Origin of the sequence: Methylosinus sp. LW4 (assembly GCF_000379125.1) — a bacterium.
Lineage (GTDB): Bacteria > Pseudomonadota > Alphaproteobacteria > Rhizobiales > Beijerinckiaceae > Methylosinus.
This window is the reverse complement of record NZ_KB900626.1, coordinates 2880174-3106882: the sequence shown is the minus strand read 5'-3', so window position 1 is coordinate 3106882 and position 226709 is coordinate 2880174. Positions and strand designations below refer to the sequence as shown.

The following is a 226709-nucleotide window of genomic DNA, read 5'->3' as shown; positions in this document are numbered from 1 at the left end:
GCTCGCATCGCAAGGGCCGCATCACGCCGCGTCCCGCGCCTTCGCGCCGGTCAGGCGCTCGAAGGCGGCGCCGATGTTGTCGGTTCTTGTCGCCGCCATGATATTGGCCGATGTGTCGGCGGCCAGAACCTTGCCTTGATGCAGCACGACGACATCGTCGCTCGGCGTCACCTCGTCGATGAGATGCGTGGTCCACAGCACGGCGAGCTTGCGCTCGGCGACCAGCGCGCGCACTTGCGCGAGAATATCGGCGCGCGCCTTTATGTCGAGGCCGACGGTCGGCTCGTCGAGCAGCAGCAGGCGTGGCTCGTGCAGCAGCGCGCGCAATATTTCGACGCGGCGCATTTGCCCGCCGGAGAGATCGCGCGCCTTGTCCTTGGCGCGATCGGCGAGGCCGGCGCGCTCCAGCAGCGCGGCGCCGCGTCGCTTCGCCTCGCCGGGGCCGATGCCGTGCAGCGCGGCGTGATAGATGAAATTCTGCATCACGCTCAATTCGAGATCGAGCGTGCGCGCTTGGAAGACGACGCCGAGCCGGCGCAGCGCCGCGCCGCTCTCGCGCGCGACATCATGGCCGAAGATCGCGATCTTTCCCTCGCGCGCGGCGTAGAGACGCGTGATGAGCGAGAAGAGCGTGCTCTTGCCGGCGCCATTGAGGCCGAGCAGAACGGTGAAGCTTCCCGCCGCGACGGAGAAGCTCACATCGTCCAGCGCGCGCCGCGCGCCATAGCTGTGGCCGATATGCGCGACGTCGAGCGCGAGCGGTTCGTCGCTCACTTCGTCGCCACCGCAATACCCCAGGGGAAGGCGCCGACGGGAATGGACTTCAGCACTTTGAGGCTCGCGGCGTCGACGATGGAAATATCATTGGAGACGCCATTGGCGGTCAGGAGATATTTCTCGTCCGGCGTGAAGGCGAGATGCCAGACGCGCTGCCCGACGAGCAGATATTTTTCGATTTTCTTCGTTGCCGTGTCGATGACCGCGACGCGATTGGCGGGGCCGAGCGCGACAAAGGCGCGCTTGCCGTCATTGGTGAAGGCGATGCCGATCGGCTGGATCGCCTCTTTTGAAAGGCCCGGAACCTCGAAGCGGATTTTCTGCGTCACCTTATGGCTCTGCGGATCGATGACGGCGACGGTGCCGCCGATTTCCGAAGACACCCACAGCTCGGAGGCGTCCGGCTTGAAGGCGGCGAAGCGCGGGCGCGCGTCGACCAGCACATTGGCGATGATCTGCTTCGTCTGCGTGTCGATGAGATGCGCCATATTGGTGGTCTCGGACGTGTTGACGAGAATGCGTCCGTCCGGGCTCACCGCCATGCCTTCCGGCTCGACGCCGACAGGCACGTCGCCCACTTGGCGCTTGGTCTTGGTGTCGATCATGGTGACGAGATTGTCGTTCTCGTTGGACACGTAGACGGTCTTGCCGTCCGGGCTCAATATCATCAGCTCGGGATCGGGGCCGGAGGGCAGATTGCCGGTGATCTTGAGCGTCTTGGTGTCGAGCACCTGAATCGTGTCGTCGTCGCCGGCGCAGATATAGACCTCGGAATTATCCTTGGAGATCTCTATGCCGCGCGGTCTGCGCCCGACCTTGATGGTCTTGATCGCCTCCATCTTGTCGGTGTCGATGATGGTGACGCTATTGCCTTTCTCATTGCTGACATAGGCGGTGAAGGCCTGCGCAGGAGAGGCGCTCACGATTGCGAGAAGGGCGAGCGATCGAACCAGCGCGCTCCCCTTCTCCCACTCGAGGGAGAAGGCGTCGCGCGAATGCGCGACGGATGAGGGCGAGCCGCCGAGCTGTCCCGAATGGACCCTCATCCGACCCCACTTCGTGGGGCCACCTTCTCCCGCGAGCGGGAGAAGGAGTCGCGCACGAAGGTTATTGGTCAGCGTCTTCGTTTTCATTTCAGCCTGCATTTGGTTTCGGGCTTGTCGACGCCCAATGTGTCGAGCTCGGAGGTTTGATGCAGGAAGCCGTCCTGCGGCGACACCGAGACGATCATGCGTCCGTCGCCGAGCAGGATAGGCTGGCGCAGCTGACGATTCCAGGGCCGCAGCGACAGGCGCACGCCTTTGAAGGCGGCAATGGTGAATTCAGGACCCAAAAGATAGTCGCGCAGCGCCTTCGGATCGGCGGAGGCGGCGCGGGTGACGGCCTCGCCGATCATGCGCGCGGCGATCCAGGCCTGATGATCGCGCGCGTTCATGCCGCGGTGAAACTGCGCGCGGAAGCGGTTTTGCAGCTGCACCGCGCCCCATTGCTCATGAGAGGCGTCCCAGCTCGTCGGAACGAGCCCGGCCGCGCCGGCGACCGGCCGCGGATCGAAAGTGCGATAGGGCAGATAATTGCCGAACACCTCGCTCTCATCCGCGGCGATCAGCACGTCATAATTCGCGCCCTGCGTCAGCGGCGGAATCAGCCGCTGCGTCTGCACGCTGCCGGAATCGGAGCGGCGCCCGCCCTCGGTGTCGACATAGACGCGCTCGTCGACGATCTTGGCGCCGAATTTCTTCGCGCTGGCGCGATAGGCGGCGGCGAGCAGCTCGTCCTCCGGGTGCGAGCCTTTGATGACGAGCCAGCGGCGCCATTGCTTCCAGACGAGATATTGCGCCAGCCCGTCTGTGAGCATGGAGCGCGTCGGCGCGACATGAATGACATTGGCGCGGCAATCTTCCTCGCGCAGCCTGTCGTCGGCCGCGCTCACATTGAGGACGAGCGCGTCGCGTGATTTCAGCGCGTCGGCGACATGCAGAAGATCGTCGGCGGAAAGATCGGCGAGTATCGCCACGGCGCCCTGGTCGAGCAGCTTTTGCGCGGCGGCGACCGCATCGTCGCCGGGCGCGAGCTTCTCGTCGACGGCCTCATAGCTCTGGCCGGTGAAGCGGCCTGTGGTGTTGTCGTCGGCGACGCCGATCAGCGCGCCGGCCAGAGTGTCGTCCTCGGCCGGCAGGTCGAGGATCGACAATGTTTCGCTGGAGTGCTGCTGGCGCAGCACGCCGAGCTTCACCCGCAGCGGCTCGGCGGCGGCGGGAATTATGGCGAGAAAGGCGGCGACCGACGCCCCGATGACGCAACGCTTTATCATGACGCTAGTCGGCCGCTCCTTCTTTCGCTCAGCGAATCAGCTTCAGCAGCGCCTGGCCCGCCTTGGACTTCAGCTCCTTGGCGTCGAGCGTGCCTTCGTCGTCCTTGTCCGCCGCCTTGAACAGCTTGGCGACGAGGGCGAGATATTCCTCTTTCGTGAGCGTTTTGTCATCGTCGGGATCGGCGGCGACAAAATCTTTCTTGGAGATGCGCGCGCCGACCTCCTTGCGGTCGACGGTGCCGTCATTGTCCTTCTCGAGCTTGTCGAAGACGGCCTCGGCCGCCTTGCTCACCTCGGCGAGATCGAGTGTGCCGTCATTATCCGTGTCGAAGCTCTTGATCGGCGAAGGCGCGGCGAAAACCGGTTGCGCAACCATGGCCGATGCGAAGCAAAGTCCAGCGCCGAGAGCGATAATGTGAAATTTGGTCGTCATTCTTGCCTCCTTTTCCCGACGAATATCGCGAGATTCTCCCAATATAGTCGGAGCCGGCCGATCGCACAAAGCGTACCTTCGTGTATGGCTCCGCTACAGATCGTCGCTCTCGCGCTCTTCCGCCTCGGCCTCCTCCACCTCGGGCAGCGGCAGCAGCACCTCTATCCGCGTGCCGCCCTCCGGCCGACGCTCCATGCGCATCACGCCGCCGAGCGTATGAACGCGCTCGCTCATGCCGATGAGGCCGAGGCCGAATCTGCGCTCCTCCGGCAGGCCGACGCCATCGTCCTCGACGAGAACGCGCAGCGCCTCGGCGCCGGCGAGCTCGGGCGGAGCCTCGACGAATTCGAGCCGCGCCTCGGCGTTGGCGGCCGAAGAATGGCGGAAAATATTGGTGAGCGCCTCCTGCACCACGCGATAGGCGGTCAGCGCGATCTTCTCGTCGAGGCAGGAGAGATCATGCGCGATGCGCAGCGACAACCGCACATCGGCGCGGCTGTCGCTCCAGGATGCGAAGAGCCCGCGCAAGGCGGTCTCGAGGCCGAGCTCGCTCATCGCCGGCGGGCGCAGCCGCTCGAGCATGCGCCGCAGCAAGGTCTGCAGCGCCTGTCCGGCGGCGTCTATATTCGCGCAGGTGCGCCGTAGCAGCTCGGGATCGGGAAAATTTCCCGAGGCGGCGGCGACGAGCGTCGCGGCGCCGGCGCGGATGGAGAAGAGACAGGGGCCGGCTTCGTCATGCAGATCGCGGGCGATGTCGCGGCGCTCGGAATCCTGCACGGCGAACAGCCGATCGATGAGCGAATGATTCTCCTCCGTCACGCGATCGAGCGTCGCGGCGAGCGAATTGAGCTTTTGGGAAATATTCCTGAATTCGGAGGCGCCGCGCAGATCGAGACGCACATCCTTCTCGCCCGCTTCGAGCCGCGCCAAGCCGCGTCCCAGCGAATCGAATGGCGAGAGCGTGCGGCTCAGCAGCGTCAGCACCAGCGCCAGCATCAGCAATGTGACGGCGAGGCTGATGGCGCCGAGCCAGAGCAGGTCCGACCATATTTCGGCGAGCTCGTCCACCGGATCGAAGATGATGGCGATATTGCCATATTGAACGTCGCCGATGCGTGCGGGAATGATGTCGATCTTGGGCGTCGGCGCGAACAGGCTCACGAACCAGTCCGGCACGCCGGTCTGCATCTCCTTGCGCAATTTCGAGTCGAAGCTCGGCGCGATATCGTCATTGGGCAATATCTCTATCTCTATGTGGCGCAGATTGCGCAGATTGTCGAACAGCCTGCGCAGCGAGGGGATGGGGTCCTTGGTCTCCTGCACGCTGGCGAGCGCGGTCTCGACCAGCTCGTGCGACAAATGCTCTATGCTCTCCGCTTCGGCGCGCACGCGCGGGCCGGCGTGGCCGATCATGATCGCCACATTGACCGCGAGCATAGCCGTGAGGACGATGGCGATGAGCCAGCCGAGCCTCGCCTTCAAGGACATGGAACGCTCCCACTTTGGCGTCGCGTCGGCGCGAGCGCCGAAGATTGACAAACAAGCTTTTGCATTCGCATAGTAATCTTCTCTAGAACAATGGCTATGCCCGATGCGCGTGCTGATCGTCGACGACCATCCCATGGTGATTGCCGGATGCCGCGGCATGTTGTCCGGGCAATCCGACATAGAAGTGCTGGAGGCGCGCGACGCCGACGCCGCGCTGGAGGCGCATGCCTCGGCGCAGCCGGACGTCATTGTGCTGGACATAAATCTTCCGGGGCTCTCGGGCTTCGAGCTGCTGCGGCGCATGCTGAAGCGCAAGCCGGATACGAAGGCGATCGTCTTCACCATGAATGACGATCCCGTCTTCGCCGCGCGCTCGATCGAGCATGGCGCCAAGGGCTATCTCGCCAAGAACGAGGATCCTTCGCAATTCGTCAAGGCGGTGCGCATGGTCGCCGCGGGCGAGCGCTATCTCTCCAATCAGGTGGCGCAAAAGCTCGCCTTTTTCGATCAGAAGCACGGCGCCAATCCGCTCGAGGGGCTGAGCGGCCGCGAGCTGGAGATTTTGCGCCTGCTGGCCGAAGGCAAGGGAATGGCGGAGATCGCGCATATCATGCGCGTGTCCTACAAGACGGTGGCGAACAGCTGCTCCTTGCTGAAGCGCAAGCTCGCCGCGCGCTCGCGCGCCGATCTCATCCGCATCGCCGTCGAGAATAAATTGGCGAAAGAATTGGTGTGACCCACGATCGTCGTGCGCGCTCCTTCTCCCGCTCGCGGGAGAAGGTGGCCCCGCGAAGCGGGGTCGGATGAGGGCGCATCGTGTTCTGATGCGCCGATCTATCTGCGGGAATTTTTAGACATTTCTTTCGGGAAGTTTTGGAAGAAAGCGCCCTCGAGCCCTCATCCGTCGCGCATTCGCGCGACACCTTCTCCCGCGAGCGGGAGAAGGGAGAAACGCCCCTTCACGCCAGGCGCTGCTCTATCGCTATGCGCACGAGATCCATCGGCGTGCGCGCGCCGAGCTTGCGCTTCAGCAGCGAGCATGTGTTGGCTATGGTCTTGTAGGACACATGCACGGCGTCGGCGATCTCGGTCATGCTCGAGCCCTTGCCGAGCAGACGTAAAATCTCCAGCTCGCGCGAGCTCAGCTCCGCCAGAGGATTGGCGAGCGACGCGGTCTTGTCGAAGGCCAGCCGATTGGCGAGCCGCGGCATCATGAACACGCCGCCCGCCGCCACCTCGCGCACCGCGCGCAGCAGCAGAAACGGATCGTCGTTCTTCGTCACATAGCCGCGGGCGCCGGCCTCTATCGCGCGCGCGGCGAAGATCGGATCGTCGTTCATGGAAAAGATGACGATGCGCGCCTCTTCGTCGTGGCGCAGCATGCGGCGCGTCAGCTCGAAGCCGGAGGCGCCGGGGAGGTTGATGTCGACGACGGAAACATCCGGCCGCCATTCGACGAAGAGCGTCAGCGCCGTCTCCGCGTCTCCGGCGTCGCGGGCTTCTATGTCGCCTTCGCCGGCGAGCATGGAAGCGCAGCCGGAGACGATGATCGGATGATCGTCGACGATCAGGACACGCATTCTTCGCTCGCGACGCCTCGTTTCGGGACGCTTCGCTCGGAAGCGCCGGCAAGGATTGACCCGCGGCTACCCTTACGTAAAGTCGCCGCGCTTTGCAAAGGCGGGGTCCATGCTGAAAGGATTGTCGTTGCGCGCCAGGCTGCTGGCGCTGCTCGGCGCGACGCTCGCGGTCGGCCTCGCCCTGGGCGTCGGCCTGCTGACGCTGCACGCCGCCGCGCGCGTGCGCGCCGAATCGGACAGCACGGCGCGCCTCGCGCGCGAGTTCGTGGCGACGGCGCTGGCCAGCGTCGAGGAGAGTGACGATCCGCTCGCCGCGCTGCGCGGCCGGCTCGCCGATGTCGATCGGCTGCGGCACATTCATATCTTCATGGTCGGCTCCGGCGAGGCCCGGGGGGCTTCGGTCGAGGAGCGGCGCGCGCCGGCCTGGTTCGCGGCGCTGGTCGCCGGGTCGCCCAGCGAGACGCGCATCGCTCTGGACGGGCGCGGCCGGCTGCGCGGGGAGCTGGCGCTGGTCGCCGAGCCGGGCGACGAGATCGACGAGATTTGGGAGGAAGTCTGGGCGCTGGCCCTGGGCGCGGCGGCTCTGGCGCTCGCCGGCTTCGGCGTGGTGTCGGTGGTCGTCTCGCGCGCCCTCGCGCCGGTCTCCACTCTCGCCGAGGCGCTGCGGCGCATCGAGCATGGCGATCGCGACGTGCGCATGGTCGCCGGCGATGCGCCGGAATTCGTCGCCATCGCCGGCCGGGTCGATGCGCTGGCGGAGACGCTCGCGCGTTTCGACGCGGAAAACCGCGCTTTGGTCGAGCGCATCATTCATGTGCAGGACGAGGAGCGGCGCGACATCGCGCGCGACCTCCATGACGAGATCGGCCCGTTTCTGTTCAGCATTCGCGCCGGGCTCGGCGCTCTGGCCCGCAAGCTCGAGGGCGCGCGCCGGGAAGATTGCCTGAATATTGACGCGCAGCTCGGCGCGCTGCAGCAGGTCAATCGCCGCATTCTCGGCCGGCTGCGGCCGGCGGCGCTGGACGAGATGGGCCTCGAGGGCGCGCTGCAGGCGCTCGCCCAAGGCTGGCGCGATCTCGACGCCGGTGTCGCGATCGGCCTCCATATCGACGACGCCGGGGAGCCGCTCGACGAGTCGATCGCCCTCACCGCCTATCGCATCGTGCAGGAGGGGCTCACCAATGTGTTCCGCCATGCGAGCGCCACGCGCGTCGATGTGACGGTGGAGCGCATAGAGGCCTGCGGCAAGAGGGAATTGCGCGTCGCCGTGCGCGACGACGGCGCCGGCGTGGCGCAGGGCGCGCGCGAAGGCATAGGGCTGCGCGGCATGGCCGAGCGCGTCGCAGCGCTCGGCGGACGGCTGACGTTCGAATCCGCGGAGCCGCGCGGCGCGCTGCTGGTGGCGCGTCTCCCACTATAGAGATATGGTTCGTCGACCATTGTGCGGCGCAAAATGAAATTGCGCGCCGAAACGGGAAAATTTTTCACGCTCACGCTCGCGCAGAGAAAAGGATTCGTGGCCTTTTCGTGACTTCGTCTCGGCGCGACGATCTGCCTCTCGCCAAGCCTCTTCGGATGGTTTATGTAGCAAAACGCACAAAGCGGGAGCAGCGCGGTTCCATCGCGTAGGCGTCCCGCGCGGGGCCAAGAGTATCGGCCTCCTATCGCGGTATGAAGGGTCGTCACATGGACTATCGGCGCTTTTTCGAGACGGCGGTCACTCGTCTCCAGGAGGAACGCCGATACCGGGTCTTCGCCCATCTCGAACGCTGTGTGGAAACCTTTCCGCAAGCGGTCTGGCATCGCGACGACGGCTCGATTCGCGATGTGACGATCTGGTGCTCCAATGACTATCTCGGCATGGGGCAGCACCCGGATGTGATCGCCGCAATGGTGGAGACCGCTTCGCGCGTCGGCGCCGGCTCCGGCGGCACGCGCAACATCTCCGGCACCAGCCATGCGATCGTGGAGCTGGAGAGCGAGCTCGCCGACCTTCACGGCAAGGAGGCCGCGCTGGTCTTCACCTCGGGCTGGATTTCCAATCTCGCGGCCATTTCGACCATCGCCGATCTTCTGCCCGATTGCGTCATCCTCTCCGACGCCTCCAACCATAATTCCATGATCGAGGGCGTGAAGCGCTCGCGCGCCGAGCGCAAGATCTTCCGCCACAATGATCTCGCCCATCTCGAGGAGCTGCTGATCGAGGCGGGCGCGCGGCCCAAGCTCATCGTCTTCGAGAGCCTCTACTCGATGAACGGCAATATCGCCCCGGTCGCCGAAATCGCCGCGCTGGCCGAGCGTTATGGCGCGATGACCTATATCGACGAGGTTCACGCCGTCGGCATGTATGGCGCGCGCGGCGGCGGAATCTGCGAGCGCGAGGGCGTGATGCATCGCATCGACGTCATCGAAGGCACGCTGGCCAAGGGCTTCGGCACGCTCGGCGGCTATGTGGCCGGCGATCGCGTCGTCATCGACGCCATTCGCAGCTATGCGGCCTCCTTTATCTTCACCACCGCCTTGCCGCCGGCCGTGGCCGCCGCGGCGACCGCCGCCGTTCGGCTGCTGAAGGCGCGTTCCGATCTGCGCGCCGCGCATCAGCGCGCCTCGCACATCACCAAGCATGCGCTGGCCGCCGCTGGCCTGCCGGTGCTGGAGAATGGCTCGCATATCGTGCCAGTGATGGTGCGCGACGCCGAGCTGTGCAAGGCCGCGAGCGACATGCTGCTCGAGCGCCACGACATTTATATTCAGCCGATCAACTATCCGACCGTCGCGCGCGGATCGGAGCGTCTGCGCATCACCCCGACCCCCCGCCACACGCCGGAGCATATCGTCGCTCTGGTGGAGGCGGTGGCGGATGTGTGGCAGACGCTGGGCATTCCCTTCGTCGAAGCGCCGCAGCATCTGCATATCGATGCGGAGAGCCGCGAGCGCTGTACCTATCCCGAGATCAAGCTCGCCGCTCAGTGAGCGGCGGGCTCTCTCGGGACAGATCGAGAATTTAGGAAAGCTCGCGTCTCCTTCTCCCGCCCGCGGGAGAAGGTGGCCCCGCGAAGCGGGGTCGGATGAGGGCGCCTGACGATTTTCCGGGATATCGGTTGGGCCTCGAGCGGCTCGGGCCCTCATCCGACCCTCGCTGACGCGAGGGCCACCTTCTCCCACGCGGGGGAGAAGGAAGCGCGCTCGATTATTCCGCCTTACTGCACCAGCTTGCTTACTGCACCAGCTTGGGCTGGCTCGGGCGGGGCGTCTCATTCTCTTGAAGAATGCCGAGACGGCGCGCCACTTCCGTATAGGCCTCGACGAGGCCGCCCATGTCGCGGCGGAAGCGGTCCTTGTCCAGCTTGTCGTTGGACTTGATGTCCCACAGGCGGCAGGAGTCGGGGGAAATCTCGTCGGCGACGACGATGCGCATCATGTCGCCTTCCCACAGCCGCCCGCACTCCATCTTGAAGTCGACGAGGCGGATGCCGACGCCGAGGAAGAGGCCGGAGAGGAAATCATTGACGCGAATGGCCAAGGCCATGATGTCGTCGATCTCCTGCGGGCTCGCCCAGCCGAAGGCGGTGATATGCTCCTCGGAGACCATCGGATCGTCGAGCGCGTCGTTCTTGTAATAGAACTCGATGATGGAGCGCGGCAGCTGCGTGCCTTCCTCCATTCCGAGGCGCTTGGACAGCGAGCCCGCGGCGACATTGCGCACCACGATCTCGAGCGGAACGATCTCCACCTCGCGAATCAGCTGCTCGCGCATGTTCAGCCGGCGGATGAAATGCGTCGGCACGCCGATGTCGTTGAGGTGCTGGAAGACGAATTCCGAGATGCGGTTGTTGAGGACGCCCTTGCCGTCGATGACCTCGTGCTTCTTGGCGTTGAAAGCGGTGGCGTCGTCCTTGAAGTGCTGAATCAAGGTGCCCGGCTCCGGGCCTTCATAGAGGACCTTGGCCTTGCCTTCGTAGATGCGGCGGCGGCGATTCATCGGGATCAACCGGGGCTTGAGAAAATCCATTACGGGCCCGTGGCTCCTCGGTTCGGCTCCAGCGCGACGCTCGTCTCGTCCAGAGCGCTGAGCTCAAGAAAAAGCGGCGTCCCGTCCGAAGCGGCGTTCGCATGGCCGCGGATCGAACCGGGTCCTATCCTGTTCCAGCCGCGGTTACAACCCGCCAGAAGAGACTAGCCGAATCGAGGGGCGGACACAACTTGACTGAATTTTTCGCTAATTGCGCGAATATCATTGGAATCGGGGCCGATTCCCCTACATCCCCTCCTGTGTCCGTCCGAGCGCGGGCCGAGGAAGCATCTGAAAGAAACATCCGAGGGTCGTCATGAGCATATTCGACAACCGGGAAGAGGCTTTCGAAAAACGCTATGTCCACGATCAGGAGCTGCAGTTCCGCGCGGAGGCGCGGCGCAACAGGCTGTTCGGCCTGTGGGCGGCGGAAAAGCTGGGCAAATCAGGGCCGGAGGCGGAAGCCTACGCCGAGGCTCTGGTCGTCGCCGAGGCCTCCGCCAACGCCGATGAGCGGGTGTTTTCCTCAGTGAAGGCGGATTTCGCGGCGGCGGGCGTCGAGCAGTCCGACCATCAGCTTCGCCGCACTCTCGACGAATTGCTGGAGAAGGCTCGGCTCGAGCTGAAACAGGGCTGAGCGCGAAGAGGCGGGGCTTTACCCTTCCTTTATCGCCGCGCGCCACCACTTATCCCATGCGCGATTCCCCAAGAGCCGCAACCAAAAGATCGGGCGCCGCCTTTCCGGCGGCGCCCGATATCGTCGCGGCGGCGCTCGCCTGGCTGGAGCATCTCTCCGGGGAAAGGCGCGCCTCCCGCCATACGCTCGACGCCTATGCGCGGGACGCGCGGTTTTTTCTGGCCTTTCTCGCCGAGCACAAGGGCGCGCCGGCCGACGCCGCCATTTTGAGCGCGCTCGCTCCCGCCGACATACGCGCCTTCATGGCGCGGCGGCGGACCGAGGGGCTGGAGAATCGCTCGCTGCTGCGGGCGCTGGCGGCGGTGCGCTCGCTCATGCGCTTCCTCGAGAAAAAGGGCCTCGCCAAGACCGATGTCTTCGGCGCCGTCCACGCGCCCAAAAAGCCGCACAGCCTGCCCAAGGCGCTGAGCGTCGCCGATGCGCGCGATCTCACCCGCGCCGAGACCCGCGCCGGGGAGGCGCGCGAGCCTTGGGTCCTCGCGCGCGACGCCGCGGCTCTGGCGCTGCTCTACGGTGCCGGCTTGCGCATTTCCGAGGCGCTGTCGATCGAGTGCGACCGCGCGCCCATCGGCGCCATCGACCGCATCGCCATTGCCGGCAAGGGCGGCAAGACGCGCGTCGTCCCGGTCATAGAGCCGGTCCGCCGCGCGATAGAGGAATATATCTCGCTCTGCCCCTATCAGCTCGCCGGCGGGCCGCTCTTCGTCGGCGCGCGCGGCGGGCCGCTCTCGCCGCGAATCTTGCAGCTCGTCGTGGAGCGCATGCGCGGCGGGCTGGGCTTGCCGGCGAGCGCCACGCCCCATGCGCTGCGCCATTCCTTCGCAACGCATCTGCTCGGCCGCGGCGGCGATCTGCGCAGCATTCAGGAGCTGCTCGGCCACGCCTCGCTCTCGACGACGCAGATCTACGCCGCCGTCGACAAGAGCCGGCTTTTGGACGCCTGGCGCTCGGCCCATCCCCGCGGCCGCGACAATTCGAAATCGAATTGATTTCGCTTACATTCCGAACGATCTCGTCAAGCGCTTCCTCGCTGAAATTTTGAATCCTGGCGAGGTCTCGCCTTTTTCTGGCTCCGCCCTTCCTTCCTTGCGAAGCCGCTGGTTTTTCGCATCGTGCTCTCGCGCACGCGCGCGATTTTCCGGCTCAGGCAGGTTGACGGCGTCCCGTACGGGGACGGGCGCCGGCGATCGGTGGAGGGGAAAATGGGTCAGACGCCGAGACTGTCTCTGCTCGGAGTGGTGCTCGTCATGGCTTTCGCCTATGGCGTGTGGATCATCGTCACCTCGGGACAGGCGGCTTCGGCCGATGCCTGTCTCGGCTATGCGCTCTGCCGCTGAGCGGCGGAGCCGAGCTTTCCGTCACGCCGCGTCGCGGCGGCGGACGCGGGCGCGCAGCAGGGCCAGCTTGCGCAAGAACAGCGAGCGGCCCTCCTCGCCCAGAACGCGGGAAATCTGCGTCTTCAGATAATCCTTCGCCTCCCGAATCTTCTGCTTGAACGGCTCCACTCGCTCATGGGCCCAGCGGCTGACGCGCAGCGTCAGATCATAGACGCGCGCGAACCAGGCGAGCTGCAGCAGCTTCTCGCGGCTGGCGTCGAAGAGGAAAGAGGTGACGCCCAGCGCCAGCGTCTTGGCCGCGAGGATCACCGCCAGCCCGGTGAGCACATGGCCATGGGCGATGGCCGCCACCGCCAGCAGCTTCAAGGGCAGGATCGTGATCGCCGGCAGGGCGAAGACGGCCAGCGTCGCAATGGGCGTGAGGCCGGCGATGAAGCCGCGCAGCCGCGCCTCCAGCTCCTTCACGCCCAGCGCGGCGGCGAGGCGCAGCAGCCACAGCTTCACATGGTCCCACAGCCAGCTCTCGACGAGGAACAGCACGGCGAGGCTGAACCAGAATGCGCGCGTGAGGCGGCGGCCGATCGATTCCATGGCGTTTCGTCCTGTTCCCGGGCGTTTCGTCCTGTCCCGCTCCTTCGTGGCGCCGATGCGCAAAGGGTTGGGCCGTGAACAGAAATATGCGCTCTCCGCCGGCCGCGCCACAACTTCGCGGCGATCGCGGGCGGCTTTCGGCGCAGTCCGCGCCTTGACGAGAACCTTTTGGCGTATTCTACTATAGTAGTTCTATAGATATTGGAGACAACAAATGCGCTTCCTCACGGCCGCCGCCGCTCTCGGCGCTCTCTTCCTCACTCTTTCCGGCGCCTCTGCGGCGGAGGGCGACAATAAGGGCGTGAAGCAGAAATTCTCCCTCACTTTGGACGGCGCCAAGAAGGCCGCCGCCGCCGCCGAGGCGGAAGCCGTCAAGAACGGCTGGAATGTGGTGATCGCCATCGTCGACGACGGCGGCAATCTCCTCTATCTGCAGCGCCTCGACGGCACGCAGGCCTCCTCCTCCGAGACGGCGACGCGCAAGGCGCGCACCTCGGCGCTGTTCAAGCGTCCGACCAAGGCGCTCGAGGACGCCGTCGCCGGCGGCCGCGTCGCTCTGCTGAGCCTGCCCAATGTCACCCCGCTCGAGGGCGGCGTGCCGCTCGTCTACAAGGGCGAGATCATCGGCGCGATCGGCGTTTCCGGCGCGACCTCGCAGCAGGACGCGCAAGTCGCGAAAACCGGCGCGGACACTCTCACGCAGTGAGTTTCGCACGCGAGGACGTCCGCGCTCCCCGATTTTTCGGAGCGCGGACGCCCTTTCATCAGCACTCGCCCGCTCCTGCTGCTAGCGATTTGTTTTTAAAAGATTATTCGGCATTCGCCTTGCATGATGATCGCAGTCGAACCTATCGTTCTCATGCGATCGAAGAGGAGGCGTCTCATGGCGTCGCGCGAATTTCGCCGAATGCTCGAAGGCTATGGGCTGACCACGGCCAATATTTTCTACCGTCTGCCCGATCATCCCGCGATCATGCAGTCCTACATCTGGCAGGACTACGATCTGCAGCCCGAATTTCCGCAATTGCGGAAGTTTCTGGATTTTTGGCAGAGGAGCCTCGACGGACGGCTCCATTCGGTGCAAGTGGCGCATAGCGGGCTCATTCGCCCGGCGGAAATCTCCTTGGTGGACAAGGAGTTCCGTTTTCATTGACGCTCCGCGCTGTGGTCGTGAGCGATCGCAGCGCATTCATCCCGGATGAGGCGTTTTTTACCTCTGTCTGGATAGTTATCGAATGCGCGCATCCTTCTCACCCCCACGGCGTCTTGGCCGGGCTTGTCCCGGCCATCCGCGCCCGCGCGCGCCGAGGCGGCTCGAGAATTTGGCGTGTCGCCGAAACTCCGGCGGCGCGCGCTGGGGATGAAATACCGCCGACGGCTGGCGCTTTCCTTCGGTTTCTCGGCCGCTTGGCGTGGATGGCCGGGACAAGCCCGGCCAGGACGGGCGCAGTGTCTCGTGGCTTGGTTCTGCGTCCGCCGGGGCCCCGCCCTTCACAAATGGATCGAGCGCTTGGCGACGCCGAGCGCCGCTTCCTTTATCGCCTCCGACAGCGTCGGATGCGCGTGGCAGGTGCGGGCGAGATCTTCCGCCGCGCCGGAGAATTCCATCAGCACGCCGCCTTCGGCGATCAGCTCGCCGGCGTTCGAGCCGAGAATATGCACGCCGATCACGCGATCGGTGGCGGCGTCGGCCAGCACTTTGACGAATCCCTCCGTCTGCCGATTGGCGCGCGCGCGGCCATTGGCGGAGAATGGGAATTTGCCGACATTATAGGCGATCCCCGCCGATTTCGCCTCTTCCTCGGTCAGGCCCACCCAGGCGATCTCCGGCATCGTATAGACCACAGAGGGAATGACCCCGTAATTCGCATGCCCCGCCTGGCCGGCGAGGATTTCCGCCACGGCGACGCCCTCCTCCTCCGCCTTATGGGCGAGCATGGCGCCGCGCACCACATCGCCGATCGCGAAAATGCCCGGCACATTGGTGCGGAAATGATCGTCGATGACGACGCGTCCGCGCTCGGTGGCGACGCCCGTCTCCTCGAGGCCGAGGCCCGCCGTATAGGGAATGCGCCCGGTGGCGATCAGCACGGCGTCCGCGGTGATCGGCGTGCCGCCGCCGCCCTTGGTGGAGGCGTAGGAGACGGAGACGCCCTCCGGCGTCTTGTCGATTTTCGTGACCTTGGCGGCGAGATGGAAGGAGAAGCCCTGCTTCTCGAGAATCTTCTGGAAGCGGGTCGCGACCTCGGCGTCGGCGCCCGGCAATATGCGGTCGAGATATTCGATCACCGTCACCTGCGCGCCGAGCCGCCGCCAGACCGAGCCGAGCTCGAGGCCGATGACGCCCGCGCCGACGACGACGAGATGCTTCGGAACCGATTCGAGCTCCAGCGCCCCGGTGGAGGAGAGAATCGTCTTCTCGTCGAAGGCGATTTCCTTGCCGTCGACATCGCGCAGCGGCGCCACGGCGGAGCCGGTCGCTATGACGATATATTGCGATTCGAGAATTTGCGTCGCGCCGTTCTCGTCCGTCACCTCGACGCGGCCGGCGCCGAGAATGCGGCCGGCGCCATGGTAGGAATCGATCTTGTTCTTCTTGAACAGAAAGGCGACGCCGCCGACATTGGCCGCCACCGTATCGGCCTTGTGCTTCATCATTTTCTCGAGATCGAGCCGCGGCGGCTCGACGATCACGCCGAGATCGGAAAGGCCGTGGCCCGCCTCCTCGAACATGTGCGAGGCGTGCAGCAGCGCCTTGGAGGGGATGCAGCCGACATTGCCGCAAGTGCCGCCATGGGTCGCGCGCTTCTCGACGACGGCGGTCTTGAGGCCGAGCTGCGCCGCGCGAATCGCGCAGACATAGCCGCCCGGCCCCGTGCCGATGACGATGAGATCATATGCCATCCGCCAACTCCTTTGTCGCGCTGCGATCGATCGCTAGATAGCTTTTATGCAAGGAGAATATCCGCTTCGCAGGGGTGAGGTCGAACCATTTCTTCCGCGCGCGCGTCATGCGCCCGCAGATTGCGGCGCAAGCAGCCGCTCATAGGCGTCCAGCGTCGCGGCGCACATGCGCTCCACGGAAAAATGCGTCTGCGCATGGAGCCGCGCGCGCGCCGTCAGCCCCTCGCGGGCGGAGGGGCGCAGCTCCAGCGCCTCGCGAATCGCGCGGGCCAGCGCGGCGGAATCGCCCGGCGGCGCGCGCCAGCCGGTGCAATCGGCCGCGTCCACTTGCGGCGGGGCGAGCACGGTTTCGACCGCAGCGCCGATGTCCGAGACGACGATCGGCGCGCCCATGGCCTGCGCCTCTATGGCGACGCGGCCGAAGGCCTCCGGCGTCGTCGAGGGCGCGACGGCGACGGCGGCGGCGAGATAGGCTGCCGGCATATCGGCGCAATGGCCGGTCGCGCGCACGATTCCGACGAGGCCGGCGCGCGCGATATGCGCCTCCAGCTCGGCGCGGAAGCCGGCGTTCGGCGCGTCTCCCGCCAGAATGAAGCGCACATCGGCAAAACCTTCGGCGACGAGCAGCTTTGCCGCCTCGATCAGCGTCCCATGGCCCTTGCGCGCGGAGAGCCGCGCCGGCAGCAGCACGACGCGCTCGTGCCGCGCCACGCCCCAGGAGGAGCGCACGCGCTCCACGCGGGCGGGCTCGACGGCGAAAGGCGAGAAGGCGCGCAGATCGAGACCGCGCGCGATGACGACGATGCGCTGCGTCGCCTGCGGATAGAGCTCGGCGATATGACAGGCGGTGAAACGCGAGTTGGCGATGACGAGATCGCCCGCCGCCATGATGGAATTATAGCGCTGCTTGATGGCGGAGGCGCCGCCATAGATGCTGTGATAGGTGGTGACGAAGCGCGCGCCGGCACGCCGCGCGGCGTGATGCGCGACCCAGGCGCAGGCGCGCGAGCGCGCATGCACGATATCGACGTTCTCCTCGCGCAGAATGCGGGCGAGACGGTAGGCGTTCAGCGCCATGGCGAGCGGGTTTTTCGTCGCGGCCGGAAACGGCAGCCATACGCCGCCCTTGGCTTGCAGCTCGCTGACCATGCGGCCGCCCTCCGAGGCGACGAGCGACCGCGCGCCGGCCATATGCAGCGCCTCGGCGATGTCGATCGTCGTGCGTTCGGCGCCGCCCGATTGGAGAGCCGGCACGATCTGCAGAACGGCGCGACCGGCGAGAGGACGGCTGGTCGAGGGGAAAGCGTGGAAATTCTCTAGCATGGAGCCAACCTGCCCAGTAAACGAGAACGTCGTCTTGGTCGAGAGGCGGGGGCCCTCTTCGCCCCAGAAATGGGCCGGCAATATGGCCCCTTTGGTCCCTGGATCGGACCATGTTACTGAGCAAGCGATGAAATTCCTTTAATTTTGCGGGTCGGCGCGCCCGCGCGGCGGGGAGACGATGGTTGTGGACGGCGTCGAGGAGGGACTGAGCTTCGTCGATCTTTCCCTCGCCGGGCGGGAGCCCTGGCGCATCGCCCGGCGCATTCGCGCGGCGCGCGGCGCGGGGGCGGAGCGTCCCGGCGTGATGCTGCTGGGCGGCTTCAAATCCGACATGCAGGGATCCAAGGCGACGCATCTCGACGCCTGGGCGGAGCGCGAGGGACGCGCTTTCGTCCGCTTCGATTATTCCGGCCATGGCGAATCGAGCGGCCGTTTCGAGGATGGAACGATCGGCGATTGGCTGGCGCAGAGCCTCGCGGTCTTCGAGGCTTCGACGCGCGGCCCGCAAATTCTCGTCGGAAGCTCGATGGGCGGCTGGCTCGCTCTGCTGATGGCGCGTCGACTCGTCGAGCAAGGCCGTCGTCCGCATGCTCTCGTGCTCATCGCGCCCGCGGTCGATTTCACCGAGGAGCTCATCTGGAAGAACGCCGACGACGTTATTCGTCGCGCGATTCTCGAGGAGGGCGCATGGATGCGTCCGTCGCCCTATTCGCCGGAGCCGACTCCGATCACGCGTCGGCTCATCGAGGAAGGACGCGCGCATCTCATGCTCGAGGATGTCATTCGCGTGAATGCGCCCGTGCATATAATGCAGGGAATGCGCGACGAGGATGTGCCCTATCGTCACGCGTTGCGGCTGATGGAATGTCTCGCCTGCGATCCTGTCGTGCTGACCTTGGTGATGGAAGGCGATCATCGTCTCTCGCGCAGCGAGGATCTCGCGCATCTCACAGCCACGATAGAGGCGCTCTGACAAATGCGCGTGAGCTGAGCAGTACCGCGCATTAGGCATAACGGCTTCTTTGCGAAGCGCGAAAGCATTCAATAAACATTGTCCCATTAACCTCCATTCTTAAGGAAGGCGCCATGTCAGGCGCTCTTGATCGAGAGACGCGAATGTTCGCGGACATTCCCGCGCGCGTCGCCCGATCGGGCCTGGGAATGAAGAGTCATGATGCTCTCGAGAACAGCTTTGCCGCTGGTGTTCTTCGCGGCGATTTGGTCGACGGCGCGCGCCGCCGATTGGTATACGGGCGTCCCTGCGCCGGAGGCGTCGGCGCCGCCGCCTCCGGCAACGCCTCAGCCGACGGTCTCCATCGATCTTTCCGTCGACGGCACGTCGCGCAGTTCCATCGCCGGCGCCGCTATCGGCAAGATCGCGCCCTTCGGCTCGCTGGCGGAGAGCGGACCGCGCATTCGCGTTTCCACCGTCATCGGCAAATACGCCTATGACGCCAGCGATCTGCCCGTCTATGTCCCCGTCGGCGCCGCTTTCATTCCGAGCAACACCGGCTATGGCCGCGTGCATGGAACGCTGGAGGACGGGTCCTTCATGGTCGGCTATGAGGTCGTCACCAATCAAGGCGGCGTCGCTCTCTATGTCGGCCCGGATGTAATGAATCACAGCCTGTCGCCTTTCGATCCGGGCAATCAGGTGCGCGGCGTTTCCGCCGGCGCCAAGGTCGGCGTCGAGGCTTTCGCGCGGCCGACCGACTCCACCATGATCGCGCTCATCGCCTATTATTCCACCGTGCATAATTCCTATTACACGCGGCTGAAGTTCGGCGTGGAGCTCGCCGATTATGTCTATGTCGGCCCGGAGGCGCTGGCGCTCGGCGATGATTATTTTTCGCAATGGCGCGCCGGCGCGCATCTCACCGGGCTGAAATTCGGCGCGCTGCAGATCGGCCTCTCCAGCGGCTATCTGCGGGATCGCGTGCGCGGCAGCGGCGCCTATGGAATTCTCGACACGCATATCGCTTTCTAAGTCTACCGCCGCAGATTTTTCTCCCCGTCGCCGTTTCGTTGTTCGTCTTTGCTCATGGGCGTCGCCATGTCTCTCTTGCGTTTTCTCTCCTTTCTCCTTCTCGGCGGCGTCGCCGTCGCTCTCGCCACACAGCCGGTGAGCGTGCAGGCGCAGCTGGCGACCAGCGTTTCGGTCATCTTCCTCCTCGCCCTTTTGTGGAAGTTCTCGCGCGGCGCGGAAGCGCGCCAGCTGTTCATCGCGCTCGCGCTCTTCGTGGTGCTGCGTTATGTCTATTGGCGCATCACCTCCACTCTGCCGCCGCTGTCCGATCCGGTCGGACTCACCTGCGGCTCCATATTGCTCGCCGCCGAGCTCTATTGCGTCGCGATGCTGCTTCTCACCCTCGTCGTCAACGCCGAGCCGCTGAAGCGCGAGCCGGCGCCGCAGATAGAGGATGACGCTCTGCCGATCGTCGATGTGCTGACGCCGAGCTATGACGAGGACCTCTCCATTCTCGCGACGACGCTCGCTGCGGCGAAATCCATGGATTATCCGGTCGATCGTCTGAATGTGTATCTGCTCGACGATGGCGGCACGGATCAAAAATGCGCGCATCCCGATCCCGCGATCGCGGAGCGCGCCCGCGCCCGCCGCGCCGCTCTGCAGGAGCTCTGCGCCGCGCTCGGCTGCTATTATCTGACCCGCGAGCGCAATGAGCACGCCAAGGCCGGCAATCTCAACGCGGCGCTGGAGCATGTCGATGGCGACATCGTCGTCGTGCTCGACGCCGATCATGCGCCGTTCCGCTCCTTCCTGCGCGAGACGATCGGCTATTTCTTCGAGGATGATCGGCTCTTCCTCGTGCAGACGCCGCATGTCTTCCTCAATCCTGATCCGATCGAGCAGAATCTGCGCACCTTCCGCCGCATGCCGTCCGAGAACGAGATGTTCTATGGCGTCACGCAGCGCGGATTGGACAAATGGAATGCGGCTTTCTTCTGCGGCTCTGCGGCGCTGCTGCGGCGCGCCGCGCTGGACGAGGCCGGCGGCTTCTCCGGCGTCTCCGTCACGGAAGATTGCGAGACCGCGCTGGAGCTGCATGCGCGCGGCTGGACCAGCGTCTATGTCGACAAGCCGCTCGTCGCCGGCTTGCAGCCCGACACTTTCGCCTCCTTCATCGGCCAGCGCGTGCGCTGGTGCAAGGGCATGCTGCAAATCTTCCTGCTGCGCAATCCGCTGCTGAAGCGCGGCCTCGAGCCGTTGCAGCGGCTCGGCTATCTGTCGAGCATGAGCTTCTGGTTCTTTCCTTTCCCGCGCCTCGTCTTCATGCTGGCGCCGCTCGCCTTCATTCTCTTCGATGTGAAGATCTTCGTCTCCAACATAGAAGAGGCGATCGCCTATACCGCGACCTATGTCGTCGTGAACGCCATGCTGCAGAATTATCTCTTCGGCAAGGTGCGCTGGCCCTGGGTGTCGGAGCTGTATGAATATTGCCAGGGCGTGTTTCTGTCCAAGGCCATCGTCTCGGTCTTTCTGCGGCCGCGCAGCCCTTCCTTCAACGTGACCGCCAAAGGCGCCGCGCCGACGCAGGATCGTCTCAGCGAGCTCGCCTGGCCCTTCTTCGCCATCTATGGGCTGCTCGCGCTCGGCGCCGGCGTCGCCGTCTATCGCTGCGTCGCGGAGCCCGGCGTGCGTCAGCTGATGTTCTTCGTCGGCCTGTGGAACATGTTCAATCTCGTCACCGCCGGCGTCGCGCTCGGCGCGGTGGCGGAACGCCGTCGCCGCGAGACGCATCCGCATCTTCTGGTGGAGCGGCGCGGCGCGCTCGCGCTCGGCGAGGAGCATGTTCGCGTCGCCATAGAGGAGGTCTCCGCCGGCGGCTGCCGCTTGCGCGCCGCCACCGATTCCGACGCCAAGGCGCTCGCCGCGGCGAAGGAGACGGAAGGGCGCCTCTATATCGACTCCATCGCCGACGCCGCGCGCCGTCCGAGCTTTTCCGCGCGCATCGTCGGCGTTGCGCCGGATGGACGCCGTCACATCGCCTTCGCGCTGTCGCAGCCGCAGGATCATCTCGCGCTCGCCGATCTGATGTATGGCGACGCGACCGCGCTCGAGCGCTTCCAGTCCGCGCGCCGCAAGCACAAGGGCATTATCGCCGGCACGGTGCAGTTTCTCTGGTGGGGCGTGATCGAGCCGCTGCGCGCCTTCGCCTATCTGCGCCCCCGCGCCAGCGAGGCCGCGTTGCGCGAGCCGCCGCCCTTCGCCGATCTCTCCAACCTCCTCGGCCGGCGTCCGCCGCGCCTGCGTCCGCCAACGGAAGCGAAAGCCCCGCGAGCGGCGGAGCGCGCGCCGTCTTCGAAGAACGAGAACGTCTGATCCTTTCCTCACAAAACATTCTCGCAAAAAAAGAGTGCCAAGATGCAGTTCCGAGTCCTCGCCCTTCTGCTCGCGACCACGACGGCGTTGACGCCGATCGCGGTCGGCGCCCAGGCGATCTTCACGACAGCGCCGCAAGAGCAGCTGTTTCATCTGAAAGTCGACAGGCCGAGGCCGGCGATTTCCGGCCTCCAGCCGATCATCCCCGCGCGCTTCGCCGCGCGCGAGACTGCCCGCATCGCCGCCGTGGAGCCGCCCGCCGCGTCGACGCCCGCGCCGTCGATCGCGCCTTCGCCGGCGCCGCAACCCGCGGCCGTCGCGCCGGTCGCGTCTCGGCCCGCCGTCGCCGGCGCCATGCTGCGGCATCTCACCAATAATATTCAGGGCTATCGCCTCGCCGGCGAGATCGGCTCTTCAGAGTGGCCGATCTATGTCACCGAGGCGCAGGCGTCGCGCCGTCTGCAATTTCGCATCGGCTATCTCGCCGCCGTTTCGGTGATGCCGGAGGCCTCCGCGCTCACTCTGACCATCAACGATCAGACGATCGGCGACACGCAGATTCGCGCGGTGCAGGAGGTGGAGACCATCGTCTTCGACATTCCGCCGGGCGTGATGCGGCCGGGCTTCAACTCCGTGCGCATCGCGACGAGCCAGCGTCATCGCGTCGATTGCTCGCTCGAGGCCACTTACGAATTATGGACGCAGATCGATCCGACCGAGACTGGCCTGGTGCTGCCGGAGGACGACGCCGGCGTCACCAGCATTTCCGATCTCGGCGCGCTGCCGCCGGATGAGCAAGGCGCGCTGCCGATCCGCGCCGTGCTCGGCGTCAACGCCAAATCTTTCGAGATCGAGCGCATGCTGCGCGCAGCGCAAGCGATCTCGCTCGCCGGCCGTTTCGAGCAGCCGGTCGTCGACGCCGGTCCTGCGGCGAGCGGACGTTACGGCGTCAATCTCTTCGTCGGTCCTGCGTCGGAGCTGGTCGGCCGCATCGATCTCTCGCGCGTCGGCCCCATAGACGAGCCGCGCGCCTTCGTGCTGCCGGCGGCGCCCGGCCGCAGAGCCAGCATCGTCGTGACCGGCGCGACTTCCGCGCAAGTGGATGAGGCGATCCGCCGTCTCTCTGTCTTGCCCGCGCCCAAGGGCTCGCCGCAAGGCTTGCGCGCATCGGCCGCATTTCCCGGCTATCGGCTCGACGGCGGACGCAAGGTGAAGCTGCGCGATCTCGGCGTCGCCAGCGAGGAGTTCACCGGCCATCTCTATCGCGCCGCCTTCAACATCGTCATGCCGCCGGATTTCTATGCGGCCGATTACGGCAATGCGCTGCTGCGTCTCGCCGGCGGCTATGCGGCGGGGCTCGACTCCAATGCGCAGATCGTCGTCAAGGTCGACGAGCGCACGGCGGTGAGCCTCAATCTTCTGAAGGCCGCGGGCGATGTCTTCCGCGACAATCCGCTGCCGTTGCCGCTCGGTTTTCTCAAGCCCGGCCTCAATCGCATCGAGATCGAGGCGCATGTGCCGACGCGTCAGGACGCCGATTGCGATCCGCTCGCGTCGATGCGCGCGGCCAAGCGATTCCTCTTCCTCGACGAGACGGAGATCGAGCTGCCGCCGATCGCGCGCATCGCGCGAATGCCCGATCTCGCGGTGACGGCGACCGGCGGCTTTCCTTATGCCGGCGCCAAGGGGCGGCCCAAGCTCTATATGCCGTCGCTCGACACGGATGCGGTGGGCGCGGCGGCGACGATCGTCGCGCATTTCGCCGTCGCCGCCGGACGGCCGATCGATTTCGAGATCGTCGATGCGCCGCCCGGCGAAGGGCAGGGGCCGACGCTCGCCGTGGCGCCGCTCGACTCCTTCGACGCCGCTCTGCTGCAACGTCTCGACATGCCCGCGGACACTCTGCGCGAGGCCTGGGGGCCGAATCTGACCGCCGATCGTCGCAAGGCGTCGGAGAAGCGGCTCTCGCCGCTCGAGATCGCCGCGCGCAATCGCTTCGTCCTGCAGCGCAATTTTCCCATGGCCTGCTATGCGCCGCGCAACATGCTCGACAAGACCATCACCGCGCAGGCGGGCGGCGCGGCCGCGGCGCCGACGCCCGGCGGCGAGCCGGAGCGCGTCGATTTCGCGCCCGTCGGCTCTGTGCGAAAAAGCATGGAGCGCGGCGAGGGCGAGCAGGATCTGCTGGAGGCCTGGCGCGACGATCTGCGCCGCGAGGGCCGCTGGGGCTATGGCGTCGTGGAGCGTTTGCGCGTCGCCGGCGTGTGGAGCGCGGCGCGCGTCGCCGACGCGGCGCAATGGCTGCGCGCGGGCTTCGAGGCGGAGGCGGCCGATCATGTCGCCACGCAGCAGGCCTCGCTGGCGATGAGCCAATCCATTCTCGGCGACACGGCCAAGGATGTCTGGACCGTGGTCACAGCGCCCAACGCCGCGACTCTGGCGGAAGCCTCCGCCTGTCTCGTCGATCCGCGCGTGTCGCGCCGCGTGCAGGGCCAGCTCGCCATGCTGGACATGAAGGACGCGAAAATGGTGGCGACTCCGGCGGAGAGCGCGCGCTTCATCGTCACGCGGCCGCTCTCCTTCGGCAATCTGAGGCTCATCGCCGCCGGATGGATGTCGCTGCATCCCGGCGTCTATGTCGGCCTCTCCATTCTCATCGCCGCGCTCTTCGCCGCTTCCACTCTGTGGCTGACGCGCAATATCGGAAGGAGCTCGAGATGAGAATTGCGTCTCTCGCCGCGCCCGTTCTCGCGGTCCTCGGCCTCGCCGTCGCTCTGGCGCCGGCGCCGGCGCGCGCCGAGCCCATAGCGGAGATCGCCGCGATCATCGGCGTTCCGCTGTCGCTCGATGCGCATAAGATCAAGCTCGGCGGCGCGCTGCGCGCGCCGGAGGCGTGGAGCGCCTATAAGAAGCGCTTCATCGCCGAGCAGGGCCGCGTCATCGACACGGCCAACGACCAGGTGAGCCACAGCGAGGGGCAGGGCTACGCCATGCTGCTCGCCGTCGCCGCCAATGACCGCGCCACATTCGATCGCCTGTGGGGCTGGACGCGCGCCAATCTCATGGTGCGCAATGACGAGCTGGTCGCCTGGCGCTTCGATCCGCAGCGCCGTCCCGCCGTCGGCGACATGAACAACGCCTCGGACGGCGATCTCCTCATCGCCTGGGCGCTGGCGGAGGCGGCGGAATATTGGGACGATCTGCCGTTTCGCATGGCGTCGCGGCGCATCGCCGTCGAGCTTTCGCGCAAGGCGGTCTTGTTCAAGACCAAGATGGGCGCGCTGCTGCTGCCGGCGGTCGCGGGCTTCAACGCCTCGGATCGTTCCGACGGGCCGGTGGTCAATCTCTCCTATTATGTCTTCCCGGCCCTGGCGCGGCTCGACAGCGTCGCGCCGGAAGTCGATTGGGCCGGCCTCACGCAGACAGGTCTCGATCTTTTGGAAGCGGCGCGGCCGACGCCGCAGGCTCTGCCCGCCGATTGGATCGCGCTCGAGGGCTGGCGCGCGCGGCCGGCCGAAGGCTTCGCGCCGGAGTTCGCCTATAACGCCGTGCGCATTCCGCTCTATCTCGCCTGGGCCGGCGTCGGCGAGCGCGCGCATTACGCGCCCTTCCTCGCCTGGGCGCAGCGCGCCAAGGAGGCGCCGCCGATCGTCGATGTCGCGTCCGGCAAGGAGGTCGGCCAGTTCGGCGGCAGCGGCATAGCGTCGATCGCCGCGCTCGTCGCCTGCGTCGTCGACGGCGCCAAGCTGCCCGCCGATTTCGCCGCGCCCAAAGCCAATGAAGATTATTACCCCGCCACTCTGCATCTGCTGGCGCTGCTCGCCGCGCAAATGAGGTATTCGTCGTGTCTCGCCAATTGAGAGCCCTTCTCCTCGCGGCCTGCGCCGTTTCCTTTGCGGCGGCTCCGCGCGCGCACGCCCAAGGCGCCGCGCCTCAATCCATTCTCGTCGCGCCGGCGCCCGCCGCCGCGGCGCCCGAAAAGCCCGATGATCTCGCGCTGCGCTATTACGCCTCGCTGGATCAGCGCGCGCGCGTGCGCGCCGAATTCTCGCGGCTGCGGCGGCTTTATCCCAATTTCGAGCCGCCGGCCGATCTCTACGGCCCGCGTCGCGGCGATGTCGACGAGGCGGGATTGTGGGAGCTGTTCTCGAGCGACAGGCTCGACGAATTGCGCGAGAACATCGCCGCGCGCCGCAAGGACATGCCCGGCTGGCGTCCGTCCGACGATCTGATGCAGAAGCTCAAACAGAAGGAGCAGCGCAATCAGATCTTCGCCTTCTGGCGCGAGGGGCGCTGGCTCGACATCGCCTCCTTCGCGCGCGACGGCCGCTTCTTCATCGCCAACGCCGATGTGGAGGCGCAATGGACGATCGCCGAGGCCTTTGCGCGCACCGGGCAGATCAATGAGGCGGTCGAGGTCTATAAGGCGATCTTCGCCTCCAATGAGGACAAGCACATTCGCCTCGCCACCATGCAGAAGGCGATGGCCACGCTGCGCATGAGCGATGTCGAGACGCTGCTGATCGAGGCGCGCAAGAGCTCGAAAGGGTCGGAAGACGAATTCGCCGAAGTGGCGATCGACATCACTCGCGCGCGCATCGTCGCCGTGCTGCGCGACGAGCGCAAGGACGATATCTCCGCCGACGAGCTGCAGCGCTTCGAGAATTTCGCCAAATTCACGCGCGAGCCGCAGCAGCTCGGCCTCGTCGCCTGGCTGCGATACAAGCGCCGCGATTTTCGTAACGCGCTCGAATCCTTCAAGGCGGCGATCGAGAATGGCGGCGACGCGATGATCGCGCATGGGCTCGCCCATACGCTGCGCGCGCTCGATCTGCGCCGCGAGGCGGAGGAGGTCTCCTACGCCTGGCGCGCGCCGCTGGTGAACAATGGCATTCTCTTTCTCGATCTGCTGGAGCGCGATCTCACCCAGGAGACGCCGCCCTATGTCGAGCCGGCGCGTCTCGCCCGCTATGCGGCGGTGACGATCGAATCGGCCTCCGGCGAAGGCGCGCAGGGGCTCGGCTGGTACGCCTATAATTCCTGCCAGTTCGATGTCGCGCGTTTCTGGTTCGAGCGCGCGGTCGCCTGGTTCCCGAAGGAGGCGACGCTCTACGGCTATGTGCTGACGCTGAAGCGCCTGCGCAAGGACCAGGAGGCGCTGGAGCTCATCAACCGCTATGACGGTCTGTTCCCCAAGCTCGTCGAGCTGCTGTTCCCGGATGATTATTATCATCCGCCCTTCCCCTGCGACTCGCGCGTCGCCGCCAAGGCGCATGGGCCGGCGGTGAAAATGGCCGGCTATGTGGTGCCGGGGCCGGCCGGGCCGGCGCTCGCCGCCGAGCGCGACCGCCTGCGCGTCGAGGCCGAGAAGAAGGAGGCGACGACGCCGGACGCCGCCAAGGTGGCGGCGCAGGAGCAGCAGCGCGAGCGCGTGCTGAAAGCCGCGCGCGGCAAATTCCCTCTGGCGGTGACGGCGGAAAATCCGCTGCGCTTCGCGCCGCTGCCGCTGGTCGCCGCGCGCTCGTCCTCCGCCCAGCCGGCGCCGGTCGCGGCCGCCGCCGTTCCGGTCGGCCTGCGGACGGAGCCGCTCGCCGGCAAGGCGCCGCTGGTGGCGCGGCGCGTGCCCGGCGTCGGACCCATGCCCTCGGAGCGCTACGGCTTCATCCTCTCGCCCGGCTGGAACGCCGTCGATCTGGCGAGCTGGCCGCCGGCCTCCGAGCAGGTCGCTCCGGCCGGCACGCAATGGGCCAATCAGGAGGCCGATCCGGCCTGGATCGGCCAGCAGAAGGCCGACGCCGCCACGCAGCTCACGGCCAGCGCCGCCGAGCATGTCGCCACCGCCATGGCGCCGCGCAATCGCTACGGCGCCGCGCCGCCGCCGCCCGATCTCGCCGCGGTGCTTTCATTGCCGTCGTCCAAGCAGAGCCAGTCCCGCTGAATTTCTTTTTCGGAGTTTCGTCATGAGCCGTTTCTCGAGACATTCGCCGCCGCTGCTGTTGCTCGCGCTCGGCCTTTCCGCCTGCTCCCCGACGCGCGGCATTCTCGCCGTCGATCCGACGCCGACCGGCGCCACAGCGGCGCCGCCGCCGGCGCAGGGCGTCGAGGCGCGCAGCGGCGCCGCCTCCATTCTGGCGCTGCCGGTGGAAGCGCGCGTGCGCGGCGGCCTCGAGGAGCGCCGCTACGCCAATGGCTGGCGCCAGAGCGTCGCGCTGGACCGCGCCCTTATGGGCAAGGGCTGGAACGAGCTGACCGTCGACATTCGCGCGGCCGCCGCCGGGAGCGGCCACGAGGGCGAGATCCCCATGGGCAAGCCCACCGAGGTCGGCGTGCGTCAGGAGCTGTCGCTGCGCTTTCCGACGACGCGCATGCGCATAATCGCCAAGCCGCTGCGCAATGAGCTCGGACCCTTCGGCCTCGCCGTGGGGCCGGGGTCGGAGGGAACGCGCTGCGCCTTCGCCTGGCAATGGGTCGATGATCTGCGCGCCGTCGCCCGGCCGGACGCCGCCGCGACGACCATCGTTCGCGGCGACGAGATTCCCGCCTCGATCCGCATGCGCCTCTGCCGCAAGGGCGTCACCGAGCAGCAATTCGCCGATTGGTTCTCACGGCTGCGCGCCACCGAGGCCGCCAATGTGGAGCGCGTCGTCGAGGCCGCCCGCAGCGGCGTCGATACGCCCGCGCCTTCGCCCGCCGCCGGCGAGCGGCCCGCGGCCCCGGCGACGGTGGCGAGCATCGCCGCCCCGGCCAAGCGGCCGCTGGTCCATAAGGCGAAGGTCAGGCCTCTCCATCGCCATGAGGAGACGACGACCGAGGTTCGCCGCTATAGCGAGCCGGCCAAATCGGTAGAGACCAAGCCGGTGGAGACCCGGGCCGCCGCGGTCCATTTCGATCCCGGCCTGCCGCCCCAGGCCTTCGCCGGCCCGCCCAAGCCCGCGGCGCGATGAGAGGCCGCGGACATGCGCCCTGAACGCTCGAGGTCTTGACACTCTCCTCTCGGCCGCCGATGTTGCCGAACAAATTGTTCGGCATATCGAACAGGAGAGAAGAATTTGGCCAATGCGCTTCCAGCCATAGAGACGTTGTCCTCTTCGGACCCGCTCAATGGGCGCATCGTCGAGTTCCCGCCGGACCAGCCGCTCCTCACCGACGGGGGGGGCTGCGTCGCGCCTTTGACGATCGCCTACCAGACCTATGGCGAGTTGAACGCCGAGCGTTCCAACGCCATTCTGCTGTGCCATGCGCTGACCGGCGACCAGCACGCCGCCAATGTGCATCCGCTGACCGGCAAGCCCGGCTGGTGGGATGTCATGGTCGGCCCCGGCAAGCCCTTCGACACCGAGCGCTATTTCATCGTCAGCTCCAATGTCGTCGGCGGCTGCCTCGGCACTTCCGGCCCATCCTCGATCGATCCCACGACGGGCCGGCCCTATGGGCTCGATTTTCCGGTCGTCACCATTCGCGACATGGTGCGCGCCCAGGCGATGCTGATCGATCATCTCGGGATAGACCAGCTCTTCTGCGTCGCCGGCGGCTCCATGGGCGGCATGCAGGTTCTGCAATGGGCGGCGAGCTATCCAGAGCGCGTCTTCTCCGCCATGCCGATCGCGACGGCGCCCAAGCATTCCTCGCAGAACATCGCCTTTCACGAGGTCGGCCGGCAGGCGGTGATGGCCGATCCCGATTGGCGCGGCGGGCGCTATCTCGAGCAGGGCGTGCGGCCGGAGAAGGGCCTCGCCGTGGCGCGCATGGCCGCGCATATCACCTATCTCTCGGAGCCGGCGCTGCAACGCAAGTTCGGCCGCAAGCTGCAGGATCGCGCGGCGCCCACCTTCTCCTTCGACGCGGATTTTCAGATCGAGAATTATCTGCGTCACCAGGGCATGGCCTTCGTCGATCGCTTCGACGCCAATTCCTATCTCTATGTCACGCGCGCCTGTGATTATTTCGATCTCGCGGCCGATTACGGCGGCTCGTTGGCGCAGGCGTTCAAGGGCACGAAGACGCGCTTTTGCGTCGTCTCCTTCAATACCGATTGGCTCTATCCGACCTCCGCCTCGCGCGCCATCGTGCATGCGCTCAACGCCGGCGGCGCCTCGGTCTCCTTCGTCGAGATCGACAGCGACAAGGGCCATGACGCTTTTCTCGTCTATGAGCCGGATTTCATCGCGACGACGCGCGGATTTCTGGAGGCGGCCGCCGCTGCGCGCGGCCTGCCGCGGGCCGAGGAGGCCTAGCCGATGAACGCTCCCATCTTTCCGCAGAGCGCGCAGCAGCGCCCCGTTCGTCTCGATCTCGCCGCCGTCGCGGCGATGGTCGCGCCGGGCAGCCGCGTGCTCGATGTCGGCTGCGGCGACGGCGCGCTGCTGCAATTGCTGGCCGACACCAAGCAGGTGGACGGACGCGGCGTGGAATTGTCGCAGCGCGGCGTCAATGACTGCGTGGCCAAAGGCTTGTCGGTGATTCAAGGCGACGCCGACACCGATCTGCGCGACTATCCGACCGACGGATTCGATTATGTGATTCTCTCGCAGACGCTGCAGGCGACGCATCATCCGCGTCAGGTGCTGGTCGACATGCTGCGCATCGGCCGGCGCGCGATCGTGTCCTTCCCCAATTTCGGCCATTGGAAAGTGCGGCTGTCGCTGCTCGCCAAGGGGCGCATGCCGCAGACCACGACTCTGGCGCACGCCTGGTACGACACGCCCAACATACATCTTTGCACGATCAGGGATTTCGTCGATCTCGTCGAAGCGCTCGGCGCGCATATCGAGCGCGGCGTGGCGCTGGATCACGCCGGCGCGCCCATCCGCGTGAACGCGCCCTGGTGGGTGTGGAATCTCTTCGGCGCGCAGGCGATCTTCCTGCTCGAGCGCGATGCGCCGAAAAAAATATCATGATTAGCTGCGAAAAATACTTAGGCGATTGAATCTCGCGGAGCTCGGCGTCTGCGCAATATTGCGCAGACGCCGAGCTCTCTCATTTTCATGCAGCGCTGCGCGAATAGCGAAAAGGCCAGAAATCAAAGGCGGATCGCGGCTTTTTACACGCGCGCGCGGCATTGGGGCGCGCGCTTCGTGCGACCTCCTGTCCGAGAGCGAGCGCTTTCCCAGGGGGAAGCTTCGCGGTAGATTGCCCGCAATGACCGACGAACGCGCCGATTTGCGCAAATAAAGTCGGCGACCGCGGGAGCGCGCTGATGCTGGAGCCGCCGTCTCTTCGAGGCGTGCCGATGTTCGCGACTGTCGATGCGCAGTCGATGCAGCGGCTCACCCGCGACGCGAAATTAGAACAGTTCGAAGACGGGCAGACGATTTTTCGTCAAGGCGATCGCGCGCTGCATGTGGCCATCGTGCTCGATGGATTCGTGAAGCTGACGCGCACCGCATCTTGCGGCGACGAGACTCTCATCAATATCTGCAATATCGGCGAGAGCCTCTATGAGGCGTTGAGCCCGGACGGCGAGAGCTACCGCGTCGGCGCGGAAGCGGTGGGGACGGCGCAGCTCATGAAGCTCTCCGCGCCGCGATTTCGCTACATGCTGCGCGAATCTCCGTCCCTCGCATCGGCGGTGATCGAGGAGACCGCGCGCAAGCTGTGCGGGCTCATCGGCGAGATCGAATCGCTCAAGGGCCAGACCGCCGAGCAGCGGCTCGCGCGTTTCCTGCTGACGCTGTGTCCGCCGAATGTCGAAAGCTGCAGCCTGCGCTTGCCCTATGACAAGCGGCTCATCGCCGCGCGGCTCGGCGTCAAGCAGGAGACATTGTCGCGCGCCTTCGCCAAGCTGCGCGAGATCGGCGTGCGCACCGAGACGCGCGACGTCACCATCGAGAATGTCGCGCGCCTCTCCAATGAGTGTTGCGGCGGCGAGCGCGAGCCCCCTCTGCCCTCCGAGCGGCGCGATCTGATCGAGAGCCGCGGCGCGCTCGCCTGAGCTTCGCCGCCAGGGCGCCTTGATTTCGGCCGCGCATGCCGCGATCCTGCGCCCCTCGCGCGCGATGCGCGACGCTCGGAAGGGATTGCGCATGAGACGGATTTTCGCGACCGCTTTTTTCATTCTCGCGGCCGAGGGCGCCGCTTTCGCCGGCTCCACGACGGACGGCGCCGGCGCCTTGTCGCTCGCCGCGCTCGTCGGCGCGCGTTCGCCGGCGGTGAAGCCGGCCGCGAAGGCGGCGCTCGCCAAGCTCGCCGACGGGCATGCGAAAATCGCTTTTCCCAAGGGCCAGACGATAGAGGTGGCCGTCGATTCGATCAGCTGCCGCGCCAGCAATGTGGACATCACGCAGCATGCATGCGAGCTGACCTTCGGCCAGAAGAAGGTCCAGTTCGTCGGCCGCCAGGCGCATGAGATATTCGCGACGCTGCTCGAGGTGGGCGTGCCGCCGGACGGCGCGGCCGGAACGATTTATGCTGCAGCCTCCGCTCTCGACTGCGCGGTCGAGCCCGACGAGGTCGCGCAAAAGGCCGGCGGCGGGGCGCAGTGCAAATATGAGCCGCCGAAGTGAGCGGCGAAGGAGGTCAGGTGAGCGAGCCGGAAACGACGACTGTCTATGTGTGCACCGTCTGCCGCGCCAAGGATGATCCAGAGGTCCGTCCCGGCCATGCGCTGCTCGAGGCCTTCGGCGCGCGGCTGACGGCGGAGGATCGGGCGATCGTCGCGGCGGAGCCGGTGGAATGTCTCGGCGTGTGCTCGCGCCCCTGCACAGTGGCCATGGCCGCGCGGGGCAAGTGGACTTATGTGCTGGGCGATTTCGACAAGGTCGCCGATGTGGACGATCTCATCGAATCGGCGCGCCGCTACACGGCCTCGGAAACCGGCCTGGTGCCGAAGAAGGATCGGCCGGACGCCATGCGCAAGGGGATCATCTCGCGCACGCCGCCGGCGCCGAAGGGGTGAGCGAATAGCGAAAGAGCGAGTAGCGAATAGTTTTTGCTGCTCGCTATTCGCTACTCTCTATTCGCTCGTCTACTCGGCCTTTTTCGCCCGCGCGATCGCTTCATTGATGATCTTATGCGCCGCCGCGGCGTCGCCCCAGCCGGCCGCCTCGACCCATTTGCCGGGCTCGAGGTCCTTGTAATGGGCGAAGAAATGCTCGATCTGCCGCGTCGTGATCTCCGGCAGGTCGGTGTAGTTCTGCACCTTGTCGTAGCGCTTGGTGAGCTTGGGCGCGGGCACGGCGATGATCTTCTCGTCGCCGCCGGCCTCGTCGCGCATGTAGAGCACGCCGATGGGGCGCACGGCGATCAGCGCGCCGGGCGCGATGGGGCGCGTGTTGGCGACCAGCACGTCGCAGGGGTCGCCGTCTTCCGACAGAGTGTGCGGGATGAAGCCGTAATTGCCGGGATAGCGCATCGACGTGTAGAGGAAACGATCGACGACGAGCGTTCCAGAGGCTTTGTCGAGCTCATATTTGATCGGCTCGCCGCCCAGCGGCACTTCGATCACGACATTGACCTCGAATGGGGGATTCGCGCCGATTTCAATGGCGTCGAGACGCATCTAGTAACTCCTGACGGTGGGAAAAGTCAGCGGACGGGCGCGGAGACGAATCCGAAGGCGACGCGCGCCAGCATGTCGTCGCCGAAGCGCTCTTCCGCGCGGCGAACGGTGAGGCCGCCGAGCCGCCGATAAAAGGCCAGAGCCTTGTCATTATCGGCCAAGGCCCAGACGATGGTGGAGAGATAGCCATGCGCGGCGAGCTCCTGCCGCGCGGCGTTGAACAGGCGTCGGCCGAAGCCGAGGCCCTGATATTCGGGCAGCAGATAGATCTCGAAGATCTCGCCCGAGTAAGGCATGGAGGGCACGCGATTGCGGCCGTAGGTGACATAGCCGACGACGTCCTGGTCGAACTCCAGCACCAGAATGCCGCTGCCCCGCACGATCGCCCGCGCCCACCATTGCGGCCCGCGGCGGGCGATCATGCGCTCGAGCTCCCCGCCCGGAATGACGCCGCGATAGGCGTCTCGCCAGGAGGAGTCGTGCACATGCGTGATCGCCTCGGCGTCGCCGGGTCCAGCATGGCGAATGAGGGTGGCGGTCTCGACCATGGCTCCGATGTTAGGTCCCGAGGGCCTGTTTCGGCAAGAGCCGGACGCCGACAAAGCGAACAAAAATAAAAGATCGCGGCGTCGAAACGACCGAATCGGCGCCGCCTCCCTTGTGGCTCAAGACAATAGGCCGGTGGCGGCGCCGGCGAGCAGGACCACGCCGATAAAGGCCCGGTAGGCGACGAAGGGCCAGGTGGAGAAGCGCTCCAGAAAGCGCATCAGCCCCCATATGGCCGCGAAGGCCGAAATGGAGGCGACGACCAGGCCGACCGCCAGCACCGACCAGCCGTGGCCGTCGAGATGCGCCTTGTGCAGCTCATAGAGCTCCTTGAGGCCGGCGAGGGTGATGGCGGGCAGCCCGAGCAGGAAGGAGAATTGCGCCGCCTGCTCGCGCTTGAGGTCCAGGAACAGCGCCGCGGTCAAGGTGGAGCCGGAGCGCGAGACGCCCGGCACCAGCGCGCCCACCTGGGCGAAGCCGACGACCAGCGCATCCTTCAGGCTCACATGGTCCAGCGTGCGGGAGTGGTTGCAATAGAGCTCGGCGATGGCGAGCAGCGCCGCCATGACGATGCAGGAGATGCCGATGACCGGCAGCGAGCGCAGCGGCGAGCCGCAGGCGTTCAGCACGCCCGAGAGCGCGATGCCGGCGAGGCCGATGGGGATGGTCGCGAGAATGATCCAGATGAGGAAGCGGAAGTTCCAATCGCTGAAATCGCGCCGCAGCGCCGCCTGGACCGAGCCGAAGGCGATCCCGCGAATATCCTTCCAGAAATAGCTGACCACGGCTGCCAGAGCGGCGAGCTGCATGGCGGCCGAGAAGGCCGAGCCCGGGTCCTTCCAGCCGAGCAGCGCCGGCACGATGCGCATATGCGCCGTGGAGGAAATGGGGAGAAGCTCGGTTACGCCCTGCACGACGCCGAGCGCCGCCACTTTCGCATAGCCGAGCTCGACGAAGCCGGTGTCGAGACCTGAAGTGCAAGCCAAGGCCATGAAAGCTCTCCGAAACGAGGCCCAAGGCCGCGCCGGAGGGCGCGAATCGCCCCCGCGCGGCGGTTACGGTCTTGTCTCAGACAGATGGTTAAGGATTGCTCACGGCCGGGCCTCGGCGGCCGTCATAATAGGCGCGATACCAGTCGACGAAGGCCGAGACGCCTTCCTCCACCGAGGTCTGCGGGCGATAGCCGGTCAGCCGCTCGAGCAGCGAGCAATCGGCGAAAGTGCGGGGGGCGTCGCCCTTCTGCATCTCGAGATAGTTGCGGATCGCCGTCTTGCCCAATTTTCGCTCGATCGCCTCGATGAAATCCAGCAGGCCCACCGGCTCGCCGCGCCCGATATTGACGATGCGGAACGGGGCGACCGGCGAGACCGAGGCGTCCGCGCCGATCTGCGGCGCGCGGTCGACGAGCCGCGTGATCGCCTCGACGAGATCGCCGACATAGGTGAAGTCGCGTTGCATCTCGCCGTGATTGTAGATGTCGATCGGCCGGCCCTTCTCTATGGCGTCGACGAATTTGAACAGCGCCATGTCCGGCCGGCCCCAGGGGCCGTAGACGGTGAAGAAGCGGAACATGGTTGTCGGAATGGCCCAGAGATGCGCATAGGAATGCGCCATGGCCTCATTGGCCTTTTTCGTGGCGGCGTAGAGGGTGAGCGGAAAATCGGCGCGCTCGCTCTCCAAAAAAGGCACGTCCTGATTGCCGCCATAGACGGAGCTGGTGGAGGCCATCAGCAGATGGCGAACGCCCTGCGTCCGCGCCAGCTCGAGAATATTGAAGCCGCCGACGAGATTGGCGTCGACATAGGCGCGCGGATTCTCGAGGCTGTAGCGAACGCCCGCCTGCGCCGCGAGATGGACGATGACCTCCGGCTCCGCCGCGGTGACGGCGCGGGTCAGCGCCTCCATATCCTCGAGCATGGCGATATGGGGGCGAAAGCCTTCGAAGCTTGCGAGCCGGGCGTGGCGCGACTCTTTCAGCGTCACATCGTAATAAGGCGTCAGCCCGTCGAAGCCGTCGACCCTGTGGCCGAGCTCGAGCAGGCGCTGTGCGAGATGGAAGCCGATGAATCCGGCCGTGCCGGTCACGAAGACGCGCATGAGCCCGCTCTCGTTGGAGACCGGCGATCTCTGCGGAAAAGCCCCGCCGCTGTCAACTTCCGGCGCCGTACGGGCCTTGCGCGACCGCGCCGGCGCCGACGCAAAAAGCCGGTTTTCACTTCCGCCCAAAAGGCGCTAAACATCGCGCCGAGTTTCTTTCTCTAGCGGGACCGATCACCCATGGCGCGGCAATTCATCTATCACATGCAAGGTCTCACCAAGACCTATCCGGGCGGCAAGAAGGTCCTCGACAATGTCCATCTGTCCTTCTACCCGGACGCGAAGATCGGCGTGCTCGGCGTCAACGGCGCCGGCAAATCGACCCTGCTGCGCATCATGGGCGGCATGGACAAGGAATATACGGGCGAGGGCTTCGTCGCCGAGGGCGCGCGCGTCGGCTATCTGCCGCAGGAGCCGCAGCTCGATCCAGAGCTCGACGTGCGCGGCAATATCATGCTCGGCGTCGCCGACAAAAAGGCGATTCTCGACCGCTACAATGATCTCGCCGTGAATTACTCGGACGAGACCGCCGACGAGATGACCCGCCTGCAGGACGAGATCGAGGCCAAGGGCCTGTGGGATCTCGACAGCCAGGTGGATCAGGCGATGGAGGCGCTCGGCTGCCCCTCCGACGACGCCGACGTCACAAAGCTCTCCGGCGGCGAGCGGCGCCGCGTGGCGCTCTGCCGCCTGCTGCTCGAGCAGCCGGAAATGCTGCTGCTCGACGAGCCGACGAACCATCTCGACGCCGAGACGGTGAATTGGCTCGAGGGCCATTTGCGCAATTATCCGGGCGCGATCCTCATCGTCACCCACGACCGCTACTTCCTCGACAATGTGACGGGGTGGATTCTCGAGCTCGATCGCGGCCGCGGCATTCCCTATGAGGGCAATTACACCAGCTGGCTGAAGCAGAAGCAGAAGCGCCTCGCGCAGGAGAACAGCGAGGACAAGGCCCGCCAGCGCGCCCTCGAGGCCGAGAGCGAGTGGATCTCCGCCTCCCCCAAGGCGCGCCAGGCCAAGTCCAAGGCGCGTATCCAGCGCTATGAGGAATTGGTCGCCAAGCAGAACGAGAAGGCGCCGACGACCGCGCAGATCGTCATTCCGGTGGCCGAGCGTCTCGGCGCCAATGTCATCGATGTCGAGCATGTGTCGAAGGCTTTCGGCGATCGCCTGCTCATCGACGATCTGACCTTCAAGCTGCCGCCCGGCGGCATCGTCGGCGTGATCGGCCCCAACGGCGCCGGCAAGACGACGCTGTTCCGCATGATCACCGGCCAGGAGAAGCCGGACAATGGCTCCGTCACCGTCGGCGAGAGCGTGCAGCTCGGCTATGTGGACCAGTCGCGCGACGCGCTCGACGACAAGAAGACCGTGTGGGAAGAGATTTCCGGCGGCAATGACATCATCTATCTCGGCAAGCGCGAGATCAATTCCCGCGCCTATTGCGGCGCCTTCAACTTCAAGGGAACCGACCAGCAGAAGAAGGTCGGCATGCTCTCGGGCGGCGAGCGCAACCGCGTGCATCTCGCCAAGATTTTGAAGCAGGGCGCCAATGTTCTGCTGCTCGACGAGCCGACCAACGATCTCGACGTCGACACGCTGCGCGCGCTGGAGGAAGCGCTGGTGGATTACGCCGGCTGCGCGGTCATCATCTCGCATGACCGCTTCTTCCTCGACCGCATCGCCACCCATATGCTCGCCTTCGAGGGCGATTCCCATGTGGAATGGTTCGAGGGCAATTTCGCCGATTACGAGGAGGACAAGAAGCGTCGCCTCGGCATCGACAGCGTGATTCCGCATCGGCTGAAATATAAGAAATTCTCGCGCTGAGGCCCCCTCCCCGGCCCTCCCCCGCTATCGCGGGAGAGGGCTTTTGCGAAGGCGTGCTACGGTTTCCGCGTGAATGCCACGCATTCCGCATGGTCGTCATTGCGAGGAGCGGAGCGACGAAGCAATCCAGAACCGCCCCACGGCTCTGGATTGCTTCGCTTCGCTCGCAATGATGGCCGTGTAACCCGATGATGAGCGGCTAGCGCATTCTTCACACCGGCTCTCGCCCCTTCGCGCGCGCCCCCGGCGCTTCCTCCGCCGGCGCCTCCACCACGCCGCGGCAAATCTCCACGATCTCGCGCCGCAGCCAGGCGTGCGCCGGCTCGCGGTCTTGCAGCGAGTGCCAGACCATCAAGAGATCATAGGTCGGGAACTCGATCGGTATCTCCAATATTCGCAGCGGCGCGAGACGCACGAAATGTTCGGCGATGCGCAGCGGCAATGAGAAGACGAGATCGCTGCTCGCCACGATCCAGGGCGCCGAGAGAAAATTCGGCACGACGAGCGACACCTTGCGCGCGAGGCCGCGGCGCTCCAGCCAATCGTCGATGATTCCGGTGCCCGCCTCGCGTCGCGACATCAGCATGTGCCGCGCCGCGACGAATTGCTCGAGCGTCGGCTCATCGGTCGGAAAATCGGGGTGGTCGCGCCGCACCAGCGCGACGATGCGATCCGTGTAGAGCCGCTCGCGCCGCACATAGGGCGTCGAATCCAGGATCACGTCGAAGCCGATCACGAGATCGACGTCGCCGGCGTCCGCCGCCTCGCGCAGCGAGCCGGAGGTCTGCACCAGATGGATCTCCACATTGGGCGCCTGCCGGCTCACCGATTTCATCAGCGGCGGCAGCAGGCAGAACTCGACATAATCATTGGTGGCGATGGTGAAGCGCCGCTGCGTCGTCGCCGGCGAAAATTCCTTCGAGCCGCGGATCACCAGCTCGACCTCGTTCAAGATGGAGGCGACGGGCTCGACGAGGGCGAGCGCGCGCTGCGTCGGCCTCATGCCCTGCGGCGTCTTCACCAGCACCGGATCGTCGAGCTGCTGCCGCAAGCGCTGCAGCACATGGCTCATCGCCGATTGGGTGATGAACATCTTCTGCGCCGCGCGCGACACATTGCGCTCCTCCATCAAAAAATTGAAGGCGACGAGAAGATTGAGATCGAAGTTCCGCAGCTCGGTCATTGGTCCGCCATCCGCATCGTCGCGCGCGCGAGGATCGTTCGGAAGATGACGCCAGAACAGCGCCTTCGACGCCACTGAAAATTTTCGATCGCGCGATGAAATCGATGCATTTGCGCGCGCTCGGGACGGACCATGCCATTCCTCGCCCCGCCGCGAAAGAGCGCGGACGGCCTCGCCCCTTCATGATCGTCCCCGATGGCTCCCCGCGCGCTCCTCCGAGGGGCGGACGGGCGAGGCGAGGGGATGCGGCGTCGCATTGCGGCCGCGAACCATCTCGCAACCGCGAAAAGGAGTCTGCGCAAGAAATGGACAATCGCGGAAAAACCCTGGTTTTCCGGGCGATTCGCGGCGGCGGCTGCGGCTTGACACGAAATGGCGCTGCCCATATGTTGCGCGCGGCTCGAACGACTTGGCCGCCCGGCCGATTTCGCGTCGCGTCGAAATCCCTTCCGTCGCCCCTGTCCGGGCGTTTCTTCGGCGATCATCTATGCTGCTCGCGCGTGCTCTGAAGCTTTTGCGCGAGGAGGAGAGCCGATGACCACGGACAAGAATGTGAGCGACCGCGAGCTGCGCGCGAGACTGGAGAGGCTCCAGGCCGAGCTCGGCAGCAAGGAGGAGGAGCGACGCGCCGAGACTGGCGGCGGATTGCCGGTCGGCGGGTCGTTCGGAAAGGCGCTGAGCGCGGGTTTCACCGTGCTGTCCGAATTCGTCGCGGCGATTCTCGTCGCGACGCTGATCGGATGGCAGGCGGATCGCTGGTTCGGCACCGGGCCGTGGCTGCTGATCCTGTTTCTGGGGCTCGGCGTCGCTGCGGGCTTCTACAATGTGTTTCGCTTCGTCGCGCCGAAAGACGCGCGAGGCGGGGGATGAAACAGGCGGCCCGACTCCCTCGGCGCCGCGGAGATGAAGGGCCGGGCGTCGTCCGGATCGAGCGATGAATCCTACCGAGCAGTTCGAGCTCCAGCGTATTGCGCCTTACTTCATCAATGGCGTCGACGTCTCCTTCACCAACGCCTCGCTCTATATGCTGCTCGCCGCCTCGGCGGCCATCATCCTCACCATATTCGCGACGTCCAAGCGCGCGCTGGTGCCGGGCCGCGGACAGGCGCTCGCCGAGGTTCTCTACGAATTCGTCGCCAATACGGTGCGCTCCACGGCGGGCAAGGAAGGGATGCGCTTCTTCCCCTTCGTGTTCACGCTGTTCACCTTCATCCTGATGTCGAATCTGATCGGCCTCGTCCCCTACACCTATTCGCTGTCGAGCCAGATCGTCCTCACCTTCGCCTTCGCGGCTTTCGTTCTCCTTCTGGTGATCCTCTACGGGCTCTATCGCCACGGCTTCGGCTTTCTGCGGCTGTTCGTGCCGCATGGCGTTCCCGCGCCGGTGCTGGTCATTCTGATCCCGATCGAGATCATCTCCTTCCTGTCGCGGCCGGTGTCGCTCTCCGTTCGTCTCTTCGCCAATATTCTCGCGGGCCATATCACGCTCGCAGTGTTCGGCGGTCTCGCGGTGATGCTGCTGGGCGCCGGCTCCTGGGCGGCGCTCGCGCCGGTCCCGGTCCTCGGCGTCGTCGTGCTCTACGCTCTGGAGCTGCTGGTCAACTGCCTCCAGGCTTTCGTCTTCACCGTCCTCACCTGCGTCTATCTCAATGACGCGATCCACCCGGGCCACTGATAAATATTCGAACAATAAATGGTCGCCCGTCTAAAAAAGAGCAGGAGCTAACAATGGCTGATGTTTCCGTCTACGGTCCGATCGGCGCTGGTCTCGCCGCCATCGGAACGGGCGCCGCCGCTATCGGCGTCGCGATCATCTTCGGCAACTATCTCAACGGCGCTCTGCGCAATCCGTCGGCCGCGGCCGCCCAGTTCACCAACGCCATCATCGGCGCGGCGCTGGCCGAAGGTCTCGGCATCTTCGCGTTCCTGATCGCGATCCTGCTCTATCTCAAGGCCTGAAGGCCTTAATGAACGAAGGCTCGGGACGCGTCCCGAGCCTTTGTCGTCTCCCACGCAGACAAGAGGCTGGAAGCCGTCATGGCGAATATCGTTCTCGCCGCCGAAGAGGCGGCGCCGCATGGAGCCCATGAGCCGAGCGCGACGCAAACGAGCGTCGAGCATCACGGCGGAGGCGAGTTTCCGCCGTTCCAGACGGAGAATTTCGTTCCGCAGCTCGTCTGGCTGGCGCTGACCTTCGGGCTTCTCTATCTTCTCATGTCGCGCATCGCATTGCCGCGCATCGGCTCTATCCTGCACGATCGCGAGAGCCGCATCGAGAGCGATCTCTTCGCCTCGCGCGAGCTTCAGGCGAAGGCGCAGGAAGCCGCCGCCGCGCATGACGAGAAATTGCGCGTCACCAAGGCGCAGGCGCAGGACATCGGCCGCGCCGCCCAGCAGCAGGCGGCCGCCGACACAGCCACGCGCCGCGCGAGCGAGGAAGCCGCCTTCGCCGAGAAGGTCGCCGCCGCCGAAGCGCAGATTCTCGCCGCCAAATCCGAGGCGCTGGCCAATGTCGAGGCGATCGCCACCGACGCCGCCGGAGCGATCCTCGAGAAGCTGACGGGCGCCCGTTTCGCCGCGGAGACGCTGCAGGGCGAATATCGTAACATCAAGGCGAGCTGAGAGGTCGAGCCATGCATTTCGACGCGGAAGTTTTCGTCGCCATCGGCTTCGGCATTTTCGTCTGCGTGCTGCTCTATGTGGGCGCGCATAAGAAGCTCGCGGGCGCGCTCGACGCGCGCGTGATCCGAATCAAGAGCGAGCTCGCCGAGGCCGAGCGCCTGCGCAGCGAGGCCGAGAGCCTGTTCGCCTCCTTCGAGAAGAAGCGCGAGGAGGCCGAGGAAGAGGCCAAGGCGATCGTCGCTCAGGCCAAGAGCGAGGCCGAGCTGCTGGCGACCGAAGCGCGCCAGCGCCTCGAGGACTATATCACCCGCCGCACCAAGCAGGTGGAGGACAAGATCGCCCAGGCCGAGGCTCAGGCCGCCGCCGAGGTGCGCGCCAGCGCCGCCGACGCCGCGGTGAAGGTCGCCGAGGCCGTGCTGCGCAAGGGCGTGGCCGGAACCGATTTCGTCTCCGCCGGCATTGCGGATGTGAAGTCGCTGGCGCACTGATCGCCGCGCTCTTCTGGGAGGCGGCCGCGCGCCGCTTCCTCAGAGAGACCAAAGCAAAGCGCCCGAAGTCGCGAGACTTCGGGCGTTTTGCTTTTCACGAATGGGCGGGCGACGGTCGGCTCAGAGGCGGGCGGCACGAAAGGCTCGCCCTTTCCGACTCGCGGTCCCCGACGTCACGCTGCGCGCGCCAGCTCGCCGATCGTCATGGCCGGGGCGACCGCCCGGACGGTCAGGCCGGCGGCGGAAACACGGCCCGACGCCCCCGTCAGAGCGCCTTGCGTCAGCTCGAGGCCGAGAAAGCGCTCGCGCTCGACGGGACCTGGCATTGTGAGCCCGTCGGTGAAGCGGGTCTCGAAACCGAAGCGCGTATAATACGGCGCGTCGCCGACGAGCAGAACCGCGCGATGATTGCGGACCGCCGCACGCGAAAGGCCCGCCTCGATCATGGCGGCGCCGAGGCCGAGAGAGCGATAGTCGCGCGCCACTGCGAGCGGGCCGAGCAGCAGCGCCGGACGTCCCGGACCGGCGAAGATCGCCCACATGCGCATTGTGGCGACGAGGCAATCCTCATCCTTGCAGACCAGCGCGAGACCGCGCGCCGGCTTGCGGCCTTCGCGCAGCCGCTCGCAAGTCTTCAGAAAGCGCGCCGGGCCGAAGGCCGCGTCGAGCAGCGCCTCGCGTGCGGCAATGTCTTCCGCGGCTTCCTCTGAGATCACGCAAACCGGGCGGCGAGCCGAGCGGCTCTCTTCCGCGACCATGCCGACGCCCGGAAAGCCGAGCGATCCGGTCTCATGCCGAGAGAGTTCAAAGGCCATCGGTTCCTCCCTTCGAGGACGGACGACCCTCGCGCCTGGCGCGCATCACAGCGCGCCCGCCGAACGGGACAGAGATTTTGGCGGGAGGCCGCGGGCCCAAAGGCGCGCGGCCGAGGCGTCAGATCACGAAGGATTCGAGCGGCGGGAAGCCGTTGAAGCCGACCGACGAATAGGTCGTCGTATAGGCGCCGGTTCCCTCGATCAGCACTTTCGAGCCGATCTCCAGGCTGATGGGCAGGAGATAAGGCTCCTTCTCATACAGCACGTCCACCGAATCGCAGCTCGGCCCGGCGATGACGCAAGGCGCGGTCGCGGAGCCGTCCGCCTCGGTGCGGATCGGATAGCGGATCATCTCGTCGGTCGTCTCGGCGAGGCCGTTGAACTTGCCGATGTCGAGATAGACCCAGCGAACCTCGTCCTCGCGCGACTTCTTCGACACCAGCACGACCTCGGCCTCGATCACGCCCGCGTTGCCGACCATGCCGCGGCCCGGCTCGATGATCGTCTCGGGAATGCGATTGCCGAAATGCTTCGACAACGCCCGGAAGATCGCCTGCCCATAGGCCTTAACGGCCGGCACATTCTTGAGGTAGCGGGTCGGAAATCCGCCGCCCAGATTGACCATCTGCAGCTGAATGCCGCGCTCGGCCAGATCACGGAAGATGGACGAGGCCGACCTCAGCGCGCCGTCCCACATGTTCGGATTGCCCTGCTGCGAGCCGACATGGAAGGAGACGCCATAGGCGACAAGGCCGAGGCGATGCGCGTGCTCGAGGACGCGCGGCGCCATATCCGGCGCGCAGCCGAATTTGCGCGACAGCGGCCATTCGGCGCCGGTTCCGTCGCAGAGAATGCGGCAGAAAACCTTGGAGCCAGGGGCGGCGCGGGCGATCTTCTCGACCTCCGCCTCGCAATCCACGGCGAAGAGGCGCACGCCCAGCGCATAGGCGCGGGCGATGTCACGCTCCTTCTTGATCGTGTTGCCGAAGCTGATGCGCTCCGGCGTCGCGCCGGCGGCCATGGCCTGCTCGATCTCGACGACGGAGGCCGTGTCGAAGCAGGAGCCGAGCGAGGCGAGCAGCGAGAGCACTTCCGGCGCCGGATTGGCCTTCACCGCGTAGAACACGCGCGTGTCCGGCAGCGCCTTGGCGAAGCTCGTGTAATTGTCGCGCACGACCTCGAGGTCGACGACGAGGCAGGGGCCGACATCGCGTCCGGCGCGACGACGGGCCTCCAAAAATTCGCGAATACGATCCGTCATTTGCGGCATCCCCAACGAAGTCGCGGCATATAGCGCCGCGGAGTGGCCAAGGGCTTCGATCGGATGCACGACGTCGTTTGCGCAGCACGCTGTGGAGGCGCGCTGAACATCGAGACGACTGCGTTCCATGACCGCCAAGGCCTCGCTCGCGGCGAAGCGCAGGACGGTCGGGTGATGCGCCGTCGGCTAGACGAGACACGGACGCGAATGTCCAGACGGACATCGAATCCGATTCGAATAGCCATCGCTTGGAAGGGGATTTTTCCCTTTCCGCACGCCCGGCAAGAAAGACAAGCCTCTTCGGTACGCCGACCTTTGGAGGGTCGACAGAGACGAAAAAGCCCGGTCCGTCGTTGCTTTAAGTCGCGATCCCTCGCTCAGGCGAGGTTCGCCGGTTTCGCCTCCGGCTGCCGGTTTTATTCCGATGGTTGACCGGCCTCTTGTCCGGATCCCCATCGACCGACACACGACCACAGGCACGTGCGAAAGTGGGCGAGAACGTAAATACGCGCTTTCGCCCGCTCTGCAAGGGCTTTTTCGCGCCTCGGCGAAATTTGTCGCCCTTTCGCCCATTTTGCGCCCCGCCCGGGGTGATAGCTCCACCGTCTTGCGGGCGGGCGCAAAGCCGGATAGGCAGAAGCTCGGACGGGGCCGGGCGACGCGCGCCGCGCTCGCAGGCGGGGCGGCGTCCCCAAGAACGCCCGATTCGTCTGCGACCCCGATTCGTCTGCGACCAGAAGACGGGCTTCCGCCCGTCGCTCAATTTTCTCGGAAACCGACTGAAATGATCGACATCACACGCCGCCGGCTTCTCGGCGCGATGGTCGCGGCGGGCGCTCAGGCCGCGCCGCTCGGGCGCGCCGTCGCGCAATCCGTGCAGAACGGAACGCAGCCGCGCTTCGGCCTCGAGGATGTGGCGCGTCGCGCTCGCGACCTCGCCGGCGCGCCTTTCGAGGCGGCGCCGCCGCAGCTGCCGGACGAATTGGCGAAGCTCGACTTCGATTCTTTCCGCGATCTGCGCTTCCGGCCGGAAAAGGCGCTGTTCTCGAATATTCCTGGCTCTTTCCGTCTGCACACCTTCCATCTGGGCTTTCTCTACAAGCGCCCGGTGACGGTGAACACGATAAGGGACGGCATACCGACGCCCATTCCCTATTCGGCGGCGCTGTTCGACTACGGCCGCAACAAATTCGAGCGGACGCTGCCGATCAACATAGGCTTCGCCGGCTTCCGCCTGCATTTCCCGCTCAATGATCCGCATGTGCACGACGAGGTGATCTCCTTCCTCGGCGCCAGCTATTTCCGCTTTCTCGGCCGCGGCCAGCGCTATGGCCTCTCGGCGCGCGCGCTCTGCGTCGACTGCGGCGACAATACGGAAGTCTTCCCCTTCTTCCGCGAGTTCTGGATCGAGACGCCGCAGCCGGGCGGCAATCGCATCACCTTCTATGCGCTGCTCGACGGCGAGGCGGCGACCGGCGCCTATCGTTTCGATCTGACGACGGGCCAGGACAGCACGATCGACGTGCAGGCGACCATCTTTCCGCGCCGCAAGGCGAAATTCGGCCTCGCGCCGCTCACCTCCATGTATCTCACCGGCGAGAACGACCGCCGCATGCGCGACGGCTTCCGCACCGAGCTGCATGATTCGGACGGGCTGCTCGTCCATGGCGAGTCGAAGGAATGGCTCTGGCGCCCGCTCGCCAATGCGCCCATCGCGCGGCTCACCACTTTCTCGGACCCGAATATTCGCGGCTTCGGCCTGATGCAGCGCGACCGCAATTTCGAGACCTATCAGGACATCGATCTCGCCTATGAGCGGCGGCCGAGCTATTTCATCGAGCCGCAAGGATCGTGGGGCGAGGGCGCCGTCGAGCTGCTGGAGCTGCCGACGCTCGACGAGACCAATGACAATATCGTCGCTGCCTTTGTCGGCGCGCAGCCGCTGGAGATCGGCAAGCCCTTCTCCTACGCCTATCGCATCACCTCGCTGCTCGATCTGCCGCGGCTCTCGCCCAATGGCCGCGCGGTGAACACATTCGAGGCGCCGGCGCGGGCGCTCGGCTCGAGCGAGGCGACGACCCTAGGCGCGCATCGCTTCATCGTCGATTTCGCCGGCGGCGATCTCGCTTATTACGTCAATGATCCTGGGCAGGTGGAAGTCGTCGCCTCGGCGACGAATGGCACGGTCATCCGCTCGAGCGTCGCCGCCAATCCGCACATAGACGGCATGCGCGTGATGTTCGACATAGCGGTGAAATCCGGCCAGACGGCGGATATTCGCGCCTTCCTCAAGGCTGGCCCGCTGACGCTGACGGAAACATGGACCTATCCGTGGACGGCGCCGTGAGGCTTCGCCGTCTCAGACGGCGAGGCTCATCTGCGGATCCTCGCTTCCGCCCGCGGGCGCGAGCGAGGAGAGCGTGACGCCGAGCAGGCGCACGCCTTTCTCTGACGGAAACAGCGGGCGTAGCAGCGCCAGCGCGCAGGCCTCCAGCGCGGCGCGCGAGGCGATCGGCGCGGCGCCGGTGCTGCGCCGCGTGATCTGCTGAAAATCCGCATATTTGACTTTCAGCGTCACCGTGCGCCCCTCGATGCGCGCGCCTTCGCAATGGGCGGCGACGCGCGCGACGATGGGCGCGAGAGCGGCGATCGCCTCCTCGAGCGCGAAGAGATCATGCGCGAAGGTCACTTCCGCGCCGATCGATTTGCGAATGCGGTCCGGCCGCACCGGACGCTCGTCGACGCCTCGCGCGATGCCATAAAAATAGCTTCCCGATTTGCCGAAATGCCGCTGCAGAAAGGGCAGCGGCTTGCTGCGCAGATCGAGCCCCGTCTCTATGCCGAGCGCATTCATCTTCTTCGCCGTCGCCGGCCCCACTCCGTGAAACTTGCCGATCGGCAGCGCGGCGACGAATTCCGCGCCTCTGTCCGGCGTGATGACGAAGAGGCCATCCGGCTTGTTCTGATCGGAGGCGAGCTTGGCCAGAAATTTATTGTAGGAGACGCCCGCCGAGGCGGTCAGCCGCGTCTCCTTGCGAATGCGCGCTCTTATCTCCTCGGCGATATGGGTGGCGGAGGCGATCTTCTTGCGATTTTCGGTGACATCGAGATAGGCCTCGTCGAGCGAGAGCGGCTCGACCAGCGGCGTGTAATCGAGGAAGATCGCGCGAATGCGCCGCGACACATCGCGATAGACGTCGAAACGCGGCGGAACGAAGAGAAGATCGGGACATCGCCTGAGCGCGGTGACGGAGGGCATGGCCGAGCGCACGCCGAAAGCGCGCGCCTCATAGCTCGCCGCCGCCACGACTCCGCGCTCGCGCGGCGATCCGACGGCGACGGGACGTCCGCGCAATCGCGGATCGTCGCGTTGCTCGACCGACGCATAGAAAGCGTCCATGTCGATATGGATGATCTTGCGTTGCGACGCCATCGGGTGAGGAAACGCCGAGCGGCGACGCCGCGGAAGCGCGAAGCTCTCACGTCGCTCCGCCGGATTCAAGCCGAGGCCGTGCGTGGCGCAGAGCAATCGGGGGAATGCCGAAAGGGACGCGCTCACCCTCCCCTTCAGGGGGAGGGTCGGCCGGCGATAGCCGGACGGGGTGGGGTTCAACTGCAAAGACTCGGGGCGTCACCCCCTCCCGAGCGCATTCGCGCTCGACCTCCCCCCTCGAGGGGGAGGTGGACGCGCCTTGTCAAATCACCACTTCTCGTTCGCCCCCGCATCTTCGCCGCTCCTCGTCGCGGCCGACCCCTTGGAACCACGCCCGCGCGCGCCATTTGAGCGACGTCACCCGACGCCGCGGCGCAGTCATGATCCGACTGGAGCATGTCCGTAAATGTTTCGGCGGCGCGCGCGTCGTCGACGACGTCACGCTGACGATAGAGCCCGCGCGCACGACGGCGCTGATCGGCCCCTCCGGCTCCGGCAAATCCACGCTTCTCTCGATGGTCGTCGGGCTCGTGACGCCGGACCACGGCGAGATAGAGGTGGCGCGCCATCTGCTGACGCCGCGCTCGGCGGAGAAGCTCCGGCGCGTCATGGGCTATGTGATTCAAGAGGGCGGCCTCTTCCCGCATCTCACCGCGCGCGGCAACATAGAGCTGATGGCGCGCGAGATGGGCTGGCTGGCGGAGCGCCGCGCGGCGCGGCTCGAGGAGCTGCTGCAGCTCACGCGCTTTCCGGCCGAGGCGCTGGAGCGCTTTCCGGCCGAGCTTTCCGGCGGCCAGCGGCAGCGCGTGGCGCTGATGCGCGCGCTGATGCTCGATCCCGAAATCTTGCTGATGGACGAGCCTCTGGGCGCGCTCGACCCGCTGATCCGCGCCGATCTGCAGGACGATCTCGCCGCCATATTCGCGCGGCTGCGCAAGACCGTCGTCATCGTCACGCATGATCTCGCCGAGGCCGGATTCTTCGCCGAGAGAATCGTGCTGATGAATCACGGCCGCATCGTCCAGCAAGGACGTTTCGTCGATTTCGTCGAGCGGCCGGCGGAGGAGTTCGTCACGCGCTTCGTGCGCGCCAGCGCGCGGCGGATTTCCGATCTGCCGCTTCCGCCGGAGCGCGCGCGATGAGGCGCGCTCTCGCAATGCTGCTCGCGCTCCTTCTGCTCGGCGCCTGCGCGCGCGAGGGAGACGCCGTGCGCATCGGCTCCAAGAGCTTCACCGAATCCGTCATTCTCTCGGACATTGTCGCCGATCTCGCCGCCGCTTCGGGCGCGCGCGTCATTCGCCGTCCGGCGCTCGGCGGCACGCGCCTCGTCTGGAACGCGCTGCTCTCCGGCGAGATCGACGCCTATCCCGAATATACGGGCACGCTGCGGCAGGAGATTCTGGCCGAGCTGCGGCTCGCCAATGATCGCCAGCTCGCCGACGCCCTCGGCGAGCTGGGGCTGCGCATGAGCCTGCCGCTCGGCTTCGGCAATGGCTATGCGCTCGGCATGCGGCGCGACAGAGCGGAGGCGCTGGGCGTGCGGAACATTTCTGATCTCGCGCAGCATGCGTCGCTCGTCTTCGGCTTGAGCGAGGAATTGCTCGCGCGCGCCGATGGCTGGCCGGCGCTGCGCGCGGCCTATGGATTCACGACGGAGGATGTGCGCGGGCTCGATCACGACATCGCCTATAAGGGCCTCATCGAGGGCGCGATCGACGTCGTCGATCTCTACGCCACCGATCCGCAACTCGCCGACCGGCGCATTCTCGCGCTCATCGACGACCGCAAGCTGTTTGCCGAGAATCGCGCCGTCCTGCTCTATCGCGCCGATCTCGAGCGGCGCGCGCCACAGGCGGTCATGTCTATGCTGCGGCTCGAGGGCCGCATAGACGCGCCGGCGATGATCGCGATGAATGTCGCGGTGCGGGCGGGCCTTCGCACAGAGCGCGAGGCGGCGGCGAATTTCGTCGCCGCGCAATTCGGCGTCGAGGCGCCCGCGCCTTCGCAGAGCCTCGCCGAGCGGCTGTGGCGACGCACGCGCGAGCATCTCTTTCTCGTCGGCGTCTCGCTCGCGGCGGCGATCCTCGTCGCTCTGCCGCTCGGCGTCGCGGCGGCGAAGCGTCCGCGTCTCGGCCATGCGATCCTCGGCCTCGTCAGCGTGCTGCAGACGATTCCCTCGCTCGCTCTGCTGGTCTTCATGATTCCGCTGCTCGGCATAGGCGCGTCGCCGGCCATCGCCGCGCTGTTCCTCTACAGCCTTTTGCCGATCGTGCGGAATGTCGTGACCGGCCTTGCGACCATTCCGCGCGCGATCGAAAATTCGGCCATCGCCATCGGCCTCACGCCCTGGCGGCGACTGCTTCTCGTCGAATTGCCGATGGCGTCGCCGGCGATGCTGGCGGGGCTGAAGACGGCGGCGGTCATCAATGTCGGCACGGCGACGCTCGGCGCGCTGATCGGCGCCGGCGGCTATGGCCAGCCGATCTTCACCGGCGTGCGGCTGGATAATTTCGCGCTGATCCTCGAAGGCGCGATTCCGGCCGCGCTGATGGCGCTCGCCGTGCAAGGGCTGTTCGATCTCGCGGAGTCGCGGATCGTGCCGCGAGGCTTGCTGCTGAAGGCGAGCGGATGATCTCGTCGCGCAATGTCGGCCGCGTCACTCCTTCGGGAAATCCAGCCGCATCTCGCGATAGCGCTCGGGATCGTCGGCCCAATTCTCGCGCACCTTGACGAACAGAAAGAGATGCACCTTCTGCTCGGAGGCTTCCGCGATCTCGCGGCGCGCGGCCTGGCCGATCGCCTTTATGGTGCGGCCGCCTTCGCCGATGACGATCTTCTTCTGTCCGTCGCGGGTGACATAGATCGTCTGCTCTATGCGCGCCGAGCCGTCCTTCTGATTTTGCCAGGAATCGGTCTCGACCGTCGATTGATAGGGCAATTCGTCGTGCAGGCGCTCGAAGATCTTCTCGCGCGTGATCTCGGCGGCGAGCAGCCGCAGCGGCGCGTCGGAGAGCTGGTCTTCGGGATAGAGCCAGGGCGAGGGCTTCATCAGCGCGGCGAGCTTGGCCTTGAGATCGGCGACGCCGTCGCCGTTGAGCGCCGAGATCATATAGGTCTCGATGAAATTCGCCTTTTGCGTGAGCGCGGCGGTGAGCGCCAGCAGCGAATCGCGCGGCACGAGATCGATCTTGTTGAGCGCGAGAATCTTGGGCGCGCCGAGCGCGGCGAGCTTGGCGACGATCTCCTCCACCTCCGCGACGAGGCCGCGGCGCGCGTCGACTAGCAGCACGATGGCGTCGGCGTCGCCGGCGCCGGAGATGGCGCTCGCCACCATGGCGCGGTCCAGCCGACGCTTGGGCGCGAAAATGCCGGGCGTGTCGACCAGAATGATCTGCGCCTCGCCCTCCAGCGCTATGCCGCGCACGAGGGCGCGCGTCGTCTGCGCCTTGCGCGAGACGATGGAGACTTTCGCGCCGACGAGCTGATTGAGCAGCGTCGATTTGCCGGCGTTGGGCGCGCCGACCAAGGCGACGAAGCCACAGCTTGTTTCGGTCACGAGAATGCGCCTTTCGATGTCATCGGATTTTCGGAATATCTCCCTCTCCCCGCGTGCGGGGAGAGGGTCGGGGTGAGGGGCTCGGGGCGCGAGCCACGAAACGGAAAACGCCCCGAGCCCCTCATCCTCACCTTCTCCCCGTGAACGGGGAGAAGGAAAGCGGCGAATATCGCGCGAGCCGGCGCTGCATGTTGCTCACGCGTCCTCCCTCTCTATCCCCTCGCGGTCGAGAAAGGCTTGCGCGGCGGATTGCTCGGCGGCGCGCTTGGAGGCGCCGGCGCCGCGTGCGGCCTCGAAACCTTCCACCTCCACCGCCACCTCGAAGAAGGGCGCGTGGTCCGGCCCGCTGCGCGCGGCGAGGCGGTAGCGCGGCGTGGCGAGGCGGCGGGCCTGCGCCCATTCCTGCAGCGCGGTCTTGGCGTCGCGCAAGCGGCGTCCCGGCGCGCGCATGCGCTCGGCGAAGGCGGCGCGCACCACGGCCTCGGCCGCCTGCGGGCCGCCGTCGAGATAGACCGCGCCGATGATCGCCTCGCACATATCGCCCAATATGGCGCGCTTTTTCCGTCCGCCCGTCTGCGCCTCGCCGTCGCCGAGCCGCATGAAGGGGCCGACGCCCCAGCGCTCGGAGACCTCGGCGCAGGATTCCTTGCGGACGAGATCGGCGAGCCGCCGCGACAATTCGCCCTCGCTCTCCTGCGGGAAGTTCTCATAGAGCATATGGGCGACGACGACGCCGAGCACGCGGTCGCCGAGAAACTCCAGCCGCTCATAGGACTCCGGCCGCGCCGCCGAGGCGCTGACATGGGTCAGCGCATGCTCCAGCAAGCCGCGATTGGCGAAGCCGTGACCGACGCTCGCCTCGAGCGTGGCGAGGTCCTCCCGACCGAGAGCTCCCATTTCCGTCTGCTTTGCGTCGAGCCGCGTCAATGCGCCGGCTTGAACAGCCGATCCCATCTGACCGTCCAGGGCCAGCGCCAGAAGGCCAGAGCATATTCGTCCTTCTGCACCGAGAAGAAGATGATTTCGGCGCGGCCCACGAGATTTTCGAAGGGCACATAGCCGACGCCGCCTTCTTCCGGCGCGAAGCGCGAATCGGTGGAATTGTCGCGATTGTCGCCCATCATGAAATAATTGTTCGGCGGCACCACGAAGAGCTCTGTGTTGTCCTTATAGCCGTGGTCGCCCTCGATCTCGATGATCGTATGGGCGACGCCGCCGGGCAGCGTCTCGGTGTAGGTCGGCACCTCGACCTCGCGGCCGTCGCGGCCCTCGTGCTTTTCCTTGGGCTTGGGCTCGCGCGGCACGATCTCGCCATTGATGTAGAGGCGGCCCTCGATCATCTGAATGCGGTCGCCCGGCAGGCCGATCACGCGCTTGATGTAATCGGTCTCATTGTCGCGCGGCAGCTTGAACACCACCACATCGCCGCGCTTGGGCTGCGAGCCGAGCACGCGGCCGGAGAAGAGATCGAGCCGCCAGTCGAGATAAGGCACGGAGGGCAGCGAGTAGTTCGAATAGCCATAGGCGTATTTCGAGACGAAGACATAATCGCCGATCAGCAGCGTCGGGATCATCGAGCCCGAGGGAATGTTGAAGGGCTGAAACAGCAGCGTGCGAATGACGAGCGCGATGACCAGCGCCTGGACGATCACCTTGATCGTCTCGAGCAAACCACCTTCGTCGCGCCGTTCGGCGACCGAGACGTTCCTGCTCAAACCACGTCACTCCCTTTTGGCCGAAGCCGCTCTTGGTCGCCCGTTTCGATGCGCGAGCGAGCCTGAAGGCTCGCGGTCCATGGGCTCTCGGACCGCGAGCCTTCAGGCTCGCTCGCCTCGCTCGTCTATCACGTCAGCGCCTCTATGAGAACCTGGGCCTGCGCGAGCGGATATTCGTCGGTCAATGTGAGGTGAATGACGATCCGCGCGCCCTGCGGCGCGATCTCGGCCAGACGCTCGGCGGCGCCGCCGGTCAGCTCGACCGTCGGCTTGCCGGAGGGCAGATTGACCACCCCCATGGTTTTCCAGGTAATTCCGTCGCTTATGCCGGTGCCGAGCGCCTTGGCGCAGGCCTCCTTGGCGGCGAAGCGCTTGGCGTAGGAGGCCGCGCGGGCGGCGCGTCCTTCCGATTTCTCGCGTTCGATATCGGTGAAGCAGCGGCGGATGAAACGCTCGCCATAGCGCTCGAGCGCCTGCTCTATGCGGCGAATGTCGCAGAGATCGCTGCCGAAGCCGATGATCATGCGGCGCCCGCGCCTTCGTCGATCGCCCGGCGCATGGCGCGGATCGATTCGGCGAGGCCGACGAAGACCGCTTCGCCGATGAGGAAATGGCCGATGTTCAGCTCGACGATCTGCGGCAGCGCCGCAATGCGCCGCGCCGTCGCATAGTCCAGCCCATGGCCGGCGTGGCATTCGAGCCCGCGCTCCGCCGTATGGGCCGCGGCCGCCACGATGCGGGCGAACTCGCGCTCGGCGGCCTCGGAATCGCCCACCTCGACGGCGTGGCACCAGGCGCCGGTGTGCAGCTCGACGACCGGCGCCTTGATCGAAGTCGCAGCGTCGATCGCCTCCGCGCTCGGCTCGATGAATAGGGAGACGCGAATGCCAGCGCGGCTTAGCTCGTCGACGAAGGGGACGAGGTGATCATGCCCGCCGATGACGTCCAGCCCGCCCTCTGTGGTGCGTTCGGTGCGGCGTTCCGGCACCAGGCAGACGGCGTGAGGCTTGGTCGTGAGCGCAATGTCGAGCATCTGCTCGGTCGCGGCCATTTCGAAATTGAGCGGCTTGGATATTTCCGCCTTCAACCGCGCCATGTCGGCGTCGCGAATATGGCGACGATCCTCGCGCAAATGCGCGGTGATGCCGTCCGCGCCGGCCTCGATGGCGAGCAAAGCGGCGCGCACCGGGTCCGGCGAGAGGCCGCCGCGGGCGTTGCGAATAGTGGCGACGTGATCGACATTCACGCCGAGGCGTATGCGGCGAGCAGCCATGTTTCCTCACCCCGAGCTTTTATCTCGCTCACCCGATGACGCGCTCGACCTTGCTGACCAGAGCGCTCGCCCGCAGCCGGGCGATGATGTCGTTCAAATGCTTCAGATCGGCGACCTCAAGATCGAATCGCATCTCACGAAAGTCGGGAGAATGGATGGCGAAGGCGACATTGTCGATATTGGCCCCCGTCTCGCCGATCAGCGTCGCCAGCCCGCCCAGCGTTCCCGGCTCGTTGATGGCCGTCACCACGAGGCGGGCCGGGAAGAGCTCGCGGCTCTCCGGGTCTATGTCCCAGCGCACGTCCAGCCAGCGGTCGGGCTGATCGTCGAAGGCGGTGAGCGCCGGCGATTGGATCGGATATATGGTGATGCCTTCGCCCGGCGTCAGTATGCCGACGATGCGGTCGCCCGGCACGGCGCCGCCCTCCGGCGCGAAGCGCACCGGCACATCGCCGCGCAGGCCGCGGATCGGAATGGCGCTGGCCTGATCGGAGGCGCCCGGCGCCTTGAACACCACATTGACGTTGGACTTCATGCCGAACCAGCCGGGCTCGCCCGGCTCGAGCCGCATCTGCGGGGCGGGCTTACGCTCCTCGCTGAAATCGGGATAGACCGCCTTCACCACATCGCCCGAATAGATCTCGCCGCGGCCGACCGCGGCGAATGCGTCCTCGAGCGAGGCGCGGGCGAGGCGCGGCAGCGCGGCCTTCAGCTTCTCGTCCGAGACCGGACGTCCCGCCCGCTCGAAAGCGCGGGTGACGATCTGCCGGCCGAGCCCGGCATATTGCATCCGCACCGCCTCGCGCGTCGCGCGGCGAATGGCGGAGCGCGCCTTGCCGGTGACGACGAGCGACTCCCACGCCGCCGGCGGCACATGACTTTCCGCGCGGACGATCTCCACCTCGTCGCCATTCTGCAATTGCGACAGAACCGGCGCGATGCGTCCGTTGATCTTGGCGCCGACCGCCGAATCGCCGACGCGCGTATGCACCGCATAGGCGAAGTCGATCGGCGTCGCGCCGCGCGGCAGCGCGATCAGCCCGCCCTTGGGCGTGAAGCAGAACACCTGGTCCTGGAACAATTCGAGCCGCGTATGCTCGAGGAATTCTTCCGGGCTGTCGCCATGGGCGAGTAGCTCCAGCGTGTCCTGCAGCCATTTGAAGGCGCGGCTCTCCTTGGCCAGCTCCTCCTTGCCCTCGTCGCTGGAGGAATCCTTGTAGAGCGCATGAGCGGCGATGCCGAAACGCGCGATCTCATGCATGGCCGCAGTGCGGATCTGCAGCTCGACGCGCTGATGGCCGGGGCCGATCACAGTGGTGTGAATGGAGCGATAATCGTTCTGCTTGGGCGTCGAGATATAATCCTTGAACCGTCCCGGCACGCTCGGCCATTTGGTGTGCACGATGCCGAGCGCGCGATAGCAATCCTCCACATCGTCGACGATGATGCGAAAGCCGAAAATATCGGAGAGCTGCTCGAAGGCGATCGACTTGCGCTCCATCTTGCGCCAGACGGAATAGGGCGTCTTCTGCCGCCCGGTGACGGCGGCGTGAATGCCGCGCGTGGCGAACTCCTGCGTCAGCTCTTTCTCGATCTTCTTGATGATGCGGCCATTTTTCGCGCGCAGATCGTGCAGGCGGGATTCGATCGCCTGATAGGCCTCCGGCGTCAGATGTCGGAAGGCGAGCCCTTCCAGCTCCTCGCGCAGGCGCTGCATGCCCATGCGGCCGGCGAGCGGGGCGTAAATGTCCAGCGTCTCCTGCGCGATGCGGGCGCGCTTTTCCGGCGGCACGAAATGCAGCGTGCGCATATTGTGCAGCCGGTCCGCGAGCTTCACCAGCAGCACGCGCACATCCTCGGCGACCGCGAGCAGGAGCTTGCGGAAATTCTCGCCTTGCGCGGCTTTTTTGGAGACGAGGTCGAGCTTCTCGATCTTGGTCAGCCCATCGACCAGCTTGCCGATCTGCGGGCCGAACAGGCGGTTGATCTCGTCGAGCGTCGAGCTCGTGTCCTCGACCGTATCGTGCAGCACGGCGGCGACGATGGTGGCGTCGTCGAGCTTGAGGTCGGTGAGGATCGCCGCCACTTCGAGCGGATGCGAGAAATAAGGATCGCCGGAGGCGCGCGTCTGCTGGCCATGCGCCTTCATGGCGTAGACATAGGCGCGATTGAGCAGGTCCTCGTCGACCTGCGGATTATATTTTCGAACTCGCTCGACGAGCTCGTATTGGCGCATCATAGGCGTCGACCGGCGATCTGGTTGGGCGGACCGTCGGGGGCGTCGCGGAGCTCACGGGGAAGATCGGACGGAAGGCGGCGCGAGCGCCCGAAGCCGGCCGACGGCCGCATTCGGGCGTGATTGTAGAACAGCTCGCCGCCAGCCCCTAGCGTTTTCAGCGCGTGAGGGGGCGGCCTCTTCCCTTTGGAGACGCGCGATTACTCGCCTTCGTCCTCGACCTCGGCCGGAGGCACCAGACCCTCGAGGCCGCGGAGAAGATCCTCCTCCGTCATGCGGTCGAATTGCGCGTCGCCGCCGTCGGAATCGGGCGAGGCGGCCAGCGACGGCACAGTCTCGGTCTCCGGCTCGTCGACCTCGACATGGCGCTGCAGCGAATGGATGAAGTCTTCCTTCAGATCGTCCGGCGAAAGCGCGGTCTCGGCGATCTCGCGAAGGGCGACGACGGGATTCTTGTCCTTGTCGCGCTCGACCAGAATGGACTGGCCGGAGGAGATCAGCCGCGCGCGATGGGCCGCGAGCAGGACCAGATCGAAGCGGTTCTCGATTTTGTCGATGCAGTCTTCGACGGTGACGCGCGCCATGACTTCTCGGACTCCTCTAGCGTTCGATCGGTCGGGCTGCTACACTAATTTTTCGCCGCTGGCAATGCGCGGCTGCGCCGGGCTATGGGCGCCGAAAGCGTCGGCGCCGCTTGTCGAGCCATCTATTGCTGTAGTATTTCTGGGCAGAATTTTCGCCTACCCCCTTGACGACCGCCGATACATGGTCGATTTACGGATTTAAGAAGGGCGTGACTTTAATGTGACGTAGAGCTGTTCGGAGACGGCTCGCCTGTCAGCGACGACAGAGTCGAGATTATCGTCACTGTCGATTCGCGTCACGGTAGAAGATGCGTGCTGCCAGTAGGGTCGACAGCGCGTGCGGCAAGCGAGCGGCGGCCCCTCCATACTGGACCCGACAAGCGAGACCAACAAAGATGGCAGACCCGGAACGAATTGCCTTATTCATTGACGGCGCCAACCTCTACGCGACGGCCAAATCGCTCGGATTCGATATCGATTACAAGCGGCTGCTGCGTGAGTTCCAGGGCAAGGGCCGCCTCATCCGCGCTTTCTATTACACAGCGCTGATCGAGGATCAGGAATATTCGTCCATTCGTCCGCTGATCGACTGGCTCGACTATAACGGCTACGCCGTCGTCACCAAGCCGACCAAGGAGTTCGTCGACTCCCTCGGCCGCCGCAAGGTCAAGGGCAATATGGACATAGAGCTCGCCGTCGACGCCATGGAGATGGCCGAGCACATCGACCATATGGTTCTGTTCTCGGGCGACGGCGACTTCCGCTCGCTGGTCGAGGCCGTGCAGCGCAAGGGCGTTCGCGTCTCGGTGATCTCGACGATCACCACCCAGCCGCCGATGATCGCCGACGAGCTTCGCCGTCAGGCCGACGAATTCGTGGATCTCATCCATCTCGTCGGCAAGATCGGCCGCGATCCGGGCGAGCGCGCCGAGCGCATGCAGCGCTTCCAAGAGCGCCGGCCGCAGCCGGTGACGCCGGGCGGCGCCGCCGACGACGATCACGAGGCCTGATCCTTCGAAATCAGCTTCCTGCGCGGACGAGCCGGGCCATGATTGCCCGCTCTGTCCGCGCTTGGTCATGTACCGGCACGAGCTTCGGGAGCGCCATCCCGACTGGCATAATGCGCCCGTCGCCGATTTCGGCCCCCGTAACGCGCGCCTGCTGATCGTCGGCCTCGCCCCGGGACGCATGGGCGCCAATCGCACCAGTCGCCCCTTCACCGGCGACGACGCCGGACGTCTCCTCTACGCTACTCTCGCGGAAACCGGCTTTTCCCGCGGCGTCTATGACGCCCGCGCCGATGATGGCGTCGCGCTCGTCGATTGCCGAATCACCAATGTGCTGCGCTGCGTTCCTCCCGGCAACAAGCCGCTGCCGGCCGAGCTTTCGGCCTGCCGCCCTTTTCTCGAGGCGGGCTTGCGCCGGCTGAAGCGGGTGAGGCTGATTGTCGCGCTCGGCCGCATCGCCCATGAGGGCGTGCTGCGCGCCTTCTCGCTGAAGCCCAGCGGCTTCCCCTTCGCCCATGGCCGCGAGCATGAGATCGTCGCGAATACTCGCAATAAGCGAATTATTCTTATCGACAGCTATCACTGCTCGCGTCTCAACACGAATACGGGCGCGCTGACGCCGCAGATGTTCAGCGCGATCTTCGCGCGGGCTCGGGAAATTTTGGAAAAATAGCGCTGAATATTTCCCTCAGCCGCGGTCGCGCAGCAGCCGGCTCTTCTCGCGGCCCCAGTCGCGCTTCTTCTCCACCTCGCGCTTGTCGTGCAGCTTCTTGCCGCGCCCCAGCGCGATCTGCAGCTTGGCGCGGCCGCGCTCGTTGAAATAGAGCTTCATCGGCACGATGGTCATGCCCTCGCGCTCGACCCCCTGCGCCAGCTTGGCGATCTCGCGCTGCTTCAGCAGCAGCTTGCGCAGCCTTTTGGGCTCGTGATTGAAGCGATTGCCGGAGAGATATTCGGGAATAGTGGCGTTGACGAGCCAGGCCTCGCCCTTGCGGTCGACATGGGCGTAGCTCTCGGCGATGGTCGCCTTGCCGGTGCGCAGCGACTTCACCTCCGTGCCAGTCAGCGACAGGCCGGCCTCGAAGGTCTCGCCGATCTCATAATCATAGCGCGCGCGCCGATTGTCGGCGACGACCTTGAAATTGGGCTTTTCTTTCTCGGCCACTGGCGCGCGTCCTGCTGCTGTCCGCTCAGGCGTCCAGCACGCCGGCGAGAACCATCGCGTCGCGAATGGCCTTTTTCGTCGGCTCGGCGGAGGCGACCAGCGGCAGCCGGACTTCCTCGCGCACGCGGCCGAGCAGAGAGAGGCCATATTTGGCCCCGGTCACGCCGGCCTCGAGGAAGATCGCCTGCTGCAGGGCGGTCAAGCGGTCCTGAAGCGCCAGCGCCGTCTTGAAATCCCCTGCGAGGGCGGCGTTCTGCAGATCGGCGCAGAGCCGCGGCGCGACATTGGAGACGACCGAGATGACGCCTATGGCGCCGACGGCGACGCTGGCCAGAGCGAGAATGTCGTCGCCGGAGAATTGCACGAAGTCCGGCCCGCAGGCGGCGCGCTGCTGGAGGATGCGGCCGACATTGCCGGTGGCGTCCTTCACGCCGGCGATGGACTCGAGCTGCGCGAGGCGCGCCAGAGTGGCGACGCTCAAATCGACGACCGAGCGCGGCGGGATGTTGTAGACGATGATCGGAATGGAGACCGCCTCCGCCACAGCGGCGAAATGCTGGTAGAGCCCTTCCTGATTCGGCTTGTTGTAATAAGGCGTGACGACGAGAACGCCATCCGCCCCCGCCTGCTGCGCATGAAGGGCGAGCTCCACCGCCTCGCGCGTGTTGTTGGAGCCGGCGCCGGCGATCACCGGAACGCGGCCGGCCGCCTGCTGGATCACGGTCTCGACGACGGCGCGGTGCTCCTCATGGCTCAAGGTCGGGCTCTCGCCTGTCGTGCCCACGGGAACGAGGCCATGCGTCCCGCTGTCGATCTGCCAATCGACGAGCGCGCGCAGAGCGGCGTGATCGACCTCGCCATCGGCGAAAGGCGTGACCAGAGCGGTGTAGGATCCTCGGAACACTGGCTTGTCGTTCATCTGCCGTCGCTTTCGCTGCGCCACGCGGGCGCCGTAATCGCCGCGCTTACTGACTGGGATTGGTACGGAGAATTTTCGGCCCGTCCTCGCGGCGGCCGTTCCGCCCTGGGAAGACGGGACTGTCATAGCCTCTGGGCGTTAGAGTGAAAAGGGTTTGCGGCGTCCCTCCGCGCGGAATCGGCGAACAGCTCGAGCAGCCGGTCGACGCGGAGCGAAAAATTCGAAAATGCCGCTGCTTATCGATTTGGTTGACAGTTCCGCAACGAAATGGCCGCAGGCTGCATTACGTTAAGAGTTCGGAGCGTTGGGCCGATGACGAATCGCCACAGTGGGGCCGCGCGCCTCGTTCTCATCGTCGCCGCCTTGGGCGTGGCGGCGGCCTTCTACCCGGCCACGCAGCGACGCACGCCGGACCGCGACAGCGACGATCCGCCGCCCGCCGGCGCCGCCTCCTCGCCGCAAGCGCCCTGGGCGCCGCGCGATTCGGCGCGCGAGGCGTTGCATGATTTCCTCGGCCCCGCCGCGCCGCCCGATCCGCGCGCCGCCGGCATGCTGCGCCGGCCGCCGGCGGGAGAGGCCGCGTCCAAGCTGCTGTCCTACGCGCCGCCGGACGGCGGGCTCGATCTCGAGGCGCGCGTCCCGCAGCCGCCCGAGGCCGCCGTTCTGCTCGGGCCGGATTACGACGCTTTCGGCCGCGCGCTCGCCGCCTACAAAGCCAATGATTTCGCCGGCGGCGATCAGGCGCTCGCCGGCGTCGAGGCGCCGCTCGCCCGCGCCGCCGCGCAATGGGCCGGCTTGCGGCTGCATCCGCGCGAGGCCGGCTTTGTGCGCCTGTCGAAATTTCTCGCCGAGCATCCCGAATGGCCGGCCTCGGCCTGGCTGCGTCAGCGCGTCGAGGAGGCGCTCTATGGCGACAAGCACCCGGATCGGCTGATTGTCGACTATTTCGCCGAGCGTCCGCCCAAGACGCCGGCGGGACGACTGGCGCTCGCCCGCGTCATGGCCCGCCGCAGCGAGCCGCTGGAGGTCGCGGCGCTCATCAAGCCCATGTGGCGCGAGGATGATTTCAACGAGCAGCTGGAGGCGGCCGCGAAAAAAGAGTTCGGCGATTATCTCGACGTCGCCGACCACAAATATCGCGCCGATCGTCTGCTCTACGCCGAGAAGACCGGCCCCGCCCTGCGCGTCGCGGCCCATGCCGGCAAGGACGCGCTCGATCTCGCCCGCGCCCGCGCGCTGGCGATCAATGAGAGCGCTTCGGAAAAGACTTTCTCCGCTCTGCCGGCCGAGGCGCAGAAGGACCCCGGAATCCTCTTCGCGCGCATTCACATGCTGCGCCATCAAAAGAAGCTCGTCGAGGCGGCGGCGCTGCTGCGCACGGCGCCGCGCGATCCGCGCCTCATCGTCGACGGCGACGCCTGGTGGGTGGAGCGGCGGCTCATCTCCCGCAAGCTGATGGATATCGGGCAATTCGGCGAGGCCTATGAGCTCTGCGCGCAGCATTCGGCGCGCTCGCTCTCCTATCGCGTCGAGGCGGAATTCCATGCGGGCTGGATCGCGCTGCGATTCCTGAACGATCCCGCCAAAGCGCAGCGGCATTTCGAGGAGATCGCCCGCATCGCCGAGACGCCGATTCAAAAATCGCGCGGCGCCTATTGGCTCGCCCGCGCTCGTGAGGCCGCCGGCGCGGCCGAGGCGGCGCGCGCCTCCTATGAGACCGCGGCGCTGCAATCGACCACTTTCTACGGCCAGCTCGCCCGCGCGCGGCTCGGCGCCTTCGATTCGCCTTTGCGTCCGACGCCCGAGCCGGCCCATGGCGACGCCCGCGACGAATCGGTGCGCGCGGTGGAGCTGCTCTTCGCCGCCGGCGAGAAGGAGATGGCCGCGCAGCTCGCCGCCGACGCCGCCAAAACGCTGGTCGGCGAGGCGCAGCTCTCGGCGCTGACCGAGGTGGCCCAGCGTCGGCGCGAGGCCAAAATCTCCCTGACGCTCGGCAAGCTCGCCTCCTATCGTGGCATTGCGATCGACGACGCGGCTTTTCCGTCCTTCGGCATACCCGCTTTCGCGGCGCTGCCAGGCTCGGCATCGCGGGCGATCGTCTACGCCATCGCCCGGCAGGAGAGCGCCTTCGATCCCAAGGCCGTCTCCAGCGCCGGCGCCATGGGGCTGATGCAGATGATCGCCTCCACCGCGCGCCACACCGCGCAGCAGACGGGTGTCGGTTTCGATCTGAAGCGCATGATCGACGAGCCCGCCTTCAACGCGCGGCTCGGCGCGGCGCATCTCGGCATGCTGCTCGACGAGCACAAGGGTTCCTATATCCTCGCCTTCGCCGCCTATAACGCCGGCGGCAAGAGGGTGAAGGAATGGATCGACGCCTATGGCGATCCGCGCAAGAGCGAGGTCGATCCCATCGATTGGGTGGAGCGCATTCCGATCAGCGAGACGCGCAATTACGTTCAGCGCGTGATCGAAAATCTGACCGTCTATCGCGCCCGCTTCGGCGACCGCGAGACGCGCGCGCCACAGGGCGATCTGTGGCGACAGCAGGCGGCGAATTGATCGCCGCGCCTTCGCGATCTACCGCCGCGAAGGCGCGAGGAGAGCCGACCGGCGGCGCGTCGGTTCTAAAGGACGACGTCGCCGAACTCGGATTTCCATCTCGTGTACAGGGGATGATTCTTCAGCACGTTCGGGAGCGATTGCTCGTATTTCCCGACTGTGTAGGGAATGCCGATGCGCTCGGCGGTCTCGAATATTTCATGGCAGGAATGCATGCCTCCGCCGACGAGATATCCGATGATCGCGAGCAGATATATCTGCGCGTCCTCGAGCTGATTATCGATTTCGGCAAAAAAGCTGGCGGCCAGCAGGAGCGTCGTTGTCGAGCCGGATAGACCTGCGCTGCAGAACAGGTTGTTTTCTTGCATTTTTTTAAAGAAGGGCGAAGACTCGGCGAAGGTTCCTTCGAATTTCTCGATGCCTCGCTTTCTCGGCTCTGTTTCGACAGGCAGAGTTCGTCCATCGAACCAGTCTCGCTCGATGCGTTCCCAGCATGCGCCGATCTCGCTGCTCGGCGACAAATGCTGCGCGCTCAGCAGCCCGGGGTAGGTATTCGCCGTTATGTTCTTATTTTCTTTTTCGGTTCTCGCGCGTTCGTATTTGGCCGTTGGGCTTTCACCGAAAATTTCGTCCGGGCGAAACAGCTTCTTTAGCCGCTGAAAGCGTCTCCAGCTGGCCGAAGCGTCGAACCAATGCTGTTGCGTCGCATCGAATGTCTGCGTCTCGATGGGGGATGTCGGGCGCTTTGTCGTGGTGAGCCAAGCCAGCACATTGACGTTGTTGCTCGTGTGGCTGAGGTCGCACGGCCCGAGCATCTGAAAAATGCGAATGAAATTATCGTGGACGTTCAGCATTTTGGGAATCGAGTTGCCATTCAGCGCGGAGAGCATCTGCTGCACGGCCATCGCCAGCTCGGGCGGAAACTCCACGCCGAGGCGCCCGAAGCTCGTCTCGCCATGCGTATATTGCCCGGTCCCGCGAACGGCGGACCACGAGTCTGGCGGGACGGCGTTATTCGCCACCTGCAGGGCGCTGACGCCCTGCGGCGCAGTATGATGATGGCCGATCTTCAGCGGTTTCGGTTGCAGATATTGAATTTGATTCTGGGCGTTCATCACCGGCTTGCGCGGCGCGACGAGCGCGCGCGTCGGCTGCTGAAAGGTCGTCCCAGGGGCGCCCGCGGTCAATTGTTCGCGACGTTTCAACCAATAGACCGTCATCTGCTTGGAGACGCGATAGAGCGTCGCCTGCACGAGCTGCGGATTGTGCAGCACGATCGCGGCGAGCGCCGTCTCCGCGAGCCGGCGACGGTCTCGATTCGACGCGGGCGTATAAGGGACCGTGCTCGCATGCTGCGGATCGAGACCGGCGACTTTGACGCCGTCCCAATAGATGACTTTTCCGCGGCACGACGCCACGGCGCCGTTATAGACGGCCCATGGCCTGTAGGGCTGGGCGGGGAGACCGCGCGCCTTGATCAGAATCCAAGGCTTCTGCCCGGCGTATTTGTCGATCGTCTCGACATATTCGCTTTCAAGATAGTGGGGCGAGCCGTCATGGGGAGGAATGTTCAGGCCCGTGAAATCCTGGTGCAACGGATTGGGACGAATCAATAGCTGAAAGTCTAGCCAATTATATTCATAGGTCGGGGTGACCCGGTCTCGGACGCCCGGCATGGTCGTTCTCCGCGTTTTTCAAAACGTTCGAGAGGGACGCTAGAGCAGGCGCGGTTCGGCGGCTGTGGCGAAAGCCACATGCCTCTCCCCGGCGGATTCGCGGCTGCGCTTCCTTGGCGCAGGCCGACCGAGCGCCTATATCGAGGACGCCCTAGACTGGAGAGGCGTCCCGTGTCGCAAAAGCACGATATCGACAGACCGGCCGAGATCGAGATCCTCCCGCCCGAGAGCGAGAGCCGTCCCCGCTTCCGCTCGCGCACGCGTATTTGGATCGGCGGGACCGACGGCGTGAAGGTCATCAAGGTCGGACCGGTGGGCGCAGCTCTGCTGACGCTCACCAGCGCGGTGATCCTCGCCATGGGGCTCATCTTCTTCGCCAGCGCTTTTATGGTGCTGCTGCCCATCGCGCTGATCGTCGGGGCGATCGCCTATCTCACCGGCGCCGGCGGCAATCCTTTCCGCCGCGGCCATTGAGGCCAGATTCCGGCTTTGCGGAGCGGGCCCGCGCTGGTAGATAGGGCCGATGGTCCTGCGCCGCAGCATACGAATTATTGGCCCGGCCCGCGCTCGAGCGTGACCAAGCTCGCGCGGCGACCGGGTTCTCGCGCCGTTCGTGGCGCCCTTCCGCTTGTTTTCCCTTCCCTTTCGCGCGCCGCCCCGGCTCGGGGCGCAGCCCGCGAGCGCAGCGGTTTCCGATAAGATGAACGAGAAGACCAGAGACAAGTCCCAAGGCGACAAGTCCCAAGAGGACAAAGGCCCCGATTTCTCCAAGAGCCTCTATCTGCCGCAGACGGATTTTCCGATGCGCGCCGGCCTGCCGCAGCGCGAGCCGGAAATCCTCGCGCGCTGGGAGAAGATCGGCCTCTACGCCAAGCTGCGCGAGAGAGCGAAGGGCCGGCCGAAATTCGTGCTGCACGACGGCCCGCCCTACGCCAATGGCAATATCCATATCGGCCATGCGCTGAACAAGATCCTCAAGGATCTCGTCACCCGCAGCCGGCAGATGAGCGGCAAGGACAGCAATTACGTCCCCGGCTGGGACTGCCACGGCCTGCCGATCGAGTGGAAGATCGAGGAGGAGAACTACCGCTCCAAGGGCAAGAAGAAGCCCGATTTCGCCGATCCCAAAGCGATCGTCGCCTTCCGTCAGGAGTGCCGCGCCTATGCCGCGCATTGGCTCTCCGTGCAGCGCGAGGAGTTCAAGCGGCTGGGCGTGACGGGCGACTGGGCCAATCCCTACGCCACGATGAATTTCCCCGCCGAGGCGCATATCGCCCGCGAGCTGATGAAATTCGCCGAGAACGGATTGCTCTATCGCGGCTCCAAGCCGGTGATGTGGAGCGTGGTCGAGAAGACGGCGCTCGCGGAAGCGGAGGTCGAGTACGAGGACCATGTCAGCGACACGGTGTTCGTGGCGTTTCCTTGCCAAATAGTAGTTAGAACTGGTCCCAGTGTTAGTTCCGCGGATGTTGCTTGGAATGAGCTGGGTAAACGCGTTCCGGTTGATGACCGACTTGTGTCGGCTTCGATCGTAATTTGGACGACCACGCCCTGGACCCTGCCCGGCAATCGCGCGATCTCCTATTCGCATAAGATCGCTTACGGCCTTTACCGTGTAACACAGGCGCCCGAAAACAATTGGGCTAAGGTCGGAGCAACATACGTTCTCGCTGACAAATTGGCCGCTGAGGTCTTTAAGGCAGCGAAGGTTGACGCGTTTGAAAGAATTGGAACAGTCGACCCTTCGACTCTCGCAGTCGGCGTTTGTTATCATCCACTCGCAGGGCACGAGTCCGGCGGTTATCAATTCCGTGTCCCTCTCCTCGATGGCGACCACGTCACCGACGATACGGGAACGGGCTTCGTCCACACGGCGCCCGGACATGGCCGCGAGGACTTCGACATATGGATGGCGAGCGGGCGCATGCTCGCCGAGCGCGGCATCGATGCGCGCATCCCCTATACGGTCGACGCCGACGGCTTCTACACCGATGAAGCGCCGGGCTTTCCGGGCAAGCGCGTGCTCACCGAAAAGGGCGACAAGGGCGACGCCAATGAGGCGGTGATTCAGGCGCTGGTCGCGGCGGGAAATCTCGTCGCGCGCGGGCGGCTGAAGCATCAATATCCGCACAGCTGGCGCTCGAAGAAGCCGGTCATCTTTCGCAACACGCCGCAATGGTTCATCGCGCTCGACAAGAAATTCGCGCAGTCGGACGCTGTCTCTCATTCGAGCCCTCATCCTGAGGAGGCGCGAAGCGCCGTCTCGAAGGACGAGGGCTCGCTCCGCGGCGCATCCTTCGAGACGCCGGCTGCGCCGGCTCCTCAGGATGAGGGATTGGGGTCGACGCCGGCTTCTCGATCTGAGGTGGTTGGCGGCAATGCGCCCACGCTTCGCGACATCGCGCTCGACGAAATCTCCCGCACGCAATGGGTTCCCGCGGCGGGCGAGAATCGCATTCGCGGCATGATCGCCAATCGTCCCGATTGGGTGGTCTCGCGTCAGCGCGCCTGGGGCGTGCCGATCGCCGTCTTCGTGAAGAAGGGCGGCCACGACATTCTCGTCGATGCACGCGTGAACGCTCGCATCGTGGAGGCCTTCGAGAAGGAGGGCGCCGACGCCTGGTACGAGGAGGGCGCGGCGAAGCGCTTCCTTTCGCCCGACTACGACCCCGCCGATTACGAGAAGATCGACGATGTTCTCGACGTGTGGTTCGACTCCGGCTCGACGCATTCCTTCACGCTGGAAGACCCGGTTCATTTCCCGGGCCTCGCGGGCATAAAGCGCAAGCGCGACGGCGGCGCCGATGAGGTGCTCTATCTCGAGGGCTCGGATCAGCATCGCGGCTGGTTCCATTCCTCGCTGCTGGAATCCTGCGGCACGCGCGGCCGCGCGCCCTATGACATCGTGCTGACGCATGGCTTCACGCTCGACGAGCACGGCCATAAAATGTCGAAGTCGAAAGGCAATGTGGTCGCGCCGCAAAAGGTCATCGCCGACGCCGGCGCCGATATTCTGCGTCTGTGGGTGGCGAGCGTCGATTACAGCGACGATCAGCGCATCGGGCCGGAAATCCTCAAAAGCGTCACCGATAATTACCGCAAGCTGCGCAACACCATCCGTTGGATGCTCGGCACGCTCGCGCATTATCGCGCGGAGGAGCGCGTCGCCCATGCCGATCTGCCGGAGCTCGAGCGCCTCGTGCTGCATCGTCTGTCGGAGCTCGGCGAGGAGGTCGCTGCGGCCTATGCGGAGTTCGATTACAAAAAGGTCGTCGCGCTGCTGACGCCTTTCCTCACCAGCGATCTCTCGGCCTTCTATTTCGACATTCGCAAGGACGCGCTCTATTGCGATCCTCCGTCCAGCGCAAAGCGCAAGGCGGCGCTGACCGTGGTGGAGGAGGTGTTCCGCGCGGTGACGACATGGCTCGCGCCCATCCTCGCCTTCACGGCGGAGGAGGCCTGGCTGTCGCGCTATCCCGATGCGGCCTCCGTGCATCTCGAGACTTTCGCCGATCTGCCGGCATCCTGGCGCGACGCGGCGCTGGCGGAAAAATGGGAGAAGCTGCGCGCCATCCGCTCCGTCGTCACTGGCGCGCTGGAGATAGAGCGCGCGCAAAAGCGCATCGGCTCCTCGCTGGAGGCGGCGCCGCTCGTCCATGTGACGGACGCCGATCTGCGCGCCGCGCTCACGGGCGTGGACTTCGCGGAAATCTGCATCGTGTCGGATATAGCGATCGACGCGAGCGAAGGCCCGGCCGAGGCCTTCCGCCTGCCCGAGGTCGCGGGCGTCGCCGTGGTTCCGCGGCGGGCTTCGGGCGTCAAATGCGCCCGCTCCTGGAAATATTTCGACCCCGCGACGGCGCAGGCCGACTATCCCGGCGTCACCCCCCGCGACGCGCAGGCGCTGCGGGAGCTGACGGCGGCGGGCAAATGGCCGGCGTAAGGGTTTCTTCGTCCCTGGCCGCTAGCCTCGATCCACATGCGCGCGCCTTCTCCCGCGCGGGGGAGAAGGCGCGCGCAAATCGGCTCGGCCGGGGAGAGACGAAGTGAGGGTTCCTGTCGCCTTCCTCGCCGAGAGGATCGCTGATTTGTCGGTCGGCCTCTTCCTGCTCGCTCGTCTTACGGCGCCGGCCTCCGCCGCTCCGATCTGCCGCCTCGTCGTCGAGGCGGAATCCGGCGCTACGCTCGTGCGGGAAGGCGCCGGATGCGAGCGGCGCAACAGCCCGGCCTCGACTTTCAAGATACCGCTCGCGCTCATCGGTTATGAGGCCGGCCTGCTCATCGACGCGCATTCGCCTGCTTTGCCTTACAAAGAAAAATATGCAGCTTGGCGCGAGAGCTGGAAAACGACGATCGACCCGACGAGCTGGCTGAGCGAATCCGTCGTCTGGTATTCGCAGGAGCTCGCCGAGCGGCTCGGAGCCGCACGTTTCAGCGAGGCCGTCGACCGGCTCGGCTATGGCAATCGCGATGTCTCCGGCGATCCTGGCCGCGACAACGGCCTCACCCATGCGTGGCTCAGCTCGTCTCTGGCGATCTCGCCCGATGAGCAGGTCGCTTTTCTGCACAGGCTGCTCGACTATCGCCTTCCGTTCTCGAAACGCGCGATCGACCAGACGGTCGCGATCATTCCGAGCTTTCCGCTCGCCGACGGCTGGCTCGCGCGCGGCAAGACCGGAGCCGGAACGCCGACGGGTCCACACGGCCTGCGCGCCGATCGCCAATTCGGCTGGTTCATCGGGTGGGCGGAGAAAGCCGGCCGCAAAATCCTCTTTGCCGAGCTCATCGACGAGGCGGCGAAAAGCGAAGAGCCGGCCGGGTTTCGCGCGCGGGCCGACATGCTCGATTTCTTGCCGCGACTCGTGGCGACGCGATCCTTCGGAGCGACGAAGTGAAGGTTCTCGCCGCCTTCCTCGCCAACACCGTCGCAAACTTCCTCATCGGCCTGCTGGTGGCGAAATTCCTCGGGCCGGAGGAATATGGCCGTTTCGCGCTGGCTTTCGCGATCGGCGTCGTCATTCAGACTGGCGCTTTCGATTGGATGCGCCTCTCGGCGACGCGCTTTTATTCGACTCGCGTGCGCGAGGCGGAGCCCGCCATTCGCTCGACGCTCGATTTCGCCTATCTCGCGACCACGGCGGCGGTCATTGTCGTCGGCGGGCTGTTTCTGCTCGTCGCGCCGCCCTTCGCGCTCGGCGATACGCTCATCGCGCTCGCTCTGGCGACGGCGGCAATCAATGGGCTGTTCGACTATTCCACGGCGCTGCTGCGCGCGCGCTTCGAGGACAAGAGCTATAGCCGCGTCGTTCTCGCCAAGAATATTCTGGCGCTCGCCCTCACCGGCGGCGGCGCCTTCCTCTTTCATTCGGCCGGAATGGCCATCGCCGGCAGCCTCGCCAGCCTGCTCGGCGCTGTCTTCACCGCGCGCGTCTCGCTGAAGGACCCCGGCGCTACGCCGCGCGGCGCGCGCATGGCGACGGCGCGCACGCTCGTCGCCTATAGCGCGCCTATCGTCGCGGCGAACATGCTCTATCAATCCGTGCCGCTGGCGGCGCGGGCGCTCGTCACCGCCTATTACGGCTTCGCCGAGACCGGGCAATTCTCGCTCGCCTATGATCTCGGCATTCGCGCCATTTTCGCCATGGGCTCGGCGCTGGACGTGCTGCTGTTTCAGATCGCCGTCGCCGCCCATGAGCGGCACGGGGCGGAGAAGGGCAAGGAGCAGATCGCCCGCAATATGACGATCGTCGCGGCCTTTCTGCTGCCCGCCTGCGCCGGCATATGGCTCACAATGCCCTCGATCGAGGCGCTGATCGTGCCGCCGCAATTTCGCGGGCCCTTCGGCCATTATCTCGATCTTCTGCTGCCCGGCCTCTTCGCCATGGGGCTGATTCAATTCGCGATCAATCCCGTATTCCAGATCGAGAAGAAGACGGCGCCGCTCATCGGCGCGGCCTCGGTCGCGGTGGTCGCGGGCCTCTGCTTCGCCTTTGTCATCCCGCGCGGCGCGGACGCCTCCAGCCTCGCGCTCGCCCAATGCCTCGCCTATGTGGCGGCGCTGGCGGCGCTGGTGCTGTTCGCGGCGCGCACCTCGCCGCAATGGCCGCGCGTACGCGACATGCTGGGCGCGCTGGCGGCGACGGGGGCGATGATTGCGGCGCTGCATCCGCTCGCCGGCCTCGAGCCCGGCATTTTCACCCTGCTGATGCAGGTCGGGGTCGGCGGCTTTGTCTATTGCGGCGCCGTGCTGGCCCTCGACATAGCCGGGCTGCGCGGCCTCGCGTTCTCCCGCGTCGGCCCCATATTGGCCAGAGCTCGGGCCGCGCTATAAATTGGCGCGAGGCCGGGCGCGCATCGCCCGGTACGAGAAGGCGGCGCAGCCGGGGGAGAAGCGACGAGATGGTGCTGCCGCTACATGACGACGCGCCGCTGCATTATGTGCGGCGGCCTTATGTCAATTGGACGCTGATGGCGATCAACATCTTCGTCTTCGTCGCCGTGTTCAGCGAATCCTTCGGCGATCCGCTCACTGTGGTGCGGGGCTTCGGCCTCATACCGGCGGTGCTGTTCGGCCGCGCCGAGCTCGCCCACTGGATCGTCACGCCCGGCCCCGAATGGACGCTGCTGACCAGCCTCTTCTTCCATTCCGGGCTCGGCCATCTCGCGGGAAACATGATCTTTCTCTATGTCTTCGGCGATAATGTCGAGGACGCCATGGGGTCCGCCGGCTATCTCGTCTTCTATCTGCTCTGCGGCGTCTCGGCCGCCATGCTGTTCGCAGTGGGCGCGCCGCTCACCATCACGCCGCTGGTCGGCGCTTCCGGGGCGATCTCGGGCGTCTGCGCCGCTTTCATCCTGCTCTATCCGCGCTCGACCATTTTCGGCCTCGTCGCCGGGATCATCCCCATCCATGCGCCCGCCTCGCTCTTCGTCGGCACATGGATTCTCTTTCAGCTGTTCAACGCCTTCACCGACGATCAGGGCCAGGTCGGCTGGTGGGCGCATATCGGCGGCATATTGGCCGGGCTCATTCTGACGCCGCTGTTCAAGCGGCGCGACGTGCAATGGTTCGGCCCACGGCCTTTCCACCACGGCCCCTGGGGCTGAGCCGATCGGCGATGATGACCCGGCCGACCGTCCTGCTGCTGACCGCGACCGTCGATCCGGGCGCTTACGCCGCCGAGATCGCGCGGCGCGACCTCGAGGTGAGAAAAAGCGACTATCGGAACGCGTTGCGATTTTTCATGCGGCTGCCGGACGCGCGCATTTCGGGCGTCGTGCTCTGCGAGAATTCCGGCGCCGATCTCGCTTTTCTGGACGCGGACGCGCTTCGCCGCGAGACCGGGCGGCCGCTCGAGGTCATCGGCTTCGATGGCAATCGCCGGCCGGAGGGCCTCCATTACGGCTATTCGGAGCTCGGAATCGTCGATCACGCCTGCCGGCATAGCCGCTTGCTCGCGCAGAGCGAGCGCTTCTTCAAAGTGACCGGCAGGCTGACCTTCGAGCGGCTCTCCGATCTGATGGACCATCTGCCGGAGGATCGCCGCTTCGCCGCCGATTTCCGCCGCGCCTATTCGAGAGAAGGCGGCGCGCCTTTGCGGGCGCGCACCGAATTGATGCTCTTCGCCAAGGATTTCTACCTCGAGCATTTCTTCGAGCGGCGCGACGAGATGATCGCGCCGCCTCTGGTGCTGGAGGAATTCGTCGCGCGCGTGATCGCGCCGCTGCGCGGCCGGCGGGGAGAGGAGGGCCTGACGCTGCGCTGGCCGATCGAATGCCCGGCCTCCGGCCACGCCGCGCGGGACGATTCCGCCTATGACTCCGCGCCCATTCGCGCCAAGCGCCGCCTGCGCGCTCTGGCCCGCGTCGCCGCCCCTTGGCTGTGGATTTGAGCCATGATTTTCGCAAGGCCGCCTCTGCGGCCGCGCTTCGCGCCGGCCGATCGCCCGCGGCGCCGGAGGTTTCGGCCGGCGCGGGTTTGACAGGGCGGCGAGCCGAGGCTACCAGAACGTCTTCCGAGCTTTCCGCGCGCGCCTCGCGCCGCGCGGCGCTAATTCGTTCTCGACGCGGCGCTCGAAAAAGCCGATCGGGGCCTTTCGGCCACAGAGCGCGATTTTTTCGAAACAATCGAGACGAAGGTCAATCTCGCCGGGAGTTGCGCGATGAAGGTTCTCGTGCCCGTCAAACGGGTCGTCGACTACAATGTGAAGATCAGGGTGAAGCCGGACGGTTCGGGCGTCGACGTCGCCAATGTGAAATTTTCGATGAATCCTTTCGACGAGATCGCCGTCGAGGAGGCCATTCGCCTGAAGGAGGCCGGCAAGGCGACGGAAGTCGTGCTCGTCACCATCGGCCCGGCCAAGGCGGACGAGACTCTGCGCGCCGGATTGGCCATCGGCGCCGACCGCGGCATTCACGTCAAGACCGACGAGCTGGTGGAGCCGCTGGCGGTCGCCAAGATTCTCGCCAAGATCGTCGCCGATGAGGCTCCCGGCCTCGTCATTCTCGGCAAGCAGGCGATCGACGACGACAGCAATCAGACCGGCCAGATGCTCGCCGCTCTGCTCGGCTGGGGCCAGGGCACCTTCGCCTCCAAGGTGGAGATCGCCGAGGGCTCCGTCGATGTGACGCGCGAGGTCGACGGCGGCCTGCAGACGGTGACGCTGAAGCTGCCGGCCGTGGTGACGACGGATCTGCGCCTCAACGAGCCGCGCTACGCCAGCCTGCCGAACATCATCAAGGCGAAAAAGAAAGAGGTCGCGGCCAAGACCCCGGCCGATTACGGCGTCGACATCACGCCGCGCCTCGAGGTGCTGAAGACGGCCGAGCCGCCGGCCCGCAAGGCCGGCATAAAGGTCGGCTCCGTCCCCGAATTGCTGGAAAAGCTCAAGACTGCGGGAGTTCTGTAAATGACGGCGCTCATCGTCGCGGAAGTCACAGAGTCCGCGCTCGCCCCCTCCACCGCCAAGGCGCTGACGGCGGCGCTGCAGATCGGCGGCGGCGTTCATATTCTCGTCGCGGGCGAGAATGTCGGTCCGGCGGCCGAGGCCGCGGCCAAGCTCTCGGGCGTCGAGAAAGTGCTCGTCGCCGACAGCGCGGCCTATGGCCATCACCTGGCGGAGCCGCTGGCGGCGCTGATCGTCGGCCTCGCCGGCGGTTATGACGCCATTCTCGCGCCCTCCACCTCCAGCTCGAAGAATGTGCTGCCGCGCGTCGCCGCTCTGCTCGACGTGGCGCAGCTGTCGGACATCATCAAGGTCGTCTCCGCCGACACGTTCGAGCGGCCGATCTACGCCGGCAACGCCATTCAGACCGTGCGCTCCAAGGACGCCAAAAAGGTCATCACCGTGCGCACCGCCTCCTTCACGGCGACGGGCGAGGGCGGCTCCGCTTCGATCGAGGCGATCGGCGCGGGCTCCGATCCGGCCGTGTCGAGCTTCAAGAGCGAGGCGCTGGCCAAGTCGGAGCGGCCGGAGCTGACGGCGGCCAAGATCATCGTCTCGGGTGGCCGCGGCCTGGCGAGCTCGGAGAATTTCAAGGAATATATCGAGCCCGTGGCGACGCGTCTCGGCGCGGCCATCGGCGCCTCGCGCGCGGCCGTCGACGCCGGCTACGCCCCCAATGATCTGCAGGTCGGCCAGACCGGCAAGGTGGTGGCGCCGGACCTCTATGTCGCCGTCGGCATTTCGGGCGCGATCCAGCATCTCGCCGGCATGAAGGACTCCAAGGTCATCGTCGCGATCAACAAGGACGAGGAGGCGCCGATCTTCCAGGTGGCCGACTATGGCCTCGTCGCGGATCTCTTCCCGACCTTGAAGGAGCTCGACGCCGAGCTGGCCAAGGCCGGCCGCTGAGGCGTGGCTCGGCTTTCTCGCTCTCTCCCGAGGGAGCCACAAAGTCGTCTCATGGCCGGGCTCGTCCCGGCCATTCACGCCTGAGCGCTGCCGATTGTTGCAGAATTGCGCGTGCTGCGGTGCAAAACGCCGGTTTTCACAAAGGCCGAACGCGCGCTATACTGAATTGGAAGCGCTCCGCTTCTCGCTGGTGGTGTTCGAAAGATGGGCTCTGAAATTCGCAAGATCGGCATTGTCGGCGCCGGGCAGATGGGCAAGGGCATTGCCCAGGTCTGCGCGGTCGCGGGTTTCGATGTGGCGCTCAACGACCTCTCCGAGAGCCGCATCGACGCCGGCCTGGACGATATAGCGACGCATCTCGCCAAGGCGGTGGAGCGCGGCCAGATCGACGAGGAGGCCCGCAAGGCCGCCGTCGCCCGCATCCATCCGGCCAAGGATTACGCCGCTTTTTCGGACAGCGACCTCGTGATCGAGGCCGCCACCGAGAATGAGGAGGTCAAGCGCGGCATCCTCACCGAGCTCGGCCCCAAGTTGCGGCCGGGCGCCTTCATCGGCACCAACACCTCCTCCATCTCCATCACCCGCCTCGCCGCGGTGACGGGGCGGCCGGAGCAGTTCATCGGCATTCATTTCATGAATCCGGTGCCGAAGATGCAGCTCGTCGAGGTGATTCGCGGCATCGCCACCGAGGACAAGACCTTCGAGGCGGCCAAGCAGTTCATCGGCGAGCTCGGCAAGACGGTGACGGTGTCGGAGGATTTTCCGGCCTTCATCGTCAATCGCATCCTGCTGCCGATGATAAACGAGGCGATCTACACGCTCTATGAGGGCGTCGGCTCGGTGGAGGCGATCGACACGGCGATGAAGCTCGGCGCCAATCATCCGATGGGTCCGCTGCAGCTCGCCGATTTCATCGGCCTCGACGTCTGCCTCTCGGTGATGCAGGTGCTGCACGAGGGGCTGGCCGACTCCAAATATCGGCCCTGTCCGCTGCTGGTGAAATATGTCGAGGCCGGTTGGCTCGGCCGCAAGACGCAGCGCGGCTTCTACGATTACCGCAGCGGCACGCCGGTCCCGACGCGCTGACGTTTCGCCCACGGCTCTGGATTGCTTCGTCGCTGCGCTCCTCGCAATGACGGCGCCCCGTCATTGCGAGCCGGAGGCGAAGCAATCCAGAGCCGCGAGGCGCTGCCTCTCGATCAAGCCGCCAAAGCCGTTCGCGCGCGGCGCAGCACGGCGGGAAACGCCCGCACGGCCAGCAGGACGGCGGTCGCGGCCGCGTAGAGCAGAGGCTCCGCCGGCCAGGATTTCACGATCAGCAGAAAATGCGCCGCCGCCAATATTGCGGCGACATAGACGAGACGATGCAGCCGCACCCACGCCTTGCCGCCGAGCCGGCGGATCGCGGCGTTATTGGAGGTCGCGGCCAGAGGGACGAGGATGACGAAAGCCGCCATGCCGATCGTCACATAAGGCCGTTTCAAAATATCGTGGCCGATGGCGGTCCAGTCGAAGCCGTGATCCAGCGCGACATAGGCGGAAAGATGCAGCGCCGCATAATAGAAGGCGAGCAGCCCCAGGGCCCGGCGATAGCGCAAGAGATCGACGCCCGCCGCGCGGCGCAGCGGCGAGATCAGCAGGCACAGCAGCAGAAAGCGCAGCGACCACAGCCCGAGCGCTTGCTCCAGCGTCTTGATCGGCTCCGGCCCCAGCCGGTCCTCGAGGCCGAGATAAAAGGTCCAGGCCGCCGGAATGAGGCCCGCGACATAGACGGCGAGCTTCGGAATGCGGAGAGCGGCGCGCATGTCAGAAATACCGCTCGAGGTCCATGCCGCCATAGAGCGAGGCGACCTGATCGGCATAGCCATTATACATCAGCGTCGGCCGCCTTTTGGCGAAGAGCCCGCCCTCGCCGATGCGCCGCTCCGTCGCCTGGCTCCAGCGCGGATGATCGACGTTCGGATTGACGTTGGAATAGAAGCCGTATTCGCGCGGATTCTGAATGTTCCAGGACGTCTTCGGCTGCGTCTCGGTGAGCGAGATGCGCACGATGGATTTGACGCCCTTGAAGCCATATTTCCACGGAACCACGAGCCGCAGCGGCGCGCCATTCTGATTGGGCAGCGTCTCGCCATAGAGGCCGGTGGCGAGAATTGTGAGCGGATGGAGCGCCTCGTCGAGCCGCAGCCCCTCGACATAGGGCCAGGGCAGAAGCTGCAGCAGACCCTTCTGGCCGGGCATCTCCTCCGGCCGCACCAGAGTCTCGAAGGCGACATATTTGGCGGAGCCCAGAGGCTCGGCGCGCTTCAGAATTTCGGAGAGCTGCACGCCGATCCAGGGAATGACCATGGACCAGCCTTCGACGCAGCGCATGCGATAGACGCGCTCCTCGAGAGCGGACGGCTTTATGAGATCCTCGAGCTGATAATCCGCCGGCTTGGCGACGAGCCCGTCGATCCGCACCTTCCATGGCTTGGTGGTGAGCGTATGGGCGTTGTCGGCCGGATCGCTCTTGCGGCCGCCGAACTCGTAGAAATTATTATAGGCCAGCACATCGACCTTCGGCGTCTTGGGCTCGTCGGTCGAGAACGGGCTGCGCATGGCGGCGAGCGGCGTCGCCTGAGCCGCGCCCGCGAAGGCGAGGCCCGCGCCGAGGCCGGCGAGAAACTCGCGCCGCCGCAGATAGAGGGAGCGCGGCGTGATTTCGGATGGGGCGATATCGGGCGAATGACGAATCAGCATTTGCGCCTCGGGCAAAAAGAAAGAGCGGCCGGCCCTGATGGGTCCGCCGCTCCTATTTCGTCAGCCGGCGCGAGAGCGTTACGCCGCTCTCGGCCGAAGCGTCAGAGCGAGGCCGCGGGCAGCGCCTCGAGCCGCGCAATTCCGGCGCGCACCGCGGACTGCACCTTCTCGAAGGCGCGCACCTCGATCTGCCGCACGCGCTCGCGGGAGACGCCGAACTCCTCGGACAAATCCTCGAGCGTCACCGGATCGTCGGAGAGGCGGCGCGCCTCGAAGATGCGGCGCTCGCGCGGGTTGAGCACGGTCAGCGCGCCGCGCAGCGCGTCCAGCCGATTGTCGCTCTCCTCCTGATGCATGAGCACATGCTCCTGATCGGTGGAGGAATCGTCGACCAGCCAGTCCTGCCACTCGCCTTCGCCCTCCTCGCGCAACGGCGCGTTCAGCGAGGCGTCGCCGGCCATGCGGCGGTTCATCTCGATGACGTCCTGCTGCGAGACGCCGAGGCGGGTGGCGATCGTCGCGACATGCTCGGCTGTGAGATCGCCCTCCTCGAAGGCCGAAATCTTGCTCTTGGCCTTGCGGAGATTGAAGAACAGCTTCTTCTGGCTCGCGGTGGTGCCCATTTTCACGAGCGACCAGGAGCGCAGGATATATTCCTGGATCGAGGCGCGGATCCACCACATGGCGTAGGTCGCCAGCCGAAAGCCGCGGTCCGGCTCGAAGCGCTTGACGGCCTGCATCAGGCCGACATTGCCCTCGGACACGATCTCGCCGATCGGCAGGCCATAGCCGCGATAGCCCATGGCGATCTTGGCGACGAGCCGAAGGTGGGAGGTGACGAGCTTTTGCGCGGCCTGTGGGTCCTCGTGCTCGCGCCAGCGCTTTGCGAGCATATATTCTTCCTGCGGCTCCAGCATGGGGAACCGGCGGATCTCGGCGAGGTACCGCGCGAGGCCGCTTTCACCGGAGACGATGGGCAGGGCGTTCGCCATTTTCACCTCCTGACGGGCCCCCGATATGCGGCGAGCCCGTAATGCGCGACCGCAAGCGCCGGCCGCAACGCCTCAATATAGACCGATCCGAGCATGGCCGAAAGATGGCTCTTCGCTAAGCGCCAAATGGCCGCCGGGTTAAATTTCTGTAATATGCGTAGGGGCTTCGGCGCGCGCGTGACGATTATGAGACCTCGTCTCCACTACTTAGCGCGATGCGGCGCTACGTCACGCGCAGCGCCCTCGCCGGCTCAGACCGTCACGACGACCTTGCCGATCTGCTCGTTCGACTCGAGAAAGCGATGCGCCTCGACGATCCGCTCCAGCGGAAAGCTGCGCGCGATGATGGGCCTGAGGCTCCCCGTCGCCAATCCGTCCAGAATGAAGCGCACGCCGCGCTCGCGCTTTTGCCGATCGAGCGTCACTGAGAATAGCGTGTAGCCGCGTAGCGTGAGCTGCTTGCGAATGGCGGCGAACAAGGGAAAAGGCGTCGGCTCGCTGGAAAGCGCGCCATAGAGAAAAATGGTTCCGCCGATAGCCGCCGCTTCGGCGAGCGCTTCGACGCCCGCCCCGCCGATCGGATCGAAGACGAGACGCGCGCCTTTGCCTTCGGTAATGCGCTGCGTCTTTTCGACGAGGTCTTCGCTCTCGGTCACGACGACATGGCTCGCGCCCGCTTTCAGCAAAGCCTCACGCTTGGCGTTTTTGCGCGTGACGGCGATCGGCGTCGCGCCGGCGGCTCTGGCGATCTGTATGGCGGCGAGGCCGACGCTGCTCGACGCCGCGGTGACGATCACCCGATCGCCGGCGGAGACGCCGCCGATCTCGACCAGCGCGCCATAGGCGGTGACATATTGCATCCAGATCGCCGCCGCCTCGCTCCAGGACAGCGATTTCGGGTGCTTCACAACCGCATGAGCGGGAACGATGGCGGCGTCGCCATAGACGCCATATTCGGTCATGGAGAAAGCCGGCATGGTGCTCACGGCGTCGCCGACGGAAAAGCCCGTCACGCCTTCGCCCATCGCCTCTATCTCGCCCGAGGCCTCATAGCCGAGCAGGGAGGGCAGGCGCGCCGCCTCGATATAGGCGCCGGAGCGGAACATGGATTCGGCGCGATTGAGGCCGATCGCGCGGACGCGCAGCCTGATCTCGCCGGGCTTCGGCGCGCCGATCTCCATCTCGTCGATCTGGAGAACTTCCGGGCCGCCGAGACGATGAAAGCGAATGATGCGCGACATTTGCGGGCTCCTCCGTCGATTGCCGTGGCGACGATAGCGATTCGTCGATGGAGCGAAAATTCGGTAGGCGCTCACATCATCTGTGCGATAATTCTCCGATGGATTGGGAGGACCTCCGCTTTTTCTTGGCGCTGTCGCGTTGCGGCTCGTTGTCGGCTGCGGCGCGCGAGCTCGATGTCGACCATGCGACGGTCGGACGCCGCATCGCCGCCCTGGAAGCGTCGTTGGGGCTGCGGCTGATCGATCGTCTGCCGCGCAGCCGGCCGCTCACCGAAGATGGCGCGGCGATCGCCGCAGTGGCGGAACGAATGGAATCGCTCGCCGAAGACGTGCTGCTGCGCTCGCGCGGCGCAGCGCTGACGCTCGCCGGCGCGGTACGCGTCTCGCTGCCGCCCGTGCTTGCGACGTTCTGTGTCGCGCCGCGCATAGAGGCGCTGCGACGGGTCCATCCGCGATTGAAGCTGACGCTGCTCGCCTCCGCCACCTTCGCGGCGCTCGATCGCGGCGAGGCGGACATAGCGATCCGAATGAGCCGGCCGGAGGAGGAGAGCGCCGTCGCGCGGCGCGTGGGCGTCATGCGTTTCGGTCTCTACGCCAGCGCCGATGTCGCGCGGCGGCCGCCGGAGCAATGGGAGTTCGTCGGCTTCGACGAATCGCTCGGCCATCTGGCGCAGCAGGCTTGGCTCCGCAAATTCGCGGGCGCGCGCAGAATCGTCTTCGAGGCCAATGATCTCTTCGCGCAGCAGGCCGCCGCCCGCGCCGGAGCAGGAGCGGCGGTTCTTCCCGATTTCATGGGCGACGACGATCCGGGGCTCGTCGGCTTGTCGATCGAGCCGCCGCCGCCCGAGCGCGATCTGTGGCTGATCGCCTATCCCGATCTGCGCCGCTCGGCGGCGGTTCGCGCGGTCATGGATTTTCTCGCGGATTGCATCGCCGCCGAGCCGCGCTTGCGGCCGTGAGGCGGAACGAAACACTCAGCCGGGTGGGGCGAGCCTCCAGAACTCCGCGGCGCCGGGCGGGAGCGTCGCCAGCAGGCGATCGAAAGCCGCCTCGTCCACGCAGGCGCGCAGAGCGCCGGCGACATCGACGATGGCGCTGTCGGGCGAAAAATTATGGTCGCGCCGCAAGGATCGGACTTCCTCCGTCAGCGCCGCTCGGGACGAGAATGGACGCGGCGGCTCCTCCATGTCCCAATCGGCGACGAATATCGCGCGCAGCACCGGAGGAAGCGCGGCGGCGAAGCGTATCGCGTCAGAGATTTCGAGACGTCGGCGGAATGTCAGCAGGACGCCCTGCGCCGTCGTATAGGCCTGATTGCGCGTCGTCAGCCCTGTGCGTTCGACGACGAGCCGCAGGAAGCGCTCGAACTCCTCTGAGGCGTGCTGATACTCCATCGGAATCGGCATGGCTCGTCGTCTCGTCGTCGCGGGTCAGCTCGCTTCGAGCGCCTTCTGCAAAGCCGTGAGGTCTTCCGGCAATTCGCTCTCGAACATCAGCTCCTCGCGCGTCACCGGATGGGTGAATCCGAGCGAGGCCGCGTGCAGCGCCTGGCGGCCGAGCGTCTCCACGGCGGCGCGGGCGGCGGGCGCGAGCAGGGCGGTCTTGGTCTTGAAGCCGGCGCCATAGGCAGCGTCGCCGATCAGCGGATGGCCGATATGGGCCATATGCACGCGGATCTGATGGGTGCGGCCGGTCTCCAGCTGGCAGGCCACGAGCGAAGCGGGTCCGAAGTTCTCGACCAACTCCCAATGCGTCACCGCCTCGCGGCCGCGCTCCTCGGGCACGACGGCCATTTTCTCGCGCTGCGTCGAGTGGCGGCCGATGGGCGCCTCTATGACGCCATGGCGGCGCTCCGGCGCGCCCCAGACGAAGGCGAGATATTCGCGCACCAGATGCAGCTTGCGGCCATGATCCTCGAAAAGGCGCGACAGGCCCTTATGCGCCGCGTCGGTCTTGGCGACGACCAGCAGGCCGGAGGTGTCCTTGTCGATGCGATGCACGATGCCGGGCTTTTTGACGCCGCCTATGCCGGAGAGGCTGGCGCCGCAATGGGCGAGCAGGGCGTTGACCAGCGTTCCCGTTTCATGGCCATGGGCGGGATGCACCACCAGCCCGGCGGGCTTGTCGACGACCAGAAGATGCGCGTCCTCGAACACGACATTCAGCGGAATATTCTCGGGCTGCGGCTCGGCGGGCTCCGGCGGCGGCACGGCGAGGGTGACGGAATCGCCCGCGGCGAGGCGGCGGCTGGCGTCGCGCGCGGCGGCGGCGCCGATCGTCAGCCGCCCATCCTCGATCAGCGCTTTGAGCCGCGTGCGGGAGAGATGCGCGGCGACGAGCTCGGGCCGCTCGGCGAGGAAACGATCGAGCCGCGCCCCCGCCGCCTCCGGCGGAACCTCGAAGGAGAACAGAATATCGTCTTCCTCATCGACCAAAGCGATTTCTGCGACGCCTTCGCGCATGGATTTCCTTCTCATGCTGTCGGCGTGCTAACCAGCGCGCCTGTCCTCGTTTTCGTGCCGGAGCCCGACCATCCCGCTCGCCCCACCCACGCCGAATTGCGTCATCGTCGGCGGCGGGCCGGCCGGCCTCTTCGCCGCCGATCTGCTCGCGCGGCAGGGCGCGAGCGTGACCGTCTATGAGCGCAAGCCGAGCGTCGCCCGCAAATTTCTGATGGCCGGGCGCGGCGGCCTCAATATCACGCATAGCGAGCCGCTCGATAGGCTTATCGCCCGTTATGGCGAAGCCGCAGATCGGCTCGGCCCGATCATCGGCGCCTTTCCGCCGCAGCGCCTGCGCGACTATTGCGCCGAGCTGGGAGAGGAGACCTTCGTCGGCTCCAGCGGGCGCGTGTTTCCGAGGAGCTTCAAGGCTTCGCCGCTGCTGCGGGCGCTGCTGGCGCGGCTCGCCGCCAATGGCGTCCGCATAGAGACGCGCGCTTCTTTCGAAGGCTTTGCGGAGAGCGGCGCATTGCTGATCGCGGATGGAAGCGGCGAGCGCCGCGAGATCGCCGCCGGGGCCGTGATTCTGGCGCTCGGCGGCGCCTCCTGGCCGCGGCTCGGCGCCGATGGCGGCTGGGTCGAGACGCTGCGGGCGAAGGGCGTCGAGATCGCGCCGCTCCTTCCCGCCAATTGCGCCGTCGTCATCGATTGGCCGGCCGATTTCGCAAAGGCTTTCGAGGGGACGCCGCTGAAGACGATCGCCTTGCGCCATGGCGAGGCGCGCGTTCTCGGCGACATTGTAATCACGCGCACGGGGCTCGAAGGCGGTCCCGTCTATGCGCTCGCTTCCGCGCTCGGACGCGCGCTCGCGCGAGGCGAGGGCGCCGCATTGCACATCGATCTGCGGCCCAGCAGCACGGCGGAAGCGCTCGCGCAAAGGCTGGCGCGCCCGCGCGAAAAGCAATCGCTCGCGACCTTTCTGCGCAAGACGCTGCGGCTGACCAAATCGGAGATCGCGCTGCTGCGCCTCTCCGGCCCATTGCCGCACGAGGCCGAAGCGCTCGCCGAGCGCGTGAAAAATCTGCCGCTCGTCATTGCCGCGACGGCCGGCCTCGAGCGCGCGATCTCCACCGCCGGCGGCCTGCGCTTCGCGGCGCTCGACGACGATCTGATGCTGAAGAGGCTTCCCGGCGTCTTCGTCGCGGGCGAGATGCTGGATTTCGACGCGCCCACCGGCGGCTATCTGCTTCAGGCGAGCTTTTCGAGCGCTTTCGTGGCGGCGCGCGGCGCAGCGCGGCGCCTCGGGCTGACCGAGCCGAAATGACGGCCTCCCGTCTTCAGCCGGCGTAGCACATCCTTTCTGCCGGAGCGGCCCGAGCGAGCGAATTTCGCCGAATCGACAAAAGTCGCAACTAAGCCCATTGCTTCTATAGGAATTATAATCTTTAATGGCAGGTAATGTTTCGCACGAGGGGGATCATTCCATGACGGCTGCGGCTGCAGAGGCGCTCATTTCGGCGCCGGAAACGATCACGACGACGGGAGAGTACCGCAACACCCAATCGCTTCTGCTGCCCGACGGCGGCCGCCCCAACTATGCGGTGAGCGCCGCGGCGGCGCTCGCCTATGCGCTGCTGCTGACGGCGGTGGTGAATTTCGCGCTGCCGCACACGGAGCCGACGACGGAAGAGCCGCTCGAGCTCGTCGTCGTGCCGAGCCCCGCGGTCGATCAGCCGCCGCCGGAGGAGATTCCGCAGCCCGAGGAGATCGACGACACGCCGCCGCCGCCCGAGGCGATCGAGCCTGTCGCGCCGATCGAGCCGCCGAAGCCGCCGGCGCCCAAGCCCGTTCCCAAAGTGGTGGAGAAGAAGCCGCCGACGCCGCGCCCCGCAACCGCCGCGCGCCAGGACGCCGCGCCGGCGCAGGCCGCGACGGCCAACGCCAATGCGCAGCAATCCATCGCCGCCAATCAGTTCCTGTCCTGCATGCAGCGCTCGGCGCGCAACGCGGCGCCGGACGGGCCGATACCCAAGCATGGCCGCGTCGCCTATCGCGCGACATTCAGCGCCGGCGGCGCGATGACGGGATTCAACATCGTCTCCTCCTCCGGCAACGCCACGCTGGACGCCATAGCGACGCGCGTCGGCTCGCGCTGCGGCTCGCTGCCGGCGATCGGACGCGTCTTCGCCGTCAGCGGCGGCGTCGTCTTCTAATTCGCTCGAAAGCCGCGGCGAGGACGCTCGCCGCAAACGTCTCTCTCGCCGACAAAGGACGAAAATCAAGATGAGTGATCCAGCAATCGGCGCGGCTTCGGCCGCCGTCGCCCACGCCCTCTCACCGGTCGAGCTGTTTCTGCAGGCGGATTCGATCGTCAAGACCGTCATCGTGCTGCTGCTGCTCGCCTCGGCGTGGGGCTGGGCGGTGATCGCCGAGAAGCTCATCCGCCTGACGCTGCTGCATCGCCGCGCGACCGCGCTCATCGAGAGCGTTCAGAGCGATCTTCCGGTGACGGAGGTCGCGCCCGCCTTCCTCGCCGCGCCGGCCAGCGACCCTCTGGCGCAGGTCTACAAGGCCGCGGTGGAGGAGTATCAGCGCTCTTCCGATCTCGTCGTCTCCGAGGGCCAGCGCGACGCTCTGCAGGAGCGCGTGCATCGCGTCTCCGTGCTGGCCAGCGCCGCCGCGCTCGATCAGCTCCAGAAGCGTCTGCCGGGACTGGCCACCATCGGCGCCGTCGGGCCTTTCGTCGGCCTGTTCGGCACGGTTTGGGGCATTATGAACTCCTTTCAAGGCATCGCCGCCTCCAACAACACCAGCCTCGCCGTGGTCGCGCCCGGCATCGCCGAGGCGTTGTTCGCCACCGCGCTCGGCCTCGTCGCCGCTATTCCGGCGGTGGTCTTCTACAACCGCATCAGCGGCGACATCGGCGCTTACGGCAAGCGCGTGACCGCCTTCATTGGCGTCTTCGAGGTCGAGCTGTCCCGTCATCTGTCGCGCAAGGGAGAGCGTCATGGCCTTCGCGTTGCGTAAGCACGATTCCGAATTCGATTCCCAGCCGATCGCCGACATCAATGTCACGCCGCTCGTCGATGTGATGCTCGTCCTGCTCATCGTCTTCATGGTCGCCGCGCCGCTGATGACCTCCGGCATTCCGGTCGATCTGCCGAAGGTGCAGGCCAAGCAGCTCAACGATCAGAAGCCGCCGATCGTCGTCAGCGTCGATGCGGGTGGGGGCTTCTTCGTCGACAAGCGCGAGGTTCCGGCGGACGGTCTGCTCGCCGCGCTCAGCGACGGCAGCGACAACAACAAGGATCGCCGCATCCATGTGCGCGCCGACAAGACCGTGCCTTACGGCCGCGTCGTCGAGGCCATGGGTGCGATCAATTCCGCCGGCTACTCCAAGGTGGCGCTGGTCTCCGAGGCGCCGACGGGCGGAGCGAAATCCGCTTCGGCGCCGTGAACGCCTTCTCCCTCTCCCCGCACGCGGGGAGAGGGCCGGGGTGAGGGGCTCGGGGCGTTAGCCACAGACGGAAAAGCGCCCCGAGCCCCTCATCCTCACCTTCTCCCCGCGAGCGGGGAGAAGGAAGGCGGCGAAGGCCGCGCGCTTTTTTCCGAGCCGACGTCTTCGAGCCGCCCGATTTTTCTAAATCCTCGACTTTTCTCGCATCCTCGACTTGGCCCGACTACGGGTCGTCGGCGCAAACCCTCCCCAGGCGCGCCGGCGACCCGGTTTTTTATTCGGGGAAGGCTCCGCGAATCAAAACGCCGTGCGGCGCTCCAGCGCTGCGGCCAGCGTGCCTTCGTCGAGATAATCCAGCTCGCCGCCGACCGGCACGCCATGGGCGAGGCGCGTCGTCTTGACGCCGAGCGGGGCCAGGAGATCGGCGAGATAATGCGCCGTCGTCTGCCCGTCGACAGTGGCGTTCACGGCGATGATCGCCTCGCGCACGGAGCCTTCGCTCACGCGCTGCATCAGGCTCGCAATGTTCAGCTCATTGGGGCCGACGCCATCCAGGGGCGACAGCACGCCGCCGAGCACATGATAGCGCGCAGCCAGCAGCCCGGCGCGCTCCAGCGCCCAGAGATCGGCCACCGTCTCGACAATGACCAGAATGCCCGCGTCGCGGCGCCCGTCGCGGCAGATGGCGCAAGGGTCGCTGGTGTCGATATTTCCGCAGGTCGTGCAGGTGAGAATGCGCTCATGCGCGACGCGCATCGCCTCGCCGAGCGGGCCGAGCAATTCCTCGCGCTTGCGCATCAGATGCAGCACGGCGCGCCGCGCCGAGCGCGGCCCGAGCCCCGGCAATCGCGCCAGCAATTGCACGAGGCGCTCGATCTCGGGTCCGGCGATGCGTTCGGCCAATGGGGGAGCCTGTGAGCAGCGAGTAGCGAGTAGCGAGTAGCGAGTAGGGAATAGCGAGTAGCGAATAGCGAATAGCGAATAGGTCTACTCGCTACTCGCTATTCGCTCCGATCAGAACGGCAGCTTCAGACCCGGCGGCAGCTGCAATCCGCCGGTCACTTCCTTCATCTTCTCGGCGAGCGTCTCCTCCGCCTTGGCGCGCGCCTGCGCATGGGCGGTGACGATCAGATCCTCGAGAATGTCGCTCTCTTCCGGCTTCAGCAGGCTCGGATCGATGGCGAGGCGCTGCAGCGCGCCTTTGGCGGTCATCGTCACGCGCACCAGCCCGCCGCCGGCTTCGCCTTCCACCAGAGTCTGGTCGAGCTGCCCTTGCAGCTCGGCCATTTTCGATTGCATGGCCTGCGCCTGCTTCATCAGTCCCATGAAGTCGAGCATGTCTTAACTCCCCGCGCGGCGACGCCTCACGCGTCGTCCGGCTCCTCGTCGTCATAAGCCAATTCGGCGCCGGCCGTCGCGGCCTGCTCCGTCTCCTTGCCGCGCACGGCGACGATCTCCGCGCCGGGAAACCGCGCCAAAATGCTCGCCACCAGCGGATCGGCCTCGATCCCGGAGCGCTTCTCGCTCTCGCGGGCCAAGGCCTCCTCGCGCAGCGTCGGCGCGCCGCCGGAGGCCAGAGCCACCAGCCAGCGCGTCCCGGTCCAGTCCTGCAGCTTCTGCATCAGAAGCTGCGGCAGCCGCGCCGAGCCGCCCGGCGTCAGCTCGAACTCGATGCGTCCCTGCTCGAAGCGCACGAGCCGCACTTCCGTCTCGAGCGCGATCTTCATTTGTATGTCGCGCTTCTCGCCCGCCAGGGCCACGAGCGCGCGGAAATCGGCGATTTTCACCCCCGTCGCCGGGGAGGGCTCCGCCGCGCGGCGCTGGGCCGGCGCGGCGCTGGTCGCGATTGCCGAAGGCGTCGGCGAGAAAGCCGCGGGCGAGATAGCCGCGGGTTTGGGCGGCGGCGCGAGGGCGACCGGAGGCCGCTCGCCGCCGGGGGCCGCCGCGGGGGCCGAGCCCGGCGTGGGACGCGGCGCGCCGCCTTGGCCGAAGCCGAGCTTGCGCAGCGCCTCCTCCGGCGAGGGCATTTCGGCGGCGTGGGTCAGGCGCACCAGCACCATATCGGCGCTGGCGAGAGGCCGCGGCGAGCTGCGCAGCTCGTCGACGCCCTTCATCAAAATCTGCCACGCGCGCGTCAGCACGGAAATGGAGAGCGTTCCCGCCGCATCGCCGCCGCGGCGGCGCTCTTCTTCCGTCAGCGCATTGGATTGCGCGGCGTCCGGCGCGAGCTTCAGCCGCGTCACCAGATGGGTGAATTCGGCCAGCTCCAGCAGCACTTGCGCCGGATCGGCGCCGCCGTCGTATTGGTCCTGCAGCAGAGCGATGGCGGCGGCGATCTCGCCCTTCATCGCCGCCTCGAAGAGATCGATGATGCGCGATTTGTCGGCGACGCCCAGCATCAGCCGCAAATCCTGCGCGGCGATCGCGCCGCCGCCCGCCGCGCCATGGGCGATGGCCTGATCGAGCAGCGACAGCGCGTCGCGCGCCGAGCCTTCCGCGGCGCGGGCGACCATGGCCAGCGCCTCGTCCTCGATCGTCACGCTCTCGAGATCGCAGATCTTGCGCAAATGCGCGGCGAGCAGGCCGGCGTCTATGCGGCGCAGATCGAAGCGCTGGCAGCGCGAGCGCACGGTGACGGGGACCTTGTCGATCTCCGTCGTCGCGAAGATGAATTTCACATGTTCCGGCGGCTCTTCCAGCGTCTTCAAAAGGCCGTTGAAGGCGGCCTTGGAGAGCATGTGCACTTCGTCGATGATGTAGACTTTGACGCGCGCCATCACCGGGCGATAGCGCGCATTCTCGATGATCTCGCGAATATCGTCGATGCCGGTGTGCGAGGCGGCGTCCATCTCCAGCACGTCGGGATGGCGCGAATCGATGATCGCCTGACAATGCGCGCCGAGCGCGTCCATATGGATCGTCGGGCGATCGACGCCGGGGCGGCCGTCCTGCGCGGGAAGCTCGTAATTGAAGGCGCGGGCGAGAATGCGGGCGGTCGTCGTCTTGCCGACGCCGCGCACGCCGGTCAAGAGATAGGCCTGATGGATGCGGTTCAGCTCGAAGGCGTTCTCGAGCGTGCGCACCATCGGCTCCTGGCCGATCAGATCGGCGAAGCCGGAGGGGCGATATTTGCGCGCCAGCACGCGATAGGCGGCCTGCCCCTCGCGCTTGGCCTGCGGCTCGGCGGGAAACAGGGCGTCGGATGGCGCAGAATGCTCGTCGTCCATCTTATCGCCCGGAGGGGTCCGCCCTTTGGTCGGCGCCGGGGCGGCGGCGCAAAAAGTGGGAGGCTGGACGAAGACCCGCCCGGAACTCGTTAGGGCTGCTTCCTTCCGGACCTGACCCGGTTGGCGAGTGGAGCGTCCACCGCCAACCTCCCGCGCCCTATGTGGCAAAACTCGCGCGCCGGCGCAAGGGCGCCTTTGCTAATGCTCCCCCTTGCCCGCCTCGCGCGCCTTGGCGGCGAGCTTCTCGGTCTGCTCGCTGATGTCGGCGATGATCTTGCTGGCCGCCTCCTGGTTCGCCTTGGCCGCCTGCTCGCCCGCGCTCTGGGCGGAGACGAAGGCTTCCTTGGCGAGATTGGAGCACAGCTCGCCGACGCGCGAGGCGCGAGCGAAAAAATCGCCATAGGCGTTGCGGTAGAATTCCGACTGCAATTGCACGATGTCGTCGATCTTCTGCACGCGCAGCAGTCTCTCGAAATAGTTGCGGCTATTGTCGAGCGACTGCTTGGAGTAGTCGGTCGCCTCCTCCGCTATGGCGCGCAGGCTCTTGGCGGTGGAGCTGGTCGCGGTGTTGAAGGCGTCGAGCTGATATTTTCCGAGATCGCGAAAATCGCCGAAATTCTGATTGGCCATCGGATTCTCCCGCGGGTCGCGGCGCGGGGGAGGCGGCCCTCCGAGGCTACGCGCACGCGACAATGCTCGCTGCCCCGATTCTCGGAAATGCGCGGCGCGAGGGCAAATCGTGGAAACCACGTAATCGCGCCCGCGGCGGCTCTGTCCGTGGATTTCATCCCTCTTACAAAATTTTCTGGAACAGAAATGGTCAATTATTCGGCTCTGTGTTCTTTCTAGAGATATCGAGAACGCAGACACCAAACCAAGAAGTTAACACTAAAAACGTAAATAATAAATGCATTGCAACTAAATTTCTCGATTCTTTATGTTCAACAATAAAATTTCTTATTATTTGCCAGAACCCAACTTTCCAAACCGGAAGCGCAAACACCGCTAAAAACGCTAAAAAAATAAAAGTAAGTAAAATTTTCATACCGTCAGCGCTATTTTTTACACAGCTGATCATAACGTATTTTCGAAAAATATCTAAATTCGAATATATTATATACGATATGAATAAAGTAGTCAGCATAAAATAAGTTACAACAATAGAATATAATGCCATAAATCCAAATGTATCTACAAAATTAATTGCTTTAAGCAAATGCAATATTCCAAAAAACACGCCTGTCGAAATGTAAATCAGCCCCACGAGTCCCTTGAAAAAATCTGTCGGGTCCTGCTCTTCTTTCGTTTCGCTTGTCATAATCAAATCGTCAGCTGAGCGCCGAGCTCCACCACGCGGTCGGTCGGTATGGAGAAGAAGTCGGTGGCGTTGGCCGATTGCTTGGTCAGAGCGACATAGAGCTTGTCCTGCCAGACCGGCATTTCCGAGGCCGGGCTCTCCTTGATCGAGCGCCGGCCGAGGAAGAAGGAGGTGGTCATAATGTCGTATTTGACGCCCGCCTTGCGCATCGCCGCCAGCGCCGCCGGCACGCGCGGGCTCTCCATGAAGCCGAAGTGCAGAGTCGCGCGTGTGAAGTCGGGCGCGAGCTTCTCGATCTCGAAACGCTTTTCCGGCGGCACGCGCGGCGTGTCTTCGGTGCTGACGCAAATGACCAGCACGCGCTCGTGCAGCACCTTATTGTGCTTGAGATTGTGCAGCAGCGCGGTGGGCGCGGCCTCCGGGTCGCTGGTCAGGAAGACGGCCGTGCCGGGCACGCGCGTCGGCTTGGATTTCTCCAGCATGGCGATGAGATCGCGGATCGGGATCGAATCGCGATGCGTCTTCTCGGCCAGCAGCGAGGTGCCGCGCACCCAGGTCCACATCACCACCATGGAGCCGCCGCCGAGCAGCAGCGGAACCCAGCCGCCCTCGACCACCTTCATGAGATTGGCGGCCAGAAAGGCGAGATCGACGGTGAGGAAGGCGAGGATGAACAGCGACGCCGCCCAGAGCGGCCAATGCCATTTGCGCCACACCACGATGAAGGCGAGCGCCGTCGTCGTCACCATCGTGCCGGTGACGGCGATGCCATAGGCGGAGGCGAGCGCGCTCGAACTCTTGAAGGCCGTGACCAGCACCAGCACGCCGATCAGCAGCAGCCGATTGACGCGGCCGATGTAGATCTGCCCCTCCTGCGTCGCGGAAGTGTGGGTGATCTCGAGGCGCGGCAGCAGGCCGAGCTGTATCGCCTGGCGCACGATGGAGAAGGCGCCGGTGATGACCGCCTGGCTGGCGATGACGGTGGCGAGCGTCGAGAGAATGACCAGCGGCAGCAACGCCCAGTCCGGCGCCATCAGGAAGAAGGGATTCTCGATCGCCTTGGGGTCGGCGAGGATCAGCGCGCCCTGGCCGAGATAATTGAGGAACAGGGCCGGCAGCACGAAGAATATCCAGGCGATCTGAATCGGCGCGCGGCCGAAATGGCCCATATCGGCATAGAGCGCCTCTGCCCCGGTGACGACGAGGAAGACCGAGCCCAGAACGGCGAAGCCGATCCAGCCATGAGTGAGCAGAAACATGAAGCCATGGCGCGGATCGAAGGCGCGCAGAACCTGCGGGGCGTCGCCGATATGGGAGGCGCCGAGCGCCGCCATCACGATGAAGAACACGGCCATTACCGGGCCGAACAGAGCGGCGACGCGCGCCGTGCCATGGCTCTGCGCCCAGAACAGCGAGACGAGAATCGCGACGGTGATGGGGAAGACGAATTCGCCGAATTTCGGATTGACGATCTCGAGCCCCTCGACCGCCGAGAGAACGGAGATGGCCGGCGTGATGATGGCGTCGCCGGAGAACAGCGCCGCGCCGGCGACGCCGAGCAGGAAGACCGGCGTCGCGCGTCGTCCGAGCGCGATCTGCGCCAGCGCCATCAGCGAGAGAATGCCGCCCTCGCCGCGATTGTCGGCGCGCATCAGGAAGAACACATATTTCGCGGTGACGGTGAAGATCAGCGCGAAAATGAGCAGCGAGATCGTGCCGATGACGACATCCTCGCCGAGCCCGCCGGATTTGGCGTGGGCCAGCGACTCGCGCAGCGCATAGAGCGGGCTGGTGCCGATGTCGCCATAGACGACGCCGATCGAGCCGATGATGAGGCCCGCGCTCGTCGCCGAGCCGTGGCCATCGGCGACGGGGGCCGGCTGCATCGCCGCCGCGCCCTCCATGTCGCATCGAGAGGAAGAGCCCGCCGCGTCACGCGCCACATTGGGATCCATGGAGTTTTCCTCGAAAGACATAGGATGCGCGAGCGCCCGGCCGGTCCCTCGCCATGCCGCTCGGCATGCTCGGACCCGGCTGCGCCGGCGCGGCGATATACGCCTGTTCCAGATAGAAGAGAAGCCGCCGCCGGCCATTTCCCGGGAAAATCCCGTAGACGCCGGCGGTTGCGACGCGCCGCCGCCAGGGCGATCGGGCGAACGAGAAGTGGTGATCGAAGAGGCGTGTCCACCTCCCCCTCGAGGGGGGAGGTCGAGCGCCGTAGGCGCTCGGGAGGGGGTGACGCCCCGAGTCTTCGCCGCGGAACCCCACCCCGGACCGCAAGCGGTCCGAGCCTCCCCCTAAAGGGGAGGGTGAGCGCGCCCCTTTCGGCATTCACCCGATTGCCCCCTAGCGCCGCCGGCCGGGCTGGCCTCGCGGCCGCGGCGGTGCTATGGCCGAGCCCTCGTCACATCGTCCCCGGCGGTTCCGGCGACGCGAACGCTCGAAAAATGATCGCGATTTTCCTCGGAGGCGTCGGCCTCGTCGTCTGGCTCTATCTCCTGCTCGGCAATGGCGGCTTCTGGCGCCTCACCGAGCACGACCGCCGTTTCGTTCCCAAGGGGGCGCAAGTCCCCCAGGGCGCGCGCGTCGTCGCCGTCATTCCGGCGCGCGACGAGGCGGATGTGGTCGCCATCGGCCTTCGATCCTTGTTCCGCCAGGAGTTTTCCGGCCGGCTCGAGATCGTCCTCGTCGATGACGAGAGCTCCGACGGCACGGCCGAGGTCGCCCGCGCCTGCGCCCGCGAGGAAGGCGCCGAGGATCGGCTCACCGTGCTCCAGGGCCGGCCGGAGCAAGGCTGGACCGGCAAGCTCGCGGCCATGGACCGCGGCGTCGCTCATGTGCTCGGCTCCGGCGTCTCGCCCGATTTCATCCTGTTCTGCGACGCCGACATCGCCTTCGCGCCGGGCCTCGTCGAGCGGCTCGTCGCCGGCGCGGCGGCGCGGGGGACGGTGCTCTCCTCGCTGATGGTCAAGCTGCGCTGCGAGAGCCTCGCCGAGCGCTGGTTCGTGCCGGCTTTCGTCTTCTTCTTCCAGATGCTCTACCCCTTCCCGCGCGTGAACGACCCGAAAAGCCCGGTCGCCGGGGCGGCCGGAGGGGTGATGCTGGTGCGCCCCGCGGCGCTGGAGGAGGCCGGCGGCCTGCAACAAATCCGCGGCGCGCTGATCGACGATTGCGCGCTCGGCAAGCTCATGAAGAAGCAAGGGCCGATCTGGCTCGGCCTCACCGACGACGCCTGGAGCCTGCGGCCCTATCCGCATTTGCGCGATATCGAGCAGATGGTGACGCGCTCGGCCTATGCGCAATTGGGCTATTCGCCCTGGCGGCTCTTCGGCGCGGTTCTCGGCATGGGCCTCGTCTATCTCGCGCCGCCCCTTCTCGCCTTCGCGGCGCCGGAGCCGGCGGCCTATCTCGCGCTCGTCGCCTATCTATTGATGGCGCAGTCCTATATGCCGTCTCTGCGTTTCTACGGACGCAATCGGCTCGGCGCCTTCGCCTTGCCGGCGGTCGCCGCCTGCTATACGTGGTTCACGCTATTGTCCGCCTGGCGGCACACACGCGGGCGCGGCGGCGCGTGGAAGGGCCGCTACCAGGCCCCCTGAGGAGGATGAGCGATCACATGAGCGACATCGCCGCCGCCGCTTCGGGGAAAGGCCATAAGGACGAGAATTTCCCCGTCGCCTCTCTGTTCGCGCCGCGCCATCGCGCGGCCGTGCTGGCTTTCTACGATTTCGTGCGCGCCGCGGACGATATCTCCGACCATGCGACGCTCCCGGGCGAGCAGAAAATCGCCATGCTGGACCGCATGGAGGCCGCGCTGCTCGGCTCCGGCGAGGATATTCCGGTCGCGACAAAGCTGCGCGCCGAGCTGGCCGCGCGCGGTCTCGAGCCCCGCCATGCGCAGGATCTGCTCATCGCCTTTCGCCGCGACGTGACGCAATTGCGCTATAGAGACTGGGACGACCTCATCGATTACTGCCGCTATTCGGCCATGCCGGTCGGCCGCTTCGTGCTGGACGTCCATGGCGAAGATCGCGCGCGGACATGGGCGGCCAATGACGCCCTCTGCGCGGCGCTGCAGATCATCAATCATCTGCAGGATTGCGCCAAGGACTACCGCAATCTCGATCGGGTCTATCTGCCGCAGGACACGCTCGCCGCCGCTGGCGCGAGCGTCGAGATGCTCTCCGCCGATCGCGCCTCGCCGCAGCTCGCCGCGACTTTGCGCGCGCTGGCCGAGCGCACGCAGGAGCTGCTGAAGGAGAGCGCGCCCTTCGCCGATCTCATCGCCGACACACGCCTCGCCATGGAAGTGGGCGCGATCCAGCGCCTCGCCGAGACGCTCACCGCGCGGCTGCGCGTCGCCGATCCGCTGAGCGAGAAGGTCCACGCCTCCAAGCGCCAATATCTGCTCACGGCGCTCGCCGGGGCCGGGACCACTCTGCTGCGCCGGCTCGTCTCGCCGCGCGCCGCCTCTGCCGCGAGCGTCGCGCGATGAGCATGGAGACGATCGCCCCCGAGGCGCCGCGGGTCGCCGCGAAAAGCTCCTTCTATCTCGCCATGCGCATTCTCGAGCCCGAGCGGCGCGACGCAATGTATGCGATCTACGGCTTCTGCCGCGCCGTCGACGACATTGCGGATGAGGAGGGCGACCGCGCTCTGCGCCTCTCCCAGCTCGACGATTGGCGGCGCGATCTCGATGCGCTCTATGCCGGCCGCACGCATCAGCGTTGCGCCGATCTGGCGCGGCCGGTGCGCCGCTTCGGCCTCGAGCGCGCCGATTTCGAGGCGGTCATAGACGGCATGGCGATGGATGTCGTGGAGGACATTCGCGCGCCGGAATGGGATCGGCTCGATCTCTATTGCGATCATGTCGCGAGCGCAGTGGGACGGCTCTCTGTGCGCGTCTTCGGCCTCGCCGATGAGGCGGAGAGCGCCGGCGGCGCGCTGCCGACCAAGGCGCGAATGCTCGCCTACCACATGGGCCGCGCCTTGCAGCTCACCAATATTCTGCGCGATCTCGACGAGGACGAGGCGCGCGGCCGGCTCTATCTCCCGCGCGAGGCGCTGGAGGCGGCCGGCGTCACGAATTTCGCGCGCGGCGCTGTGCTGGCGCATCCCGGCCTTCAGCAAGTCTGCGCGGCCGTGGCCGAGCGCGCGCGCAAGCATTATGCGGAGTCGGAGCTGCTGATGCGCGTCTCGCCGCAGCGCGCGGTGAAGGCGCCCTATCTGATGGCGACCGCCTATCGCTCGGTTCTCGACCGTCTGGTGGCGCGCGGCTTCGCGCCGCCACGGGCGCCGGTCTCCGCGTCGCGGACGAAAGTCCTGCTGGCGCTGCTGAGATTCGCGCTGACGTGAGCGGAACGACTCACATCATCGGCGCCGGCCTCGCCGGCCTCTCCTGCGCCATTCGCCTGACCGACGAGGGCCGGAGCGTCGCGCTCTATGAGGCGGCGCGCATGGCGGGCGGGCGCTGCCGTTCCTATTACGATTCCAGCCTCGATCTCGTCATCGACAATGGCAATCATCTGCTGCTCTCCGGCAATTCCACGGCGCTGGATTACGCGCGGCGCATCGGCTCGGCGGAGGAACTGGTCGGGCCGAAGGAATGCGCCTTCGACTTTTTGGACACGCGCGACGGCGTCCGCTGGCGCATGAGGCCGAACGCGTCGCGCCTGCCCTGGTGGATTTTCGCGCGCGACCGCCGCGTCCCCGGAACATCGCCGGGCGATTATCTCGGCGCGATCGGCATTCTGCTCGCCAAAAAGGGCGCGACCATCGGCGAGGCGATGAATTGCTCGGGCGTGCTCTATGAGCGGCTGTGGGGGCCGGTGCTGCTCTCCGCGCTCAACACAGAGCCGCGCGAGTCTTCCGCCGCTCTCGCCGCCGCCGTGCTGCGCGAGACTCTCGCCGCAGGCGGCGCCGCCTGCCGTCCGCTGGTCGCGCGGCGCGGGCTCGGGACGGCTTTTATCGAGCCGGCGCTGAGCGCGCTCGTCGCGCGGGGCGCCGCGCCGCGCTTCGCCGCGCGGCTGAAGGGAATCGAATTTTCCGAGGAGCGCGCCACAGCGCTCGATTTCGGCGATGAGAAGATCGCGCTCGGCGCGAATGATCGCGTCGCGCTCGCCGTCCCGCCCTGGGCGGCGCAGGAGCTCGTTCCGGGCCTCGTCGCGCCGGATGATTTCCGCGGCATCGTCAATGCGCATTTCAAGATCGCGCCGCCGCCCGGCCAGCCGGCGCTGCTCGGCATGATCGGCTCGCTCACCGAATGGCTGTTCGCCTTCGAGGATCGGCTCTCGGTGACGATAAGCGGCGCCGATCGGCTGATGGACGAGCCGCGCGAGAGCCTCGCCGAGCGCATATGGGCCGAGGTCGCCGCCGCGACGGGCCTGCCGGCGGAGCTGCCGCCATGGCAGATCGTGAAGGAAAAGCGCGCCACTTTCGCCGCGACGCCGGCGCAGCAGCAGCGCCGCCCCGGCGCGACGACGCGCTGGCGCAATCTCTTCCTCGCCGGCGATTGGACGGCGACCGGCCTTCCGGCGACGATCGAAGGGGCGATCAGGTCCGGCTATCGCGCGGCGGAGCTGGCGCGGCGTTCGTAGGCTGATCCCGCCGCCGCCGTCATCGCGAGGAGCGTAGTGACGACGCGATCCAGGGGCCGCCCCACGGCTCTAGATTGCTTCGCTTCGCTCGCAATGACGATGGGCTGAGGGAGCGCGCGCAGACAAAAGCGAGCCTGAAGGCTCGCGGTCCAAAGCGTCCCCTGGACCGCGAGCCTTCAGGCTCGCATCGCGCGTCAGTTGCGTCCAAAAGTCTCGTCGAAGGAATAGCCGGTGCCGCGCACGGTGCGGATCGGGTCTTTCTCGCGGCCGCGGATGATCGCCTTGCGCAGGCGGCCGACATGCACGTCGACGGTGCGCTCGTCGATCTCCGCCGAGAGGCCCCATACGCTGTCCAGCAATTGCGCGCGCGAGAAGACGCGGCCGGGCTTCTCCATCAGATATTCCAGCAGACGGAACTCCGTCGGGCCGAGATGAATCTCGCGCCCGCCGCGCTTGACGCGGCGCGTCTCGCGGTCGAGGTCTATGTCGCCGGCGACGAGGCGCGTCGCCACCCGCTCCGGCCGCGCGCGGCGCAGCAGCGCATGGACGCGCGCCATCAGCTCCGGCGGCGAGAAGGGCTTCACCACATAATCGTCGGCGCCGATGGAGAGGCCGCGCACACGCTCATTCTCGTCGCCGCGCGCGGTGAGCATGATGATCGGCATGCTGCGCGTGTCGTCGCGCGCGCGGAGGCGCCGGCAGATTTCGAGGCCGGAGACGCCGGGCAGCATCCAGTCGAGAATGACGAGATCGGGCTGCGATTCGGCGAGGCGGATTTCCGCCTCGTCGCCACGCTCTATGTGCTCGACGAGAAAGCCCTCGGCCTCGAGATTATAGCCGAGCAGCAGCGCCAGCGCCGCGTCGTCCTCGACGACGAGAATTCGCGGCGCCCTGTCGTGCGGCGCCTCGCGCGGAGCGGCGACGCGGATTTCATTCATTTCGTGGGCTCATCCGGTTCCGCGCTGGCGGGAAGGCTGGCCGATTTGCCCTTGGGGCGGTCGGTCGGCATCGCCTCGCCAGTGACGAGATAGACGATCGTCTCGGCGACATTGGTGGTGTGATCGCCGATGCGCTCTATGTTCTTCGAGCAGAAGAGCAGATGCGTGCAGAAGGAGATGTTGCGCGGATCCTCCATCATGAAGGTGAGGAGATCGCGGAACACCGAATCTTCCAGCGCGTCGAGCTCGCTGTCATTGGTCCAGACCGCGCGGGCGCGCTCGACGTCGCGCTGAGCGTAGGCGTCCAGCACGTCCTTCAGCTGTATGGCCGCGACTTCCGCCATCGTCTTGAGGCCGATGACGGCGCGCGGCACGCGCGCTTCGGAGAGGATTTTCACCGTGCGCTTGGCGATGCTCTTGGCGAGATCGCCGACGCGCTCGAGATCGGCGGCGATGCGCATGGCGGCGATGCATTCGCGCAGATCGATGGCGAGCGGCTGCCGCCGCGCGATGGTGAGGATGGCGTTCTCCTCTATCTCGCGCTGCAGCGCGTCGAGGCGCTGATCGGTGGCGACGACGCGATGGGCGAGCTCTATGTCGAAATTGGCGAGCGCATCCATGGCTTCGGCGAGCATTTTCTCGGCGATGCCTCCCATCTCGGCGATACGACGGCCGAGCACTTCGAGGTCGCGGTCATAGGAGCTGACGATATGTTCGCTCATGGTCTCAATGTCCTCGTGCGCGATGCGCGCTCAGCCGAAGCGGCCGGTGATATAGTCCTGCGTCTTCTTGTTCTGCGGCGCGGTGAAGAGATTATTGGTCTCGCCGAATTCGACGAGATCGCCGAGATACATGAAGGCGGTGAAATCGGAGACGCGCGCCGCCTGCTGCATGTTGTGGGTGACGATGGCGATCGTGTAGCGCTCCGACATTTCGTCGATGAGCTCCTCGATCTTCGCCGTCGAGATCGGGTCCAGCGCCGAGCAGGGCTCGTCGAAGAGGATCACCTCCGGCTGAATGGCGACGGTGCGCGCGATGCACAGACGCTGCTGCTGGCCGCCCGAGAGCCCCAGGCCGCTCGAGTTCAGCTTGTCGCGCACCTCGTCCCACAGCGCCGCGCCGCGCAGCGCCGCCTCGACGCGCCCGTCGAGCTCGCTGCGCGAGAGCTTCTCATAGAGGCGGATGCCGAAGGCGATATTGTCGTAGATCGACATGGGGAAGGGCGTCGGCTTCTGGAACACCATGCCGACGCGCGAGCGCAGCAGGTTGAGGTCGACGCGCGGGTCGAGGATGTTCTCGCCGTCGAGCAGCACCTCGCCCTCGGCGCGCTGCTTGGGATAGAGGTCGTACATGCGGTTCAATATGCGCAGCAGAGTCGATTTGCCGCAGCCGGACGGGCCGATGAAGGCCGTCACCTTATTGGTGTAGAGCGGCAGCGAGATCGATTTCAGCGCCTTTGTCGATCCGTAATAGAAATCCAGATCGCGAACCGAGACCTTGGTCGGAATGGTGGCTTCGACAACCGGCATGGCGGTCATTTGTGTTTTCCCTGGCTGCTGAGCGCGCGCGCGGTGATGGAGAGCAGAAGGACGGCGATGGTGACGAGCAGAGCGCCGGTCCAGGCGAGCTGCTGCCAGTCCTTGTAGGGCGAGAGCGCGAATTGGAAGATGACGACGGGCAGGCTGGAGACCGGCGCGTTGAGATCCGTGCTCCAGAACTGATTGTTGAGCGAGGTGAACAGCAGCGGCGCCGTCTCGCCGGAGACGCGCGCAATGGCCAGCAGCACGCCGGTGACGATGCCCGATTTCGCCGCGCGATAGGCGACGCGCATCAGCATATGCGAGCGCGGCAGGCCGAGCGCCGTCGCCGCCTCGCGCAGCGGCAGCGGCACCAGCAGCAGCATGTCCTCCGTGGTGCGCACGACGACCGGCACCACCAGCACGCCCAGCGCCAGCGCGCCCGCTATGCCGGAGAAATGGCCGACGCGGGCCACCACCACCGTATAGACGAAGAGGCCGATGACGATGGAGGGCGCGCTGAGCAGAATGTCGTTGATGAAGCGCACGAGGGTGCTGAGCTTCGAGTAGCGGCCATATTCGGCCATATAGGTGCCGGCGAGCATTCCGAGCGGCGTGCCGAGCAGCACGCCGATCGTCGTCATCACCAGCGAGCCGGCGATGGCGTTGAGCAGGCCGCCGGTGGCGCCGGGCGGCGGCGTCATCTCGGTGAAGACGGCCGGCGAGAGGCCGCGCGCGCCTTCATAGATCAGCGCGCCGAGGATCAGCACCAGCCAGGCGAGGCCGAACAGCGTGCCGGTCCAGCACAGCGTCGTGGCGACGATATTGATGCGGCGGCGGGAGGAATAGAGGGACAAGGGTCAGGCTCCCGATTTCTGCTCGATGCGCATCAGCATGAAGCGCGCCGCCGCCAGCACGAAGAAGGTGATGACGAAGAGGATGAGGCCGAGCTCGATCAGCGCGGAGGTGTAGAGATCGCCGACAGCCTCGGTGAACTCATTGGCGATGGTCGCCGATATGGTCGTGCCCGGCGCGAGCAGCGAGCTCGAAACCTTATGGGCGTTGCCGATGACGAAGGTGACGGCCATCGTCTCGCCGAGCGCGCGGCCGAGGCCGAGCATGACGCCCCCGATCACGCCGACGCGCGTGTAGGGAATGACGACATGGCGCATCACTTCCCAGGTCGTGCAGCCGACGCCCGAGGCCGCCTCCTTCAGCACCGGCGGAACCGTGTCGAACACGTCTCGCGAGATGGAGGTGATGAAGGGCAGCACCATGATCGCCAGAATAAAGCCCGCCGTCAGCATGCCGATGCCATAGGGCGGGCCGGCGAAGAGGCTCGACAGCACGGGAATGTCGCCGGTGAGCGAGATCAGCGCCGGCTGCACATGCTGCTGCAGGAAGGGCGCCAGCACGAACAGGCCCCAAATGCCGTAGATGATCGACGGGATGCCGGCGAGCAGCTCTATGGCGACGCCGATTGGCCGGCGCAGCGCATGGGGGCAGAGCTCGGTGAGGAAGATGGCGATGCCGAGGCCCAGCGGCACGGCGATGGCCATGGCGATGGCCGATGTCACCAGAGTGCCGTAGATGGGCGCCACGGCGCCGAATCTCTCGGTGACGGGATTCCACGATTCCGTCGTCAAAAAGCCGAGGCCGAAGGCTTTTATCGCCGGAAGAGAGCCATAGACGAGCGAGAAGATCACCCCGCCGAGAATGAGCAGGACGAGCACCGCGGCGGCGCGGGTCAAATTATGAAAGAAGAAGTCGAACAAGGCCATGCGGCCGAGAACTTGCCGGCGGTCGACTTCGGCGGCGCGGGGCGACGCTTCTACGATTGCTAGGTCCGACACGCTATTGTCTCTCGTTTGGCGGTTGAAGCCGACGTCCATCGCGCGCTCCCGAAGGCGGATTTTTCATCTTGAGGTCATAGCGCAGGTCTCGGGAGAACTCACCGCGTCGAGCCGCGCCGCGTCGAAAAGAAGCGGGCATGGCGCATTCGCGGGCAGGTCGTTTCGCGACATTCCACATCTTTCGCGACATTCCACACCTGCGGCTCTCGCGCGTCTCGCGAGCCGCGCCGGCGAAAATCCCTTTTCGCCGGCGCGCAGACGATATTTTAGTTCGAGGCCAGCGGCTTGCCGCTCGCATCCTTCACATTGGCCGCCCAGCTCTTCTTGATAAGAGCGACGACATTGGCCGGCAGCGGGATGTAATCCAGCTCCTCGGCCGCCTTGCCGCCCTTGGCGAAGGCCCAGCTGAAGAACTTCAGCGCCTCGCCGGCCGCGGCCGCATCCTGCGGCGCCTTGGGCAGCAGGATGAAGGTGGCGGCGGTGATCGGCCAGGACTGCGCGCCCGGCTGGTCGGTGAGGATCTGATAGAAGCCCGGCGCATTGGCCCAATCGGCGTTGGAAGCCGCGGCCTGGAAGGTCGGCGTCGTCGGGGCGACGGTCTTGCCGTCCTTGTTGACGAGCTTGGTGAAGTTCAGCTTGTTCTGCTTGGCGTAGGCGTATTCGACATAGCCGACCGCGCCCTTGGTGTTGGCGACATTGTTGGCCACGCCCTCATTGCCCTTGGCGCCGATGCCGACCGGCCATTCGACCGAGGCGTTCTCGCCGACCTTGGCCTTCCAATCCGGGCTGACCTTGGACAGGTAGTTGGTGAAGTTGAAGGTGGTGCCCGATCCGTCGGAGCGATGCACGACGGCGATCGCGGCGGAGGGGAGCTTCGCCTTCGGATTCAGCTTCTTGATCGCCGCGTCGTCCCAGCTCTTGATCTCGCCGAGGAAGATGGAGGCGAGCGTCTTGCCGTCGAGGACGAGATCGCCGGAGGCGACGCCGTCCAGATTGACGACCGGCACGATGCCGCCGATCACCTGCGGCCATTGGGTGAGGCCCGCGGCCTCCAGCTCCTCGGCCTTCAGCGGCTGGTCGGAGGCGCCGAAGGTCACGGTGCGCGCCTTGATCTGCTTGATGCCGCCGCCCGAGCCGATCGACTGATAGTTGAGGCCGTTGCCGGTCTCTTTCTTATAGCTGTCCGCCCATTTGGCGTAGATCGGATAGGGGAAGGTGGCGCCGGCGCCGGAGATGTCGATCGCGAAAGCGGCGCCCGCCGTCGCCACGGCCAGGGTCGTCGCCAGAGCGACGCGATGGAAAACTTTGGAAAGCATGTTCGGTCTCTTTCGAGCTCGAGGTTCACTGTGTCGGCGCGCGTCCAGCGCCCCAGCGAGGCGCACACTAGTGGCGCGTAGCGAGGGTTTTACGACAGCGGGATGACTGTCACATGACAGTGTATCTTGCTGATTTATTTGCTGAATTCGCGACTGCTCAGGCGCCGTCGGGCTTGTCCGGGTCGATCAATGGCAAAAATACGCGAAAAGTGGCGCCTTTTCCTGGCGCGGAATCTATGGCGAGCCTGCCGCGGTGGCGAGCCACGATATGCTTGACGATCGCGAGGCCGAGCCCGGTGCCGCCCTTCGCGCGGCTCTTGCCGGCGTCGACGCGATAGAAGCGCTCGGTGAGGCGCGGCAAATGTTCCGGCGCTATGCCTGGACCGTGGTCGCGCACCGAGAAGACGGCGGAAGCGCCGAGCGGGGAGAGCGTGATCTCCACCGGACCGGCGCCATATTTGATCGAGTTCTCGATGAGATTTTCGGCGACGCGGGCGAGCTCGTCGCGGTCGCCCGGCACCACCACCGTGCCCTCTATGTCGAGCTTCAGCTCTATCCCGCCATCCTCCGCCATGGGCGCCAGTGTGTCGACGATATGGGCGACGAGAATTCCGAGATCGACCGGCGTGTCTGGGCGCAGATGCAGATGCTGCTCGATGCGCGAGAGGGAGAGCAGATCGTCGACGAGGCGGGACATGCGCTGCGCCTGATCGCGCATGATGGAGAGAAAGCGGTCGCGCGCCTTGGCGTCGTCGCGGGCCGGCCCCTGCAGCGTCTCCACGAAGCCGAGCAGCGAGGCGAGCGGCGTGCGCAGCTCATGGCTGGCGTTGGCGACGAAATCGACGCGCATGCGCTCGACGCGGCGCGATTCGGTGAGGTCGCGCAGGCTCACCACGGCGGCGTTCTCATAGCCCTCGAGGCGCAGCGGCGCGATATGCACCTCGAACCAGCATTCCACCGGCAGGCGCTCGAGCCAGATGACCTTCTCCGGCTGGCCGCCGCGCAGCACGCGATCCAGCGCGTCCAGCACATCCGGCGAGCGCAGGCTGCGGGCCAGCGGATCATTGGGCCGCAGCGAGGGCAGCACGGAGCGCGCGGCGCGATTGGAGGCGACGATGCGCGCCTCCGAATCGATGACGAAGACCGCCTCCGGCAGCGCGTCGATGACGAGGCCGAGCAGAGCTTCGCCCTGATAGCGTCGGCGTAGATCCGGCATCGGTCCTCTCGTCATTTCTTCTGGCTCCGAAAGGGAGCCCCCTCAATCGCGCGACCGCTGCGCGGCGCAGATCACTCGCGCGTCTCCAATATGCGGGCGATGGTCTCGCGCAGGCTGTTCCAGCGCCGCGAGCCCTCGTCTGCGCCGAGAAGCGCGAGCGCGAGAATAAAGGGTAGAAAATAATAGATGACGCGGAACAGCAGCAGCGAGGCCAAAAGGCTCTCCTGCGAATGCGACGGCAGCGCGTTCAGCATCGTCGCCTCGAAAACGCCGATGCCGCCCGGCGCATGGCTGATGACGCCGAGAATGCAGGCGAAGACATAGACCGAGACGAAAGTCGCGAAATCGAGATCGACGTCATGCGGCAGCAGCGCATAGAGCGCGGCCGCGGCGCAGCAGAGATCGGCGACGCCGAGCAGAGTCTGGCCGCCGGTGGGCGCGAGGCCGGGCAGCTCGAAGAAATGCCCGCGCAGCCGCACCCGGCGCCGGCGCAGCGATACCCAGACGATATAATAGACGACGCCGGCGCAGGTCGCGAGGCCGAGCCCGAAATTGAGGAAAGCCGGCAGCTTGTCTATGGCGCCGAGCTCGCCGGCGCGCGCCATGAGGCCGACGCCGACCACGGAGGTCATGCCGAGCCAGAAGGTGACGCCCGCTATGACGGTGACATTGGCCACCTGCACGGCGGTGACGCCGACGCGCGCATAGATCCAATAGCGGACCGCCGCCGCGGTGACGACGGGAAAGCCGAGATTGAAGGAGAAGGCGTAGCTCGCGAAGGAGGCGAGCGCGGCGATGCGATAGGGCACATGCAGCCGCAATTGCCGCAACGCCAGCGCGTCATAGCCGGTGAGCGCGACATAGGAGAGCGCGGTGAGCAGCAGGGCGGCGAAAATCTGCTCGGCGCTCATCGCCGCTATGGCGGCGCGAACGTCTGAGAATTTGACGCTGGAGATCGCGCTGGCGAGGGCGAAGCCGGCGAGCGCGAAAACTGCGAGGCTGGCGACGCCGCCGAGCGCCTTGCCGAGATTGGGCGCGATATAGCGGCGCGCCGTCGCCAGCAGATCGAGGCCCGCGTTTTGGCCCGGATCGGGCTTCGCCTCGGCCGGCGCGTCGACGCCGGCCTCCGAAAGATCGCTGTCTGGCCGCTTCAATTTCGCTCTTTCCTCGATGCGTCGTCGAATATGCGCGGAATAGGCCTCTTCGATACGACGTCGGGCGGCGGAGTTCAAAGGCGATCGGCGGGCCTCGCGGCGTCCGTTCATAGGAATCTCGTTTGTCCCTGTTGCGCGCGCCCGCGGGCGGCGGGATGAGACGCCGGCGCGGAGCCCGCCCATCGTTCATCCGCGCGTCGCAAGAGAACGTCGCGGGGAGAGCATGGTTCGGTTTCGCCCCGAAGCGTGACGATAAGATGACGCGGCGGCCCGGACCGTCATGCGAAGGGGCCGTCAGAACAAGCCATGCACGAACCAGCGCGGCGGCTGGCTCTCGCGGCCGAAAAGCCCCTCGCGAAACAGCCAGAAGCGTCCGCCCTCCCGATCCTCCACATAGAAATAGTCGCGGGTGGCGGCGTTGTCCGGCGCGCTCCACCATTGCGGGGCGATGCGCTCCGGCCCCTCATAGGCCGCGAGCTCGTGCAGCAGCCGGCGCCAGCGGAAGCGCAGCGGCGGCCCGTCGGGCGTGAGCGCCACCGCCTCGATCGGCTCCGGCCGCTCGAACAGCCGCAGCGGCCGCGCCGGGACGCCCGCGCGGAGATAGGGAGGCGGCGCGGCTTCCTCCACCGCGGCAGGGGCGGTGGCGGCGGCGGGCCGCAGCGCGACGGCGAGCTCTGGAATATGCGAGGCCTGCGGATAGGCCCGCAGCACGCGGCGCGGCCCGAGCCGCGCGCCGAGGCGATCGACGAGATCGTCCAGCCGCGCGTCATTCGCAGTTTCTCGTCCGGCGAGGCCGAGATCCTCTTGCGGCGCATCGCAGCGCTCGACCCGCGCGGCGCCCAGCCGCAGCACATCATAGCCATAGCCCGTGTCGAGCCCCTCCTCCGCCAGCACGGCGAGGCGCTCGCGCAGCAGCAGGGCGATCGTGTCGGGATCGCGCAGCGGCCGGCTGGTTCCCGTCTCTATATGCGCGACGGCGCCGTCGACGCGGTAGAAAACCGCCTCCAGCTCCCGCGCGCCGACGCCATGGCGCTCGAGCAGCAGGCACAGCTCGTGGGCGAGGCCGTGAAGCGTGCGCTCTATGTCCTCCTGCCGCGTGAGCCCTTCGGGAAAGCGGCGCTCGGCCATGAAATCCGGGGCCTCGAAGCGCGGCGAGATCGGCTCGCGGCGGCGGCAGGCGATGGCGTCGAGCCGCGCCATGGCTTCCGCCCCGAGCCTTGCCGTGAGCGGCGCGCGCGGCCGCGCCAGCAGATCGCCGAGGCTGCGCAGCCCGGCGCGGTCCAGCCTTTGCCGGGCTTCCGCATCGAGATCGAGCGCGGCGATGGGAAGGCCGGCGGCGATCGCCTCCAGCTCCTCCCCGCTCGCGCCCTCCGCCACATGGCGCCGGCGGGAGAAGCGGGCCAACGCGCGCGCCAGCGCCGGGCCGGGCGCGATCGCTCCTCTCGCCGCAAAGCCCTGGGCGGCGAGGCGGCGCTCGACCTCCGCCAGCAGCGCCGCCTCGCCGCCGAAGAGATGCGCCGCTCCCGAAATATCCAGGAGCAGCCCATTCGGCGGATCAGCCGCGGCGAGCGGGGTGAAGCGTCGGCACCAATCGGCGATCCGCCCCAGCAGCTCGGCGTCGGCCTGCGGGTCGGCCTCGGCCAGCCGCAGGGCGGGGCGCATGGCGCGCGCGTCGGCGACCGCCATGCCGGGGACGAGCCCGGCCGCCTCGGCGCGCGCGTCGACGGCGGTCAGCCGCTCGGCGCCGCCGTGCTTGGCCCAGACGGCGAAGGGCGCCTCCGCCTCAGGCGAAGGCGCCCTTTTGCGCGCGAGCCGGTCGGTCGCAAGGCGCGGCAGATGCACGGCGAGGCAACGCATGGAAAGGCGCCCCATGGAACTCGGCCTCCTGATGATCGAAAACAATGTCGCGCCAGGCCTGCGGGTCGAAGGCGCCGACGAGGCCGCGCGCCTTGACGACGCGCAGGCGGAAAACGGGCGGACCGGGCAGGGGCCGCGGCGCGCCCTCGGCCCGCGGCGGCGGCGCGGCGGCGGCGATCTCGAAGCGCGCCTCGGCGGCGCTGGCCAGCCTTTGCGCGGCGCCGGCCGCGCGCGGCAGCAGCAGCAGGCCGGCGCAATCGCCGCGGCGGGCGGCGAGCGCCAGCCGGCGCGAGGCGGTGAGGTCATAGGCGCTCGCATCGGCCCAGCTCTCGGCGATGACGACGGCGGCGCCGCTCTTCAGCGCCTCCTCCATGGCCCAGAGCGTCTCGCGCGGACGGCGCGTGCGCGCCAGCACCAGAAGCTCCGGCGGCAGGCCGGCCGCCTGCAGGCCCCGCCCATAGGGCAGGCCGAGCTCGCGCGCCGCCATATCCTCGGCGATCCAGATGATCCCGCCCTGTGGTCGCAGGCGCAGCCGGCGCAGCGCCAGGGCGAAGGCGAAGCCCGCCGCCGCCGCCGCGTCGGTCGGCCGCGCCGGCAGCGCCTCGCGCAGGCCGCCGCGGCCGGGGTCGAGCAGGCGCGACAGCCCCTCGTCCCGCGGAGCCGCCGCAGGCGCGGGCGCGCCGCCCGCCTCCAGCGCGGCGATCCGACGACGCAAAAAAACAATGCGTTCCGATGAGCCGCTGCGCGACATCGGGTCCCCGATCTCCAGATTGTTTCCTATTTGTTCTCATGCTGACTCCGCTGAGGGGGAGAGTCAAGCGGGGTGCTTTTGGGGTTTCTCCGGCGACCGGCGGCTTTTGCGGATCGGCGAGAAAGGCCTACGGCAATTCAACTCGATCGGAGCCGAATCCATGCCGAATCTGCGGTGAGCGGGCCGTCGAACTGAAGCCGAGCCTGCCGGCGCAAAAAATGATCATCACGATTGGATGAAGAGTTTTTCGAGTGAGCTGCATCGAACAGCAGCGGCCGGAGCGCACAAAAGCGCTTTGACGCGCTCACCTTTGAAAACAAAAATACTTCCGCCTCTCCCCGGGGGAAACCCCGCCGGGGAGGGCTGCTCATATCGCCGACTATCTCGTCGCGTCTGGCGTCACGCAGGGACGCAAGTGTCTGGAACCGGACAAACCTCGGCGCAATGCGGAGACTCGCCGTCGCATTCCGTGCACTTCTTGGGGTCGATGATATAGGTGTCGCCCTTCATGCGAATGGCGGCGGTCGGACAGTCGAACTCGCAGGCGCCGCAGACGGTGCATTGCGACGCGATAATCTTCAAAGCCATGTAACTCTCCCCGATCGTTCCTCGGACGCGGCGCCCGCGAAACGGCGCCGCGCGTCTCGACGCGACAATCGGGGGTAAGCAAGAATCGTTTCAATTCGCATCCGCCGGCTCCGCTCGCGGCGGATCGCCGCGCCGGCGCGTCCGGCGGCGGCCTCGAAATCCCACATTGCCCGTAGACTAATAATCCGCTTAAATCCGCCAGCGAGCGCGCCGCGGCGCCAAAAAACGAGGACGGAAATGCCGATCGACAGCAAGCATCCCGAGACACTGGCCCTCCACGCCGGCTGGCGTTCCGATCCGACGACCGGCGCCGTCGCGCCGCCCATCTATCAGACGACCTCCTACCAGTTCCGCGACACGGAGCACGCCGCAAATCTCTTCGCGCTCAAGGAGCTGGGCAATATCTACACGCGCATCGGCAATCCGACGACCTCTGTGCTCGAGGAGCGTCTCGCCGCGCTCGAGGGCGGCGTCGCGGCGCTCGCGCTCGCCTCGGGACAGGCGGCCTCGGCCTTCGCGCTGCAAAATCTCGCGCGCGCCGGCGACAATGTCGTCGCCTCCACCGATCTTTATGGCGGCACTTGGAATCTCTTCGCCAACACGCTGAAGGACCAGGGCCTCGAGGTGCGCTTCGTCGATCCGAGCGACCCGGAGAATTTCCGCCGCGCCACCGACGATCGCACGCGCGCCTATTACGCCGAGACTCTGCCGAACCCCAAGCTCACCGTCTTCCCCATTGCGGAAGTCGCGGCGATCGGCCGCGAATATGGAATTCCGCTCATCGCCGACAACACCGCCGCGCCGCTATTGGTGAAGCCGCTCGAGCATGGCGCGGCGATCGTCGTCTATTCGACGACCAAATATATCGGCGGCCATGGCACGTCGATCGGCGGCGCCATCATCGACGGCGGCAATTTCGATTGGGAGAAGTTTCCCGCGCGCCAGCCGGCGCTCAACACGCCGGACGCCAGCTATCACGGCGCCGTCTGGGTGGAGGCGGTCAAGCCGCTCGGCCCCGTCGCCTATATCATCAAGGCGCGCACGACATTGCTGCGCGATCTCGGCGCCGCCGTCTCGCCCTTCAACGCCTTTCTCACTCTGCAGGGCATAGAGACGCTGCCGCTGCGCTTGGAGCGCCATGTCTCCAATGCGCAGGCGGTCGCGGATTTTCTGTCGAAGCGCGCCGAGGTGACGAAGGTCATTCATCCCTCGCGCCAGAGCGGCGCGGAGCGCGAGCGCGCCGATAAATATCTGAAGGGAAAATATGGCGCGCTGGTCGGCTTCGAGCTCGCCGGCGGCCTCGAGGCCGGCCGGCGCTTCATCGATGCGCTGAAGCTCTTCTATCATGTCGCCAATATCGGCGACGCCCGCAGCCTCGCGATCCATCCGGCGACGACGACGCATTCGCAGCTGTCGCCGGAGGCGCAGCTCGCGACCGGCGTCACGCCCGGCTATGTGCGCCTCGCCATCGGCATAGAGCATATCGACGATATTCTCGCCGATCTCGATTCCGCGCTGAAGGCCGCGGCCTGAGTCACGCAACGCTGGCGTCATGCGCCGCCCGTCGGGCCGGCGCATGTTTCGCGAGCGGCGTCAGGCGCAGCGGCAGCGCGCCTTTCGGCCGCAAGGCGAAGGTCGGCGCCAGCTCTAGCCGATGGCCGGGGACGGTCTCGAAGCGGAACTCGCGCAGCAGCGTCGCGACGATGGTCGCCATCTCCGTCAGCGCGAAGCCCATGCCGACGCAGATGCGCGGCCCGGCGCCAAAGGGCAGATAGGCGTAGCGATGGCGCGCCTTCGCCCGCTCCGGCGAGAAGCGGTCGGGGTCGAAGGCGGTCGGCTCCTCCCACAGCTTCTCGTGCCGATGCAGGCACCAGGTCAGCACATAGATGGGCTCCTTCGCGGCGACGCGATGGGAGCCGAGCGTCGTGTCCTCGCGCGGCTGGCGGCCGAGCGCGGCGAAGGGCGGGAACAGCCGCATCGACTCCTGCAGGACCTGCCGCGTGAAGGCGAGGTTTTCGACCGTCTCCGGCGTGATCTCGCCGTCGCCGGCGACGCGCTCCGCCTCCTCGCGGGCGCGCTGCTGGCTCGCCTGATCCTTGGCCAGCAGCCAGAAGGTCCAGGCCAGCGCGACGGCGGATGTCTCATGGCCGGCGAGCAGAAAGCCGTGCAGATTGGCGACCAGCTCGGCGTCGGTCATCACGCGGCCGCTCTCCGGGTCCTTGGCCGACAGCAGAAGGCCGAGAATATCGCGCGTCGGCTCGGGCCGGGCGCGACGTTCGGCGAGCAGCTTCACCGTCTCCTCATGCAAAAATCGCGAGCCGGCGCGCGCCGAGAGCAGGCCCGGATAGGGCGTCCAATCCGGCGGCAGACGGAACATGGTGGCCAGCATGCGCCAGGCGAAGCTGCCGAGAACCGGCCGCAGCGCCGCGATGAAGCGCTCGCCGTCGAAATTCTCCGAGGCGCCGAACACCGCCTTCTCGATGACGGCGAAGGTCGTGCGCGACATGGCCTCGGTGATCTCCACCTCGGCGCCGTCGCCGAGACGCCGCCATTCCTCGGCCTGCGCCTGCGCGCAGCGGACGAAGAAGGGAACCAGCGCCAGAATATTCTCATAGCGAAAGGCCGGCGAGATGGCGCGCCGCTGCCATTTCCATTCCGCGCCTTCCGAGAAGAACAGCGTGTCGCCCTCGACAGGCCCGCGCAGCGCCTTGGCGGCGATGTCGTCGCGGCGAAAGGCCTCGGCGCGCGTGACCAGCAGCTCCTCGATCAGCTCGGGGTCGACGACATAATGCATGGGCGGAATGACCGGCCACAGGCCCTGCGAGGTGAAAAAATCGGTCCGATAGGCCTCGGGCGCGTAATTCTCGAGATAATTATGCGTCACCGCCCGATAGGACGGCTTCCGCCGCGGGCTGAAGGGCATGAAATCAGCATCGTGAAACATGAGGGCCTCCGCAATGATCGAGCTCCGCGGCCCGATGCTATCGGCGAGAAATTCGCTTTTTCTGTGATCCGGCGGGACTCGCCGGCTTTGCGGCGCCGTTCGGCCGCGCGCCCGGCCCTCGAGGCCCGGATGACGCGCGTGGCGGTTGCGTCCTCCCGCGATTGGCGGCATTTAGAAAAAATCCTGTCACCCGCGGCCCCGCCGGGCCCGCCCTTGAAAAGAGCGAGAGAGAATGAGCGCGACCGAGACCACCTCCACGAACTGGCTGCCCGACGCCAAGGCGGCTTTCGCCTCCGTGGAGGCGTTGTACGGGCAAGCGCTCGCCGCCGTCCGCGCCCGCGTCACCAAGGACGGCAAGCTCTCCAATGAGCTGATCGAGGTGGAGCAGCACGCCGCGCACGGCCTCTCCTGGTTCGCCACCTATGTGCAGGGCCTGCGCGAGCTGCTCGCCTACGCCGATCGCCTCTCGTCCGAGGGCGCCTATGGCGAGGTGGAGAATCTGCTCACCCGCATCGCCTTCGCCGAATATCTGGCGCAGGTCTTCGGCGGCATTCCGATGAGCCAGGGCGAGATCGTCCGCCTCTCCGATTTCGGCCTCTCGCCCGCCGATATCGCCGCCGCCCATATTCCGCAGGTGGACAGCCTCATCGCCTCCGGCCTCACCAGCGCCAATCGCGCCCGCCTCGCCGAGCTGATCGACCACAATGGCGCCGCCGAGACGATCGGCGCCACCGGCCTCGACGAGACGCTGGAGGCCATCCGCAGCGAGATGCGCAAATTCGCCGGCGACAATGTGACGCCGCACGCCCATGAATGGCATTTGAAGAACGACTACATTCCGCTCGAGGTCATTTCCGGCCTCGCGGAGCTGGGCGTCTTCGGCCTCACCATTCCCGAGGAATATGGCGGCTCCGGCCTCGGCAAGATCGCCATGTGCGTCGTCTCGGAGGAGCTGTCGCGCGCTTACATCGGCGTCGGCTCGCTCGGCACGCGCTCGGAGATCGCGGGCGAGCTGATCCTCGTCGGCGGCACAGAGGAGCAGAAGCAGAAATATCTGCCCAAGATCGCCACCGGCGAGATCCTGCCCACCGCCGTCTTCACCGAGCCGAACAATGGCTCCGACCTCGCGAACCTGCGCACCCGCGCGACGCGCGAGGGCGACGTCTACAAGGTGGTCGGCAACAAGACCTGGATCACCCATCCGGTGCGCGCCGATGTGATGACGCTGCTCGTGCGCACCAATCCCAATGAGAAGGGCTACAAAGGCCTCTCCATGCTGCTGGCCGAAAAGCCGCGCGGCACGGATGAGAACCCCTTCCCGGCCAAGGGCATGACCGGCGGCGAGATCGAGGTGCTCGGCTATCGCGGCATGAAGGAGTTCGAGATCGGCTTCGATAATTTCGAGGTGCCGGCCGAAAATCTTCTCGGCGGCGAGGAGGGCAAGGGCTTCAAGCAGCTGATGGAGACCTTCGAATCCGCCCGCATTCAGACGGCGGCGCGCGCGCTCGGCGTCGCTCAGGCGGCGCTCGATCTCGGCCTGCGCTACGCCAAGGAGCGCGTGCAATTCGGCAAGCCGCTGTTCGCCTTCCCGCGCGTCTTCGACAAGATCGTCACAATGGCGATCGAGATTCACGTCGCCCGCCAGATCACCTATTTCGCCGCCCGCGAGAAGGACGAGGGCAAGCGCTGCGATCTCGAGGCCGGCATGGCCAAGCTGCTCGGCGCGCGCGTCGCCTGGGCGGCGGCGGACAATGCGCTGCAGATTCACGGCGGCAATGGCTTCGCGCTGGAATATCCGGTCTCCCGCGTCCTCTGCGACGCGCGCATCCTCAACATCTTCGAGGGCGCGGCGGAGATTCAGGCGCAGGTCATCGCAAGGCGTCTGCTGGAGGGCTGAGACGAGAGGCGAGCTGTCGGTCTCGGCGCTGGAGCGGGCCGAGCATCGATCTCGGGCGCGCCCGAGATCGGCAATTCGAAGAGCCGAAGCCGGGCGAGGCCCGACTTCGGCGCTGGCGTCTCGAAGAGCTGCGCCGTTTCGCAGAATTATTTCCGATAGACGTTTCCGTCCTGGCCCACGACGACGAACTCGCCGCCGTCGGCGACTGCGACGCTTTTCGACGTGAACGGAACCATGGACCAATCGGCGACGGAAGTGTCGCTGGCCTTCGCCCAAAGAGTATTCGTCTGCGAATTGGCGACGACGACATGTCCATCCGCCGACGCGGCGATGTCGTTCACGGCGACGCCCGCTTGCGTCCAATTTCCGCCGAGATCGCCACGATAGACATTCTGATCGACGCCTATCGACCAGAGTCTGCTCGCGCTCAGCGGGGCGACCCGCAGGGCTTTCCCAGGGACCTGCGTCCAGGCCTCGACATCATTGTCGGCGTTCTTTCTCCAAATCGTGCTGTCGGCGGAGGTGACAACGACGGTTCCGTCGGCCGCAGCGCCGATCGTCGCCGCGCGCCGTCCCACGACCGACCATTGCGCGCCATTGTAGCGATAGACGTTGCGGTCGGACGCGCCGATCGCATAGACGCTGTTCAGATTGACCACCGCGACATCGGCCATCGGCGTCGGCGCTTGCAGTTGCGTCCAGACATTGTCGCCCGAATATTTCCACAGCGAGCCATTCTGCGAGTTGACGACGATCGTCACGCCGTCGCCGCCCCGAGCGACCCGCGAGGACGTGACGCCGATCTGGGCCCAGAGCTGGCCTGCGCCCGAAGGCGCCGCAGGCGGCTTCGTCGCGCCGAGCGAAACGATCACGCCATTGGCGGGGACGCCCGCCGAATTGACCAGAAATACGAGATAATAGCCGGGCGGCGCGATATTGGCGCTGGACGGCATGGCGATCGAGACGCTCTTGCCGCTCTGCGTGAAAGTGGCGGGAACATAACGCTGACCGCTGTTGAAGCTATGCGTCGTCACGCTCAATCCGATGACCGCGACCTTGGAGATCGTGTCATTGCTCCACATTGCGACGCTCAGCGTCCCGCCGTAGTTCAGACTGGTCGCGCTGATCGACGACACCACCGGCCGCGGCGCGAGAACGGTTTTGCCGTTCTGCGTCGTGAACAAATAGGGCGGATAATAGATTTCCGCGTTGAAATTGTTCACGGGGCCGGGAACGCCGCCGCCGGTCGAGAGGATCGTCGCGTCGGGCAACAGCACGGCGGAGGAATGATAGCCGCGATAGACGGCCGCGCTGGCGGCGACGGTCCAGGCTCTGGTCGCCGGATTCCAGATTTCGGCGGGGTAGACCGCGTCCGTTCCGGCATTGTCCGCGAAGCGCGAGCCGCCCGTGACGACGACCTTGCCGTCCGGGAGCACGGTCGAATTCGCCCACTGACGCGGATTGCTCATCGGCGTCTGCTCTGTCGTGACGGGGCGGCCGCTCGTGATGTCGATCACGGTCGCCGCAGCGCTGGAGGGCGTCGCATAGCCGTTCGCAGGACCATTGCCGCCGACCTGCAAAATTCGGCCGATGTCGAACATCGTGGCCGTCGATGTGGGTCCGGTGTTCGGAGTGGCGGTGGTGCTGAAGCTCGTCTTGAAATTCCCGAGCGTGGCGATCGACCCGGCGCTGGCCGGATTCAGCATCCACATTTTTTCGGCGGAAAGGCCGAACACTTGTCCGTTCGGCGCCACCCACATGCGCGGGTACCACCAACGATTGAAGTCCGGCCCGAAAGCGTCGCGGCTCGTCGCGCCGGTCAACGCCGACCAGCCGGAGCCGGGCGTGTAGATTTCAGGCGTCTGGGAGATGTCGCCCCGCGACAGCGCGCCGGCGACGTCGTTGAACGCATTGGTGGCGTAGGGCGCGCCGCCGCCGCCGATCAAGGCGCGTCCGTCCGCCAGCGTGATCATCGACGCATACCAGCGCCGATAGGCCGTCTGGGCGGCGACGGCCGTCGGCGTGTCGCGCGAGGGATCGAACAAGGTGCTCGCCTGGGAGGAGAGGCCGCTGGCCGCCGAGTCGCCGCCGGTTATGAGCATGGAGCCGGAGGTCAGCAGCGTCGCGGCGCTGCAGAAGCTGTCGACAGTCTGCGCATTGGGGAGAGTGAAATGCCCCGCCGGATCGTCCAGTCCCCGCGCAGGATCCCAAAGGTCGAAAGTCCGGCCGTCCTGAATTCCATTGCCGAGCGGGGATCCATAGGTCATGACCACGCCGGTCGGCATCAGCGCGGAATGCAGGCCGATGATCGGCCATCCCTTCACCGGCGACCACATGCCCTGGCTCGGCGCGGTCGCCGGCATGTCGAGATTAGCCATCAAAGGGTCGGGCTTGTTCGCGACCAAGACTTGCGCAGAGGCTGGAAGAATCGCCGCAGTTTGGATTAGCAGCGCCGCTATATTTCGACGAGTCGCCGGTAATATCAACACAATCATCTCCGCGATGGACTGAAGCTTTTGCCGCGGAGCCACATTTCGGAAATTGTCGGAAATAACAATTGAAACCAAATATTAATATTAATCGACCGATCTATAGGAAAATCATGGAAAACCTCGGCTCGCGATAACGGAGCGTGCGGCGCCCTCTCTCGCTTCGATTGCTGAAGCGCGGCAATCCACCACGGTTGCCGTCGCCCCTTCCCCTTCCCAAATGGAGTCGTGTGGGCGTTCAACGAAAGACGAAAAACATGACCAATATTGCCGTTCACAATGGGGCCTGGGTTCTCGTCGGCGACGGCCGCAGAGCCCTGTTTCTGCAAAATCACGGCGATCCCGATCTGCTCGATCTGCGCGTCGTGGAGGCGCGGGTGGATGAAAATCCGCCGACCCGCGAGCAGGGCAGCGATGCGCCGGGCCGCGCCTATGGCACGGCGGGAGCGCCGCGCAGCGCCGTGGAGAACGCCGATTGGCACGAGCTGGAGAAGGAGCATTTCGCGAGAACGATCGCCGAGCGCATCAACACCGCCGCCGAGGCCGGCGAATTGAGCGAGATCGTCATCATCGCCCCGCCGCGCGTGCTCGGCGACCTGCGCCAGGAGCTGAGCCAAAAAGCCAAGAGCAAGGTGAAGGGCGAGCTGGACAAGGATCTGACCCGCCATCCTCTGCCCGAGATCGAGAAGGCGCTCGCGCGCGAGTTCCGCGCGGAAGGGTGAGCCGCGGCATTTTCGGACCCCGGCGCAGGGGCGGCTCTGCGCCGGGCTTTTGATTCGCTGCAAAAAAAAGCTGGACGCAGTCTCGGCTTTAATCATACTAATTTGATAGACTATATATATTAAAGGAGCGTCAGATGCAGCTTCTCCACCACCTCGCTCATCGCCCGTCGTCCTCCGGCGGCGCGCTCATAGCCTATGTTCTCGTCGTCTTCGCCGCCGACTCGGCGATCGCGACGCGCGCCCAGGAGGCGCGCATCGAGGACGTTCGGGTCGGAGCCGAAAGCTCGGCGCGGCGAGAGGACACGACGCTGCGCGAAACGCCCCGCTCGGTCGGCTTCGTCGATTCCAAGAAGGCGGAAGAACAGCACCTCGAGCGCCTCTCGGACTTTTCCCAGCTCGTGCCGAATTATCGACCCAACGAATCGAATCCCATCGCATCGCGGCCCGCCATCCGTGGCGTGGGCAGCACGGTGGGGCAGCTCAGCCGCGGCTCGATCAACGCCGTCGGCGCCGAATTCGACACCGGCTACATCCTCGACAATATTTTCTGGAAATACGCCGGCTTCCAGGCTGGCGACCTCGTCGACATCTCGTCGTTCGAGCTGGCGCTCGGCCCCCAGGGAACGGCCGGCGGCAAAAATACGACGGTCGGCAATGTGGTCGTCTCGACGCAACGGCCCTCCTTCGAGCGCCAGGCGACGATCGAGACCAGCTTCGCCAGCTACAGCCGCATCATCGAGAAGCTGAACGTCACCGGGCCGATCATCGACGACAAGCTGGCCTATCGCGTCACCGCCTATTTCGACAAGGGCGATGGCTGGATTCGGGATCAGGTCACCGGCGCGAGCTATCTGAACAATGATCGCTGGGGCGTGCGCGGGCAGCTTCTCTATGTCGGCGACGACGTGACCGACCGCTTGATCTTCAGCGCCGGCGCGCAGCACGAATATACGGCGATCGGCGCCTTTACGACGGGACCCGTCGGCGACACGTCGCTCATCTACGCCAATGGCACATTGCCGGCGCGCAGCTACGCGCAGAATGTCGCAGCGCGGCTCGGCAAGCGCATTCTCACTTTCGATCCCTATCGCCCCTATGACACGAACGCCGGAGGATTCGGCGAGCGTCACCTCATGGTCTCGAACGAGCTGAGCTGGACCTTGGGCCGCCACACGCTGACGTCGCTCACCGCCTTCGGAAATTCGCGGGTGATCGGCAATAATCCCTTCGGCAATCAGGAGCTCGAGACCAGCGTCGGCGTCTTCGCGCCCTATGTCGATCAGTTCTCCCAGGAGATCCGGCTCTCCTCGCCCAAGGAGGACCGCCTCGAATGGACCACTGGACTCTTCTCGCTCTACGAGAACGCCTGGAGCCGCACCTACACGCGCTTCGGCGCCGACGCCGCCGCCTGGTACAGCCGGCCGGCGCTGCTGCGCGGCCTGCAGAACAATCGCGACAGCAAATCGCGGACCTTCAGCGTCGCCGGCTATGGGCAGGGAACCTATCACATTGACGACGCATGGGCGCTCACCTTTGGCGTGCGCGACAGCTACGAGGTCAAAGAAGGCTCCGTCTTCAGCTGGGATCAGCTCTACGCCAATCAATATACATTCGCCCAGCAGGAGGCCGCCATTCGCGCCGGCGGCGGCCAGGCCTTGTTCGATACGGGCGGACAGAGCAAGACCTTCAACTCGGTCACAGGGATCTTCAATCCGCAATATAAATTCGACGACCATCTCCTCTTCCACGCGCTCGTCGCGCGCGGCGAGAAATCGGGCGCGATCAACAATTCGGCCCAGCCCATCCTCGACAGCGCCCTCAATTTCAAAGGCTGGCAGCCTCTCGTCACCAAGCCGGAAACCTCCTGGGACTATGAGCTCGGCGTCAACACCAGCTGGCTCGACGACCGCCTCATCGCCAATTTCAATGTCTACTGGAACGACATCTATAATTTCCAGACGAGCCTCACCGACGCCTCCTACACGGACAGCACGGGGCAGCCGATCCGCACCTCCTATCTCGGCAATGTCGGCCATCTGCGGCTGCGCGGCTTCGAGTTCGTCGGTCGATGGAGCCCTGTGGAGCGGCTGTGGCTCTCCTTCAACGGCGCCTATACCGAGGCGCGCTGGATCGACTACGCCAACGCCACGCCGCCGACCGATTGGATCTGGCCGACGACAGCGGGCTCGCTCTCGGCGCCTCTCACTCTGTCACGCTCCAACACGCGATGGGAGAATCTGCCGCTGTGGTCGTTCAATGTCGGCGCGACCTACGATCAACCGCTCGGTCCGCTGCTCCGCGGCTTCGGACCGGAATGGGATCGTTCCATCACCGGCTTCGGCTATGTCAATCTGGCCTGGCAGGACAAGACGCAGCTCACCGATCCGCACTCTGTGCTCCAATACTGGCAGCCGCCATTCGCCATAGTGAACGCAGGCCTCGGATTGCGGACCGATGACGAGCAATACAGCCTGTCGATCTGGGCGAAGAATGTCTTCGACGAGCGGCCGCTCTATTCGTGGTCGCCGGGCGACGCCAGCAATCCCACCACGATCGGCCTGCCCAGCCAGCCGCGCGTCTTCGGCGGCACGCTGCGCGTCAAGCTCTTGTGACGCGCGCGCTCTCAATAAGGCCCCACCGGAAAATATTTCAGATAGAGCTCGGCGTAGACGCCCTTTTGCGCGACGCGCGCCAGCGCGTAATCCAGCGCGCGGCGCAGGGCCACATTGTTCCTGCGCACCGCGACGCCGACGCCATCGCCGAAAAAGGCGGGATCGGCGTAAGGCCCGTCCTTGAACATGCAGCAATCGGCCGCGTCGGCGCCGTTCAGCCAAAAGGCCAGCGAGATGGCGTCGCCGAACATCGCATGGGCGCGGCCCTCCTTCAGCGCCGTGCGCGCCTGCTGCGCGCTGGGATAGGTCGCGAGCGTGGAGGCGGGGAAGAACTTCCGCAGATAGGCCTCGTGCGCGCTGTCGGCGGCGACCGCTATCGTGCGATCGGCGAGCGCCTCGGGCGTCGCGCCGGGCAGCACCGAATCCTTGCGCACCACGAAGCGTCCCGGCGTCGTGTAATAGGGCTGGGTGAAATCCACCTTCTTGCGCATCTCGGGCGTGATGGCGAAAGAGGCGATGGCGGCGTCGCCGGCGTTCTCGTCCAGAGCGGCGACCAGCGTGTCCCAGCGCCGGCGCTGAATGGTGCAGGAGAGCTCCAGCTCCTCGCAAATGGCGCGCGCCAGATCGACGTTGAAGCCGGCGATGGTTCCGTCCGGCAGAGCGAAATCGAAGGGCGGAAAATCATCCTCAGTGAGAAAGCGGATCTGCTTGATCGTCGAGAGGTCGGGCTTTTCCAGCTTGCGGGCGGGGTCCCAGAAGGAGGGCGCCGCCGCGACGACGCTGTCCGCGGCGGAGGCCGGCGCGATCATGGACGCCACTGTCGCGGAAACCATGATCGCCGCGAGCGCGCAGCGTAAGCTTGTCAAAGTTTCGCTTCTGCGCCAAGCTTCCGTCACAGTTCTTTTCTCGCACATCATTCGAGGCCTCGCAGCCGCCCGGCGCGGCGGGAGGCGCGCGCGTCGCGGAGATTAGCGTATGAGCGTGAATCCGGTCGATAGGGTTTCGCCGTATCCGCCGGCGCCCCATCGCGACGACGGCGCCATTTTCCCGCGCCGCCGCGAGCCGGAATTCTCGCTCGCCCGCCAGCGCGCCCGCCCGGCGTCGGAGACGCCCGCGCCCGGCGCCGGCCGGCCGCTGCCCCCGGAGATCGCCTTTCTCGCCGCCCATGGCGCGCCGCTGGTCATGCTGCAATATGGCGCGACCATCGCCCGGCGTCAGGGCGTGAAAGCCGACGCCGCGCTGATCGCCGAAGGGCTGATCCCGGAGGAGCGCTTCTATCGCATTCTGGCGGCCGAGCTGCGCGTCCCCTATCTCGAGGCGCCGCCCGCGCTGGAGCCGTCCGAGAGCCTGGAGCAAGACGCCGCGCGCGGCTACGCCCGCCTCGCCGAGGAGCCGCGAGGGATGCGCTGGCTGTTCGCGCCGCGCGGCGACGACATCGCCCGGCTCATCGGCGTGACGCGCTCTTCCGCCGGGCGGCCGCTCTTCGCCATCACGCGCCCCTCCCATTTCGAGGAGGCGCTGCGCGGCTCCTCGTCGCGCCGGCTGGCCGAGGCCGCCGCCTATTCGGTGGAGCGCGTCGCGCCGGAGCTGGCGGCGCGGCGGGCGCTCGCCGGCCGCGCGCCCATTGCTTTCGCGCTCGGCAATCTCACTCTGCTCGCGGCCTGGCTCTCGCCGGCCGGGGCGCCCTCGCGCGCCGCCGCGGCGCTGCTCGCTCTGCTGTTTCTCGCCAATATCGGCCTGCGCCTTTATTTCTGCGCGATCCGCAAAGCGGCGAGCGGCGCCGCGCCGGCCTTGGAAGAGCGCGATCTGCCGCTCTATTCCATTATCGTGGCGCTCTACGACGAGGCCGGCGTGGTTCCGCAATTGACCGAGGCGCTGGACGCGATCGATTATCCGCGCGCCAAGCTGGACGTCAAATTCGTGGTGGAATGCGACGACGTCGCCACCACAGCCGCGCTGCGCGCCGCGCATCTGCGGCCGGGGTGGGAGATCATCGTTGCGCCGCCCGGCGCGCCGCGCACCAAGCCGCGCGCGCTGAATGTGGCGACGCCATTTCTGCGCGGCTCGCTCGTCGCCGTCTTCGACGCGGAAGATTTGCCCGACCGCGGCCAGCTGCGCGACGCGGCGGCGCTGTTCGCCGCCGCCGACGAGACTCTCGCCTGCCTGCAGGCCAGCCTGTTCATCCACAATCACCGGCGCAGCTGGATGACGGCCATGTTCTGCATCGACTACGCCGTCCTGTTCGATGTGATCGACAAAGGCGCCTCGGCGGCAGGCCTGCCCTTTTTCCTCGGCGGCTCCTCCAATCATTTTCGCCTGTCCGCGCTGCGCGCCGTCGGCGCCTGGGACGCGTTCAATGTGACGGAGGACGCCGATCTCGGCCTGCGGCTGGCGCGGCGCGGCTATACGGTCCGCACCTTCGCCTCGCGCACGCAGGAGCAGGCGCCGACGCGCTTTGCCGCACTGGTGGCGCAGCGCAGCCGCTGGATGAAAGGCTGGATGCAGACGGCGCTGGTCCATTGCCGCGAGCCTTCCGCCTATTTCGCTGATCTCGGCGCCCTGCGCGGCGTCACGACGCTGGCCCTATTGGCGGGCGGCTTCATCGCGCCGCTGCATGGGCCGATTTTTCTCCTCTGCCTCGTCCATGACGCGGGTTTCGGCGCGCTGCTGGCGCCGAGGACGCTGGCCGACGGCCTCGCCAGCTTCCTCTTCTGCCTCACCGCCGCCGGCGGCCTCGCGGCCAGCGTCTGGCCGCGCGCGGTCGCCATGGGCGAGGCGGATATTGTCTGGCTCTGGCCGGCGCTGCTGCGCTGGCCGCTGTGGAGCCTGATGCTGTCCCTCGCCTCCTGGCGCGCCTTGCGCGAGCTGTGCGTCAGGCCATTCTATTGGGACAAGACAGAGCATTTCCCGATCGCCGGAGCGCGGAACCGATGAGACCATGACCCGCAGACGCGCCCGCGCGCCCTCGAGCAGGGCCGCGCACCCCGAGCCGGCGGCCGAGGAGGACAAAGCCTCGACCGTCGCCAAGCATTCGCTGGTCATCGCCGGCCACAGCACCAGCGTGTCGCTGGAGCGCATTTTCTGGGAGGCGCTGAAGACGGCGTCCGAGGAGGAAGGCTGCTCGCTCGCTGGCCTCGTCGCGCGCATAGACGCCGGCCGCGGCCGCGCCAATCTCTCCTCCGCCCTGCGCGTCTTCGCCATGGAGCGGGCGCTCGGCCGCAAGAGCGGCTGACGCGGCGCCCGCCCGCTTCCGTCCCGCCTGCGTCTTATGTTATCGCAAGTCCCGGAGGGACCGAACACATGACCGAATCCGCACCCCGTCGCGACAAGCCCTGGCTGTTCCGCACCTATGCCGGCCATTCCACGGCCAAGGAGTCGAATCTTCTCTATCGCTCCAACCTCGCCAAGGGCCAGACGGGTCTCTCCATCGCTTTCGATCTGCCGACCCAGACCGGCTATGACAGCGATCACATTCTCTCGCGCGGCGAGGTCGGCAAGGTCGGCGTTCCGGTGTCGCATCTCGGCGACATGCGCACTTTGTTCGACGGCATTCCGATCGCGGATATGAACACGTCGATGACCATCAACGCCACCGCCGTCTGGCTGTTCGCGCTCTATATCGCCGCGGCGGACGAGCAGGGCGCGCCGCGCGCAAAGCTGCAAGGCACGACGCAGAACGACATCATCAAGGAATATCTGTCGCGCGGCTCTTATGTGTTTCCGCCGGCGCAATCGCTGCGGCTGACGCAGGACCTCATTCTCTTCACGACGAAAGAGTGTCCGAAGTTCAACCCGATGAATGTCTGCTCCTACCATCTGCAGGAGGCCGGCGCGACGCCGGCGCAGGAGCTGGCCTATGCGCTCGCGACGGCTTGCGCCATTCTCGACGGGGTGAAGACCGCCGGCCTTTCGGAAAAGGATTTCGCCGAGGTCGTCGGCCGCATCTCCTTCTTCGTCAACGCCGGAATGCGCTTCGTCACCGAGCTGTGCAAGATGCGCGCTTTCGTCGAGCTGTGGGACGAGATCACGCGCGACCGCTATGGCGTCACGGACGAGAAGTCCCGCCGCTTCCGCTATGGCGTGCAGGTGAATTCTCTCGGCCTCACCGAGCAGCAGCCGGAGAACAACGTCTATCGCATATTGATCGAATCGCTGGCCGTCGTGCTGTCGAAGAACGCGCGCGCCCGCGCCGTGCAGCTGCCGGCGTGGAACGAGGCGCTCGGCCTGCCGCGGCCCTTTGATCAGCAATGGTCGCTGCGCATGCAGCAGATCATGGCTTATGAGACCGATCTTCTGGAATATGGCGACATCTTCGACGGCAATCCGGCGATCGCCAAAAAGGTCGCGGCGCTGAAGGAAGAGGCTGTCGCCGAGCTGAAGAAGATCGACGAGCTGGGCGGAGCCGCTGCGGCGGTCGAGGCCGGCTATATGAAATCCAAGCTCGTCGAGAGCAACACCGCGCGGCTCGAGGCGATCGAGGCCGGCGAGCAGATCGTCGTCGGCGTCAATAAATTCACCGAGGGCGAGCCCTCGCCGCTCACCGCGGGCGACAATCAGATCATGGTCGTGCCGGAGCATGTCGAGGCCGAGCAGATCGCCCGGCTGAACGCTTGGCGCGAGCAGCGCGACGCCAAGGCCGCGCAGGCTGCGCTGGACGCGCTGGTGCGCGCCGCGAAGGAAGGCCGAAATATGGTCGAGCCGTCCATTGCCGCCGCCAAGGCCGGCGTGACGACGGGCGAATGGGGAACCGTGCTGCGCGGCGTGTTCGGCGAATATCGCGCGCCGACCGGCGTCTCCGCCACGGCGCGGCAGGTCGGCGGCCAGCTCGACTCGGTGCGCGAGGAGGTGCAGCGCGTCTCCACCAAGATCGGCCAGCGCGCCAAATTTTTGGTCGGCAAGCCGGGCCTCGACGGCCATTCCAACGGCGCCGAGCAGATCGCCGTGCGCGCCCGCGACGCCGGCTTCGAGGTGATCTACGCCGGCATTCGCTCGACGCCGGCCGAGCTGGTCGAGACGGCGCAGAAGGAAGGCGCGCATTGCGTCGGCCTTTCGATCCTCTCCGGCTCGCATGTGACGCTCGCCCATGAGGTGCTGCGGCTGATGAAGGAGAAGGGCCTCGGCGAAGTGCCGCTCGTCGTCGGCGGCATCATCCCCCCGGCCGACGAGAAGCTGCTGCGCGACAATGGCGTGGCGGCCGTCTACACGCCGAAGAACTATGATCTCAACGCGATCATGACCGATCTCGCGCAGATCATCGAGAAGAGCGTGGAGGGGCGCGCGTAAGGCGCTTCCCCGCCGTCATCGCGAGCGCAGCGAAGCGATCCAGAGCCGCGGGGCGGCCTGTTGGACGCTTCCCCTCGTGCGGGTCGGACGCTCGAGAGGGGGTTGATTTTCGCCAATGCGCCAGAAGCGCTCGCTCGCATGGTGCCATATGCCAAGCTTATGCGCGAGGGGGCAGGACGCCGCGCCGACGAGGGGGTGCGGGGTTCCCATACTGGGCGGTTATGCGAAGGACAGCAGGGCGATGTGGCTCATTATCCGTCATTTCTGGTCACGGCTCGAATGAAATGGCCGTTGCCCAGGACAAGCGTCTCCCCCGCCGCAATTTCAACAGCATCGGGCGGCATGACATCAACCCGCCGCGCAATAAGTCGGCCTTGCTGATAACATTCGATTGTTGGAAATGGCGGTTTTTGTCGGTTCGGGTCGACCGTCTTTCCAAGAATATTTTCCCGGACATATCGCCCGAATTTAAAGATCGCCAATGGGCCGCCATAATCGCGCCAGCTTGCAAATTGACCATGCAGCTTGCTCGTGTCTAATGAGATTACGTCCTCAATGTTAAAAACACGATTTTTGCAGTCATCATCAATTGACCATTTTGGAGAGAGCATTGAATGGCTAAAAGCGTTGCGTAGCATGCGACTGATTTGATAAGCAGAAACCACGTTTGAATCGTTATGCGCTTTGGGGTTCGGAAAATACCCAGCGACAGCGTCTCTAATTGCTCCAGCAACTACGAATGTTGCTGTCATTTCGAGAAGCGGGGCCACGACCTCTGCTTGATCGATGCGGAGCCCGAAATCCTCATATGACACGGTATGCTTGCCGAAGCTCCACTCGACCGGGACGTCGAGTGACTGGACATTGTTTGTGACCGCGAGATTGACAGTGCACGCCAGCCGGAATTGTTGCTCGGCCAGTATGAGTTTTTTCAAAAGGGCTTCCTGATCATCCATGCACCATCTTCGTATGAAGATGGTGGCGGACACAATCCCCGGCACAGTGTTGCATAAATCAAGAATTATGCACAAAACTCATACCATTGAATTTTAATGGTTTTTCTGTGCAAAACAGATGCGCAGAAAATCCTTCCCGCGCATTGGCCAAACGGGTAGAATCCCCCGATGACGAAACTGCTCGAACAGGCCTTCGAGGCGGCCCGTAGCCTCCCCGCTGCCATGCAGGATGACATGGCGCGCGTCATCATGGCGATGACCGGCGACGAGCCGCCAGTCGTGCAGCTCACCGCCGAGGAAGAAGCTTCGTTCGCAGAGTCTTTCGCGCAGGCGGAGCGCGGCGAGTTCGCGACGGACGATCAGCTGCGCGCCATCTGGGCGAAGCATGGCCTGTGAAGCTCCGCTACACACTCCGCGCCGCCGCCGAGCTCGATAATATCCTTTCTTTCATCGATGAACGATCGCCACAGGGCGCGCGCAGCGTCAAAGCGCGAATTCATGCAATGACGGCGCTGCTTTTGCAGCATCCGCGAGCAGGCTGCTCGACCAGCAAGAGCGGTCTTCGCCGCATGGTGGTCTATCCTTACCCCTATTTGATTTTTTATCGCGCAACGGAAACCGAAATCGTCATTCACGGCTTTCGCCATAGCGCCCGCCGTCCGTCATCCCGGAAGGCCGACGACGCAAGCTGACCGGCCAACCCTCACGGCCGGCGTGTTGAATGCGGCGCGAACATGCTATCTTGACGTCCATGACGGCTCTGACGATCGTCACGCTCGCTATCGCGCAAATTCTACGCAAGAGAGGCTTCTCGGAAGAGCAGGCCATCGGCGTGGTCGAGGCGTTTCGCGAGATCGACGCGGGTCTTCTCGCGACCAAATCGGATATTCGCGAGGTCGAGGCCAAGATCGAAACCTCCGCCGCGAACCTCAAGGTGGACATTCTCCGCTGGCTCGTCGTCACGCAGCTTGCGCTCGGCGGCTTCCTGATCGCGGCGCAGAAGCTCCTTCACTAATCCGCGGCGCGCCTATTTCCGCAGCCACTCCGGCACAGAATCCAGCGCGATCAGCTGTTCCACGCTCGGGCGCTCGCGCACCACGGCCCATTTGTCGCCGTCGACCAGCACCTCCGGCGCGAGCGGGCGGCTGTTGTAGGTTCCCGCCTGCACCGCGCCATAGGCGCCGGCCGTCAGAATGGCCAATAGATCGCCCTGCGCCGGCTCCGGGATCGAACGCCCGAGCGCGATATAATCGCCCGTCTCGCACACCGGCCCGACGACGTCGGCGATAATGCGCGGATGCGACGGCGCCGCCTGCGCGACCGGGATCAGCTCGTGCCAGGCGTCATAGAGCGTCGGGCGGACGAGATCATTCATGCCGGCGTCGACGATGACGAAAGACTTGGCCTCGCCCTGCTTCACATAGAGCACGCGCGTGACCAATATTCCCGAATTGCCGACGATGAGCCGCCCCGGCTCGAACAGCAATTTGCACCCGAGCCCGGCCATATGGCGGCGCACGATCTCGGCGTAGCGATCCGGGTGATAGGAGGCCGGGTCCTCGCCCTCGTGATAGGGAATGCCGAGGCCGCCGCCGAGATCGACATGGGAGATTTTGTGCCCATCAGCGCGCAGCCCCGCGACCAGCTCGGCGAGCAGCGAGAAAGCCTCGTCGAAAGGCGCGAGATCGGTGATCTGCGAGCCGATATGCATATCGACGCCCGTGACCTCTATGCCGGGCAGCTTCGCCGCATGGGCGTAGATTTCACGCGCGCGCGACAAAGGCACGCCGAATTTATTCTCGGCGAGGCCGGTCGAAATCTTGGCGTGGGTCTTGGCGTCGACGTCGGGATTGACGCGCAGCGAGATATGCGCGCGCTTGGCCCTAGCGGAGGCGATGCGGGAAATCTCGGCGAGCTCGGGCTCCGATTCCACATTGAAGCAGAAAATGCCCTCGTCGATGGCGAGCGCGATCTCGGCCTGCGTCTTGCCGACGCCGGAGAAGGTGATCTTGCTCGCGGGAACGCCGGCGGCGCGGGCGCGCTTCAGCTCGCCGCCGGAGACGACGTCCATTCCCGCGCCGAGGCCGGCCAGCAGCGTCAGCACGGCCTGATTGGAATTGGCCTTCAGCGCATAGCAGACCAGCGCGTCGAGCCCGGCGAAGGCCGACGAGAAGACCTGGAAGTGTCGGCGGATCGTCGTCGCCGAATAGCAGTAGAAGGGCGTCCCGACCTGCTCGGCGATTTTGGCCAATGGAACATCGTCGGCGTAGAGCGCGCCGGCGCGATAGTCGAAGTGATGCATGTGGCTCGTTCAGTCCAGCAGAGGATCGAGGATGAAGGGATATTGCTCGGGCGGCCGGAAGCCCGGCGTGCCGGGGATATATTCCACCGCCTTTACATCCTCCGCGACCGGCGTCTTGCCGCCGACGGGGGTGAGCGTCGTCTTCTGCACGACGACGGCCTTGGGCCGCGCCGCGACCTCCGGCGGATAGTCGAGCGGGCCGCGCCGCCCGCAGCCGGAGAGCGCGAGCGCGAGAATCAGAAGCGTCGCCGCCGAACGCGGCCGGAGCAGATCAGCCATAGGTCTCATCCATCGGAGCCGGATCGGGCCGGCACTATAGACGAAAGCGCGCGGATGACGAGTTCGTTGCTCGCCCCCTCCCCGGCCCTCCCCCGCTTCGCGGGAGAGGGAGCAGGTTACGCGCGTCATCGAGATTTCGCGAAGCGCTGGCCGCCTCCCTCTCCCGCGAAGCGGGGGAGGGTGAGGGAGGGGGCAGCCGCCTCTACTTCTTCGCCAATTGCTTCAGCCAGCGGCGCGCCTGCTTGCGCACATTCTCGGGCGCCGTGCCGCCGTAGCTCACGCGGCTCTTCACCGATTTCTCGACGCCGAGCACGCTGAACACATCTTCGGTGATGCGCGGCTCGACCTCCTGCATCGTCTCCAGCGGCAGCTTCTCGAGGCCGAGATTGCGCTCGGCGGCGATGCCGACGATGCGGCCGGTCACATGATGCGCCTCGCGGAAGGGCAGATTCAGCGCGCGCACCAGCCAATCGGCGAGATCGGTGGCGGTGGCGTAGCCGGCGCCCGCCGCCTTGCGCATGCGCGGACGATCGACGCTCATGTCGCGAATCATGCCGGCCATCGCCGCCACGCAGAGCGCGAAATTGTCGAGCGCGTCGAATGTGCCTTCCTTATCCTCCTGCATATCCTTGGAGTAAGCGAGCGGCAGGCCCTTCATCACGATGAGCATCGCCTGCAGCGCGCCGATGATGCGTCCCGTCTTGCCGCGCACCAGCTCGGCGGCGTCGGGATTGCGCTTCTGCGGCATGATGGAGGAGCCGGTGGTGAATTTGTCGGAGAGCGCGACAAAGGCGAATTGCGAGGTCGTCCACAGCACGATCTCTTCCGCGAAACGCGAGAGATGCATCGCCGAGATCGCCATCGCCGAAAGCGTCTCCAATACGAAGTCGCGATCGGAGACGCTGTCCAGCGAATTCGCCGTCGGCCGCGCGAAGCCGAGCGCCTTGGCCGTCTTCTCGCGATCGATGGGGAAGGAGGTGCCGGCGAGCGCCGCGGCGCCCAGCGGCGATTCGTTCAGCCGCGCGCGGGCGTCGGCGAAGCGGCCGCGGTCGCGCGCCAGCATTTCGACATAAGCGAGCAGATGATGGCCGAAAGTGACGGGCTGGGCCGATTGCAGATGGGTGAAGCCGGGCATGACGCTGCCGGCCTCCTCCAGCGCCTTTTCGGCGAGGGCGAGCTGAAGGTCCGCCAATTGCGCGTCTATGTCGTCGATCGCGTCGCGCACATAGAGGCGGAAATCGGTCGCCACCTGATCGTTGCGCGAACGCGCCGTATGCAGCCGCCCGGCCGCCGGGCCGATGAGCTCGGCGAGGCGGGACTCGACATTCATATGAATGTCCTCGAGCGCCCGCGAGAAGGTGAAGCGTTCCTCCTCGATTTCGCCGCGGATTTGTTCTAGACCACGGGTGATGGCGGCGGCGTCCTCGGCCGAGATTATGCCGGTCTCGGCCAGCATGGCGACATGAGCGAGGGAGCCCCGCACATCTTGTGGGCCGAGGCGCTTGTCGAAATCGATGGAGACGTTGATCGCCTCCAGGATCGCGTCGGTTGCGCTCTGAAAGCGGCCCCCCCATATTTTGCTCGTCATAACTCCTCGCGGAACAGGGATCGATGACCGACCAGATGGAAAGCTCCAGCCGAGGCAATCTGCCGAAAATCGCGGGCGCGACTCTCGCCGTCGCCGCTATCGCCGGCGTTCTATACGTGAATGGCGGCGGCAGCGGCAAGACGAGCGCGGTAAGTCAGGCCTGCGCCGCCTCCCGCGACACCTCGCAGCGCGTGTCGGCGCTCGCCAAGGGCGAGGTGGCGGCCATGGCCATCGCCAATGAGCCGGAGCCCATGCCGGAAGTGACCTTTACCGGGCCGGACGGCCAGCCGCGCAAGCTCGAGGATTTCAAGGGCAAGACGGTTCTGCTCAACCTCTGGGCGACATGGTGCGTGCCCTGCCGCGGCGAGATGGCCGCGCTCGATCGGCTGCAGGCGGCGGCCGGCTCGGACAAGTTCGAGGTGGTGACGATCAACGTCGACACGTCCCGGCTCGAGCGGCCGAAGGCGTTTCTCGGCGAGATCGGCGCGAAGAACCTCGCCTATTACGCCGATCCCAAGGCGGAAATCTTCTTCCAGCTGCGCCAGAGCGGCCAGGCGCTGGGCCTGCCGACGACCTTTTTGATCGACGGCTCCGGTTGCCAGATCGGTCTGATGCAGGGGCCGGCCAATTGGGATTCGGAAGAGGGCCGCTCTCTGGTGACGCGCACGGCGGAGCTGTCCTCGCGGCCGATGCCCTGAGGATGACGCTTTGAGCGACGACATATTGCGGCCTTGGGAGGTCCGCTCCTCGCGGACGCTCGTTCGCGACCGTTGGATCAATCTGCGCGCAGACCATTGCGTTACGCGGCGTGGCGCGCAGCTCGATCCCTATTATGTGTTGGAATATGAAGATTGGGTCCATGTCGTCGCTCTGGACGACGAGGACCGTCTGCTCATGGTGCGCCAATATCGCCATGGCGCCGGCGTGGCGTCGCTGGAGCTGCCGGGCGGCAAGCTGGACCCGCATGAGAGCGATCCCGTCGCCGCCGGCGCGCGCGAGCTGCTGGAAGAAACCGGACACGCCGCGCCATCATTGCGACATTTGGCGCGTCTGTCGCCCAATCCGGCGAGCCACGCCAATTGGATTCACGTCCTCTATGGCGAGGGCGCGAAAGAGGTGGCGCCTCTGAAGCTCGACAGCGGCGAGGATATTTGTGTCGAGCGCATTCCCTGGCGCGAGGCGCTGGAGCTGGCGCTCGGCGGGGAAATCATCAACAGCCAACACGTCGCGCTGCTGGCCATCGCCTTGGCGCAGACGAAAGGCGTCAAGATCGGCGGTTAGGACTTTTTCCTTCTCCCACTTGTGGGAGAAGGTGGCCCGGCGCAGCCGGGTCGGATGAGGGTCCGACCGAATTAGCGCTGCTTCGAAATGAGAGCCCGGCGGGCGTCCCGGACCCTCATCCGACCCTCGCTAACGCGAGGGCCACCTTCTCCCGTAAACGGGAGAAGGGAATCGCGCCCGTCAGGCCTTGGCGGTCTGCGCATGCGGAATGCCTTCCTTGTCGAAGAGCGCCACCAGCTCGCCGGACTGGAACATCTCGCGGGTGATGTCGCAGCCGCCGATGAACTCGCCCTTCACATAGAGCTGGGGAATGGTCGGCCATTGCGAATAGGCCTTGATGCCGTCGCGAATGAAGGGATCGGCCAGCACATTGACGCTCTTGAAGGGAACGCCGACATGGCCGAGAATCTGGCAGACCTGCATGGAGAAGCCGCACTGCGGCGCGGCGGGCGTGCCCTTCATGAACAGCACGACGTCGGCGCTGTCGATCTCGTTCTTGATCGCGGTAGTGGTGGAGTCGGACATGGGGATTACCTCGTCTAGCGGAATTCAAGGTTCCGTTGCAGGCGGCCCGGCGAGCGCCGCCGGGCGTGGAAACGATTCTTAGAGCGCGATCGTGGTCAGCGCCAGAGCATGCAGCTCGCCGCCGAGGCGCTCGCCGAAAGCCTTGTTGACCATCTGATGCTGCTGCACGCGGCTCTTGCCGCGGAAGGACTCCGACTTCACCGAGGCGGCCCAATGATCGCCGTCGTCGGCGAGCGCGGTGATCTCGATCACGGCGTCCGGTATGGCCACCTTGATGAGACGCTCGATTTCACTTCTTTCCATCGCCATTGCGCTTCGACCTCCTAAAAGCCTAGAGCGAAGACGCTGTCGTCCCCGGCCATATAGGCCGGCAACGGCGCCTGCTGCGCATGTTGCACGTCGCAAAGCAATATCGGCGCCTCGCCGGGCAGATGCAACTCGTTTCCGCCGGTCGCGCCGAGAGCGAGAACCGCCACGCCCGCGGCCTTCGCATCCGCTTCGATCGCCGCCGCTTCCGCCGGCTCGGCCACGACCAGATAGCGCGCCTGATCCTCGCCAAAGAGAATGGCGTGGGCCGGGCCTTTCGGCAGGCGGTCTATGGTCGCGCCGACGCCGCCGGCGATCGCCATTTCGGCGAGCGCCACGGCGAGGCCGCCGTCCGAGAGATCATGGACGGCGAGCGCCCGCTGCTCGAGCACGAGCGCGCGCACGAAATCGCCATTGCGCTTCTCGGCCTCGAGATCGACCGGCGGCGGCGCGCCGTCGCGGCGACCGGCGAGATCGCGCAGATAGAGCGACTGGCCGAGCCAGCCTTTGGTCTCGCCGATGAGCAGAATGGTCTTGCCGCCCGCGGGCAGAGCGATGGTGGAGGCGAGCGCGACATCCGAAATCACGCCGACGCCGCCGATCGCTGGGGTCGGCAGAATGCCTGTCCCCTGCGTCTCATTGTAGAGCGAGACATTGCCGGAGACGATCGGGAAGTCGAGCGCCCGCGCCGCCTCGCCGATGCCTTTCAGGCAGCCGACGAACTGGCCCATGATCTCGGGCTTTTCGGGATTGCCGAAATTGAGATTGTCGGTGAGCGCCAGAGGCTGGCCGCCGCGCGCGGAAATATTGCGCCAGGCCTCCGCGACGGCTTGGCGGCCGCCCTCGGCCGGATCGGCGGCGCAATAGCGCGCCGTCACATCGGTGGTCAGCACCAGCCCCTTGCGCCCGTCGCGGACGCGCACAACGGCGGCGTCGCCGCCCGGCGCGCGCACTGTATTGCCGAGAATGAGATGGTCATATTGCTCCCACACCCAGCGCTTGGAGCAGAGGTCCGGCGTCGCCAGCAGGGCCAGCAGCGCGCGCGCATTGGAGCCGAGCGGCGCGATGGTCGCGGGGTCGAGAACCGGCGGCTTCGGCGTCGGGACATGGGGACGGTCATAGACCGGCGCCTCGTCGCCGAGCTCCTTGATCGGCAGATCGGCCTCGACGACGCCCCTGTGCTTGACCACGAAACGTAGATTGTCGGTGGTCTTGCCGATGATCGCGAAATCGAGCCCCCATTTCACGAAAATGGCTTCGGCCTCTTTCTCCTGCTCGGGCTTCAGCACCATGAGCATGCGCTCCTGGCTCTCTGACAGCATCATCTCATAGGCGGTCATGCCTTCTTCGCGGCAGGGCAGGGCGTCGAGATCGAGCTCAATGCCGAGATTGCCCTTGGCGCCCATTTCCACGGCGGAGGAGGTGAGGCCGGCCGCGCCCATGTCCTGGATGGCGATGACGGCGCCCGAGGCCATCAGCTCGAGACAGGCCTCGAGCAGCAGCTTCTCCGAGAAGGGGTCGCCGACCTGCACGGTCGGGCGCTTCTCCTCGGCGTCGGCCTCGAAGGAGGCGGAGGCCATGCTGGCGCCGTGAATGCCGTCGCGGCCGGTCTTGGAGCCGAGATAGACGATCGGATTGCCGACGCCCGCCGCCGCCGAATAGAAGATCGAATCCGTGCGGGCGAGGCCGACCGCCATGGCGTTGACGAGAATATTGCCGTCATAGGATTGGTCGAATTCCGTCGAGCCGCCCACTGTCGGCACGCCGAAGGAATTGCCATAGCCGCCGACCCCGGCGACCACGCCGGCGACGAGCCGCCTGGTCTTGGGGTGAGCCGTCTGGCCGAAGCGCAGAAGATTGAGACAAGCGATCGGCCGCGCGCCCATTGTGAAGACGTCGCGCAGAATGCCGCCGACGCCCGTCGCCGCGCCTTGATAAGGCTCGATGAAGGACGGGTGGTTGTGGCTCTCCATCTTGAAGACGCAGGCGTCGCCCCCGCCGATGTCGATGACGCCGGCGTTCTCGCCCGGCCCCTTGATGACCCAGGGCGCTTTGGTCGGCAGCTTGCGCAGATGAATGCGCGAAGACTTGTAGGAACAATGCTCGTTCCACATGGCCGAGAAGATTCCGAGCTCTGTGAGGCTCGGCGCGCGGCCGATCAGCGCGACAATGCGCTCATATTCGTCTTGCTTCAGCCCATGCGCCAAGGCCGCTTCGAGCATTGTGTCTCCCCCGCCGGACGCGGCCTCGCCGCGGATTTCGGCTCATGTTTCGGGTAAGTCGAATTGTCGCAGCCGCGACCGAGCTTTCAGAGCGGGCGGCGCCGGCGAATCTGCCGCGATTCTGCCGCTTCGCCCCAGAAAGGCCGCAAAATCCGGCGCTTCGCCCTCCGATTAATAGGATCGCCGCGCAATGGCAACTGTCGCGGGCTGTTGCCAAAGAGTCACAGCCGGAGAGAAAGAATTATGAGACGAGGCGCTCTTTGATCTAGATCAAGTCTTCCCGTCGAAAATCGGAGCAATTTGATCGCCGACTCGGACAGGCGCCTTGCGCGCCGTCCTCAAGAGCAATCGACGGGGGAGCCTGATGAGAAGTGTTTTGCGCGGCGCGCTCGCCGCATCCGTGTTGACCGCAGCGAGCGCTACGGTTCAGGCGGCCGATCTTCCTTCGTTGAAGAGCGCGCCGCTGCCGCCGCCTCCTCCGGCTTTCAGCTGGACCGGCCTCTACGGCGGTATCAACATCGGCTATGGCTTCGGCGATTCCAGCCGGGAGACCGGTGGTCTCGGTTATCTGACGCCGGGCGCTCTCGGAGCGCTTCCCGCGGGCTCCGCCTGGGGCGCCTCGCAGGATCTGCACGGCGTCGTCGGCGGCGGACAGGTCGGCTATAATCATCAGGTCAACCCCTGGCTGGTTCTCGGCCTCGAGGCCGACATTCAGGCCTCCGACGCGGAGAGCAAGGCCAAATCGGCGGTCGGCGTCTTCGACGGAAATGGCGCGCATCTGCAGAGCGCCGATTCGACCAAGGCGGTCGACTGGTTCGGCACTGTGCGCGGCCGCGTCGGCTTCGTGCTTCCGTCCATTCCCAATCTGATGATCTATGGCACGGGCGGCTTCGCCTATGGCCAAGTGATCCACAATGTCGGCTTTGCGGATAATTTCGCCGCCGCGGGCGCCGGCTTCGCCGGAGCCGCCCTCGGCCATGGCTATTCCGACGACACGCGCACCGGCTGGACGGCGGGCGGCGGCGTCGAGTGGTCGCCGATCGCGAACTGGTCGATCAAGGCCGAATATCTCTATGTCGATCTTGGCTCGACCAACGCCAATTCCGTCTCTCTGAACGGCGGCACGGCGGCGATCCTCGGCGCGACGACGCCCGTCTTCGCCGCGACGCAGAATTCGCCGACCCGCTTCCACAATGTCCGCGTCGGCCTCAACTGGCACTTCGACCCCTTCGCGCCGGGCCTCGTCTCGCGTTCCGACGGTCTGTCGTCGCTCAAGGAGCCGCCGCCGCCGGCCTTCGTCGACAGCTATCAGCCCTTCCAGGTTCGCCTGAAGGTCGGCAGCGTGATTCCGCTGGACGGACATGGCACTGTCTATGATCAGGGCATCGGCCATCCGGCGCTCGGCTCCATCGGCCGCCTCTCGGGCCTCACCGGCGCGAATGGCGTGATCGCCGGCGCCAGCACCAACACCTCGACGTCGATCGTTCCCATGCTCGACGTGGCCTATTACCTGACCAAGAACTGGGCGATCGAGGCGATCTGCTGCGTCGCGCCGCATCACATTCAGGGCACGGGCACCATCGCCAGCGACTTCGCGCGCGCCTGGGTGTTCCCGCCGTCCCTGATGGCGCAGTATCACTTCACCAATTTCGGCCAGTTCCAGCCCTATCTCGGCGTCGGCGCGAATTTCACGGCCTTCTGGGGCACGCGCGTCAACAACGATGTCTGGGGCATTCCCTTCGCGGCGGGCTCGGCGCTGGCCGGTCTCGGCCTGCCCGGAGCGCTCGCCACCTTCCAATGGGCGACTGTCGCTCCCTCTTGGGGCGTCGTCGGCCAGGCCGGCTTCGACTATATGTTCAACGAGCATTGGGGCGTGAACGTCGACGTCAAATACATCGGCATTCATCCGATGGTTCACGCGACGGCCGTCGCTTTCGTGCCGGGGGCGGCTGTGCTCGGCCCGATCTTCGTTCCGGTCAAAGTGTCGCTGCCGATCAACCCGCTCGTCGTCTCGGCAGGCGTCACCTATCGCTTCGGCGGCGGTCTGCTGCAGCCCGTGCTCGCCAAATATTGAGCGACGCGCAAAGCTGAAAGAAAAACAAGCCGGCTCCGAAAGGGGCCGGTTTTTTTGTCGGCCCGATTGCGATTCGCCTTGTTCTTTGCCGCCTCGCCGCTAGGATTCGGCCGGTTACGTGTTCGATTCGGTTCAATGCGACGATTCGCCGGCCCTTCCGGCGCGCTTTCCCGAAGGATCTGAACATGGAAAATCCGATCGACGCGCCGCCTTCCGATCATGCCGAGCCTAGCCAGGTCGAGCCTGCGCTCGAAGCTGCGCTTCCCGGCGAGCGCGACGAGGCGTCGGATGCTCCGGGACGGACGGGCGCCGGCTTCGCCAACGCCCCGGCCTTGCTCGTCACCCAGGGCAAGCATCGCTTCTACACTCTGGTCCTGCCGAGCGATCTGCTCGCCGCCACCTGCACGGTGGAGGCGCGCCTGGACAATCCGATCGACGGCTTTCAGCGCCTGCTCGACAAAAAGCGCGCCCGCGAGATCGCCGATTATATCGACAGCGGCTTCGGCAGCGTGCCGAGCGCGATCATTCTCTCCGCGCAGCCGCGCGCGCAGCTGCAATTCGACCGCAAGAGCGGCGAGCTGACCTTCCGCAAGGACCCGCGCTCCTTCCTCATCATCGACGGGCAGCATCGCGTCTATGGCTTCAATCTGGCGGCCAAGAGCGTGAAAGTGCCGGTCGTCGTCTACAATCGGCTGACGCGATCGCAGGAATGTCAGCTGTTCATGGACATCAACACCAAGCAGCGTCCGGTGCCGCCGGAGCTGCTGCTCGACATTCGCCGCCTCTCCGAATCGGAGACCGAGGCCGAGGCGCTGCTGCACAATGTCTTCGACCTCTTCTCCAATGACGAGAAGAGCGTGCTCGCCGGCCTGCTGAGCCCTTCGGAGCGACGCAAAGGCAAGATTTCGCGCGTGACCTTCAACGCCGCGCTGAAATCCATCGACGGGGCTTTCGTCGACGCCTCGGCGCAGGACGTCTATCAGGTGCTCAACGCCTATCTGCGCGCCTGCCTCAACGGGCTGCGCTATCATGGCGCGGAGGCGAACATCGCCAATCCGGCGCTGTTCAAGGCGCTGGTCCTGCTCTTCGCAAATGTCGCCGAGCGCGTCTCCGACCGCTATGGCGGGCGCTACACCACGCAGAATTTCGAGGATATTCTCGGACCCTTCTTCCGCAAGCTGAAGAAGAGCGAGCTGCCCAAGCCCGCGACCGGCCATTTGGCGCTCTATGAGCATTATCGGAAAGCGCTGAGTTCGGGCTTCTCGCTCAAGCAATGGCTGTTCGCCTGAAGGAGCGAGCCTTTCAGGCTCGCTTTTGTCACTCCGGCTCTGATCGCGACTCTTCCAGCCGATGCGCGTCGAGCTTTTCTTTCTCGAGACGCGCGGTCGCTTCGCCGATCTCCCACTCGGCCTTGGTGCGGCCATGGGCGATGCGATTGGCGTCCGCCTCCGCCTCTTTGGCTCGCTTGTCCCTGACCTTGCGGGCGCGTCGCAGATTGACGATCTCGCCCATGGCGAATCAGGTCTTCTTGCGGAAGGCGTCGATGGAGACGATCTTGGCGGCGTCGCCGCCGCTCTCCTCGGTCGCCGGCGCTGGTTCCTGACGCTTCTCGCTGCGGGCGGCGCGCGGGCCGGGCCGGGCGGGCGGCGTCTCGCCGGCGGCGGGCTGCGGACGCGTCGGGAAACGGGCCGGCTCCTGCTCCTCCTCATGGACCGGGGCGAGCTCGTCCACCTCCCATTTGAGGCCGAAATCGACGGAAGGGTCGGAGAAGACCGTCACCGCCTCGAAGGGCACATAGAGCTGCTCGGGAATGCTGCGGAAGGACAGGCCCACCGAGAAGCCGCGCTCATCGACCACGAGATTGGAATATTGATGCTGCAGGATGATCGTCATCTCCTGCGGCCATTGCTCGGCGAGGCGCTTGGAGATTCTGACCCCCGGCGCCTTGGTGCGGAAGCTGATGGTGAAATGATGATCGCCCGGCAGACGGCCCGCGGCCGCCGCATCGGCGAGAACCTTGCGCATGACGCTGCGAAGCGCGTCCTGGACGAGAAGATCGTATCTGATGAGGTCGGTGGACATGACTCTCGCCGAGAACCCCTGTTCGCTCTGCCCCGCCGGGACGAAAGTGGAGGCTTCTGTTGCCAGGCGCCTCCGAGCCCCGCCTAGAAGTGCAACCCCCTAGGGCTTGAATCCCAGTACCTTCACTGCATTACGCAGCGACGGCCACCGGAGCATAGTTGTCGTTGGCAACTATAAGGTTTGACCCGATAACGGCGGTATCATGCCGAGCGAAAAAGCACCCTTTACGCCCTCGTCGATCCTATTTCGCCCCCGCCACAAGCCGCCGCGCCAAACTCGCGCTCGCGTGACGGCCTCTGGTGGAGGCGCCGGGTACCGCCCCCGGGTCCGATAGGTTTATTACGGAGTTCGTTTATCGCCATAGCCGTCCCGAAGGTCGGCAGCTCACAATATACGCATTAAGGGCCGATGCGGAAAGGGGTTGCGGCGCAAAGCTGCGCCGATCTCCCCGACTTTCTCGTGAAAATAGAGCGCATTCGGACGAAGCGCGTCCGCATGATCCCTATAGCGGATTGAATTTACATACTCTTTTTATAAAGCGCGCGAAAACGCCCGCCGAGGATCGACGGGCGTTTCGCGAGCGGCCTGCGGGGAGGAGCGGCCGGCTTCGGTTCCGTTGTGCCGATCAGTTGTGCTTGACGGCCGGCGCGTCCTTGACGGTCAGCCCATCCTTGACCTGAGCGAACAGCGCATCGGTGAGAATGCGGTTCTTCACCAGCTCATCCGTGGCCTTATAGGGCCGGCCCTTCACGATCGCCTCGGCCAGAGTGTGGGTGAGGCCCTTCACGCCGGAGAGCTGCTCCACCGTCGCGGAATTGATGTCGAGCGGCGCGGAGACGGCGACGACCTGCTTGACCGGCGCTGTCGCGGTGGTCGCGGCGGCCGCGGGGCCGGCCGGGGGCTTCGCGCCGGGCGCGGTCGCGGTCTGGGCGAAAGCCGGAGCGGAAGCGAAAAGGGCGATGGCGAGAATGGCGTTGGTCTTCATGATGGCTGTCTCCTTGGGACCGGGACATTTCCCCGATCGACTTGCGCATCATGCCGGGCTCGCGCTGAACCCGCTTTGAATGCGGCGTTCAGCTGAAATTCAGCCGCCGAGCCCGGGCTTCATTTGCTCTTCAGGCAGGAGACGGCGGCCGGCAGGCAGGCCGCGCCCACCATGGAGCAGCCGGCCGAGCCATCCTCGAGGCGAGCGCAGACCAGGCAGCCGTCGGTCCATTCGAGGCAGGCGGGATGGCCCTCGCCATAGGCCTGGGTCGGCTTTTCCTCCGCGGCGAAGGCCATGCTCGCGCAGACGAGCGCGAGGGCGAAGGCCGCGCGCGCGATCACGCCTCGCCCACGCGCTTGGGCGCGGAAAAGCCGGCGGCGTCCATGGCGAGATGAATCTTGTTCTGCAGGCCGGCGTCGTCGCCTTTGACGATCAGCGCGGCATTGTCGGCCAGCGCGCCGCAGAGCGCCTTCACCCAGGGCTCCTCGCTCTTGGCGAAATCGCCCAAAACGTAGGAATGCACGCGCGCCTTGTCGCCCGGATGGCCGATGCCGAGCCGCATGCGCTTGAAGTCCTGGCCGATATGGGCGCCGATGGAGCGCAGGCCATTGTGTCCGGCCGCGCCGCCGCCGATCTTCACGCGGCATTTGGCGGGGGCGAGATCGAGCTCGTCATGGAAGACGACGACATCCGACAGCGCGATCTTGTGAAAGCGCAGCGCCTCGCCGACCGAGCGGCCCGATTCGTTCATATAAGTCTGCGGCAGCAGGGAGAGCACACGCTCGCCGGCGATCGTTCCCTCGCGGACGAGGCCCTGGAAGCGCGCGCGCGACGCAGAGAAGCCATGGGCGTCGGCGATCTTCTCGACCGCCATGAAGCCGATATTGTGCCGATTCCCGGCATATTCGCGGCCGGGATTGCCGAGGCCGACGAAGAGCAGCATGGCCTTTTGGCTCCGAGCCGAGGGAGGGCGATCGGCGGCGCGCGCCGATCGCCCGTCGCCTTACTTCTTTTTCTCGGGAGCCTTGGCGGCCGGAGCGGCCTTGGCCGCCGGGGCGGCCTTGCCGCCCTTGCCCTTGACCGGAGCCGCGGCGGCGGCCGCAGCGGCCGCGATCTCCTCGGCCGTGATCACCGGCGGCGCGATCGACGCCACGGTGAAGTTCTTGTCGGGATTGGTCGGCTTGCAGTTCGCCGGCAGGGTGAACGCCGAGATCTGCAGCGAATCGTTGAAGTCGAGGCCGGTGAGATCGGCGGTGATGGCGTCGGGAATATTGTCCGCCGGCACCCACATCTCGATCGCGTGGAAGACGATGTTGAGCGAGCCGCCGCGCTTGATGCCGGGCGCCGCTTCGTGATTGACGAAATGCACCGGCACGTCGACGCGCAGGCGCGAGCCGGCCTTCAGCCGCAGAAAGTCGACATGCAGCGGAAAGTCCTTGACGACATCGAGCTGATAGTCGCGCGGAATGACGCGCTCGGGCTTGCCGTCGATATCGAGCTCGAAGATCGTCGTGAGGAAATGCCCGGCGTAGATGAGCTTGGTCAGCTCTTTCTTGTCGAGCGACAGCGGCGTCGGCGCCTCGCCGCCGCCATAGATGACTCCTGGTATACGGCCCTCACGGCGAACGCTGCGGGCGGCCCCCTTGCCTGTCCCGCTGCGCACCGTGGCCGCGAGCTTCTTGATCTCGGCCATTTCGGTGTCCTTTTTTCAAAGAGAAAGCGCGCCTTTCGCCTCCAGGGGTGTCGGATGCCGGCGCGCTGCTGCGGCTTATAGGCGAGGGCAAATTCAGAGGCAAGGCTCGGGGCGATCGGGCGAAGGCGAAGCGGCGCTGAGAGAGGCGTTTCCGCCACCCCTCGAGGGGCTATCGCATGCGCACATCCTCCTCGCCCCAATCCCGAAATAGCCGCCCTTTTCGAAGCGGGCGCTTGACAGCCTTTTTCCGTATCAGTTATATAACTAATAAGTTAAATATCTAACAGGTAATCAATGCCGGACCCCCTCAGCGCCACCTTCGCCGCTCTTGCGGACCCGACGCGCCGCGCGATCCTCGCCCGGCTCGCGCAGGGCGAAGCCTCGGTCGGCGAGCTCGCAGCGCCATTCTCGATCAGCCAGCCGGCCGTCTCCAAACATTTGAAGGTGCTGGAGCAGGCCGGCCTCATCACCCGCACCCGCGCCGCGCAATCGCGTCCCTGCAAGCTGGATGCGGCGCGGCTGCACGAAATTTCCGATTGGCTCGAGACCTATCGGCGTTTCTGGGACGAGAGCTTCGATCGGCTCGACGCCTATCTCACGCAATTGCAAAAGGGCGATCCCGATGCTCCAAAGAATTGAAGACGCCATCCCACCGCTCACGATCACGCGCCGTTTTGCCGCGCCGCCGGCGCTCCTCTTCGACGCCTGGCTCGATCCAAAGGCGGTCGGCGGCTGGCTGTTCCGCACGCCGAATGGCCAATCCGCCCATGTCGAGATCGACGCGCGCGTCGGCGGCGGCTTCGCCATTCACGAGCAGCGCGGCGAAATCCTCGCGACGCATTTCGGCGAATATCTCGAGATCGAACGCCCGAGCCGTCTCGTCTTCACTCTGGGAATGCAGCGCGACGGCGCATCGACGCGAATCGAGATCGACATTCGCCCCGACGGCGCCGGAAGCCTGTTGACGCTGACGCATTATCTGACGCCGGAAGCGGCGACGAAATCCTTCGCTTTCCGCGCCGGCTGGACCGGAATTCTCGAAGGCCTCGCGCGTGAGACCGGCGAGAGCGATGCGCCGCATCGGCTCATTCTGCTGCGCACATTCGAGGCGCCGCGCGCGCTCGTCTTCAAATGCTGGACGGAGCCGCAGCATATGATGCGCTGGCTCTGCCCCGCGACATTCACCGTGCTCTTCGCCGAGAATGATCTACGCATCGGCGGCAAATGGCGCGCGGGAATGCGATCGCCGGAGGGCGAGGAGTTCGTCCATCGCGGCGAATATATCGAGATCGACGCGCCGGCGCGGCTCGTGATGACGCATGAATGGGAGCGCAATCATCTCGAGCCGAAAGCGCTGACAACGCTCGAGGTGCAGCTCACAGAGCAGGGCGGCAAGACCGAGATGATCTTCGTGCAGAGCGGCCTCGCCACCGCCGAGTCCGCCGCCTCGCACGGCCATGGCTGGACCGGCGCATTCGATTTTCTCGCCGAGCTCGCGCGCGAGCTGGCGACGCACGATCATTGAGGAGGCGTCATGTCCGACAATGCCCGCATTTCAGTTCCACCAGACGCGCCCGAGATTTCCGGGACGCGCCTCTTCGATGCGCCGCGCGCGCTGGTTTTCGACGCTTTCGCCGCGCCGGATCGGCTGGCGCGATGGTTCGGGCCGAAGGGTTTCTCGCTCACGACGCGAGCTTTCGAATTCGCGCCCGGCGGCGTTTGGCGCTTCGTCATGCACGGCCCGGACGGGCGCGATTATGAGAATAAGATCGTCTTTCGCGACATCCTGCGGCCGGAGCGCATCGCCTATTTTCACCCCGGCGATGACGAGACGGTCGAGCCTGTTCGGATGGAGACGATTATCACGCTCTCGGAGCAGGGCGAGAAGACGCGCATCGATTGGCGCATGCGCTTTCCTTCGCTCGCCGAGCGCGATCGCGTCGAGCACGACTATGGCGCCGCCATTGGCCTTTCCGAAAATCTCGGACGGCTCGGCGATTTCGTCGAGGAATCGGCAGGTCCCGTCTTCGTCACGTCACGCCGCTTCGCCGCCTCGCGCGAGCTCTTGTGGAAGGCGTTCGCGGAGCCGGAGCGCATGGCGCGATGGTTCGGGCCGAAAGGGATTCCTGTCGTCGCGTCGCAAATGGATTTTCGTCCCGGCGGCTCCTATCACTATGGGCTGCGGACGCCCGACGGCGGCGCCATATGGGGCCTTTTCGAATATCGCGAGATCGAGGCGCCCGCGCGCTTCACGCTCATCGCCTCCTTCTCCGACGCGAATCGCGGGCTGGCGCGGCATCCGCTGAGCGAGACTTGGCCGCTGAAGGTCGAGACCACCTATCGATTCACGGACAGCGACGGCGCCAGCGAGCTGACGCTGCGCGCGCGGCCCTTCGAGGCGAGCGCCGAGGAGATCGCCACTTTCGCCAGCGCGCTCGACGCCATGAGCGATGGGTGGGCAGGGACATTCGAGCAGCTCGACAACTATCTCGTCCAGGGCTGAGCCAGTTTCCAAAATCATTCGAAGCAAAGGAGCATTCGATGACGATGAAGCCTTATCTGTTCTTTTCCGGCCGCGCCGACGAAGCCATCGCTTTCTACCAGAAAGCGCTCGGCGCCGAGGTTCAATTCTTGCTGCGCTTCGACGAGAGCCCCGAGCCGCCGCCGCCCGGCGCGCTCGCGCCCGATTGGGGCCGAAAGATCATGCATTCCTGCCTTCGGATCGGCGATTCGGAAATCTTTCTTTCGGACGGCTGCGAGACGGCGGCCGCGCGCTTCGAGGGCTTCGGCGTCTCGCTCGAGGCGAAGTCTCCGGCGCAGGCCGAGAGCTTCTATGGCGCGCTCCTCGACGGCGGCGAAGCGCGCGTGCCGCTCGGCGAGACCTTCTTCGCGACGAGCTTCGGCATGGCGGTCGATCGCTTCGGCGTGCTGTGGATGATCATCGTTCCCAAATAGCGGTCGATGACGACGGTTGACGAAGCGCCCCGCGCGGACATGATCTCCCCTCACGAAACGAGCGCCCTTCCGCGGCGCTCGCGGGGAGACATGTGATGACAATTCAACCCTATCTCATCTTCGACGGCCGCGCCGAGGAAGCCGCCGCCTTCTATGAGAAAGCGCTCGGGGCGCAGGTTCAGATGCTGATGCGCTACAAGGATTCGCCTCTGGCGCCGCCCGCGGACATGATGCCGCCGGGCTGGAACGCCAAGGTGATGCATATGGCGCTGAAGATCGGCGCCGCCGTCGTCTTCGGCTCGGATGGCGACGGCGCCGAGAGCGGGGGCTTCAAAGGCTTCTCGCTCTCCTACAGCGCCAAGACCCTCGAGGAGGCCGAACGCGTCTTCGCGGCGCTCGCCGATGGCGGCGAGACGCAGATGCGTTTGACCAAGACCTTCTTCTCACCCGCTTTCGGCATACTCACCGATCGCTTCGGCGTTCCCTGGATGGTGGTCGTGCCGCAATGACGGCGCGCGGCGCCTGCGGGACAGCAGGCGCCGCTCCGCCCCTTCACGAGGTTGCAAATGTTGGAAATCATCGGCGCCGGAGTCGCCCTCGTCATCGCCATTATTCTCGTGCTGGCGGCGCGCCAGCCGGACATTTGTCATATTGCGCGCAGCATTTTCGTCGCCGCGCCGCCGGAGCGCATATTCCCGCTCATTGACGATCTGAAAGCGATGAACGAATGGAATCCTTTCGCCACGCAAAAGGGCGTGAGCAATGTCTACAGCGGGCCGGAGCGCGGCGTCGGCGCGGCCGATGATTTCAGCGGCGGCGGCAGCGCCGGCCGCATCGAGATCGTCGAATCGACGGAGCCTTCACAGGTCGCGCTGTCCTTGCGCATGGATCGGCCGATGAGATGCGAGAATCGCGTCGAATTCACCATTGCGCCGCAGAATGGCGGCTCGCTCGTCACCTGGGACATGAAGGGCCGCCAGCCTTTCATCGGCAAGCTGTTCAGCCTCGTCATGAAGCCGGAGAAGATGGTCGGCGGCGCCTTCGAACAGGGCCTCTCCGATCTCAAGCGCCTCGTTGAGACGGCGCGCGAGGAGGCGGCGGAATGATGCGAGCCCTCAGCTCGCCTGCGCATATCTCTCGGCCTGCTCGAGATCGACGGAGACGAGCTGCGAAATGCCGCGCTCGGCCTGCGTCACGCCGAACAGACGATCCATGCGCGCCATTGTGATGGGATTATGCGTGATGGCGACGAAGCGCGTGTCTGTCTTCTTGCGCATATCCTCGAGCAGGGCGCAGAAGCGCTCGACATTGTAATCGTCGAGCGGCGCGTCCACCTCGTCGAGCACGCAGATCGGCGAGGGATTGGTGAGGAAGACCGCGAAGATCAGCGACATTGCGGTGAGCGCCTGCTCGCCGCCGGAGAGCAGCGTCATCGTCTGCGGCTTCTTGCCCGGCGGGCGGGCGAGAATGTCGAGCCCGGCCTCCAGCGGATCGTCGCTCTCGATGAGCTGCAATTCCGCCGTGCCGCCGCCGAACAGCAGGCTGAACAGCTCCTTGAAATGCGCGTTCACCTGCTCGAAGGCGACGAGCAGGCGCTCGCGGCCCTCCTTGTTGAGGCTGGCGATGGCGCCGCGCAATTTCTTGATCGCCTCGGCGAGATCCTCGCGCTCGGCCATCATCTTGTCGCGCTGCGTCTCGATCTCGGCGAGCTCGTCCTCGGCGCGCAGATTGACGGCGCCGAGCCGCTCGCGATCCGCCTTCAGCCCTTCCAGTCTGCGCTCGATATCGGGGATGGAGGGGAGCTGCGTCTCCTCGCCGGTGACGCCGGCGAGCTCCGCGAGCGAATGCTCCTCGCTCTCCAATTCCATGGCGATGGCGTGCTCGACATCGGCGGCGCGGCGGCGCGCGGCCTCCAGCTGCGCCTCGCTGCGGGCCTTCTCCTCGCGCGCGGCGCTCATCGCCTCCAGCGCCATGCGGGCGGCGCGATCGGATTCCGCCTGCGCGGTCTCGCCGGTCGTTCGCGCGTCGGCGGCGGCGCGGCGGGCGGCCTCGGCCTCCTCGATCGCCGAGAGAAGATTGCGGCGCTGGAGCAGGAAGGTCTCCGGCGAATCGAATAGCCGCTCCTGCTCCTCGCGGGAGTCCTCGAGGCGGCGCTCCAATTCGGCGATGCGGTCCTGCGCGCGGTCGCGCCGCTCCATCCAGGAGGCGTTCTCGCGCAGGATCGCCGATTTGCGGGCGGCGCGCGTCTCGGCCTGATGGCGCAGCGAGGTGAGCGCGGCGCGCGCCTCGCCGGCCTGGGCGCGCTCGGCGGCGGCGCGGGAACGCACATGCTCCACCGCGCCGGCGAGCGAGGCAGGCTCGTCCAAATCGTCCAGCGCATGGGCGGCGCTCTCCCGCTTCATCGCCGCTTCGTCGCGATTGGCGAGAATTTGCGCCTTGGCCTCCTGCAGCGCCGAGAGACGCTGGGCGATCTGGCCCAGGCGGCGCTCCGCCACCACATGGCGCTCGCGCGCTTCTTCCAGCGCGGCGCGGGCGCGGCGCTGCCCCTCGCGGGCGGCGCTCTCGGCGAGGGCGGCGGCGCGCGCCTGCTCCTGCGCCGTCTGCGCCTCGTCGGCGAGCGCGTCGGCGGCCTCGCGGGCGGCGGCGGCCTCGAGGCGCAGATCGGCGAGGCGATTCTTCTCGGCCAAACGGCGGGCGGCGGGCGTCGGCGCCTCGGCGGCTTGAGTGAATCCGTCCCAGCGCCAGAGGTCGCCTTCCTTGGAGACGAGGCGCTGGCCGGGCTTCAGCATGGAGCGCAATGCTGCGCCCTCGCTGCGCAGCACGACGCCGATTTGCGCGAGGCGTCGCGCCAGCGCCGGCGGCGCCTGCACCATCTCGGCGAGCGTGCGAACGCCCGGCGGCAGCGAGGGATCGCCGGCGCCGGAAGTGAGCGCCCAATGGGCCGGGGCGGAGGTCTCGATGGAGGCGTCGAGATCGTCGCCGAGCGCGGCGCCGAGCGCGGTCTCATAGCCCTTCTCGACCGTGACGCTCTCGACGATCGGCGCCCAGAGATCGCCGCCGCCCGATTCCAGCAGCTTTTCCAGCGTGCGCGCCTCGGTCTCCAGCCGGCCGGCGCGCTTCTCGGCCTCGGCCAGCGGCTGGCGCGATAGGCTCTCCGCCTCGCGCGCCTCGATTGCCGTTTCCTCGGCCATCAGCGCCGTCTCATCGGCCTCGCGGGCGGCTTCATTGGCCATTTCCAGCGCTTCGGCGAGGCGCTCCACCTCCTCCGCCGCGCCGCCCTGGCCGGCGATCAGCGCGAATTCGGTCTCGACGCGGGTCAGCTCGGCCTCGAAACGCGAGACGCGCTGCGTCTCCTCGCGCAGCGCCGCCTCCAGCGCGCCGCGCTTGGCGTTGACGCCGGCCAGCGATTGCTGCGCCTCGGAAAGCTCGGCCTCGGTGTGAGCCAGCGCCTCCTCTATCTCGGCGAGACGCTCGCGGGCGGCTTCCTCGCGCTCGGCGCCGATGGCGTCCTGCTCGGCCAGCTCGCCGCGCTCGTCCTCGAGCCGCTGCGTCACCTCGGCGGCGTCGTCGATCAGCGCGCGCTCGCGCTCGACGTCGCGGGCGAATTGCTCGGCGTGGCGGGTCAGCTCGGCGATGCGCTCCTTGGCGCGCTTCTCCTCGCCGTCCAGCGCGTCGCGGGCCATGATCAGCCGATGCAGCGCCGCGCCGGTCTCGGCCTCCTTGTCGCGGAGCTTCGGCAGCTCGAAGGCGGCGATCGCCTGCAGTCGCGCGGCCTCCGCCTGCTGCAGCGTGCGCTCCTCGACGAGCTTCGTATCTTCTTCCAGCTTGCGCTCGGCGAGCTTCAGCTGCTCGCTGGCCTGGCGATGCGCGATATAGGCCGCGAGCGCCTCATTCTTGCGGATTTCCGCCGCCACGGCGCGATAGCGCTGCGCCTGCCGGGCCTGGCGGCGCAGGCTCTCGGTCTGGCCGTCCACCTGCTTCAGCACATCCTCGAGGCGGGTGAGATTTTCGGAGGCCGCGGTCAGCCGCAGCTCGGCCTCGTGCCGGCGGGAATGCAGGCCGGCGACGCCGGCGGCGTCCTCCAAAATGCGGCGGCGCGCCTGCGGCTTGGCGGAGATGATCTCGCCGATCTGCCCCTGGCGCACCAGCGCCGGCGAGCGCGCGCCGGTGGCGGCGTCGGCGAACAGCAGCTGCACATCCTTGGCGCGCACCTCGCGGCCATTGATCCTATAGGTGGAGCCGGCCTCGCGCTCGATGCGGCGGGTGACTTCCAAAGTCTCGGCGTCATTGAAGGCGGCGGGGGCGGTGCGGGAGCTATTGTCCAGCACGAGGCCGACCTCGGCCACATTGCGGGCCGGGCGCGAGCCGCCGCCGGAGAAGATGACGTCATCCATCCCCGAGCCGCGCATGTTCTTATAGGAGTTCTCGCCCATGACCCAGCGCAGGGCCTCGACGAGATTGGACTTGCCGCAGCCATTGGGCCCGACGACGCCGGTCAGGCCCGGCTCGATCAGAAAATCTGTGGCCTCGCAGAAGCTCTTGAAGCCGAGGAGACGGAGCCGCTGGAATTTCATGCGCGCCAGAGCGCCACAAAATAGCGGGGAAGGCAAGAAATAGGGCGCGATATGTTGTGGGATTCGTGCGCCGTCGCGTCAGGCGACGCTTCTGGGGAGCTGCGCGCCCTCCTCTCCCCAGAAGGCGCGCTCGCCGCGTCCCTTGCGCTTTGTCCGGTAGAGGGCGGAATCGGCGCATGAGACGAGCTGCTCCAGTCTCGTTCCGTCTCGCGGAGCCAGAGCGACGCCGCCGCTGACGCCGATCTGGATTTTTCGTCCGCCGAGATCGTAAGGCGCGCCGATCGCCTGCACGATGCGGCGCCCGAGAAGCTCCGCCTCCTCCGCGACCTGTATTCCGAGCTGGATGATGACGAATTCGTCGCCTCCGAGACGCGCGACCGTGTCTCCCTCGCGCACGGTCTGCGTCAGCCGTTCGGCGACGGCCTGGAGGAGGGCGTCGCCCGTGATATGGCCGAAATTGTCATTGACCTCCTTGAAGCGGTCGAGATCGAGATAATGAAGCGCGAAAAGGCCTCCGGCCTGCTCGAGATGCGCGCCGGCCTCCTCCAGCTTCTCTTGCAGCCGAATGCGATTGGCGAGGCCCGTCAGATGGTCTCTGCCGGCCAGCGCCGCGAGATCCAGCTTCGCGACGATCTGCTGTCGAACCGTGTCGTAGAAATCGTCGACCAATCCGAGGCCGGCCATGGCGAAAACGCCGACGACGGCCGCCTGAGTGGCGAAGACTGTCTGCGCATACCAGCCCTCTGCGCCGAGAGCGCGCATTCCGAAGCCCGCCACTGTCGGAATGGTCGCCAGCGTCACGCTCCCCAAGCAGATATGAGGACGGGCGGACAGGCGCGTGACGACGCCGGCGCCATAGGCGAGGATCAGCGTCGTCACCAGCATCGGGCTCAGCATGACGTCGGCGACGGCCGCCTCCGCCGTGAGCGCGCGCGCGTTCAGCGCGCCGAGCAAGGCCGCGAAGGCGAAGCTGCCGAGGGCGTAGCGCCTGTCCCACCACCGGGCCTCGCTCGCCGTGGGGCGCGATGCGGCGCGCCGACGGCGATAGAGCAGCATGAGGGCGATGCGGGCGGCGGAGACGGCCGCGCCGGCGAGGGTCACGAGCAGAAGCAGGCTGTCGCCGGTCCGAATCGTCAAAAGCGCGCCGATGCCGACCATGGTGACGCCCATGATGGCGATGGGCGGAAGAGCCCTGAAGACGACGTCGACGAGCTCGACCAAGGCGGCGTCTGGAAGCTCGTTCGAACGCCGTGAAAAGCGTTGCAAGTGTTTGGTCAGCATGGATCGCTCGCGCCGTTTCATCGACGATAGACTCGCCGGCGAGCGAGAGCCAGAACAGAAGCGCGCGGTTCTGCGCCTATAGGAAACGGCAGCTTAAGCGTAGAAGCCGCCGAGGGCTCGCAGTTCGGCGCTCGGTCACGCCCCCGCCGCGATGAACTGCGCCTTGGCGAGATCGGCGAACAGCCCGCCTTTGGCCACCAGCTCGTCGAAGGTCCCGCTCTCGACGATCTCGCCGCGATCCAGCACCAATATGCGGTCCGCATGGCGCACCGTGGCCAGACGATGGGCGATGATGAAAGTGGTGCGGCCGGCCGTCGCCGCCTCCAGCGCCTTCTGCAACTGACGCTCGGTGGTCGCGTCCAGCGCGCTGGTCGCCTCGTCGAAGATCATGATCGGCGGGTCCTTCAGCAGCGCGCGGGCGATGGAGAGGCGTTGACGCTCGCCGCCCGACAGCGTGCGGCCGCGCTCGCCGACCAGCGTCGAAAGCCCCTCGCTCTGCCGCGCCACCAGATCGCGCGCCTGCGCCAGCTCGACGGCGCGGGCGATCTCCTCCTCGCTGGCGTCCGGCTTGCCGACGCGCAAATTCTCCTCGATCGAGCGGGCGAACAGCATGGGCTCCTGAAACACGACGCCGATGTTGCGGCGAAGCGAGGTCAGCGTCATGTCGCGAATGTCGACCCCGTCGATCGTCACCCTTCCCTGCGTGGGATCGAAGACGCGATGCAAGAGGCCGAGCGTCGTCGATTTGCCCGAGCCGGTCGCGCCCACCAGCGCTATGGTCTCGCCCCGCCGCGCCGAGAAGGAGACGTCGCGCAGCGCGAGACGCTCGCCGCCATAAGAAAAGCTCACCTTCTCGAAGGCGACCGCGCCTTCGAGCCGGCCGAGATCACGCGCATCCTCGCGATCGGCGACCGTCGGGCGCGTGTCGAGAATGGCGAAGAATTCCGCGATCTTCGGCGCGAGCAGAAACAGCACGTTCAAAAAGCCGACCATTTGCTCGAGGCGGCCGATGAGCATGGTCGCGAAGCTCATGAAGGCGACGATCTCGCCGATGGAGGCGAGGCCCTGCAAATGCAGCCAGGCGCCGAGCAGGAAGATGACGAGCAGAGTGAGCGTCGCCGAGGCGCGGCTCGCCACCGCGGCCAGCGCCCACCAGGAGAGCACCGGAATTTGCGCGGCAAGCAATTCGTCGATGATCCGCCGCAGCGCATTGGTCTCGCTCTCTATGCGCGTGAAGCTCTGCACCACGGCGACATTGCCCAGAGCGTCGGAGGCGTGCTCGGCGAGCGAGGAATGATGACGCTCCACCTTGCTCTGCAATTGCTCGGTGCGGCGTAGGACGAAAGAGGTGAGCGCGCCGAAGACGATGACGAGAAGGATGAGCGGCAGAGCGAGCCGCCAGTTGACGAAGAGCGTCGCCGGCAGCAGCACGAAGAGCGCGACGAAGGAGGCGCAATTCTCGCGGAAGAAGGAGAGCCACAGCCCCGCCATGCCGGAGGCGCCCTCCAGCATCACCTTCAGCAGCCGGCCGGAATGCGCGCTGGCGTGAAAGCTCGACGGCAGATCGAGCACATGCTCGAAATAGGCGGCCATCACCGCGAGTCTGCTCCGATGCGCGAGACGGTCGGCGTGCAGCGCGACCAGCACGGAGGCGGCGATCGAGAAGAGGCCGAAGCCGGCCCACGCCGCCAGCAGCGGCAGAAGATCGCCCCAAGCGAGCTTGACGCCCGCCGCCTGCGCGCGCGTCAGCACGTCTATGACGCGGCCGAACAGCATGGGCTCGGCGAATTGCGCAATGGCCACGGCGAGATTGGCCGCGACGAGGATCGCCGCGAGGCGCTTCTGCGGCTTCAGCTGCGCGAGGACACGGAGATAGACAGAGAGAACGGACATGAGGCGATTAAATGGGAGAGCCGATGGCGCGGTCTATAGCGGGCGGGGCGGGGAGCGCAAGGGCGCGCGAAACGCGAGCTTCGCGAATTCTCGCCGGCCACGCTTGTATTATCCGCCCATATGCCCCACATAGGTTCTATCGAGTTTTCGGCCGGTCGACTCCTGCTTCGCGCCCAACGGCGCCCCGGGCATTATGACTTCCTCTCCAGAACATCGATCACGCGAGGCGTCGCATGTCGCGAACGCCCCAATCCCCCCTGTTCTTCGAAAGGACAAGTCATGCAGACCGGAATCGTGAAATGGTTCAATGCACAAAAGGGTTTCGGCTTCATTCAGCCGGAGTCCGGCGGAGCCGACGTCTTCGTTCATATCAGCGCTGTCGAGCGCGCGGGCCTTCACGGCCTCGCCGAGGGCCAGAAGCTCTCCTATGAGATCGTCGTCGACCGGCGCAGCGGCAAATCATCGGCGGATCAGCTGAAGGTCGACTGACCTTTTAAGCGATCAGGCCCTGCGCGCCGACCGCGGATGTACCGGCGGCGAGCGCGGGGCCTTCTCCCCCGGTGGAGGCGCGTCGTTCCTTCGCGGATCGGCGCGTCGCACTCCATCCGAAAGGGCCGTGATTATGAGCGCGCATTCGAATGAGCTCTCCCGCCATCAGCGGCTTCGCAAGGAAGCGCCGACGCATAAGTTCCGTCTCGGCGCGCAAATCTATCATCGCCTCGGCGCGCGAACGGAAAAAGAGACATTCCGAATCATGCGCCTGCTGCCCGACAGCGGCGCCGGATTCCAATATGTCATCAAAGGAGACCGAGACGGTCTCGAACGTGTCGTGACGGAAGCGGGAATGGAATTCGCCTGGTAATTTCTCGCTTCTGAGGTTGCGCGTCGCTCGCGTTCGTCTCGTCCACGCAGACCGCACAGCGGCGTCGTGATGGATTTTCGCGCTGAATAAGCGCGGACGACAGGGAGAAGAGCGATGAGCGCATTCGATTACGGCAGGGAAGCCGGCCTTTTCTCATCCAAGACGCCCGCCAAGCGGTCGCGATCCTATCAGAGTTCCGTCGAATTCCGGCGTTTCGCCCAGGCCGCGGAGGCGATTCGCTACGCTGTCGAGGATATGCCCGCCGCTTTGCTGGGGACCTGCTCGCTCGAGGTGGCGGAGGCGACCTATACGGGCGCGGCGATCCGCGGCTTGTATGAAAGCGCGGAATTTCCTCTGCCGCGACGGATCGACGCGAAAAAATAAATTCCGCGATGTGAAACGAGCCGTTTCAACTTTGCGCAGAGGCTTTCGGGACAAACCGCTTCACCGCGATCTGGTCGGAGCGGTCACGCATGGCGCAGGCGTCGAACCAGGAAGCGACGAGCGCGGCGCTCTCGCACGGCAATAGGGCGCGTCCACCCTCCCCTATAGGGGGAGGGTCGGCCGGCGATAGCCGGACGGGGTGGGGTTCACCAGCGAAGACTCGGGGTTTCACCCCCTCCCGAGCGCGTCCGCGCTCGACCTCCCCCCTCGAGGGGGAGGTGGAAACGCCTCCCGAACGCCTCTTCAACCGTACAACATCGCAGGTCCCATTCGAGCCTACCCCTGGAGCCCCGCCGCAGCCCGCGATAGACTCCCCACCATGTCCACCGCCCCGCTCACGCGCGACGACTGCGCCCTTTCGCTGCTCCCCCGGCCCGGCTCGCCGCCGGTGGAATGGGTCGCGGCCCCCGGCTTCACGCCCTATGAGGCCGCCGTCGCCGAGATGGAATCGCTGGTCGAGCGCATCGCCGATGGCGCGGCTGCCGAGCGCGTGTGGCTGCTCGAGCATCCGCCGGTCTACACGGCCGGGACCTCGGCCAAGGAGGCCGATCTGCTCGATGCGCGCTTTCCCGTGCATCGCACCGGGCGCGGCGGGCAGTTCACCTATCACGGGCCGGGGCAGCGGGTCGCCTATGTGATGCTGGATCTCACGCAGCGAAGGCGCGATCTGCGAGCCTATGTGGCCGGGCTCGAGGCTTGGCTCATCGAGACGCTCGCTTCGCTCGGCGTCGCCGGCGAGCGGCGGGAGGATCGCGTCGGCGTATGGACGCGCCGGCCGGACAAGCCCGCGGGTCTTTTCGGCGAGCCGGCCGAGGACAAGATCGCGGCGATCGGCGTGCGCGTGCGGCGCTGGACCACCTTCCATGGATTGGCGCTGAATGTCGCGCCGGACCTCACGCATTTTTCCGGCATAGCGCCTTGCGGCGTGCGTCAAGCGCATCTCGGAGTGACGAGCCTCGCCGATCTCGGCAAGGTCTCCGACATGGCCGCGGTGGACGCGGCGTTGCGCCGCGCCTTCGAGCCCATATTCGGCCCGACGACGGCGCCTCAGTCTCCCGAGAGATGAGCGAAATCGCGCACCACGCGCTCATAGACGTCGCGCTTGAAGGGCACGATCAGCTCCGGCAATAGCGCCGCGCGCTCCCAGCGCCAGGCGTCGAATTCCGGCTCGTGCCGGCCGTCGCAGGGGCGCACTATGTCGATCTCCGCCTCCTCGCCCTCGAAGCGGAAGGCGAACCATTTCTGCGTCTGGCCGCGATATTTGCCTTTCCAGCGCTTGGCGGCCTCCGGCGGCAGATCATAGCTGTACCAATCCTGCGCCTCGGCGAGCACGGAGACGCTGGTCACATTGGTCTCCTCATGCAATTCGCGCAGCGCTGCGGCGAGCGGCTCCTCGCCCTCGTCTATGCCGCCCTGCGGCATTTGCCATTCATGCTCGATCACCTGCGGATCGGCGCGCTTGGAGAGACGCCGGCCGAGAAAGACGAGGCCTTTGGCGTTGATCAGCATCACGCCGACGCAGGGTCGATAGGGCAGCTCGCTCATTTCCACTTTCCGGCTCTCGCCTCTTTGTCCTCGATCCGCGACACCAGCGCGCTCAGCGGGACGAGCGCTATTCCCTTGCGCTCGAGCTCGCGCGCGAACCGCGTGAGGCGCGTCATCGTCTGCGGCAGCGCGCCGGCCGCGACGATCGCCTGACCATTGCGGCGCGCGAGCGCCTCGATCTGCGTCAGCGCCTTCTCCAGCGCCTCGCCCGAGGCGCCGGCGTCGATCGCCACATCGGCCCGCGCCGCCGTCAAGGCGAGACGCGGCGCGAGAGAGGAGACGAGCGAGCGCGGCGAGGTGCCGTCGTCGAGATAGAGCAGGCCGCGCCCGGCAATGTCGGTGAGCGTCGGCGTCAGCGCGGTCTCGTCGGCGGTGAATTGCGCGCCGAGATAATTCACCACGCCGATATAGCCGGAAAAGCGGCTCATCAGCCAGTGCAGATCCTCGAGGCCGGCGCCGCGCGTCGTCAGCAGCGTATGCGGCCCGGGGTTCTCGCGCGGATAATCATAGGGCTCCATCGGCGCCTGCAGCAAAATCTCATGGCCGCGGTCGCGCGCCTTGGCGGCGACGCTCTCGGGATCGGCGCCATAGGGCGCGAGCGCCAGCGTGACGGCGCCGGGCATTTCGTCGATGGCGCTCGCCGTGAGCTGCGCATTGAGCCCGACGCCGCCGACGACGAGCGCGATGCGCGGCGCGCCGGCGGGCAGGCGCGCGCTGATCGTCGTCGGGCGGGCGTAGACTTCCATCGGCTTCGCGCCATCGGCGCCGATCTTGGGCAGCGGGCCGCTGCGGCCTTTTTCCACCAGGCGCTTGTCCGGCGCCGGCGCGAGCGCCGTATGCTGCTCGTCGAGCCTTATGATGAGCGCGCCGGGCGGCTCTGCGCCGCCGATGCGCGTGACCTTGACGCCGGAGCGCTTCTCTATGTCGGCGATCTCATCGGCGCGCTTGTCCTCCTCCGTGACCGCTGCGCGCTCGGCGGGAGCGCTCGCCGGCGTGGACGGCGGCTCGACCGTTTCGATGCGCGCGACGGCGATGGGCTGGCCGGCTCGAGGATCGCGCGAGGACAGGAGAAGCGCGGCGCCGCCGACTCCACAGAGCAGCGCTGCGACGACGAGGCTTTTCGTCCGCGCGCCGCGCCGGCGCGCCGGGCGTGGCTCCAGCGGCTCGTTCAAGCCCAAAGGCTCGTTCAATTCGTCGGTCATGGCCCGCGGACGGCTCCCTCTTGCGGCGGCGCGAATCGCGGCGCCTCCCGATCAATGTGGAATCACGAGACCGCCAGCGCCAGCGCCGCCTGCTGCTGCGTGGTCATGCCGGCGATCTGCGTCGTGGTGAAGGCGGCGATCTGATTGCCGTTGAGCGCCAGCAGCTCGGTCGTCGTCAGCGCCGCTATGGCGGATGTGGTGAGCGCGGCCACTTGCGTGGTGGTGAGGCCGGTGAGCTGGAGCGCGTCGAAGGAGGCGATGACCGAGCCGTCGAGATTGCCGAGCTGCTGCGTGGTGAGCGCGCCGATCTGCGTCGAGGTCAGCGCATTGAATTGCGTGGACGAGAGCGCGCCGAGCTCGGTGGTGGTGAGATTGACGACCTGCGTCGTCGCCAGCGCGGAAATCTGCGATGTGGTGAGCGCGCCGACCTGCGTCGTCGTCAGCGCGCGCAATTGCGGGCGCAGCAGGCCGCCGAGCTGAGCGTTGGTCAGCGCCGCGATCTCCGTCGTCGTCACCGCCTGCATCTGCGTCGTCGTCAGCGCCGCGAATTGCGTGGATTGGAAGCCGGAGAATTGTGTCGTCGTCAGATCGGCGATCTGCGTCGCCGAGAGGCCAGAAACGGCGTCCGAGGAGACGGCGCCCATCTGCGTCGCGCTCAATGCGGAGAGCTGCGTCGTGGTGAGCGAGGCCGCCTGCGTCGCGGTGAGGCCGCCGAGCTCGGTGGCGGAGAGCAGGGCGATCAGCGTCGAGGTGAGGCTCGAAAATTGCGCCGAGGTCAGCGCTCCGATGGCCGAGGCCGAGAGGCTGGCGAATTGCGTGGAGGTGAGCGAGGCGATTTCCGTCGTGCTGAGGCCGGCGACCGCGCTGGGCGAAAGAGCGGCGATCTGATCCGCCGAGAGCGCGGCCGATTGCGTGTCTGCGAGGGCGGCGATCTGCGTCTGGCTGAGGCCGGCGACGCCGGTCGTCGAGAGATAGGAGATTTGCGCCGCGCTCAGCGCCGTCAGCCGGTCTGTCCCCAGAGCGGCGACCTGCGCCGAGGTCAGCCCATAGATTTCCAGCGGCGTGAGCGTCTTCAGCTGCGATGTGGTGAGCGTGGCGAGCTGCGTGGTCGAGAGCGCGCCGATCTCGGTGGAGGTGAACCCCTGCAATTGCGTGGTGGTGAGCGCGCCGAGCTCCGTCGTCGTCAGCCCGCCGACGGCGGTGGTCGACAGAGCGGCGATCTGCGCCGCGGACAGCGCGGAGAATTGCGTCGTCGTCAGTGCGCCGACCTGCGTCTGCGTCAGCCCGGCGACGCCCGTCGTCGCCAGCGCGGCGATCTGCGAGGCGACCAGCAGGCCGAGCTGCGTGGCGGTGAGCGCCGCCACTTGCGTCGCCGCCAGGCCGCCGATCTGCGTGCTGGTCAAAAGGCCGATCTGCGCCGTGGTGAGCGCCTGCACCTGCGTCGTCGTCAGCGCGGCGACGCCCGTGGAGGAGAAGCTGCGGAACTGCGTGGTCGTCAGCGCGCCGATCTCGTCGCTGCTGAGCCCGGCGATGGCGGTGCTGGACAGGGCGGCGATCTGCGTCGAGCCGACGCTGGCGAGCTGCGTCGTCGTCAGCAGGCCGATCTGCGTGGCGGTGAGGCCGCCGATCGCCGTGCTGGTGAGATATTTGATCGCCGTGGTGGAGAGCGCGCCGATCCTGGTGGCGTCGAGCTGCGAGACCTCGGTGGAGGTCAGCCCGCGCGCCTGCGTCGCGGTGAGCGCGCCGACTTGCGTCGTCGTCATGGCGGCGAGCTGCGCGCTGCTGAGCGCGGAGATTTGCGTCGCCGCCAGCGCGCCGAATTGCGTCGCATTCAGCGCCTGCACCTGCGTCGTCGTCAGCCCGCTGATCGCCGAAGTGGAGAGCGCTGCGATCTGCGTGGCGGCGAGCGCGTCGAATTGCGTGCCGGCGAGCGCCGCGCCTTGCGTCTGCAGCAGGCCTTGCAGCTCCTGCGTCGTCAGAGCGGCGATCTGCGTCGTCGCCAGCGCGGCGAGCTCGCTGGTCGTCAGCGCGCCGATCAGCGCCGCGGTGAGGCCGCGCAGCTGCGTCGTCGTCAGCGCCTGCAGCTCGGTGAGCGTGAGGCCGGCGATGGTCGCAGTGGAGAGGCCGGAGAGCTGCGTCGAGGTCAGCCGCGCGAGCTGATCGAGGCCGAAGGCGGCGATCTGCGTCGCGGAGAGCGCGCCCGCCTGCGTCGAGGTGAGCGCGCCGATCTGCGTCGTGCTGAGCGCTGCGACCTCGGTGGTCGTCAGCGCGGCGACGGCGGTGGTGGTGAGCGCGGCGATCTGCGTGCCGGCGAACGCGCCGAGCTGCGTCGTCGTCAGCGCCGCCGCTTGAATGTCGGTGAGGCCGGCGAGCTCGGTCGTCGTCATGGCGGCGAGCTGCGTCGTGGTGAGCGCGTTCAGCTGGCCGAGCGTCAGCGCGCCGAGCTGAAGCGAGGTGAAGCCGCGCAGCTGCGTGGTGGCGAGCGCGGAGACGACGCTGGCCGAAAGGCTGGCGACCGCATCCGCCGAAAGGCCCGCGATCTGCGTCGCCGCCAGCGCGGCGATCTGCGTCGCGGTGAGAGCGGCGAGCTGCGTGTCGACGAGCACGCTCATTTGCGCCGTGGTCAGCGCGCCGAGCTGCGTGGTGGTGAGAGCGGAAATGTCGCTGGTCGACAATCCGCTGACGCCGGTCGTCGACAGCGCGGCGAGCTGCGCTTTCTGCAAGGCGGCGAGCTGCGCGATGGAGAAGGCGGCGATCTGCGCATCCGACATGGCGCGCATCTGCGTCGAGGTGAGCGCTGCGACCTGCGTCGTCGTCAGCATGGCGACATCGGCCGTCGACAGCGAGGCCACGGCGCTCGTCGCCAGCGCGGCGATCTGCGTGGTGACGAGCGTCGCGAGCTGCGTCGTCGACATGGCGGCGATCTGCGCCGCGCCGAGGCCGGACATGGCCGCGGCGGAGAGGGCGCCGATCTGCGTCGTGCTCAGCGCGCCGATTTGCGCATCGGACAGGACGGCTGTCAGCAGCGCGCCGATCGCGCCGATCTGCGTCGTGGTGAGAGCGGCGACGGCGGTGGAGGTGAGGGCGCCGAAGCCGCTGGTCGAAAGCGCGGCGACCTGCGTCGAGGTGAGCGCGCCGAGCTGCGCGGCGGAGAGCGCGGCGACCTGCGTGTCGGCGAGCGCCTTGACCTGCGTCGAGGTGAGCGCGGAAACTTGCGTCGTCGACAGCTCGGCGATCTGGCTCTGCCAGAATCCGCCGATCGCAACGGCCGAGAGCGCCGTCACTTGCGTCGTCGTCAGCGTGTCGATCTGCGTGAGAGTGAGCGCGGCGAGCTGCGTCGATGTGAGAGCGGCGGCCTCGGTCGTGGTCAGGGCGCCGAGCTGCGTCGTGCTCAGCGTGGCGATCTGCCAATCGGCGAGCGCGCGCGTCTGCGCGGCCGTCAGAGCGCCGATCTGCGTCGTGGCGAGCGAGGCGATCTGCGCGCTGGTCAGCCCGGCGGCGGCGGTCGAGGTGAGGGCGGCGATCTGCGTGGTGGCGAAGGCGGCGAGCTGCGTCGTCGTCAGCGCGGCGACCTGCGTGTCGGCGAGGCCGGCGAAGGCGCGCGTCGGCATTGCGGCGATCTGCGTCGCGCTCAGCGCGGCGATCTGCGTCGTCTCGAGCGAATTGACCTCGGTCGCGGTGAGGCCGGCGAGCTGGGTGGTGGTGAAGCCGGCGATCTGCGTCACGCCGAAAGCGTCGAATTGCGTCGTCGTCAGCCCGGCGATCTGCGCCGAGGTGAGGTTGGAGAGCTGGCTCGCGGAAAGATTGCCGAAGGCGGCGGAGCCGAGGCCGGAGATCTGCGCGGCGGTCAGCTGCGATATGGTCAGCGACTGGATCTGCGTCGCCGTCATATTGTCTAGCTGCGTCGTCGTCAGCCCGCGCGCCTGCGTCGAGGTGAGCGTGGCGAGCTGCGCTGTCGTCAGCCGGTCGATGGCGTCGGCCGAAAGTCCGCCGATCTGCGCCGAGGTGAGCGCCGCGGCCTGCGTCGTGGTGAGGCTCTGCAGCTCCGTCGTGGTCAGCAGATTGAGGAATGTGGTGGAGAGCGCCGACATTTGCGTCGAGGCGAGCGCGCCGATCTGCGTGACGCTCAATCCGCCGTCGTCGCTGGAGACGAGCGCGCCGATTTGCGCGGCGGTGAGGGCGCCGATGGCGAGCGACTGTATCGCCGTCGTCGTCATGGCGCCGAGCTGCGTCGTCGTCAGCCCGCGCGCCTGCGTCGAGGTGAGCGTGGCGAGCTGCGCCGTCGTCAGATTGCCGAGCTGCGTCGTCGTCAGGCCGGCGATCTGCGCCGCGCTCAGCCAATCGACCTGCGTCGTCGTCAGGCTGGCGATCGTCGTCGCCGACAGCGCATTCAGCAGGGTCGTCGTCAGCGCGCGAATCTGCGTCGAGGACAAGGCCGAAAATTGCGTGGCGGAGAGGTCGGAGAATGTGGTCGCGTCGATCGCCGCGAATTGCGCGGCGGCGAGCTCGGTGACGTCGAGCGATTGCAGCCCGGTCGTCGCGAGATCGGCGAGCTGCGTCGCCGTCAGCCCGCGCGCCTGCGTCACCGTCAGCGCGACGAGGCGCGTCGTCGTCAGATTGGCGAGCGTCGTGTCGGAGAGGCCGGCGATCTGCGCGGCGGAGAGGCCGGAAAATTGCGTCGTGGTGAGCGCGCCGAGCCGCGTCGCCGTGAGCCCGTTGAGCGTCGTCGTGGAGAGAGCGGCGATCTGCGTCGGGACCAGCGCCGCCACCTGCGCGTCGGAGAGATTGCCGACGCCGGTCGCATTCAGCCCGGCGATCTGCGCATTGGAGAGATTGGCCACCGAGAGCGATTGGATCTCGGTCGAGGTCATCGCCGCGAGCTGCGTCGTGGTGAGCGCGCGCGTCTGCGTGAGCGTCAGCGCCGAAAGTTGCGTCGTGGCGAACTCGCCGAGATCGGTCGTCGTCAGCGCCGCGATCTGCGTCGCGGCGACGCCGGCGAGCTGCGTCGCCGTCAAGCTCTGCACGGCCGTTTGCGAGAGGCTGTCGAAAGCCGTGGTCGTCAGCGAGCCGATCTGCGTCGAGGACAGCGAGCCGAGCTGCGTGGCGGTGAGCGCGCCGAGCTCGGTTCCGTCCAGCATGCGCGCCTGCGCCGCGCTCAGATTGCTCACCTGCAGCGCGATGATCTGATCGAGGCTGAGCGCGTCGAGCTGCGTGGCGGTGAGGCCGCGCACCTGCGTCGTGGAGAGGCTGGAGATCTGCGTGGTGGTGAGACGCGAGACCTCGGTCGTCGAGAGCGCGGCGATCTGCGCGGCGGTGAGCGCCTGCAGCCGCGTCGTGCTCAGGCTGCCGAGCTCGGTCGTGTCGAGGGCATTGAGCTCCGTGCTGGTGAGCGCGGAGAGCTGCGTCGTGGTGAAGGAGTCGAAATCGCTGGAGGCGAGCGCCGTAAATTGCGACAGATCGAGCCCGGCCAACGCCGCCTTGGACAGAGAGGCGACTTGCGTCGTCACCAGCGCCTGAAGATTGGTGGTCGAGAGATTATTGAGCTGCGTCGCCGTCAGCACGGCGATCTGCGTCGTGTCGAGCGCCTCTATGTCAGAGGTGTCGAGCTGACGCATTGTGGAGGTCGGCAGACGGGCGATCTGCGCGGTCGTCAGCGACGAGTAGATCGACGTCATGGCTGGCTCCGCTCCGCGCGCATGCTCTCTCCGGCCGGCGGAGGCGCCGCGGCCGGCGCGACGATCTTTGCCGAGCGAGGCTTGCGTGGGGCTGTGCGTTCGCCCGCCGCTCAGGAGGCGGCGTCGTCCCGCTCCGTGGCGCGCGCCGCCCAGTCGAGATAGGCGGGATCGCCGGCGGCGACGTCGAGGCGGATGATCTCCGGGACCTCATAAGGATGCGCGGCGCGAATGGCGGCGGCGAGCGCGTCATAATCCTGCGCGCGGGCTTTGGACTGCACCAGAAATTCCGCGTCGGCGCGCGTCTCGCCCGCCCACACGTAGAAGCTGCGGATGGGGAATATCTGAACGCAGGCGGCGAGCTTGGCGGCGAGCAGGGCGCGGGCGAGCCGCTCGGCGCCCGCCTCTGTGTCGATCGTCGTCTGGACGACGCAGAATTTCGGCTCTTTCGCGCTCACGGGCGGGACTATGGGCGGGCTTTCGGGCGAAATCAACGCGTCCGCGGGCGGGTCGGCGCTTTTCTTGCTGGGCCTCGCGCAGGCGGCCGCGGCGCTGCGGCGGGCATTCGGAGAGGCTAAGGACATGTTCACCAGGGTCTGCAAGGAGGACACTGTTTTCGAAGGGGAAATGCGTCTCGTCATCGCAGATTCCCATTTCATCATCCTGGCCTTCGCCTTCGGCGGAGAGATCAAGGCCTTCCAAGGCGTGTGCCCGCACACCAACGCGCCGCTGGACACGGCCGATTTCGACGGCGAGGTGCTGACCTGCCCGCTCCATAATTGGACGTGGGACATGCGCACCGGCGACCCGATCCATCCCCAGGAAAGCCGGCTCGCCGAATATCCGGTCAAGATCGAGGACGGCGTCGTCTATATAGATACGGAGGGCGTCACCCCCCTCTTCGCCGATCGCTGAGCGCACGGCGGCAGGACCTCGATCGGCCTCGTATGCGGGAGCGAGCGAGGTGAGTTTCACAAGCGGTTGATCTCATTGCGCCGAACGCTAGGTGCGGTTCGGCGCGGACAGATCGACGAGATCGGCCGTGAGCGGGCGCGGGCGCATGGAGGGAAGATTCGGCTTTTGCCGAATCGGCAAAATTCTCTATGTTTCGCGCCGGATGCGTCTCTAGGCCACGAAGAGAGGTAGGAGATGAACCTGTCCGAACAGCCCCCCGTCGCCGAGGAGGCGTCGAACGGCGTCGAAGCCGTGAGCCTGGATGCGCAGCTCGAGGCGATGACCGCCGAGCGTGACCGCCACGCCAAGGACAAAATCGAGCTCATCACCAAGGCGAGCGCCTTGGCGAAGGAGCTGGAGACCGCCCGCGCCGAGCTCTCCGCCGCGGTGGAAGAGAAGGCGAAGTCCATCGCCGCCGCCATCGCGGAGCATGAGGGCGTGATCGCGCATCGCGATCGGCTGAGCGCCGAGCTGGACGCTCTGCGCGCCGAGCTCTCCGCCGCCCATGGCGCCAAGGAGAAAGCCGCCGTGCTCGCCGCGCAGGCGAGCGCCGAGATCGCCCATTTGAAGGACCGGCTCACCGCCGCCGGCTCGCCCGATCCGCTGGTCGTGCTCGCCGATTATGCGCAGGAGAAGCTGAAGCTCGCCGTCGCCTGGACGCGCTCCAAAATCCCGGAAGGCCATGCGGCGCTGCCCTGGTTCGACCGCATCGTCGAGGGCGTCGCCACGGCCGGCCGGCTGAGCGCCGATTTCCTGCGCTGGCTCGCCCCGCGCCTGGTCGAGGCCTATCAATGGGCCAAGCCCCGCGCGCTGGAGCTCTACGCCAAGGCGAAGAGCGAGATCGAGACGCGGTTGAAGCAGAGCTGAGCGTTTCGCCTCGAATTCAAAATGGCGCGCGTCCCTGCGATGCGCGCCATTTTCATTTTGCCGAGGCGCTACGCAGCGCGCCTTTGGTCATGCCGATGGCGAAGACCGACGTTTCTGCGAGCTTGCCCTTGTCGAGCTGCTCCAACGCGACGCGCCAATCGGAAAAGACCCGCCAGCCTATGGTGAAATGACCGAGCTCGGCGAGATAGAGCCGGCCGCCATGGAGGAAGGGAAGCCTCAGCGCCTTTCCATTTTCGTCGCCATATTGCGCAGGATCGTCGGGCTCGCCCGAGAAATCTGGGCCGGCCGCCTCTTCCATCTTCGCGAATTCCGCCGCCTGCGTCGCGGAGAGCCGGGCGAGCGCCGCCTTGCGCGCGGCGAGCGGCTGCTTCTGCGCCGCCTCGACGAGGGAGAGCGCCTCTTTGCGCAAAGCCTCGCAATCAGCGCCGGCGCAATGCTCCTCCCATTGGTTGTACGTCGCATGCTCGGCGAATTTCGGCGCGAATTCGAAATGCGCCGTGCAGGCCGGACCGAAGCCGCCGCTTCGCCAGGGCGTGATGGAGATGGACGAGGATAGGCGCGGCGCATTGTCGTGCGACTCTTGGAACGCGACCGCCTCGCCGTCCAACGTCCCGAAGCTGTGGAACGCGCCGATGCATTCGGCTTCGCTTTCTCCCTCGAGCCCTCCTGGTCCCATCGTCTCGTGAGCGAAACCGGCCGAAACGGTGAAATAGATCGCCGAATAGTAGCCTAATGTGCCCCGTATGACGCCCGCGGCGTAGAGATTTTCGCCGGGCAGCCGATCGATGAAAAGAGACGCGCCGACGCCGAGGTCGACGAGCTTTGTGGCGAGCGCATCGGGAAAGACAAAAGGCTGCGGCTCCCCCTTCGCCCAGGCGGCGAGCTTGGCGCGCGTGACGTCGTCGATATTGGCCGCCGGCGCGGCGACCACGACGCCGGCGTCCGGCGCCGCGGCGAGGACCTGCAACGGGCTCTCCGCATAGAAGGATTTTTTGTAGGGCGCCTCTGGGTCCTTCGCGAGGAGGGCGGCGTAACGATCGGCGAGCTTGCGGCAGATCGCGCTGGTCTCCGGCGCGGCGGGCGCCGCTTTCAGCGCGGCGAGCCGGGCCTCATAGGCGGCGGTTAGGCAGGCGAGCGCCTTCGCCCGCGCCTCTCCACGAAGCTCCCCCGCCGGCAGGGCGCACAGGCGATCACGCTCGCCGAGCCATTTGCGCGCCTCGCCGAGCTTTTCGGCCCGATGCGCCGGATCGGCCGCGAGGCTGCGCTTCACCTCCGCGCCCAATTCGCCATCCAGCGCGCCGAGCCGGCGATCGGCGCAGACGAGACGCTCCACCGTCGTCGTCGCCTTGGCGCAGTCGAAGCTCTGGGCGAGGGCCGAAAAACAAGGGATGGAAAGAGCGAGAGAAAGCAAAAGCCGGAATTGGACCCGGATCATGGCGGCGCCTGACGTCTCGGGGAGCGGGGGCGCGAGAGGAGCAGAGCCCACCCGCTTCTGTCAAATCCGCTTCCCTTCGCCCCCCGGCGCTGCTATCCCCGCCGCCATGACGACGCGCAAAATCGACAATATCCGCAATTTCTCCATCGTCGCGCATATCGACCACGGAAAGTCGACGCTCGCCGACCGGCTGATCCAGGCGACGGGGACCGTCGCCGCGCGCGATATGGTCGAGCAGGTGCTCGATTCCATGGATATCGAGCGCGAGCGCGGCATCACCATCAAGGCGCAGACCGTGCGCCTCGACTATAAGGCCAAGGACGGCAAGGATTACGTCCTGAACCTCATGGACACGCCCGGCCATGTCGACTTCGCCTATGAGGTCTCGCGCTCGCTGAAGGCCTGCGAAGGCTCGCTGCTCGTCGTCGACGCCAGCCAGGGAGTCGAGGCGCAGACGCTCGCCAATGTCTATCAGGCGCTCGACGCCGGCCACGAGATCGTGCCGGTTCTGAACAAGATCGATCTGCCGGCGGCCGAGCCCGACCGCATCAAGGAGCAGATCGAGGACGTCATCGGCCTCGACGCTTCCGACGCCGTGCTCATTTCCGCCAAGACCGGCATCGGCATTCCCGATGTGCTGGAGGCGATCGTCACCCGCCTGCCGCCGCCGCAGGGCGACGATGAAGCGCCGCTCAAGGCGATGCTGGTCGACAGCTGGTACGACGCCTATCTCGGCGTCGTCGTGCTGGTGCGCGTTATCGACGGGCGCATGCGCAAGGGTCAGAAGATTCTCATGATGGGCACCAACGCCCATTACGAGGTCGACAAGATCGGCGTGTTCAAGCCCAAAATGCTGGACGTCGCCTCGCTCGGGCCGGGCGAGGTCGGCTTCATCACCGCGCAGATCAAGCAGGTCGCCGACACGCGCGTCGGCGACACCATCACCGAAGACAAAAAGCAATGCGCGGAGCCGCTGCCGGGCTTCAAGCCGGCGCAGCCGGTGGTGTTCTGCGGCCTCTTTCCGGTGGACGCCGCCGATTTCGAGGATTTGCGCGCCGCCATCGGCAAGCTGCGCCTCAATGACGCGAGCTTTTCTTACGAGATGGAGACCTCCGCGGCGCTCGGCTTCGGCTTCCGCTGCGGCTTTTTGGGGCTGCTGCATCTCGAGATCATTCAGGAGCGTCTGCGCCGCGAGTTCGATCTCGATCTCATCGCGACGGCGCCTTCGGTCGTCTACAAGATCAAGCTGACCAATGGCGAGGAGATCGAGCTGCACAATCCGGCCGACATGCCGGATGTGGTGAAGATCGACGAGATTCTCGAGCCTTGGATCCGCGCCACCATCATGACGCCGGACGATTATCTCGGCGCGGTGCTGAAGCTCTGTCAGGATCGGCGCGGCGTGCAGGTCGATCTCAATTATGTCGGCAAGCGCGCCATGGCGGTCTATGATCTGCCGCTCAACGAGGTGGTGTTCGACTTCTACGATCGCTTGAAGTCGATCTCCAAGGGCTACGCCAGCTTCGATTATCACATCACCGATTATCGCGTCGGCGATCTCGTGAAGATGAGCATATTGGTGAACGCCGAGCCGGTGGACGCGCTCTCCATGCTGGTGCATCGCACGCGCGCCGATTCGCGCGGGCGGCAAATGTGCGAGAAGCTCAAGGAGCTGATCCCGCCGCATATGTTCCAAGTGCCGATTCAGGCGGCGATCGGCGGCAAGATCATCGCCCGCGAGACGGTGCGCGCCTTCCGCAAGGATGTGACCGCGAAGTGCTATGGCGGCGACGCCACGCGCAAGCGCAAGCTGCTCGAGAAGCAGAAGGAAGGCAAAAAGAAGATGCGCCAGTTCGGCCGCGTGGAGATTCCGCAGGAGGCGTTTATCGCGGCGCTGAAGATGGAGGATTGATCTCCGGCAGGCGGATTCCAGAAGGCGGCGCCGAGCCGTCCCCTCTCCCCGCTCGCGGGGAGAGGCCGGGTGAGGGGCCTGGAGATTAGCGGAGACATTCCGTGCGTGGGCTGCGGCTGATAGAGACTCGTCGCGCGCGCCGGCTTCGGCGGGAGGCGACCTCCGCGGAAAAGATCGTTTGGAGCCGTCTGCGAAACAGGAGCCTCGGCGGCTTCAAATTCATTCGGCAGGAGCCCATCGGCCCTTTCATCGCGGATTTCATTTGTCGCGAGCGAAGGCTGATCGTCGAGATCGACGGCGAAACGCATTCGAGCGCGGAAGAGATCGCCGGCGATGCGCGCCGCAGCGCCTTCCTGAGCGCGCAAGGCTATCGCATCATCCGCTTCACGAACCAGGCCGTCTATGAGAATGCGGAAGTGGTCGCAGACGCAATTCTCCGCGCGCTCGACGAAGTGTCTGCCTGATCGCCCGAGCCCCTCACCCAGCCTCTCCCCGCAGGCGGGGAGAGGGGCAGGCCGCGCCCGGCGTTCGGCCGGGCGGAAATCCCCGAGACTTTCGAAATTGTCGTGAGGGGCTTGCGGCCGTACGCAATCACGTACATATTCCCTCTATGCGCACCACCTCCTACAGCGACCTCCGCAAGAATCTCGCCGCGACGCTCGATCGCGTGACCGAGGATCACGAGCCCGTGGTCATCACCCGTGACCGCGGCAAGCCGGCCGCCGTGCTCATCTCGCTCGAGGATTTCGCCTCCTATGAGGAGACCGCGCATCTGTTGAAGAGCCCCCGCAACGCCGAGCGGCTGCGCGGGGCGATCGAGCAGCTCGACGCCGGCCAGGGCAAAGAGCATAAGCTCTCGGAATGAAGCTCGTCTTCGCGGAGCAGGCCTGGGAGGATTACCTCTATTGGCAGGCGCAGGACGCAAAAACTCTCGGACGGCTGAACGCGCTCATCAGGGAATGCCAGCGCACGCCCTTTGCGGGGACGGGAAAGCCGGAGCCTCTGCGCGGCGATCTGCGTGGCTGGCACTCCAGGCGCATCACGCTCGAGCATAGGCTCGTCTATCGTGTCGAGGGCGAGAGCTTGTTGATCGCCCAGTGCCGATATCATTACTAGAGTCACCCCGGCCGAATATCCCTCTGTTCAGGCGAAAGCCGGCCGTATATCAATGGCGCCCTCGGCCCCGCCGCCGGCCCGATAAGAGTTCCCCGAGGAGCCAGACGTTGACCGAACTGAAAGACCTCTACGACATCGGCGAGATTCCGCCGCTCGGCCATGTTCCCGCCAAGATGCACGCCTGGGTCGTCCGCAAGGAGCGGCACGGACCGCCCGAGGAGTCGATGCAGCTCGAGGTGGTTCCCACCTGGGAGCTCGACAGCCATGACGTGCTCGTGCTGGTGATGGCGGCCGGCGTCAATTACAACGGCGTCTGGGCTGCGCTCGGCCAGCCGATCTCCGTGCTCGACGTCCATAAGCTCCCCTATCACATCGCCGGCTCCGACGCCGCCGGCATCGTCTGGGCCGTCGGCTCCAAGGTGAAGCGCTGGAAGGTCGGCGACGAGGTCGTCGTCCACTGCAACCAGGACGATGGCGACGACGAGGAGTGCAATGGCGGCGACCCGATGTTCTCCGCCTCGCAGCGCATTTGGGGCTATGAGACGCCGGACGGCTCCTTCGCCCAATTCTGCCGCGTGCAGGACCGTCAGCTCATGGAGCGCCCCAAGCACCTCACTTGGGAAGAGTCGGCCTCCTACACGCTGACGCTGGCCACCGCCTATCGCATGCTGTTCGGCCATGAGCCGCATCGGCTGAAGCCCAGCGACAATGTCCTCATCTGGGGCGCCTCGGGCGGTCTCGGCGTGTTCGGCGTGCAGCTCTGCGCGGCGGCCGGCGCCAACGCCATCGGCGTGATCTCGGACGAGAGCAAGCGCGACTATGTGCTCTCGCTGGGCGCCAAGGGCGTCATCAACCGCAAGGACTTCAAGGGCTGCTGGGGCCAACTGCCGACGGTCAACACGCCGGAGTTCAACGACTGGTCCAAGGCCGCCCGCAATTTCGGCAAGGCGATCTGGGACATCACCGGCAAGAAGGACGTCGACATCGTCTTCGAGCATCCGGGCGAGCAGACCTTCCCGCTCTCCTGCATGGTGGTGAAGCGCGGCGGCATGGTGGTGTTCTGCGCCGGCACGACCGGCTTCAACCTCACCTTCGACGCCCGCTATGTGTGGATGCGCCAGAAACGCATTCAGGGCTCGCATTTCGCGCATCTGAAGCAGGCGGCCGCCGCCAATCGCTTCGTCGTGGACCGCCGCGTCGATCCCTGCCTGTCGGAAGTCTTCACCTGGGCGAAGATCCCGCACGCCCACACCAAAATGTGGAAGAACGAGCACGCCCCCGGCAATATGGCCGTGCTGGTCAACGCCCCGACCACCGGCCTGCGCAGCCTCGAGGATGTGGTCGCGGCTGCGGGGAAGAAGTGACGTGAACAGCATGTCAATCGCTCGGGCGAGCTGAGCCCGAGCGATTGACAGCCGCCGAGCCACATGAAAGATTTTTGTTAATTGCATACGACAGCACAGAGGCCAGCACTGCCGATCGGGCGTGACTGCGTTGTCGTATCGTGCGAGCGCGCGCCGATGTGATGCCGGGTCGGACGGGCGCTTCGAGACGACTTCCCACGCTCTGCGCGGAAAGCTGCGAGAACGGCCCTCGGCGTCGGGAGGCGATTTCGCATGTTGGAAGCGCGCGAGCTGACCAAGAGATATGAGGGCAAGGCGGATCGCCCCGCCCTCGACCGGCTGAATCTGCATATTCCCGGCGGCGAGGCCTTCTGCCTGCTCGGCCCCAATGGCGCCGGCAAGACGACCACCGTCAATCTCTTCCTCAATTTCATCGCGCCGACTTCCGGCCAGGCGCTAGTCGGCGGCGTCGATTCGGCGCGCGAGCCGCTCGAGGCGCGGCGTCGTCTCGCTTATATCCCCGAGACGGTGATGCTCTATGGCGCGCTCACCGGGCTCGAGAATCTCGAATATTTCACCGAGATTTCCGGCGGCCGCCGCCTCGCGCGGGCGGAATTGCTCGCCCTCCTCGGCGAGGCCGGGCTCGCGGAGGAGGCGGCATTCCGCCGCGTCTCCGGCTATTCCAAGGGCATGCGGCAGAAGGTCGGCGTCGCCGTCGCTCTGGCGCGGCGCGCGCAGGCGCTGCTGCTCGACGAGCCCACCTCCGGCCTCGATCCGCTCGCCGCCAATGAGTTCGCCGCTCTGGTCGAGAAGCTGCGCAAGCAGGGCATGGCCATATTGATGGTCACGCATGACCTCTTCCTCGCCAAGCAATGCGGCACGCGCATCGGCGTGATGCAGGCGGGTCGGCTCGTCTCCGTCTTCGGCGCCGACGACGTCGATCATCTCGGCCTCGAGCGGGCCTATCTCGAGCAGTTCAGAGGAGCGGCGGCATGAGCGAGATCGTCGTCGCGAAAGCGCCTGCGGCGCAGGCGCCCGCCGGCCGTTGGCGCGTCGCCCGCGCCGTGGCCCTCAAGGAATGGGCGGAACTGCGCCGCGACAGCCGCCTCGCCTGGCTGTTCGGCCTCGTCTTCCTTCTGATGCTCGGCGCGCTCGCTTTCGGCGCCGCGCAGCATATGCGGCTGGATCGCGAACGCGCCGCCGCCGCCGCGACCGACCGCGCGCTGTGGACAGGGCAGGGCGCGAAGAACCCGCACGCCGCCGCGCATTTCGGCCAATACGCCTTCAAGCCGCAGAGCCCGCTGGCGCTCGCCGATCCGGGCGTCGACGCCTATGTCGGCGAGGCGGTCTGGCTGGAGGCGCATAAGCAGAACGAGGCGCAATTTCGCGCGGCGCGCGACGCCGGCGTCGGCGCGCGGCTCGGCGGATTGTCATTCGCCTTTGTGCTGCAGACGGTCATGCCGCTGGTCGCGGTTCTGCTCGGCTTCGCCGGCTTCGCGGGTGAGCGCGAGCGCGGCACATTGCGCCAGCTGATGAGCCTCGGCGCCTCGCCTATCGATATTCTCGCCGGCAAGGCGCTCGCCGCGCTCGGCGCTCTTTCTGTCCTGCTCATTCCCGCTTTCGCCGCGGCCGTGCTGGCGACGCTCTTCCTCGCCGATCATGACTTCTCCGTCGCCGATCAGCTCGAGCGGCTGCTCGCGCTCTCCTTCGGCTATGGCCTCTATCTCGCAGGCTTCGTCTTTCTCGCGCTCGGCGTGTCGGCTTTTTCGAAGTCCACGCGCACGGCGCTGGTGCTCCTGCTGGCTTTCTGGCTCGCCAATTGTTTTCTCGCCCCGCGCGTGATGACCGATGTCGCCAAGCGCGTCGCGCCGCTGCCCACGGCGCTCGAGTTCCGCAACGCCATCGCCGAGGACAAGAACAAGACCTTCGGCCATGACGAGACGCATCCGAGCTTCATCGCCTTTCGCGACAGCGTGCTGGCGCAATATGGCGTCTCGCGCATAGAGGATCTGCCGGTCAATTTCCGCGGCTTGGCGCTGCGCAAGGACGACGAGAACGGCTTCGTCATTTTCGACAAGCATTTCGGCGCGCTGCAGGCCGGTTTCGACGCGCAGGACAGGCTGCGCGCGGCGCCGGGCTTTCTCTTCCCCGCGCTCGCCATGCAGCCCTTCTCGACGAGCTTCTCGGGAACGGATTCCTGGCACCAATATGATTTCGCCACCGCGGCGGAGGCGCATCGGCGCCGCATTCAGACGGCGGCGAGCGAGGACCTCATCCATAACGCCCGCTATGGCGACGCCTCCTATGTCGCTTCGCGCGACATGTGGGAGCGCATTCCCTCCTTCGATTACGCCGCGCCGGCCGTCTCTTTCGCGCTCTCCCATGCGCGCGGCGATCTCGTCGCGCTCGCGCTCTGGGCCGTGCTGACCGCAGCGCTCGCCGGCTTCGCCGCGCGGCGCCTCAGACCCTTGTGAGGCCCGCCATGATCTTCTCTGCATTTCTCGCCGCATGGCGGTTCGAATGGCGGCTTCTGCGGCGCGACGCCGCCGCATGGGCCGTGCTCGCGGCGATCGCGACGATGAGCGCGCTCGCCTTTTTCGACGGCGCCGAGCGCATCGCCGCGCAAAAAGCGGCGATAGAGGATGCGCGGCGCGACGAGACGCTGCGCCTCGATTCGCTGCGCAAGGCGCTCGCCGATCTGGACGCCGGCCGCGCAAAGGGCGAGACGCCGCCCTATCGCGATCCGCGCAACGCGGCCTTTGTCGGCGGCGGCTCTGCGGCGGCGGTGGCGGCGCTGGAGCCGACGCCGCTCGCGATCGTCGCCACGGGGCAGAGCGATCTTTTCCCCGCCGCGCTGAAAGTGACGAGCGGGACCAAGGACAGTTTCCTCTTCGCCGATGAGATCGAGAACCCGGCGCATCTCGCCAGCGGCTCGATCGATCTCGCCTTTGTCCTCGTCTTCGTGTTTCCGCTGACGATTCTCGCGCTCTGCTTCGATCTTTCGGCCGGCGAGCGCGAGAAGGGCACGCTCGCCCTCACCCTCGCCAGCGCGGAGAGCCCGACCGCCGTTCTGCTCGGCAAGCTGGCGGCGCGGGCGGGCCTGCCGATATCGGCGATGACCGCGGCGACCTGCGCCGGCGTCTATCTTCTGCGCGGGGCCGAGCCGCTCGGCTCCGGCGCTTTCGCGCTGCTCATCGCGGCGATCCTCGCCTATGGCGCCTTTTGGGCGTTGCTCGCGGCCGTCGTCGACAGCTTCGGCAAAAGCTCCGCCTATAATGCGCTGGCGCTCATCGCCGTCTGGGCCGGCGTCACCATGATCGCGCCCGCCGCCGTCAACACGCTCGCCGACGCGCTCTATCCGTCGCCTTCCCGCTCGGAGATGACGCTGGCCGCGCGCGCCGCGACGACCGACGCCGATCGCGAGCGCGACGCCGCCCTCGCCCGCTACGCCGAGGAGCACCCCGACGCTGCGGCGGCGGAGATGAAGCTGGGCGACGCCAAGGAGCGCACGATCCGCCGCCTCGCCGTGCTGGAGACGGCCAACGCCCGCGTCGAGGAAGTGATGGCGCGTCACGAGGCGCAGCTCGCCCGCCAGCGCGCGCTCGCCGACCAATTGTCCTTTCTCTCCCCGGCGCTGCTGATGTATCGCTCCCTCGCCGATATCGCCGGCTCGGGCGATCGCCGCTATGCGGAATTCTCCGCTCGGCTCGACGACTTCCACAAGCGCTGGCGCGATTTCTTCTGGTCGCGCGCCCATGCGGGCGAGGCGCTGACGCAAGCCGATTACGCCGCCCTGCCGCGCTTCGCCGCGAGCGCCGATGCGGCGAGCGCCTCGGCCGGCGTCGCCTCCGCGCTCGCGGCGGGCGTGGGGCTGCCGGCTCTGCTGCTGGCCGTGCTGGCGTGGCGGGGACTGCGGCGCTGCAAGGCGGCGTGAGCGACGCAGCGTCGCGGGCGTTTTGCGCGCCCGCTCCGCGAATTGTGCTATCCTGCCGCGTGAGGGAATAACCAAACAGGCGGGATTCATCTTGCGACCGATCTTCCAAAAGCTCCTGCTCGCGGCGCTGGTCGCGCTTCTCGCCAGCGCGCCGGCGCGCGCGGCCGACCGGCTCCGCCTCGGGCTGCAGAAGACCGGCTCGGGCGTTTGGGAGCTCGCCGTCGTTTCCGCCTTCGGGCTCGATAAGGAGTCGGGGCTCGAGCTGACGGTCACAGAGCTCGCCAACACGGACGCCGCCAAGATCGCCATTCAGAGCGGCTCCGTCGATATTGTCGTCTCCGATTGGCTGTGGGTGGCGCGCCAGCGCTCCGAGGGCGCCAAGCTCACCTTCTATCCGCATTCCACCGCCATAGGCGCGCTGATGGCGCGCGACAAAGCCGTGAAGAGCGTCGCCGATCTTTCCGGCAAGAAGCTCGGCGTCGCCGGCGGCCCGCTCGACAAGAGCTGGCTGCTGCTGCGCGCCTATGCGCAGCGGCAGGGCGTCGATCTCACGAAATCGGCCACCATCGTCTACGGCGCGCCGCCGCTCATCGCCGAGAAGGCCGCCGAGGGCGAGCTGGACGCCGCGCTCGAATTCTGGAATTTCGCCGCCGATCTCGAGGCGCGCGGCCTCTCCCGTGTCATCGATCTGCGCAAGGTGGAGACGGCGCTCGGCGCCAAGGGCGCGCCGGTCGTCACCGGTTATGTGTTCGACGAGGGCTTCGCCGCGAAGAGCCCCGCGCCGCTGGCCCGCTTCTTCGCCATGATCGACAAGGCGCGCCATCTGATCGCGACCTCCGACGCCGCCTGGCGCGCCGCCATGCAGCGCATTCCGGCCAAGGACCCCGCCGTGCTCGCGCTCTATCGCAAGAGCTATGTGGAGGGCATTCCCGCCCGCAGCGTCGCGGAGGAGCGGGAGGACGCCGCCGGGCTCTACGCCACCCTCGCCGAGATCGGCGGCCCGGCGCTGGTCGGCTCGGCGAAGACCCTGCCCGCGGGCACTTTCTACGAGCCCGCGGCGAGCGCGGTGCGGTGATCCGCCTCCTGTCGCTGGCGCTGCTGCTGGCGTTCTGGCAGGGCGCGGCGCTGTTTTCCGATCCGCGCCGCCTGCCGGGGCCGCTCCCCGTCTTCGAGGCGATCGCCCATGAGGCCGAGAGCGGCGCGCTGTTCACCAATCTCGCGGCGACACTGGCGCGCGTCGCCGCCGCTTTTCTGCTGGCCATGAGTCTCGGCGCCGCGCTCGGCTACGCCATGGGCCGGCGGCCGGCGCTGGATCGGCTGTTCGATCCCTGGCTGGTCATCCTCCTCAATCTGCCGGCGCTGGTGGTCATCGTGCTGGCCTATCTCTGGGCCGGCCTCACCGAGGTGGCGGCGGTGGGCGCCGTGGCGCTCAACAAGCTGCCCAACGCCATCGTCGTGATGCGGGAAGGCGCTCGCGCGCTCGATCACGAGCTGGACGAGATGGCCGAGGTCTTCCGCCTGCGCCCGGCCGCGCGGCTGCGGCATATCGTCCTGCCGCAGCTCGCGCCCTATATCGCGGCGGCGACGCGCTCGGGCCTCTCGCTGGTGTGGAAGATCGTGCTGGTGGTGGAGCTGATCGGCCGCTCCAATGGCGTCGGCTTCGAGATCAATATGGCGTTTCAGCTTTTCGACGTGCGTTTGCTGCTCGCCTATGCGATTCCCTTCGTCCTGCTGATGCTCGCCGTCGAAACTCTTCTGGTGCAGCCCTTTGAACGACATGTCTCGCGATGGCGCCGCCGCCCTGCTCGAGGTCAGGGTCTCGCATAAGGATTATCTGTCCGCCGGCGGCCGGCCGCAGCGGGCGCTGGAAAACTTCGCGCTTTCGCTCCCCGTCGGCCGCGCCGGCGCCGTCGTCGGCCCGTCCGGCTGCGGCAAGACCACACTGCTGCGCATCATCGCCGGGCTCGATACGGAGTTTTCCGGCGCGGTGCGGCTTCCCGCCGGCGGGCGGCTCGGCATGGTGTTTCAGGAGCCGCGGCTGCTGCCTTGGCGCAGCGTCATCGACAATCTGCGCATCGCGGCGCCGCTGGCGAGCGAGGAAGCGCTCGCCGCTCTGCTCGCCGCGCTGGAGCTCGAGGAGCACGCGCAGCATTTTCCCGGCGAATTGTCGCTCGGCCTCGCGCGCCGCGTCGCCATTGCGCGGGCGCTGGCGATCGAGCCCGATCTTCTGCTGCTGGATGAGCCCTTCGTCTCGCTCGACGATGCGCTGGCGCGCGATCTGCGCGCGCGCATCGCGGCGCTCATCGACGAGCGGCATGTGACGACGCTGATCGTCACCCATGATCTGCGCGAGGCGATCGAGCTGGCCGACGTTATTTTTCTTCTGTCGCCGCGCCCCTCGCGCGTCGGCGCGACGCTCGACGTGACGACGCCGCGCAAGCTGATGACGAAGGACGCCGCGGACGCGCTGGAGGTGCGGGCGCGCAGGGAAATCGAGGCGATGCGCGGGCGCTGAGGCCCCCTCCCCAGCCCTCCCCCGCTTCGCGGTAGAGGGGGTAGATTCGGCGCTTCATCGAAGCTTCGCGATACCTCGTCGCCTCCCTCTCCCGCAAAGCGGGGGAGGGTGAGGGAGGGGGCGCGCTACAGCTTCGACAAAAACCCCGCGAAGCGCAGCGAGCCTTCCGGCCAAGGGCCGTGGCCGCTTTCCGCGTTGATATGCCCGGCCGCGCCGGCGTCGACCAGCTCCGCGCCTATGTCCTGCGCCAAGGCCCGCGAGAAATCCGCCTCCGCATAAGGATCGTCGGAGCTGGCGACGAGCAGCGCGGGAAAGCGCAGCCGCTCGCGCGGAATCGGCAGAAAGGCGGGGTCGATCGCGGTGAGCTCGTTGATCGCGCGCTCAGAGGGCGGCGCGACGAGAAAGCCGGCGGCGATCTTGTCGCTCCCCCGCGCGGCGACATGCAGCGCCGCTATGCCGCCGAGCGAATGCGTGACCAGCACCACGGGGCGCGTCGCCGCGGCGATCTCGCGTTCTATGCTCTCGATCCATTCGGGAAATCGCGGCGCGTCGAAATCCGCCTGCGCCACGCAGCGCGCGGTGGAGAGCTTCTTCGCCCAGCGCGTCTGCCAATGCTCGAGGCCGGAGCCGCCGAGCCCCGGCAGGATCAGAATGTCGGCGTCCGCAGCGCGCATGTTCGTCGCTCCTGTTCCATTGCTCTAGGACACCGTCATCGCGAGGAGCGAAGCGACGAAGCGATCCAGGGGCCGCCTCACGGCTTCTGGATTGCTTCGCTTCGCTCGCAATGACGGCCGCGAGAAAGCGGCCGCCTAAGCGGCCTTCGTCAATTCCCCGGCGAGCGCCTTAGTGATGAGGCCGCGCGTCTCTTCGACGCCGAACAGCGCGACGAAGGAGCCGAAGCGCGGGCCGCGGCTCTCGCCGAGCAGAACCTCATAGAGCATGTTGAAGAAGTCGTTCGACACGCCCGGCCGCTCCGGCGTCGCGCCCTTGGCCTTCAAATCCTGATAGCGCGGCACGGCGCGCGCGACATCATAGAGCGCGGTCTGAATATCCTCGGCGCTGGCGTCCTTCGGCAGCGACGCCAGCGTCTGCGAAAGAGTCGTCAGCACATCGCGCTCCACATCGTCGGCGGCGCGATATTTTTTCGCGGGCCGCACGAAGTCGCGAAAGTAAGCGACCGCATAGCCGACGAGCTTGTCGAGGCGCGGATGATTCTGCGGCGACACATTCGGCGCATAGCGGCGCAGAAAGCCCCAGAGGACGGACGGGTCTTCCGCATTGGCGACGGTCGCCAGATTGAGCAGCATGGAGAAGGAGATCGCCGTCCCCTTGGCGTCGCCGTCATGGGCGAGCGTCTCCGGCTCCGGCGGCGCGCCGAAGTGGATGTGCCAAGCCGGATTGCCGAGCCGCTCCTTCCACGCCTGCCGCTGATAGGCCTCGAGGAAGGAGAGGTAATCGTCGACATTGCGCGGAATGACGTCGAAATAGAGCTTCTTCGCCGCGCTCGGCTTTTGAAACATGAATTGCGCGAGGCTCTCGGGGCTGGCGTAGGTCAGCCACTCCTCGATGGTGAGGCCATTGCCCTTGGACTTCGATATCTTCTGGCCCCTCTCGTCGAGGAAGAGCTCGTAATTGAAGCCCTCTGGCGGCCGTCCGCCGAGCGCGCGCACGATGGCGGAGGACAGCTTCACCGAATCGATGAGGTCCTTGCCGGCCATTTCGTAATCGACGGAGAGCGCATACCAGCGCATCGCCCAATCCGGCTTCCATTGCAGCTTGCAGTGTCCGCTGGTGACGGGCGTGACGAAGGCGTCGCCGCTCTCGGGATCGCGCCAGGAGACGGTCCCCGCCGCCGCGTCGATGGAATCGAGCGGAACCTGCATGACGATTCCCGTAACGGGGTGAATCGGCAGGAAGGGAGAATAGGTCGCCGCCCGCTCCTCGCGGAACGTCGGCAGCATGATCTTCATCACCTCCTCATAGCGCGCCAGCATATGCAGCAGCGCGGCGTCGAAACGGCCGGAGGTGTAATAGTCCGTCGAGGAGGCGAATTCGTAAGTGAAGCCGAAAGCGTCGAGAAAGGCGCGCAGGCGGGCGTTGTTGTGCGCGCCGAAGCTCTCATGCGTGCCGAACGGGTCCGGCACCTTGGTCAGCGGCTTGCCGAGATGGGCGCGGACCAGCTCCTTATTGGGGATATTGTCGGGCACTTTGCGCAGCCCGTCCATATCGTCCGAGAAGGCGAGCAGGCGCGTCTCGATCTTTCCTTCGGTCAGCACCTCGAAGGCGTGGCGCACCATGGACGTGCGCGCCACCTCGCCGAAAGTGCCGATATGCGGCAGGCCCGAGGGGCCATAGCCGGTCTCGAACAGCACTCTGGTCTGGCCGGTCTCTGCCACGCGTTTGACGAGCTTGCGCGCCTCTTCGAACGGCCAAGCCGGCGAGACGCGGGCGGCTTCGAGAAGATCGGCGGGCAAGGGCTCGGACGTGGGCATGATGCGGCTTTTGTTGCGGTTGCGAAGAGGGGCGCACACTATGGGCGCCGGGCGGAGGCGTCAACGCGGTGGAGGGACGAGGCTTCGATCGGCATCGCAGCCCTCGTGCTTCGAGACGGCCGCTGCGCGGCCTCCTCAGCATGAGGGCTGCTTATTGTCGCCGCAAGGCGAAACCGTCAGTCCCCGCCCTCTCTCACCCCCAGCTCATACCCCACCCACAGCGCGACCGCGGCGAGCGCGAGATCGGTGAGCGCCACGGGCCAATAGGGCATCACCTCGGCGACGCGCGGCTGCAGCCAGTGCATGGCGCCCGCCACCAGCGCGACGAAGGGCGGGAGTCCGGCCAGCAGCAGCGGCGCCGGCCGGCCGAGCGCGCGGAAGCGCTTGGCCGAGAGATTCACGAAGCTCACGGCGATCAGCAGAATCGCCAGCGCATAGAAGGTGAGATAGGCGTAGGCGGCCACCGTCTGCCAAACGAAGAACGGGTCCTTCGCAAGGTCGTGATCCGTATAGGGGAAGAGCGCCAGCCAGAGTAGCGTCAGCGGGACGAGGACCGCCAGAAGGCCAGCCGCGCCGCAACGCCAACCGGCGCGGTCGAGGCTTCCCTCCTCCGTGCGATAGAGGAAGCTCAGGCGCTCGCGCGAGGGCAGCTCCATCAGTCCCTCAGCAGCTCGTTGATCGCCGTCTTGCCGCGCGTCTGCGCGTCGACGGTCTTCACAATGACGGCGCAATAGAGCGACGGCCCGGCCGAGCCGTCCGGCAGCGGCTTGCCCGGCAGATTGCCCGACACCACGACCGAATAGGGCGGCACATAGCCGATGTGAATCTGGCCGGTGGCGCGGTCGATCACCTTGGTCGAGGCGCCGATGAAGACGCCCATGGAAATCACCGAGCCCTGGCCGACGACGACGCCCTCGACGATCTCCGAGCGCGCGCCGATGAAGCAGTCGTCCTCGATGATGGTGGGGCCGGCCTGCAGCGGCTCCAGCACGCCGCCAATGCCGACGCCGCCGGAAAGATGCACATTCTTGCCGATCTGCGCGCAGGATCCGACGGTGGCCCAGGTGTCGACCATCGTGCCGGCGTCCACATGGGCGCCCAGATTGACGAAGGAGGGCATCAGGATCACGCCCGGCGCCACGAAGGCCGAGTGCCGCACGATCGCGCCCGGCACGGAGCGAAAGCCCGCGGCCTTATGCTCGGCCGCGCCCCAGCCGGCGAATTTCGAGGGAACCTTGTCCCACCAGCTCGCGCCGCCCGGCCCGCCCTCGATCACGCTCATATCATTGAGGCGGAAGGAGAGGAGAACCGCCTTCTTCAGCCATTGATTGACCTTCCAGGAGCCGGGGCCGGTCGCGCCCTCGATCTTCTCGGCGACGCGCAGCTTGCCGGCGTCGAGCAGACGCAGCGCGCTCTCGACCGCGTGGCGAATGTCGCCCTGCGTGGAGGCGTCGATATTGGCCCTGTCTTCGAAGGCGGTGGTGATGAGATTCTCGAGACCAGTGTGCGGCATGAAATCGTCCAGCTCCGAGAGGTCGCGGGCAGGCGGCCCGCAGAAAGGGTCAGGGCTATAGGCGGCAAGGCCGCGGCCCTGTCAATCGCGGAAATAGGGGCCGATCGCCGCGCCGGCGGCGGGACGTCTTTCCCGCGCGTCGCGCATTCTTTCCCGCAGCCGGGGCGGCGTCTCGGGGGTAGGCTCGCCCGCCGTCGCCGCAGAAGCGACGCAGAGCGAGGGAGCCTTCATCATGTCCTCGGCCCGAGCGAGACGCCTTTTGGCCGTCGTCCTCCTGAGTCTCGCGCCGCTGGCGGCCGCGGCGGCGGATCGGAGCCGCGCCGATATAGAGCAGCTGATCGCGGCCTCCGCCGGAAAGCCGGCGGCGCTCACCGATCTCGACCTCTCCGGCCTCGATCTCTCGGGGCTGGACCTGCGGCGCGCCGATCTCTTCGCCACGCGGCTCGCCGGGGCGAAGCTCGTCGGTGCAAGGCTCGGCGAGGCCAATCTCACCCGCGCCGATCTGCGCGAGGCCGATCTCTCGGGCGCCGATCTTTCCGGCGCGATCCTCTATGCCGCCATTCTCGACGAGGCGGATTTTTCCGGCGCCGATCTGACGCGCGCCCGCATCATCGGCGGCGGCCGCGGCGCGCGTTTCGTGAAGGCGAAGCTGATCGAAGCCGATCTCGGCGCCGATCCCGCCAATCAGGGCATGGTCCCGGTGCGCGCCGATCTCACCGCCGCGATCTTCGACGGCGCCGATCTGACCGGCGCCAATCTCACCCATGCGGTGCTGGCCTCGGCGCGCTTCGCCGGCGCGAGCCTGCGCAATGCGCGGCTCGATCACGCCAAGCTCGGCGACGCCGATCTCTCCGGCGCCGATGTCGCCGGCGCGAGCTTCCACGGCGCCGATCTCGACAGCGCGCGCCTGCCGGCGGCCCCTATTTTGGAGCGAGGGCGCTGAGCTGCGCTTCGAGCGCGGCGAGGCGGTCGATGTCGAGTCCGGCGGCCGGAGCGCTGTCCCTCAGCCGGGCGACGAGCGTCGCGGCGAGGACGCAAAGCGCCGTTTTCGTCTCCTCCGATTGGGCGTCGATGATTTCAGCGACGGCGATTTGCATTCCGATCGAACGCGGCCGCGGCTCCAGCTCGGCGATCTCCCTCTTGGCGAAAGCGGAAATGCCAGACTTCAGGGCGTCATAGCCGTCGATGACGGCTGCGCCCGCCGCGCCTTTGGCTGCCGCCTCCGCCGCGAGGCCGAACGTTCCCACCACGACGGCGCCAATCGAATCGACCATGGCTCGCTCCCCAAACCATCGAAAAGGCTTCGAGGCGGCTTCAATTCGTCGAAGCGCGCCTCGCTGGCCGATTACGCAAATGACGTTCCATGTCGGTGGGCTCGGTCGGCCCCGCGGGGTTAGCCCTCCGCCAGCCCGCGGCGCTCCTCATGGCCGGGCGTCAGGCGTCGCCAGCACGGTGGTCATGCGCGGCTCGATCGCGCCAAGCTCGGCGACGCCGATCGCGCCGGCGCTCTGCGCTCGCCGAATTTGCGCTTCAGCCGCCGCCAGCCGATCACGATTCCGGTGACGCTGAGCGCGAAGCCCGCGCCATTGAGCGCAAGCATGAAGACATCCCACAAAGGCCGCGCGGCGAGCAGCGCGGGCGCATCCCAGCTGTGCAGAAAGGCGAACAGCCAGCGGCTCGCGCGGCGGCCAGAGTCCAGCTTGCCGAGCACGGCGCCCGTATGCGGATCGATATGCGCCCAGGTTCCAGCGGCGTCGTCGAATTCCAAGCGCAGCACGGGAAGCCGCTTGTCGACGTCGCCATGCATGGTGTGCGGCGCGCGCGCGAAATAATAGAAATCGTAATTTTCCATCACCGTCGCCGCCGTGACCTTGGCGCCGGGGACGAGCCGCGCGCCGAGGCGCTTCAATTCCTCGAGCGGCAGCGTGAAGGTGGGCGCGGCGTCGGCCTCGGCGCGCAAGATTCGCGTCGCGCCGCCGGCGCCGAAGCCGACATAATAGCCGGCGCCGTCGATGACGCGCAGCTCGAGCTCGCGCGCCGCGAATCCATCATCGGCGAATTTCGTCAGCGCTTGCGCGACCGACAGATGGAAGCGCTCGGGCGCGAGCGCGCCGCCGTAATAGGCTTTGGCGTCGAAGGCCGATCTGGTCTCGAAGATTTTCCACGGGTTCATCGACATCAGGCCGCTGAAGACGAAAGTGATCGCCGTCGCGCCGCCGATGAGGCCGACGATATGGTGCCATTTCATCATGCCTTCGCGATAGGGCGTGCGCGCGCCGGTCCTATAGGGCGCGCGAAAACGCCAGCGCATGACGCCGACGACGAGGCCGGTGATGGCGAGCACGGTTCCGACGAGCGAGGAATAGACGATGATATCGTGCCAATAGGCGTCGAGCCAGCCGCCGCGGAACGGGTATAGCCAATGGATCCAGGCGCCGGCCCAGTTCCACAGGCGCTCCGTCCGCGTCGCGTCGCGGACCACTTCGCCGGTGACGGAAGAGACATAGAGCAGCGTCGAATCCGCATCGGACATATAGACGCGATGCAGCGGGCGCAGACCGTCGAGACCTTTGGAATGCGTCCATTGGTCTTCGTCGACGATTCCGTCATAGCTCGCCTCGCCGCCGAGGAAGGCGCGCGCGGCGGCGATGGCGTTCTCTTCTGAAACGCTGGTCACGCGCGCGCCGTCGCTGGCGCGCGCCGCCGTGAATTGCGGGCCGCTGTCCTTCGCGCGGCGCTCGAAGATGAAAGTCGGCGCGCCGGCGATGCTGGTGAGGCGGACGGATTGCGGCGCGCCGCCCTCTCCCGCAGCGGCGAAAGCGCGGGAGAGATCGATGCAGCAGCGCGCCGCATCGAGCGGCGGCAGCGCCGCCAGCCGCTCGGACGGCAGCAGCTTCGGATAGCCGACATACATCATGACGACGCCGGAGAAGAACCACATGGCCATGAAGAGACAGGCCGTGATCCCGAGCCAGCGATGAGTGAGATAGAGATATCTCTTCATGTCCGCCTCCTCAGAAGGTCATCTTCAGCGACAATTCGACCGTGCGCGGCTGGCCGAGCCGCAGCAGCGGTCCCGAGCCGCCCGTCGCCCATTCGACATAAGCGGCGTCGGTCATGTTCTTCAGCATGGCGGTCAGTTTCGCATTGGGCGTTATGCGCCAGGAGAGGCCGGCGTCGAAAGTCGTATAGGCCGGTATGCGCATGGTGTTGGCGTTGTCCGCGAAACGATCGCCGACGAAGCGCGCCGCGAAGGTCGCCTGCCAATCGGGCAGGAAATCCCAGGTGATCCAGCCATTGGCGATCCAGCGCGCCATATTGGTCGGCCGATTGCCGGCGCGCGACACGCGCAGAGTCGTTCCGGCGATCGTCGCCGCCTCCTCGAAGCTCTCGAATTTCGGATTGATCCAGGCCGCATTGCCCTGCACGCTGAGATTATCCAGCACCTGCACGCCGATATTGGCCTCTATGCCGTTCGACGCTTGCTTGCCGACATTGATGACATTGTTGGGGTTGGCCGGATCGGAAGTGGTGACATTGTTGCGCTCGATGAAATAGCCGGCGAGCGTCGCGGAGCCTCTGCCTTCCCAGAAATCGAGCTTCGTTCCCGCCTCGATCTGCCAGCCGGTGGTGAGATCGAAATTGCGCAAATTGCCGGCGCTGTTGGTGAGCAGAATGCCGGACGGCGGATCGGCCGCCGTGCTGTAGGAGACATAGACATTGGCCTCCTTGGTCACGTCGTACATCAGCGCGGCGCGCCAGGTGATCGGCTCATATCCTTTGCCGAAATAGGCGGGATCGCCGAAGGGGTTGGAGGCGCTCGGCGCGGTGGGAATGCGGTAATTGAAGCGCTCGAGGCTGATCTTCTCCCAGCGCAGGCCGGTGACGAGATGCAATTGCTCTGTCAGCGACAGACGATTTTCGGCGAAGAGCGCCAGCGTGTAGAGCTTGCTGCGCGCGCCGCCCACATAGCTCGTGGCGCTCGGATTGTCCTGATAGAGCTTATAGGCCTGATAGCCATAGGGCTCGACAGTATCGACGGTCAGTCCCGATTCGAGGCTCGGATTGCGCGTCTGCTCATTCAGCGAATAATCGACGCCGGCGATCGTCTTCGATTTGAAGCCCAGAATCACCGTCTCGTTCGTCGCCTCCAGCCGGTCGCCGATCAGGCTCTGAATATGGCGCGTCGCCAGCGACGAGCTGCGGTCGAGCAGCGTGTTCGTCGCATTGTAGCGATAGGATTCGACGTCCTGATATTGGCGATCGGCGCGATAGAGATAGAAAGTGTTTTTGAAGCTCGTCTCCTCGTCGAGCTTGTATTCCGTTATGTCGCGCGTCCACAGCACCTGCTGGTCGAAGACCGGCTTCAGGCTGTTGTAGTTTTTGAAGCGCACGCCGGGATCGAATTTGAGATCGAGAACCGGCAGGCCGAAGGTTCCCCAGGGAATCGTTCCCGTTCCGCCGAGCGGACGCGGAACCGGCGTGCCCCAATAGGCGTCGCGCTGCTCGCTCTGAAACTCCACGGCGACCGTGTTGGAGAGGCCGGGCGCGATATCGGTGAGCCAGGAAATGGAGCCGGCGCCGGAATTATGGTTGGAATCCTCGACCCAGCCTTGCGAGCCTTTGTGGCTGATGTCGAATTGCAGCCAATTATTCTCGTCGAGCTGCTTGTTGAAGCCATAGGAGGCGCGGCGATTGAACCACATGCCGCCCATCAGCAGCGCCTCATTGCGCTCCTCGCCGCGCGTGGCGACCTTGCTGACGTAATTCACCGCGCCGCCGACGGCGCCCTGGCCGTAGAGATAGGAGGAGGCGCCGCCGAGAAGCTCGATGCGGTCGTAGAGCCAGCTGTCGACCGGACGCCCGGCGATGGCGTCATATTGCACGGTGATGCCGTTGAACATCTGCGTCACCGACGACGTGCCGAAGCCGCGCAGGCTGATCGAGCCGGCCGAGCCCGGCGGGTCGGAGGCGATGACGCCCGGCATGCGCTGAATGACCTCCTGCGTCGTCTGCGCGCCGCGCGCCTCTATGGTCGCGCGATCGACGATAGAGACGGAGGAGGGGGTTTCGCGCGGCGTCAGGCCGAGGCGGCTGCCGGTTTGCGAGGCGACATCGAGCTGCAGCTTGCCATTCGGCGGCTGCAGCTTTCCGCGTGAGGGGCCGGCGACGGGGCGATGCTCGCCAGCGATGTCGATAGCGGGAAGGGCTTCCTGCGCGAGGGCGGGAGAGAAGACGACGAAAGTCAGCGCGCCGGCGGATGCGCCGCGCATGAGGGCGTTGCGAGACATGTGAAATTGCTCCTGGCGCGACGCCACGCGGGCGCGCGCGATTCCGATGGAAAGATGCGGCGAGAGAGCCGCGATTCGTTTCGGATCAGGAGAAGGAGGGCGGCGCGCGCGACGACCAGGTGCTGGCCCAGCCGGGCGGCGTCATGGGCTCGGCCGCGTCGGCGCTGCGTGGCGCGAGGCGCGAATCTGGTTCCGGCGGCGAGATTGCCGTCACGCGCCAGAGCGCCGCGAGGGTCAGCGCGACGCCGCGTGCGCCGAGCGTGCAGAATATGCAGCGCTCGCAGGAGGAATGGTCGCTCAGCGGATTTTCGGCGCCGTTCTGGCCAGCGCAGAGCTCGCTCGCATGCGCTTCGCTCCAGCCGGCGGCGTCGCTCGTTCGCTCGGCGAGACTCGGCCCCGCCGCGACGATGAAGCCTTGCAGCATGAGCAGACAGGCGAGCGCGCGCGCGATCACGCTCGCCCTCAAACGCCGATGTGCCCCCGCTCGCATCATTGCCGCATTTGAAGATAGCGTGCGCTATACAGTCAAGTCAGCGCTGCAAAGAATGCCGCTCCGTTGCGAAAATGTGACAGTTTCTGAATGGGATGGGGAATGGCTTGACGGCGCGGCGTTCCAATCCTATGTTTCTACATTGTAGATACTTTGGGGGTCATGATGCGAGCGATCGTCAAGAAATGGGGCAACTCCGCGGCGGTGCGCATACCCTCGGCCGTCATGGAGCAGGCGCGCCTCGAGATCGACCAGACTGTCGAGGTGCGCGTCGAAGGCGGCAGCGTGGTTATCGAACCGCTCGCGGCGCCTGAATTCTCTCTCGATGATCTTCTCGCAGGTGTGACGCCTGAAAACCTGCATGAGGAGGAGAGCTTCGGGCCGCCTGTCGGGCGCGAGGCGTTCTAATGGCGGCCTATACGCCCGAGCGTGGCGACATAGTATGGCTGAGCTTCGATCCGCAGGCCGGCCATGAGCAAGCGGGGCATCGTCCCGCGCTCGTGCTGAGCCCGAAAGCCTATAACGCCAAAACCGGGCTGATGATCTGCTGTCCGATGACGACGAAGATCAAGGGCTATCCCTTCGAGGTCGCGATCACGGGATCGACGCCATCGGCGGTCCTCGTCGATCAGGTGAAGAGCCTCGACTGGCGCGCGCGCAAGGCGAAGAAGAAGGGCGCGGCGTCGGCGAGCGAGCTGGCGCTGGCGACGGCGAAGATCAGGCCGCTATTGGGTTTGTGACGTCGCCGTCAGCCCTTCCAAAAAACCTGCGAGATCATTGGTGGTGAAATCCACATAAGGCTCGCGGCCATGGGCGATCTCCCAGGATTCGCGCTTTTCTTCATGGCCGGCTTCAGGCGTCACCAGCACAGTGGTCATGCCGCGCGCATGCGGGAAAATCAGATTGCGCGCTATGTCCTCGAAGAGGGCGGAGCGTTTCGGCTCCACGCCATGACGATCGAAGAAGCGCTCATAGGCCTTCTCATGCGGCTTGGCGACGAAATCGGCCGCGACGATGTCGAACACATCCTCGAAAATATGATCGATGGCGAGCTGCTTCGCCGTGTCCAGCGCATGCTCGCGCGAGCCATTGGTGAGGATGAGCTTGCGGCCCGGCAGCGCCGCGATCGCTGCCGCCAGCGAATGATTGGGCAGAAGCGACGAGCGATCGACGTCATGGACGAATTTCAAGAAAGCGTCGGCGTCGACGCCATGCTCGGTCATCAGCCCGCGCAGGGTCGTGCCATATTGCTTGTAATAATGCTTCTGCAGCGCGCGCGACGACATGCCGTCGAGGCCAAACAGACGGATCATGAACAAAGTGATCCGATGGTCGATCTTCGGCCAGAGATCCGATGAGGCCGGATAGAGCGTGTTGTCGAGATCGAAGACCCATGTGTCGACATGGGCGAAGCGATTGGCGATGGTCAGCAGGCGCGGCTCGTCGGCGGGCTCCGTCATCGCGCGCGCCGCCTCGTCATCGCGAGCGGAGCGACGCGATCCAGAGCCGTGAGGCGGCTCCTGGATTGCTTTGTCGCTGCGCTCCTCGGAATGATCAATCCGTTACCTCGTTATCAGCGTGCCGGCGCCGTGATCGGTCAATAGCTCGATCAGCACCGCATGGGGCAGCTTGCCGTCGAGGATCACGACGCCTTCGACGCCGCGCTCGATCGCATACATGCAGGTCTCGACCTTGGGGATCATGCCGCCGGTGATGGTGCCGTCGGCGACGAGGCCGGGGATATCCTCCACCTTCAGCTCCTTGATGAGCTGCTTGTTCTTGTCCAGCACGCCGGGAACGTCGGTGAGGAACAAGAGGCGCTTGGCGCCGAGCGCGCCGGCGATGGCGCCCGCGAAAGTGTCGGCGTTGATGTTATAGGTCTCGCCGTCGAGGCCCTGCGCGACGGGCGCGAGCACGGGAATCAGCTCGCGGCCGAGCACCTGGTCCAGCACTGTTGTGTCGACCTTGGCCACCTCGCCGACGAAGCCGAGATCGATCGCCTTGCCGTCCTCGTGATTGGGGCGCGAGAGCTTTTCGGCCGTCACCATGCGGCCGTCCTTGCCGCACAGGCCGATGGCGCGGCCGCCCTCGGAATTGATGAAGCCGACGATCTGCTTGTTGATATAGCCGGCGAGCACCATCTCGACGATTTCCATCGTCGCCTTGTCGGTGATGCGCAGCCCATCGGCGAATTCGGATTTTATGCCGAGCTTGCCCAGCATGGCGCCGATCTGCGGGCCGCCGCCATGCACGACGACCGGATTCACGCCGGATTGCTCGAGCAGCACCATGTCGCGGGAGAAGTCGCGCGCGACCTTGTCGTCGCCCATGGCGTGGCCGCCATATTTCACCACGACTGTCGCCTCGTCATAGCGCAGCATATGCGGCAGCGCCTGCATCAGAATACGGGCTTGCTGGAGCGCGCTGTCGGCCGAATCCTCGGTCATGGGTCCGCCTGTGGTGAGAGAACACGCCAATCGAGCGAATGACCGACGCCCCACCTCCCCCTCGAGGGGGGAGGTCGAGCGCCGAAGGCGCTCGGGAGGGGGTGATCCCCGAGTCTCGGGCTTGCACCCCACCCCGTCCGGCTTCGCCGGCCGACCCTCCCCCTGTGAGGGGAGGGTGGGCGCCGCGACGCTTCATTCGAACGAGGTGGTTAGAACCGACGAGGCTGCAATATTCAAGCGTTTCGTTCGGCCAGCAGCCGCGCGATTCCGGCGCGCAGCTCGGCGACGCCATCGCCGGTGCGGGAGGAGGTGACGGCGAGGCGCGGGAAGGCGGCCGGGCGCTTGGCCAGCGCGGCCTCCACCGCGGCGACGGCGCTCTCGCGCTCGGAGGCCTTCAGCTCGTCGTGCTTCGTCAGCACGATCTGATAGGAGACGGCGGCGCGGTCGAGCAGATCGAACATCTGCTCGTCGAGATCCTTCACGCCGCGGCGGCTGTCGATGAGCACGAAGACGCGCGCCAGCGAGGCGCGGCCGCGCAGAAACTCCTCCATCAGCCGCGTCCAATTGGCGATCTTCTCCTTGCCGACGGCGGCGTAGCCATAGCCGGGCATGTCGACGAGGCGCAGCGGCTCCGCGCCCGGAGCGGCGCCGAGCGCAAAAAAGTTGAGCTGCTGCGTGCGGCCCGGCGTGTTGGAGACGCGCGCCAGCGCCTTGCGGCCAGTGAGGGCGTTGAGCAGGGAGGATTTGCCGACATTGGAGCGGCCGGCGAAGGCGATCTCCGGCGGCCCGATCGGCGGCAGATCGCCGGATTTCGCGCTGGCGAATATGAAATCGCACGGGCCGGCGAAGAGCAGCCGGCCCGGTTCCGTGAAATCCTCGTCGCGGACTTCGGTCAAGGCGCGATCAGGCGGGTTTCTTGAGGAAGGCGAAGGTCTTCTTCAAATTGTCCCACAGCTCGAACTTCACGCCCGCGCGCTTCATGATGACCCATTGCTGCGCGACCGAGAGCACATTGTTCCAGGTCCAATAGATCACGAGGCCGGAGGCGAAGCCGCCCATCGAGAAGGTGAAGATCACCGGCATCCAGCCGAAGGCGATCTTCTGCACCTCGTCGGTCGGCTCCGGGTTCATCTTCATCTGCACCCACATGGAGACGCCCATGACGAGCGGCCACACGCCGAGCCACAGAAACGAGCCGAACACGGGAATCTGCGTCGGGTCGAAGGGGATGAGGCCGAAGAGGTTGAAGATGTTGGTCGGGTCCGGCGCCGAGAGGTCCTTGATCCAGCCATAGAAGGGCGCATGGCGCATCTCGATGGTGATGACCAGCACCTTGTAGAGCGAGAAGAACACGGGAATCTGCAGCAGGGCGGGCAGGCAGCCGCCGGCCGGATTGACCTTCTCGCGGCGGAACAATTCCATCTGCTCGCGGCTCAAGGTCTGCTTGTCGTCGCCGTATTTCGCCTTCAGCTCCGCGATCTTGGGCTGAATCGCCTTCATCTTGGCCACGGCCAGATAGCTCTTGTTGGCGAGCGGCAGGAAGGCGATCTTGACGAGCACGGTGACGGCCAGAATGGCGAGGCCGAAATTGCCGAGCACATGGAACAGGCCGTCGATGATGCGGAACATCGGCCGGGTGAGGAAGTAGAACCAGCCCCAATCGATGAGCCGGTCGAACAGCTTGATGCCCTGGCCTTCATAGGCGTCGAGCGTGTCGACGACCTTGGCGCCGGCGAAGACGCGCGAGGCCACGGAGCCGGAGGCGCCCGGCGCGATGGTCAGCGGCGCCTCGACCGTGTCGGCCTGATAGGCCTTGGTCGTTCCGGCGCCCGAAGCCGAGAAGCGCGCCACCAGCGAGCGGTCCTGCTGCGGCACCAGAACGGCGGCCCAATATTTCTCGGTGAAGCCGAGCCAGCCGCCGGTCGCCTCGAAAGATTTGGTGGCGTGCGGCTCCTTCTCGACCTTCTCGAACTTCAGCTCCTGCAGGCCCGCCTCGCCGAGCACGCCGACGAAGCCCTCGTGCAGAGCGGCGTAGCCGGCGCTCTGCAGCGCGCCGATGCGCGAGACGCGCAGATAGGGATAGAGGGTGACGGAGCCCTGGCCGTGATTCTCGACGCTGTCGGTCACGGAGAACATATATTGGTCGTCGACCGCGATCTTGCGCTTGAAGACGAGACCCTGGCCATTGTCGAAGGTGAGCGTCAAAGGCTGGCCGACGGAGAGCTGATCGTGATCGGCGCTCCACAGCGATTCGCTGCTCGGCAGGGCGGGCGGCGCCTGATCCTTGTCGGAGGCGAGGAAGCCGGATTCGGCGTAATAGGGCTGCGGCGCGCCCTCGGGCGAGAGCAGCACGATGATCGGGCTCTTGGGATCGACGGTCTCGTGATAATTTTTCAGCGAGACGTCGTCGATGCGGCCGCCCTTCAGCGAGATCGAGCCGGAGATGGAGGGCGTGTCGATGGCGATGCGCTTGCTCTCGGCGAGCGCGGCCTCGCGCGTCTTCGCTACGGGCTTGGCGGCGGCGACGCTCTGCTGCGGCTGCGCCTGGCGCGCGACGGGCGCAGCCTTGTCCGCAGAATGGGCGGCCGGCTTTTGCGGCGCGCCGGGCTTCTGCTGCTGCGCGAGCTGCGCCTCTTTCTGCTCCCGATCGAGCTTGGGAAAGGCGTAGAAATAGTCCCAGCCGCCGATCACCAGCATCGACAGGCCGGCCGCTATGAGGACATTCTTGGTGTATTCGTTCATGACGCCTGCGGCCTGTCTTTGGAGTTGCGCCGGTTCCGGCTCTTTTCGCCCGGCCTGAGCTTCGCCAGCCCGTCCACGATCTGCGCCGTCAATTCGGAAAAGGGCGCCGTCAACGCGTCGGGCCGAGCGACGAAGACATAATCATAGCCCGGCAGACCGGAAGCGCCGCAGAGCCGCAGCGCCTCCTTGAGGCGGCGCCGAATGCGATTGCGGCCGACGGAGCCGGCGATCTTCTTGGTCACGGTGAAGCCGAAGCGCGGCGCGTCCGTGTCGCCGCCCTCCCGCGCCGCCGCCTGCAGCTTGAAGGCGCGCGCGCCGCGGCTCAGCCCGCTCGCGGCGGCGCGCAGAAACTCGCGCCGCTTGCGCAGGCGTCGCGGCTCGGTCTTCCGCGTTTCGTCTGGAATGTTCTCGCTCACGCCTCCCGTCCTCCCTGGCCGAGAAGCCGGCGAAAATCAGGCGGACAGGCGCTTGCGTCCGCGGGCGCGGCGCGCCGCGAGGACATTGCGGCCGCCGACGGTCGCCATGCGGGCGCGAAAGCCGTGACGGCGCTTGCGCACAATTTTGCTGGGTTGATAAGTTCTCTTCACCTTGGGTCTCCGCTCGCTCAGGTCGCCGATCGAAGAGCCGTCATCGCCTCGCGCCGACCGCTCGTCATCGGCTGGCCGCCGCCACGGCCCTCGATCTCATTTTGGTCTCGTCGGGCGCTTTTTTTCGCCCCTGCGGCCGTCTCGTTCCGCCTTTTTCACGGGCGCGCAAGCCCCCGCACGAAACACGTCTCAGCGACGCCGCGCCGGCATATAGGAGAAAGCCCGCGCATAAGTCAATCGCGAGCGCGGCGCGGCGGCGGCGCCCCGCAGCCTCGCGGCGGGGCTTTCGCGAAGCTTTCGCCGCGGCCTTTGCGTAGCCGCGGGCCGCTTCGCAGCCGGGCGGACGGCTTGTATAAACAAGAAGGCCGATCGATTCGTCCCCCTCGAGAGACGCTGTTCTGGCTCGCGATGGCCCTTAGCCGTCGACGATTAAGGTTTTGGTTGGCCGCCGGGCCGAAGGTCAGGGTTTGTTAACCATTACCGCTTAGCGTTTCGACAAATAGATAGAGATCTTGGCGGGCGGCCGACGAAGCTCGGCGCATCGTCGACGCTCGGGCGACGCGACGACGTCCGGGGAAGATTGGTGGAGCTGGGTGGGGACCGAAAATGCGCGTTTTACTGATAGAGGATGACAGCGCGACCGCTCAAAGCATCGAGCTCATGCTCAAATCCGAGAATTTCAACGTCTATGCGACAGATCTCGGCGAGGAAGGCATAGATCTCGGAAAGCTCTACGATTACGACATCATCCTGCTCGATTTGAATCTGCCCGACATGTCCGGCTACGAGGTGCTGCGCACCTTGCGGGTGGCCAAGGTCAAGACGCCGATTCTGATCTTGTCCGGCCTCGCCGGCATAGAGGACAAGGTGAAGGGTCTGGGCTTCGGCGCTGACGATTATCTGACGAAGCCCTTCCATAAGGACGAGCTGGTGGCGCGCATTCACGCCATCGTGCGCCGCTCCAAGGGCCATGCCCAATCGGTCATCACGACCGGCGATCTCGTCGTCAATCTGGATCAGAAGACGGTGGAGGTCTCCGGCGCCCGCGTGCATCTGACCGGCAAGGAATATCAGATGCTCGAGCTGCTCTCGCTGCGCAAGGGCACGACGCTCACCAAGGAGATGTTCCTCAATCATCTCTATGGCGGCATGGACGAGCCGGAGCTCAAGATCATCGACGTCTTCATCTGCAAGCTGCGCAAGAAGCTCGCCAACGCCAGCGACGGCCGCAACTACATAGAGACGGTGTGGGGCCGCGGCTATGTGCTGCGCGAGCCGAGTGAGGCCGACGAGCGCATCACCGCCTGACAGCCATACGGCGACGACGGCCGCAAGTCGAAAAGGGGCTCCCTCGTGGAGCCCCTTCGCGCGTTCAGAGGGGGAGGCGAGCCGCGCTCAGGCGCCGATGACGGCGCGAGACGGCGGCGACGAGGGGCGCGGCAGCAGCAGCCAGGCGGCGTCGCTCGCCGGGGCGAGGCCGCCGATGCGCTCGCCGATCGTCTCGGCCGCGCCGAGGACCAGACAGCCGTCGTCGGCGAGACTGTCGCGCAGGCGCCCGAGCACGCGGCTTTTCACCGCAGGCTCGAAATAAATGAGCACATTGCGGCAAAAGACGATGTCGAAGGGCGCGTCGCCAGAGAAATCGTCGAGCAGATTGAGCTTGCGGAAGGCGATATTCGCCCGCAGCGCGTCGCGAATGCGCCAGAGGCCGTCCTTCTGGTCGAAATGGGCCAGCAGCCGGCCGATCGAAAGGCCGCGCTGCGCCTCGAACTGGCTATAGACGCCGCGCCGCGCCGTCGTCAGCGCGGTCTCCGAGACATCCGTGGCCAGAATCTCGACGCTCCAGCCGGCGAGCGCCTCGCGCATTTCGGTGAGCGCCACGGCTATGGAATAGGGCTCCTGGCCCGTGGAGCAGGCGGCCGACCAGATGCGCAGGCGCCGCGTCTCGGCGCGCCGCGCCATCAGCTCCGGCAGCCAATCGCGCTTCAGCCGCTGAAAGGGGACGCGGTCGCGGAAGAAGGAGGTCTCATTATTGGTCATCGCGTCGACGACGCGCTGCAGCAGCGCCTCGTCCGCGCGCCGCTCGATGAGGCGCATGAGCTCGGAGAGGTCGCGGCAGCCCTGCGCGCGCATGATCGGCTCCAGCCGGCTCTGCGCGATATAGAGCTTGTCGGGGCCGAGAGAGACGCCGACGAGCGAGCCGATGAGACGGCGCAGCCGCTCGAAGGCGAGGCTCATCGCGCGCCCTCCGCCCGAGGCGGCGCGCCCGGCCGAAAACGGCGAGGCTCCGCACATTTCCGCATGTCGCCGTCGCTCTCCTCGAGAGAGCGCTCCTCATGTCCCGTCGCGGCGCGCCCGCTCAGATGACGCCGACGTCCTCGAGCTTGGCGCGCACCACATGCTGGTCGAAGGGCTTCATTATATATTCGTCGGCGCCCGCATCCATCGCCTGGGCGATATAGCTCGCCTCATTCTCCGTGGTGCAGAACACCACTTTCGGCGCGCCGCCGCCCGGCATCTTGCGCAGCGCGCGCAGGAACTCGACGCCGTCCATCTCCGGCATGTTCCAGTCCAGCAATATGGCGTCCGGCATGGATTGCTCGCAGGCGACCAGCGCCTTGCGGCCGTTCTCCGCCTCCACGGTGGAGAATTGCATCCCTTCGAGAATGCGGCGCGCGACCTTGCGGATGACCGCGGAATCGTCGACGACCAGAATCTGCTTCATATGTCTACTCCTCGGGATGCGTCTCTCGCATGGCCGTCGCGGCCGCCGGTCTCGGTCGCTCTCGACAGGCGCCGGACCAGCGCGGCTATGTCGAGTATGGGGAGAAAATCGTCGTCGAGCCGGTAGCAGGCGTTGGTGGCGTCGACGAATTGCTGGCCGACATGGGTCGGGCAGAGAATGCGGTCGTCCTCCTCGCAGGTGACGACGTCGCCGGTCTCGTCGATGAGCAGAGCATAGCGCTCGCCATTGTGCTCGATGCAGACGGCGAGATTGGAATCGGAGCGGTCGCCCTCGTCGATGTCGAGGCAGCGGTCCAGCCGCAGCGCGGTCACGATGCGGCCGCGCAGATTGGCGAGGCCGGCGATCTCGCGCGGGGCCAGCGGCACCGGCGTCACCTGATCGATGTGGAAGATCGTCTTCACGCATTCCACCGGCAGGCCGAAGGTCTGGCCGCGCACCTTTATCGTAAAGTTGCGCGACTGCTCCTTGGGCGCGTCGCTCTGCCGGCGGCGCCCGCTCGCGTCGCGTTGCGTCTGGGTCATGCGGCGAGCTCCGACATGATGCGCAATTCGAGATCGCGCGGCGCGGTGTCCGCCTTGTCGAGCAGCCGGCCGACGCATTCGATGAGCGCGCGCCGATCGAACTTGCCGGCGACGGCGGCGATGCCGCAGGCCTCGGCCGCCGCGAGCACGCTGGGCGCCGCCTGGGCCGCGAGCGCCACCACCGGCAGATCGGCGAGGCCGGGCAGCGCATGCAGCGCGCGGGCGAAATTATAGCCGTCCATCTCCGGCATGTCGGTGTCCGTCACCACCGCCTCGACCGACAGGCCCTTGCGCAGGAAGGAGAGGGCCTCCGGCGCCGAGGCGGCGGTGGTCACGTCATAGCCGGCCGAGCCGAGTATGGGCGCCAGCATGTCGCGGAAGAAGGCCTTGTCGTCGACCAGCAGAATGCGATGCCGCTTGTTGACGCCGCGCGCCACGGCGGCCGGGCAGGCGATGCGCATGAAATAGGTGGCGTCCAAAAATTCGACGACCTCGCCGCCGAGCTGGATGGAGCCGAGAATATGCGCCGAATCGCTCTCTCGCTGCAGGTCGAGAATCTCGTCGGTGACGTCGATGATCTCCTCGGTGAGCAGGCCCATGGACTGGCCCGCTCCCGACAGCACGAGAATGGGATAGGCGTCGCGGTCGAGCGACATGTCCGAGGTCGCCGGAATGATCGGCAGCAGGCTGTCGCGATAGGCCATGACGAAGGCGCCGTCCGAGGCGATCAGCCGCTCGCGCGGCACATCCTCTATGCGCAGCACCAGCGACAGAGGCAGCGCTTTCAGCGGGCCGGGGCCGGCCTTGACGAGGATGATGCGCGTCTTCTCCGCGCGCGGGACGAAGACTTCCGGCGTCGTCGCTTCGGCCGGGCGCTCGGCCAGCCGCTGCAGCCCGGCGTGATCGAGCAGCGCCGCGGGATCGAGAATGAGCACCACCGAGCCGTCGCCGAGAATCGTCTGGCCGGAGAAGACGCCGAGCCGCGCCAGCGCGCTCACCAGCGGCTCGATGACGATCTCCTGCACATCGGCGATCGTCTCCACCAGCAGGCCGAAGCGCGCGCTGCCGACGCGCAGCACGACGACGAAGCCGTCGCGCGTCTCCTCCTGCGCCGGGCGGCCGAGGCCGAGCGTCGCCGCGAGATCGACCAGCGGAAGCACGTCATTGCGCAGGCGCAGCACCGGCGCGTCATGGATATATTGGATCGCATGTTCGAAGCCGCGGCCGACGCCGACGAGCTCGACGACCGTCATTTGCGGAATGGCGAAGCGCGCGCCATTGCTGGTGAGAATCAGCGCCGGCGTGATGGCGAGCGTCAGCGGAATGCGCAGCGTGACGCAGGCTCCGCGGCCATAGCGCGAGGTCAGCGAGACGGAGCCGCCGATCGACTGAATATTCTCGCGCACCACATCCATGCCGACGCCGCGGCCGGAGACCTTGGTGACGCCATCGGCGGTCGAGAAGCCGGGCATGAAGACCAGCTCGAACAGCTCGGCGTCGCCGAGCTTGGTGATATCGGCTTCCGAGACGAGGCCGAGCGCCAAGGCTTTGGAATGGATGCGCGCGGCGTCGAGCCCGCGGCCGTCGTCGGCGATGTCGATGATGATCTGGCCGGCGTCATAGGCGGCGCGCACGGAGATGACGCCCGTCTCGCTCTTGCCGATGCGCGCGCGCTCGGCCGGCGATTCTATGCCATGGTCGGCGCAATTGCGGATGATGTGCGTGAGCGGCGCGCGGATCAGCTCGATCACCTGCCGGTCCAGCTCCGTATCCGAGCCTTCCGTCGTGACGACGATCTTCTTGCCGAGATCGAAGGCGAGATCGCGCACCAGACGCGGCAGCGTCGAGAACAGCCGTCCCACCGGCTGCATGCGCGCGCTCATCACCGCATCCTGCAGATCGCTGGTGATGTTGGAGAGCGTCTGCACCGTGCTGCTCATGGCCTCGTCGCCGCCCGCCCAGGCGCTCGACAATTCGAGCAGGCGATTGCGGGTGGAGACGAGCTCGGAGACGATGCCCATCAGCCGATCGAGCACATTGACCGAGACGCGCACCGTCTCGCCGATATGGGCGACGCTGGCCGCATGGGCCTCGCCGGGCGTCGCGGCGGCGCGGGAGGCCGGCGTTTCCGTCTGCGCGGCGGCGCTCGTCTCCGCGGCGTCCTTGGGCTCCTCCTCGCCGAGGCGGGCGCGGCGCGTCGCCTGCTCCAGGGCGGCGACCAGCTCGTCGTCGTCGCCCGCCGGCTCCTCCTCGGAGCGGCCCATTTCGGCGAGAATATCCTTCAGCCGGTCCACTGCGGCGAAGATCAGCGTGACATGCGCGGCGCTCATCGGCGCGCCGTCCCGCAAGGCGCCGATGAGCGCCTCGGTCGAATGGGTCAGCCGGCCGACGCGCGGCAGCTTCAAGAAGCCGCTGGTGCCTTTGATCGTGTGCACATGGCGAAAGAGGCTGGCGATGAGCGCCTGATCGCCGGGGTCCTTCTCGAGACAGACGAGCTCCATCGTCGCCGCATCTATGTGCTCGGCGGTCTCGACGAGGAAATCGTTGAGAAGCTCATCCATGGCGTCGTTCGTCTCAGGCCGCGCGAGCGGCGTCGACGCCATTCTTGACGCATTCTGGTTAAGAGAACTGAAATCCCCGCGCTCGAGCTCGTCAGGCCTCGAGCGCCGCCTTGGTCTCGGTCTCTTCTTCCGCCTGCGCGGCGGCCGGGCGGGCGGTGATGGTGACATGCTCCGGCTGCGCGGAGATCACGACGTCGAGCCCGCTCGCCTGGGCGACGAGGCCGGCGTAATAGGCCTGAATGGCGCGCGCGTCGACGACGCCCTCTTCCGGCTCGCCGGCCAGCAGGGCGGGGATCGCCGCGGCGATGCGGGCGTTCACGCCTTTGGCTTCCAGCGTGAAGGAAATCTCGTCGCGCTCGCCGCTGGAGGCGACGGAAATGACGCCGCCGCGCGGAATCGCCGCATCGGCGATCAGGCACAGATTGAGCAGCAGCTTCACCTTGTTCTTCGACATCAGCACGCGCGGCACGCTCCATTCGAGCTTGGTGCGCTCGTCGGCGAGCAGCTGGCGGGTCACATGCTCGGCGTCGCCGGTGTCGATCTCGGCGCCCTTGGAGCCGGCGGCGCCGAAGGCGAGGCGGCAGAACTGCAGCCGGGCGGAGGCTTCCGCCGCGCTGGATTTGATGAGCGCCAGCGCATGGCCGCGCATCTCGGCGTCCTTCTCCTCCTCCAGCACCTCCAGCCCGTTGACGATGGCGCCGACGGGCGAGATCACGTCATGGCAGACGCGGGAGGAGAGAAGCGCGGCGAGATCGAGGGCGTCGAGCGCGAATTTGGTCATGGGGCCATCCGAAGGAGCCGCCGGATCGCCATGGGTCGGCGCCGGCCAGAGCGGGAACGCGGCGAAAACGAATCACCCGCGCCCCTTTTCCCCATTGGTAGCCGCGCCGCGCCCGCTTGCAAAGCGTCGCTGTCGGGGCCGGCCGGCGCACGGCCAGCCCCGCGCGAGCCTCAGAAAGTCGCCTTGGCGCCGAGGAAGAAGCTGCGTCCCGCCTCTGGATAGCCGTCGGTGAAGGTGTAGGCGGTGTCGAACATGTTGCGCACGCCACCTTCGAGCTTCATGTTCGGGCAGAGCTGATATTCCGCCGTGAAATTGACCAGGAAATTGGCGCCGGTCCGGTAATAGATCGTCCCTGCCGTGTTCGAGGTCCAGCGATTGCTGTTCATCTCGACATTGGGCGTCAGCGTCAGCCCTTCGAGCGGCCGCCAGCCGGCGTAGAGGAACATCTTGCCGTCCGGCACGCCTGTCGGCTGGAAGTTGAGAATGTACGGCGCATAGACCGAGCGGCGCATCAGCGTCAGATTGCCGCCCAGCGACAGCTCGTCGGAGGCGCGATAATCGACCGTGACCTCCCCGCCCCAGAAGCTGCCGTCGCCGACATTCTGGCTCTGGGTGACGCCCGCGCCATAGGCGGGAACCGGAACGGATTGGATCAGATTGCGGACGATGGAGTGGAAGGCGTCCAATTGAATGCGGCTGCCCGGCGCGAACTCGCTGGCCCAGCCGATGTCGAAATTGATCGCGCGCTCCGGCGTCAGGCCGGGGTTGGAGGTGGCGCCGCCGAAGCGCGAGCTGAAACGCTCGAAGATCGTCGGGAAGCGCTCGCGGTCGGAGACGTTGAAATAGACCTTATTGGTGTCGCTGTAGCGCCAGATGGCCGCGCCCTGGAAATTGGGGGCCTGCGTGTCCTTCAGCCGATAGCCGATGACGCCCGTGTTGAAGACGAAATCCTCCGCCTTGCGCAGATGGCGCCAGTCATAGGCGAAGCCGCCGACGAGATCGATGTCCTTGGTCGGATGATAAGTGTTCTCGACGGCGATCGAATAAGTGTCTTCCTGCGTGTAGACGATCGGCTGGGTGAAGCAGATGACGTTTATCACGCAGCCGGCCGAATTATTGGCGACATTCAGGCCGTAATATTCCTGCCAGGTGGCGTGCTCGTCGAAGCGATAGTGGCCGGCGATCTTCAGCGTGTCGAGCTCGCCGAAATCATGCCCGGCCTCCACATCGGCGCCGAGCGCATAGTCCTGGTAATAGCTGCGGAAGGCCTTGGCCGAGGACTGATAGGCCTGGAACGGGTCGTTGTAGGAGAAGAGGTCGTTGTCGAACTTGCTCCAATAGGCCTTGGTCTTCACATAGGACGAATCGCCGATCTTGGTGTTGGACAGGAAGTAGAGATTCTGCACGCGCCAATAGGGCCAGCGCCAATATTTCTGGCTGTTCAGCCCGTCGGTCGTGTGATAGGGCGCGCCCTTCTTGCCGTCCTGGCGGATGAAGCTCAGCGAATATTCGTCGGTGTCGTTGGGCGTGTAGCCGGCCTTGGCGTTCAGGCTCCAATCATAGGTTCCCGAATTGCCGCGGAAGCCGTCGCCCTGATTATTGGTCGGCGTATAGCTCGCCGGCAGCATCCAGCCGCGCAGATCGCGCCATGAGCCGCTGAGCTGCAGATAATAATTGTCCTGCTTCGTGCCGAGCAGCGCATAGGTCTTTATGCCCTCATAGCTGCCGTCGCGGCCGAACTCGAGGCCGGTGCGCACCTCGCCTTCTATCTCCTTCGTGGGCTTGCGGGAGACGAGATTGATCTGGCCGCCCATGCCGCCCGGGCCGTCCAGCACCGAGACATAGCCCTTGGCGATCTGCACCTCGGCGACGTCCGGCGTCATGAAGCGCGCGAAATCGAGCCGATTGTCGGCCGGCAGATAGACGCGCACGCCGTCGATGGTGAGCGGCACCTGCCAGCGGTCGAAGCCGCGCACATAGATGTTCTGCTCATTGCGCGTGCCGCCGGTGCTGTTGCTGACGACGCCAGCGGCGAGATTGACGGCGCGATCGAGCGAATCGCGCTGGAAGGTCTCGTTCTGACGGTTGCTGATGGTCACGCCGCCATAGGAATCGGTCTTCTGCAGTGGCGCCGGACCATCGTCCTTCTTCTTGTCGGAAGGCGCTGTCCTATGCTCGGCGCCGACGTGAATCTCGCCGAGATCGAAAGGTTGCGGCTGCTCGCCGGCGAGCGCCGCACCTGCGATGAGCGCGACGACGCTGGCGGCGCCAAAGGGCGCGAGTTTGCTGAGTTTCATCGTTCTTCCCCCGATTGTCCCATCGTCCCGCCGCCCCCTCCCGTGTCCGCCCCCGCTTCGCGGGAGAGGGGCAGATTCCTCGCTCCCTCAGAGCGACCCCAAAAATGCGAGCAGCTCCGCCCGCTCGTCGCGCGTCAGACCGCGAAACCGCCGCGCTGCGTCCTCCGCCTCTCCGCCGTGCCAGAGGATCGCTTCCGTCACGGTGCGGGCGCGGCCGTCGTGGAGAAAATCCGCGGGCGTTCCAAAGCGCCCGGCGAGGCCGAGGCCCCAGAGCGGCGGCGTGCGCCAGTCGCGCGGGCCGGCCTCGAAATCCTCGCGCCCATCGGCGAGCCCATCGCCCATGTCGTGCAGCAGAAGATCGCCATAGGGATGAATCTCCGTCCCGCTCAGCCAGGGCGCGAAGCCGACCGGGCCGAGCTTCATCGTCTCGCGATGGCAGGCGGCGCAGCCGATCTCGCGGAACAGCGCCTCGCCTTTGGCGACGCGCGGATCGGAGAGATCGCGCCGCGCCGGCACGGCGAGGCCGCGCATATAGGCGAGCGAGGCCTCGAGCCGCGCGGCAGAGAGCTCGATCTCCCGTCCCGCCGCCGCGCGGCATTTCGGCTGCGCGGCGGTGCAATTGGGCTCGGGGAAGAGATAGGAGGTGACGCCGATGTCCTCGGCGAAGGCGTTGGCGATCTGCTGGCGCAGATCCGGCTGATTGGCCTTGAGGCCGAAGCGGCCCAGCGCGATACGGCCGGCCGCCATGTCATAGACATGGTTCGGCCGGCCGCGGCCCTGGCCCACCGCATAGCTGATGATCTCGTCGTCCGGCACGGCCTCCAGCAGGCCGAGCCCGAAGACCGGCGGCGCGTTGCGCAGCGAGATCCGCACATTGTCGCCGAGCGGCCCATAGGCGAGATCGCGAAAGGAGAGGCGCGGGCGACGCAGCGAGACGGTCTCGCCATCGGACAGGCGCGTTTCGATCTCGTCGAAGGCGACGATCGCGCGGCCCTCGCCCGGCACGCCGGGATTGCCCTCTGGATTGAGCTGGCCGCCATAGGCCGGATGCGGCGTCGGACCGCCATGGGCGTCGCGGCCGGGCAGGCCGAGCCGCACCACCATGGCGCGCGCGACGCCATTCTCCGGGTCCGGCGCCGGGCCGCGGCCGTTCTTCACATGGCAGGCGATGCAGGAGAGGCGATTATACAGCGGGCCGAGCCCGGTGATCTCGTTCTGATCCTGCGAGGGGCCGATGACCCAGGCCTGATGGAACAGCGCGCTCCCTTGCCGAAAGCCGCGCAGAAAAGCCTCGTCCAGCCCGGCCAAGGGCCTGGAGAAGATGTCGCCGTCCAGCTTGGGGTTCTCGTAAGGCGCGCCGGCGGCGAGAAGAAGCAGCGCGAATGGAAGGAGAAGCCGCCGCCTCACAGACGCTGCTCGGCGGAAGCGACGAGGCTCAGCGCCTCGGCTCGGGCCGATGAAATTTCTGCGCGCCAACGGGCGGCGAGATCGCCGTCCTTCAGCTCGCGGCTGGAAAAACGATCGAGAAATGCGGAATCTTTCGCCTGCGCCTCGGAAATAGGCGTGAAGCCGGCGAGCTTGCGCGCCTTCGCCACGGCGGCGGCGCCGGCGGCGTCCGGGGCGGCGGCGAGCCGCGCCTCGGCGGCGTGAATGGCGCGCCAAAGGCGCTGCGTCTCGGCGTGGCGCTCCGCGATGGCGAGATCGAACATCACGCTGACCGCGCCGGGCCGCCGCCGGCCGATCTCGGCGTCATAGGGGTAGAAGGTTCCCGGCGGCAGGGCGAAGGGATCGACCACGGCCGCCGGCTTGCCGGCATAGGCGTCCGGCCGGGCCGGATGGCGGCTGCTGTCGGCCTCCATCATCAGCTTCTGGCCCTTGGCGGAGAGCGCGAAATCCACGAAGGCCTTGGCCGCCGAAAAACGCTGCGTGGCCGCCGTGATGGCGATATGAGCGGGCAGAAAGGCGGTCTTCTCGGGATAGACGAAGGAGAGCTTCTCGCCATTGGCCAGCGCGCCGAAGGCGAAGAAGTCGATGGTGAGGCCGAGCGCGGCGCGCCCGTCCTTGACGGTCGCCGTCGGGCCGGAGCCGGAGCCGAGCAGCTCCGCGCCGCCGGCGATCTCGGCGAGCAGCGCCCAGCCGCGCTCCCAGCCCTCCGATTGCAGGATGATGTCATAGAGGGCCGGCGAGAAGCCCACCTTGGCCGGAATCGGCATGACGATGCGGCCGGCATAGGCGGGGGAGGCGAGGTCGCTCCAGCTCTTGGGCGGCCTCAGCCCGTCGCGCGCGAGGGCGGCGGGATCGACCACAATGCCATAGCCGGCGACGTCGTAGGCCTCGAACAGGCCGCTCGGATCGGACAGGAGCTGATCGCCGAGCCGGCCGGGCAGGGCGGCGCGATCGACGGCGAATTTTTGAAAGGCGCCGCGGTCTCGCAATATAGGGAAATTTCCGAGAGCGGGCGCCCAATAGACATCGGCCCCGCCCTGGTCCTTGTCGCTCAGCAGAGCGAGCGCGTCGCGCGACTGCTTCCAGACGAATTGGACGTGAACGCCGGGATAGAGCTTCTCGAACTCCGCCTCATAACGAGTCGTCAGCTCTTCCGGGAAGGAGGTGACGACGATGAGGCGCTCGTCCGCCGCCCGCGCCGGCCTGCCGAGCAGAGCGACGCCGAGCGCGGAAGGGACGGCCGCCAGCACATTGCGGCGGCTGGGGCGAAGGGCGAGGCGACTCGCTATGTCGAGGCGATACATAATGAAAACATAAAAGCGCCGCCGCGGGCGTGTCAATCGACGCGAGCGCTCATTTTATCGGCGGGTAGCCCGCCGATTGATCTTTCTACCAGCGAAAGGGAATTCGATTGTCAGTCGACCGCGAGGATGACGTCGGTCGGGTTGAAGCTGGCGACGGCCCGCTCGCCTTCGGTGAGGCCGAGGTCTTCCGCCGTCTGGCGCGGCACGACGGCGTGCATCGTCTTGCCCGCGCCAATGTCGAGCAGCACCTCGCTGTTGCGCTCTGCGTCGATGCGCCGCCGCACCACGCCGACGAACTGATTGCGTACGCCGGGGGGCGTGTGCTCGGGCGTGGTGAGATGGACGAAGGAGGATTTGATCAGCGCCAGAGTCTTGCGTCCCGGCTCGAGGCCGAGCTCCACGGCGGAGTCATTGGTGACGATGGCGTGAATGGAGGTCTCCGGCGACACGCGCAGCGTCACCTCGACGTCGACCGGCCATTTCTTCACCGAGACGACTTCCGTCTGGAACATATTGCGAGCAGAAATTTTTACGCCCACGCTCCAGAGAAGAAAATCGTCCTGATCCTCGAGCCCTTCCTCGGCGATGAGCGAGGAGATGCGCGACAGCCGCTCCTCCAGCCGATGAAAAGTGGCGATCAGCCGGCGTCCTTCCGCCGTCACTTCCGCGCCGCCGCCGGAGCGGCCGCCCGCCTTTGTCACAAAAGCAGGGCTGGGCAGAAGATTATTGATGGCGTTCACCGCATCCCAGGCGGTCTTGTAGCTGAAGCCCACGACCTTCGCCGCCTTGGTGATGCTGCCATATTCGGCGACCGCCTCCAAAAGCTTGATGCGATCACGTCCGACCAGGAAACGTCCTTCGCTGCGAAGCGCCAGCAGCGCATCGATCTTGTTGACTGTCATGGCTCTCGCGATTCCTTTCGGGCGAATATTTATACCTCTTCATCGAAGACGCATCAAAATTCGGACCGACCGGGCTCCGGCGCGCCGGATTTTTTCTGTTTCTCGGCCGCCGGCGCGCCGGCGAGCGCCTCCACCGCCCGGCGCAAATGGCCGCGCGATCCTTCGAGCGCGGCGCGCGCCTCGCCGAGCCCATGGCCCTCGAGCAGCAGATAGGCCAGCTTGACGCTGCCGCCCGCGCGACGCAGCGCCGCGTCGATCTCCTTGCTCTCGCGTCCGGTGAGCCGCGCCAGAATGCGCTCGCTGCGCCGCGCGAGCTTCTTGTTCGACGCCTGCACATCGACCATCAGCCCTTCATAGACGCGGCCTTGCAGAATCATTACCAGCGACGACAGCATCAGCAGCGCGACGCGCTGCGCCGTGCCGGCCTTCATGCGCGTCGAGCCGGCGATCGCTTCGGAGCCCGTGTCGAGAAACACCGCATGTTCCGCATCGGCGAGCAGCGGCGCGTCGCGATTATTGGCGATGCTGATCGTCAGAGCGCCATGCCGCGCCGCCTCGCGCAGGCAGGCGAGGGTGAACGGCGTCGTGCCGCTGGCGGCGATAGCGATGACGACATCGGCCTCGCCGATCGCATGGCGGCGCATCAGCTCGGCGCCGCGCTCGGCCTCGTCCTCGGCGCCTTCCACGGCTTTCAGCAGCGCATCGTCGCCGCCCGCCATCAGCAGCAGCAGGCGCTCCTGCGGCCAGCTGAAGGTCGGCGTCAGCTCGGCGCCGTCCTGCACCGCGAGCCGGCCCGACGTTCCGGCGCCGACATAGACGATGCGCCCGCCGCGCGTGAGACGCCGCACGACCGCGAGCGCTGCGTTCTCGATCGCCGGACGCGCGGCGCGCACGGCGGCGACGGCGGCGAACTGCCCTTCGATCATGGCGTCGAGAATCTCGCGCGGCTCCCATGCGTCGATCGACGAATAGCGTGGGCTCGGACGTTCCGTTTCCATGTGTTCCTCCTTACGCAACAGTTCGTCCTCCGCGGTCGAATTCGCAAGCGAAGGCGCTGCCGCGCAAAGGATTTCGCGCTCGCGCGACGCGCGCTCCCGTGCCATAAGGGCGCGGGCGGGGGGCGTGACAGAGCTGCAGCAGAGCCGCCGATGACCATGCAAGACAATCAAATGGCGATCGAAGCGCGCGAGGCGCCGCAGGCGGTCGCGCGGCAACGTGAGCTCATCGCCCCGCGCCTCGCGCCGCTGGTCGCGCGCTTGCGTAATGTCGAGCCGCGCGTCGTCGTCACTTGCGCGCGTGGCAGCTCCGCTCATGCGGCGACATTCGCCAAGCATCTCATCGAGCGCGGCCTCGGCCTGCCGGTCGCCTCCGCCGCGCCCAACATCTCCAGCGTCTATGGCGGCGCGCTGCGGCTCGACGGCCAATTTTTTCTCGCGATCTCGCAATCGGGCGGCAGCAATGATCTCATAGAGCAGGCCGCCGCCGCACGTCGCAGCGGCGCCGTCACCGCTTGCCTCGTCAACGAGGTCGAGAGCGAACTCGCCGCGCAATGCGAGTTCGTTCTGCCAATGGCCGCAGGGCCGGAATTCGCGGTGCCGGCGACCAAGACCTTCATCGCCTCGCTCGCCGCGCTGGCGCGTCTCGTCGCGCTGTGGTCGCAGGATCGCGCGCTCGACGATGCGCTCGCACGACTGCCGGAGCGGCTCGCGCGCGCGGCCGAGCTCGATTGGTCGCGAATGGTGGACGCCTTCTCACGCGCGGAAAGTCTCGTCACGATAGGACGCGGGCCGACGCTGGCCATAGCGCGCGAGGCGGCGCTGAAGCTGAAGGAGACCGCCAATCTCCATGCCGAGGCGTTCAGCGCCGCGGAATTCATGCATGGGCCGGTGTCGCTCGTCTCGCCGCTCTATCCGATCCTGATGCTGACGCCGACCGACGAGGCGGCGAGCGGCATGCGTCGCCTCGCGGAGGATTTGCGCGGCAAAGGCGCGGCTCTGTTCACGACGGATCGCGAGGATGAGACGCGCAATCGACTGCCGACGATCGCCGCCGATCATCCAGAGACCGACGCCATCTGCCTCATTCAGAGCTTTTACGCCATGGCGGCGCGGCTCGCCGCGGCGCGCGGCGTCGATGTCGATCGTCCGCGCCATTTGCAGAAGGTGACGCGCACGCGATGAGCGAGGAGGCGCGCCGAACGATCGCCGCCGACGTCGTCTTCGACGGCGAAACGGCGCATCGCGACTGCGCCGTGGTGATAGAAGGCGAGAACATCGTCTCGCTCATTCTGCGTCGCGAGATTCCGCGCGGCGCGGATGTGCTGGAGCTGCCGAAAGGCGTCTGGCTCGCGCCCGGCTTCATCGATATTCAGGTGAATGGCGGCGGCGATATTCTGTTCAACGATTCGCCGACGCCGGAGGCGATCGCGACGATCGTGCGGGCGCATCGCAAATTCGGCACGACCTCGCTGCTGCCGACGCTCATCACCGACACGGATGAGAAGATGATCGCGGCCGCGCGCGCCGTGGCGGAGATTCTCCCCCATGCGCCCAGCGTGCTCGGCGTGCATTTCGAAGGACCCTTCATCTCGCCGGAGCGGCTCGGCGTGCATCGCGCCGATCTTCGCCGCGCGCCTTCGCCGCATCATGTCGAGATGCTGGCGCCGCCGCCGGGCGGCGTGTCGCTCGTCACCCTCGCGCCGGAGGAGACGCCGCCGGGCTTCATCACTGAGCTCGTCGCCGCCGGCTGCAAAGTCGCGCTCGGCCACTCCATGGCGAATTACGCGCAGACGCGCGCGGCGATGGCGGAAGGGCTGACCGGCTTCACCCATCTCTTCAACGCTATGCGCCCGCTCGCCAGCCGCGAGCCGGGGCCGATCGCGGCGGCGCTCGAATCTTCGGCCGCGTCTTACGGCCTCATCGTCGATGGCGAGCATGTCGATCCGGCGATCTTGCGCCTCGCTCTGCGCGCCGGCCTCGGCCATCCCATGCTCGTCACCGACGCAATGCCGCCGGTCGGCGGCGAGGGACGCGGATTCGTCTTGCAGGGAAGGGAGATTCTCGTCGAGAACGGACGCTGCGTGACGGAGGAGGGGACGCTCGCCGGCGCTTCGCTGGATATGGCGAGCGCGGTGCGCAATTGCGTCGCGCTGCTCGATCTTCCGCTCGAGCGCGCGCTCGTTCTCGCCTCCGCCAATCCGGCGAGTTTTCTGGGGCTCGGCAAAAGGCTCGGCCGGCTCGTCGCCGGCTATCGCGCCGATATGACGGCCTTCGATCCGCAGAGCCTTCGCATCGTATCGACCTGGGTCGCCGGCGAGTGCTCCGCCGAGGAATGGTGAGCGGTCACGCCTTCAATCGACGAATGCGCGCGATCGCGGCCTCGGCCTCGGCGCGCAGCGACGCATCCGTCTCGCAAGCGTCGAGAAGCTTTTGCGCATAGCGCGCCGAGTCTTCCTGCTCGTCCTTCAGATTATTGCCGATGAGGATGAAATCCGCGCCGGCGCGCAAGGCGCGTAGCGCGGCGTCTTCCGTCGTCATCAGCTTTTGCACGCCTTGCATCTGCAGATCGTCGGTCACGACCACGGTCTGCGGCGCCCATTGCCGCAATTTGCGAATGGCGACGGAAGAAAGACAGCAGGGCGTGTCTTTCTCCCATTGATTCACGACGCCATGGCTGAACAGAACCATGGGAACGCGCGGCGCCAGCGTCTCGAAGATCTTCACCTGCGTGTCGGTGATGCAATCGGAGAGATCCATCACATGATCGTGTGGATTGACCTTGGCGCCGCCCGTGCCGGGAAAATGTTTCAGGCACAGCTTCAGCCCGGTCGCGCGTGCGACCTCGATCAGCGCGGCGACGCAATCTTCGACGACGCGCGGATCGGCGGAGTAGCTGCGTTGCGCCGAGCCGATGTCGGGACTGTCGGGATTTATGTCGAGATCGACGACGGGCGCGAGATCGGCGTCTATGCCGAGATCGCGTAATTCGGCATAGGCGGGACGCAGCGCGTCGAGCCGCTCGCGCGCTGTCAGCCGGCCGAATTGGCGCGCGCTCGGCAGCGGCGCGAAGCCGCGCTCCTCCTTCAGCCGCCGCACCTTGCCGCCCTCCTGATCGATGAAGATCAGCGGCCGCTTCGGCAGCGCGTGAATCTCCGCGCAGAGCGCCTTCACCTGCGCGGGATCGAAAATATTGCGCTCATATTTGCGATCCGTGCAGTCGTAATCGAAGAGGATGACGCCGCCGAGCCCATAATCGCGCGCGAAATCACGCAGCCAGGGCGGAACATGCGGCGTGCGGAAGCCTAGCAGGAACAGCTCGCCTATGGGAAGGGGTGCGGACATGGGCGTGAGATGGCGCGGCGATGAGCGAGGTCAAACGCGGCCGCGACGATATTGCGGCGAAAAGGAGAGGCTCGCGCTTTCGGCTCCGCTCGCTTATGAGTGCGGGGCGGGTTGGAAGAGGAGAATATCCGATGAGCGATGGTGTCGTCGAAAGCGCTCCGCAGACGGCGCGATACGCCACGGGCGCGATGTTCGGCGTGTCCGCCGTCACTGTTTGGGCGACCTGGCTCGTCGTCACGCGGCTCGGCGTGACGACGACGCTCTCGGTCTATGATCTCACAATGCTGCGCTTCGGCGCCGCCGGCGTGCTGCTGCTTCCCGTCGTGCTGCGCAAAGGGCTCGCGCTCGAGCGGCTCGGCCCGCTGCGCCTCCTCATTCTCGTCTGCAGCGCCGGCGCGCCTTATGTGCTCGTTGCCGCCAGCGGGCTCAAGCTCGCGCCGGTCGCTCATGCGGGCGCGCTGCTGCCGGGCTCCATGCCGCTCTTCGTCGCGCTGCTGTCGTTTCTGCTCACGCGGGAACGCTTCACCGCGAGCCGCCTCATCGGCTATGCGCTCATCGCTCTCGGCGGCGCCGCGATTGCCGGGCCGGGCGCATTGTCATTCGGCGAGACGCAGATCGGGCATATTCTGCTTTTGTCGGCGGCTTTCATATGGGCCGGCTATGCGATCGTGCTGCGTGCGTCGCGGCTCGAGTCCTTGCATGCCGCGGCGCTGGTCTCGACAGGCTCGCTCATTCTCTATGGGCCGCTCTATCTCGTCTTTCACGGCCTGCATGGAATGGACGCGCCATTGCGCGACATTGTGATTCAGACCTTGTTCCAGGGCGTCATCGTGTCGATCGTGGCGCTGTTTCTCTTCGGCAAAGGCATTGAGCTGCTCGGCGCTTCTGCGGGCGCGGCCTTTTCGGCTCTCGTGCCGCCCATGGCGGCGCTGATCGCCGTTCCGCTGCTCGGCGAAATCCCTTCGTCCATAGAGCAGATCGCGCTGCTCTGCGTCTCTATCGGCGTCTATCTGGCGAGCGGCGGCCGAGCGCCGCGCTGGAGCCTGTCGCGGCGCGGCTGAAGGAACCTCTCCGGCGCGAAGGGGTTAACCTCCGCCCCGCGTCGCCTTCCCGCGGCGCGCAGGCGTCGAAGGGAGGAGTCCATGCCCGCCAAATCAAAGGCGCAACAAATGGCCGCCGGCGCCGCGCTGGCGGCCAAGCGCGGCGAGATTCCAAAGAGCGAGCTCAAAGGAGCCTCGCGCTCCATGCTCGACTCCATGACGGAGAAGCAGCTCGAGGAATTCGCCGCGACCAAGCGAAAGGGCAAGCCGGAGCATTCGGCCAAATCGTGAATGACAAAGGAGGACGCCTCATGCATGTGGAAGCCATCATCGCCAGCCATCCGCAAATGCGCGGGCGCGCCGACGCCGCGCTGGTCGGTTGCGTCGAAGCCTGCTTCGATTGCGCGCAGGCCTGCGCCGTCTGCGCCGACGCCTGCCTCGCCGAGGAGAATGTCGCCGATCTGCGTCGCTGCATAAGGCTCGATCAGGATTGCGCGGACATATGCCTCGCGGCGGGCGCCATCGCCTCGCGACGCAGCGCGACGGATGAGACGGCGATGCGCGCCATTCTACAGGCCTGCGTCGATATGTGCCGCGCCTGCGAGAAGGAGTGTCGACGCCACGCCAAGCATCACGAGCATTGTCGCATCTGCGCGGATGTCTGCAAGGAATGCGAGAGCGCCTGCCGACGCGCGATGGGCCCTGCGCATTAGAGCGCGTTCCGATCGGACGGAAAGCGACGCGATCCCCTCTCCCGCGAAAGCGGGAGAGGCGGAATCGCTAAGGCGCATAGGCCTTCAAGAACACGGCGAGGCCGGACTCCATCACGCGCTGATACTCGGCCTCGCTGCGCAGCTCCAATCCCAGCACGACGCGCATGGGCAAATCCGAGATGGTGAGATGCAGCAATTGCTCCGCCGCCATTTGGGCGTCGTCGAAGGCGAGCAGGCCTTTCGTCTTCGCTTCGTCGAGATAGCCGGCGACGAGATCGAGGACATTCTGCTTGCCGCTGTTGAAATAGAGATGGCAAAGCTCGGGGTAGCGCCAGCGCTCGCTCGACACCGTCTGGAAAAAGGCGGCCCATTCCCGCGTCAGGAAGCGGGCGACGAAATGCGCGCAGAGCTCGCGTAGCGCCTGCTCGGCGCCGAGATCGAAATCGGGCTTGGGAACGTCGGTGCATTTTTGGCTGCACTCGATCTCGATGAGATTGCGAAACAGCGCTTCCTTGCTGGGAAAATACGCGTAGAGCGTCGCCTTCGACACGCCCGCTGCGCGCGCGATTCCGTCCATGGACGTCTCGGCGAAGCCCTGCTCCAAAAATTGGGTGCGCGCCGCCGAGAGGATCTGGCACTCCTTGCGATTGGGAACATGCTCCGTGGCCGGCTCCGGCGCGCTCGTCTCCGCTGCTTCGGTCATTTGCTCTGGCCCACCCCCGTCATCCGCCCCTCCTTCCGCCGCAGTCCCACGCAGGCCGCAGTCCCCAGCAGGCCTTGTCTCAGCCTTTGCGTCGTCTTTCCATCCCCGGGAAAAACTGAACCGTTCAGTTTTAGCATTGACACTCGGGCTCTGCATTAATATTAAAACTGAACGGTTCAGTTTTCGAGAGGGTCATGCCGAAATTTTCGCGACGCAGAGTCCGACAAGCGAAAACTGCGCCTTGCCGGGAAATCGCACGGACCGCAGCCCGGGGGGCGGCCGCATTCGCGGCGCTGTCGCTCTCCGCATGCGCGGTCGGGCCAGATTTTGTTCCGCCCCCTGCGCCGGCGAGCGCCGGCTATGGCAAAATCGGCGCTTCCACCGAATCGGCGGCGACAGCCGGCGGCGCCTCGCAGCGCTTCGCCCATGGCCGCGATGTGCCCGGCGAATGGTGGAAGCTGTTCCGTTCCAAGCAGATATCCGCCCTGGTCGCCGAGGCCGTGGCGAATCACCCGGACATAATGGCGGCCGAGGCCGCGCTGCGGCAGGCGCGTGAGACGATAGAGGCCAATTCCGCGACCTTCCTGCCGCAGGCGACGCTCGGGGACACCTACACACGGCAGCAGTCGACGACGGCGCAATACGCCGGCCTCACCTCGTCGAGCTCGTCCTCCTCTTCGTCGTCATCGTCCTCTTCCAGCTCGGCCTCGACTTTCGTCTACGGCCTGCACAACGCCAATGTTTCGGTGTCCTTCTCGCCGGATGTGTTCGGCAAATCCTGGCGCACGCTGGAGAGCGACACGGCCGCGGCCGAGCAGAAGCGCTTCCAGCTCGAGGCGACCTATCTCGCGCTCACCGCCAATGTCGTCACTGCGGCGATCGCCGACGCCTCCTATGCCTCGCAGATCAAGGTGACGCGCGACCTCATCGCGGCCTATCGCACGCAGCTCGATCTGCTCGAGAAGCGATTCGAACTCGGCGCCGTCAGCCAGGCTGATGTGCTGTCCGAGCGCGCGCAGCTCGCGCAGGCGGAGGCCACGCTGCCGCCGCTGGAAAAAGCGCGCGCGCAGAACCGCAATCTGCTGATGGCCTATCTCGGCCGTTTCCCCAACGCCGACAAAGGCGAGGCGGTCGATCTCTCCGGCCTGCGCCTGCCCGGCGAATTGCCGGTCAGCCTGTCCTCGATGCTCGTGCGGCAGCGGCCGGATATTCTCGCCTCCGAGAACCAGCTGCATCAGGCCAGCGCGGAGATCGGCGTCGCGACAGCGAACATGCTGCCGCAATTCACGCTCTCTGCGACCGGCGGCGCGCAGGCGACGAACTTCACCTCTTTGTTCTCGCCGCAGACAATGGTCTACACGCTCGCCGCTCAGGCTTCGGCGAAGGCTTTCGACGCCGGCTCGCTGTTCCACACGCGCGAGGCCAAGGTCGCGGCCTTCGAGCAGGCGGAGGCGCAATATCGCTCCACCGTCATTTCCGCTTTCCAGAATGTCGCGGATTCGCTGCAGGCGGTGAAGCACGACGCCGGCACGCTGCGCGCGCAAGTGGCGGCGGAAAAAGCCGCGGCGGAGAGCCTCGAGATCGCGCGCGCGCAATATCGCGCCGGCTCGACGACCTATTCGATCGTGCTCAACGCCGAGCAGACTCTGCTCACCGCGCGGCTCAACCGCGTGAAGGCGCAGGCGGCGCGCTTCGCCGACACGGCGGCGCTGCTGCAATCGCTCGGCGGCGGCTGGTGGAACCGCGTGGACGAGACCGAGGCCTCTCAGGCCAAGCCCACGGATATTATCGCTACATCGCCGATCGCCGCGGCGATCAGAGCCCAGGCGGAGGATGCTCGAAATGGTCGCTAGAACCTTGCTGCAGGATCGTTTCGGACCAATGGCGAAGCCGATGACGATCATGCTCGCGATCGTCGCGCTCGTCTTTGGCGGACTCTATGGCTTCAACGTGTTTCGCGGCGTGATGATCAAGGGCTTTCTCGCCTCCATGGCCAATCCGCCGCAGACCGTCTCGGTCACGACGGCGGGCTATCAGGAATGGCGGCCCAAGCTCACCGCGGTCGGCACGTTTCGCGCGGTGAACGGCGCCGATCTCTCGCTGGAGGCCTCCGGCATCGTCGAGAAGATTCACTTCCAATCCGGCCAGCAGGTGGAGGCGGGCCAGCTGCTGCTGGAATTGCGCAAGGACACCGATCTCGCCAAGCTCGCCTCGCAAAAGGCGGCCGCCGAGCTCGCCGGCATAAATCTGCGCCGCGATCAGGCGCAGCTGAAGATTCACGCCGCGAGCCAGGCGACGGTCGACACGGATCAAGCCAATCTCAAGAGCGCGGAGGCCGATGTCGCGCAGCAGGAGGCGGTGATCGCGCAAAAGACTTTGCGCGCGCCCTTCGCCGGACGGCTCGGCATTCGCGCGGTCGATCTCGGCCAATATATCGGAGCGGGCACAAATATCGTGACGCTGCAGGCGCTCGATCCCATCTATCTCGACTTCACCCTGCCGCAGCAGGCGCTGAACGGCATAGAGGTCGGCCAATCGATCGACGCCGGCGTCGATGCGTTTCCAAATAAGAAGTTCACCGGCAAGATCGTCGCGATCAACTCCAAGGTGGATCAGGCGAGCCGCAATGTGCAGGTGCGCGCCAGCCTCGCCAATGCCGATCTCGAGCTGAAGCCCGGCATGTTCGCGCAGATCGACATTGTGACCGGCAAGCCCGAGCGCCTCGTCACCCTGCCGCAGACGGCGATCGTCTATGCGCCCTTCGGCAATTCGGTGTTTCTCGTGCAGAAGGCGGCGGACGGCAAGGGCGCCGGCCTCTCCGCGCATCAGACCTTCGTGCGCCTCGGCTCGACGCGCGGCGACGAGGTCGCCGTGCTGGAAGGCGTGGCGGAGGGCGCGACCGTCGTCACCGCTGGCCAAGTGAAGCTGAGAAACGGCTCGCCGCTGAATATTTCCGACACGCAGCAGCCGCCGGTCGATCCCAATCCCAAGCCCGTGGATCAGTGAACGGAGACGACGAACATGCGTTTCACCGACATTTTCGTGCGTCGCCCCGTGCTCGCCTCGGTGGTGAGCCTGCTGATCCTGGTGCTGGGCCTGCGCTCGCTCTTCACCTTGCCGACGCTGCAATATCCGCGCACGCAAAACGCGGTCGTCACGGTGACGACCTCCTATTTCGGCGCCGATCCGGCGACTGTCGCCGGCTTCGTCACAACGCCGCTTGAGAACGCCATCGCGCAAGCGAACGGCATCGACTATCTCACCTCGACGAGCCAGGTCGGCACCAGCACCATCACCGCCAATCTGCGGCTCAACTATGATTCCGGCAAGGCGCTGACCGAGATCAGCACCAAGATCGATTCGGTGCTCAATCAGCTGCCTTCGGCCGTGCAGCGTCCCGTCATCACGGTGAAGATCGGCCAGACCACCGACGCCATGTATATCGGCTTCAATAGCGATATTCTGACATCGAGCCAGGTCACCGATTATCTGATCCGCGTCGTGCAGCCGCGCCTGCAATCGGTGCCGGGCGTGCAGACGGCCGAGCTCATCGGCGGCAAGACCTTCGCGCTCCGCGCGTGGCTTGATCCGGTCAAGCTCGCCGCCTATGGCCTCACCGCCAGCGAGCTCGCCACCGCGCTGCAGGGCAATGACTATATCGCCGGCCTCGGCTCCACCAAGGGCGAGATGGTGCAGGTGACGCTCACCGCGGCCACCTCGATGCATTCGCTGGAGGAGTTCCGCAATCTCGTCGTCAAGCAGGTGAACGGCGCCAATGTGAAGCTGCGCGACGTCGCCAATGTCACGCTTGGCTCGGAGGATTACGAATCCGCCGTGGCCTTCAATGGCAAGCAGGCGGTCTATATCGGCATTCTCGTCGCGCCCAACGCCAATCTCCTCGATGTCGTCAAAGGCGTCAAAGAAGCCTATCCCGACATTCTGAAATCGCTGCCGCAGGGCCTCAACAGCGATATCGTCTATGACACGACCGATTTCGTGAACAGCTCCATCGACGAGGTGATTCACACGCTGATCGAGGCGATCCTCATCGTCACCGGCGTCGTGTTCATGTTCCTCGGCTCGTGGCGCTCGGTGGTCATACCGATCATCGCCATCCCGCTGTCGCTCATCGGCACATTCACCATCCTGCTGGCGCTCGGCTTCTCTATCAATCTGCTCACCCTGCTGGCGCTGGTTCTGGCCATCGGACTCGTCGTCGACGACGCCATCATCGTGGTCGAAAACGTCAACCGCCATCTCGCCGACGGCATGAAGCCTTTCGAGGCGGCCTTGCAGGCGGCGCGCGAGCTCGCCGGTCCGATCATCGCCATGACCATCGTGCTGATCGCCGTCTATGTGCCGATCGGCTTTCAGGGCGGCCTCACCGGCGCGCTCTTCGTCGAATTCGCCTTCACGCTCGCCGGCTCGGTGACGGTCTCGGCGGTCATCGCGCTCACGCTCTCGCCGGTGAGCTGCGCGCTGGTGCTGAAGCCGCCGCAGCCGGGCCATGAGACGCTGGAGACGCGCATCGTCGAAGTCATCGACGACAAGATGGATTGGGTGAAGGAGCGCTATCGGCGCCTGCTGGAGCGCTCGCTGCATTTCGTGCCGGTGACGCTCGTCTTCGGCGGCCTCGTGCTCGCGAGTATCTTTTGGCTCTATTCCAATTCGAAGAACGAGCTCGCGCCCAATGAGGATCAAGGCGTCGTCTTCGCGCAATCCACCTCGGCGCCCAACGCCACATTGCAGCAGAAGCTCTTCTATGGAGATCAGGTCTACCAGACCTTCGCCAAGCATCCCGAGATGACCAGCTCCTTCCAGATCGTCACGCCCGGCCTCATCTTCGGCGGTCTCGTTCTCACGCCGCCGGACAAGCGCAAGATCACGGCCGAGCAGATGCAGCAGACGCTGCAGCAGGAGCTCGCGCGCTCCGTGCCTGGTCAGCGTCTCGTGACCTTCCAGCCGCAGCCGCTGCCGGGCTCCAATGGTCTGCCGATTCAGTTCGTCGTGCAGAGCACCGACACTTTCGAGAAGATGAACGATATCTCGCACGACTTGCTGTCCAAGGCGCTGGCGACGGGCAAGTTCATATTCCTCGACACCGATCTGAAGATCGACCAGCCGCAAATGTCGCTCGTCATCGATCGCGAGAAGACCGCGCAGCTCGGCTTGCGAATGCTCGACGTCGGCGGCGCGCTCACGACCGGATTGAGCGGCGGCTACACGCAATATTTCGGATTGGACGGGCGCTCGTACAAGGTCATCCCGCAGATGGCGCAGCAGTTCCGGCTCAACCCGGATCAGATCTTGAACTATTACATCAAGACCGCGGACGGCTCTTCCGTGCCGCTGTCGACGGTGGCGAAGTTCCAGACCATGGTCGTGCCGGAGTCGCTCAATCACTTCCAGCAGATCAACTCCTTCACCATCTCCGGCGTCGCCGCGCCCGGCGTCATCGCCGGCGAGGCGCTGGAGACGCTGAAGGAAGTCGCCGCGCAGACGCTGCCGCCCGCCTACACGATCGACTATGCCGGCTCGTCACGCCAATTCGTGCAGGAGTCGAGCGGCTTCGCGGCGACCTTCGGCTTCGCGCTCATCATCATCTTCCTGGCGCTCGCGGCGCAGTTCGAGAGCTTCCGCGATCCGCTCATCATTCTCGTCTCCGTGCCCATGTCGATCGCCGGCGCGCTGGTCTTCATCATGCTGGGCTTCGGCGGCGCGAGCATCAATATCTACACGCAGGTGGGCCTCGTGACGCTGATGGGCCTCATCAGCAAGCACGGCATTCTCATCGTCGAATTCGCCAATGAGCAGCAGCATCTCGGCAAGTCGAAATATGAGGCGATCATAGAAGCGACGTCGATCCGCCTGCGGCCGATTCTCATGACGACGGCGGCGATGGTGCTCGGCGTTCTGCCGCTCATCATGGCGAGCGGCGCCGGCGCGGCCTCGCGCTACAATATGGGCCTCGTCATCGCCTCGGGCCTGTCGATCGGCACATTGTTCACGCTCTTCGTGCTGCCGGCGGTCTATCTCGTGCTCGCCGCCGATCACTCGAAGACGCGCGAAGTGGGCGCTGTCGATGTCGAGGACGCGCATCACGGCCATGCGGAGAATAAGATTCGCGTCGTCGCCTCCTAAAAGGCGACAAGCGGAGCCGAAGACTCGCGGCCTTCCGCCCCACTCGGGCCGCGGGTCTTCAGGTTCGCAAGTCAGTTTCGCAAGTCGCGCGTCTCGGCTTCCGTCGCGCGCGGCAGGCGCAGCGTGAAACGCGCGCCGCCTTCCGGCGACGTGTCGTATTCGATAGAGCCGCCATGCTCATGGGCGATGGAATAGCTGATCCATAGGCCGAGCCCTGTGCCTTCGCCGACCGCCTTTGTGGTGAAGAAAGGCTCGAAGATGCGGCTGCGCAGCGCCTCCGGCACCCCCTTTCCATTGTCCTCGACGATCACGATCGCGCAATCGTTTTCACCGCGCGTGGTGATGGAGACGATCGGCCGCTCCGCCTCGCGCACGGCGTCGAGCGCATTGTCGATGAGATTGACCAGCACGGAATGAATCTGCCCGCTCTGTCCCGAGGCGTAGAGCTCCGGTTCGAGATCGGTGACGATGCGCGCTTTGGCCTTCTTGCTGCGCGAGGCCCATTGCGCGGCCGTCTCCACCACTTTCGACAATGACACCGCCTCGCGCGGCGCCTTTGTGCTGAAGGAGAGGCGGCGCAAATTCTTGACGATCTCGCTGATGCGCACGGCGCCCTCCAGCGTGCCGTCGATCAAAGGCTCGAGATCGGCGAGAATGCTGTCTATGCCGCTCGCGCGTCGCAGCTTCTCGCGCTCTTTCGCGCTCGCGCCGGCATGGATCGCCTCGAGATAGGCGGCGATCGCCTTGCGATAGCGGTCGAGCGTATGAATATTGCCATAGACGAAGCTGATCGGATTATTGAGCTCATGCGCGACGCCGGCGACGAGCCGGCCGAGGCTCGCCATCTTCTCCTGCTCGACGAGGCGCGATTGCGCCTGCTGCAGATCGACATGGGCGCGATGCAGCGCTTCATAGGCGCGGCGCAATTCGCCGATCGGCCGGCCGGTGAAGACGGCGCCGGCTCTGCGTCCATCCGAATCGAACAAAGGCGAGCAATTGATCGCCATGAGATCGGAGGGGCCGTTGCTCGTGCGAAAGCGCAATTCGACGCTGGTCGGATCGCGCGCCTGGCCGGCGACGATGGCGGCGGCGCGCGCCTCGTCCTCGGCGACGAACAGCGCTGCGACGCCGGCGCCCTTCAGCTCCGCCTCGCTGTGTCCCGCGAGCGCCTCGAAAGCGGGATTGACCTGCAGGATAGCGCCGCGCTCGTCGCAGACGATCAGCACGTCGGAGACGGAGGCGATGACGCTCTGAATGAAATTGCGCGCCGCTTCCAGTTCGCCATTCTTGCGCTCGAGATCGGCCTCATAGCCGATGAGGTCCGCATAGACCTCGTCCATCTTCTTGATGACCTCGAGCCAGACGGATTCGCCGCCTTCCGACAGAGCGATCTCCTCCTTGCCGGCGACGAGCGCGATGAGATCGCCATGCTTGGCGTAGGATTTGACGTCAGCTTTCGTCATCGACGACGCGGGATATGTCATAGCGGGCGATCTTGCTGCGCAGGCCGACGCGCGACAGTCCGAGCTCGTCGGCCACATGGCTGATGTTGCGTCCGTTGCGCTCCAGCGATTCCTTGATCAGCGCGCATTCCAGCATCTCGACGCGCTCCTTCAGCGTGAAGCGCTGCTGATCGTCGCATGTCGTCGTCGCGCGATGATCGACGATGCAAGGCGACAGTAGGCCGGGCGGCAGATTGGCGTCGCCGTCGCTCAGCGCCACCATGCGCTGAATCTCATTGTGCAGCTCGCGCACGTTGCCGGGCCAGCCATAGCGCTCCATCAGGCGCAACGTCTCCGGCTCGAAGCCCGGCACGCGCCGATTGAAGGTCTGGTTCACGGCGACGAGTATGCGCGCGGCGATGATGGCGATATCGCAGCGCCGCTCGCTGAGCGGCGGCAGATGAATCGGAAAAGCGGCGAGGCGATAATAGAGATCGCGGCGAAAGCGCCCCGCCTCCACCTCGGCGACAATGTTGCGATTGGTGGCGGCGATGACGCGCACATCGACGCGGCGCGGACGCTGTGCGCCGAGCGGGCGAATCTCGCCCTCTTGCAGCACGCGCAGCAGCTTCACCTGAAAGGACGGCGACGTCTCGCCGATCTCGTCGAGAAAGATCGAGCCGCCATCGGCGACCTCGAACAGGCCGACGCGATCCTGATAGGCGCCGGTGAACGCGCCTTTCTTGCAGCCGAACAATTCGCTCTCGAGCAATTCATCCGGCAGCGCGCCGCAATTCTCGACGACGAAGCTCTTCTCGCCGCGCGCCGAGCCGTGATGAATGGCGCGCGCCAGTAGTTCCTTGCCCGTGCCCGAGGCGCCGGTGATGAGCACGGAGATGTCGTATTCCGCCGCGCGTCGCGCCAGCGCGAGCGTCTGCCGCATTGGGCTTTCCGGCGCATGGACGATGCGGCCGAACTCGAACATGCGCCGTTCGGCGCGGCGTCTGTCGCTGGCGAGCCGTTGCAATCGCTCATGCGAGGGCTTGGCCTCGAGCGGCGGCGCCGCGCCGCCATCCTTCTGCGCCGCATAGAGCTGCGCCGCCTCGCGCACCGATTGGATGAGCTTGTCGGGATCCCAGGGCTTGGTCACATATTGAAAAATGCCGGCCTCATTGACGCCGGCGATAATATCTTCCGCATCCGTATAGCCGGAGATGATCATGCGCACCGGCTCCGGCCAATGCTCGCGCACGCGCGTCAAAAATTCGACGCCGCTCTCGCCCGGCATGCGCTGGTCGCAGAGGATCACCTGCACCAGATCGCCGGCGAGCACGGCTTCCGCCTCGGCGGCGCTGCTGGCGCAGACGATCTGAAACGCGCCGCCGAGCACGCGGCGCAGCGATTCGAGCGAGCGCTTCTCATCGTCGACGATGAGCACAGTGGCGCCGCGGGAGATCGGCGTCGCCTCGCTCTCCATCTCGCGGCCGTCCTCGCGCTTGTTCATCTCGACGCCTCGTCTCGAACCAAATGCACTCTAGCAGATGCGCGGCAATTGCTCGCCGGAGAGCCAGTCGATGATGCGGCCGCCGCCGAAGGCGGTCGTCATCTGCACGAAGCAATGCTCATCGGCGACGATCTCGCCGATGCGCGCGGCCTCTGCGCCCAGCGGATGCGCGCGCATCGTGGCGAGCAGCGCATCGGCGGCCTCGCGCGCGACCACGGCGAGCAGCTTGCCCTCATTGGCCACATGCAGAGGATCGAGCCCCAGCAGCTCGCAGGCGGCGGCCACTTGCGGCGCGATGGGAATGGCTTTCTCGTCGATGCGCACGCCGATGCGCGATTGATGCGCGATCTCATTGAGCGTCGCCGCCACGCCGCCGCGCGTCGGATCGCGCATCAGGCGAATGGCGTCGCCCGCGGTCTCCACCATTGCGGCGACGAGCTCGTGCAGCGCCGCCGTATCGGACAGCACTTCCGTGTCGAAGGAGAGATTTTCGCGCTTCGACATGACCGCGACGCCATGGTCGCCGATCGAGCCGGAGAGCAGCACCACATCGCCCGGCCGCGCTTTGTCGCCGGACAGCGCGAGCCCGGCCGGTATGATCCCGACGCAGCTCGTCGAGATGAAGACGCCATCCGCCTTGCCGCGCTCCACCACCTTTGTGTCGCCGGTGACGATGGCGACGCCGGCCGCGCGCGAGGCCTCGCCCATGCTCTGCGCAATCAGCTTCAGCTCGGCGAGCGGAAAGCCTTCCTCTACGATGAAGCTCGCCGACATATGCAGCGGCCGCGCGCCCGCCATGGCGACGTCGTTGATCGTGCCATGCACGGCGAGCTTGCCGATATCGCCGCCCGGAAAGAACAAAGGCGAGACGACATAGCCGTCCGTCGTCATCGCCATGCGTCCGGCGGGAATGTCGAAAGCCGCTTGATCATTGCCGGCGGCGAGCCATTCATTGTCGAAGGCGGCGTGAAAAATCTCGCCGATCAGCCGCGCCATGGCGCGTCCGCCGGAGCCATGCGACAGCTCCACGCGGCCATTGCGGAGATCGAGCTTGCGGCCTGCCGGCTCATGCTTGTTCATGACGCTTTCCGCGTTTCGTTTTGATATTGCCGGAATCTTCCATAAGCCCAATAGGCGGCGCAAGAGCCTTCCGACGAGACCATGCAGGAGCCCATGGGCGTCTCCGGCGTGCAGGCGACGCCGAACAGCTTGCAATCCTGCGGGCGCTTTTGTCCGCGCAATATCGCGCCGCATTCGCAGGCGGGATTGTCGCGCGCCGGCTTTGTCTCCATGGCGAAGCGGCGCTCCGCGTCATATATGGCGTAAGCATCGCGCAGCTTCAGCGCGCTCTTTGGAATTTCGCCGAGCCCGCGCCATTCGAAGGCGTCGCGCAGCTCGAAAATCTCTGCGACCTCGCCGATCGCCTTGGCGTTGCCGCTCTCGGTGACGGCGCGGCGATATTGATTCTCGATCTCGCAGCGGCCCTCGTTGATCTGCCGCAGCAGCATCAAAATGGCCTGCAGCACATCCAGCGGCTCGAAGCCGGCGATGACGACGGGCTTGCGATAATCGCTGGCGAAGCGCCGATAGGGCGCGGAGCCGATGACGGTGGAGACATGCGCGGGGCCGACGAAGCCTTCGATCTCGACGCCATTGTCGGTGTCGAGAATGGCCTGCATCGCCGCCGGCGTCAGCACATGATTGCAGAAGACGGAAAAATTCGTGAGGCCCTTCTTCTGCGCGAGGCGAATGGCGAGCGCGGTCGGCGGCGTCGTCGTCTCGAAGCCTATCGCGAAAAAGACGATTTGGCGTTGCGGCTCCCTCTCGGCGATGGCGATGGCGTCGAGCGTCGAATAGACCATGCGAATATCGGCGCCGTCGGCCTTGGCCTTCATCAGGCTCGAGCCGCCGGAGGCGGGCACGCGCATCAGATCGGCATAGGTGCAGAGCGTCACCTCCTCGCGCGCGGCGAGGCGAATGGCGTCGTCTATGCGGCCCATCGGCAGCACGCAGACGGGGCAGCCAGGGCCGTGAATGAGGCGAATATTCTCGGGCAGCAGATCCTCTATGCCATAGCGCGAGATCGCATGCGTATGGCCGCCGCAAAACTCCATGAAGCGATATTGCCGATCGCTCTGCGCTTCCGCGGCGATGCGCTGCGCTATGGCGCGGGCGAGATCGCCGTCGCGATATTCGTCGACATGCTTCATTGCGCCTCTCCCAGCGCGGCGGCCTCGCGCAGCAGAGCGAGCGTCGCCATCGCCTCTTCCTCGTCGATCTTGGCGAGCGCATAGCCGACATGCAGCACGACATAATCGCCGATCGTAAGACCATCGACGAGCGCGACGGACACCAGCTTGCCGACGCCGTCGACGCTGACGCGCGCCATATCGTCTGGCAGCAGCTCCTCGACGCGAGCGGGAATGGCGAGGCACATTTGCGTTAGACCTTTCTCATTCGCGCAATATGAGCTTGGCCGAGCGAAAGGCCGCCGTCATTCGTCGGCGCCGCGCGCGCGAGCAGCGCTTCTATTCCAAGATCGCGAAGGCGCGAGACGAGGCCCTCCGTGAGAATTCTATTCATCATGCAGCCGCCGCCGAGCGCGACGCGCGTAACGCCACGCGCCTGCGCCGCCGCGCAGAGCCATTGCGCGAGCGCTTCGATCAGCGTTCCATGAAACAGCTCGGCGCCTTGCGTCGCGGCGAGGCCCGGCTTCAGCAGAGCGGCGAAGAGCTTGCTCAGATCGACAATGTCATTCTCTATTGCGTAGCCATTGGCGAGCGCGCGCGGGCTTTTGCACAGCGCCTCCAGCTCCATCGCCGCTTGCCCTTCATATTGCTGCACGAGCCGCACGCCGAGCAGCGCCGCGGCGGCGTCGAACATGCGGCCGAGGCTCGTCGTTCGCGCGACATTGGGCGCGCTGGCCAGCATGGCCACTTTGCCGGCGAGCTGTATGCCGGGAAAGCGATCGAACACGTCGCCGCAGCGATTCTGCGCGGCGAGCGCGGCGACGCCCATGCGCCAGGGCTCGCGCGCGGCGCGGTCGCCGCCGGGCAACGGCAGTGGCGCGATATGGCCCAGCCGGCGCCAGCCGCCTGCATCGACCAGCATCAGCTCGCCGCCCCAGGCGCCGCCGTCGTCGCCATAGCCATAGCCATAGCCGTCGAGCGCGGCGCCGAGCATGGGACCTTCGATTTTATGCTCGGCGGCGATGGCGGCGATATGCGCGGCGTGATGCTGCACGCGAATGATCGGCAGGCCGGTCTCTTCGGCGTAGCGCGTCGAGGCGAGATCAGGGTGGAGATCGCAGGCGACGCGCTCGGGCTTCACATCGAGAATATCGAGCATTCGCACAATGGTCTCGCGATAGAAGTCGATCGTCGCGCGATCGTCGAGCGAGCCGATATGAGTGGAGACGAAAGCCTCGCGTCCACGCGTTACGGTGATGGCGGTTTTCAGATGCGCGCCGAGCGCCAGAGTGTCGGGGCCGTCGCTCGCGAGCGCTATGGGCTCGGGAACAAAGCCGCGCGCGCGACGCAAGAAGGCGGGTGCACCGGCGATGACGGACATCAGGCTATCATCGGCGCGCGCGACAATGGCGCGATCATGGCCGATGATGAGATCGGCGATGGAGGCGAGCTTCTCGCGGGCCTCTTCGTCATCGACGATCAGCGGCTCGCCGCTCGGATTGGCGCTGGTGGCGACGAGCGCCAAATCCGCGGCGGCGTGAAACAGCAGATGATGCAGCGGCGCATAGGGCAGAATGAGGCCGATGCGCGAGAGGCCGGGCGCGACGGAAGGCGCGAATTCCTCGCGCTTCTCGACGATGACGATCGGCCGTGCGCGCGATTGCAGCAGGCGCAGCGATTGCGCGTCGAAGACGCCCGCGCGCATCGCCGAATCCTGATCGGCGACCATCACGGCGAAAGGCTTTGCGTCGCGGCCCTTGCGGCGGCGCAGCTCGGCGACGGCCGCCTCATTGCGCGCATCGCAGAGGAGATGAAAGCCGCCGACTCCTTTCAGCGCGACAATGCCGCCGTTTTGGAGCGTTACGACGATCTGCTCGATCGAATGATCGAGCCGCGGACCGCATTTCGGGCAGGCGATCGGCTGCGCGTGAAAGCGCCGATTGGTCGGGTCGGCGTAATCGCGCGCGCAATCCTCGCACATAGCGAAAGGCGCCATGGATGTCTGCGCGCGATCATAGGGCAGGCGCCGCGTCAGCGTGTAGCGCGGGCCGCAACGGGTGCAATTGACGAAAGGATAGAGATAGAAACGGCTCTTCGGATCGAAGAGATCATTCAGGCAGTCGTCGCAGACGGCGGCGTCGGGCGTGATGCGCGTCAGCGTCTTGCCGTCGCGGCTCGGCTCGATCGAGAATTTGGCGTCGCGCAGCGGCGTGATCGTCTCGCATTCCAGCGTGTCGATGCGCGCGAGCGGCGGCGGCTCGCGTCGCAGCGCCGCGACGAAATCATCGACGCGCGCGCCTTCCACCTCCATCAGCACGCCCTGCGAGTCATTGCGCACAAAGCCGGCGAGGGCGTAGCGGTCGGCGAGCGAATGCACGAAGGGGCGAAAGCCGACGCCCTGCACGGCGCCGGTCACGCGCAGCCTCAGCCTCGTCGCCTCGCTCGACGGCATTCGCTTTTTCTCCTCACTTCGACGCGGCGGCGCGCGCGCTTCTCGCGGCGGCTCGCGCCGCGCGCGCCTCGATCCATGCGTAGAAGGCCGCCATGCCTTCGCCCGTGCGCGCGGAGACGACCAATGTTTGCAGATCGGGATTGACCTTCAGCGCATTGGCGAGACAGCGGCCGACATCGAACTCCACATGCGGCAGAAGATCGGATTTGTTCAGCAGCATCAGATCGGAGGCCGCGAACATCTCGGGATATTTGAGCGGCTTGTCCTCGCCCTCCGTCACCGAGAGCACGACGACCTTATGCGCCTCGCCGAGATCGAAGGCGGCGGGGCAGACGAGATTGCCGACATTCTCGATAAAGAGCAGCGAGGAGGGGGCGACGGAAAGCTCGGCGAGCGCGCGCGAGACCATATGCGCGTCGAGATGGCAGCCCTTGCCGGTGTTGATCTGCAAGGCCGGAACGCCGGTCGCGCGGATGCGCTCCGCGTCATTGGACGTCTGCTGATCGCCTTCGATGACGGAAATGGGAAAGCGGTCTTTCAGATCGGTGATCGTGCGCACGAGCAGCTGCGTCTTGCCCGAGCCGGGGCTGGAGACGAAGTTGAGCGCGAAGACGCCGGATTGCTCGAAGCGCACCCGGTTCTCGCGGGCGTGGTCGTTGTTCTTGGAGAGAATGTCTCGCTCTATGCGGACGATGCGCTCCTGGCTGAGGCCGGGAACGTGAACGCCCGCAGGGCCGGAGCCATAATCGTGACGATGGCCGTGATCGTCGTGCGAATGATCGTGATCATGCGCGTGAGGATGGTCGTGATCGTGCGGATGCGGGTGATCATGATGATGATGGTCGTGGTCATGATCATGGTGGTGATCGTGATCATGACCATGATGATGGTCGTGAGCGTGGCCATGAGCGTGATCATGCGCATGATCATGCGGATGGTCGTGGCTATGTTCTGGCTTTCCTTCGATGCTGGACGTTCCGCAGCCGCAGACCGTGCACATTAGTCGACCTCCAGTTCCTGCACCCGCATATCCTCGCCGCCGGTGACTTGGACATGATATCCGCCGCAGTCCGGGCAAGGGCCAAATCTCTCTTGGACGGCGACGGTCTTGGCGCAATCGAGGCACCAGCCTTCGCCGGGAATGCGCAATATGTCGAGCCGCGCGCCTTGGACGATTCCGCCATGCGTCACCGCCTCGAAGCAGAAGCGGATCGCCTCCGGCTCCACATGGCTCAGCGCGCCGATCTCGAGCCGCACCACGCGCACGCGGGAAAAGCCCTGCTTGCGGCTTTCTTCCTCGATCAGCTCGACGATGCTCTCGGTCAGCGCCATCTCATGCATAGGCGGCCTCGCGAAGCTCGACGTGAAAGGCGACGCAGGGATCGAACAGGCCCGCGAGGCGCGTGATCGTCTGCGCCGCCGCGGCGCGCGGAATGCGCGCGCCGAGCAGGGCGGCGACGAAAGGTCCGGCGGGATGGAAATTCCATTCTGTCGGCGCGACGATCGCATAATTCTCGATCCTATCGTCCGGTGTGAGCCGAACCCAATGATACAGCTCTCCGCGCGAAGTTTCGACCGCGCAATAGGCTTCGCGTGCGGCGGGAGCCTCGCTGCGCGAAGAGTCGTCCGCGCCATTGGAGAGGCGCCCCACGAGCCCGTCGAGATCGATCACGCGGGCGGAAAAGCGCGCGCAGATCGCGCCGCGCGACAGATCGGTCTCGCGCCAATGATGCGCGAATGCGCCGGTCTCCGGCGCGCGGCCGGCGATGCTGGGCGCCGCGCTGAAGCTTTCGCCCTGCGCTCTTATTCCCTCCAGCACGAGGGCGTCGTCCTCTGCGCGCAGCGCATCGGGCGCGCTCGCAGCTATGGCGGGACTGCGCGCCAGCGCGCGGGACAATTTGCCGAAAGGCGTATCGCCGCCCATAGCGTCCAGCAGGCCGAGCTTCACCGTCTCGGCGCGCAGGCGGGCGGCGGTCGCGGCGCGGTCGCGCGCGTCGCCTGCGGCGAGCTCGCGCGTCAGAGCGAGAACCGCGCGCAGGGCCGTGGGCGGAACGGCGTCCTCCGCCATTGTCGCCAGCGCGCGCAATGTCTCGGAGAGGCGCTCGCAATCGAGCGCGATGAGATCTTGCGGCGTGGTCTTGCGAATGTCTCCGCGCGCCGCAGTGATGGCCCGCGAGGCGGCGAAAGCGTGTGAGAGGCCGCAGAGGGAGAACAGTCGCCCGGCGAGCGGCGCGACTTCCGCGGCGGGGCGGCCGCGAAACAGACGCGTGAGATGCGCGGGCCGACTCGAGCGCACGCGCACCGAGCAGATGCGATCATCGGCGAGCTCGGCGACGATGGAGATCGCGCCGGGGCCGAGCCCTCCGAGATCGGCGCCCGCGCTCATGGCGAGGCCTCTTCGTCGCCGCGTCGACGGCCGCCGAACAATGCGCGCCGATCGAGCGCGGCGGTCGGCTCCGTCTCGCGCTTCGGCGCTTCGTTCAGCGCCGGATCGAGCAATGCGTCGAGCGCCGCGTGCGCCGCTGTTCGCGCGGCGTCGTGATCGGCAAAATCATCCATGGGCGAGAACAGCGAGCAGGCGGCGATGCGGCCGAAGCCGTCGATCTCGCTGACATTGAAATCGACGTCGCCGGCCGGAAAGCGCAATTGCAGCCGCGCCGGATCGGGGAAGGGCGCCTCGGCGCCCTCGCGCGGCGCGGCGACGACGAGATTGGCGAACCAGGGCGTGACGATCACGCCCAGCGCATAAGGGCCGAAGTCGCGAAAGCCCACTGCCTCCACCTCGAGCGCCTCGTTGCAGAGGCCGGAGTCCCGCATCGACGTCTCATGGACGCGGCGGTAGAAATCCGCGAGCTTCTCGCCTCTCGCCGCGGCGTCGCTCAATTTTCGCACCTCAAGAATTTCTCTTGTGGCGCGTCGCATTCGGGGCAGCGCCAGTCGGCGGGAAGATCGGCGAAGGCGACGCCCGGCGGAATCTGCCAGACGGGATCGCCCTCGGCCGGATCATAGACATGCCAGCACACGCCGCATTCCATGCGCGCGTCCGGGGCGATATCGCGAAGCGTTTCGTCGCTCATGTGAAATAGGCCTCGTGAATTTCGCGCAGACGCTCCGCCGAATCGTGGAAATCCTCATCGGCGGCGCAGGCCGCGGCGGGCGTGTCGCCGATCTCCAGCGTGTCGAGGATGATCGTGCCCATGGCGTTGAAGAATTGCACCGACCACACATTGCGGGCGCCGGTCGCGGTGATCTTGGCGGAGCCATAGCCGCGCGAGATCAGCTGCACGGGCCCGTTGCCGAGCGTTTGCTGCAAATGCTCCATGTCGATCTCCGACACGGGCAGAAGCGAGAAATTGATGACATGCGACGGATCGCCGGCCTTATGCGCGCGCATGCGGGCGTCGATCTCGGCCAGCATGGGCATCACATTCATCGCGCCTTCGGGCTCCGCGCCTATGGCGATGCGCTCGGCGGTGACTTTCGCCGCGCGCTCGACGACATGGGGAATGGCGGCGATCTCGAGATAATCGGCGGTGAGCCGTCCTTGCGCATCGGTGAAGCGCACACGCCACAGGCCCGCCATGGAGGCCTCGAGGATTTGCGCGGTGACGCCGTCGGGGAGGGCGGCGACGCCGCTCACCTCGCCCTCGCCGAGCACTTGGCCGATGAGCTCGCGCTCTTTCGCCTCATAGTCGGTGATGTCGAAGAGCTTGCCCGGCGCATCGGCGCGCTGCGCGGCGAGCGCATCGGCGAGCTGCGGCAGCAGAGCCGCGGCGCGGGGGCATTCGGCGACGGCCTGCTCACCGGTCGCGGTCGCGAGAAAGGAGATGACGCTGCGCTTGGTCTCCGCCTCGGCGTCATAGCCGATCGGCATGACCGTCATTGCTTCGTCGGCGCCGTCCGGCGAAACCCAGAATCCGGCTTTCATGAGCTCGTCTCCCCTTCCGTGAAGGTGATGCGCACGCGGGGCTCTTTC

214 protein-coding genes and 2 other RNA genes (1 of these 216 only partly in view) are annotated in these 226709 nt (G+C 66.2%); 99 read left to right on the top strand and 117 right to left on the bottom strand.

Translation table 11 applies throughout. The features are described 5' to 3' along the window. Nucleotides 1–21: 21 nt before the first annotated feature. The 5 genes from METLW4_RS0115500 to METLW4_RS25040 all read right to left on the bottom strand — a co-directional run bounded on the left by METLW4_RS0115500 (nt 22) and on the right by METLW4_RS25040 (nt 5012). The gene (locus METLW4_RS0115500; RefSeq protein WP_018267143.1) at nt 22–774 is read right to left on the bottom strand and encodes an ATP-binding cassette domain-containing protein; all 753 of its coding nucleotides are present in this window, start codon (nt 772–774) and stop codon (nt 22–24) included. Continuing rightward, a complete protein-coding gene (locus METLW4_RS0115495; protein ID WP_018267142.1) occupies nt 771–1823 on the bottom strand; it encodes a YVTN family beta-propeller repeat protein in 1053 nt (350 codons plus the stop codon). Before METLW4_RS0115495 ends, METLW4_RS0115500 begins: the two co-directional genes overlap by 4 nt. Nucleotides 1824–1906: 83 nt before the next feature. Further along, complete coding sequence (locus tag METLW4_RS0115490; RefSeq protein ID WP_018267141.1) at nt 1907–3091, bottom strand: ABC transporter substrate-binding protein; 1185 nt, start codon at nt 3089–3091, stop codon at nt 1907–1909. Between the two features lie 28 nt (nt 3092–3119). Then, nucleotides 3120–3524: a hypothetical protein gene (locus METLW4_RS0115485; RefSeq protein ID WP_018267140.1), complete on the bottom strand. Its 405-nt coding sequence runs from the start codon at nt 3522–3524 to the stop codon at nt 3120–3122. 93 nt (nt 3525–3617) lie between these two features. Continuing rightward, on the bottom strand, nt 3618–5012 hold the full coding sequence (locus METLW4_RS25040; RefSeq protein WP_018267139.1) for an ATP-binding protein: 1395 nt from the start codon (nt 5010–5012) through the stop codon (nt 3618–3620). Between the two features lie 103 nt (nt 5013–5115). Between METLW4_RS25040 and METLW4_RS0115475 the strand changes: the two genes are divergently transcribed. Then, entirely contained in the window at nt 5116–5748 is a 633-nt protein-coding gene (locus tag METLW4_RS0115475; RefSeq protein ID WP_018267138.1) for a response regulator transcription factor, read from the top strand. Nucleotides 5749–5971: 223 nt separating this feature from the next. On the opposite strand, the gene METLW4_RS0115470 is transcribed toward METLW4_RS0115475, so the two are convergent. Next, on the bottom strand, nt 5972–6592 hold the full coding sequence (locus METLW4_RS0115470; RefSeq protein WP_018267137.1) for a response regulator transcription factor: 621 nt from the start codon (nt 6590–6592) through the stop codon (nt 5972–5974). A gap of 109 nt (nt 6593–6701) precedes the next feature. On the opposite strand from METLW4_RS0115470, the gene METLW4_RS0115465 reads away from it, so the two are divergent. Both METLW4_RS0115465 and hemA read left to right on the top strand, forming a co-directional pair. Next, nucleotides 6702–8012, top strand: coding sequence for a histidine kinase (locus METLW4_RS0115465; protein WP_018267136.1), 1311 nt, complete (start codon nt 6702–6704; stop codon nt 8010–8012). Nucleotides 8013–8278: 266 nt separating this feature from the next. Next, entirely contained in the window at nt 8279–9565 is a 1287-nt protein-coding gene (gene hemA, locus METLW4_RS0115455; RefSeq protein WP_018267134.1) for a 5-aminolevulinate synthase, read from the top strand. 244 nt (nt 9566–9809) lie between these two features. Here the strand turns inward: hemA and purC are convergent, their stop codons facing one another. Beyond that, nucleotides 9810–10604, bottom strand: coding sequence for a phosphoribosylaminoimidazolesuccinocarboxamide synthase (gene purC, locus METLW4_RS0115450; RefSeq protein WP_018267133.1), 795 nt, complete (start codon nt 10602–10604; stop codon nt 9810–9812). A 316-nt stretch (nt 10605–10920) separates the two neighbouring features. Between purC and METLW4_RS0115445 the strand changes: the two genes are divergently transcribed. The 3 genes from METLW4_RS0115445 (at nt 10921) to METLW4_RS28785 (ending at nt 12638) form a co-directional block, all read left to right on the top strand. Continuing rightward, nucleotides 10921–11241, top strand: coding sequence for a DUF1476 domain-containing protein (locus METLW4_RS0115445; RefSeq protein WP_018267132.1), 321 nt, complete (start codon nt 10921–10923; stop codon nt 11239–11241). A gap of 56 nt (nt 11242–11297) precedes the next feature. Next, nucleotides 11298–12290 (top strand): tyrosine recombinase XerC, encoded by a 993-nt coding sequence (locus tag METLW4_RS0115440; RefSeq protein WP_018267131.1) that lies wholly within the window; start codon nt 11298–11300, stop codon nt 12288–12290. 213 nt (nt 12291–12503) lie between these two features. After that, the gene (locus tag METLW4_RS28785; RefSeq protein ID WP_018267130.1) at nt 12504–12638 is read left to right on the top strand and encodes a hypothetical protein; all 135 of its coding nucleotides are present in this window, start codon (nt 12504–12506) and stop codon (nt 12636–12638) included. 21 nt (nt 12639–12659) lie between these two features. Here METLW4_RS28785 and METLW4_RS0115430 read toward each other — a convergent pair whose 3' ends face one another. After that, nucleotides 12660–13229: a hypothetical protein gene (locus METLW4_RS0115430; RefSeq protein ID WP_018267129.1), complete on the bottom strand. Its 570-nt coding sequence runs from the start codon at nt 13227–13229 to the stop codon at nt 12660–12662. 214 nt (nt 13230–13443) lie between these two features. Between METLW4_RS0115430 and METLW4_RS0115425 the strand changes: the two genes are divergently transcribed. Continuing rightward, on the top strand, nt 13444–13935 hold the full coding sequence (locus METLW4_RS0115425) for a GlcG/HbpS family heme-binding protein (RefSeq protein ID WP_018267128.1): 492 nt from the start codon (nt 13444–13446) through the stop codon (nt 13933–13935). 177 nt (nt 13936–14112) lie between these two features. Further along, nucleotides 14113–14382 (top strand): usg protein, encoded by a 270-nt coding sequence (locus METLW4_RS0115420; RefSeq protein ID WP_018267127.1) that lies wholly within the window; start codon nt 14113–14115, stop codon nt 14380–14382. A 338-nt stretch (nt 14383–14720) separates the two neighbouring features. On the opposite strand, the gene lpdA is transcribed toward METLW4_RS0115420, so the two are convergent. Together lpdA and METLW4_RS0115405 are read right to left on the bottom strand one after the other, a co-directional pair. Continuing rightward, complete coding sequence (lpdA, locus tag METLW4_RS0115415) at nt 14721–16133, bottom strand: dihydrolipoyl dehydrogenase (protein ID WP_018267126.1); 1413 nt, start codon at nt 16131–16133, stop codon at nt 14721–14723. 105 nt (nt 16134–16238) lie between these two features. Next, nucleotides 16239–17456, bottom strand: coding sequence for a glycosyltransferase family 4 protein (locus METLW4_RS0115405; RefSeq protein WP_018267124.1), 1218 nt, complete (start codon nt 17454–17456; stop codon nt 16239–16241). Nucleotides 17457–17634: 178 nt separating this feature from the next. Between METLW4_RS0115405 and METLW4_RS0115400 the strand changes: the two genes are divergently transcribed. From METLW4_RS0115400 to METLW4_RS0115340, 12 genes are all read left to right on the top strand, one after another. Continuing rightward, entirely contained in the window at nt 17635–18429 is a 795-nt protein-coding gene (locus METLW4_RS0115400; protein WP_018267123.1) for an alpha/beta hydrolase, read from the top strand. 198 nt (nt 18430–18627) lie between these two features. Beyond that, nucleotides 18628–19443, top strand: a complete 816-nt coding sequence (gene bcsS / locus METLW4_RS26570; RefSeq protein ID WP_018267122.1) for a cellulose biosynthesis protein BcsS — start codon at nt 18628–18630, stop codon at nt 19441–19443. 66 nt (nt 19444–19509) lie between these two features. Next, nucleotides 19510–21798, top strand: a complete 2289-nt coding sequence (bcsA, locus tag METLW4_RS25030; RefSeq protein WP_043332854.1) for a UDP-forming cellulose synthase catalytic subunit — start codon at nt 19510–19512, stop codon at nt 21796–21798. Between the two features lie 42 nt (nt 21799–21840). Beyond that, nucleotides 21841–24519, top strand: a complete 2679-nt coding sequence (locus METLW4_RS0115380; protein WP_018267120.1) for a cellulose biosynthesis cyclic di-GMP-binding regulatory protein BcsB — start codon at nt 21841–21843, stop codon at nt 24517–24519. After that, entirely contained in the window at nt 24516–25658 is a 1143-nt protein-coding gene (locus METLW4_RS0115375; protein WP_026191543.1) for a glycosyl hydrolase family 8, read from the top strand. The genes METLW4_RS0115380 and METLW4_RS0115375 overlap by 4 nt, the downstream gene beginning before the upstream one ends. After that, nucleotides 25643–27736, top strand: a complete 2094-nt coding sequence (locus METLW4_RS25025; RefSeq protein WP_157235162.1) for a hypothetical protein — start codon at nt 25643–25645, stop codon at nt 27734–27736. Before METLW4_RS0115375 ends, METLW4_RS25025 begins: the two co-directional genes overlap by 16 nt. Nucleotides 27737–27758: 22 nt before the next feature. Then, nucleotides 27759–28742, top strand: a complete 984-nt coding sequence (bcsN, locus tag METLW4_RS25020) for a cellulose biosynthesis protein BcsN (protein WP_018267118.1) — start codon at nt 27759–27761, stop codon at nt 28740–28742. Between the two features lie 126 nt (nt 28743–28868). Then, nucleotides 28869–30032 carry a homoserine O-acetyltransferase MetX gene (gene metX, locus METLW4_RS0115365; protein WP_157235437.1) on the top strand — a complete coding sequence of 388 codons (1164 nt, stop codon included), beginning with the start codon at nt 28869–28871 and terminating at the stop codon, nt 30030–30032. A 3-nt stretch (nt 30033–30035) separates the two neighbouring features. Then, nucleotides 30036–30695 carry a methionine biosynthesis protein MetW gene (gene metW / locus METLW4_RS0115360; protein WP_018267116.1) on the top strand — a complete coding sequence of 220 codons (660 nt, stop codon included), beginning with the start codon at nt 30036–30038 and terminating at the stop codon, nt 30693–30695. 332 nt (nt 30696–31027) lie between these two features. Beyond that, nucleotides 31028–31729 carry a Crp/Fnr family transcriptional regulator gene (locus tag METLW4_RS0115350; protein WP_018267114.1) on the top strand — a complete coding sequence of 234 codons (702 nt, stop codon included), beginning with the start codon at nt 31028–31030 and terminating at the stop codon, nt 31727–31729. 91 nt (nt 31730–31820) lie between these two features. After that, nucleotides 31821–32300, top strand: a complete 480-nt coding sequence (locus METLW4_RS0115345) for a hypothetical protein (RefSeq protein ID WP_026191540.1) — start codon at nt 31821–31823, stop codon at nt 32298–32300. 17 nt (nt 32301–32317) lie between these two features. Next, the gene (locus tag METLW4_RS0115340) at nt 32318–32692 is read left to right on the top strand and encodes a DUF1636 family protein (protein ID WP_026191539.1); all 375 of its coding nucleotides are present in this window, start codon (nt 32318–32320) and stop codon (nt 32690–32692) included. A 69-nt stretch (nt 32693–32761) separates the two neighbouring features. Here METLW4_RS0115340 and ppa read toward each other — a convergent pair whose 3' ends face one another. The 4 genes from ppa to METLW4_RS0115320 form a co-directional block, all read right to left on the bottom strand. After that, complete coding sequence (gene ppa, locus METLW4_RS0115335; RefSeq protein WP_018267111.1) at nt 32762–33295, bottom strand: inorganic diphosphatase; 534 nt, start codon at nt 33293–33295, stop codon at nt 32762–32764. A gap of 26 nt (nt 33296–33321) precedes the next feature. Next, nucleotides 33322–33843 (bottom strand): GNAT family N-acetyltransferase, encoded by a 522-nt coding sequence (locus METLW4_RS0115330; RefSeq protein WP_018267110.1) that lies wholly within the window; start codon nt 33841–33843, stop codon nt 33322–33324. A 117-nt stretch (nt 33844–33960) separates the two neighbouring features. Continuing rightward, the gene (gene uppP, locus METLW4_RS0115325) at nt 33961–34833 is read right to left on the bottom strand and encodes an undecaprenyl-diphosphatase UppP (RefSeq protein WP_018267109.1); all 873 of its coding nucleotides are present in this window, start codon (nt 34831–34833) and stop codon (nt 33961–33963) included. A gap of 88 nt (nt 34834–34921) precedes the next feature. Next, nucleotides 34922–35938, bottom strand: a complete 1017-nt coding sequence (locus METLW4_RS0115320; protein ID WP_018267108.1) for an NAD-dependent epimerase/dehydratase family protein — start codon at nt 35936–35938, stop codon at nt 34922–34924. A 180-nt stretch (nt 35939–36118) separates the two neighbouring features. Here METLW4_RS0115320 and ettA point away from each other — a divergent pair, with 180 nt between their 5' ends. Next, nucleotides 36119–37771, top strand: coding sequence for an energy-dependent translational throttle protein EttA (gene ettA / locus METLW4_RS0115315; RefSeq protein ID WP_018267107.1), 1653 nt, complete (start codon nt 36119–36121; stop codon nt 37769–37771). Nucleotides 37772–37982: 211 nt separating this feature from the next. On the opposite strand, the gene METLW4_RS25015 is transcribed toward ettA, so the two are convergent. Then, nucleotides 37983–38954 carry a LysR family transcriptional regulator gene (locus METLW4_RS25015; RefSeq protein WP_018267106.1) on the bottom strand — a complete coding sequence of 324 codons (972 nt, stop codon included), beginning with the start codon at nt 38952–38954 and terminating at the stop codon, nt 37983–37985. 534 nt (nt 38955–39488) lie between these two features. Here METLW4_RS25015 and METLW4_RS0115300 point away from each other — a divergent pair. The 5 genes from METLW4_RS0115300 (at nt 39489) to METLW4_RS0115280 (ending at nt 42064) form a co-directional block, all read left to right on the top strand. Then, nucleotides 39489–39824 (top strand): AtpZ/AtpI family protein, encoded by a 336-nt coding sequence (locus tag METLW4_RS0115300; RefSeq protein ID WP_018267104.1) that lies wholly within the window; start codon nt 39489–39491, stop codon nt 39822–39824. 64 nt (nt 39825–39888) lie between these two features. Further along, a complete protein-coding gene (locus METLW4_RS0115295) occupies nt 39889–40629 on the top strand; it encodes a F0F1 ATP synthase subunit A (RefSeq protein WP_018267103.1) in 741 nt (246 codons plus the stop codon). A 53-nt stretch (nt 40630–40682) separates the two neighbouring features. Next, nucleotides 40683–40913, top strand: coding sequence for a F0F1 ATP synthase subunit C (locus tag METLW4_RS0115290; RefSeq protein ID WP_018267102.1), 231 nt, complete (start codon nt 40683–40685; stop codon nt 40911–40913). Between the two features lie 78 nt (nt 40914–40991). After that, nucleotides 40992–41576, top strand: a complete 585-nt coding sequence (locus METLW4_RS0115285) for a F0F1 ATP synthase subunit B family protein (RefSeq protein ID WP_018267101.1) — start codon at nt 40992–40994, stop codon at nt 41574–41576. Between the two features lie 11 nt (nt 41577–41587). Next, nucleotides 41588–42064, top strand: coding sequence for a F0F1 ATP synthase subunit B family protein (locus METLW4_RS0115280; protein WP_018267100.1), 477 nt, complete (start codon nt 41588–41590; stop codon nt 42062–42064). 173 nt (nt 42065–42237) lie between these two features. Here the strand turns inward: METLW4_RS0115280 and METLW4_RS0115275 are convergent, their stop codons facing one another. Next, nucleotides 42238–42879 (bottom strand): GNAT family N-acetyltransferase, encoded by a 642-nt coding sequence (locus METLW4_RS0115275; RefSeq protein WP_018267099.1) that lies wholly within the window; start codon nt 42877–42879, stop codon nt 42238–42240. A gap of 118 nt (nt 42880–42997) precedes the next feature. Next, a complete protein-coding gene (locus METLW4_RS0115270) occupies nt 42998–44140 on the bottom strand; it encodes a type III PLP-dependent enzyme (RefSeq protein WP_026191537.1) in 1143 nt (380 codons plus the stop codon). A 784-nt stretch (nt 44141–44924) separates the two neighbouring features. Here METLW4_RS0115270 and METLW4_RS0115265 point away from each other — a divergent pair. Then, nucleotides 44925–46487, top strand: coding sequence for a glucan biosynthesis protein (locus tag METLW4_RS0115265; protein ID WP_018267097.1), 1563 nt, complete (start codon nt 44925–44927; stop codon nt 46485–46487). A 12-nt stretch (nt 46488–46499) separates the two neighbouring features. Here the strand turns inward: METLW4_RS0115265 and dinB are convergent, their stop codons facing one another. Then, nucleotides 46500–47573 carry a DNA polymerase IV gene (gene dinB / locus METLW4_RS0115260; protein WP_043332843.1) on the bottom strand — a complete coding sequence of 358 codons (1074 nt, stop codon included), beginning with the start codon at nt 47571–47573 and terminating at the stop codon, nt 46500–46502. 380 nt (nt 47574–47953) lie between these two features. Between dinB and METLW4_RS0115255 the strand changes: the two genes are divergently transcribed. Beyond that, nucleotides 47954–48715 carry an ATP-binding cassette domain-containing protein gene (locus METLW4_RS0115255; protein WP_018267095.1) on the top strand — a complete coding sequence of 254 codons (762 nt, stop codon included), beginning with the start codon at nt 47954–47956 and terminating at the stop codon, nt 48713–48715. After that, complete coding sequence (locus METLW4_RS0115250) at nt 48712–50205, top strand: glycine betaine ABC transporter substrate-binding protein (protein WP_157235160.1); 1494 nt, start codon at nt 48712–48714, stop codon at nt 50203–50205. Before METLW4_RS0115255 ends, METLW4_RS0115250 begins: the two co-directional genes overlap by 4 nt. 24 nt (nt 50206–50229) lie before the next feature. Here the strand turns inward: METLW4_RS0115250 and era are convergent, their stop codons facing one another. From era to rpoZ, 7 genes are all read right to left on the bottom strand, one after another. Further along, on the bottom strand, nt 50230–51129 hold the full coding sequence (gene era, locus METLW4_RS0115245) for a GTPase Era (protein WP_018267093.1): 900 nt from the start codon (nt 51127–51129) through the stop codon (nt 50230–50232). Nucleotides 51130–51324: 195 nt separating this feature from the next. Next, complete coding sequence (gene rnc / locus METLW4_RS0115240) at nt 51325–52026, bottom strand: ribonuclease III (RefSeq protein ID WP_018267092.1); 702 nt, start codon at nt 52024–52026, stop codon at nt 51325–51327. Nucleotides 52027–52052: 26 nt separating this feature from the next. Then, nucleotides 52053–52844, bottom strand: a complete 792-nt coding sequence (lepB, locus tag METLW4_RS0115235; RefSeq protein WP_026191535.1) for a signal peptidase I — start codon at nt 52842–52844, stop codon at nt 52053–52055. Between the two features lie 128 nt (nt 52845–52972). Further along, entirely contained in the window at nt 52973–53368 is a 396-nt protein-coding gene (gene acpS, locus METLW4_RS0115230; protein WP_018267090.1) for a holo-ACP synthase, read from the bottom strand. Continuing rightward, nucleotides 53365–54117 (bottom strand): pyridoxine 5'-phosphate synthase, encoded by a 753-nt coding sequence (locus tag METLW4_RS0115225; RefSeq protein ID WP_018267089.1) that lies wholly within the window; start codon nt 54115–54117, stop codon nt 53365–53367. Before METLW4_RS0115225 ends, acpS begins: the two co-directional genes overlap by 4 nt. A gap of 28 nt (nt 54118–54145) precedes the next feature. Next, the gene (locus METLW4_RS0115220; protein ID WP_018267088.1) at nt 54146–56356 is read right to left on the bottom strand and encodes a RelA/SpoT family protein; all 2211 of its coding nucleotides are present in this window, start codon (nt 56354–56356) and stop codon (nt 54146–54148) included. Between the two features lie 197 nt (nt 56357–56553). Beyond that, nucleotides 56554–56937, bottom strand: coding sequence for a DNA-directed RNA polymerase subunit omega (gene rpoZ / locus METLW4_RS0115215; RefSeq protein WP_018267087.1), 384 nt, complete (start codon nt 56935–56937; stop codon nt 56554–56556). Nucleotides 56938–57332: 395 nt separating this feature from the next. Here rpoZ and METLW4_RS0115210 point away from each other — a divergent pair, with 395 nt between their 5' ends. Together METLW4_RS0115210 and METLW4_RS25005 are read left to right on the top strand one after the other, a co-directional pair. Continuing rightward, nucleotides 57333–57947 carry a LabA-like NYN domain-containing protein gene (locus METLW4_RS0115210; protein ID WP_018267086.1) on the top strand — a complete coding sequence of 205 codons (615 nt, stop codon included), beginning with the start codon at nt 57333–57335 and terminating at the stop codon, nt 57945–57947. 67 nt (nt 57948–58014) lie between these two features. Beyond that, nucleotides 58015–58617: a uracil-DNA glycosylase gene (locus METLW4_RS25005; RefSeq protein ID WP_018267085.1), complete on the top strand. Its 603-nt coding sequence runs from the start codon at nt 58015–58017 to the stop codon at nt 58615–58617. Between the two features lie 15 nt (nt 58618–58632). On the opposite strand, the gene smpB is transcribed toward METLW4_RS25005, so the two are convergent. Then, the gene (gene smpB, locus METLW4_RS0115200) at nt 58633–59109 is read right to left on the bottom strand and encodes an SsrA-binding protein SmpB (protein ID WP_018267084.1); all 477 of its coding nucleotides are present in this window, start codon (nt 59107–59109) and stop codon (nt 58633–58635) included. A 25-nt stretch (nt 59110–59134) separates the two neighbouring features. Continuing rightward, nucleotides 59135–60028 carry a 4-hydroxy-tetrahydrodipicolinate synthase gene (gene dapA / locus METLW4_RS0115195; protein ID WP_018267083.1) on the bottom strand — a complete coding sequence of 298 codons (894 nt, stop codon included), beginning with the start codon at nt 60026–60028 and terminating at the stop codon, nt 59135–59137. 312 nt (nt 60029–60340) lie between these two features. Here dapA and METLW4_RS0115190 point away from each other — a divergent pair, with 312 nt between their 5' ends. Next, nucleotides 60341–62590, top strand: coding sequence for a lytic transglycosylase domain-containing protein (locus tag METLW4_RS0115190; RefSeq protein ID WP_018267082.1), 2250 nt, complete (start codon nt 60341–60343; stop codon nt 62588–62590). Nucleotides 62591–62655: 65 nt separating this feature from the next. Here the strand turns inward: METLW4_RS0115190 and METLW4_RS0115185 are convergent, their stop codons facing one another. Continuing rightward, nucleotides 62656–63705 (bottom strand): hypothetical protein, encoded by a 1050-nt coding sequence (locus METLW4_RS0115185; RefSeq protein WP_157235158.1) that lies wholly within the window; start codon nt 63703–63705, stop codon nt 62656–62658. A gap of 732 nt (nt 63706–64437) precedes the next feature. On the opposite strand from METLW4_RS0115185, the gene METLW4_RS0115180 reads away from it, so the two are divergent. The 9 genes from METLW4_RS0115180 (at nt 64438) to METLW4_RS0115140 (ending at nt 75206) form a co-directional block, all read left to right on the top strand. Continuing rightward, nucleotides 64438–64740 carry a hypothetical protein gene (locus METLW4_RS0115180; protein WP_018267080.1) on the top strand — a complete coding sequence of 101 codons (303 nt, stop codon included), beginning with the start codon at nt 64438–64440 and terminating at the stop codon, nt 64738–64740. Between the two features lie 226 nt (nt 64741–64966). Further along, the gene (locus tag METLW4_RS25000; RefSeq protein WP_051079685.1) at nt 64967–68209 is read left to right on the top strand and encodes an isoleucine--tRNA ligase; all 3243 of its coding nucleotides are present in this window, start codon (nt 64967–64969) and stop codon (nt 68207–68209) included. A 136-nt stretch (nt 68210–68345) separates the two neighbouring features. Continuing rightward, on the top strand, nt 68346–69161 hold the full coding sequence (blaOXA, locus tag METLW4_RS0115170; protein WP_157235435.1) for a class D beta-lactamase: 816 nt from the start codon (nt 68346–68348) through the stop codon (nt 69159–69161). Then, complete coding sequence (locus tag METLW4_RS0115165; protein ID WP_018267077.1) at nt 69158–70597, top strand: lipopolysaccharide biosynthesis protein; 1440 nt, start codon at nt 69158–69160, stop codon at nt 70595–70597. The genes blaOXA and METLW4_RS0115165 overlap by 4 nt, the downstream gene beginning before the upstream one ends. A gap of 68 nt (nt 70598–70665) precedes the next feature. Further along, nucleotides 70666–71373: a rhomboid family intramembrane serine protease gene (locus METLW4_RS0115160; protein ID WP_018267076.1), complete on the top strand. Its 708-nt coding sequence runs from the start codon at nt 70666–70668 to the stop codon at nt 71371–71373. A gap of 11 nt (nt 71374–71384) precedes the next feature. After that, nucleotides 71385–72158, top strand: coding sequence for a hypothetical protein (locus METLW4_RS27840; RefSeq protein WP_157235156.1), 774 nt, complete (start codon nt 71385–71387; stop codon nt 72156–72158). A gap of 270 nt (nt 72159–72428) precedes the next feature. Then, complete coding sequence (locus METLW4_RS0115150) at nt 72429–73175, top strand: electron transfer flavoprotein subunit beta/FixA family protein (RefSeq protein ID WP_018267074.1); 747 nt, start codon at nt 72429–72431, stop codon at nt 73173–73175. Continuing rightward, nucleotides 73176–74120: an electron transfer flavoprotein subunit alpha/FixB family protein gene (locus METLW4_RS0115145; protein WP_018267073.1), complete on the top strand. Its 945-nt coding sequence runs from the start codon at nt 73176–73178 to the stop codon at nt 74118–74120. It begins immediately after the preceding gene. A 204-nt stretch (nt 74121–74324) separates the two neighbouring features. Further along, nucleotides 74325–75206, top strand: coding sequence for a 3-hydroxybutyryl-CoA dehydrogenase (locus METLW4_RS0115140; RefSeq protein WP_018267072.1), 882 nt, complete (start codon nt 74325–74327; stop codon nt 75204–75206). A 113-nt stretch (nt 75207–75319) separates the two neighbouring features. On the opposite strand, the gene msrQ is transcribed toward METLW4_RS0115140, so the two are convergent. The 4 genes from msrQ to METLW4_RS0115120 all read right to left on the bottom strand — a co-directional run bounded on the left by msrQ (nt 75320) and on the right by METLW4_RS0115120 (nt 79095). Then, nucleotides 75320–75925 (bottom strand): protein-methionine-sulfoxide reductase heme-binding subunit MsrQ, encoded by a 606-nt coding sequence (gene msrQ / locus METLW4_RS0115135; RefSeq protein ID WP_018267071.1) that lies wholly within the window; start codon nt 75923–75925, stop codon nt 75320–75322. A 1-nt stretch (nt 75926) separates the two neighbouring features. Beyond that, nucleotides 75927–76862: a protein-methionine-sulfoxide reductase catalytic subunit MsrP gene (gene msrP / locus METLW4_RS0115130; protein ID WP_018267070.1), complete on the bottom strand. Its 936-nt coding sequence runs from the start codon at nt 76860–76862 to the stop codon at nt 75927–75929. A gap of 101 nt (nt 76863–76963) precedes the next feature. After that, nucleotides 76964–77854, bottom strand: a complete 891-nt coding sequence (rpoH, locus tag METLW4_RS0115125) for an RNA polymerase sigma factor RpoH (RefSeq protein WP_018267069.1) — start codon at nt 77852–77854, stop codon at nt 76964–76966. Nucleotides 77855–78105: 251 nt separating this feature from the next. Further along, entirely contained in the window at nt 78106–79095 is a 990-nt protein-coding gene (locus tag METLW4_RS0115120; RefSeq protein WP_018267068.1) for a zinc-dependent alcohol dehydrogenase family protein, read from the bottom strand. 98 nt (nt 79096–79193) lie between these two features. Between METLW4_RS0115120 and METLW4_RS0115115 the strand changes: the two genes are divergently transcribed. Further along, entirely contained in the window at nt 79194–80054 is an 861-nt protein-coding gene (locus METLW4_RS0115115; RefSeq protein ID WP_018267067.1) for a LysR family transcriptional regulator, read from the top strand. A gap of 15 nt (nt 80055–80069) precedes the next feature. On the opposite strand, the gene METLW4_RS0115110 is transcribed toward METLW4_RS0115115, so the two are convergent. Both METLW4_RS0115110 and METLW4_RS0115105 read right to left on the bottom strand, forming a co-directional pair. Next, nucleotides 80070–80501, bottom strand: a complete 432-nt coding sequence (locus METLW4_RS0115110) for a DUF2267 domain-containing protein (protein ID WP_018267066.1) — start codon at nt 80499–80501, stop codon at nt 80070–80072. Between the two features lie 24 nt (nt 80502–80525). Next, nucleotides 80526–81557, bottom strand: coding sequence for an RluA family pseudouridine synthase (locus METLW4_RS0115105; RefSeq protein WP_018267065.1), 1032 nt, complete (start codon nt 81555–81557; stop codon nt 80526–80528). A gap of 40 nt (nt 81558–81597) precedes the next feature. On the opposite strand from METLW4_RS0115105, the gene METLW4_RS0115100 reads away from it, so the two are divergent. From METLW4_RS0115100 to tolR, 4 genes are all read left to right on the top strand, one after another. Further along, entirely contained in the window at nt 81598–82860 is a 1263-nt protein-coding gene (locus tag METLW4_RS0115100; protein WP_371212332.1) for an NAD(P)/FAD-dependent oxidoreductase, read from the top strand. 160 nt (nt 82861–83020) lie between these two features. After that, the gene (locus METLW4_RS24990; RefSeq protein WP_018267063.1) at nt 83021–83749 is read left to right on the top strand and encodes a hypothetical protein; all 729 of its coding nucleotides are present in this window, start codon (nt 83021–83023) and stop codon (nt 83747–83749) included. A 70-nt stretch (nt 83750–83819) separates the two neighbouring features. After that, nucleotides 83820–84563: a MotA/TolQ/ExbB proton channel family protein gene (locus tag METLW4_RS0115090; protein ID WP_018267062.1), complete on the top strand. Its 744-nt coding sequence runs from the start codon at nt 83820–83822 to the stop codon at nt 84561–84563. Next, nucleotides 84544–84993, top strand: coding sequence for a protein TolR (gene tolR, locus METLW4_RS0115085; protein WP_018267061.1), 450 nt, complete (start codon nt 84544–84546; stop codon nt 84991–84993). The genes METLW4_RS0115090 and tolR overlap by 20 nt, the downstream gene beginning before the upstream one ends. 297 nt (nt 84994–85290) lie before the next feature. On the opposite strand, the gene recR is transcribed toward tolR, so the two are convergent. From recR to METLW4_RS0115060, 7 genes are all read right to left on the bottom strand, one after another. Beyond that, on the bottom strand, nt 85291–85896 hold the full coding sequence (recR, locus tag METLW4_RS0115080) for a recombination mediator RecR (protein WP_018267060.1): 606 nt from the start codon (nt 85894–85896) through the stop codon (nt 85291–85293). A 111-nt stretch (nt 85897–86007) separates the two neighbouring features. Beyond that, on the bottom strand, nt 86008–86331 hold the full coding sequence (locus METLW4_RS0115075) for a YbaB/EbfC family nucleoid-associated protein (protein ID WP_018267059.1): 324 nt from the start codon (nt 86329–86331) through the stop codon (nt 86008–86010). Between the two features lie 26 nt (nt 86332–86357). Then, a complete protein-coding gene (locus METLW4_RS0115070) occupies nt 86358–88220 on the bottom strand; it encodes a DNA polymerase III subunit gamma/tau (protein ID WP_018267058.1) in 1863 nt (620 codons plus the stop codon). Nucleotides 88221–88274: 54 nt separating this feature from the next. Next, nucleotides 88275–88372, bottom strand: an RNA gene (gene ffs / locus METLW4_RS27090) — signal recognition particle sRNA small type. Between the two features lie 46 nt (nt 88373–88418). Then, nucleotides 88419–88850 carry a phasin family protein gene (locus METLW4_RS24985; protein WP_018267057.1) on the bottom strand — a complete coding sequence of 144 codons (432 nt, stop codon included), beginning with the start codon at nt 88848–88850 and terminating at the stop codon, nt 88419–88421. Between the two features lie 190 nt (nt 88851–89040). After that, nucleotides 89041–89538 (bottom strand): hypothetical protein, encoded by a 498-nt coding sequence (locus METLW4_RS27835; protein ID WP_157235154.1) that lies wholly within the window; start codon nt 89536–89538, stop codon nt 89041–89043. Nucleotides 89539–89540: 2 nt separating this feature from the next. Next, nucleotides 89541–91493: a potassium transporter Kup gene (locus tag METLW4_RS0115060; RefSeq protein ID WP_157235152.1), complete on the bottom strand. Its 1953-nt coding sequence runs from the start codon at nt 91491–91493 to the stop codon at nt 89541–89543. Between the two features lie 492 nt (nt 91494–91985). Here METLW4_RS0115060 and METLW4_RS0115055 point away from each other — a divergent pair, with 492 nt between their 5' ends. From METLW4_RS0115055 to hpnE, 4 genes are read left to right on the top strand one after another with little or no spacing between them, the layout of a single operon-like run. Continuing rightward, nucleotides 91986–93137 (top strand): glycosyltransferase, encoded by a 1152-nt coding sequence (locus METLW4_RS0115055; RefSeq protein WP_018267055.1) that lies wholly within the window; start codon nt 91986–91988, stop codon nt 93135–93137. A 17-nt stretch (nt 93138–93154) separates the two neighbouring features. Continuing rightward, the gene (gene hpnC / locus METLW4_RS0115050; protein WP_043332830.1) at nt 93155–94033 is read left to right on the top strand and encodes a squalene synthase HpnC; all 879 of its coding nucleotides are present in this window, start codon (nt 93155–93157) and stop codon (nt 94031–94033) included. Continuing rightward, nucleotides 94030–94893: a presqualene diphosphate synthase HpnD gene (gene hpnD, locus METLW4_RS0115045; RefSeq protein ID WP_018267053.1), complete on the top strand. Its 864-nt coding sequence runs from the start codon at nt 94030–94032 to the stop codon at nt 94891–94893. The genes hpnC and hpnD overlap by 4 nt, the downstream gene beginning before the upstream one ends. Beyond that, nucleotides 94890–96134, top strand: a complete 1245-nt coding sequence (gene hpnE / locus METLW4_RS0115040) for a hydroxysqualene dehydroxylase HpnE (RefSeq protein WP_018267052.1) — start codon at nt 94890–94892, stop codon at nt 96132–96134. The genes hpnD and hpnE overlap by 4 nt, the downstream gene beginning before the upstream one ends. Nucleotides 96135–96328: 194 nt before the next feature. Here hpnE and phoB read toward each other — a convergent pair whose 3' ends face one another. The 11 genes from phoB to METLW4_RS27085 form a co-directional block, all read right to left on the bottom strand. Then, nucleotides 96329–97072, bottom strand: a complete 744-nt coding sequence (phoB, locus tag METLW4_RS0115035; RefSeq protein ID WP_018267051.1) for a phosphate regulon transcriptional regulator PhoB — start codon at nt 97070–97072, stop codon at nt 96329–96331. Next, nucleotides 97069–97794: a phosphate signaling complex protein PhoU gene (gene phoU / locus METLW4_RS24980; RefSeq protein WP_018267050.1), complete on the bottom strand. Its 726-nt coding sequence runs from the start codon at nt 97792–97794 to the stop codon at nt 97069–97071. Before phoU ends, phoB begins: the two co-directional genes overlap by 4 nt. Before the next feature lie 30 nt (nt 97795–97824). Further along, on the bottom strand, nt 97825–98610 hold the full coding sequence (pstB, locus tag METLW4_RS0115025) for a phosphate ABC transporter ATP-binding protein PstB (protein ID WP_018267049.1): 786 nt from the start codon (nt 98608–98610) through the stop codon (nt 97825–97827). Continuing rightward, nucleotides 98607–99446, bottom strand: coding sequence for a phosphate ABC transporter permease PstA (pstA, locus tag METLW4_RS24975; protein WP_018267048.1), 840 nt, complete (start codon nt 99444–99446; stop codon nt 98607–98609). Before pstA ends, pstB begins: the two co-directional genes overlap by 4 nt. 3 nt (nt 99447–99449) lie before the next feature. Then, nucleotides 99450–100481, bottom strand: coding sequence for a phosphate ABC transporter permease subunit PstC (pstC, locus tag METLW4_RS0115015; protein ID WP_083919275.1), 1032 nt, complete (start codon nt 100479–100481; stop codon nt 99450–99452). 227 nt (nt 100482–100708) lie between these two features. Next, nucleotides 100709–101758, bottom strand: coding sequence for a phosphate ABC transporter substrate-binding protein PstS (gene pstS / locus METLW4_RS0115005; RefSeq protein ID WP_018267045.1), 1050 nt, complete (start codon nt 101756–101758; stop codon nt 100709–100711). Between the two features lie 157 nt (nt 101759–101915). Beyond that, complete coding sequence (locus METLW4_RS0115000; protein ID WP_018267044.1) at nt 101916–102974, bottom strand: ATP-binding protein; 1059 nt, start codon at nt 102972–102974, stop codon at nt 101916–101918. 71 nt (nt 102975–103045) lie between these two features. Then, nucleotides 103046–104239, bottom strand: coding sequence for a lysylphosphatidylglycerol synthase domain-containing protein (locus METLW4_RS0114995; protein ID WP_018267043.1), 1194 nt, complete (start codon nt 104237–104239; stop codon nt 103046–103048). Nucleotides 104240–104422: 183 nt separating this feature from the next. Next, a complete protein-coding gene (locus METLW4_RS0114990) occupies nt 104423–105985 on the bottom strand; it encodes a Y-family DNA polymerase (protein ID WP_018267042.1) in 1563 nt (520 codons plus the stop codon). Then, entirely contained in the window at nt 105912–106700 is a 789-nt protein-coding gene (locus tag METLW4_RS26565; RefSeq protein ID WP_245258460.1) for a hypothetical protein, read from the bottom strand. The genes METLW4_RS0114990 and METLW4_RS26565 overlap by 74 nt, the downstream gene beginning before the upstream one ends. A 435-nt stretch (nt 106701–107135) precedes the next feature. Continuing rightward, on the bottom strand, nt 107136–107324 hold the full coding sequence (locus METLW4_RS27085; RefSeq protein ID WP_018267040.1) for a 4Fe-4S dicluster domain-containing protein: 189 nt from the start codon (nt 107322–107324) through the stop codon (nt 107136–107138). Nucleotides 107325–107561: 237 nt separating this feature from the next. Between METLW4_RS27085 and METLW4_RS0114975 the strand changes: the two genes are divergently transcribed. Beyond that, nucleotides 107562–108857, top strand: coding sequence for an O-acetylhomoserine aminocarboxypropyltransferase/cysteine synthase family protein (locus METLW4_RS0114975; protein ID WP_018267039.1), 1296 nt, complete (start codon nt 107562–107564; stop codon nt 108855–108857). Nucleotide 108858: 1 nt separating this feature from the next. On the opposite strand, the gene METLW4_RS0114970 is transcribed toward METLW4_RS0114975, so the two are convergent. Continuing rightward, nucleotides 108859–110268 (bottom strand): cytochrome P450, encoded by a 1410-nt coding sequence (locus tag METLW4_RS0114970; RefSeq protein ID WP_051079684.1) that lies wholly within the window; start codon nt 110266–110268, stop codon nt 108859–108861. A gap of 232 nt (nt 110269–110500) precedes the next feature. Here METLW4_RS0114970 and METLW4_RS0114965 point away from each other — a divergent pair, with 232 nt between their 5' ends. Next, nucleotides 110501–112165, top strand: a complete 1665-nt coding sequence (locus METLW4_RS0114965) for an acyl-CoA dehydrogenase family protein (RefSeq protein ID WP_018267037.1) — start codon at nt 110501–110503, stop codon at nt 112163–112165. A 146-nt stretch (nt 112166–112311) separates the two neighbouring features. Here METLW4_RS0114965 and METLW4_RS0114960 read toward each other — a convergent pair whose 3' ends face one another. Further along, entirely contained in the window at nt 112312–114543 is a 2232-nt protein-coding gene (locus METLW4_RS0114960) for a galactose oxidase-like domain-containing protein (protein ID WP_018267036.1), read from the bottom strand. Nucleotides 114544–114911: 368 nt separating this feature from the next. Between METLW4_RS0114960 and METLW4_RS0114955 the strand changes: the two genes are divergently transcribed. Beyond that, nucleotides 114912–115376, top strand: coding sequence for a baeRF12 domain-containing protein (locus METLW4_RS0114955; RefSeq protein WP_018267035.1), 465 nt, complete (start codon nt 114912–114914; stop codon nt 115374–115376). Between the two features lie 134 nt (nt 115377–115510). Further along, nucleotides 115511–117988 carry a TonB-dependent receptor gene (locus tag METLW4_RS0114950; protein WP_018267034.1) on the top strand — a complete coding sequence of 826 codons (2478 nt, stop codon included), beginning with the start codon at nt 115511–115513 and terminating at the stop codon, nt 117986–117988. 11 nt (nt 117989–117999) lie between these two features. Here METLW4_RS0114950 and METLW4_RS0114945 read toward each other — a convergent pair whose 3' ends face one another. Continuing rightward, on the bottom strand, nt 118000–118797 hold the full coding sequence (locus tag METLW4_RS0114945) for a transporter substrate-binding domain-containing protein (RefSeq protein ID WP_018267033.1): 798 nt from the start codon (nt 118795–118797) through the stop codon (nt 118000–118002). Nucleotides 118798–118963: 166 nt separating this feature from the next. On the opposite strand from METLW4_RS0114945, the gene METLW4_RS24965 reads away from it, so the two are divergent. The 3 genes from METLW4_RS24965 to METLW4_RS0114930 all read left to right on the top strand — a co-directional run bounded on the left by METLW4_RS24965 (nt 118964) and on the right by METLW4_RS0114930 (nt 123271). Beyond that, nucleotides 118964–120922: a glycosyltransferase family 2 protein gene (locus METLW4_RS24965; protein ID WP_018267031.1), complete on the top strand. Its 1959-nt coding sequence runs from the start codon at nt 118964–118966 to the stop codon at nt 120920–120922. Nucleotides 120923–120926: 4 nt separating this feature from the next. Further along, nucleotides 120927–121220: a ribbon-helix-helix domain-containing protein gene (locus tag METLW4_RS0114935; RefSeq protein ID WP_018267030.1), complete on the top strand. Its 294-nt coding sequence runs from the start codon at nt 120927–120929 to the stop codon at nt 121218–121220. Between the two features lie 68 nt (nt 121221–121288). After that, complete coding sequence (locus METLW4_RS0114930) at nt 121289–123271, top strand: protein meaA (RefSeq protein WP_018267029.1); 1983 nt, start codon at nt 121289–121291, stop codon at nt 123269–123271. 251 nt (nt 123272–123522) lie between these two features. Here METLW4_RS0114930 and METLW4_RS27830 read toward each other — a convergent pair whose 3' ends face one another. Beyond that, nucleotides 123523–124227: a hypothetical protein gene (locus tag METLW4_RS27830; protein ID WP_157235150.1), complete on the bottom strand. Its 705-nt coding sequence runs from the start codon at nt 124225–124227 to the stop codon at nt 123523–123525. Nucleotides 124228–124395: 168 nt separating this feature from the next. Here METLW4_RS27830 and METLW4_RS0114920 point away from each other — a divergent pair, with 168 nt between their 5' ends. From METLW4_RS0114920 to METLW4_RS0114910, 3 genes are read left to right on the top strand one after another with little or no spacing between them, the layout of a single operon-like run. After that, the gene (locus METLW4_RS0114920; protein WP_026191530.1) at nt 124396–124623 is read left to right on the top strand and encodes a hypothetical protein; all 228 of its coding nucleotides are present in this window, start codon (nt 124396–124398) and stop codon (nt 124621–124623) included. Continuing rightward, on the top strand, nt 124620–124919 hold the full coding sequence (locus METLW4_RS0114915; protein WP_018267026.1) for a type II toxin-antitoxin system RelE/ParE family toxin: 300 nt from the start codon (nt 124620–124622) through the stop codon (nt 124917–124919). Before METLW4_RS0114920 ends, METLW4_RS0114915 begins: the two co-directional genes overlap by 4 nt. Nucleotides 124920–124978: 59 nt before the next feature. Then, entirely contained in the window at nt 124979–125242 is a 264-nt protein-coding gene (locus tag METLW4_RS0114910; protein ID WP_018267025.1) for a hypothetical protein, read from the top strand. A gap of 12 nt (nt 125243–125254) precedes the next feature. Here METLW4_RS0114910 and lysA read toward each other — a convergent pair whose 3' ends face one another. From lysA to argH, 3 genes are all read right to left on the bottom strand, one after another. Then, nucleotides 125255–126529, bottom strand: a complete 1275-nt coding sequence (gene lysA / locus METLW4_RS0114905; protein WP_018267024.1) for a diaminopimelate decarboxylase — start codon at nt 126527–126529, stop codon at nt 125255–125257. Nucleotides 126530–126538: 9 nt separating this feature from the next. Then, nucleotides 126539–126808, bottom strand: a complete 270-nt coding sequence (gene lptM, locus METLW4_RS0114900; protein ID WP_018267023.1) for an LPS translocon maturation chaperone LptM — start codon at nt 126806–126808, stop codon at nt 126539–126541. A 202-nt stretch (nt 126809–127010) separates the two neighbouring features. Then, nucleotides 127011–128396 (bottom strand): argininosuccinate lyase, encoded by a 1386-nt coding sequence (gene argH / locus METLW4_RS0114895; protein ID WP_018267022.1) that lies wholly within the window; start codon nt 128394–128396, stop codon nt 127011–127013. A gap of 23 nt (nt 128397–128419) precedes the next feature. Here argH and tlpA point away from each other — a divergent pair, with 23 nt between their 5' ends. Together tlpA and METLW4_RS0114885 are read left to right on the top strand one after the other, a co-directional pair. Next, complete coding sequence (tlpA, locus tag METLW4_RS0114890; protein WP_018267021.1) at nt 128420–129094, top strand: thiol:disulfide interchange protein TlpA; 675 nt, start codon at nt 128420–128422, stop codon at nt 129092–129094. Between the two features lie 10 nt (nt 129095–129104). Beyond that, on the top strand, nt 129105–129677 hold the full coding sequence (locus METLW4_RS0114885) for an NUDIX hydrolase (RefSeq protein WP_018267020.1): 573 nt from the start codon (nt 129105–129107) through the stop codon (nt 129675–129677). A gap of 180 nt (nt 129678–129857) precedes the next feature. Here the strand turns inward: METLW4_RS0114885 and grxD are convergent, their stop codons facing one another. The 3 genes from grxD to purL form a co-directional block, all read right to left on the bottom strand. After that, complete coding sequence (grxD, locus tag METLW4_RS0114880) at nt 129858–130202, bottom strand: Grx4 family monothiol glutaredoxin (RefSeq protein WP_018267019.1); 345 nt, start codon at nt 130200–130202, stop codon at nt 129858–129860. A 78-nt stretch (nt 130203–130280) separates the two neighbouring features. Further along, entirely contained in the window at nt 130281–130511 is a 231-nt protein-coding gene (locus tag METLW4_RS0114875) for a BolA/IbaG family iron-sulfur metabolism protein (protein ID WP_018267018.1), read from the bottom strand. Nucleotides 130512–130525: 14 nt separating this feature from the next. After that, nucleotides 130526–132730, bottom strand: a complete 2205-nt coding sequence (gene purL / locus METLW4_RS0114870) for a phosphoribosylformylglycinamidine synthase subunit PurL (protein ID WP_018267017.1) — start codon at nt 132728–132730, stop codon at nt 130526–130528. Between the two features lie 364 nt (nt 132731–133094). Between purL and METLW4_RS0114865 the strand changes: the two genes are divergently transcribed. Together METLW4_RS0114865 and METLW4_RS0114860 are read left to right on the top strand one after the other, a co-directional pair. Then, on the top strand, nt 133095–134804 hold the full coding sequence (locus METLW4_RS0114865) for an OmpW family outer membrane protein (RefSeq protein WP_043331872.1): 1710 nt from the start codon (nt 133095–133097) through the stop codon (nt 134802–134804). Between the two features lie 185 nt (nt 134805–134989). Then, nucleotides 134990–136093 carry a DGQHR domain-containing protein gene (locus tag METLW4_RS0114860; RefSeq protein WP_018267015.1) on the top strand — a complete coding sequence of 368 codons (1104 nt, stop codon included), beginning with the start codon at nt 134990–134992 and terminating at the stop codon, nt 136091–136093. A gap of 28 nt (nt 136094–136121) precedes the next feature. On the opposite strand, the gene METLW4_RS0114855 is transcribed toward METLW4_RS0114860, so the two are convergent. From METLW4_RS0114855 to METLW4_RS0114830, 7 genes are all read right to left on the bottom strand, one after another. Next, nucleotides 136122–136316 (bottom strand): DUF4169 family protein, encoded by a 195-nt coding sequence (locus METLW4_RS0114855; protein WP_018267014.1) that lies wholly within the window; start codon nt 136314–136316, stop codon nt 136122–136124. Between the two features lie 6 nt (nt 136317–136322). Then, nucleotides 136323–136886, bottom strand: a complete 564-nt coding sequence (locus METLW4_RS0114850) for an SspB family protein (protein ID WP_018267013.1) — start codon at nt 136884–136886, stop codon at nt 136323–136325. A gap of 45 nt (nt 136887–136931) precedes the next feature. Then, nucleotides 136932–137307, bottom strand: a transfer-messenger RNA (tmRNA) gene (gene ssrA / locus METLW4_RS27080). Nucleotides 137308–137511: 204 nt separating this feature from the next. Then, complete coding sequence (locus METLW4_RS24960) at nt 137512–137871, bottom strand: ComEA family DNA-binding protein (RefSeq protein WP_018267012.1); 360 nt, start codon at nt 137869–137871, stop codon at nt 137512–137514. 119 nt (nt 137872–137990) lie between these two features. After that, a complete protein-coding gene (locus METLW4_RS24955) occupies nt 137991–138212 on the bottom strand; it encodes a hypothetical protein (RefSeq protein ID WP_018267011.1) in 222 nt (73 codons plus the stop codon). Further along, nucleotides 138209–138814 carry an aminoacyl-tRNA hydrolase gene (gene pth, locus METLW4_RS0114835; protein WP_018267010.1) on the bottom strand — a complete coding sequence of 202 codons (606 nt, stop codon included), beginning with the start codon at nt 138812–138814 and terminating at the stop codon, nt 138209–138211. The genes METLW4_RS24955 and pth overlap by 4 nt, the downstream gene beginning before the upstream one ends. A gap of 60 nt (nt 138815–138874) precedes the next feature. Further along, a complete protein-coding gene (locus METLW4_RS0114830; RefSeq protein WP_018267009.1) occupies nt 138875–139564 on the bottom strand; it encodes a 50S ribosomal protein L25/general stress protein Ctc in 690 nt (229 codons plus the stop codon). A 294-nt stretch (nt 139565–139858) separates the two neighbouring features. Between METLW4_RS0114830 and METLW4_RS0114825 the strand changes: the two genes are divergently transcribed. From METLW4_RS0114825 to METLW4_RS0114800, 6 genes are all read left to right on the top strand, one after another. Continuing rightward, nucleotides 139859–140203 (top strand): ArsR/SmtB family transcription factor, encoded by a 345-nt coding sequence (locus tag METLW4_RS0114825; RefSeq protein WP_018267008.1) that lies wholly within the window; start codon nt 139859–139861, stop codon nt 140201–140203. Beyond that, on the top strand, nt 140187–141089 hold the full coding sequence (locus METLW4_RS0114820) for an SRPBCC family protein (protein ID WP_018267007.1): 903 nt from the start codon (nt 140187–140189) through the stop codon (nt 141087–141089). The genes METLW4_RS0114825 and METLW4_RS0114820 overlap by 17 nt, the downstream gene beginning before the upstream one ends. Before the next feature lie 9 nt (nt 141090–141098). Then, a complete protein-coding gene (locus tag METLW4_RS28330; protein ID WP_018267006.1) occupies nt 141099–142067 on the top strand; it encodes an SRPBCC family protein in 969 nt (322 codons plus the stop codon). 38 nt (nt 142068–142105) lie between these two features. After that, nucleotides 142106–142519 (top strand): VOC family protein, encoded by a 414-nt coding sequence (locus METLW4_RS0114810; RefSeq protein ID WP_018267005.1) that lies wholly within the window; start codon nt 142106–142108, stop codon nt 142517–142519. Between the two features lie 95 nt (nt 142520–142614). Continuing rightward, complete coding sequence (locus tag METLW4_RS0114805) at nt 142615–143028, top strand: VOC family protein (protein WP_018267004.1); 414 nt, start codon at nt 142615–142617, stop codon at nt 143026–143028. A 57-nt stretch (nt 143029–143085) separates the two neighbouring features. Further along, nucleotides 143086–143625, top strand: coding sequence for an SRPBCC family protein (locus METLW4_RS0114800; RefSeq protein WP_018267003.1), 540 nt, complete (start codon nt 143086–143088; stop codon nt 143623–143625). A gap of 9 nt (nt 143626–143634) precedes the next feature. On the opposite strand, the gene smc is transcribed toward METLW4_RS0114800, so the two are convergent. The 3 genes from smc to METLW4_RS0114780 form a co-directional block, all read right to left on the bottom strand. Beyond that, nucleotides 143635–147093, bottom strand: a complete 3459-nt coding sequence (gene smc / locus METLW4_RS0114795; protein WP_018267002.1) for a chromosome segregation protein SMC — start codon at nt 147091–147093, stop codon at nt 143635–143637. Nucleotides 147094–147171: 78 nt separating this feature from the next. After that, on the bottom strand, nt 147172–148374 hold the full coding sequence (locus METLW4_RS24950) for a GGDEF domain-containing protein (RefSeq protein ID WP_051079637.1): 1203 nt from the start codon (nt 148372–148374) through the stop codon (nt 147172–147174). A 135-nt stretch (nt 148375–148509) separates the two neighbouring features. Further along, the gene (locus METLW4_RS0114780) at nt 148510–150267 is read right to left on the bottom strand and encodes a glucan ABC transporter ATP-binding protein/ permease (RefSeq protein WP_018267000.1); all 1758 of its coding nucleotides are present in this window, start codon (nt 150265–150267) and stop codon (nt 148510–148512) included. A gap of 279 nt (nt 150268–150546) precedes the next feature. Here METLW4_RS0114780 and METLW4_RS0114775 point away from each other — a divergent pair, with 279 nt between their 5' ends. From METLW4_RS0114775 to lipB, 4 genes are all read left to right on the top strand, one after another. Continuing rightward, nucleotides 150547–150756, top strand: coding sequence for a cold-shock protein (locus METLW4_RS0114775; RefSeq protein WP_018266999.1), 210 nt, complete (start codon nt 150547–150549; stop codon nt 150754–150756). Between the two features lie 133 nt (nt 150757–150889). Then, nucleotides 150890–151129, top strand: coding sequence for a hypothetical protein (locus METLW4_RS0114770; RefSeq protein ID WP_018266998.1), 240 nt, complete (start codon nt 150890–150892; stop codon nt 151127–151129). Between the two features lie 114 nt (nt 151130–151243). Then, on the top strand, nt 151244–151513 hold the full coding sequence (locus tag METLW4_RS0114765; RefSeq protein WP_018266997.1) for a hypothetical protein: 270 nt from the start codon (nt 151244–151246) through the stop codon (nt 151511–151513). A 379-nt stretch (nt 151514–151892) separates the two neighbouring features. Beyond that, nucleotides 151893–152639: a lipoyl(octanoyl) transferase LipB gene (gene lipB, locus METLW4_RS0114760; RefSeq protein WP_018266996.1), complete on the top strand. Its 747-nt coding sequence runs from the start codon at nt 151893–151895 to the stop codon at nt 152637–152639. Here lipB and METLW4_RS0114755 read toward each other — a convergent pair. From METLW4_RS0114755 to cutA, 4 genes are all read right to left on the bottom strand, one after another. Next, on the bottom strand, nt 152621–153118 hold the full coding sequence (locus tag METLW4_RS0114755; protein WP_018266995.1) for an RNA pyrophosphohydrolase: 498 nt from the start codon (nt 153116–153118) through the stop codon (nt 152621–152623). The genes lipB and METLW4_RS0114755 overlap by 19 nt on opposite strands. After that, the gene (locus tag METLW4_RS0114750) at nt 153115–154320 is read right to left on the bottom strand and encodes a divergent polysaccharide deacetylase family protein (RefSeq protein WP_018266994.1); all 1206 of its coding nucleotides are present in this window, start codon (nt 154318–154320) and stop codon (nt 153115–153117) included. Before METLW4_RS0114750 ends, METLW4_RS0114755 begins: the two co-directional genes overlap by 4 nt. Before the next feature lie 62 nt (nt 154321–154382). Then, nucleotides 154383–159995 (bottom strand): beta strand repeat-containing protein, encoded by a 5613-nt coding sequence (locus tag METLW4_RS0114745; protein WP_018266993.1) that lies wholly within the window; start codon nt 159993–159995, stop codon nt 154383–154385. Between the two features lie 110 nt (nt 159996–160105). Continuing rightward, nucleotides 160106–160450 carry a divalent-cation tolerance protein CutA gene (gene cutA, locus METLW4_RS0114740; protein ID WP_018266992.1) on the bottom strand — a complete coding sequence of 115 codons (345 nt, stop codon included), beginning with the start codon at nt 160448–160450 and terminating at the stop codon, nt 160106–160108. Between the two features lie 124 nt (nt 160451–160574). On the opposite strand from cutA, the gene METLW4_RS0114735 reads away from it, so the two are divergent. Further along, a complete protein-coding gene (locus METLW4_RS0114735) occupies nt 160575–160907 on the top strand; it encodes a Rieske 2Fe-2S domain-containing protein (protein ID WP_026191528.1) in 333 nt (110 codons plus the stop codon). 234 nt (nt 160908–161141) lie between these two features. Further along, the gene (locus METLW4_RS0114725) at nt 161142–161813 is read left to right on the top strand and encodes a hypothetical protein (RefSeq protein WP_018266989.1); all 672 of its coding nucleotides are present in this window, start codon (nt 161142–161144) and stop codon (nt 161811–161813) included. Between the two features lie 52 nt (nt 161814–161865). On the opposite strand, the gene METLW4_RS26560 is transcribed toward METLW4_RS0114725, so the two are convergent. Beyond that, on the bottom strand, nt 161866–163269 hold the full coding sequence (locus METLW4_RS26560; protein WP_018266988.1) for a lysozyme inhibitor LprI family protein: 1404 nt from the start codon (nt 163267–163269) through the stop codon (nt 161866–161868). 106 nt (nt 163270–163375) lie between these two features. On the opposite strand from METLW4_RS26560, the gene lepA reads away from it, so the two are divergent. From lepA to METLW4_RS0114665, 11 genes are all read left to right on the top strand, one after another. After that, entirely contained in the window at nt 163376–165181 is a 1806-nt protein-coding gene (gene lepA, locus METLW4_RS0114715; protein WP_018266987.1) for a translation elongation factor 4, read from the top strand. Nucleotides 165182–165282: 101 nt separating this feature from the next. Next, nucleotides 165283–165645 (top strand): endonuclease domain-containing protein, encoded by a 363-nt coding sequence (locus METLW4_RS0114710; RefSeq protein ID WP_018266986.1) that lies wholly within the window; start codon nt 165283–165285, stop codon nt 165643–165645. Nucleotides 165646–165791: 146 nt separating this feature from the next. Continuing rightward, nucleotides 165792–166046, top strand: coding sequence for a type II toxin-antitoxin system Phd/YefM family antitoxin (locus METLW4_RS0114705; RefSeq protein ID WP_018266985.1), 255 nt, complete (start codon nt 165792–165794; stop codon nt 166044–166046). Then, the gene (locus METLW4_RS0114700) at nt 166043–166297 is read left to right on the top strand and encodes a Txe/YoeB family addiction module toxin (protein WP_018266984.1); all 255 of its coding nucleotides are present in this window, start codon (nt 166043–166045) and stop codon (nt 166295–166297) included. Before METLW4_RS0114705 ends, METLW4_RS0114700 begins: the two co-directional genes overlap by 4 nt. Nucleotides 166298–166404: 107 nt before the next feature. Next, nucleotides 166405–167661: a crotonyl-CoA carboxylase/reductase gene (ccrA, locus tag METLW4_RS0114695; protein ID WP_018266983.1), complete on the top strand. Its 1257-nt coding sequence runs from the start codon at nt 166405–166407 to the stop codon at nt 167659–167661. A gap of 252 nt (nt 167662–167913) precedes the next feature. Continuing rightward, complete coding sequence (locus tag METLW4_RS0114690) at nt 167914–168636, top strand: ABC transporter ATP-binding protein (protein WP_018266982.1); 723 nt, start codon at nt 167914–167916, stop codon at nt 168634–168636. Next, nucleotides 168633–170114 carry a DUF3526 domain-containing protein gene (locus METLW4_RS0114685; RefSeq protein WP_018266981.1) on the top strand — a complete coding sequence of 494 codons (1482 nt, stop codon included), beginning with the start codon at nt 168633–168635 and terminating at the stop codon, nt 170112–170114. Before METLW4_RS0114690 ends, METLW4_RS0114685 begins: the two co-directional genes overlap by 4 nt. An 8-nt stretch (nt 170115–170122) precedes the next feature. Next, entirely contained in the window at nt 170123–171574 is a 1452-nt protein-coding gene (locus tag METLW4_RS0114680; protein WP_018266980.1) for a DUF3526 domain-containing protein, read from the top strand. Nucleotides 171575–171665: 91 nt separating this feature from the next. Continuing rightward, a complete protein-coding gene (locus tag METLW4_RS0114675; protein ID WP_371212326.1) occupies nt 171666–172649 on the top strand; it encodes an ABC transporter substrate-binding protein in 984 nt (327 codons plus the stop codon). Then, nucleotides 172646–173401 carry an ABC transporter permease gene (locus tag METLW4_RS0114670; RefSeq protein ID WP_018266978.1) on the top strand — a complete coding sequence of 252 codons (756 nt, stop codon included), beginning with the start codon at nt 172646–172648 and terminating at the stop codon, nt 173399–173401. Before METLW4_RS0114675 ends, METLW4_RS0114670 begins: the two co-directional genes overlap by 4 nt. Beyond that, on the top strand, nt 173352–174089 hold the full coding sequence (locus METLW4_RS0114665) for an ABC transporter ATP-binding protein (protein ID WP_018266977.1): 738 nt from the start codon (nt 173352–173354) through the stop codon (nt 174087–174089). Before METLW4_RS0114670 ends, METLW4_RS0114665 begins: the two co-directional genes overlap by 50 nt. A gap of 125 nt (nt 174090–174214) precedes the next feature. Here the strand turns inward: METLW4_RS0114665 and METLW4_RS0114660 are convergent, their stop codons facing one another. The 5 genes from METLW4_RS0114660 to METLW4_RS27825 form a co-directional block, all read right to left on the bottom strand. Further along, nucleotides 174215–174763, bottom strand: coding sequence for an RBBP9/YdeN family alpha/beta hydrolase (locus METLW4_RS0114660; protein ID WP_018266976.1), 549 nt, complete (start codon nt 174761–174763; stop codon nt 174215–174217). Nucleotides 174764–174898: 135 nt separating this feature from the next. Next, nucleotides 174899–176581 (bottom strand): lysine--tRNA ligase, encoded by a 1683-nt coding sequence (locus tag METLW4_RS0114655; RefSeq protein WP_018266975.1) that lies wholly within the window; start codon nt 176579–176581, stop codon nt 174899–174901. 176 nt (nt 176582–176757) lie between these two features. Further along, nucleotides 176758–177237, bottom strand: a complete 480-nt coding sequence (locus METLW4_RS0114650; protein ID WP_018266974.1) for a hypothetical protein — start codon at nt 177235–177237, stop codon at nt 176758–176760. Then, on the bottom strand, nt 177237–178094 hold the full coding sequence (dapD, locus tag METLW4_RS0114645; protein ID WP_018266973.1) for a 2,3,4,5-tetrahydropyridine-2,6-dicarboxylate N-succinyltransferase: 858 nt from the start codon (nt 178092–178094) through the stop codon (nt 177237–177239). Before dapD ends, METLW4_RS0114650 begins: the two co-directional genes overlap by 1 nt. An 81-nt stretch (nt 178095–178175) precedes the next feature. After that, nucleotides 178176–178328: a hypothetical protein gene (locus METLW4_RS27825; protein WP_018266972.1), complete on the bottom strand. Its 153-nt coding sequence runs from the start codon at nt 178326–178328 to the stop codon at nt 178176–178178. Nucleotides 178329–178353: 25 nt separating this feature from the next. On the opposite strand from METLW4_RS27825, the gene METLW4_RS24940 reads away from it, so the two are divergent. Beyond that, on the top strand, nt 178354–179037 hold the full coding sequence (locus tag METLW4_RS24940) for a pentapeptide repeat-containing protein (RefSeq protein ID WP_018266971.1): 684 nt from the start codon (nt 178354–178356) through the stop codon (nt 179035–179037). Here METLW4_RS24940 and METLW4_RS0114630 read toward each other — a convergent pair. From METLW4_RS0114630 to METLW4_RS0114615, 4 genes are all read right to left on the bottom strand, one after another. Further along, on the bottom strand, nt 179015–179368 hold the full coding sequence (locus METLW4_RS0114630; protein ID WP_018266970.1) for a hypothetical protein: 354 nt from the start codon (nt 179366–179368) through the stop codon (nt 179015–179017). The two genes, METLW4_RS24940 and METLW4_RS0114630, sit on opposite strands and share 23 nt — an antisense overlap. A 182-nt stretch (nt 179369–179550) precedes the next feature. Further along, nucleotides 179551–181098, bottom strand: a complete 1548-nt coding sequence (locus tag METLW4_RS0114625; protein WP_018266969.1) for a PepSY domain-containing protein — start codon at nt 181096–181098, stop codon at nt 179551–179553. 10 nt (nt 181099–181108) lie between these two features. Next, complete coding sequence (locus tag METLW4_RS0114620) at nt 181109–183385, bottom strand: TonB-dependent receptor (RefSeq protein ID WP_157235144.1); 2277 nt, start codon at nt 183383–183385, stop codon at nt 181109–181111. An 85-nt stretch (nt 183386–183470) separates the two neighbouring features. Next, nucleotides 183471–183839 (bottom strand): hypothetical protein, encoded by a 369-nt coding sequence (locus METLW4_RS0114615; protein ID WP_018266967.1) that lies wholly within the window; start codon nt 183837–183839, stop codon nt 183471–183473. A 198-nt stretch (nt 183840–184037) separates the two neighbouring features. On the opposite strand from METLW4_RS0114615, the gene METLW4_RS0114610 reads away from it, so the two are divergent. After that, a complete protein-coding gene (locus METLW4_RS0114610; protein ID WP_018266966.1) occupies nt 184038–184283 on the top strand; it encodes an AbrB/MazE/SpoVT family DNA-binding domain-containing protein in 246 nt (81 codons plus the stop codon). Then, entirely contained in the window at nt 184283–184615 is a 333-nt protein-coding gene (gene mazF / locus METLW4_RS0114605; RefSeq protein WP_018266965.1) for an endoribonuclease MazF, read from the top strand. Before METLW4_RS0114610 ends, mazF begins: the two co-directional genes overlap by 1 nt. Here the strand turns inward: mazF and METLW4_RS0114600 are convergent. The 6 genes from METLW4_RS0114600 to rpmH form a co-directional block, all read right to left on the bottom strand. Beyond that, entirely contained in the window at nt 184601–185335 is a 735-nt protein-coding gene (locus METLW4_RS0114600; RefSeq protein ID WP_018266964.1) for a pyrimidine 5'-nucleotidase, read from the bottom strand. The genes mazF and METLW4_RS0114600 overlap by 15 nt on opposite strands. A gap of 102 nt (nt 185336–185437) precedes the next feature. Beyond that, a complete protein-coding gene (gene argB, locus METLW4_RS0114595) occupies nt 185438–186322 on the bottom strand; it encodes an acetylglutamate kinase (RefSeq protein WP_018266963.1) in 885 nt (294 codons plus the stop codon). A 233-nt stretch (nt 186323–186555) separates the two neighbouring features. Then, nucleotides 186556–187218, bottom strand: coding sequence for a ribosome biogenesis GTP-binding protein YihA/YsxC (yihA, locus tag METLW4_RS0114590; RefSeq protein WP_018266962.1), 663 nt, complete (start codon nt 187216–187218; stop codon nt 186556–186558). Between the two features lie 7 nt (nt 187219–187225). Continuing rightward, nucleotides 187226–189064, bottom strand: coding sequence for a membrane protein insertase YidC (gene yidC, locus METLW4_RS0114585; RefSeq protein ID WP_018266961.1), 1839 nt, complete (start codon nt 189062–189064; stop codon nt 187226–187228). Beyond that, nucleotides 189061–189480 (bottom strand): ribonuclease P protein component, encoded by a 420-nt coding sequence (gene rnpA / locus METLW4_RS0114580; protein ID WP_018266960.1) that lies wholly within the window; start codon nt 189478–189480, stop codon nt 189061–189063. Before rnpA ends, yidC begins: the two co-directional genes overlap by 4 nt. 36 nt (nt 189481–189516) lie before the next feature. Continuing rightward, the gene (gene rpmH, locus METLW4_RS0114575; RefSeq protein WP_018266959.1) at nt 189517–189651 is read right to left on the bottom strand and encodes a 50S ribosomal protein L34; all 135 of its coding nucleotides are present in this window, start codon (nt 189649–189651) and stop codon (nt 189517–189519) included. Between the two features lie 606 nt (nt 189652–190257). On the opposite strand from rpmH, the gene ctrA reads away from it, so the two are divergent. Beyond that, complete coding sequence (gene ctrA, locus METLW4_RS0114570) at nt 190258–190959, top strand: response regulator transcription factor CtrA (RefSeq protein WP_018266958.1); 702 nt, start codon at nt 190258–190260, stop codon at nt 190957–190959. 87 nt (nt 190960–191046) lie between these two features. On the opposite strand, the gene METLW4_RS0114565 is transcribed toward ctrA, so the two are convergent. The 10 genes from METLW4_RS0114565 to METLW4_RS0114520 all read right to left on the bottom strand — a co-directional run bounded on the left by METLW4_RS0114565 (nt 191047) and on the right by METLW4_RS0114520 (nt 203312). Then, entirely contained in the window at nt 191047–191889 is an 843-nt protein-coding gene (locus METLW4_RS0114565; RefSeq protein ID WP_026191524.1) for a CheR family methyltransferase, read from the bottom strand. 121 nt (nt 191890–192010) lie between these two features. Next, complete coding sequence (locus METLW4_RS0114560) at nt 192011–192376, bottom strand: response regulator (protein WP_018266956.1); 366 nt, start codon at nt 192374–192376, stop codon at nt 192011–192013. Continuing rightward, nucleotides 192373–192918: a chemotaxis protein CheW gene (locus tag METLW4_RS0114555; RefSeq protein ID WP_018266955.1), complete on the bottom strand. Its 546-nt coding sequence runs from the start codon at nt 192916–192918 to the stop codon at nt 192373–192375. Before METLW4_RS0114555 ends, METLW4_RS0114560 begins: the two co-directional genes overlap by 4 nt. Then, nucleotides 192915–195479: a hybrid sensor histidine kinase/response regulator gene (locus METLW4_RS0114550; RefSeq protein WP_026191523.1), complete on the bottom strand. Its 2565-nt coding sequence runs from the start codon at nt 195477–195479 to the stop codon at nt 192915–192917. The genes METLW4_RS0114555 and METLW4_RS0114550 overlap by 4 nt, the downstream gene beginning before the upstream one ends. Nucleotides 195480–195570: 91 nt before the next feature. Further along, nucleotides 195571–196260: a histidine phosphotransferase ChpT gene (chpT, locus tag METLW4_RS0114545; RefSeq protein WP_018266953.1), complete on the bottom strand. Its 690-nt coding sequence runs from the start codon at nt 196258–196260 to the stop codon at nt 195571–195573. Nucleotides 196261–196430: 170 nt separating this feature from the next. Further along, complete coding sequence (locus METLW4_RS0114540) at nt 196431–198557, bottom strand: TonB-dependent receptor (protein ID WP_018266952.1); 2127 nt, start codon at nt 198555–198557, stop codon at nt 196431–196433. Between the two features lie 87 nt (nt 198558–198644). Continuing rightward, a complete protein-coding gene (locus tag METLW4_RS0114535) occupies nt 198645–199964 on the bottom strand; it encodes a di-heme oxidoreductase family protein (RefSeq protein ID WP_018266951.1) in 1320 nt (439 codons plus the stop codon). Continuing rightward, nucleotides 199961–201343: an ABC transporter substrate-binding protein gene (locus METLW4_RS0114530; protein WP_245258458.1), complete on the bottom strand. Its 1383-nt coding sequence runs from the start codon at nt 201341–201343 to the stop codon at nt 199961–199963. Before METLW4_RS0114530 ends, METLW4_RS0114535 begins: the two co-directional genes overlap by 4 nt. Before the next feature lie 74 nt (nt 201344–201417). Beyond that, nucleotides 201418–202209 (bottom strand): TOBE domain-containing protein, encoded by a 792-nt coding sequence (locus METLW4_RS0114525; RefSeq protein ID WP_018266949.1) that lies wholly within the window; start codon nt 202207–202209, stop codon nt 201418–201420. A 53-nt stretch (nt 202210–202262) separates the two neighbouring features. Next, nucleotides 202263–203312, bottom strand: a complete 1050-nt coding sequence (locus tag METLW4_RS0114520; RefSeq protein ID WP_083919274.1) for an N-acetylmuramic acid 6-phosphate etherase — start codon at nt 203310–203312, stop codon at nt 202263–202265. 45 nt (nt 203313–203357) lie between these two features. Between METLW4_RS0114520 and METLW4_RS0114515 the strand changes: the two genes are divergently transcribed. Both METLW4_RS0114515 and nagA read left to right on the top strand, forming a co-directional pair. Continuing rightward, nucleotides 203358–204389, top strand: a complete 1032-nt coding sequence (locus METLW4_RS0114515; protein WP_018266947.1) for an SIS domain-containing protein — start codon at nt 203358–203360, stop codon at nt 204387–204389. After that, nucleotides 204386–205546, top strand: a complete 1161-nt coding sequence (gene nagA / locus METLW4_RS0114510) for an N-acetylglucosamine-6-phosphate deacetylase (protein ID WP_018266946.1) — start codon at nt 204386–204388, stop codon at nt 205544–205546. Before METLW4_RS0114515 ends, nagA begins: the two co-directional genes overlap by 4 nt. 4 nt (nt 205547–205550) lie before the next feature. Here the strand turns inward: nagA and METLW4_RS0114505 are convergent, their stop codons facing one another. Then, on the bottom strand, nt 205551–206549 hold the full coding sequence (locus METLW4_RS0114505) for a glycoside hydrolase family 3 N-terminal domain-containing protein (protein WP_018266945.1): 999 nt from the start codon (nt 206547–206549) through the stop codon (nt 205551–205553). Between the two features lie 131 nt (nt 206550–206680). On the opposite strand from METLW4_RS0114505, the gene METLW4_RS0114500 reads away from it, so the two are divergent. The 3 genes from METLW4_RS0114500 (at nt 206681) to METLW4_RS0114490 (ending at nt 208302) form a co-directional block, all read left to right on the top strand. Continuing rightward, nucleotides 206681–207610 carry a DMT family transporter gene (locus METLW4_RS0114500; protein WP_018266944.1) on the top strand — a complete coding sequence of 310 codons (930 nt, stop codon included), beginning with the start codon at nt 206681–206683 and terminating at the stop codon, nt 207608–207610. Between the two features lie 81 nt (nt 207611–207691). Continuing rightward, the gene (locus METLW4_RS0114495; RefSeq protein ID WP_018266943.1) at nt 207692–207880 is read left to right on the top strand and encodes a DUF3008 family protein; all 189 of its coding nucleotides are present in this window, start codon (nt 207692–207694) and stop codon (nt 207878–207880) included. A 20-nt stretch (nt 207881–207900) separates the two neighbouring features. Beyond that, complete coding sequence (locus tag METLW4_RS0114490; RefSeq protein ID WP_026191522.1) at nt 207901–208302, top strand: four-helix bundle copper-binding protein; 402 nt, start codon at nt 207901–207903, stop codon at nt 208300–208302. Nucleotides 208303–208369: 67 nt separating this feature from the next. Here the strand turns inward: METLW4_RS0114490 and METLW4_RS0114485 are convergent, their stop codons facing one another. Then, entirely contained in the window at nt 208370–209005 is a 636-nt protein-coding gene (locus METLW4_RS0114485; RefSeq protein ID WP_018266941.1) for a TetR/AcrR family transcriptional regulator, read from the bottom strand. Between the two features lie 194 nt (nt 209006–209199). Here METLW4_RS0114485 and METLW4_RS0114480 point away from each other — a divergent pair, with 194 nt between their 5' ends. The 3 genes from METLW4_RS0114480 to METLW4_RS0114470 are packed head-to-tail and all read left to right on the top strand — an operon-like array spanning nt 209200 to nt 215146. Next, a complete protein-coding gene (locus tag METLW4_RS0114480; RefSeq protein ID WP_018266940.1) occupies nt 209200–210858 on the top strand; it encodes an efflux transporter outer membrane subunit in 1659 nt (552 codons plus the stop codon). Between the two features lie 28 nt (nt 210859–210886). After that, nucleotides 210887–212011 carry an efflux RND transporter periplasmic adaptor subunit gene (locus METLW4_RS0114475; protein WP_018266939.1) on the top strand — a complete coding sequence of 375 codons (1125 nt, stop codon included), beginning with the start codon at nt 210887–210889 and terminating at the stop codon, nt 212009–212011. Between the two features lie 15 nt (nt 212012–212026). Beyond that, a complete protein-coding gene (locus METLW4_RS0114470; protein WP_018266938.1) occupies nt 212027–215146 on the top strand; it encodes an efflux RND transporter permease subunit in 3120 nt (1039 codons plus the stop codon). Nucleotides 215147–215217: 71 nt separating this feature from the next. On the opposite strand, the gene METLW4_RS0114465 is transcribed toward METLW4_RS0114470, so the two are convergent. The 13 genes in view from METLW4_RS0114465 to METLW4_RS0114405 are tightly spaced (at most 30 nt apart) and all read right to left on the bottom strand, a layout consistent with a single transcriptional unit that may run on beyond the window. Beyond that, on the bottom strand, nt 215218–216609 hold the full coding sequence (locus METLW4_RS0114465; RefSeq protein ID WP_018266937.1) for a sensor histidine kinase: 1392 nt from the start codon (nt 216607–216609) through the stop codon (nt 215218–215220). After that, nucleotides 216596–218092, bottom strand: a complete 1497-nt coding sequence (locus tag METLW4_RS0114460) for a sigma-54-dependent transcriptional regulator (RefSeq protein WP_018266936.1) — start codon at nt 218090–218092, stop codon at nt 216596–216598. Before METLW4_RS0114460 ends, METLW4_RS0114465 begins: the two co-directional genes overlap by 14 nt. Before the next feature lie 30 nt (nt 218093–218122). Further along, entirely contained in the window at nt 218123–219172 is a 1050-nt protein-coding gene (gene hypE, locus METLW4_RS0114455) for a hydrogenase expression/formation protein HypE (RefSeq protein ID WP_018266935.1), read from the bottom strand. Beyond that, a complete protein-coding gene (hypD, locus tag METLW4_RS0114450; protein WP_018266934.1) occupies nt 219169–220302 on the bottom strand; it encodes a hydrogenase formation protein HypD in 1134 nt (377 codons plus the stop codon). The genes hypE and hypD overlap by 4 nt, the downstream gene beginning before the upstream one ends. Beyond that, nucleotides 220299–220529, bottom strand: a complete 231-nt coding sequence (locus tag METLW4_RS0114445) for a HypC/HybG/HupF family hydrogenase formation chaperone (protein ID WP_018266933.1) — start codon at nt 220527–220529, stop codon at nt 220299–220301. Before METLW4_RS0114445 ends, hypD begins: the two co-directional genes overlap by 4 nt. Before the next feature lie 5 nt (nt 220530–220534). Continuing rightward, a complete protein-coding gene (gene hypF / locus METLW4_RS0114440) occupies nt 220535–222733 on the bottom strand; it encodes a carbamoyltransferase HypF (RefSeq protein ID WP_018266932.1) in 2199 nt (732 codons plus the stop codon). A 13-nt stretch (nt 222734–222746) separates the two neighbouring features. Further along, nucleotides 222747–223733, bottom strand: a complete 987-nt coding sequence (gene hypB / locus METLW4_RS0114435; RefSeq protein ID WP_026191520.1) for a hydrogenase nickel incorporation protein HypB — start codon at nt 223731–223733, stop codon at nt 222747–222749. After that, nucleotides 223733–224074 (bottom strand): hydrogenase maturation nickel metallochaperone HypA, encoded by a 342-nt coding sequence (hypA, locus tag METLW4_RS0114430; RefSeq protein WP_018266929.1) that lies wholly within the window; start codon nt 224072–224074, stop codon nt 223733–223735. The genes hypB and hypA overlap by 1 nt, the downstream gene beginning before the upstream one ends. Next, a complete protein-coding gene (locus METLW4_RS0114425; RefSeq protein ID WP_018266928.1) occupies nt 224067–225119 on the bottom strand; it encodes a nickel-dependent hydrogenase large subunit in 1053 nt (350 codons plus the stop codon). The genes hypA and METLW4_RS0114425 overlap by 8 nt, the downstream gene beginning before the upstream one ends. After that, nucleotides 225116–225625: a [NiFe]-hydrogenase assembly chaperone HybE gene (gene hybE, locus METLW4_RS0114420; RefSeq protein WP_245258457.1), complete on the bottom strand. Its 510-nt coding sequence runs from the start codon at nt 225623–225625 to the stop codon at nt 225116–225118. Before hybE ends, METLW4_RS0114425 begins: the two co-directional genes overlap by 4 nt. Next, on the bottom strand, nt 225613–225810 hold the full coding sequence (locus tag METLW4_RS0114415) for a rubredoxin (RefSeq protein WP_018266926.1): 198 nt from the start codon (nt 225808–225810) through the stop codon (nt 225613–225615). Before METLW4_RS0114415 ends, hybE begins: the two co-directional genes overlap by 13 nt. Next, nucleotides 225807–226661, bottom strand: a complete 855-nt coding sequence (locus METLW4_RS0114410; RefSeq protein ID WP_018266925.1) for a hydrogenase expression/formation protein — start codon at nt 226659–226661, stop codon at nt 225807–225809. Before METLW4_RS0114410 ends, METLW4_RS0114415 begins: the two co-directional genes overlap by 4 nt. After that, nucleotides 226658–226709 carry the 3' portion of a hydrogenase accessory protein gene (locus METLW4_RS0114405; RefSeq protein ID WP_043332790.1) on the bottom strand. 389 nt of this gene lie beyond the right edge of the window, so the window shows 52 of its 441 coding nt (coding positions 390–441); the start codon falls outside the window, past its right edge; it ends in the stop codon at nt 226658–226660. Before METLW4_RS0114405 ends, METLW4_RS0114410 begins: the two co-directional genes overlap by 4 nt.

Coding starts and splice junctions, on each gene's coding strand:
- METLW4_RS0114765 (WP_018266997.1), top strand. CDS start 151,244: ATGAGCGCATTCGATTACGGCAGGGAAGCCGGCCTTTTCTCATCCAAG.
- METLW4_RS0114920 (WP_026191530.1), top strand. CDS start 124,396: ATGACGAAACTGCTCGAACAGGCCTTCGAGGCGGCCCGTAGCCTCCCC.
- METLW4_RS0114735 (WP_026191528.1), top strand. CDS start 160,575: ATGTTCACCAGGGTCTGCAAGGAGGACACTGTTTTCGAAGGGGAAATG.
- rpoH (WP_018267069.1), bottom strand. CDS start 77,854: ATGGCGAACGCCCTGCCCATCGTCTCCGGTGAAAGCGGCCTCGCGCGG.
- METLW4_RS0114955 (WP_018267035.1), top strand. CDS start 114,912: ATGACCAATATTGCCGTTCACAATGGGGCCTGGGTTCTCGTCGGCGAC.
- METLW4_RS0115400 (WP_018267123.1), top strand. CDS start 17,635: ATGGTTGTGGACGGCGTCGAGGAGGGACTGAGCTTCGTCGATCTTTCC.
- rnc (WP_018267092.1), bottom strand. CDS start 52,026: ATGGGAGCTCTCGGTCGGGAGGACCTCGCCACGCTCGAGGCGAGCGTC.
- METLW4_RS25015 (WP_018267106.1), bottom strand. CDS start 38,954: ATGACCGAGCTGCGGAACTTCGATCTCAATCTTCTCGTCGCCTTCAAT.
- hemA (WP_018267134.1), top strand. CDS start 8,279: ATGGACTATCGGCGCTTTTTCGAGACGGCGGTCACTCGTCTCCAGGAG.
- lipB (WP_018266996.1), top strand. CDS start 151,893: ATGTCCACCGCCCCGCTCACGCGCGACGACTGCGCCCTTTCGCTGCTC.
- METLW4_RS26560 (WP_018266988.1), bottom strand. CDS start 163,269: ATGATCCGGGTCCAATTCCGGCTTTTGCTTTCTCTCGCTCTTTCCATC.
- METLW4_RS0114525 (WP_018266949.1), bottom strand. CDS start 202,209: ATGACAGTCAACAAGATCGATGCGCTGCTGGCGCTTCGCAGCGAAGGA.
- METLW4_RS0114800 (WP_018267003.1), top strand. CDS start 143,086: ATGTTGGAAATCATCGGCGCCGGAGTCGCCCTCGTCATCGCCATTATT.
- METLW4_RS0114480 (WP_018266940.1), top strand. CDS start 209,200: ATGCCGAAATTTTCGCGACGCAGAGTCCGACAAGCGAAAACTGCGCCT.
- METLW4_RS0115420 (WP_018267127.1), top strand. CDS start 14,113: ATGGCGTCGCGCGAATTTCGCCGAATGCTCGAAGGCTATGGGCTGACC.
- bcsS (WP_018267122.1), top strand. CDS start 18,628: ATGATGCTCTCGAGAACAGCTTTGCCGCTGGTGTTCTTCGCGGCGATT.
- METLW4_RS0115250 (WP_157235160.1), top strand. CDS start 48,712: ATGAGGCGCGCTCTCGCAATGCTGCTCGCGCTCCTTCTGCTCGGCGCC.
- METLW4_RS0114910 (WP_018267025.1), top strand. CDS start 124,979: ATGACGGCTCTGACGATCGTCACGCTCGCTATCGCGCAAATTCTACGC.
- METLW4_RS0115330 (WP_018267110.1), bottom strand. CDS start 33,843: ATGGTCGAGACCGCCACCCTCATTCGCCATGCTGGACCCGGCGACGCC.
- METLW4_RS0114775 (WP_018266999.1), top strand. CDS start 150,547: ATGCAGACCGGAATCGTGAAATGGTTCAATGCACAAAAGGGTTTCGGC.
- METLW4_RS0115000 (WP_018267044.1), bottom strand. CDS start 102,974: ATGCCGGATCTACGCCGACGCTATCAGGGCGAAGCTCTGCTCGGCCTC.
- hpnD (WP_018267053.1), top strand. CDS start 94,030: ATGAGCATGGAGACGATCGCCCCCGAGGCGCCGCGGGTCGCCGCGAAA.
- METLW4_RS0114515 (WP_018266947.1), top strand. CDS start 203,358: ATGACCATGCAAGACAATCAAATGGCGATCGAAGCGCGCGAGGCGCCG.
- METLW4_RS0114970 (WP_051079684.1), bottom strand. CDS start 110,268: ATGTTTCACGATGCTGATTTCATGCCCTTCAGCCCGCGGCGGAAGCCG.
- METLW4_RS0115140 (WP_018267072.1), top strand. CDS start 74,325: ATGGGCTCTGAAATTCGCAAGATCGGCATTGTCGGCGCCGGGCAGATG.
- METLW4_RS27840 (WP_157235156.1), top strand. CDS start 71,385: ATGATGACCCGGCCGACCGTCCTGCTGCTGACCGCGACCGTCGATCCG.
- METLW4_RS0115345 (WP_026191540.1), top strand. CDS start 31,821: ATGAGACGGATTTTCGCGACCGCTTTTTTCATTCTCGCGGCCGAGGGC.
- METLW4_RS0114460 (WP_018266936.1), bottom strand. CDS start 218,092: ATGAACAAGCGCGAGGACGGCCGCGAGATGGAGAGCGAGGCGACGCCG.
- METLW4_RS0114930 (WP_018267029.1), top strand. CDS start 121,289: ATGACCGAATCCGCACCCCGTCGCGACAAGCCCTGGCTGTTCCGCACC.
- METLW4_RS0114625 (WP_018266969.1), bottom strand. CDS start 181,098: ATGAAGAGATATCTCTATCTCACTCATCGCTGGCTCGGGATCACGGCC.
- METLW4_RS0114465 (WP_018266937.1), bottom strand. CDS start 216,609: ATGACGAAAGCTGACGTCAAATCCTACGCCAAGCATGGCGATCTCATC.
- METLW4_RS25005 (WP_018267085.1), top strand. CDS start 58,015: ATGTACCGGCACGAGCTTCGGGAGCGCCATCCCGACTGGCATAATGCG.
- hypD (WP_018266934.1), bottom strand. CDS start 220,302: ATGAAGCATGTCGACGAATATCGCGACGGCGATCTCGCCCGCGCCATA.
- METLW4_RS0115295 (WP_018267103.1), top strand. CDS start 39,889: ATGAATCCTACCGAGCAGTTCGAGCTCCAGCGTATTGCGCCTTACTTC.
- ppa (WP_018267111.1), bottom strand. CDS start 33,295: ATGCGTCTCGACGCCATTGAAATCGGCGCGAATCCCCCATTCGAGGTC.
- METLW4_RS0114500 (WP_018266944.1), top strand. CDS start 206,681: ATGAGCGATGGTGTCGTCGAAAGCGCTCCGCAGACGGCGCGATACGCC.
- METLW4_RS0115425 (WP_018267128.1), top strand. CDS start 13,444: ATGCGCTTCCTCACGGCCGCCGCCGCTCTCGGCGCTCTCTTCCTCACT.
- METLW4_RS0114680 (WP_018266980.1), top strand. CDS start 170,123: ATGATCTTCTCTGCATTTCTCGCCGCATGGCGGTTCGAATGGCGGCTT.
- METLW4_RS0114560 (WP_018266956.1), bottom strand. CDS start 192,376: ATGAAGCAGATTCTGGTCGTCGACGATTCCGCGGTCATCCGCAAGGTC.
- METLW4_RS0114855 (WP_018267014.1), bottom strand. CDS start 136,316: ATGGGCGAGATCGTCAATCTGCGACGCGCCCGCAAGGTCAGGGACAAG.
- hypE (WP_018266935.1), bottom strand. CDS start 219,172: ATGAACAAGCATGAGCCGGCAGGCCGCAAGCTCGATCTCCGCAATGGC.
- METLW4_RS27825 (WP_018266972.1), bottom strand. CDS start 178,328: ATGATGAAGGCTCCCTCGCTCTGCGTCGCTTCTGCGGCGACGGCGGGC.
- METLW4_RS25040 (WP_018267139.1), bottom strand. CDS start 5,012: ATGTCCTTGAAGGCGAGGCTCGGCTGGCTCATCGCCATCGTCCTCACG.
- METLW4_RS0114995 (WP_018267043.1), bottom strand. CDS start 104,239: ATGAACGGACGCCGCGAGGCCCGCCGATCGCCTTTGAACTCCGCCGCC.
- METLW4_RS0115350 (WP_018267114.1), top strand. CDS start 31,028: ATGTTCGCGACTGTCGATGCGCAGTCGATGCAGCGGCTCACCCGCGAC.
- METLW4_RS0114410 (WP_018266925.1), bottom strand. CDS start 226,661: ATGAAAGCCGGATTCTGGGTTTCGCCGGACGGCGCCGACGAAGCAATG.
- dapD (WP_018266973.1), bottom strand. CDS start 178,094: ATGCCGCACACTGGTCTCGAGAATCTCATCACCACCGCCTTCGAAGAC.
- METLW4_RS28330 (WP_018267006.1), top strand. CDS start 141,099: ATGTCCGACAATGCCCGCATTTCAGTTCCACCAGACGCGCCCGAGATT.
- dinB (WP_043332843.1), bottom strand. CDS start 47,573: ATGGCGTCGCAACGCAAGATCATCCATATCGACATGGACGCTTTCTAT.
- METLW4_RS0115445 (WP_018267132.1), top strand. CDS start 10,921: ATGAGCATATTCGACAACCGGGAAGAGGCTTTCGAAAAACGCTATGTC.
- METLW4_RS27085 (WP_018267040.1), bottom strand. CDS start 107,324: ATGGCTTTGAAGATTATCGCGTCGCAATGCACCGTCTGCGGCGCCTGC.
- METLW4_RS24950 (WP_051079637.1), bottom strand. CDS start 148,374: ATGCTGACCAAACACTTGCAACGCTTTTCACGGCGTTCGAACGAGCTT.
- METLW4_RS0115145 (WP_018267073.1), top strand. CDS start 73,176: ATGACGGCGCTCATCGTCGCGGAAGTCACAGAGTCCGCGCTCGCCCCC.
- grxD (WP_018267019.1), bottom strand. CDS start 130,202: ATGTCCGACTCCACCACTACCGCGATCAAGAACGAGATCGACAGCGCC.
- chpT (WP_018266953.1), bottom strand. CDS start 196,260: ATGACCAAATTCGCGCTCGACGCCCTCGATCTCGCCGCGCTTCTCTCC.
- METLW4_RS0115265 (WP_018267097.1), top strand. CDS start 44,925: ATGATCGACATCACACGCCGCCGGCTTCTCGGCGCGATGGTCGCGGCG.
- METLW4_RS0114810 (WP_018267005.1), top strand. CDS start 142,106: ATGACGATGAAGCCTTATCTGTTCTTTTCCGGCCGCGCCGACGAAGCC.
- METLW4_RS0114610 (WP_018266966.1), top strand. CDS start 184,038: ATGATGCGAGCGATCGTCAAGAAATGGGGCAACTCCGCGGCGGTGCGC.
- METLW4_RS0115470 (WP_018267137.1), bottom strand. CDS start 6,592: ATGCGTGTCCTGATCGTCGACGATCATCCGATCATCGTCTCCGGCTGC.
- bcsA (WP_043332854.1), top strand. CDS start 19,510: ATGTCTCTCTTGCGTTTTCTCTCCTTTCTCCTTCTCGGCGGCGTCGCC.
- METLW4_RS0115375 (WP_026191543.1), top strand. CDS start 24,516: ATGAGAATTGCGTCTCTCGCCGCGCCCGTTCTCGCGGTCCTCGGCCTC.
- METLW4_RS0114505 (WP_018266945.1), bottom strand. CDS start 206,549: ATGTCCGCACCCCTTCCCATAGGCGAGCTGTTCCTGCTAGGCTTCCGC.
- METLW4_RS27830 (WP_157235150.1), bottom strand. CDS start 124,227: ATGGATGATCAGGAAGCCCTTTTGAAAAAACTCATACTGGCCGAGCAA.
- METLW4_RS0114860 (WP_018267015.1), top strand. CDS start 134,990: ATGGAAAATCCGATCGACGCGCCGCCTTCCGATCATGCCGAGCCTAGC.
- pth (WP_018267010.1), bottom strand. CDS start 138,814: ATGCTGCTCTTCGTCGGCCTCGGCAATCCCGGCCGCGAATATGCCGGG.
- METLW4_RS0114990 (WP_018267042.1), bottom strand. CDS start 105,985: ATGCGTTGCCTCGCCGTGCATCTGCCGCGCCTTGCGACCGACCGGCTC.
- METLW4_RS0114630 (WP_018266970.1), bottom strand. CDS start 179,368: ATGGTCGATTCGATTGGCGCCGTCGTGGTGGGAACGTTCGGCCTCGCG.
- dapA (WP_018267083.1), bottom strand. CDS start 60,028: ATGAACGACAAGCCAGTGTTCCGAGGATCCTACACCGCTCTGGTCACG.
- msrP (WP_018267070.1), bottom strand. CDS start 76,862: ATGCTGATTCGTCATTCGCCCGATATCGCCCCATCCGAAATCACGCCG.
- METLW4_RS0114935 (WP_018267030.1), top strand. CDS start 120,927: ATGACCCGCAGACGCGCCCGCGCGCCCTCGAGCAGGGCCGCGCACCCC.
- METLW4_RS0115270 (WP_026191537.1), bottom strand. CDS start 44,140: ATGACGGATCGTATTCGCGAATTTTTGGAGGCCCGTCGTCGCGCCGGA.
- METLW4_RS0114660 (WP_018266976.1), bottom strand. CDS start 174,763: ATGCGCGCTGCGGACGCCGACATTCTGATCCTGCCGGGGCTCGGCGGC.
- METLW4_RS28785 (WP_018267130.1), top strand. CDS start 12,504: ATGGGTCAGACGCCGAGACTGTCTCTGCTCGGAGTGGTGCTCGTCATG.
- METLW4_RS0114565 (WP_026191524.1), bottom strand. CDS start 191,889: ATGAGCCTCGCCTTCGAGCGGCTGCGCCGTCTCATCGGCTCGCTCGTC.
- METLW4_RS0115055 (WP_018267055.1), top strand. CDS start 91,986: ATGATCGCGATTTTCCTCGGAGGCGTCGGCCTCGTCGTCTGGCTCTAT.
- METLW4_RS0114700 (WP_018266984.1), top strand. CDS start 166,043: ATGAAGCTCGTCTTCGCGGAGCAGGCCTGGGAGGATTACCTCTATTGG.
- METLW4_RS0114475 (WP_018266939.1), top strand. CDS start 210,887: ATGGCGAAGCCGATGACGATCATGCTCGCGATCGTCGCGCTCGTCTTT.
- METLW4_RS0114830 (WP_018267009.1), bottom strand. CDS start 139,564: ATGGCCGAGATCAAGAAGCTCGCGGCCACGGTGCGCAGCGGGACAGGC.
- METLW4_RS0115210 (WP_018267086.1), top strand. CDS start 57,333: ATGGCAGACCCGGAACGAATTGCCTTATTCATTGACGGCGCCAACCTC.
- METLW4_RS0115110 (WP_018267066.1), bottom strand. CDS start 80,501: ATGCCGATTCCGATGGAGTATCAGCACGCCTCAGAGGAGTTCGAGCGC.
- argH (WP_018267022.1), bottom strand. CDS start 128,396: ATGACGAGCAAAATATGGGGGGGCCGCTTTCAGAGCGCAACCGACGCG.
- purC (WP_018267133.1), bottom strand. CDS start 10,604: ATGGATTTTCTCAAGCCCCGGTTGATCCCGATGAATCGCCGCCGCCGC.
- METLW4_RS0115300 (WP_018267104.1), top strand. CDS start 39,489: ATGACCACGGACAAGAATGTGAGCGACCGCGAGCTGCGCGCGAGACTG.
- phoU (WP_018267050.1), bottom strand. CDS start 97,794: ATGAGCGAACATATCGTCAGCTCCTATGACCGCGACCTCGAAGTGCTC.
- hypF (WP_018266932.1), bottom strand. CDS start 222,733: ATGCCGTCGAGCGAGGCGACGAGGCTGAGGCTGCGCGTGACCGGCGCC.
- METLW4_RS24990 (WP_018267063.1), top strand. CDS start 83,021: ATGACGGCTGCGGCTGCAGAGGCGCTCATTTCGGCGCCGGAAACGATC.
- METLW4_RS0114600 (WP_018266964.1), bottom strand. CDS start 185,335: ATGACGGAGCCCGCCGACGAGCCGCGCCTGCTGACCATCGCCAATCGC.
- bcsN (WP_018267118.1), top strand. CDS start 27,759: ATGAGCCGTTTCTCGAGACATTCGCCGCCGCTGCTGTTGCTCGCGCTC.
- METLW4_RS0114520 (WP_083919274.1), bottom strand. CDS start 203,312: ATGGCACGGGAGCGCGCGTCGCGCGAGCGCGAAATCCTTTGCGCGGCA.
- METLW4_RS0114650 (WP_018266974.1), bottom strand. CDS start 177,237: ATGGAGCTGCCCTCGCGCGAGCGCCTGAGCTTCCTCTATCGCACGGAG.
- METLW4_RS0115255 (WP_018267095.1), top strand. CDS start 47,954: ATGATCCGACTGGAGCATGTCCGTAAATGTTTCGGCGGCGCGCGCGTC.
- METLW4_RS0115105 (WP_018267065.1), bottom strand. CDS start 81,557: ATGCGCGAAGGCGTCGCAGAAATCGCTTTGGTCGATGAGGAAGACGAT.
- METLW4_RS0114415 (WP_018266926.1), bottom strand. CDS start 225,810: ATGAGCGACGAAACGCTTCGCGATATCGCCCCGGACGCGCGCATGGAA.
- METLW4_RS0115220 (WP_018267088.1), bottom strand. CDS start 56,356: ATGATGCGCCAATACGAGCTCGTCGAGCGAGTTCGAAAATATAATCCG.
- METLW4_RS0115090 (WP_018267062.1), top strand. CDS start 83,820: ATGAGTGATCCAGCAATCGGCGCGGCTTCGGCCGCCGTCGCCCACGCC.
- METLW4_RS0114960 (WP_018267036.1), bottom strand. CDS start 114,543: ATGGCTAATCTCGACATGCCGGCGACCGCGCCGAGCCAGGGCATGTGG.
- METLW4_RS0114850 (WP_018267013.1), bottom strand. CDS start 136,886: ATGTCCACCGACCTCATCAGATACGATCTTCTCGTCCAGGACGCGCTT.
- METLW4_RS0114875 (WP_018267018.1), bottom strand. CDS start 130,511: ATGGCGATGGAAAGAAGTGAAATCGAGCGTCTCATCAAGGTGGCCATA.
- hypB (WP_026191520.1), bottom strand. CDS start 223,733: ATGTGCACGGTCTGCGGCTGCGGAACGTCCAGCATCGAAGGAAAGCCA.
- METLW4_RS25000 (WP_051079685.1), top strand. CDS start 64,967: ATGAACGAGAAGACCAGAGACAAGTCCCAAGGCGACAAGTCCCAAGAG.
- pstC (WP_083919275.1), bottom strand. CDS start 100,481: ATGGACGTCGGCTTCAACCGCCAAACGAGAGACAATAGCGTGTCGGAC.
- METLW4_RS0115465 (WP_018267136.1), top strand. CDS start 6,702: ATGCTGAAAGGATTGTCGTTGCGCGCCAGGCTGCTGGCGCTGCTCGGC.
- METLW4_RS0114490 (WP_026191522.1), top strand. CDS start 207,901: ATGCATGTGGAAGCCATCATCGCCAGCCATCCGCAAATGCGCGGGCGC.
- METLW4_RS0115285 (WP_018267101.1), top strand. CDS start 40,992: ATGGCGAATATCGTTCTCGCCGCCGAAGAGGCGGCGCCGCATGGAGCC.
- METLW4_RS0114665 (WP_018266977.1), top strand. CDS start 173,352: ATGTCTCGCGATGGCGCCGCCGCCCTGCTCGAGGTCAGGGTCTCGCAT.
- METLW4_RS0114555 (WP_018266955.1), bottom strand. CDS start 192,918: ATGACCCAGACGCAACGCGACGCGAGCGGGCGCCGCCGGCAGAGCGAC.
- METLW4_RS0115160 (WP_018267076.1), top strand. CDS start 70,666: ATGGTGCTGCCGCTACATGACGACGCGCCGCTGCATTATGTGCGGCGG.
- METLW4_RS0115075 (WP_018267059.1), bottom strand. CDS start 86,331: ATGCTCGACTTCATGGGACTGATGAAGCAGGCGCAGGCCATGCAATCG.
- METLW4_RS0114495 (WP_018266943.1), top strand. CDS start 207,692: ATGCCCGCCAAATCAAAGGCGCAACAAATGGCCGCCGGCGCCGCGCTG.
- METLW4_RS0114655 (WP_018266975.1), bottom strand. CDS start 176,581: ATGCCCACGTCCGAGCCCTTGCCCGCCGATCTTCTCGAAGCCGCCCGC.
- hpnC (WP_043332830.1), top strand. CDS start 93,155: ATGAGCGACATCGCCGCCGCCGCTTCGGGGAAAGGCCATAAGGACGAG.
- METLW4_RS0114820 (WP_018267007.1), top strand. CDS start 140,187: ATGCTCCAAAGAATTGAAGACGCCATCCCACCGCTCACGATCACGCGC.
- METLW4_RS0114825 (WP_018267008.1), top strand. CDS start 139,859: ATGCCGGACCCCCTCAGCGCCACCTTCGCCGCTCTTGCGGACCCGACG.
- METLW4_RS0114950 (WP_018267034.1), top strand. CDS start 115,511: ATGCAGCTTCTCCACCACCTCGCTCATCGCCCGTCGTCCTCCGGCGGC.
- purL (WP_018267017.1), bottom strand. CDS start 132,730: ATGCTCGAAGCGGCCTTGGCGCATGGGCTGAAGCAAGACGAATATGAG.
- METLW4_RS0115115 (WP_018267067.1), top strand. CDS start 79,194: ATGGATTGGGAGGACCTCCGCTTTTTCTTGGCGCTGTCGCGTTGCGGC.
- yidC (WP_018266961.1), bottom strand. CDS start 189,064: ATGAACGAATACACCAAGAATGTCCTCATAGCGGCCGGCCTGTCGATG.
- METLW4_RS0115290 (WP_018267102.1), top strand. CDS start 40,683: ATGGCTGATGTTTCCGTCTACGGTCCGATCGGCGCTGGTCTCGCCGCC.
- METLW4_RS0115475 (WP_018267138.1), top strand. CDS start 5,116: ATGCGCGTGCTGATCGTCGACGACCATCCCATGGTGATTGCCGGATGC.
- METLW4_RS24985 (WP_018267057.1), bottom strand. CDS start 88,850: ATGGCCAATCAGAATTTCGGCGATTTTCGCGATCTCGGAAAATATCAG.
- METLW4_RS0115320 (WP_018267108.1), bottom strand. CDS start 35,938: ATGCGCGTCTTCGTGACCGGCACGGCCGGATTCATCGGCTTCCATCTC.
- metW (WP_018267116.1), top strand. CDS start 30,036: ATGAACGCTCCCATCTTTCCGCAGAGCGCGCAGCAGCGCCCCGTTCGT.
- mazF (WP_018266965.1), top strand. CDS start 184,283: ATGGCGGCCTATACGCCCGAGCGTGGCGACATAGTATGGCTGAGCTTC.
- ettA (WP_018267107.1), top strand. CDS start 36,119: ATGGCGCGGCAATTCATCTATCACATGCAAGGTCTCACCAAGACCTAT.
- METLW4_RS0114425 (WP_018266928.1), bottom strand. CDS start 225,119: ATGAGCGCGGGCGCCGATCTCGGAGGGCTCGGCCCCGGCGCGATCTCC.
- METLW4_RS0114975 (WP_018267039.1), top strand. CDS start 107,562: ATGCCGATCGACAGCAAGCATCCCGAGACACTGGCCCTCCACGCCGGC.
- METLW4_RS0115120 (WP_018267068.1), bottom strand. CDS start 79,095: ATGTCGCGCATCATTCGCTTTCATCGTCTCGGCGGCCCGGAAGTTCTC.
- METLW4_RS0115190 (WP_018267082.1), top strand. CDS start 60,341: ATGACGAATCGCCACAGTGGGGCCGCGCGCCTCGTTCTCATCGTCGCC.
- pstB (WP_018267049.1), bottom strand. CDS start 98,610: ATGACCGCCATGCCGGTTGTCGAAGCCACCATTCCGACCAAGGTCTCG.
- tolR (WP_018267061.1), top strand. CDS start 84,544: ATGGCCTTCGCGTTGCGTAAGCACGATTCCGAATTCGATTCCCAGCCG.
- lepA (WP_018266987.1), top strand. CDS start 163,376: ATGACGACGCGCAAAATCGACAATATCCGCAATTTCTCCATCGTCGCG.
- METLW4_RS0114540 (WP_018266952.1), bottom strand. CDS start 198,557: ATGAAACTCAGCAAACTCGCGCCCTTTGGCGCCGCCAGCGTCGTCGCG.
- phoB (WP_018267051.1), bottom strand. CDS start 97,072: ATGAATGAAATCCGCGTCGCCGCTCCGCGCGAGGCGCCGCACGACAGG.
- lpdA (WP_018267126.1), bottom strand. CDS start 16,133: ATGGCATATGATCTCATCGTCATCGGCACGGGGCCGGGCGGCTATGTC.
- METLW4_RS0114620 (WP_157235144.1), bottom strand. CDS start 183,385: ATGTCTCGCAACGCCCTCATGCGCGGCGCATCCGCCGGCGCGCTGACT.
- METLW4_RS0114705 (WP_018266985.1), top strand. CDS start 165,792: ATGCGCACCACCTCCTACAGCGACCTCCGCAAGAATCTCGCCGCGACG.
- METLW4_RS0114470 (WP_018266938.1), top strand. CDS start 212,027: ATGCGTTTCACCGACATTTTCGTGCGTCGCCCCGTGCTCGCCTCGGTG.
- ctrA (WP_018266958.1), top strand. CDS start 190,258: ATGCGCGTTTTACTGATAGAGGATGACAGCGCGACCGCTCAAAGCATC.
- smc (WP_018267002.1), bottom strand. CDS start 147,093: ATGAAATTCCAGCGGCTCCGTCTCCTCGGCTTCAAGAGCTTCTGCGAG.
- METLW4_RS0115440 (WP_018267131.1), top strand. CDS start 11,298: ATGCGCGATTCCCCAAGAGCCGCAACCAAAAGATCGGGCGCCGCCTTT.
- METLW4_RS0115225 (WP_018267089.1), bottom strand. CDS start 54,117: ATGGCTGCTCGCCGCATACGCCTCGGCGTGAATGTCGATCACGTCGCC.
- METLW4_RS0115070 (WP_018267058.1), bottom strand. CDS start 88,220: ATGGACGACGAGCATTCTGCGCCATCCGACGCCCTGTTTCCCGCCGAG.
- nagA (WP_018266946.1), top strand. CDS start 204,386: ATGAGCGAGGAGGCGCGCCGAACGATCGCCGCCGACGTCGTCTTCGAC.
- METLW4_RS0114965 (WP_018267037.1), top strand. CDS start 110,501: ATGAGCGCGACCGAGACCACCTCCACGAACTGGCTGCCCGACGCCAAG.
- METLW4_RS0114725 (WP_018266989.1), top strand. CDS start 161,142: ATGAACCTGTCCGAACAGCCCCCCGTCGCCGAGGAGGCGTCGAACGGC.
- uppP (WP_018267109.1), bottom strand. CDS start 34,833: ATGGCCTTGGCTTGCACTTCAGGTCTCGACACCGGCTTCGTCGAGCTC.
- METLW4_RS0114780 (WP_018267000.1), bottom strand. CDS start 150,267: ATGTCCGTTCTCTCTGTCTATCTCCGTGTCCTCGCGCAGCTGAAGCCG.
- METLW4_RS0114945 (WP_018267033.1), bottom strand. CDS start 118,797: ATGATCGCGCCGGCCTCCGCCGCGGACAGCGTCGTCGCGGCGGCGCCC.
- METLW4_RS0115185 (WP_157235158.1), bottom strand. CDS start 63,705: ATGAACGCCCAGAATCAAATTCAATATCTGCAACCGAAACCGCTGAAG.
- METLW4_RS0114550 (WP_026191523.1), bottom strand. CDS start 195,479: ATGGATGAGCTTCTCAACGATTTCCTCGTCGAGACCGCCGAGCACATA.
- acpS (WP_018267090.1), bottom strand. CDS start 53,368: ATGATCATCGGCTTCGGCAGCGATCTCTGCGACATTCGCCGCATAGAG.
- METLW4_RS0115430 (WP_018267129.1), bottom strand. CDS start 13,229: ATGGAATCGATCGGCCGCCGCCTCACGCGCGCATTCTGGTTCAGCCTC.
- METLW4_RS0115150 (WP_018267074.1), top strand. CDS start 72,429: ATGAAGGTTCTCGTGCCCGTCAAACGGGTCGTCGACTACAATGTGAAG.
- METLW4_RS0115495 (WP_018267142.1), bottom strand. CDS start 1,823: ATGAGGGTCCATTCGGGACAGCTCGGCGGCTCGCCCTCATCCGTCGCG.
- METLW4_RS0115275 (WP_018267099.1), bottom strand. CDS start 42,879: ATGGCCTTTGAACTCTCTCGGCATGAGACCGGATCGCTCGGCTTTCCG.
- METLW4_RS0114485 (WP_018266941.1), bottom strand. CDS start 209,005: ATGACCGAAGCAGCGGAGACGAGCGCGCCGGAGCCGGCCACGGAGCAT.
- METLW4_RS0114745 (WP_018266993.1), bottom strand. CDS start 159,995: ATGACGTCGATCTACTCGTCGCTGACGACCGCGCAGATCGCCCGTCTG.
- METLW4_RS24965 (WP_018267031.1), top strand. CDS start 118,964: ATGAGCGTGAATCCGGTCGATAGGGTTTCGCCGTATCCGCCGGCGCCC.
- lysA (WP_018267024.1), bottom strand. CDS start 126,529: ATGCATCACTTCGACTATCGCGCCGGCGCGCTCTACGCCGACGATGTT.
- pstS (WP_018267045.1), bottom strand. CDS start 101,758: ATGCTTTCCAAAGTTTTCCATCGCGTCGCTCTGGCGACGACCCTGGCC.
- METLW4_RS0115280 (WP_018267100.1), top strand. CDS start 41,588: ATGCATTTCGACGCGGAAGTTTTCGTCGCCATCGGCTTCGGCATTTTC.
- argB (WP_018266963.1), bottom strand. CDS start 186,322: ATGACCGAGGATTCGGCCGACAGCGCGCTCCAGCAAGCCCGTATTCTG.
- lptM (WP_018267023.1), bottom strand. CDS start 126,808: ATGGCTGATCTGCTCCGGCCGCGTTCGGCGGCGACGCTTCTGATTCTC.
- METLW4_RS0114770 (WP_018266998.1), top strand. CDS start 150,890: ATGAGCGCGCATTCGAATGAGCTCTCCCGCCATCAGCGGCTTCGCAAG.
- METLW4_RS0114445 (WP_018266933.1), bottom strand. CDS start 220,529: ATGTGCCTCGCCATTCCCGCTCGCGTCGAGGAGCTGCTGCCAGACGAT.
- METLW4_RS0114750 (WP_018266994.1), bottom strand. CDS start 154,320: ATGACCGACGAATTGAACGAGCCTTTGGGCTTGAACGAGCCGCTGGAG.
- tlpA (WP_018267021.1), top strand. CDS start 128,420: ATGACCGACCAGATGGAAAGCTCCAGCCGAGGCAATCTGCCGAAAATC.
- METLW4_RS27835 (WP_157235154.1), bottom strand. CDS start 89,538: ATGACAAGCGAAACGAAAGAAGAGCAGGACCCGACAGATTTTTTCAAG.
- METLW4_RS0114690 (WP_018266982.1), top strand. CDS start 167,914: ATGTTGGAAGCGCGCGAGCTGACCAAGAGATATGAGGGCAAGGCGGAT.
- METLW4_RS0115060 (WP_157235152.1), bottom strand. CDS start 91,493: ATGGATCCCAATGTGGCGCGTGACGCGGCGGGCTCTTCCTCTCGATGC.
- METLW4_RS0115490 (WP_018267141.1), bottom strand. CDS start 3,091: ATGATAAAGCGTTGCGTCATCGGGGCGTCGGTCGCCGCCTTTCTCGCC.
- METLW4_RS0114805 (WP_018267004.1), top strand. CDS start 142,615: ATGACAATTCAACCCTATCTCATCTTCGACGGCCGCGCCGAGGAAGCC.
- METLW4_RS0114685 (WP_018266981.1), top strand. CDS start 168,633: ATGAGCGAGATCGTCGTCGCGAAAGCGCCTGCGGCGCAGGCGCCCGCC.
- METLW4_RS24960 (WP_018267012.1), bottom strand. CDS start 137,871: ATGAAGACCAACGCCATTCTCGCCATCGCCCTTTTCGCTTCCGCTCCG.
- METLW4_RS0115485 (WP_018267140.1), bottom strand. CDS start 3,524: ATGACGACCAAATTTCACATTATCGCTCTCGGCGCTGGACTTTGCTTC.
- METLW4_RS0115380 (WP_018267120.1), top strand. CDS start 21,841: ATGCAGTTCCGAGTCCTCGCCCTTCTGCTCGCGACCACGACGGCGTTG.
- msrQ (WP_018267071.1), bottom strand. CDS start 75,925: ATGCGCGCCGCTCTCCGCATTCCGAAGCTCGCCGTCTATGTCGCGGGC.
- rpoZ (WP_018267087.1), bottom strand. CDS start 56,937: ATGGCGCGCGTCACCGTCGAAGACTGCATCGACAAAATCGAGAACCGC.
- METLW4_RS0114755 (WP_018266995.1), bottom strand. CDS start 153,118: ATGAGCGAGCTGCCCTATCGACCCTGCGTCGGCGTGATGCTGATCAAC.
- hypA (WP_018266929.1), bottom strand. CDS start 224,074: ATGCATGAGATGGCGCTGACCGAGAGCATCGTCGAGCTGATCGAGGAA.
- METLW4_RS0115405 (WP_018267124.1), bottom strand. CDS start 17,456: ATGCTAGAGAATTTCCACGCTTTCCCCTCGACCAGCCGTCCTCTCGCC.
- METLW4_RS0114865 (WP_043331872.1), top strand. CDS start 133,095: ATGAGAAGTGTTTTGCGCGGCGCGCTCGCCGCATCCGTGTTGACCGCA.